This is a genomic window from Agromyces sp. 3263 (assembly GCF_031456545.1).
Lineage (GTDB): Bacteria > Actinomycetota > Actinomycetes > Actinomycetales > Microbacteriaceae > Agromyces.
This window is the reverse complement of the sequence record NZ_JAVDUV010000001.1, coordinates 1-226,384: the sequence shown is the minus strand read 5'-3', so window position 1 is coordinate 226,384 and position 226,384 is coordinate 1. Positions and strand designations below refer to the sequence as shown.

At 71.4% G+C, this 226,384-nt stretch carries 217 protein-coding genes (1 of these 217 cut by a window edge); 160 read left to right on the top strand and 57 right to left on the bottom strand.

The window, feature by feature from the left end:
• The 12 genes from J2X63_RS01085 to J2X63_RS01030 form a co-directional block, all read left to right on the top strand.
• Positions 1-659 carry the 3' portion of an MraY family glycosyltransferase gene (locus tag J2X63_RS01085; protein WP_309973011.1) on the top strand. The gene continues 631 nt to the left of window position 1, outside the view, so 659 of the gene's 1,290 nt are visible here — the last part of the coding sequence; its start codon lies off the left edge, out of view; the stop codon is at positions 657-659.
• Positions 640-1,119 carry a hypothetical protein gene (locus J2X63_RS01080; protein WP_309973009.1) on the top strand — a complete coding sequence of 160 codons (480 nt, stop codon included), beginning with the start codon at positions 640-642 and terminating at the stop codon, positions 1,117-1,119. Before J2X63_RS01085 ends, J2X63_RS01080 begins: the two co-directional genes overlap by 20 nt.
• A gap of 180 nt (positions 1,120-1,299) precedes the next feature.
• Entirely contained in the window at positions 1,300-2,079 is a 780-nt protein-coding gene (gene atpB, locus J2X63_RS01075) for a F0F1 ATP synthase subunit A (protein ID WP_309973007.1), read from the top strand.
• A gap of 45 nt (positions 2,080-2,124) precedes the next feature.
• Positions 2,125-2,358, top strand: a complete 234-nt coding sequence (gene atpE / locus J2X63_RS01070; protein WP_022888426.1) for an ATP synthase F0 subunit C — start codon at positions 2,125-2,127, stop codon at positions 2,356-2,358.
• 44 nt (positions 2,359-2,402) lie between these two features.
• Positions 2,403-2,957, top strand: a complete 555-nt coding sequence (locus J2X63_RS01065) for a F0F1 ATP synthase subunit B (RefSeq protein ID WP_396133138.1) — start codon at positions 2,403-2,405, stop codon at positions 2,955-2,957.
• A gap of 3 nt (positions 2,958-2,960) precedes the next feature.
• Positions 2,961-3,755, top strand: a complete 795-nt coding sequence (locus tag J2X63_RS01060) for a F0F1 ATP synthase subunit delta (protein WP_309972991.1) — start codon at positions 2,961-2,963, stop codon at positions 3,753-3,755.
• Between the two features lie 77 nt (positions 3,756-3,832).
• Positions 3,833-5,473, top strand: coding sequence for a F0F1 ATP synthase subunit alpha (gene atpA, locus J2X63_RS01055; RefSeq protein WP_309972989.1), 1,641 nt, complete (start codon positions 3,833-3,835; stop codon positions 5,471-5,473).
• Positions 5,474-5,515: 42 nt separating this feature from the next.
• The gene (locus J2X63_RS01050) at positions 5,516-6,412 is read left to right on the top strand and encodes a F0F1 ATP synthase subunit gamma (RefSeq protein ID WP_309972987.1); all 897 of its coding nucleotides are present in this window, start codon (positions 5,516-5,518) and stop codon (positions 6,410-6,412) included.
• A gap of 21 nt (positions 6,413-6,433) precedes the next feature.
• On the top strand, positions 6,434-7,894 hold the full coding sequence (gene atpD, locus J2X63_RS01045; protein ID WP_309972984.1) for a F0F1 ATP synthase subunit beta: 1,461 nt from the start codon (positions 6,434-6,436) through the stop codon (positions 7,892-7,894).
• 2 nt (positions 7,895-7,896) lie between these two features.
• Positions 7,897-8,157 carry a F0F1 ATP synthase subunit epsilon gene (locus J2X63_RS01040; RefSeq protein ID WP_159602190.1) on the top strand — a complete coding sequence of 87 codons (261 nt, stop codon included), beginning with the start codon at positions 7,897-7,899 and terminating at the stop codon, positions 8,155-8,157.
• Between the two features lie 10 nt (positions 8,158-8,167).
• Positions 8,168-8,740 (top strand): ATP-binding protein, encoded by a 573-nt coding sequence (locus J2X63_RS01035; protein ID WP_309972981.1) that lies wholly within the window; start codon positions 8,168-8,170, stop codon positions 8,738-8,740.
• Positions 8,741-9,505, top strand: coding sequence for a peroxide stress protein YaaA (locus J2X63_RS01030; protein WP_309972979.1), 765 nt, complete (start codon positions 8,741-8,743; stop codon positions 9,503-9,505).
• Between the two features lie 5 nt (positions 9,506-9,510).
• Here J2X63_RS01030 and J2X63_RS01025 read toward each other — a convergent pair whose 3' ends face one another.
• Both J2X63_RS01025 and J2X63_RS01020 read right to left on the bottom strand, forming a co-directional pair.
• A complete protein-coding gene (locus J2X63_RS01025; RefSeq protein ID WP_309977757.1) occupies positions 9,511-10,128 on the bottom strand; it encodes a DNA-3-methyladenine glycosylase I in 618 nt (205 codons plus the stop codon).
• 5 nt (positions 10,129-10,133) lie between these two features.
• Positions 10,134-10,625, bottom strand: a complete 492-nt coding sequence (locus J2X63_RS01020; RefSeq protein WP_309972977.1) for a methylated-DNA--[protein]-cysteine S-methyltransferase — start codon at positions 10,623-10,625, stop codon at positions 10,134-10,136.
• Between the two features lie 126 nt (positions 10,626-10,751).
• Between J2X63_RS01020 and J2X63_RS01015 the strand changes: the two genes are divergently transcribed.
• Positions 10,752-11,720, top strand: a complete 969-nt coding sequence (locus J2X63_RS01015) for an aldo/keto reductase (RefSeq protein ID WP_309972975.1) — start codon at positions 10,752-10,754, stop codon at positions 11,718-11,720.
• 91 nt (positions 11,721-11,811) lie between these two features.
• Positions 11,812-12,981, top strand: coding sequence for a DUF4192 family protein (locus J2X63_RS01010; protein ID WP_309972973.1), 1,170 nt, complete (start codon positions 11,812-11,814; stop codon positions 12,979-12,981).
• On the opposite strand, the gene J2X63_RS01005 is transcribed toward J2X63_RS01010, so the two are convergent.
• The 3 genes from J2X63_RS01005 to J2X63_RS00995 are packed head-to-tail and all read right to left on the bottom strand — an operon-like array spanning position 12,968 to position 16,336.
• Positions 12,968-14,362, bottom strand: coding sequence for an FAD-binding oxidoreductase (locus tag J2X63_RS01005; RefSeq protein WP_309972971.1), 1,395 nt, complete (start codon positions 14,360-14,362; stop codon positions 12,968-12,970). The two genes, J2X63_RS01010 and J2X63_RS01005, sit on opposite strands and share 14 nt — an antisense overlap.
• Before the next feature lie 50 nt (positions 14,363-14,412).
• Positions 14,413-15,825, bottom strand: a complete 1,413-nt coding sequence (locus J2X63_RS01000) for an aspartate aminotransferase family protein (RefSeq protein WP_309972969.1) — start codon at positions 15,823-15,825, stop codon at positions 14,413-14,415.
• 28 nt (positions 15,826-15,853) lie between these two features.
• Complete coding sequence (locus J2X63_RS00995; RefSeq protein ID WP_309972967.1) at positions 15,854-16,336, bottom strand: Lrp/AsnC family transcriptional regulator; 483 nt, start codon at positions 16,334-16,336, stop codon at positions 15,854-15,856.
• Positions 16,337-16,495: 159 nt separating this feature from the next.
• Here J2X63_RS00995 and J2X63_RS00990 point away from each other — a divergent pair, with 159 nt between their 5' ends.
• The 13 genes from J2X63_RS00990 (at position 16,496) to J2X63_RS00930 (ending at position 38,562) form a co-directional block, all read left to right on the top strand.
• Positions 16,496-17,674: an FHA domain-containing protein gene (locus J2X63_RS00990; RefSeq protein ID WP_309972965.1), complete on the top strand. Its 1,179-nt coding sequence runs from the start codon at positions 16,496-16,498 to the stop codon at positions 17,672-17,674.
• Positions 17,671-18,501, top strand: coding sequence for a protein phosphatase 2C domain-containing protein (locus J2X63_RS00985; protein WP_309972963.1), 831 nt, complete (start codon positions 17,671-17,673; stop codon positions 18,499-18,501). Before J2X63_RS00990 ends, J2X63_RS00985 begins: the two co-directional genes overlap by 4 nt.
• Positions 18,502-18,624: 123 nt before the next feature.
• On the top strand, positions 18,625-20,043 hold the full coding sequence (locus J2X63_RS00980; RefSeq protein WP_309972960.1) for a serine/threonine-protein kinase: 1,419 nt from the start codon (positions 18,625-18,627) through the stop codon (positions 20,041-20,043).
• A complete protein-coding gene (locus J2X63_RS00975) occupies positions 20,040-25,916 on the top strand; it encodes an Ig-like domain-containing protein (protein ID WP_309972958.1) in 5,877 nt (1,958 codons plus the stop codon). The genes J2X63_RS00980 and J2X63_RS00975 overlap by 4 nt, the downstream gene beginning before the upstream one ends.
• Before the next feature lie 13 nt (positions 25,917-25,929).
• Positions 25,930-26,901, top strand: coding sequence for a MoxR family ATPase (locus J2X63_RS00970; protein WP_309972956.1), 972 nt, complete (start codon positions 25,930-25,932; stop codon positions 26,899-26,901).
• Entirely contained in the window at positions 26,898-28,223 is a 1,326-nt protein-coding gene (locus J2X63_RS00965; RefSeq protein WP_309972953.1) for a DUF58 domain-containing protein, read from the top strand. Before J2X63_RS00970 ends, J2X63_RS00965 begins: the two co-directional genes overlap by 4 nt.
• The gene (locus tag J2X63_RS00960; RefSeq protein WP_309972951.1) at positions 28,220-30,535 is read left to right on the top strand and encodes a DUF3488 and transglutaminase-like domain-containing protein; all 2,316 of its coding nucleotides are present in this window, start codon (positions 28,220-28,222) and stop codon (positions 30,533-30,535) included. The genes J2X63_RS00965 and J2X63_RS00960 overlap by 4 nt, the downstream gene beginning before the upstream one ends.
• Positions 30,532-31,119 (top strand): hypothetical protein, encoded by a 588-nt coding sequence (locus J2X63_RS00955; RefSeq protein ID WP_309972949.1) that lies wholly within the window; start codon positions 30,532-30,534, stop codon positions 31,117-31,119. Before J2X63_RS00960 ends, J2X63_RS00955 begins: the two co-directional genes overlap by 4 nt.
• A 142-nt stretch (positions 31,120-31,261) precedes the next feature.
• Positions 31,262-34,162, top strand: coding sequence for an FtsK/SpoIIIE domain-containing protein (locus tag J2X63_RS00950; protein WP_309972947.1), 2,901 nt, complete (start codon positions 31,262-31,264; stop codon positions 34,160-34,162).
• 180 nt (positions 34,163-34,342) lie between these two features.
• Complete coding sequence (locus tag J2X63_RS00945) at positions 34,343-35,527, top strand: spermidine/putrescine ABC transporter substrate-binding protein (RefSeq protein ID WP_309977756.1); 1,185 nt, start codon at positions 34,343-34,345, stop codon at positions 35,525-35,527.
• A 16-nt stretch (positions 35,528-35,543) separates the two neighbouring features.
• Positions 35,544-36,743, top strand: a complete 1,200-nt coding sequence (locus J2X63_RS00940) for an ABC transporter ATP-binding protein (protein ID WP_309972945.1) — start codon at positions 35,544-35,546, stop codon at positions 36,741-36,743.
• 2 nt (positions 36,744-36,745) lie between these two features.
• Complete coding sequence (locus J2X63_RS00935) at positions 36,746-37,663, top strand: ABC transporter permease (protein WP_309972942.1); 918 nt, start codon at positions 36,746-36,748, stop codon at positions 37,661-37,663.
• Between the two features lie 137 nt (positions 37,664-37,800).
• Positions 37,801-38,562: an ABC transporter permease gene (locus J2X63_RS00930; RefSeq protein WP_309977754.1), complete on the top strand. Its 762-nt coding sequence runs from the start codon at positions 37,801-37,803 to the stop codon at positions 38,560-38,562.
• Between the two features lie 85 nt (positions 38,563-38,647).
• Here J2X63_RS00930 and J2X63_RS00925 read toward each other — a convergent pair whose 3' ends face one another.
• Both J2X63_RS00925 and gabT read right to left on the bottom strand, forming a co-directional pair.
• Positions 38,648-39,637 carry an asparaginase gene (locus tag J2X63_RS00925; RefSeq protein WP_309972940.1) on the bottom strand — a complete coding sequence of 330 codons (990 nt, stop codon included), beginning with the start codon at positions 39,635-39,637 and terminating at the stop codon, positions 38,648-38,650.
• A gap of 4 nt (positions 39,638-39,641) precedes the next feature.
• Positions 39,642-41,018 (bottom strand): 4-aminobutyrate--2-oxoglutarate transaminase, encoded by a 1,377-nt coding sequence (gene gabT / locus J2X63_RS00920; RefSeq protein ID WP_309972938.1) that lies wholly within the window; start codon positions 41,016-41,018, stop codon positions 39,642-39,644.
• 135 nt (positions 41,019-41,153) lie between these two features.
• Here gabT and J2X63_RS00915 point away from each other — a divergent pair, with 135 nt between their 5' ends.
• A complete protein-coding gene (locus tag J2X63_RS00915) occupies positions 41,154-41,630 on the top strand; it encodes an OsmC family protein (protein ID WP_309977752.1) in 477 nt (158 codons plus the stop codon).
• 2 nt (positions 41,631-41,632) lie between these two features.
• Here J2X63_RS00915 and J2X63_RS00910 read toward each other — a convergent pair whose 3' ends face one another.
• On the bottom strand, positions 41,633-42,544 hold the full coding sequence (locus J2X63_RS00910) for a hypothetical protein (protein WP_309972936.1): 912 nt from the start codon (positions 42,542-42,544) through the stop codon (positions 41,633-41,635).
• Between the two features lie 46 nt (positions 42,545-42,590).
• Positions 42,591-43,352 carry a lysophospholipid acyltransferase family protein gene (locus J2X63_RS00905; protein ID WP_396133095.1) on the bottom strand — a complete coding sequence of 254 codons (762 nt, stop codon included), beginning with the start codon at positions 43,350-43,352 and terminating at the stop codon, positions 42,591-42,593.
• A gap of 104 nt (positions 43,353-43,456) precedes the next feature.
• Here J2X63_RS00905 and J2X63_RS00900 point away from each other — a divergent pair, with 104 nt between their 5' ends.
• The 6 genes from J2X63_RS00900 (at position 43,457) to J2X63_RS00875 (ending at position 49,075) form a co-directional block, all read left to right on the top strand.
• Positions 43,457-44,095: a hypothetical protein gene (locus J2X63_RS00900; protein WP_309972934.1), complete on the top strand. Its 639-nt coding sequence runs from the start codon at positions 43,457-43,459 to the stop codon at positions 44,093-44,095.
• 117 nt (positions 44,096-44,212) lie between these two features.
• The gene (gene dxr / locus J2X63_RS00895; RefSeq protein WP_309972932.1) at positions 44,213-45,304 is read left to right on the top strand and encodes a 1-deoxy-D-xylulose-5-phosphate reductoisomerase; all 1,092 of its coding nucleotides are present in this window, start codon (positions 44,213-44,215) and stop codon (positions 45,302-45,304) included.
• A gap of 82 nt (positions 45,305-45,386) precedes the next feature.
• Positions 45,387-46,712 (top strand): site-2 protease family protein, encoded by a 1,326-nt coding sequence (locus J2X63_RS00890; RefSeq protein ID WP_309972930.1) that lies wholly within the window; start codon positions 45,387-45,389, stop codon positions 46,710-46,712.
• 91 nt (positions 46,713-46,803) lie between these two features.
• Positions 46,804-47,985: a sensor histidine kinase gene (locus J2X63_RS00885; protein ID WP_309972928.1), complete on the top strand. Its 1,182-nt coding sequence runs from the start codon at positions 46,804-46,806 to the stop codon at positions 47,983-47,985.
• A complete protein-coding gene (locus J2X63_RS00880; RefSeq protein ID WP_309972926.1) occupies positions 47,982-48,647 on the top strand; it encodes a response regulator transcription factor in 666 nt (221 codons plus the stop codon). The genes J2X63_RS00885 and J2X63_RS00880 overlap by 4 nt, the downstream gene beginning before the upstream one ends.
• A gap of 131 nt (positions 48,648-48,778) precedes the next feature.
• Positions 48,779-49,075, top strand: coding sequence for an SHOCT domain-containing protein (locus J2X63_RS00875; protein WP_159606764.1), 297 nt, complete (start codon positions 48,779-48,781; stop codon positions 49,073-49,075).
• Positions 49,076-49,181: 106 nt separating this feature from the next.
• Here the strand turns inward: J2X63_RS00875 and J2X63_RS00870 are convergent, their stop codons facing one another.
• The gene (locus J2X63_RS00870; protein ID WP_309972923.1) at positions 49,182-50,468 is read right to left on the bottom strand and encodes a low temperature requirement protein A; all 1,287 of its coding nucleotides are present in this window, start codon (positions 50,466-50,468) and stop codon (positions 49,182-49,184) included.
• Between the two features lie 92 nt (positions 50,469-50,560).
• Entirely contained in the window at positions 50,561-51,745 is a 1,185-nt protein-coding gene (locus J2X63_RS00865) for an acetyl-CoA C-acetyltransferase (protein ID WP_309972921.1), read from the bottom strand.
• A gap of 126 nt (positions 51,746-51,871) precedes the next feature.
• On the opposite strand from J2X63_RS00865, the gene J2X63_RS00860 reads away from it, so the two are divergent.
• From J2X63_RS00860 to J2X63_RS00790, 15 genes are all read left to right on the top strand, one after another.
• A complete protein-coding gene (locus J2X63_RS00860) occupies positions 51,872-53,074 on the top strand; it encodes a substrate-binding domain-containing protein (RefSeq protein ID WP_309972919.1) in 1,203 nt (400 codons plus the stop codon).
• A gap of 22 nt (positions 53,075-53,096) precedes the next feature.
• The gene (locus tag J2X63_RS00855) at positions 53,097-53,852 is read left to right on the top strand and encodes an ABC transporter ATP-binding protein (RefSeq protein ID WP_309972917.1); all 756 of its coding nucleotides are present in this window, start codon (positions 53,097-53,099) and stop codon (positions 53,850-53,852) included.
• Positions 53,849-54,604, top strand: coding sequence for an ATP-binding cassette domain-containing protein (locus tag J2X63_RS00850; protein ID WP_309972915.1), 756 nt, complete (start codon positions 53,849-53,851; stop codon positions 54,602-54,604). The genes J2X63_RS00855 and J2X63_RS00850 overlap by 4 nt, the downstream gene beginning before the upstream one ends.
• Positions 54,601-55,476 (top strand): branched-chain amino acid ABC transporter permease, encoded by an 876-nt coding sequence (locus J2X63_RS00845; protein ID WP_309972914.1) that lies wholly within the window; start codon positions 54,601-54,603, stop codon positions 55,474-55,476. The genes J2X63_RS00850 and J2X63_RS00845 overlap by 4 nt, the downstream gene beginning before the upstream one ends.
• Positions 55,473-56,651 carry a branched-chain amino acid ABC transporter permease gene (locus tag J2X63_RS00840; RefSeq protein WP_309972912.1) on the top strand — a complete coding sequence of 393 codons (1,179 nt, stop codon included), beginning with the start codon at positions 55,473-55,475 and terminating at the stop codon, positions 56,649-56,651. Before J2X63_RS00845 ends, J2X63_RS00840 begins: the two co-directional genes overlap by 4 nt.
• On the top strand, positions 56,644-58,212 hold the full coding sequence (locus tag J2X63_RS00835) for an AMP-binding protein (RefSeq protein ID WP_309972910.1): 1,569 nt from the start codon (positions 56,644-56,646) through the stop codon (positions 58,210-58,212). The genes J2X63_RS00840 and J2X63_RS00835 overlap by 8 nt, the downstream gene beginning before the upstream one ends.
• Positions 58,209-58,892: a TetR/AcrR family transcriptional regulator gene (locus J2X63_RS00830; RefSeq protein WP_309972908.1), complete on the top strand. Its 684-nt coding sequence runs from the start codon at positions 58,209-58,211 to the stop codon at positions 58,890-58,892. The genes J2X63_RS00835 and J2X63_RS00830 overlap by 4 nt, the downstream gene beginning before the upstream one ends.
• Complete coding sequence (locus J2X63_RS00825) at positions 58,886-59,635, top strand: 3-hydroxybutyrate dehydrogenase (RefSeq protein WP_396133137.1); 750 nt, start codon at positions 58,886-58,888, stop codon at positions 59,633-59,635. Before J2X63_RS00830 ends, J2X63_RS00825 begins: the two co-directional genes overlap by 7 nt.
• Positions 59,632-60,531: an alpha/beta fold hydrolase gene (locus J2X63_RS00820; protein ID WP_309972904.1), complete on the top strand. Its 900-nt coding sequence runs from the start codon at positions 59,632-59,634 to the stop codon at positions 60,529-60,531. Before J2X63_RS00825 ends, J2X63_RS00820 begins: the two co-directional genes overlap by 4 nt.
• Complete coding sequence (locus tag J2X63_RS00815; protein ID WP_309972903.1) at positions 60,528-61,298, top strand: CoA transferase subunit A; 771 nt, start codon at positions 60,528-60,530, stop codon at positions 61,296-61,298. Before J2X63_RS00820 ends, J2X63_RS00815 begins: the two co-directional genes overlap by 4 nt.
• Position 61,299: 1 nt before the next feature.
• A complete protein-coding gene (locus J2X63_RS00810; RefSeq protein ID WP_309972901.1) occupies positions 61,300-61,944 on the top strand; it encodes a CoA transferase subunit B in 645 nt (214 codons plus the stop codon).
• Between the two features lie 8 nt (positions 61,945-61,952).
• Positions 61,953-63,011 (top strand): alpha/beta hydrolase, encoded by a 1,059-nt coding sequence (locus J2X63_RS00805; RefSeq protein ID WP_309972899.1) that lies wholly within the window; start codon positions 61,953-61,955, stop codon positions 63,009-63,011.
• A 186-nt stretch (positions 63,012-63,197) separates the two neighbouring features.
• The gene (locus J2X63_RS00800; RefSeq protein WP_309972897.1) at positions 63,198-64,316 is read left to right on the top strand and encodes a YihY/virulence factor BrkB family protein; all 1,119 of its coding nucleotides are present in this window, start codon (positions 63,198-63,200) and stop codon (positions 64,314-64,316) included.
• A 76-nt stretch (positions 64,317-64,392) separates the two neighbouring features.
• Positions 64,393-65,523 carry a flavodoxin-dependent (E)-4-hydroxy-3-methylbut-2-enyl-diphosphate synthase gene (ispG, locus tag J2X63_RS00795; RefSeq protein ID WP_309972895.1) on the top strand — a complete coding sequence of 377 codons (1,131 nt, stop codon included), beginning with the start codon at positions 64,393-64,395 and terminating at the stop codon, positions 65,521-65,523.
• A gap of 117 nt (positions 65,524-65,640) precedes the next feature.
• A complete protein-coding gene (locus tag J2X63_RS00790; protein WP_309972893.1) occupies positions 65,641-65,826 on the top strand; it encodes a hypothetical protein in 186 nt (61 codons plus the stop codon).
• A 36-nt stretch (positions 65,827-65,862) separates the two neighbouring features.
• Here the strand turns inward: J2X63_RS00790 and J2X63_RS00785 are convergent, their stop codons facing one another.
• The 3 genes from J2X63_RS00785 to J2X63_RS00775 are packed head-to-tail and all read right to left on the bottom strand — an operon-like array spanning position 65,863 to position 68,602.
• On the bottom strand, positions 65,863-67,278 hold the full coding sequence (locus J2X63_RS00785; RefSeq protein WP_309972891.1) for a M20/M25/M40 family metallo-hydrolase: 1,416 nt from the start codon (positions 67,276-67,278) through the stop codon (positions 65,863-65,865).
• Complete coding sequence (locus J2X63_RS00780; RefSeq protein ID WP_309972889.1) at positions 67,278-67,526, bottom strand: CDGSH iron-sulfur domain-containing protein; 249 nt, start codon at positions 67,524-67,526, stop codon at positions 67,278-67,280. The genes J2X63_RS00785 and J2X63_RS00780 overlap by 1 nt, the downstream gene beginning before the upstream one ends.
• Entirely contained in the window at positions 67,523-68,602 is a 1,080-nt protein-coding gene (locus J2X63_RS00775) for an iron-containing redox enzyme family protein (protein ID WP_309972887.1), read from the bottom strand. Before J2X63_RS00775 ends, J2X63_RS00780 begins: the two co-directional genes overlap by 4 nt.
• A gap of 148 nt (positions 68,603-68,750) precedes the next feature.
• On the opposite strand from J2X63_RS00775, the gene J2X63_RS00770 reads away from it, so the two are divergent.
• Complete coding sequence (locus tag J2X63_RS00770) at positions 68,751-70,517, top strand: proline--tRNA ligase (RefSeq protein WP_309972885.1); 1,767 nt, start codon at positions 68,751-68,753, stop codon at positions 70,515-70,517.
• A gap of 3 nt (positions 70,518-70,520) precedes the next feature.
• Here the strand turns inward: J2X63_RS00770 and J2X63_RS00765 are convergent, their stop codons facing one another.
• Entirely contained in the window at positions 70,521-71,330 is an 810-nt protein-coding gene (locus tag J2X63_RS00765) for a DUF1206 domain-containing protein (protein ID WP_309972883.1), read from the bottom strand.
• A gap of 159 nt (positions 71,331-71,489) precedes the next feature.
• On the opposite strand from J2X63_RS00765, the gene nusA reads away from it, so the two are divergent.
• The 4 genes from nusA to rbfA all read left to right on the top strand — a co-directional run bounded on the left by nusA (position 71,490) and on the right by rbfA (position 76,301).
• A complete protein-coding gene (nusA, locus tag J2X63_RS00760) occupies positions 71,490-72,488 on the top strand; it encodes a transcription termination factor NusA (protein WP_309972881.1) in 999 nt (332 codons plus the stop codon).
• 43 nt (positions 72,489-72,531) lie between these two features.
• Positions 72,532-72,777 carry a YlxR family protein gene (locus J2X63_RS00755; protein ID WP_130351151.1) on the top strand — a complete coding sequence of 82 codons (246 nt, stop codon included), beginning with the start codon at positions 72,532-72,534 and terminating at the stop codon, positions 72,775-72,777.
• Between the two features lie 44 nt (positions 72,778-72,821).
• On the top strand, positions 72,822-75,635 hold the full coding sequence (gene infB, locus J2X63_RS00750) for a translation initiation factor IF-2 (protein WP_309972876.1): 2,814 nt from the start codon (positions 72,822-72,824) through the stop codon (positions 75,633-75,635).
• A gap of 150 nt (positions 75,636-75,785) precedes the next feature.
• Positions 75,786-76,301 carry a 30S ribosome-binding factor RbfA gene (gene rbfA, locus J2X63_RS00745; protein WP_309972874.1) on the top strand — a complete coding sequence of 172 codons (516 nt, stop codon included), beginning with the start codon at positions 75,786-75,788 and terminating at the stop codon, positions 76,299-76,301.
• Here rbfA and J2X63_RS00740 read toward each other — a convergent pair.
• The gene (locus tag J2X63_RS00740; RefSeq protein ID WP_309972871.1) at positions 76,298-77,221 is read right to left on the bottom strand and encodes a LysR family transcriptional regulator; all 924 of its coding nucleotides are present in this window, start codon (positions 77,219-77,221) and stop codon (positions 76,298-76,300) included. The genes rbfA and J2X63_RS00740 overlap by 4 nt on opposite strands.
• 56 nt (positions 77,222-77,277) lie before the next feature.
• On the bottom strand, positions 77,278-78,165 hold the full coding sequence (locus tag J2X63_RS00735) for an A/G-specific adenine glycosylase (protein ID WP_309972869.1): 888 nt from the start codon (positions 78,163-78,165) through the stop codon (positions 77,278-77,280).
• Between the two features lie 48 nt (positions 78,166-78,213).
• Here J2X63_RS00735 and J2X63_RS00730 point away from each other — a divergent pair, with 48 nt between their 5' ends.
• The 3 genes from J2X63_RS00730 to J2X63_RS00720 all read left to right on the top strand — a co-directional run bounded on the left by J2X63_RS00730 (position 78,214) and on the right by J2X63_RS00720 (position 83,711).
• Positions 78,214-78,816, top strand: coding sequence for a hypothetical protein (locus tag J2X63_RS00730; protein ID WP_309972868.1), 603 nt, complete (start codon positions 78,214-78,216; stop codon positions 78,814-78,816).
• Positions 78,817-79,044: 228 nt separating this feature from the next.
• Entirely contained in the window at positions 79,045-80,766 is a 1,722-nt protein-coding gene (locus J2X63_RS00725; protein WP_309972865.1) for a hypothetical protein, read from the top strand.
• A gap of 326 nt (positions 80,767-81,092) precedes the next feature.
• Positions 81,093-83,711: a hypothetical protein gene (locus tag J2X63_RS00720; protein ID WP_309972864.1), complete on the top strand. Its 2,619-nt coding sequence runs from the start codon at positions 81,093-81,095 to the stop codon at positions 83,709-83,711.
• A gap of 75 nt (positions 83,712-83,786) precedes the next feature.
• On the opposite strand, the gene J2X63_RS00715 is transcribed toward J2X63_RS00720, so the two are convergent.
• Positions 83,787-84,779, bottom strand: a complete 993-nt coding sequence (locus tag J2X63_RS00715) for a 2-dehydropantoate 2-reductase (RefSeq protein ID WP_309972862.1) — start codon at positions 84,777-84,779, stop codon at positions 83,787-83,789.
• A 59-nt stretch (positions 84,780-84,838) separates the two neighbouring features.
• Between J2X63_RS00715 and truB the strand changes: the two genes are divergently transcribed.
• Genes truB through J2X63_RS00695 form a run of 4 tightly spaced genes read left to right on the top strand, consistent with a single transcriptional unit; the run spans position 84,839 to position 87,554 of the window.
• Positions 84,839-85,747, top strand: a complete 909-nt coding sequence (truB, locus tag J2X63_RS00710) for a tRNA pseudouridine(55) synthase TruB (protein ID WP_309972860.1) — start codon at positions 84,839-84,841, stop codon at positions 85,745-85,747.
• Positions 85,744-86,112, top strand: a complete 369-nt coding sequence (locus tag J2X63_RS00705; RefSeq protein WP_309972858.1) for a hypothetical protein — start codon at positions 85,744-85,746, stop codon at positions 86,110-86,112. The genes truB and J2X63_RS00705 overlap by 4 nt, the downstream gene beginning before the upstream one ends.
• A 24-nt stretch (positions 86,113-86,136) precedes the next feature.
• On the top strand, positions 86,137-86,625 hold the full coding sequence (locus J2X63_RS00700) for a hypothetical protein (protein ID WP_309972855.1): 489 nt from the start codon (positions 86,137-86,139) through the stop codon (positions 86,623-86,625).
• A complete protein-coding gene (locus tag J2X63_RS00695; RefSeq protein WP_309972853.1) occupies positions 86,622-87,554 on the top strand; it encodes a bifunctional riboflavin kinase/FAD synthetase in 933 nt (310 codons plus the stop codon). Before J2X63_RS00700 ends, J2X63_RS00695 begins: the two co-directional genes overlap by 4 nt.
• A gap of 34 nt (positions 87,555-87,588) precedes the next feature.
• Here the strand turns inward: J2X63_RS00695 and J2X63_RS00690 are convergent, their stop codons facing one another.
• Entirely contained in the window at positions 87,589-88,257 is a 669-nt protein-coding gene (locus tag J2X63_RS00690; protein ID WP_309972851.1) for a hypothetical protein, read from the bottom strand.
• Between the two features lie 23 nt (positions 88,258-88,280).
• Here J2X63_RS00690 and J2X63_RS00685 point away from each other — a divergent pair, with 23 nt between their 5' ends.
• The 8 genes from J2X63_RS00685 to J2X63_RS00650 all read left to right on the top strand — a co-directional run bounded on the left by J2X63_RS00685 (position 88,281) and on the right by J2X63_RS00650 (position 96,940).
• On the top strand, positions 88,281-89,498 hold the full coding sequence (locus tag J2X63_RS00685; protein WP_309972850.1) for an MFS transporter: 1,218 nt from the start codon (positions 88,281-88,283) through the stop codon (positions 89,496-89,498).
• Positions 89,499-89,687: 189 nt separating this feature from the next.
• Positions 89,688-90,632, top strand: a complete 945-nt coding sequence (locus J2X63_RS00680; protein WP_309972848.1) for a sugar-binding domain-containing protein — start codon at positions 89,688-89,690, stop codon at positions 90,630-90,632.
• 62 nt (positions 90,633-90,694) lie between these two features.
• Complete coding sequence (gene deoC / locus J2X63_RS00675) at positions 90,695-91,702, top strand: deoxyribose-phosphate aldolase (RefSeq protein ID WP_309972846.1); 1,008 nt, start codon at positions 90,695-90,697, stop codon at positions 91,700-91,702.
• 16 nt (positions 91,703-91,718) lie between these two features.
• Positions 91,719-93,299 carry an aldehyde dehydrogenase family protein gene (locus J2X63_RS00670; protein WP_309972844.1) on the top strand — a complete coding sequence of 527 codons (1,581 nt, stop codon included), beginning with the start codon at positions 91,719-91,721 and terminating at the stop codon, positions 93,297-93,299.
• Positions 93,296-94,156 (top strand): aldehyde dehydrogenase family protein, encoded by an 861-nt coding sequence (locus tag J2X63_RS00665; RefSeq protein WP_309972842.1) that lies wholly within the window; start codon positions 93,296-93,298, stop codon positions 94,154-94,156. The genes J2X63_RS00670 and J2X63_RS00665 overlap by 4 nt, the downstream gene beginning before the upstream one ends.
• 2 nt (positions 94,157-94,158) lie before the next feature.
• Complete coding sequence (locus tag J2X63_RS00660; RefSeq protein ID WP_159604238.1) at positions 94,159-94,398, top strand: hypothetical protein; 240 nt, start codon at positions 94,159-94,161, stop codon at positions 94,396-94,398.
• 30 nt (positions 94,399-94,428) lie between these two features.
• A complete protein-coding gene (locus J2X63_RS00655; protein WP_309972839.1) occupies positions 94,429-95,952 on the top strand; it encodes an SDR family oxidoreductase in 1,524 nt (507 codons plus the stop codon).
• A gap of 64 nt (positions 95,953-96,016) precedes the next feature.
• Positions 96,017-96,940 (top strand): glycerophosphodiester phosphodiesterase family protein, encoded by a 924-nt coding sequence (locus J2X63_RS00650; RefSeq protein WP_309972837.1) that lies wholly within the window; start codon positions 96,017-96,019, stop codon positions 96,938-96,940.
• Between the two features lie 14 nt (positions 96,941-96,954).
• On the opposite strand, the gene J2X63_RS00645 is transcribed toward J2X63_RS00650, so the two are convergent.
• Positions 96,955-97,497, bottom strand: coding sequence for an O-acetyl-ADP-ribose deacetylase (locus J2X63_RS00645; protein WP_309972835.1), 543 nt, complete (start codon positions 97,495-97,497; stop codon positions 96,955-96,957).
• 8 nt (positions 97,498-97,505) lie between these two features.
• The gene (locus J2X63_RS00640) at positions 97,506-97,784 is read right to left on the bottom strand and encodes a metal-sensitive transcriptional regulator (RefSeq protein WP_130351132.1); all 279 of its coding nucleotides are present in this window, start codon (positions 97,782-97,784) and stop codon (positions 97,506-97,508) included.
• Between the two features lie 91 nt (positions 97,785-97,875).
• Here J2X63_RS00640 and J2X63_RS00635 point away from each other — a divergent pair, with 91 nt between their 5' ends.
• The gene (locus J2X63_RS00635; protein ID WP_309972832.1) at positions 97,876-99,825 is read left to right on the top strand and encodes a DUF2207 family protein; all 1,950 of its coding nucleotides are present in this window, start codon (positions 97,876-97,878) and stop codon (positions 99,823-99,825) included.
• 4 nt (positions 99,826-99,829) lie between these two features.
• Here the strand turns inward: J2X63_RS00635 and J2X63_RS00630 are convergent, their stop codons facing one another.
• On the bottom strand, positions 99,830-100,036 hold the full coding sequence (locus tag J2X63_RS00630) for a hypothetical protein (protein ID WP_309972830.1): 207 nt from the start codon (positions 100,034-100,036) through the stop codon (positions 99,830-99,832).
• A 282-nt stretch (positions 100,037-100,318) separates the two neighbouring features.
• Here J2X63_RS00630 and J2X63_RS00625 point away from each other — a divergent pair, with 282 nt between their 5' ends.
• From J2X63_RS00625 to J2X63_RS00600, 6 genes are all read left to right on the top strand, one after another.
• Positions 100,319-102,442, top strand: a complete 2,124-nt coding sequence (locus J2X63_RS00625) for a DEAD/DEAH box helicase (protein WP_309972828.1) — start codon at positions 100,319-100,321, stop codon at positions 102,440-102,442.
• Positions 102,443-102,574: 132 nt separating this feature from the next.
• Entirely contained in the window at positions 102,575-103,606 is a 1,032-nt protein-coding gene (locus J2X63_RS00620; RefSeq protein ID WP_309972826.1) for a 6-phosphofructokinase, read from the top strand.
• A 3-nt stretch (positions 103,607-103,609) separates the two neighbouring features.
• The gene (locus J2X63_RS00615; protein ID WP_309972824.1) at positions 103,610-104,092 is read left to right on the top strand and encodes an 8-oxo-dGTP diphosphatase; all 483 of its coding nucleotides are present in this window, start codon (positions 103,610-103,612) and stop codon (positions 104,090-104,092) included.
• 89 nt (positions 104,093-104,181) lie between these two features.
• Positions 104,182-105,360: an anion permease gene (locus tag J2X63_RS00610; protein ID WP_309972823.1), complete on the top strand. Its 1,179-nt coding sequence runs from the start codon at positions 104,182-104,184 to the stop codon at positions 105,358-105,360.
• Positions 105,357-105,698: a peptidase gene (locus J2X63_RS00605; RefSeq protein WP_309972821.1), complete on the top strand. Its 342-nt coding sequence runs from the start codon at positions 105,357-105,359 to the stop codon at positions 105,696-105,698. The genes J2X63_RS00610 and J2X63_RS00605 overlap by 4 nt, the downstream gene beginning before the upstream one ends.
• A gap of 55 nt (positions 105,699-105,753) precedes the next feature.
• Positions 105,754-107,208 (top strand): NCS2 family permease, encoded by a 1,455-nt coding sequence (locus J2X63_RS00600; protein ID WP_309972819.1) that lies wholly within the window; start codon positions 105,754-105,756, stop codon positions 107,206-107,208.
• On the opposite strand, the gene J2X63_RS00595 is transcribed toward J2X63_RS00600, so the two are convergent.
• Positions 107,166-108,512 (bottom strand): solute carrier family 23 protein, encoded by a 1,347-nt coding sequence (locus tag J2X63_RS00595; RefSeq protein WP_309972817.1) that lies wholly within the window; start codon positions 108,510-108,512, stop codon positions 107,166-107,168. The two genes, J2X63_RS00600 and J2X63_RS00595, sit on opposite strands and share 43 nt — an antisense overlap.
• Positions 108,513-108,680: 168 nt before the next feature.
• Between J2X63_RS00595 and J2X63_RS00590 the strand changes: the two genes are divergently transcribed.
• Both J2X63_RS00590 and J2X63_RS00585 read left to right on the top strand, forming a co-directional pair.
• On the top strand, positions 108,681-109,010 hold the full coding sequence (locus tag J2X63_RS00590; protein WP_309972815.1) for a DUF4190 domain-containing protein: 330 nt from the start codon (positions 108,681-108,683) through the stop codon (positions 109,008-109,010).
• A gap of 240 nt (positions 109,011-109,250) precedes the next feature.
• Positions 109,251-110,768: an aspartate ammonia-lyase gene (locus J2X63_RS00585; protein WP_309977748.1), complete on the top strand. Its 1,518-nt coding sequence runs from the start codon at positions 109,251-109,253 to the stop codon at positions 110,766-110,768.
• A 94-nt stretch (positions 110,769-110,862) separates the two neighbouring features.
• On the opposite strand, the gene J2X63_RS00580 is transcribed toward J2X63_RS00585, so the two are convergent.
• Together J2X63_RS00580 and J2X63_RS00575 are read right to left on the bottom strand one after the other, a co-directional pair.
• Positions 110,863-111,738 (bottom strand): fumarylacetoacetate hydrolase family protein, encoded by an 876-nt coding sequence (locus J2X63_RS00580; protein ID WP_309972813.1) that lies wholly within the window; start codon positions 111,736-111,738, stop codon positions 110,863-110,865.
• A gap of 89 nt (positions 111,739-111,827) precedes the next feature.
• Complete coding sequence (locus tag J2X63_RS00575) at positions 111,828-113,411, bottom strand: AlkA N-terminal domain-containing protein (protein WP_309972811.1); 1,584 nt, start codon at positions 113,409-113,411, stop codon at positions 111,828-111,830.
• A 94-nt stretch (positions 113,412-113,505) separates the two neighbouring features.
• Here J2X63_RS00575 and J2X63_RS00570 point away from each other — a divergent pair, with 94 nt between their 5' ends.
• The 3 genes from J2X63_RS00570 to J2X63_RS00560 all read left to right on the top strand — a co-directional run bounded on the left by J2X63_RS00570 (position 113,506) and on the right by J2X63_RS00560 (position 116,698).
• The gene (locus J2X63_RS00570; protein ID WP_309972809.1) at positions 113,506-114,903 is read left to right on the top strand and encodes an FAD-linked oxidase C-terminal domain-containing protein; all 1,398 of its coding nucleotides are present in this window, start codon (positions 113,506-113,508) and stop codon (positions 114,901-114,903) included.
• A 76-nt stretch (positions 114,904-114,979) separates the two neighbouring features.
• Entirely contained in the window at positions 114,980-116,137 is a 1,158-nt protein-coding gene (locus J2X63_RS00565; protein ID WP_309972807.1) for a PrsW family intramembrane metalloprotease, read from the top strand.
• Between the two features lie 189 nt (positions 116,138-116,326).
• Positions 116,327-116,698 carry an FKBP-type peptidyl-prolyl cis-trans isomerase gene (locus J2X63_RS00560; protein WP_309972804.1) on the top strand — a complete coding sequence of 124 codons (372 nt, stop codon included), beginning with the start codon at positions 116,327-116,329 and terminating at the stop codon, positions 116,696-116,698.
• Positions 116,699-116,773: 75 nt separating this feature from the next.
• Here the strand turns inward: J2X63_RS00560 and J2X63_RS00555 are convergent, their stop codons facing one another.
• Entirely contained in the window at positions 116,774-117,106 is a 333-nt protein-coding gene (locus J2X63_RS00555; protein ID WP_309972802.1) for a protealysin inhibitor emfourin, read from the bottom strand.
• Positions 117,107-117,189: 83 nt separating this feature from the next.
• On the bottom strand, positions 117,190-118,317 hold the full coding sequence (locus J2X63_RS00550) for a M4 family metallopeptidase (RefSeq protein ID WP_309972800.1): 1,128 nt from the start codon (positions 118,315-118,317) through the stop codon (positions 117,190-117,192).
• Positions 118,318-118,435: 118 nt separating this feature from the next.
• Between J2X63_RS00550 and J2X63_RS00545 the strand changes: the two genes are divergently transcribed.
• Complete coding sequence (locus tag J2X63_RS00545; protein ID WP_309972798.1) at positions 118,436-119,275, top strand: type II CAAX prenyl endopeptidase Rce1 family protein; 840 nt, start codon at positions 118,436-118,438, stop codon at positions 119,273-119,275.
• On the opposite strand, the gene J2X63_RS00540 is transcribed toward J2X63_RS00545, so the two are convergent.
• The 4 genes from J2X63_RS00540 to J2X63_RS00525 all read right to left on the bottom strand — a co-directional run bounded on the left by J2X63_RS00540 (position 119,272) and on the right by J2X63_RS00525 (position 121,866).
• Positions 119,272-119,676 carry a hypothetical protein gene (locus J2X63_RS00540; RefSeq protein ID WP_309972796.1) on the bottom strand — a complete coding sequence of 135 codons (405 nt, stop codon included), beginning with the start codon at positions 119,674-119,676 and terminating at the stop codon, positions 119,272-119,274. The genes J2X63_RS00545 and J2X63_RS00540 overlap by 4 nt on opposite strands.
• 73 nt (positions 119,677-119,749) lie before the next feature.
• Positions 119,750-120,187 (bottom strand): CHRD domain-containing protein, encoded by a 438-nt coding sequence (locus J2X63_RS00535; RefSeq protein ID WP_309972795.1) that lies wholly within the window; start codon positions 120,185-120,187, stop codon positions 119,750-119,752.
• A 122-nt stretch (positions 120,188-120,309) separates the two neighbouring features.
• The gene (locus tag J2X63_RS00530) at positions 120,310-120,675 is read right to left on the bottom strand and encodes a DUF488 family protein (RefSeq protein ID WP_309972793.1); all 366 of its coding nucleotides are present in this window, start codon (positions 120,673-120,675) and stop codon (positions 120,310-120,312) included.
• A gap of 48 nt (positions 120,676-120,723) precedes the next feature.
• Complete coding sequence (locus tag J2X63_RS00525) at positions 120,724-121,866, bottom strand: NAD(P)-binding domain-containing protein (RefSeq protein WP_396133094.1); 1,143 nt, start codon at positions 121,864-121,866, stop codon at positions 120,724-120,726.
• Positions 121,867-121,936: 70 nt separating this feature from the next.
• Here J2X63_RS00525 and J2X63_RS00520 point away from each other — a divergent pair, with 70 nt between their 5' ends.
• Complete coding sequence (locus J2X63_RS00520; protein WP_309972789.1) at positions 121,937-122,905, top strand: NAD(P)-dependent alcohol dehydrogenase; 969 nt, start codon at positions 121,937-121,939, stop codon at positions 122,903-122,905.
• 9 nt (positions 122,906-122,914) lie between these two features.
• Here the strand turns inward: J2X63_RS00520 and J2X63_RS00515 are convergent, their stop codons facing one another.
• Entirely contained in the window at positions 122,915-123,109 is a 195-nt protein-coding gene (locus J2X63_RS00515; protein ID WP_309972787.1) for a hypothetical protein, read from the bottom strand.
• A 163-nt stretch (positions 123,110-123,272) separates the two neighbouring features.
• Here J2X63_RS00515 and rpsO point away from each other — a divergent pair, with 163 nt between their 5' ends.
• Positions 123,273-123,542 carry a 30S ribosomal protein S15 gene (gene rpsO / locus J2X63_RS00510; RefSeq protein WP_159606651.1) on the top strand — a complete coding sequence of 90 codons (270 nt, stop codon included), beginning with the start codon at positions 123,273-123,275 and terminating at the stop codon, positions 123,540-123,542.
• Positions 123,543-123,669: 127 nt separating this feature from the next.
• On the opposite strand, the gene J2X63_RS00505 is transcribed toward rpsO, so the two are convergent.
• Positions 123,670-124,215, bottom strand: coding sequence for a CGNR zinc finger domain-containing protein (locus tag J2X63_RS00505; protein ID WP_309972784.1), 546 nt, complete (start codon positions 124,213-124,215; stop codon positions 123,670-123,672).
• Positions 124,216-124,308: 93 nt separating this feature from the next.
• Between J2X63_RS00505 and J2X63_RS00500 the strand changes: the two genes are divergently transcribed.
• From J2X63_RS00500 to J2X63_RS00490, 3 genes are read left to right on the top strand one after another with little or no spacing between them, the layout of a single operon-like run.
• Entirely contained in the window at positions 124,309-125,277 is a 969-nt protein-coding gene (locus J2X63_RS00500; RefSeq protein WP_309972781.1) for an EamA family transporter, read from the top strand.
• Between the two features lie 9 nt (positions 125,278-125,286).
• A complete protein-coding gene (locus tag J2X63_RS00495; RefSeq protein WP_309972779.1) occupies positions 125,287-126,174 on the top strand; it encodes an LLM class flavin-dependent oxidoreductase in 888 nt (295 codons plus the stop codon).
• Positions 126,175-126,212: 38 nt separating this feature from the next.
• Entirely contained in the window at positions 126,213-126,815 is a 603-nt protein-coding gene (locus J2X63_RS00490) for a hypothetical protein (protein WP_309972777.1), read from the top strand.
• A gap of 36 nt (positions 126,816-126,851) precedes the next feature.
• On the opposite strand, the gene J2X63_RS00485 is transcribed toward J2X63_RS00490, so the two are convergent.
• Positions 126,852-127,247: a thioredoxin family protein gene (locus J2X63_RS00485; RefSeq protein ID WP_309972775.1), complete on the bottom strand. Its 396-nt coding sequence runs from the start codon at positions 127,245-127,247 to the stop codon at positions 126,852-126,854.
• A 135-nt stretch (positions 127,248-127,382) separates the two neighbouring features.
• On the opposite strand from J2X63_RS00485, the gene J2X63_RS00480 reads away from it, so the two are divergent.
• Positions 127,383-128,351, top strand: coding sequence for an alpha/beta fold hydrolase (locus J2X63_RS00480; RefSeq protein WP_396133093.1), 969 nt, complete (start codon positions 127,383-127,385; stop codon positions 128,349-128,351).
• A 48-nt stretch (positions 128,352-128,399) separates the two neighbouring features.
• Here J2X63_RS00480 and J2X63_RS00475 read toward each other — a convergent pair whose 3' ends face one another.
• A complete protein-coding gene (locus J2X63_RS00475) occupies positions 128,400-129,212 on the bottom strand; it encodes a glycosyltransferase (protein ID WP_309972773.1) in 813 nt (270 codons plus the stop codon).
• A 196-nt stretch (positions 129,213-129,408) separates the two neighbouring features.
• On the opposite strand from J2X63_RS00475, the gene J2X63_RS00470 reads away from it, so the two are divergent.
• From J2X63_RS00470 to J2X63_RS00455, 4 genes are all read left to right on the top strand, one after another.
• Entirely contained in the window at positions 129,409-130,992 is a 1,584-nt protein-coding gene (locus J2X63_RS00470; protein ID WP_309972771.1) for a M28 family peptidase, read from the top strand.
• A 106-nt stretch (positions 130,993-131,098) separates the two neighbouring features.
• Positions 131,099-131,866: a fructosamine kinase family protein gene (locus J2X63_RS00465; protein WP_396133136.1), complete on the top strand. Its 768-nt coding sequence runs from the start codon at positions 131,099-131,101 to the stop codon at positions 131,864-131,866.
• A 72-nt stretch (positions 131,867-131,938) separates the two neighbouring features.
• Positions 131,939-133,153, top strand: coding sequence for an LLM class flavin-dependent oxidoreductase (locus tag J2X63_RS00460; protein ID WP_309972767.1), 1,215 nt, complete (start codon positions 131,939-131,941; stop codon positions 133,151-133,153).
• An 11-nt stretch (positions 133,154-133,164) separates the two neighbouring features.
• Complete coding sequence (locus J2X63_RS00455; RefSeq protein ID WP_309972765.1) at positions 133,165-133,794, top strand: FMN reductase; 630 nt, start codon at positions 133,165-133,167, stop codon at positions 133,792-133,794.
• 61 nt (positions 133,795-133,855) lie between these two features.
• On the opposite strand, the gene J2X63_RS00450 is transcribed toward J2X63_RS00455, so the two are convergent.
• Together J2X63_RS00450 and J2X63_RS00445 are read right to left on the bottom strand one after the other, a co-directional pair.
• On the bottom strand, positions 133,856-134,497 hold the full coding sequence (locus J2X63_RS00450; protein ID WP_309972763.1) for a VTT domain-containing protein: 642 nt from the start codon (positions 134,495-134,497) through the stop codon (positions 133,856-133,858).
• 75 nt (positions 134,498-134,572) lie between these two features.
• Positions 134,573-134,779 (bottom strand): dodecin family protein, encoded by a 207-nt coding sequence (locus J2X63_RS00445; protein WP_309972761.1) that lies wholly within the window; start codon positions 134,777-134,779, stop codon positions 134,573-134,575.
• A gap of 203 nt (positions 134,780-134,982) precedes the next feature.
• On the opposite strand from J2X63_RS00445, the gene J2X63_RS00440 reads away from it, so the two are divergent.
• The gene (locus J2X63_RS00440; RefSeq protein ID WP_309972760.1) at positions 134,983-137,085 is read left to right on the top strand and encodes a glycosyltransferase; all 2,103 of its coding nucleotides are present in this window, start codon (positions 134,983-134,985) and stop codon (positions 137,083-137,085) included.
• 29 nt (positions 137,086-137,114) lie between these two features.
• Here J2X63_RS00440 and J2X63_RS00435 read toward each other — a convergent pair whose 3' ends face one another.
• Positions 137,115-137,306, bottom strand: a complete 192-nt coding sequence (locus J2X63_RS00435) for a DUF5302 domain-containing protein (protein WP_159606259.1) — start codon at positions 137,304-137,306, stop codon at positions 137,115-137,117.
• Positions 137,307-137,651: 345 nt separating this feature from the next.
• Between J2X63_RS00435 and J2X63_RS00430 the strand changes: the two genes are divergently transcribed.
• A complete protein-coding gene (locus J2X63_RS00430; RefSeq protein ID WP_309972757.1) occupies positions 137,652-139,940 on the top strand; it encodes a polyribonucleotide nucleotidyltransferase in 2,289 nt (762 codons plus the stop codon).
• An 84-nt stretch (positions 139,941-140,024) separates the two neighbouring features.
• Here J2X63_RS00430 and J2X63_RS00425 read toward each other — a convergent pair whose 3' ends face one another.
• From J2X63_RS00425 to J2X63_RS00415, 3 genes are all read right to left on the bottom strand, one after another.
• Entirely contained in the window at positions 140,025-140,237 is a 213-nt protein-coding gene (locus J2X63_RS00425; RefSeq protein WP_309972755.1) for a hypothetical protein, read from the bottom strand.
• Positions 140,238-140,239: 2 nt separating this feature from the next.
• Positions 140,240-140,890 (bottom strand): helix-turn-helix domain-containing protein, encoded by a 651-nt coding sequence (locus tag J2X63_RS00420; RefSeq protein WP_309972753.1) that lies wholly within the window; start codon positions 140,888-140,890, stop codon positions 140,240-140,242.
• 64 nt (positions 140,891-140,954) lie between these two features.
• Entirely contained in the window at positions 140,955-141,413 is a 459-nt protein-coding gene (locus J2X63_RS00415) for an Lrp/AsnC family transcriptional regulator (protein ID WP_309972751.1), read from the bottom strand.
• Between the two features lie 166 nt (positions 141,414-141,579).
• On the opposite strand from J2X63_RS00415, the gene pdhA reads away from it, so the two are divergent.
• Genes pdhA through J2X63_RS00395 form a run of 4 tightly spaced genes read left to right on the top strand, consistent with a single transcriptional unit; the run spans position 141,580 to position 145,522 of the window.
• Positions 141,580-142,728, top strand: a complete 1,149-nt coding sequence (gene pdhA, locus J2X63_RS00410) for a pyruvate dehydrogenase (acetyl-transferring) E1 component subunit alpha (protein ID WP_309972748.1) — start codon at positions 141,580-141,582, stop codon at positions 142,726-142,728.
• The gene (locus tag J2X63_RS00405) at positions 142,725-143,735 is read left to right on the top strand and encodes an alpha-ketoacid dehydrogenase subunit beta (RefSeq protein WP_159606041.1); all 1,011 of its coding nucleotides are present in this window, start codon (positions 142,725-142,727) and stop codon (positions 143,733-143,735) included. The genes pdhA and J2X63_RS00405 overlap by 4 nt, the downstream gene beginning before the upstream one ends.
• Positions 143,736-143,740: 5 nt before the next feature.
• A complete protein-coding gene (locus J2X63_RS00400) occupies positions 143,741-145,186 on the top strand; it encodes a dihydrolipoamide acetyltransferase family protein (RefSeq protein ID WP_309977744.1) in 1,446 nt (481 codons plus the stop codon).
• 27 nt (positions 145,187-145,213) lie between these two features.
• Entirely contained in the window at positions 145,214-145,522 is a 309-nt protein-coding gene (locus J2X63_RS00395; RefSeq protein ID WP_309972745.1) for a 4a-hydroxytetrahydrobiopterin dehydratase, read from the top strand.
• Between the two features lie 42 nt (positions 145,523-145,564).
• Here the strand turns inward: J2X63_RS00395 and J2X63_RS00390 are convergent, their stop codons facing one another.
• Genes J2X63_RS00390 through J2X63_RS00380 form a run of 3 tightly spaced genes read right to left on the bottom strand, consistent with a single transcriptional unit; the run spans position 145,565 to position 147,192 of the window.
• The gene (locus J2X63_RS00390; protein WP_309972743.1) at positions 145,565-145,993 is read right to left on the bottom strand and encodes a cupin domain-containing protein; all 429 of its coding nucleotides are present in this window, start codon (positions 145,991-145,993) and stop codon (positions 145,565-145,567) included.
• Positions 145,994-146,017: 24 nt separating this feature from the next.
• The gene (locus tag J2X63_RS00385) at positions 146,018-146,500 is read right to left on the bottom strand and encodes a GNAT family protein (protein WP_309972741.1); all 483 of its coding nucleotides are present in this window, start codon (positions 146,498-146,500) and stop codon (positions 146,018-146,020) included.
• Complete coding sequence (locus tag J2X63_RS00380; protein ID WP_309972739.1) at positions 146,479-147,192, bottom strand: TetR/AcrR family transcriptional regulator; 714 nt, start codon at positions 147,190-147,192, stop codon at positions 146,479-146,481. The genes J2X63_RS00385 and J2X63_RS00380 overlap by 22 nt, the downstream gene beginning before the upstream one ends.
• Positions 147,193-147,295: 103 nt before the next feature.
• Between J2X63_RS00380 and J2X63_RS00375 the strand changes: the two genes are divergently transcribed.
• A complete protein-coding gene (locus J2X63_RS00375) occupies positions 147,296-148,903 on the top strand; it encodes a carboxyl transferase domain-containing protein (protein WP_309972737.1) in 1,608 nt (535 codons plus the stop codon).
• Between the two features lie 6 nt (positions 148,904-148,909).
• Here J2X63_RS00375 and J2X63_RS00370 read toward each other — a convergent pair whose 3' ends face one another.
• Complete coding sequence (locus J2X63_RS00370) at positions 148,910-149,635, bottom strand: MBL fold metallo-hydrolase (protein ID WP_309972735.1); 726 nt, start codon at positions 149,633-149,635, stop codon at positions 148,910-148,912.
• A 77-nt stretch (positions 149,636-149,712) separates the two neighbouring features.
• On the opposite strand from J2X63_RS00370, the gene J2X63_RS00365 reads away from it, so the two are divergent.
• The 11 genes from J2X63_RS00365 to J2X63_RS00315 all read left to right on the top strand — a co-directional run bounded on the left by J2X63_RS00365 (position 149,713) and on the right by J2X63_RS00315 (position 162,203).
• Entirely contained in the window at positions 149,713-150,318 is a 606-nt protein-coding gene (locus J2X63_RS00365) for a TetR/AcrR family transcriptional regulator (RefSeq protein WP_309972733.1), read from the top strand.
• A 143-nt stretch (positions 150,319-150,461) separates the two neighbouring features.
• Positions 150,462-151,238, top strand: coding sequence for an electron transfer flavoprotein subunit beta/FixA family protein (locus tag J2X63_RS00360; RefSeq protein ID WP_309972730.1), 777 nt, complete (start codon positions 150,462-150,464; stop codon positions 151,236-151,238).
• 10 nt (positions 151,239-151,248) lie between these two features.
• Complete coding sequence (locus J2X63_RS00355) at positions 151,249-152,235, top strand: electron transfer flavoprotein subunit alpha/FixB family protein (protein WP_309972728.1); 987 nt, start codon at positions 151,249-151,251, stop codon at positions 152,233-152,235.
• 609 nt (positions 152,236-152,844) lie between these two features.
• Positions 152,845-154,023 (top strand): cytochrome b/b6 domain-containing protein, encoded by a 1,179-nt coding sequence (locus tag J2X63_RS00350; protein WP_309972726.1) that lies wholly within the window; start codon positions 152,845-152,847, stop codon positions 154,021-154,023.
• Positions 154,024-154,168: 145 nt separating this feature from the next.
• A complete protein-coding gene (locus tag J2X63_RS00345) occupies positions 154,169-156,232 on the top strand; it encodes a biotin carboxylase N-terminal domain-containing protein (protein ID WP_309972724.1) in 2,064 nt (687 codons plus the stop codon).
• A gap of 8 nt (positions 156,233-156,240) precedes the next feature.
• A complete protein-coding gene (locus J2X63_RS00340) occupies positions 156,241-157,401 on the top strand; it encodes an acyl-CoA dehydrogenase family protein (protein WP_309972722.1) in 1,161 nt (386 codons plus the stop codon).
• Positions 157,402-157,410: 9 nt separating this feature from the next.
• Positions 157,411-157,965, top strand: coding sequence for a MaoC family dehydratase (locus J2X63_RS00335; RefSeq protein ID WP_309972720.1), 555 nt, complete (start codon positions 157,411-157,413; stop codon positions 157,963-157,965).
• Entirely contained in the window at positions 157,962-158,783 is an 822-nt protein-coding gene (locus tag J2X63_RS00330; RefSeq protein ID WP_309972717.1) for a CoA ester lyase, read from the top strand. The genes J2X63_RS00335 and J2X63_RS00330 overlap by 4 nt, the downstream gene beginning before the upstream one ends.
• Positions 158,784-158,975: 192 nt before the next feature.
• Entirely contained in the window at positions 158,976-160,067 is a 1,092-nt protein-coding gene (locus tag J2X63_RS00325; protein ID WP_309972715.1) for an aldo/keto reductase, read from the top strand.
• A 110-nt stretch (positions 160,068-160,177) separates the two neighbouring features.
• Positions 160,178-161,563, top strand: a complete 1,386-nt coding sequence (locus J2X63_RS00320) for a pitrilysin family protein (protein ID WP_309972713.1) — start codon at positions 160,178-160,180, stop codon at positions 161,561-161,563.
• 37 nt (positions 161,564-161,600) lie between these two features.
• Positions 161,601-162,203 (top strand): histidine phosphatase family protein, encoded by a 603-nt coding sequence (locus tag J2X63_RS00315; protein ID WP_309972711.1) that lies wholly within the window; start codon positions 161,601-161,603, stop codon positions 162,201-162,203.
• A gap of 37 nt (positions 162,204-162,240) precedes the next feature.
• Here the strand turns inward: J2X63_RS00315 and J2X63_RS00310 are convergent, their stop codons facing one another.
• The gene (locus J2X63_RS00310) at positions 162,241-162,729 is read right to left on the bottom strand and encodes a GNAT family N-acetyltransferase (protein WP_309972709.1); all 489 of its coding nucleotides are present in this window, start codon (positions 162,727-162,729) and stop codon (positions 162,241-162,243) included.
• Between the two features lie 62 nt (positions 162,730-162,791).
• Between J2X63_RS00310 and dapB the strand changes: the two genes are divergently transcribed.
• Both dapB and J2X63_RS00300 read left to right on the top strand, forming a co-directional pair.
• Positions 162,792-163,541, top strand: coding sequence for a 4-hydroxy-tetrahydrodipicolinate reductase (dapB, locus tag J2X63_RS00305; RefSeq protein WP_309972708.1), 750 nt, complete (start codon positions 162,792-162,794; stop codon positions 163,539-163,541).
• Entirely contained in the window at positions 163,538-163,978 is a 441-nt protein-coding gene (locus J2X63_RS00300; RefSeq protein ID WP_309972705.1) for a hypothetical protein, read from the top strand. Before dapB ends, J2X63_RS00300 begins: the two co-directional genes overlap by 4 nt.
• Here the strand turns inward: J2X63_RS00300 and J2X63_RS00295 are convergent.
• Genes J2X63_RS00295 through J2X63_RS00280 form a run of 4 tightly spaced genes read right to left on the bottom strand, consistent with a single transcriptional unit; the run spans position 163,953 to position 166,232 of the window.
• Positions 163,953-164,849 carry a TIGR01777 family oxidoreductase gene (locus tag J2X63_RS00295; protein WP_309972703.1) on the bottom strand — a complete coding sequence of 299 codons (897 nt, stop codon included), beginning with the start codon at positions 164,847-164,849 and terminating at the stop codon, positions 163,953-163,955. The two genes, J2X63_RS00300 and J2X63_RS00295, sit on opposite strands and share 26 nt — an antisense overlap.
• A gap of 9 nt (positions 164,850-164,858) precedes the next feature.
• Positions 164,859-165,281 carry an OsmC family peroxiredoxin gene (locus J2X63_RS00290; RefSeq protein WP_309972701.1) on the bottom strand — a complete coding sequence of 141 codons (423 nt, stop codon included), beginning with the start codon at positions 165,279-165,281 and terminating at the stop codon, positions 164,859-164,861.
• Positions 165,282-165,337: 56 nt separating this feature from the next.
• Entirely contained in the window at positions 165,338-165,805 is a 468-nt protein-coding gene (locus J2X63_RS00285; protein WP_309972698.1) for a DUF4395 domain-containing protein, read from the bottom strand.
• Complete coding sequence (locus J2X63_RS00280; protein ID WP_309972696.1) at positions 165,792-166,232, bottom strand: thioredoxin family protein; 441 nt, start codon at positions 166,230-166,232, stop codon at positions 165,792-165,794. The genes J2X63_RS00285 and J2X63_RS00280 overlap by 14 nt, the downstream gene beginning before the upstream one ends.
• Positions 166,233-166,363: 131 nt before the next feature.
• Between J2X63_RS00280 and J2X63_RS00275 the strand changes: the two genes are divergently transcribed.
• The 16 genes from J2X63_RS00275 to dapF all read left to right on the top strand — a co-directional run bounded on the left by J2X63_RS00275 (position 166,364) and on the right by dapF (position 182,620).
• Positions 166,364-167,173, top strand: coding sequence for a thymidylate synthase (locus tag J2X63_RS00275; RefSeq protein ID WP_309972694.1), 810 nt, complete (start codon positions 166,364-166,366; stop codon positions 167,171-167,173).
• On the top strand, positions 167,170-167,733 hold the full coding sequence (locus tag J2X63_RS00270; protein ID WP_309972692.1) for a dihydrofolate reductase: 564 nt from the start codon (positions 167,170-167,172) through the stop codon (positions 167,731-167,733). Before J2X63_RS00275 ends, J2X63_RS00270 begins: the two co-directional genes overlap by 4 nt.
• Positions 167,734-167,941: 208 nt before the next feature.
• On the top strand, positions 167,942-168,844 hold the full coding sequence (locus tag J2X63_RS00265) for a type IV toxin-antitoxin system AbiEi family antitoxin domain-containing protein (RefSeq protein ID WP_309972690.1): 903 nt from the start codon (positions 167,942-167,944) through the stop codon (positions 168,842-168,844).
• A 10-nt stretch (positions 168,845-168,854) separates the two neighbouring features.
• Positions 168,855-169,829 (top strand): 4-hydroxy-tetrahydrodipicolinate synthase, encoded by a 975-nt coding sequence (dapA, locus tag J2X63_RS00260; RefSeq protein ID WP_309972688.1) that lies wholly within the window; start codon positions 168,855-168,857, stop codon positions 169,827-169,829.
• 65 nt (positions 169,830-169,894) lie between these two features.
• Positions 169,895-171,571, top strand: coding sequence for a ribonuclease J (locus tag J2X63_RS00255; protein WP_309972686.1), 1,677 nt, complete (start codon positions 169,895-169,897; stop codon positions 171,569-171,571).
• A 102-nt stretch (positions 171,572-171,673) separates the two neighbouring features.
• The gene (locus J2X63_RS00250) at positions 171,674-172,165 is read left to right on the top strand and encodes a GNAT family N-acetyltransferase (protein ID WP_309972684.1); all 492 of its coding nucleotides are present in this window, start codon (positions 171,674-171,676) and stop codon (positions 172,163-172,165) included.
• Positions 172,166-172,255: 90 nt separating this feature from the next.
• Positions 172,256-175,126, top strand: coding sequence for a DNA translocase FtsK (locus tag J2X63_RS00245; protein ID WP_309972682.1), 2,871 nt, complete (start codon positions 172,256-172,258; stop codon positions 175,124-175,126).
• Positions 175,127-175,168: 42 nt separating this feature from the next.
• Complete coding sequence (gene pgsA, locus J2X63_RS00240; RefSeq protein WP_309972680.1) at positions 175,169-175,771, top strand: CDP-diacylglycerol--glycerol-3-phosphate 3-phosphatidyltransferase; 603 nt, start codon at positions 175,169-175,171, stop codon at positions 175,769-175,771.
• Positions 175,772-175,781: 10 nt separating this feature from the next.
• Positions 175,782-176,309 carry a CinA family protein gene (locus J2X63_RS00235; RefSeq protein ID WP_309972677.1) on the top strand — a complete coding sequence of 176 codons (528 nt, stop codon included), beginning with the start codon at positions 175,782-175,784 and terminating at the stop codon, positions 176,307-176,309.
• A 144-nt stretch (positions 176,310-176,453) separates the two neighbouring features.
• Entirely contained in the window at positions 176,454-176,762 is a 309-nt protein-coding gene (locus J2X63_RS00230) for a helix-turn-helix domain-containing protein (protein ID WP_159605269.1), read from the top strand.
• A 64-nt stretch (positions 176,763-176,826) separates the two neighbouring features.
• Positions 176,827-177,069, top strand: coding sequence for a DUF3046 domain-containing protein (locus tag J2X63_RS00225; protein WP_309972675.1), 243 nt, complete (start codon positions 176,827-176,829; stop codon positions 177,067-177,069).
• A gap of 279 nt (positions 177,070-177,348) precedes the next feature.
• Positions 177,349-178,416, top strand: coding sequence for a recombinase RecA (gene recA / locus J2X63_RS00220; RefSeq protein WP_159605265.1), 1,068 nt, complete (start codon positions 177,349-177,351; stop codon positions 178,414-178,416).
• 35 nt (positions 178,417-178,451) lie between these two features.
• Positions 178,452-179,204, top strand: a complete 753-nt coding sequence (locus tag J2X63_RS00215) for a regulatory protein RecX (protein WP_309972672.1) — start codon at positions 178,452-178,454, stop codon at positions 179,202-179,204.
• 12 nt (positions 179,205-179,216) lie between these two features.
• Complete coding sequence (miaB, locus tag J2X63_RS00210) at positions 179,217-180,812, top strand: tRNA (N6-isopentenyl adenosine(37)-C2)-methylthiotransferase MiaB (protein WP_309972670.1); 1,596 nt, start codon at positions 179,217-179,219, stop codon at positions 180,810-180,812.
• 1 nt (position 180,813) lies between these two features.
• On the top strand, positions 180,814-181,734 hold the full coding sequence (miaA, locus tag J2X63_RS00205; RefSeq protein WP_309972668.1) for a tRNA (adenosine(37)-N6)-dimethylallyltransferase MiaA: 921 nt from the start codon (positions 180,814-180,816) through the stop codon (positions 181,732-181,734).
• A 4-nt stretch (positions 181,735-181,738) separates the two neighbouring features.
• Complete coding sequence (gene dapF / locus J2X63_RS00200; protein WP_309972666.1) at positions 181,739-182,620, top strand: diaminopimelate epimerase; 882 nt, start codon at positions 181,739-181,741, stop codon at positions 182,618-182,620.
• Between the two features lie 2 nt (positions 182,621-182,622).
• On the opposite strand, the gene J2X63_RS00195 is transcribed toward dapF, so the two are convergent.
• Positions 182,623-183,234, bottom strand: a complete 612-nt coding sequence (locus J2X63_RS00195) for a methyltransferase (protein WP_309972664.1) — start codon at positions 183,232-183,234, stop codon at positions 182,623-182,625.
• Positions 183,235-183,276: 42 nt separating this feature from the next.
• Between J2X63_RS00195 and hflX the strand changes: the two genes are divergently transcribed.
• The 4 genes from hflX to J2X63_RS00175 all read left to right on the top strand — a co-directional run bounded on the left by hflX (position 183,277) and on the right by J2X63_RS00175 (position 189,284).
• Positions 183,277-184,806 carry a GTPase HflX gene (hflX, locus tag J2X63_RS00190; protein ID WP_309972662.1) on the top strand — a complete coding sequence of 510 codons (1,530 nt, stop codon included), beginning with the start codon at positions 183,277-183,279 and terminating at the stop codon, positions 184,804-184,806.
• A gap of 219 nt (positions 184,807-185,025) precedes the next feature.
• The gene (locus J2X63_RS00185) at positions 185,026-186,024 is read left to right on the top strand and encodes a methylenetetrahydrofolate reductase (protein WP_309972661.1); all 999 of its coding nucleotides are present in this window, start codon (positions 185,026-185,028) and stop codon (positions 186,022-186,024) included.
• The gene (gene metE / locus J2X63_RS00180; protein ID WP_309972659.1) at positions 186,021-188,366 is read left to right on the top strand and encodes a 5-methyltetrahydropteroyltriglutamate--homocysteine S-methyltransferase; all 2,346 of its coding nucleotides are present in this window, start codon (positions 186,021-186,023) and stop codon (positions 188,364-188,366) included. Before J2X63_RS00185 ends, metE begins: the two co-directional genes overlap by 4 nt.
• Positions 188,367-188,516: 150 nt before the next feature.
• Positions 188,517-189,284, top strand: coding sequence for an alpha/beta fold hydrolase (locus J2X63_RS00175; RefSeq protein ID WP_309972657.1), 768 nt, complete (start codon positions 188,517-188,519; stop codon positions 189,282-189,284).
• Between the two features lie 30 nt (positions 189,285-189,314).
• Here J2X63_RS00175 and lexA read toward each other — a convergent pair whose 3' ends face one another.
• Positions 189,315-189,992: a transcriptional repressor LexA gene (gene lexA, locus J2X63_RS00170; RefSeq protein WP_309977742.1), complete on the bottom strand. Its 678-nt coding sequence runs from the start codon at positions 189,990-189,992 to the stop codon at positions 189,315-189,317.
• Between the two features lie 265 nt (positions 189,993-190,257).
• On the opposite strand from lexA, the gene J2X63_RS00165 reads away from it, so the two are divergent.
• The 9 genes from J2X63_RS00165 to J2X63_RS00125 all read left to right on the top strand — a co-directional run bounded on the left by J2X63_RS00165 (position 190,258) and on the right by J2X63_RS00125 (position 201,730).
• The gene (locus J2X63_RS00165; protein WP_309972654.1) at positions 190,258-190,638 is read left to right on the top strand and encodes a LysM peptidoglycan-binding domain-containing protein; all 381 of its coding nucleotides are present in this window, start codon (positions 190,258-190,260) and stop codon (positions 190,636-190,638) included.
• Between the two features lie 46 nt (positions 190,639-190,684).
• Positions 190,685-191,830, top strand: coding sequence for a histidinol-phosphate transaminase (locus J2X63_RS00160; RefSeq protein ID WP_309972652.1), 1,146 nt, complete (start codon positions 190,685-190,687; stop codon positions 191,828-191,830).
• A gap of 9 nt (positions 191,831-191,839) precedes the next feature.
• Positions 191,840-192,454, top strand: a complete 615-nt coding sequence (gene hisB, locus J2X63_RS00155; RefSeq protein ID WP_309972650.1) for an imidazoleglycerol-phosphate dehydratase HisB — start codon at positions 191,840-191,842, stop codon at positions 192,452-192,454.
• A complete protein-coding gene (gene hisH / locus J2X63_RS00150) occupies positions 192,451-193,089 on the top strand; it encodes an imidazole glycerol phosphate synthase subunit HisH (RefSeq protein ID WP_309972648.1) in 639 nt (212 codons plus the stop codon). Before hisB ends, hisH begins: the two co-directional genes overlap by 4 nt.
• Positions 193,090-193,185: 96 nt before the next feature.
• Positions 193,186-193,932, top strand: a complete 747-nt coding sequence (priA, locus tag J2X63_RS00145; RefSeq protein ID WP_309972646.1) for a bifunctional 1-(5-phosphoribosyl)-5-((5-phosphoribosylamino)methylideneamino)imidazole-4-carboxamide isomerase/phosphoribosylanthranilate isomerase PriA — start codon at positions 193,186-193,188, stop codon at positions 193,930-193,932.
• On the top strand, positions 193,916-194,779 hold the full coding sequence (locus tag J2X63_RS00140; protein ID WP_309972644.1) for an SseB family protein: 864 nt from the start codon (positions 193,916-193,918) through the stop codon (positions 194,777-194,779). The genes priA and J2X63_RS00140 overlap by 17 nt, the downstream gene beginning before the upstream one ends.
• A gap of 100 nt (positions 194,780-194,879) precedes the next feature.
• Positions 194,880-196,295 (top strand): pyridoxal-dependent decarboxylase, encoded by a 1,416-nt coding sequence (locus J2X63_RS00135; RefSeq protein WP_309972642.1) that lies wholly within the window; start codon positions 194,880-194,882, stop codon positions 196,293-196,295.
• 46 nt (positions 196,296-196,341) lie between these two features.
• A complete protein-coding gene (locus J2X63_RS00130; protein WP_309972640.1) occupies positions 196,342-200,967 on the top strand; it encodes a DEAD/DEAH box helicase in 4,626 nt (1,541 codons plus the stop codon).
• The gene (locus tag J2X63_RS00125) at positions 200,954-201,730 is read left to right on the top strand and encodes a DNA-formamidopyrimidine glycosylase family protein (protein WP_309972638.1); all 777 of its coding nucleotides are present in this window, start codon (positions 200,954-200,956) and stop codon (positions 201,728-201,730) included. Before J2X63_RS00130 ends, J2X63_RS00125 begins: the two co-directional genes overlap by 14 nt.
• A 3-nt stretch (positions 201,731-201,733) precedes the next feature.
• Here the strand turns inward: J2X63_RS00125 and J2X63_RS00120 are convergent, their stop codons facing one another.
• Positions 201,734-202,084, bottom strand: a complete 351-nt coding sequence (locus tag J2X63_RS00120; protein ID WP_309972637.1) for a DUF1844 domain-containing protein — start codon at positions 202,082-202,084, stop codon at positions 201,734-201,736.
• A gap of 272 nt (positions 202,085-202,356) precedes the next feature.
• Between J2X63_RS00120 and infC the strand changes: the two genes are divergently transcribed.
• The 11 genes from infC to pheT all read left to right on the top strand — a co-directional run bounded on the left by infC (position 202,357) and on the right by pheT (position 213,074).
• Entirely contained in the window at positions 202,357-202,977 is a 621-nt protein-coding gene (gene infC / locus J2X63_RS00115) for a translation initiation factor IF-3 (RefSeq protein ID WP_309977739.1), read from the top strand.
• A 54-nt stretch (positions 202,978-203,031) separates the two neighbouring features.
• Positions 203,032-203,226 (top strand): 50S ribosomal protein L35, encoded by a 195-nt coding sequence (gene rpmI, locus J2X63_RS00110; protein ID WP_309972635.1) that lies wholly within the window; start codon positions 203,032-203,034, stop codon positions 203,224-203,226.
• Positions 203,227-203,258: 32 nt separating this feature from the next.
• Positions 203,259-203,645 carry a 50S ribosomal protein L20 gene (rplT, locus tag J2X63_RS00105; protein ID WP_309972633.1) on the top strand — a complete coding sequence of 129 codons (387 nt, stop codon included), beginning with the start codon at positions 203,259-203,261 and terminating at the stop codon, positions 203,643-203,645.
• Positions 203,646-203,775: 130 nt separating this feature from the next.
• Positions 203,776-205,167 (top strand): NAD(P)/FAD-dependent oxidoreductase, encoded by a 1,392-nt coding sequence (locus J2X63_RS00100; protein ID WP_309972631.1) that lies wholly within the window; start codon positions 203,776-203,778, stop codon positions 205,165-205,167.
• Positions 205,168-205,202: 35 nt separating this feature from the next.
• Positions 205,203-206,015 (top strand): RNA methyltransferase, encoded by an 813-nt coding sequence (locus J2X63_RS00095; protein WP_309972629.1) that lies wholly within the window; start codon positions 205,203-205,205, stop codon positions 206,013-206,015.
• Positions 206,016-206,084: 69 nt separating this feature from the next.
• Entirely contained in the window at positions 206,085-206,873 is a 789-nt protein-coding gene (locus tag J2X63_RS00090) for an amino acid ABC transporter ATP-binding protein (protein WP_309972627.1), read from the top strand.
• Positions 206,874-206,925: 52 nt separating this feature from the next.
• Positions 206,926-207,789: a glutamate ABC transporter substrate-binding protein gene (locus J2X63_RS00085; RefSeq protein WP_309972626.1), complete on the top strand. Its 864-nt coding sequence runs from the start codon at positions 206,926-206,928 to the stop codon at positions 207,787-207,789.
• Positions 207,790-207,857: 68 nt separating this feature from the next.
• Positions 207,858-208,505, top strand: a complete 648-nt coding sequence (locus J2X63_RS00080; RefSeq protein WP_309972625.1) for an amino acid ABC transporter permease — start codon at positions 207,858-207,860, stop codon at positions 208,503-208,505.
• Positions 208,502-209,416 (top strand): amino acid ABC transporter permease, encoded by a 915-nt coding sequence (locus J2X63_RS00075; RefSeq protein ID WP_309972624.1) that lies wholly within the window; start codon positions 208,502-208,504, stop codon positions 209,414-209,416. Before J2X63_RS00080 ends, J2X63_RS00075 begins: the two co-directional genes overlap by 4 nt.
• Positions 209,417-209,504: 88 nt before the next feature.
• Complete coding sequence (pheS, locus tag J2X63_RS00070) at positions 209,505-210,545, top strand: phenylalanine--tRNA ligase subunit alpha (RefSeq protein ID WP_309972622.1); 1,041 nt, start codon at positions 209,505-209,507, stop codon at positions 210,543-210,545.
• 3 nt (positions 210,546-210,548) lie between these two features.
• Positions 210,549-213,074: a phenylalanine--tRNA ligase subunit beta gene (gene pheT, locus J2X63_RS00065; RefSeq protein ID WP_309972619.1), complete on the top strand. Its 2,526-nt coding sequence runs from the start codon at positions 210,549-210,551 to the stop codon at positions 213,072-213,074.
• 17 nt (positions 213,075-213,091) lie between these two features.
• Here the strand turns inward: pheT and J2X63_RS00060 are convergent, their stop codons facing one another.
• Entirely contained in the window at positions 213,092-214,078 is a 987-nt protein-coding gene (locus tag J2X63_RS00060; RefSeq protein ID WP_309972617.1) for an NAD-dependent epimerase/dehydratase family protein, read from the bottom strand.
• A gap of 110 nt (positions 214,079-214,188) precedes the next feature.
• Positions 214,189-215,496: a polysaccharide lyase family 1 protein gene (locus tag J2X63_RS00055; protein WP_309972615.1), complete on the bottom strand. Its 1,308-nt coding sequence runs from the start codon at positions 215,494-215,496 to the stop codon at positions 214,189-214,191.
• A 333-nt stretch (positions 215,497-215,829) separates the two neighbouring features.
• Here J2X63_RS00055 and argC point away from each other — a divergent pair, with 333 nt between their 5' ends.
• The 7 genes from argC to J2X63_RS00020 are packed head-to-tail and all read left to right on the top strand — an operon-like array spanning position 215,830 to position 223,215.
• Positions 215,830-216,873: an N-acetyl-gamma-glutamyl-phosphate reductase gene (argC, locus tag J2X63_RS00050; protein WP_309972614.1), complete on the top strand. Its 1,044-nt coding sequence runs from the start codon at positions 215,830-215,832 to the stop codon at positions 216,871-216,873.
• Positions 216,870-218,021 carry a bifunctional glutamate N-acetyltransferase/amino-acid acetyltransferase ArgJ gene (gene argJ, locus J2X63_RS00045; protein ID WP_309972611.1) on the top strand — a complete coding sequence of 384 codons (1,152 nt, stop codon included), beginning with the start codon at positions 216,870-216,872 and terminating at the stop codon, positions 218,019-218,021. The genes argC and argJ overlap by 4 nt, the downstream gene beginning before the upstream one ends.
• A gap of 2 nt (positions 218,022-218,023) precedes the next feature.
• Positions 218,024-218,956, top strand: coding sequence for an acetylglutamate kinase (argB, locus tag J2X63_RS00040; RefSeq protein WP_309972609.1), 933 nt, complete (start codon positions 218,024-218,026; stop codon positions 218,954-218,956).
• Positions 218,953-220,164, top strand: coding sequence for an acetylornithine transaminase (locus J2X63_RS00035; RefSeq protein WP_309972607.1), 1,212 nt, complete (start codon positions 218,953-218,955; stop codon positions 220,162-220,164). The genes argB and J2X63_RS00035 overlap by 4 nt, the downstream gene beginning before the upstream one ends.
• Before the next feature lie 60 nt (positions 220,165-220,224).
• Positions 220,225-221,154 (top strand): ornithine carbamoyltransferase, encoded by a 930-nt coding sequence (argF, locus tag J2X63_RS00030; RefSeq protein WP_309972605.1) that lies wholly within the window; start codon positions 220,225-220,227, stop codon positions 221,152-221,154.
• On the top strand, positions 221,154-222,587 hold the full coding sequence (gene argH, locus J2X63_RS00025; protein ID WP_309972603.1) for an argininosuccinate lyase: 1,434 nt from the start codon (positions 221,154-221,156) through the stop codon (positions 222,585-222,587). The genes argF and argH overlap by 1 nt, the downstream gene beginning before the upstream one ends.
• Positions 222,588-222,594: 7 nt before the next feature.
• On the top strand, positions 222,595-223,215 hold the full coding sequence (locus J2X63_RS00020; RefSeq protein ID WP_309972601.1) for a DNA-3-methyladenine glycosylase: 621 nt from the start codon (positions 222,595-222,597) through the stop codon (positions 223,213-223,215).
• A gap of 11 nt (positions 223,216-223,226) precedes the next feature.
• Here the strand turns inward: J2X63_RS00020 and J2X63_RS00015 are convergent, their stop codons facing one another.
• Positions 223,227-223,829 carry a hypothetical protein gene (locus tag J2X63_RS00015; protein WP_309972599.1) on the bottom strand — a complete coding sequence of 201 codons (603 nt, stop codon included), beginning with the start codon at positions 223,827-223,829 and terminating at the stop codon, positions 223,227-223,229.
• A 73-nt stretch (positions 223,830-223,902) separates the two neighbouring features.
• Positions 223,903-224,523, bottom strand: a complete 621-nt coding sequence (locus J2X63_RS00010) for a DNA-binding protein (RefSeq protein WP_309972597.1) — start codon at positions 224,521-224,523, stop codon at positions 223,903-223,905.
• Between the two features lie 137 nt (positions 224,524-224,660).
• Between J2X63_RS00010 and tyrS the strand changes: the two genes are divergently transcribed.
• Positions 224,661-225,962, top strand: coding sequence for a tyrosine--tRNA ligase (tyrS, locus tag J2X63_RS00005; RefSeq protein WP_309972595.1), 1,302 nt, complete (start codon positions 224,661-224,663; stop codon positions 225,960-225,962).
• The last annotated feature ends 422 nt before the right edge of the window (positions 225,963-226,384 follow it).

Sequence of the window (226,384 nt, the reverse complement as noted above, 5' to 3'; positions counted from 1 at the left end):
TGATCGTCGGCGCCTGCATCGGCTTCCTGCCGCTCAACTGGCACCCCGCCAAGCTGTTCATGGGCGACGCCGGGGCGCTGCTCATCGGCCTCCTCATGGCCACCTCGGCGATCTCGGTGACCGGCCAGATCAACCCGGCCGCCGTCGGCATCCAGGACCTCTTCGCCGCGTTCATCCCGATCATCCTGCCGTTCGCGGTGCTCGTCATCCCGCTGCTCGACTTCGGGCTCGCCGTCGTCCGGCGGCTGCGAGCAGGCAAGTCGCCGTTTTCCGCCGACCGGAAGCACCTGCACCACCGGCTGCTCGACATGGGCCACTCGCACCTGAACGCCGTGCTCATCTTCTACGCGTGGACCGCGGTGGTGTCGATCGGATGCCTCCTCACGTACGTGCTGCCCGTCTACCTCGGGACGAGCGCCATGTGGGCGTTCGCCTTCATCGGCGTGGGCTTCGTGGTGTGCGCTGCGATCACCCTGGCGCCCCTGGGCCGCCGCAAGCGCCTCACGGTGGCCGCGGAGGCCGAGACGCCCGACCTGCCCGAGGGTGTCGTCTTCGACGAACTCGAACCGAAGCCCGTCCCCGTGACCGTCCCCGATGAGCCCAGCCGGCCAGCCTCCGGCGACCCCGAACTGGAGCACGATGACCGACGCACGGCCTGAGCCCGCCGACCGCACGCCCACCTCGAACCCGGTGCTGCGCCGCGCCCTCGCGTGGGGCGGTGCGCTCGCGACGGTCGTGCTGGTGGTGAGCGCCGTCCTCGGGCTGGTCTTCGCAGGCACCGAGGGGCTCGTCAGCGCCCTCATCGGCACGCTCATGGCGGTGATCTTCATGGGCATCACGGCGGCCAGCATCCTGCTCGCCAACCGGTACGCCTCCAGCGACGTCTTCGTCGGCGTGTTCTTCGCGATCGTGCTCGGCGGATGGCTGCTGAAGTTCATCGTCTTCATCGTGCTCGTCGTCGTGCTCCGCGACGCGTCCTGGCTCAATCCGGTCGTGCTGTTCCTCAGCCTCGTCGCCGGCGTCATCGCGTCCCTCGTCGTCGACGTGCTCGTCGTCGCGAAGTCCCGCATGCCCTACGCGAGCGACGTGCAGCTGCCGAAGGCACCCACCGACGACTGAGGTCCACCTGAATTCGTCCGCTCGTAGAAGTTGTTGCTAGAGTATTGACGATCCCCCCGGTTTCCGCTCGGCTTCGGCATGTGCGGAATCCGTTCCATGTTCGTCGACGCGAGAGCCGAGCTCCACGCCCCGAAACAGGAGATAGCGCTGCTAGCTAACGCTCTGAACCTGCTGGTTCCGATGTCCACCGACGATGGTGGCTTCCACGGTCCGTCGATCGAGGAATTCTTCCCGGGGGCACTGCTCTTCGGCGGTACTCCGTTCGAGATCAACCGCATCACGCTCGTGCGCATCGTCGCCGTCGTCGCGCTGCTCCTCGTCTTCTGGCTCGGCACGCGCAAGATGCGTCTCGTGCCGGGCCGGTTCCAGAGCCTCGTCGAGATGGGACTCGACCTCGTTCGCGTGAACATCGCCGACGACCTGCTCGGCAAGAAGGACGGCAAGCGGTTCCTGCCGATCCTCACCACGATCTTCTTCATGGTGCTGTTCATGAACCTCACGGGTGTCATCCCGTTCCTGAACATCGCGGGCACGTCGGTCATCGGCGTGCCGCTGGTCCTCGCGATCGTGGCCTACGCCGCGTTCATCTACGCGGGCGTCAAGAAGAGCCCGAAGAACTTCTTCAAGAACTCGCTCTTCCCCGCCGGCGTGCCGTGGCCGGTGTACATCATCGTGACGCCCATCGAGCTGATCTCGACGTTCATCATCCGCCCGATCACGCTCACCCTCCGACTCATGATGAACATGATCGTCGGGCACCTCCTGCTCGTGCTCTTCTTCTCGGCGACGGCGTTCTTCGTCGTGCAGCTCGGCGGCTGGTACACCCTCCTCGGGGTGGGCAGCCTGGCCTTCGGCTTCGTGTTCACGCTGTTCGAGATCCTCGTCGCCGTCCTGCAGGCCTACGTCTTCGCCCTCCTCACCGCGGTCTACATCCAGCTCGCGGTCGCAGAAGAGCACTGAGCCCGGGCACCCGCCCAGCACATCCCTAGGAAAGGAAAACCCAACGTGGACGCAACTACCGTTCTCGCTGAGATCAACGGCAACATCGCAACGGTCGGTTACGGCCTCGCGGCCATCGGCCCCGCCATCGGCGTGGGCATCGTGGTCGGCAAGACCATCGAGGGCGTCGCCCGCCAGCCCGAGCTCGCCGGCCGCCTCCAGGTGCTGATGTGGATCGGCATCGCCTTCACCGAGGCGCTCGCCTTCATCGGCATCGCCACGTACTTCATCTTCGTCTGATCCCCTTCGCCGCTATCTAGGAGGCCAATGTGCTCCACGCAGTTCTGAGCGCTGCGACCGAGGCTGCCGAGGAGAACATGAGCCCGGTCGTCCCCGAGCCCTATGACATCATCGGGTCGGCGATCTGCTTCGTGATCATCCTCGTCTTCTTCTGGAAGTACGCGCTGCCGCGCGTCCAGAAGATGCTCGACGAGCGCGCCGAAGCCATCGAGGGCAACATCGCCAAGGCCGACGAGGCGCAGCGCAAGGCGGAGGCGGCACTCGAGGAGTACACCGCCCAGCTCGCCGACGCGCGCGCCGAAGCCGGTCGCATCCGCGAGACCGCCCGCGAGGACGGCAAGAAGATCGTCGCCGAGGCGAGGGAGCAGGCCTCCGGAGAAGCGGCCCGCATCACCGCCGGCGCACAGGCCCAGATCGAGGCGGAGCGCCAGTCGGCGCTCGTCTCGCTGCGGTCCGAGGTCGGCACCCTCGCGATCGACCTCGCGTCCGGCGTCATCGGCGAGAGCCTCTCCGATGACCGCAAGGCGCAGAACGTCGTCGACCGCTTCCTCGCCGATCTCGAGGCGAGCGAGCAGGCGGCTGCCGGAGGGAAGAAGTAACCCATGGGTAGCGCTACGAGAGGGGCCCTCGCCGACATGCGAGCGGCGCTCGCCGAGCTCGGTCGTGCCGAGCTGACGGTCGCCGAGGACCTCCTCGCGGTCGGCCGGGTCGTGGGCGCGTCGTCGCAGCTGCGCTCGGCGCTCACCGACACCGAGGCGGATGCCGCGCAGAAGCGCGCCCTGGTGGAGGCGGTCTTCGGCCCGAAGATCACCCGCGCCGCCGCGTCGCTGCTCTCGGCCGCCGCCACCGCGCGGTGGTCGAGCGGCGACGACTTCCTCGCCGGCATCGAGGAGCTGGGCTACCGCGTCGCGGCCGAGTCCGCTCCCGAGGGCGTGCAGGTCGATGCCGAGCTCTTCACCGTCGAGCAGGCCGTGGCCTCCGACGACGAGCTCGAGCTGGCCCTCGGCAGCAAGCTGAGCCCGACCGCGTCGAAGACCCAGATCGTGGACCGGCTGCTGGGGGGCAAGGCCGCACCGCAGACCGTCGCCATCGTGCGCCACCTCGTGGAGCAGCCCCGCGGCCGTCGCATCGGCGAGGCGCTCCGCCACGCGGCATCCGTCGTCGCCGACCAGCGTGGATTCGATGTCGCGACGGTCACGACCGCCGTCCCGCTCACGCCCGAGCAGCTCGCCCGGCTCCAGCAGGGCCTCGCCGCCCAGACCGGCCGCCGAGTCCGATTCGACACCATCGTGGACCCCGCCGTGCTCGGCGGAGTCCGCGTGCAGATCGGCGACGACGTCATCGACGGCAGTGTCGCCAGCCGCCTCAGCTCGCTGAGGCAGAAGCTTGCCGGCTGACCGCCGGACGAAACGACCGGCGTCCTGCGCCGCGACAGACCAGTAGCTGTACAACCGGTACAGAAAAGGGAAAGACAATGGCAGAACTCTCCATCAGCCCCGACGAGATCCGTTCGGCTCTCTCGGAGTTCGTCTCGTCGTACGAGCCGGGCACGGCGCAGAAGACCGAGGTCGGATACGTCACCGACGCCGGCGACGGCATCGCGCACGTCGAGGGACTGCCCTCGGTCATGGCGAACGAGCTCATCCGCTTCGCCGACGGCACGCTCGGCCTCGCGCTCAACCTCGACGAGGACGAGATCGGCGTCGTCGTGCTCGGCGAGTTCACCGGCATCGAGGAGGGCATGGAGGTGACCCGCACGGGCGAGGTCCTCTCGGTCCCCGTCGGCGAGGGCTACCTCGGCCGTGTCGTCGACCCGCTCGGCAACCCGATCGACGGCCTCGGCGAGATCACCGGCCTCGAGGGCCGTCGTGCCCTCGAGCTGCAGGCGCCCGGCGTCATGCAGCGCAAGTCGGTGCACGAGCCCCTCCAGACCGGCATCAAGGCCATCGACGCGATGATCCCCGTCGGCCGCGGCCAGCGTCAGCTCATCATCGGCGACCGCCAGACCGGCAAGACCGCCATCGCGATCGACACGATCATCAACCAGAAGGCGAACTGGGACTCGGGCGACCCGAACAAGCAGGTCCGCTGCATCTACGTGGCGATCGGCCAGAAGGGCTCGACCATCGCGGGCGTCAAGGGCGCCCTCGAGGACGCCGGCGCCATGGAGTACACCACCATCGTGGCGGCTCCCGCGTCCGACCCGGCCGGCTTCAAGTACCTGGCGCCGTACACCGGCTCGGCGATCGGCCAGCACTGGATGTACGACTCGAAGCACGTCCTGATCATCTTCGACGACCTGTCGAAGCAGGCTGAGGCCTACCGTGCCGTGTCGCTGCTCCTCCGCCGCCCGCCGGGCCGCGAGGCGTACCCCGGCGACGTCTTCTACCTGCACTCGCGTCTGCTCGAGCGCTGCGCCAAGCTCTCCGACGAGCTCGGTGCCGGATCGATGACCGGCCTGCCGATCATCGAGACCAAGGCGAACGACGTCTCGGCGTACATCCCGACCAACGTGATCTCGATCACCGACGGCCAGATCTTCCTCCAGTCCGACCTCTTCAACGCGAACCAGCGTCCGGCGGTCGACGTGGGCATCTCGGTGTCGCGAGTCGGCGGCGACGCGCAGGTGAAGTCGATCAAGAAGGTCTCGGGCACGCTGAAGCTTGAGCTCGCCCAGTACCGCTCGCTCGAGGCGTTCGCGATGTTCGCGTCCGACCTCGACGCCGCGAGCCGTCGCCAGCTCGCCCGCGGCGCACGCCTCACCGAGCTGCTCAAGCAGCCCCAGTACTCGCCGTACCCCGTCGAGGAGCAGGTCGTCTCGATCTGGGCCGGCACCAACGGCAAGCTCGACGAGGTCCCGGTCGAGGACATCCTGCGCTTCGAGCGCGAGCTGCTCGACTACCTCGGCCGCAACACCGAGGTGCTCTCGACGCTGCGCGACACGAACGTGCTGTCCGACGAGACGGTCGCGACCCTCGAGGCCGAGGTCGACAAGTTCAAGCTCGAGTTCCAGACCGGTGAGGGCAAGCCGCTCGCCTCGGTGGGCAGCGAGCAGTTCGAGGCCATCGCCGCGGAGGACGTCAACCAGGAGAAGATCGTCAAGGCTCGCCGCTAGGCGGCCGGCGACGACGATCGAACCTAGGCATACAGGAGAGAAATGGGAGCGCAACTTCGGGTCTACCGGCAGAAGATCAAGTCTGCCCAGACGACGAAGAAGATCACCAAGGCGATGGAGCTCATCGCCGCCTCGCGCATCCAGAAGGCGCAGGCACGCGTGACGGCTTCGACGCCGTACTCGCGCGCCATCACGCGCGCCGTCTCGGCCGTCGCGACGTACTCGAACGTCGACCACGTGCTCACCACCGAGCCCGAGACGATCGAGCGCGCAGCCGTCGTGATCCTCACGTCCGACCGTGGCCTCGCGGGAGCATTCAACTCGCAGGTGCTGCGCGAGGCGGAGGAGCTCGCCGAGCTGCTCCGCTCGCAGGGCAAGGAGGTCGTGTACTTCCTCGTCGGGCGCAAGGCCGTGGGCTACTTCCAGTTCCGTCGCCGCGCGTCGGAACAGCAGTGGACCGGCAGCTCCGAGAACCCCGAGTTCGAGCTCGCCAAGGAGATCGCCGACGCCGTGCTCGAGGCGTTCCTCCGCGACGCCGCCGACGGCGGCGTCGACGAGATCCATGTCGTCTACAACAAGTTCGTGAGCATGATGACGCAGACCCCCGAGGTCGTGCGCCTGCTGCCGCTCGAGGTTGTCGAGGGTGTCGACGAGCCCAACGCGACCGTGCAGCCGCTCTACGAGTTCGAGCCCGACGTCGAGACCGTGCTCGATGCGCTGCTGCCGGTCTACATCGAGAGCCGCATCTTCAACGCGCTCCTGCAGTCCGCTGCAGCGAAGCACGCGGCGACGCAGAAGGCGATGAAGTCGGCCAGCGACAACGCCGACAAGCTCATCACCGACTACACCCGGCTGGCGAACAACGCGCGCCAGGCCGAGATCACGCAGCAGATCTCCGAGATCGTGGGCGGCGCCGACGCGCTCGTCGCCAAGAAGTAACCCAGAAAAGAGAGAGCCAGAATGACTGACACCGCAACCGCGCCGGTCGCCGAGTCGACCGCCGGCGCCGTCGGCCGCATCGCCCGCGTCACGGGCCCCGTCGTCGACATCGAGTTCCCGCACGACTCGATCCCCGAGATCTACAACGCTCTCCAGACCAAGATCACGGTCGGAGGCGAGACCCTCGTCCTGACCCTCGAGGTCGCCCAGCACCTGGGTGACGACCTCGTGCGCGCCATCGCGCTGAAGCCCACCGATGGGCTCGTGCGCGGCCAGGAGGTGACCGACACCGGCGAGGCGATCTCCGTCCCCGTCGGCGACGTCACCAAGGGCAAGGTGTTCAACGTCATCGGCGAGATCCTCAACGGTGAGCCGGGCGAGCAGGTCGAGATCACCGAGCGCTGGCCGATCCACCGCCGGCCCCCGGCCTTCGACCAGCTCGAGTCGAAGACGCAGCTCTTCGAGACCGGCATCAAGTCGATCGACCTCCTCACCCCCTACGTGCAGGGCGGCAAGATCGGCCTCTTCGGTGGTGCGGGCGTCGGCAAGACCGTCCTCATCCAGGAGATGATCCAGCGCGTGGCGCAGGACCACGGTGGCGTCTCCGTGTTCGCCGGTGTCGGCGAGCGCACCCGTGAGGGCAACGACCTCATCCACGAGATGGAGGAGGCGGGCGTCTTCGACAAGACCGCCCTCGTCTTCGGCCAGATGGACGAGCCGCCGGGCACGCGTCTTCGCGTCGCGCTCTCCGCGCTGACCATGGCGGAGTACTTCCGCGATGTGCAGAAGCAGGACGTGCTGCTCTTCATCGACAACATCTTCCGCTTCACGCAGGCGGGCTCCGAGGTCTCGACGCTGCTCGGCCGCATGCCGTCCGCGGTGGGCTACCAGCCGAACCTCGCCGACGAGATGGGCGTCCTGCAGGAGCGCATCACGTCGACGCGCGGCCACTCGATCACCTCGCTCCAGGCGATCTACGTCCCGGCGGACGACTACACCGACCCCGCTCCGGCCACGACGTTCGCGCACCTCGACGCCACGACCGAGCTGTCGCGTGAGATCGCGTCGAAGGGTCTCTACCCGGCCATCGACCCGCTCACCTCGACGTCGCGCATCATGGACCCCCGCTACCTGGGCGAGGACCACTACCGCGTCGCCACCACGGTCAAGCAGATCCTCCAGAAGAACAAGGAGCTCCAGGAGATCATCGCGATCCTCGGTGTCGACGAGCTCTCCGAGGAAGACAAGATCACGGTGTCGCGCGCGCGTCGCATCCAGCAGTTCCTCTCGCAGAACACCTACATGGCGAAGAAGTTCACCGGTGTCGAGGGCTCCACGGTGCCGCTCAAGGACACGATCGAGTCGTTCGACGCGATCGCCCGCGGTGACTTCGACCACGTCGCGGAGCAGGCGTTCTTCAACGTAGGCCCCATCACCGACGTCGAGGAGAACTGGGCTCGCATCCAGAAGGAGAACGGCTGAGCATGGCCGTCCTCAATGTGAGCGTCGTCTCGGCCGACCGGGAAGTCTGGTCGGGCGAGGCGTCCATGGTCATCGCCCGTACGGTCGAGGGCGAGATCGGCATCCTGCCCGGCCACGAGCCCATGCTCGCGATCCTCGCCGGTGGCGAGGTTCGCGTCACCCTCCCGGGTGGCGAGAAGATCACGGCCAACGCGGAGGACGGGTTCCTGTCGGTGCAGTCCGACTCGGTCCAGCTCGTCGCGTCGCGGGCCGAGCTCGCCTGAGGGAGCACGGATGCAGGGGGAGCAGCCGATCGAACGCCAGTTCGGTGACCTGAGCGTCACCCAGCTCATCGTCATGGCCGGGCTGCCGGGCGCGGGCAAGTCGACGATCGCCGAGATCGTCGGTGCCCGGCTCGGCGCCACGGTCGTGTCCGTCGACCCCATCGAGTCGGCCATTCTCCGCGCCGGGATCGACGCCGACCAGCCAACCGGGCTCGCGGCGTACCTCGTTGCCGAGGAGATCGCGGAGAAGGAGCTCGACTCCGGACGCACGGTCATCGTCGACGCGGTGAATGCCGCGGAGGCGGCTCGGCTGCAGTGGCGCGACCTCGCTGCCCGCGCCGATGTGCGACTGCGGGTGATCGAGGTCGCCTGCTCCGACGAAGGGGTGCATCGCGCGCGTCTCGAGAAGCGCGAGCGTCGGCTCCCGCACCTCGAGGAGACGACGTGGCGCGCCGTCGAGCAGAGCCTCGAGGGCTACGCTCCGTGGACGGGTCCGTCCTCGGCGCTGCCGCGCGTGACCATCGACAGCGTGCAGTCGCTCGGATCGAACGTCGAGGCGGCGCTCGCCTTCATCGCGTCCTAGATGCGGCTGCTCCTGCCGCCGTCCGAGACGAAACGGGATGGCGGCCACGGTGGCCCGGTCGATCTCGCGGTGTTGGCCGCGCCCGAACTGACCGATGCCCGGTTCGCGCTGATGGACGCGGTCGCGAGACTCGCCGCCGATCATGACGCCGCCATGCGCGCCTTGAAGCTCGGTCCGCGGCAATCGGCCGAGGTCGAGCGGAACCGCCGGATCCACGTTGCGCCGTCGATGCCTGCGATCGACCGCTACACGGGGGTGCTGTTCGACGCGCTCGACGCCCCGACGCTGTCAGCCGAGGCGAGATCGTATGCGGCCCGCTCGGTCATGGTGCACTCGGCCTTGTTCGGCCTGGTCGGCGCGCTCGATCCCATTCCCGCCTACCGGCTGTCCCATGACTCGCGTGTCCCCGGCATCCGGCTGCGTCAATTCTGGCGCCCGCTCCTCGAGTCGTCGCTCGCGCGGCAGCACGGGCTGATCGTGGACCTCCGCTCCGAGGGGTACGCGCACCTCGGCCCGGCGCCCGTCCGAGAGGACAGCGCCTTCGTTCGGGTCGTCATGATCGGAGGCGACGGACGACGTCGCGCCCTCAACCACTTCAACAAGACGGCGAAGGGCGCGTTCACGCGGGCGGTGCTCGAGTCTCGTCCGACGGTGGAATCGGTCGACGAGCTGATCGACTGGGCGCGGACCGCCGGATTCGCGCTTGACGTCGCCGAGGGCGCAGACCCCGCGACCGGCGTGCGTGAGCTGGAGCTCCTGGCCTGAGCCGATCAGGCGACCGTCGCGACGGGCTCCGCCGATGAGTCTCGCGGCATCATCGCCCGGAAGCACCCCGACACGTGGTCGTCAACCATGCCCGCAGCCTGCATGAGCGCGTACATCGTGGTCGGCCCGACGAACCGGAAGCCGAGCCGGCGGAGCTCCTTGCTCATCGCAGCGGACTCGGGCGTGGTGGCGGGAACCTCCGCGAACGACCGCGGCGCCGTGTCGCGAGGCGGGGGAGCGAAGCTCCACAGGAGTTCGTCGAGAGGGACATCCAGAGCGAGGGTGGCCCTGGCGTTCTGGATGGCGGCCTCGATCTTGCCCCGGTGGCGGATGATGCGGGCGTCGGTGATCAGCCGCTCGACGTCGGCCTCGGTCATCGCGGCGACCTGATCGACGTCGAACCCGTGGAAGACCTCGCGGAACGCCGGCCGCCGGCGGAGGATGGTGATCCACGACAGCCCCGCCTGGAACCCCTCGAGGCAGACCTTCTCGTAGAGGCGCACGGGATCGTGCTGCGGCGTGCCCCATTCCTCGTCGTGGTAGCGGCGGTATTCGGGGTCGTTCGCGCCCCAGGCGCAGCGGGACAGGCCGTCGTCGCCGACCACGACGTCGGCCGACGGGATGACGCTCACGCGGCGAAGCCGATGCGTTCGTGTCCGAGCAGCCAGAGCTTGGTCGGGATGCCGTCGCCGCCGGAATAACCGGTGATGCGTCCGTCGGACGCGAGCACCCGATGGCATCCGACGATGATGGGCACCGGGTTGGCGCCGACGGCGCCCCCGATCGCGCGGGCCGACCCCGGCTTGCCGACGGCCGTGGCCAGTGCGCCGTACGAGATCGCCTCGCCCCACTGGAGCCGCTCGAGCTCGGCCCAGACAGCCAGCTGGAACGCCGTGCCCGAAAGGCGGACGGGGAGGTCGAAGTCGGTGCGTGCGCCGGCGAAGTACTCGATGAGCTGCGATCGGGCGTCGTCGAGCACCGGATTGGAGTGCTCGGGCTCGCCGTCGCGGGGGAGCGCGCCCTCGCGCTCGATGGTGACGCCGGTCAGCGCATCGTCATCGCCGACGAGCTCGATGCGCCCGATGGGGCTGTCGAGGCGGGTGAGGTACACGTTGGTCATGGTTCGAGCGTAGCCGCGGCATCCGACATCGACTCGCGGGAATCGGACATCGCGGATCGCGGTCGACCGGGTCGGCTGGGGAGGACGAGTCGAGAGCCGAGGACCGCGCGCGAATAGGCTGGAGCGATGACGGATCTCGAGTACCGCTCCCTCGGCCGGTCGGGCCTCCGCGTCTCGACCGTGGGGCTCGGCGGCAACAACTTCGGTCGGGTGGGCACCGCCACGGAAGGCCAGGAAGGCACGGACGCCGTGGTGGCCGCGGCGCTCGACGTCGGCGTCAACCTCATCGACACCGCCGACATCTACGGCCGCGAGTACGGCCTCAGCGAGACCCTCCTGGGCTCCGCGCTGCGCGGGCGCCGCGACGAGGTCGTCATCGCGACGAAGTTCGGGCACTCGGGCCTGCCGTCGCCCCTTCCCGCATGGGGAGCGCGGGGCTCGCGCCGCTACATCCGCCTCGCCGTCGAGGGGTCGCTCCGGCGGTTGCAGACCGACTGGATCGACCTGTACCAGCTGCACACGCCCGACCCCGCGACGCCGATCGACGAGACCATCGCGGCACTCGACGACCTCGTGCGCGCCGGCAAGGTGCGCTACCTCGGCCACTCCAACCTGAGCGGCTGGCAGATCGCGGAGGCGGAATACGTCGCGCGCGAGCTGGGCGCCGCACGCTTCATCTCCGCGCAGAACGAGTACAACCTGCTGGCACGGGGCGTCGAGGCCGAGGTTCTCCCGGCGGTCCGGCACCTGGGGCTCGGCTTCCTGCCGTACTTCCCGCTGCAGAACGGCCTGCTCACCGGAAAGTTCCGGCGGGACGACCAGCCCGCCGACACCCGCATCATGCGTCAGCGCCGTCACCTCGTCGACGACGCGCCATGGGACGTGCTCGACCGATACCGCGACTTCGCCGACGCACGCGGCATCAGCATGCTCGAGGCCACGTTCGGATGGCTGCTCGCACAGCCGTCGCTCACGAGCGTGACTGCCGGCACCACGCGGCCCGAGCAGATCCGGCAGAACGCGGCCGCCGGTGTCGCCTGGCAGCCGACCGACGCCGAGCTCGACGAGGTCTCCCGGATCTTCGCCGCGGGTTGAGTCCTCCTCCCCAGGCCTCGCCCGACTGAGGGCCATCGATACGGAAGTGGCGCCGGGGTGCGACGGATGCCGCGGGCGCCATGCTCACCGCATGACCACCATCATCCGTGCCACCGGTGCCCACGACCTGCTGGCCATCGTGCCCACCCTTGCCGGGTTCATCCCCGAACGCTCGATCGTCTGCGTGGCCTTCCGCGGCACGCGCTCGGCCGGTGTCCTCCGTCACGACCTCCCTCGGCGCGCGGCCGAGCGGCAGGCGGTCGTCAGCGCCATCGTCGGCACGCTCTGTCGGATGCCGGGCGTCGATGCCGTCGTGCCGATCGCGTACACCGACGCGACCTTCGGTGCGACCGGCCGGTTCCCCGAACGCGCGCTCCTGTCGCTGCTGGTTCGACGCATCGAGCAGGCCGGATTCGTGGTGCGGGACGCCCTCTGCCACGGCGTCGACGCCTGGGGGTCGCTTCTCGATCCGGCGACGCCCGCCAACGGGCATCCGGTCGCGATGATCGACGAGAGCGGCGCGCTGAGCCGGGTTCCAGGCGACGCCCGCTCGCTCGGCGGCGTGGCCGACTCCGGTCGCCTGCCCACGCCCGACGACGCCACCTCCCGCTCGATCGCCGAGCACCTCGCCCGATTCGACGACCTCGAGCGAGGCGAGGCGGCGCTCGCAGAACTCGGCGCCGAGGCGGACCCGGTGGAGCTCGTCGAGGCCCTGCTCGAGGGCGAGCCCGGCGATCAGCCGGAACGCCGCATCGCGTGGTTCCTCCACCTGGCGCGGCGACCGGGCATCCGCGATGCGATGATGCTGCAGTTCGGATTCGGGCCGGTGGTCGGCGAGACGGCCCTGGACGATGCCTTCGAGACCGCCGCGGTGGCGGAGCGCACGGGAGAGACCGTCGACCAGGTCGTTCGTCGGCGGCACGCCGACGACCCCGGCGAGACGGTCTCCGACCTGCTCGCGCGGCTCCTGCTCGGGCAGACGACCATCAAGCCCGATGGCGACCGAGTACGCCGGGCACTCGACGCGGTGCGGTGGGCCGCAGCACATGCGCCCGACGGACACCGCGGGCCGCCGCTCTGCGTTGCGGCCTGGCTGGCGTGGGCACTCGGCATGGGATCGGCGGCCGGAGCGCTGCTCGAGCAGGCGATCTCAGCGGAACCCGGCCTCCCTATGGCGGGGCTGCTCGCGTCGTTCATCGGCAGTGGCGCACTCCCCGAGTGGGCCTTCTCCGGACCCGGGTCGGATGTCAGTGACCGGTGAGTGGACCCAGCAGCCGCGCGGCGAGGGATGGCCGCTTCGTCACCCGTTCCTCGACGTCGGCGAGTTGCATGCCGAGCACGCCGAGGTTCGCGCCCGCGAAGCGGAGTGGTTCCGGCTCCCACAGGGGCGAACGGTGGTTCGCCCACGGGAGGGCGGTCAGCGCGGTGGAGCGCTCGAGCACGAGGTCGGCGAGCGTGCGGCCCGCCAGGTTCGTCGTCGACAGCCCATCGCCCACGTACCCGCCCGCGAAGCCGACTCCCGTCCTCGGGTTGTAGCTCGCGGTCGCATGCCAGTCCCTTGCGATGCCGAGCGGACCACCCCAGCGATGCGTGATCCGCGCGTCGCCCAACGCAGGGAAGAGCTCGCGCAGGGCACGGTGCAGGTGCGAGAAGACGCCGTCGACCCGCTCGTACGCCGGATCGACCGCGCTTCCCCAGTGATACCGGGCGCCGCGACCACCGAACGCGAATCGATTGTCGGCCGTGCGCTGACCGTAGATCAGGAGGTGCCGGTAGTCGCTGAACGTCTGGCCGTGTGCGATCCCGATCTCGCTCCAGACTTCGTCGGGGAGTGGTTCGGTCGCGATCATCAGCGAGTAGATCGGGAGGATGCGCCGCCGGACGCGCGGCAGTTGCGAGCCGTAGCCCTCGAGGGCGATGATGACCCGGCGAGCAGAGACGGTCCCGTGCGCACCCGAGTCGACGGCACGGAATCGCACCGTCCCGGCGGCCCAATCGAGCACCTCCGTCCGCTCGAAGATCGCGACCCCGAGCGCCTCGACCACGCGGGCGAGCCCTCGCACCAGCTTCGCCGGGTGCAGCCGTGCGCACGAGGGATCGAACACGGCGCTCGGGGAGGCCCCGTCGATTCCCGAGGCGCCGAAGCGCCCCGCGACCGCCGCCTCGTCCCAGTACTCGAGGCGATCGACGCCGAACCGACGCGCCTCGCCGACGTCGGCGATGCCGGCTGCCCGCTGCACATCGTTCCGCGCGAAGACCACCGTGCCGCCACGTTCGTAGTCGCACTCGATGCCTTCGGCTCGCGCGACGCGACCGACTTCCTCGACGGTGTCGATCATCGCGCGCCGCATGGCGACGGCCGCATCGAAGCCGTGGTCGCGTTCCAGGGACGCTGCCGAGCGGGGGAACAGCGCCGAGCACCATCCGCCGTTCCGGCCCGACGCGCCGAAGCCGACGATCTCGCGCTCGAGGACGGCGATCCGCAGCCGGGGTTCCGCCTTCGCGAGTGCGTACGCCGTCCACAGGGCCGTCAGCCCTCCGCCGACGATGCAGACGTCGAACGAGGCATCCGACGTCAGGGCGGGCCGGGGAGCCAGGTCGTCCGTGCCCGAGACGACGACATCGTCGAGCCAGAAGCTCACCTGCCGATATGTCGCCTCGCTGCCGTCCGTCGCGCGACGGGGCGACGCCATCAGAGTCGGTTCGAGGCTTCGGTGAGCACCCCTCGCAGGATCTGCTCGATCTCCTGGAACTCGGGCACGCCGATGGTGAGCGGCGGCGCGAGCTGGATCACGGGGTCCCCGCGGTCGTCGGCCCGGCAGTACAGGCCGGCGTCGAACAGGGCCTTCGAGAGGAACCCGCGCAGGAGCCGCTCGGATTCGTCGTCGTCGAAGGTCTCGCGAGTGGCCTTGTCCTTCACGAGTTCGATGCCGAAGAAGTACCCGTCGCCGCGCACGTCCCCCACGATCGGCAGGTCGAGGAGCTTCTCGAGCTCGGCACGGAACAGGGGGGAGTTCTCGCGCACGCGCCCGTTTAGCCCCTCCTCCTCGAAGATGTCGAGGTTCTCGAGTGCGACGGCCGCCGACACCGGATGACCGCCGAAGGTGTAGCCGTGGTAGAACGAGGTCGTCCCGGTGGCGAAGGGCTCGTAGATCTTCTCCGAGACGATGGTCGCGCCGATGGGGGAGTACCCCGACGTCATGCCCTTGGCGCACGTGATCATGTCGGGCACGTAGCCGTAGGCATCACAGGCGAACATGTGCCCGATGCGACCGAATGCGCAGATCACCTCGTCGGAGACGAGCAGCACGTCGTACTGGTCGCAGATCTCGCGGACCCGCTGGAAGTACCCGGGGGGCGGCGGGAAGCATCCGCCCGAATTCTGCACCGGCTCGAGGAAGACCGCCGCCACCGTCTCGGGACCCTCGAAGAGGATCATCTCCTCGATCCGGTTCGCGGCCCAGACGCCGAACGCCTCGAGGTCGTCGGACGGCGCGCCCACGTCCGCCGCACGGTAGAAGTTCGTGTTCGGCACCCGGAACCCGCCCGGTGTGAGCGGTTCGAACATCGCCTTCATGGCGGGGATGCCGGTGATTGCGAGCGCTCCCTGGGGCGTGCCGTGGTAGGCCACGGCGCGAGAGATCACCTTGTGCTTGGTGGGCTGGCCCTTCAGCTTCCAGTAGTACTTCGCGAGCTTGAACGCCGTCTCGACCGCCTCGCCGCCGCCCGTCGAGAAGAAGACGCGGTTGAGGTCCCCGGGTGCGTAGTCCGCCAGCCGGTCGGCGAGCTCGATCGCCGAGGGATGCGCGTACGACCAGATCGGGAAGAAGGCGAGCTGCTCAGCCTGCTTGGCGGCGACCTCGGCGAGGCGCCGGCGTCCATGGCCGGCGTTCACGACGAAGAGGCCCGAGAGGCCGTCGAAGTACTTGCGGCCCTCCACATCGAAGATGTGGTGGCCCTCGCCGCGGGTGATGATCGGCACTCCCGACGTCGCCATCGTGGACTGCCGGGAGAAGTGCATCCAGAGGTGGTCCTTGGCCTTCTGCTGCAGGTCCGCGTTGTCGTAGCGCACGTCGAGGCTCGTCGGTGAGTCGAGGGTGGTCATGGCTGTCCTCCTGGTTCGGGTCGCCCGCTCAGCGGGTGCCCCAGTTGTAGAACTGCTTCTGCAGCTTCAGGTATACGAAGGTCTCGGTGCTCTGCACGCCCGGCAGGTTGCGGATGCGCGAGTTCAGCAGGTTGATGAGTTCCTCGTCGTTCTCGCAGACCACCTCGGCGAGCAGGTCGAAGCTGCCGGCCGTGAGCACGACATAGTCGAGCTCGGGGATCTCGGCGAGCTGCTCGGCGAGCTGTCGGGTGTCGCCGCCGGCCCGGATGCCGATCATGGCCTGCCGGGTGAAGCCCAACTGCATCGGGTCGGTCACGGCGACGATCTGCATCACGCCCGATTCGGTGAGCCGCTGCACCCGCTGACGGACCGCGGCCTCCGACAGGCCGACCGCCTTGCCGATGTCGGCGTACGACCGCCGGCCGTCGGCCTGGAGCTGCTCGATGATCGCCTTGGAGACGTCGTCGAGGTGCACCGGCCGCAGCTGCGCCGAACGCGCGGAGTTCGTCATGCGTCGATCATGTCAGCGACGAATGCCGCTGGCAAGCGATTCCGTCGAAACCAGCGCGGTTCGCAACTGATTCCATACAATGGCAGCTCGTGTGTGGTGGATCCCACGGGATGCGCCCTGCGCGGACGTGTCGTGGCGCACGGTGCCAGACTGGTCGACATGGTGGTCGGATCCGTCACGAGCGCGGTGGTGCCCGGCGCGCCCGCATGGGACGTCGTCGTCGGCGACCGCTTCATCGCCGCGATCGCCGCGCCGGCCCCCGACGCGGCGACCACGGCCCTGGCGGCGGCGGCGGCCGACGCGACGGTGACCATCGAGGCCCTCGTCGGCCTGGTCCCGCTCGGCGGCGCGGACGCGGTGGAGTCCTTCGGCATCGTCTGGTGGCCGGGCGACTCGCCAGCCGAGGTGACGGCCGTCGTCCGCGGCGACGCCGTCGTCGACCTGACGTCGCCCGGCGGCATGAGGCGGTTCGACGCGCGCGGCATCCGTCCTTGGCATCTCGCCGACTTCGACGCCGTGATCGCGATCCGTATCGTCGGGGCGGATGCGCCGCTCGATCACCTCGGCGAGACGCCCGACGTCGTGGCGCACGCGCGCGCCAGCCTGCGCGCCTCGGCGCTCGAGTGGAACTCGCTCGCGGCGCCCCGGCGACCACGGGCATCCGCCGCCGATGCCGACACCATCCTCATGGGCCGTGCACGGCCCGTCGCCGGCGCGGCCGGGCCGAATGCCGACGCCGAGCCCGGCACGCCCCTGGACTCGGCCGACACGATCCTCACGCCACGCCGGTCCGCGGCGCCCGGAAGTCCCGTTCCCACCGGACACGCGGCGGGGTCGTCCGTCACCGCGTCGCCGCCGTCCTCGGCGGCGGGTGCGCCCCAGCAGCCGTCGACGGTGCCGTTCGTCGCCGAGGGGGGACCGGCGGCACCCGCGCCACCACCGCCGACCCGGCCCATCCCGGCGTTCCGGATCGGCGATGGCCCGCCGCATCCCATCGCCGGCCCGGTGCTCATCGGGCGCCGCCCGCTGGCGCCGCGCATTCCCGCCGCCGGGGCCCCGCCCGAGCTCGTGACCGTCGCCTCCCCGCGCGGTGCGGTCTCGGCCACGCACCTCGAGCTCCGGGTGGAGGGCACCCGCGTCATCGCGACCGACCTGCGGTCCACGAACGGCACCACCGTGCACGGCAGGTCGGGCACGCGTCGCCTGCGCGCCGGCGAATCGATCGTCGTGGCACCGGGCACACGACTCGACCTCGGAGACGATACGATCGTCGAGATCCTCCCAGCCCCCGTCGTTCCCCCCTCGAGCGAACCGAGCAGACAGCAGGCAGCGCCGTGACGCAGATCGGCAACGGAAACGCCAAGCACCGCATCACGCTGCCCGACGGCACCGAGGTCACGATCGCGTGGGCCGCCGTGACCGACACCGGCCTGCGACGCGAGGTCAACGAGGACAGCTTCGTGGCGCAGGCGCCCATCTTCGCGGTGGCCGACGGCATGGGCGGCCATGCCGCCGGCGACTTCGCGAGCGCCGCGGTCGTGACCCGCCTGGCCGAGCACGGCGGGCGCCTCACGATGGGCACACCCGAGATCGACTCGGCCCTTCGTCTCGCCGTGCAGGACATGGGCCGGGGCGCCGGCGTCACCGATGAGGGCAGCGGCACCACGGTGACCGGCGCGGCCCTCGGTGCCATCTCCGACGAGCCGGCGTGGATCGTCTTCAACATCGGCGACTCCCGCGTCTATCGCCTCGTCGGCGGCGTGCTCGAGCAGCTCACCGTCGACCACTCGATCGTGCAGGAACTCGTCGACGCCGGCCAGATCACGCGCGAGGAGGCCGACACCCACCCCCACTCGAACGTCATCACGCGGGCGGTCGGGTTCCACGAGGCGCCGATTCCCGACTACCGCGCGATCGCCGTGGAGGAGGGCATGCGCCTCCTGATCTGCTCCGACGGGCTGACCAAGGAGCTGACCGCCTACGGCATCCGCCACTTCCTCGTCGCGAACCAGAAGCCCGAGAAGGCGGCGCGACAGCTCGTCGAGGCCGCGCTCGGCAACGGCGGCCGCGACAACGTCACCGTCGTCGTGGTCGACGTGCTGAAGGTCGTGCGACCGGCCGGTGCGGTGTGGCGCGGTCGCGGCGACGACAGCGACCTCGACTGACGGATGCCGCGTGCCCGCGGCCTTCTGCACAACCTCAGGTGCGGCATCCGCGGCCAATCTACAATGGGGGCACCGGGCGCCCGCCGGACCTCCGAGCGCCGACGCACCCGAGCTGGGAGGAACGTGACGAGGCGCCTGCCGTCCACCCCGCCGAACCTGCCCGGGTTCGCGTTCATCAGGGTGCTCGGATCCGGCGGATTCGCCGACGTGTTCCTCTACGAGCAGAACATGCCGCGACGCCTCGTCGCCGTCAAGGTGCTCCTCGCGGAGGTCGTCAACGACGAGCTCAGGCAGATGTTCCAGGCCGAAGCGAACCTCATGGCGCAGCTGTCGTCGCACCCGTCGATCCTCACCGTCTACCAGGCGAGCGTCGCCGCCGACGGACGGCCCTACCTCGTCATGGAGTACTGCTCGTCGACCCTCGGCCAGCGGTACCGGGCCGTGCAACTGCCGCTCGCCGAGGTGCTCTCCATCGGCGTGCGCATCGCGAGCGCCGTCGAGACCGCGCACCGCCAGGGCGTGCTGCACCGCGACATCAAGCCCTCGAACATCCTCACGACCGCCTACGGACATCCCGTGCTGTCGGACTTCGGCATTGCGTCGACCCTCGGTGAGGCGGAGACCAGCGAGGCGGTCGGCCTCTCCATTCCGTGGTCCGCGCCCGAGGTGCTGCACGACGACGTGTCGGGCACCGTCGCGAGCGAGGTCTGGTCGCTCGGCGCGACCGTCTACTCGCTCATCGCCGGTCGGAGCCCGTTCGAGGTGCCGGGGGGCGACAACGGCACCGCCGCCCTCATGGGGCGCATCGAGAAGGCCAAGCCCGCCCCGACGGGCCGCGTCGACGTGCCGCGCAGCCTCGAACGCGTGCTCGCACGGGCGATGTCGAAGCGGCCGCAGGATCGCCAGGCCAGCGCGCTCGAGTTCATCAGGGACCTGCAGGCGGTCGAGGAGGAGCTCGGGCTGCTGCAGACGCCGCTCGAGGTCGCCATGGACGACTGGGCGCTCGCCACGGCCGTCGACCTCGACGAGCGCACCCGCATCGGCGGGCAGCACGCCGTCGCCGACGCGAAGGGCTCCCGTCGCCGCACCCGCCGCTCGGCCCCGCGCGGCTCGGGCACCATCCTGAGGACGGACACCCGGTCGCACGACGACACGACCGGCCGCGCCCGCACCGCGCCGCCGACCACGAAGCGGGTCGTCTGGGGAATCTCGATCGCCGCGGCGCTCATCGTCGTGCTCGTCGGCGCCGGCGTCTTCGCCGCGGTGCAGGGGGCACGCGGCATCCCCGTCGTCACCGACGTGCACGGCACCGCCGCGGGCACCACGGTGACCTTCACCTGGGACGATCCCGGCATCGAGGGCGGTGACGCGTACGTGGTGGCCGTCGACGGCGTCGCATCCCCCATGCAGCGGGATGCGAGCTACGTGGTGACCGTGGCAGACGGCGACCGCGTGTGCGCCACCGTCACCGTCACCCGCGACGGCAAGTCCGGTGCGCCGAGCGCGGAGCGCTGCGTCGACGTCGAGGAGGGCGTCGGATGATGCGGGTCCCGCAGCTCGGACGGCACCGGTCGGCGCTCGCCACGATCGGGGCGGTCACCGCCGTCGTCGCCGTGGTGGCCGTCGTCGCCGTGGCCTCGGGCGGGTACGCGGCGCAGCGGATGGACCTCGGCGACGCCTCGGTCTGGGTCGTGAACGACGAAGCGCAGTCAGTCGGCCGGGCCAACACCGCCATCCTGGAGCTCAACTCGGTCGTCGAGACCGGTGGATCCACGTCCGACATCCTCCAGCAGGGCGCGACGGTGCTCGTCCTCGACCAGGACCGCGCGAGCGTCGGCATCGTCGATCCGACCACGTCGAAGATCACGAAGTCCGTCGCGGTGCCCCCCGACGGGACGACCCTCGCGCTCGCCGGCGACCGGGTCGTCGTCGCGTCGGGCGGTGCGGTGTGGTCCGTGCCGGCCTCCGGATTCGCGGACTTCGACAGCGACGCCGAACCCTCCCTGACGTTCGGAGCGGGCGCCGTGACCTCGGTCGATCCCGCCGGGGTGCTGTTCGCCTACACGCCCTCGACGGGCGACGTCGCGCGCGTCGACGCCGCCGATGAGGAGACGGTCGCCGAGCGTTGGCAGGCGCGCCCGCTCGACGGCGATCCCGAGGTGCAGATCACGTCCATCGGCGAGCGGTGGGTCGTGCTCGACGCCGATTCGCGGCGCCTCCTCCTCGACGGGCACGAGGTCGACCTCTCGGGGGTGCTCGGCGCCACCGACGACCCGGTGCTCCAGGTTCCGGCGCGCTCCGGCGATTCGGTCGCCATCGCGTTCCGGGGCGGCGTCATCAGCGTCGGCCTCGACGGCGGTGAGCCCCGGGTCGTCCACGAGGGCGTGAACGGTGCGCCCGCCGCGCCGGTCATGCACGACGGCTGCCTCCACGCAGCCTGGGGCCGGGATGCCTGGCGCTCGTGCGCGCCGGACGATCCCGGCGACCTCACCCGGCTCGAGGGTGCCGCCCCCGGCAGTGCGCTGGCCTTCGCGGTGAACGGCACCACGCTCGTGCTGAACGATCGCAAGTCCGGCCGCACGTGGGCCGCCGCAGACGGCTACGCGCTCATCGACAACTGGGACGAGCTGCTCGCGACCCAGCACGACGAGGAGACGATCGAGGAGAACGATCCCGAGACCGAGCCGACCGTCGAGAAGACGCAGGCCCCGCCGATCGCCATCGACGACCATCTCGGGGCCCGACCCGGCCGCTCCACGCTGCTGCCCGTGCTCCTGAACGACTACGACGCGAACGGCGACGTCCTCGTCGTCGACGCCGTCGACGGCGAGCTGCCGCCGGGCGCGCGACTCGACCGCGTCTCGAACAACCAGCAGCTGCAGCTCACGCTCGACGAGGCCGCATCCGGCACGCTGTCGTTCGGGTACACCGTCGGCGACGGCCGTGGCGGAACCGCGCACGCCGTCGCGACCGTCACGGTGCGCGATCCCGAGGACAACTCGCCCCCCGTGCAGCAGCGGGAGAACCACGCCTCCGTCGAGGTGGGAGGGCGCGTGACCACGGCCGTCCTCGGCGACTGGCTCGACCCCGACGGCGACCCGTTCTTCCTCGAGTCCGCCGCCGTGGACGCGCCCGATCGCCTGTCGTCGACCGCAGAGGGCATCGTCGTCTTCGACGAGGCCGGCGGCGCCGGAGCAAGCCGCACCGTTGGGCTCGCGGTCTCCGACGGCCGCGCCACCGGCAACGGCGTGCTCACCGTCTCCGTGCGCGCACCAGGAGACGTCGCCCTCATCGCCGAACCGTTCGTGGAGCTCGCCACCGCGGGCGAGGAGATCAAGATCGATCCGCTCCGGCACGTGCGCGGCGGCTCGGGCACCTACCGGCTGAGTGCAGTGCCGGCCAAGCCCGACGTGCAGGTCGTGCCCGATTTCGACGGGGGCAGCTTCCGCTTCACGAGCGCCGACGTGCGCACCCACTACCTCGAGTACTCGGTCACCGACGGCACGCAGACGGCCACGGGCCTCGTCCGCGTCGACGTCTCGGCCCCGCCCGACCGCGACACGACGCCGATCACGGTGCCGCACACGGCGTTCCTGCGCGTCAATCAGCCGGTCGACGTCGACGTGCTCGCGACCGATATCGACCCCACCGGCGGCGTGCTCATCGTCACGGGCATCACGGACGATGCCGCCGACGAGGGGGTGCGTGTCGAAGTGGTCGACCACCGGATTCTCCGCATCACGCTCGACCGACCGCTCGCGACCGGGTCCGCCACGGTCGGCTACCGGGTGAGCAACGGGCTCGCCGAAGCCGACGGCCAGGTGACGCTTGTCGAGGTGCCGCTACCGAGCCGGGCCCAGCCTCCGGTGGCCGCGCCCGACACCATCGCCGCTCGCACGGGCGACGTCATCGACATCCGGGTCCTCGACAACGACGAGCACCCCGACGCCATGCCGTTCACGCTCGCCCCCGAACTCGACCAGGAGCCGGCCGGCGGGTTCCTGTTCGCCGCGGGCGACCGGCTGCGGTACTACGCGCCCGACGAGGCCGGCGAGTTCCAGGCGACCTACCGCATCGTGGCGTCCGACGGCCAGTACGCGACGGCGACGGTGAGCATCTCTGTCCGCGACGCGGACCCCGAGACCAATTCGGCGCCGGTCCCGCCGTCGATCACCGCACGGGTGATCGCCGGCGAGAAGGTGCGGATCCCCATCCCGCTGGGCGGCACCGACCCCGACGGGGACTCGGTGCAACTGCTCGGTCAGGAGTCCAATCCCGAACGTGGCGCGGTCACCGCGCGCGGGGCGGACTGGCTTGAGTACCAGGCGGGCGACTACTCCCCGGGCACCGACACGTTCCAGTACTCCGTCGTTGACGCGCTCGGCGCGCGTGCAGTGGGATCCGTCCGGGTCGGCATCGCGCCGAAGTTCGACGGGGCCCGCCTGCCGATCGCGGTGGCGGACGAGGTCACGGTCCGCCCCGGGCGCACCATCTCGGTGCGCGTGCTCGACAACGACTCCGATCCCGATGGGGGCTCGCTCGAGATCACGAAGCTCGAGCCGAACACCGATGGGGCGACGGGTGAGATCGACGGCGACACGGTGCGGGTCGAGGTCCCCGACGTCGAGGGCGAGACGGCGTTCGTCTACACGATCCAGAACGAGCGGCTGGGCACCGCCTCCAACTTCCTGCGGGTCATCGCCGACGACGACGCGCCCCTCGCGCGCCCCGAGGCATCCGACACCGTGCTGAGCCTGAGCGACATCCTCGACGAGGACGTGGTCGACGTCGAGGTGCTGCGCAATGTCTTCCTCGCCGACGGCGACGCGGCAGACCTCACGGTCGGGCTCGTGGCGGGCTACGACTCGGGCGCACAGGTGCGACGCGACGGCAGCATCCGCGTGACCGTCGAGGACCGTCGCCAGATCATCCCGTTCTCGGTGAGCCACCCCGAGGATCCGAGCGTCGTCTCCTACGCGTTCATCTGGGTGCCGGGCCGCGACGACGCGCTGCCGCAGCTGCGCCGGGACGCGCCCGACGTGGAGGTGCGAAGCGGTGCGGAGGTCGTCCTCGACCTCGACGACTACGTCATCGCCGCATCGGGCCGTCCGGTGCGCATCGCCGATGAGGCCAGCGTGCGCGCCTCGCACAGCGACGGCACCGACCTCGTCGTCGACGAGGACACGGTGCGGTTCCGCAGCGAGAAGGGCTACTTCGGCCCGGCATCGCTGTCGATGACGGTGACCGATGGCGAGTCCGGCACTGACCCCGCCGGCCGCACCGGCACGATCGTCATCCCCATCGACGTGCAGCCCACCGAGGACCAGCCGCCCACGTTCGTCGGCGGGGTGATCGACTTCGAACCCGGCCAGTCGAAGACCATCGACCTCGTGAAGCTCACGACCTACCCCTACCCCGAGCACCTCGACGAGCTGGCCTTCCGCATCCTCGAGCCGCGGCCCGACGGGTTCTCGCTGTCGCTCGACGGGCAGGAACTCACGATCGCGGCCGCCGAGGCCACCCGCACCGACGGCAGCAGGCCCACCGTCTCGATCGCCGTGCGCGACGACGCGCACGAGGGCACGGCCGGCCGCATCGAGCTGCGCGTGGTGCCCTCGACTCGGCCCCTCGCCCAACCCGCCCCCGACTACGCCGTCACGGCCCGCGGCCGCACGACCACCATCGACGTGCTCGCGAACGACCGGGGCACGAACCCCTTCCCGGGCACGCCCTTGCGCGTCGTGCGGGTGACCGGGATCGGCGACGACCTGCCCGCCGGCGTGCGCGTCGTTCCGAGTGCCGACCGGTCGACGCTCACCGTCGACGTCGATCAGCGCGCCGAACCCATCAACACGACCCTCCAGTACCAGGTGGCCGACGCGACGGAGGATCCCAGCAGGTACGCCTGGGGCTCCGTCACGATCTCCGTGCAGGACCGGCCCGATCCGGTGACCCAGCCGCAGGTGACCGGATTCGGCGACCGCACCCTCGACGTCGCCTTCGGGGCGGGCGGCTTCAACAACTCGCCGATCACCGGCTACGAGATCTCCCTGGTCGACGCCGTCGGAGGCGAGGTGCTCGACACCTCCTCATGCGCGGCGACGACCTGCACCGTGCCGACGCCGGGGAACGGGCAGGGCAACGCCGTGCGCGTGCGCATCCAGGCCCGCAACGACATCGGCCTCTCCGATGCGGTCGAGGCACCGGGTCCCATCTGGTCCGACGTCATCCCGCCGCCACCGGCTGGTCTCCGCGCGCTTCCACTCGACGGGCGCCTCCGCATCGAGTGGTCGCCGGTCGACTCGGGCGGCGGCAGTGAGGTGGGCTCCTACGTCGTGAACGTCGCCGGCGTCTCGAGCGAAGTCGACGCGGGCGCCGCCTGCACCGCCACGCTGTGCGCCACCGAGTCCCAGGGCATCGCGAACGGCACGCAGGTCCCGTTCACCGTCAGCGCCCGCAACCAGGCGTACCCCGCACTCGCGGCCTGGACCGAGGCCGGGGGCACCGGCACGCCGTTCGGGTCGCCGATCGCAGGCGACATCTCAGTGGTCGGCGACGCGGCCGCGGGCACCGTCACGGTCTCGTGGTCGCCGTTCGAGGGGAACGGCGACGCGATCGGCGGCTACTTCGTGCAGCGGCTCGCCGACGGGCAGACGGGCGTGCCCTCCGGTCCGCAGGCCTGCTCGGTCACCTCGCCCGCGCCCGGCCAGGTCCTCGCTCCTGCCAGCGGCGGCTCCGTCGCCGAGGTCGTCCAGGTCGGGCCGGATGCCTCGAGCGTGCAGTTCTCCGGCACGGTGACCGAGTCGACGCGGTACTCGTTCGTCGTCTGGGGATTCAACCGTGCCGCCTGCGTGAACACCGAGGTCGCCGGCATCGTCGTGCGCCCGGCACCGGGTGCCGTCAACAGCGTGCAGAGCGACATGTCGTGGATGAACGAGGAGACGTGGGACCGCTACATCTCGAGCGTCGACGCGGGTGCGCCTCGCCTGCAGATCGTCGCGGTCGACGGCAACGGCGCGCAGCTCGGACAGCCGACGGACTTCCGAGGGTCGGGCTGGCTCCGCGCGCTCCTCAACCGGCCGTTCGGCGAGTCCGCTCGCTTCCAGGTGCGTTCGTGCTCGGTCTGGGGCAGCTGCGGGCCGTGGTCGGCGATCATGCCGTCCAGCGCGAGCCCGTCGCTGACGTTCGCCTTGCCGAGCCGGGTGTGGGATGCGGCGTCCAAGACGTGGTCATGGGCGGCCGCCCCCGACAACTCCGGCCTGCCCGCCGCATTCAGCTGCGGCACCGAGGACGGCCGCAACTCGCGGAACGCGCAGTCGGCGAACACCTGCCAGGTGCCCGACGCGAACGAGGCCGACCGGGTCTGGTTGGATGTTGAGGTCGCGGGTGTGACCGCCAGGTACTGGAACCGATGAGCGAGGAGCAACGATGACGATGACCCCCGAGGAGGCGACGCGCTTCGCCGCGAACCTCGACCGACTGGTCGGTGCGGTCGAGGAGGTGCTGCTCGGCAAGAACCGGGTCGTGCGCCTCGCGTTCACGGCGCTCCTCAGCGAGGGCCACCTGCTGCTCGACGACGTGCCCGGCACCGGCAAGACCTCGCTCGCGCGCGCCATGGCCCAGTCGGTCGCGGGCACCAGCAACCGGGTGCAGTTCACGCCCGACCTCCTGCCGGGCGACATCACCGGCGTCACCGTCTACGACCAGCGCAGCGGCGTGTTCGAGTTCCACCCCGGTCCGATCTTCGCGAACATCGTCCTCGCCGATGAGATCAACCGTGCCAGCCCCAAGACGCAGTCCGCGCTGCTCGAGGTGATGGAGGAGGGCCAGGTCACCGTCGATGGCCGGACGCATCCGGTGGGGCATCCGTTCATGGTCATCGCGACCCAGAACCCCGTGGAACAGGCGGGTACCTACCGGCTGCCCGAGGCGCAGCTCGACCGGTTCCTCATGCGGTCGTCCATCGGCTACCCCGACCACGCATCCACCATTCGCATCCTCGAGGGCGCCGACCAGCGGGCGCACGACCAGCGGGTGCCGTCGCAGCTCGACGCCGCCGAGATCGTCGACATGGCCGCCCTCGCGCGCACGGTGTACGTCGACCCGACCATCCACGACTACGTCTCCCGGCTCGTCGACGCCACCCGCACGGCCCGCGAGGTGCGTCTCGGGGTCAGCGTCCGCGGCGCGCTCGCGCTCATCCGCGCTGCCAAGACCCACGCCGCCGGGCGCGGACGACACTACGTCGTGCCCGACGACGTCAAGGCGCTCGCCGAGCCCGTGCTCGCGCACCGCCTGATCCTCGACCCCGAGGCCGAGTTCGACGGCGTGACGACCTCGAACATGATCGCCCAGGTGCTCATCGAGACGCCGCCCCCCTCCAGCAGGCAGGCCGTGTGAGTTTCACCCAGACCCGCACGACGATCCCCGAGGAGGCCAAGACTCAGGGCCTGCTCGCGGTCGTCATCGGTCGCGGCGTCGCCGGCGTCCTCGCCGCAGCGGGCGTCGTCGCGGGCTGGGCGCGGGCCGTGCAGGGCGTCGTCACGCCGGTCGGCTGGGCGACCATCGCCGGCAGCGTGGCCGCGCTCGCCGTCGGCTACGCCTGGGGCTGGGCTGAGTTCATCGCGATCGGCTGGGGCCTCGCCCTGCTCGTCGCAGCGGCATCCGTCTGGCTGATCGGTCGCGGTGCCTCGACGATCGAGCTGACCCTGCCGACACCGCGGGTGGTCGTGGGCGAGCACGCCGAGGCCCGGCTCGTCGCGGCGAACCCCGGACGACGGCGGTTCGGTGGCGTGCAGCTGGAGCTGCCCGTCGGCGGCAAGGTGCTCGAGCGGGTCCTGCCCGGCCTGCCGAAGGGCGGAGCGTTCGACGAGCAGTTCCGGATTCCCACGGACCGGCGGGGCATCGTCCCGATCGGACCCGCGCGGACCGTGCGAGCCGACCCGGTGGGGCTGATGCGGCGCGAGATCGTCTGGTCGCAGACGGTCGACCTGCACGTGCACCCGCGCACCATCGCCATCGCTGCCCTCAGCTCGGGCTTCATCCGCGATCTCGAGGGCTCGCCGACGCGCGACCTCACGGCGAGCGACATCGCCTTCCACGCATTGCGCGAGTACGTCCCGGGCGACGACCGCCGATTCATCCACTGGAAGAGCTCGGCGAAGACCGGCACGTTCATGGTGCGCCAGTTCGAGGAGACGCGCAGGAGCCGGCTGATGGTCCTGCTCGACCTCGAACCCGGCGCCTACGTGGACGACGGGGAGTTCGAACTCGCCGTGAGCGCCGCGGCCTCCGTCGGCGCTCGCGCCATCCGCGACGCGCGGACGGTGTCGTTCGTGGTGTCCGGCCGGAGCCACGACGGCATCGCGTCACGCATCAGCGGCATGCGTGAACTCCCGACCGTCTCGCGTGACCGGCTGCTCGACGCGCTCTGCGTGGTCGAGCCCGACGAGCAGGCCGTGCTGCTGCCCGACGTCGCCCGGGCCGCGGCCGAAGGACTGCCCGGGCTCTCGCTCGCGTTCCTCGTGAGCGGCACGGCCCGCGGCGTCGCGCCCCTTCGCTCGGCCGCCTCCCGCCTGCCCGGGGGCGTGGAGGCGGTCGCCGTGCAGTGCTCGCCCGAGGGCGAGGCCACCGCTCGCACCGTGGCCGGGCTGACGGTGTTCGGCATCGGCTACCTCGAGGACCTCCGCTCGATGCTCGCCAGATCGGCGTCGGTCACATGAGCACCGCACGTCGGCCGGTGCCGACGCGACGATTCTGGTCGACCGCCATCAGCGTCGCACTCGTGGTCGCCATGCTCACGGCGGCGATGATCCCCTGGTGGCCGGTCTACGAGAGCCCGGCGTTCCTCGTCGCGGCCGGTGTGGCGATCGTCGCCGGGTCGGCCATCGGCATCGCCGGCGCGACCTTCCACTGGCCCGCCTGGGCGGTCGTCATCGTCTTGTTCGGCGCATACGTACTGCTGGGCGTGCCCGTCGCCGTGCCGAGCCGCGCCATCGGGGGAGTGATCCCGAGCCCGCAGGGCCTCGTCGAGCTCGTCGCGGGCGCAGCCCTCTCGTGGAAGCAGCTGGTCACGATCGCCGTGCCCGTCGGCTCCTACCAGGCGCTGCTCGTCCCGCCGTTCCTGCTGGGCCTCGTGGCCTCGACCTGCGCCGTGACCATCGCGCTGCGCAGCCGGCGGCCGGCGGCGGCCGTCATCCCGCCGGCGGTCCTGCTCCTCACCGGGATCGCCATGGGCGTGGTGCACGCGGCCCTCGCCGTCGAGACGGGCCTCATCTTCCTCGTCACGGCCGTGGCCTGGCTCGTGCGCGTCGCGATCGCCAACCGCCGCGCCATCACGAGCGGCAGACCCGTGGAGGCGGCGCTCGCCGACGCCCGCCGTGTCCTCGGCGCGTCGGCGATCGTCGCCGTGGCGCTGATCGGCTCGGCCGCGGCATCCGTCGCACTGCCGACTCCGGCGCGCAGCGTCGTTCGCGCCGAGCTTCAGCCGCCGTTCGAGCCCCGCGCGCAGCAGAGCCCGCTCACCGGGTTCCGTGCGGCATTCGAACCCGACGTCGCCGACGACGAGATGCTGGCCGTCCGCGGCCTCCCGCCGGGGAGCGGGCTGCGCATCGCGGCCCTCGACACGTACGACGGGATCGTGTACTCGGTCGGCGGCACCGACGGCACGGCCGAGTCCGGTCGATTCACCCGCGTGCCGTATCGGCTCGACCAGACCGACGTCGAGGGCGAGCAGACCGAGATCGAGGTGGAGGTCCTCGGCTACTCGGACGTGTGGGTGCCGGGTATCGGGCAGCTCGAGCGCATCACCTTCGCCGGACCGCGCGCCGAGGTGCTCGCCGACGGGTTCTTCTACAACGACGTGACGGGAACCGGGGCGATCAGGGCCGGCCTCGCCCAGGGCGATCGCTACACGGCGAGATCGGTGACGCCCGTGCGGTCCGAAGCGCTCGCGGAGCTCGATCCGGGCACCAGCGTTCTTCCCGCCGCGCCCGACCTGCCCGACGGGTTGTCGGAACTCCTCGACGCGTGGGCTCCCGCGTCGGAGGAACCCGGTGAGCGACTCCGTGACATCGTCGACGGGTTCCAGCGCGACGGGTTCGTGAGCCACGGGGTCGGCGACGAGGAGCCGAGCCGATCGGGCCACGCCCTCGACCGACTGGACGAGCTCGCGAACGTTCGCCCGATGCTCGGCGACGGCGAGCAGTACGCCGTCGCCGCGGCGCTGATGGCGAGGGAGATCGGCTTTCCGGCGCGCGTGGTGGTGGGATACCTCGCGTCACCGGATGCCGCAGCAGCCGACTCGGCTGCCGACGCCGCCGACGACGGCACCGTGGTGTTCCGCAGTCGGGACCGACAGGCGTGGATCGAGATCCAGACCTCGGATGGCGCATGGATCCCCGTCAACCCGAACCCGGAGGTGCGCGACATCCCCGAGCGCGAACCCGACCAGCCCACGGTCGTCTCGCGCCCCCAGTCGGCCCTGCCGCCACCGGCCGAGCGTACGCCCGTCGAGGAGCTCGACTCGGACCCCGACCTCTCCCTGGACGAGCCCGACGACAGCGCCGAGCCCTGGGTCGCCGCGCTGCTGGCCGGACTCACGATCGCCGGGTTCGCGGCGCTGGGACTCGCCCTGCTGATCAGCCCGTTCCTCGCCGTCATCGTCGCCAAGATCCGGCGACGCCGGGTGCGCCGCCGTGCACCGACGCCCGTGGAGCGCATCGAGGGCGGCTGGCAGGAGTTCGCGGACACCGCGGCCGACTACGGCTACCCGATCCGGCCGAACACGACCCGTGCCGAGCAGGCCGCCACGGTCGGCGGACTGGCACCGCTCGTGCTGGCCTCCGTCGTGGATCGCGCGGTGTTCGCGCCCGACGGTCCGACCGACGGAGACGACGAGCGCGTATGGGACGTGGTCGACGAGCTCCAGGAACGACTCGGCGCGCCCCGCAGCCGCCTCGAGCGACTCCGTGCGGCGATCTCCCTCACCTCGCTCGGCGGGTACGCTGTCACGCGGAGAGGAGCCAAGCCGTGACGTGTGCGATCTGCGGGGCGGAGCTCCCCGAGGGGGCGATGTTCTGCGGCGACTGCGGCAGCTCGACCTCCGCCACACCCGAGTCGCGTCGGCGAACCGACCCGCGTCCCGGTGATACCACGGCGATCGAGCGCCCAGCACGACGCAACAGCGGCGTCATCAGCATCCCGGTGGACGGATTCCGGGGAGCGTCGGCGATAACCGGGCCGGACGCGCCCACCGCCGACCGCGCGGTCGAAGACGTCGATGCGGTCGCGGCTCCGACCTTCGTGCTGGCGTTCAGCACCGGCGAGACGCGCACGGTCTTCGGCACCGGGCTCATCGGTCGCAAACCCCTGCCGCAACCGGGGGAGCGGTTCGACCATCTCGTGCAGATCGCCGATGGTTCGCTCTCCGTCTCGAAGACCCATCTCGAGTTCGGCGAGCACGAGGGGGTGCTCTGGATCGCCGATCGGTTCTCGGGCAACGGTACGATCGTGCGTCGTCCCGACGACGGGGCCGTGAGGTGCGAGCCCGGACGGCGATACCTCGTGCCCCGGGGCAGCCGGGTCGAGCTCGCCGAGCAGTCGTTCGTCGTGGCCTGATCCCCCCGCCGCGGCCGGGGCGTTCCAAGCCGCCGCAGGCGAGCTCCGAGCACTCGTCCTCGACAGGTGAGCGGATGCCGCGAGCCCCACTGCACACGGCCGAGGGGCTCGCCTCCTGCGCTCGGGATGATCGGATCACGGGGTGGACGCACCGCCGAACGACACCGCCGCCCTACTCCCGGAGCACGCCCACGTCTCCCCGCTGGCCCTCCCACCGCATCCGCCGGCGCCCACCTCACCGGGCTTCCCGTGGATCGCCTCGGTGGCGCCGATCGTGGGCGCCGCCGTGCTCTGGGCGATCACGGGATCCGCCCTCTCCCTGGCGTTCGCAGCGCTGGGTCCCGTCGCCGCGATCGCCTCGCTCGTCGACGCACGGCGACACGCTCGCCGGGCGACGAAGCGGGCCGCCGTCGACCGCGCGGCGGCGATCGACGAGCTGAGAGCGGCCGTGGCGGCACGGCACGAGCTGGAGCGAGCCGCCGCGTGGCATCGGGCCACCCCATCCCGTCGGATCACGGAGGACGTCCGCCCGTTCGAGTGGTGCGACCGGCCCCCGGGCGTCGTCCTCGTCGGCAGCGGCGGCGCGCAGAGCTCGCTCCGCATCGACGGCACGGCGGTCGACGACGGCGATCGGGAGCTCCTCGCGCTCGCGGCTCGGCTCGATCGCGCGCCGGTCCACGTTCCCGTCGACCGGGGTATCGGCATCGTCGGCCCCCGGCCGCTCGCGCAGGCCCTCGGGCGTGCCCTCGTCGTGCAGCTGGCCCATCGCTGCCGTCCCGACACCACGCACATCGCCGTCCCCGAAGGTGACGCGTGGGATTGGGCATCGGGCCTCCCGCATCGAGGCAGCGAAGCCCAGGTGCGCGTCGTCGACCTCATCGACGGCCGTCGGGACATCGGGGCACCCCGAAGCAACACGGAGGTGCAGATCGTGCTCGCTCCGACGCTCGAGGAGTTGCCGCCGGGACTCGCGACCGTGCTCCTCGTGCACGGCCCGGGCAGGGCGACGGTCGAACGGCGGGGCGATGCCGCTCCCCGACGGGCCGTCGTACCCGAACTGCTCGGCATGTCCGAAGCCGGCGCCTGGGCCGCACGCGTGCGAGCCGTTGCCGCGCGGGACGGGTTCGGCTCGGCGACCGCCCTTCCCGGCCGCGTCGAGCTGCAACGTCTCGGTCGCGCGACACAGGTCGCCCGCTCGAGGAGCACCCTCCGCGTGCCCGTCGGCATGACGGACACCGGCCCGCTGGAGCTCGATCTCGTGGAGCGCGGGCCGCACGCCATCGTCGCCGGCACCACCGGCAGCGGCAAGAGCGAATTCCTCCTCGCGTGGATCGCGGCCATGGCGCGTGACCACCGTCCCGACGCCGTCGCGTTCCTCCTCGTCGACTTCAAGGGCGGAGCCGCCTTCGAACCGGTCCGCGAGCTTCCGCACGTCGTCGGCGTGGTCACCGATCTGGATGAGGCGGAGGCGGAGCGGGCCGTCCTGAGCCTGCGCGCAGAACTCCGCCACCGCGAGTCGGTGCTCCACGCTGAGCGCGCGCGCGACATCGCCGACCTCGGCGCAACCGTCGAGCTGCCGCGACTCGTGATCGTGGTCGACGAGTTCCAGGCCATGATCGAGCGGTTCCCAGAGCTCGGCGCGGTCATCGCCGACATCGCCGCCCGCGGGCGATCGCTCGGGGTGCACCTGATCCTCGCCTCCCAGCGCCCGAACGGCGTCGTCCGCGAACAGGTCACGGCGAACTGCGCGATCCGCGTCTCCCTTCGCGTGATGGACCCGGCCGACAGCATCGCCGTGGTGGGCAGCCCGGCCGCCGCATCGATCGGACCGGCCACGCCGGGCCGTGGCATCGTCGACCCCGGCGACGGTCGCGTCGTCCCATTCCAGTCGGCGATCGCGGACCGGGTCACGGTCGACGCGATTCGCGTCGCCACCGGTTCCGCCTCGCGACCACGTCGGCCGTGGGTGGGCCCGCTGCCCCAGCGGCTCGACCCCGAGGCGCTCGCCGCCGCGCTCGTGACCACGCCTGTTCCCGGCGGATCACTCGCCTTCGGCCTCGTCGATGCCCCTGAGCGGCAACGCCACGAGATCCTCGCGTGGGCCCCGGCGCGCGACGGGCACCTCCTCGTCGTCGGATCGCCGGGAAGCGGGCGCAGCACGGCCCTGTCCGCCATCGCGCGGGCCGCTCGCCGGACGGGTATGCAGGTCACGATCATCGGCGGGCCGCAGAGCCTGCAGTGGGATCGCCTCTGCGATGCGGTGCAGCGGATCCGCGGGGGAATCGCCGCGTCGGGCGAACTCGTCGTCATCGACGACCTCGACGTCGGCTTCCGCGATTGGCCGGAGGACCACCGCATCGCCGCGCAGGGGATGGTGGAGACCATGCTGAGGGAGGGTCGGGGCCGCGGTGTCGGCATCGCCGCAGCCGCAGGCTCGGCGCACCGCCTCGGCTCGGCCGCCAGGGAGCTGTTCGGGCAGACGCTGCTGCTCCGCCACGCGTCCCGCTCCGACCTGGTGCAGGCCGGCGGCGCCGGCGCGATGTGGCGAGCGGATGCGCCGATCGGTTCCGGCCAGTGGCACGGACGCCGGGTGCAGGTCGTGGAGGCGCCGGTGATCGCGGGGTCACCCGCCGCATCCCTCCGACCGCTCCGTGTTCCCGCCTCCGGCGTGTGCGCCGTCGTGACGGCGTTCCCCCGGGCCGACGCCGAAGCGCTCCGGGCGCGGGGATTCCACCCCGTCGTGCTCGGACCGTTCGGGGAGGCGGAAGTCCGCGCTGCGATGGGGCCACCATCTGAGCCCGAAGGCCCGTGCGTCATCGTCGTCGGCGACGCCGAGGCGTGGATGAGCAATTGGGCCATCGCCGCGCAGATGCGCGAGGAGGCCGACGTCGTCGCGCGCGGCGGCATGCGGGAGTTCCGGGTCTTCGGCCGCGGCGCGGCGCCGCCACCGCTGCTCGATTCCGCGACCGACGCCTGCTGGCACTCGCCGCGTGGGGGCGGCCTGCCGGACCGGGCAGGCTGGCCACCACGCCCGAACGACTGAATCCGTGCATACAGCGCGCCGAACGGTACTGAAACCGCATGCGATGTTCCCAGGAATTAACGATTCGGACATGATCCGGTGAATGTTGCCAAGCAGTGTGGCAGTATCGACGGCACCCCAGCTTGTGCCCGCAACCCGAATGGAGTTCCCGTGAGCGCTCGGCCCCTTCCCGAGGACCCGATGATCCGATCCCTGATCGCGCAGGCCCGCCGCGCCCAGCTGAATCGACGCGCGTTGCTGGCCGGCGCGGGTGCGTCCGCGTCGGCGCTCGCGCTGGCGGCCTGCTCGCCGGGTGGCGCGAAGGGCAAGCCGACGCCCGCCGCCGACACCTCCGACTCCGACAAGACCCTCAACTGGGCGAACTGGGCGGCCTACATCGACGAGGACGACAACGGCGACTACCCGACGCTCGTGCAGTTCACCGAGGAGACGGGCATCAAGGTCAACTACGACGTGGCCGTCGACGACAACAACACGTACTACGGCAAGGTCAAGGACCAGCTCGCGCTCGGCCAGGACATCGGCGCCGACACGGTCTGTCTCACCGACTGGATGGTCGGTCGCTGGATCCGGTTCGGATACACGCAGGCGCTCGACCACGCGAACATCCCGAACCTCGCGAATCTCACGCCCGCGCTGCAGGACCCCGACTTCGATCCCGGTCGCAAGTTCTCCGTTCCGTGGCAGGGCGGCTTCGCCGGCATCTGCTGGAACACCGAGGCGATCCCCGGCGGCCTGGCCTCGGTCGACGACCTCTGGAACTCCGAGCTCAAGGGCCGGGTGGGCGTGCTCTCCGAGATGCGCGACACGATGGGCCTGATCATGCTGCAGAACGGCGTCGACATCGCGGGCGACTGGGGCGACGACGAGTACTCGGCGGCCATCGACATCCTCCGCGAGCAGGTCGAGAACGGCCAGGTTCGCAACATCAAGGGCAACTCCTACCTCGAGGACCTGAAGAGCGAGGACACGCTCGCGGCGATCTGCTGGTCGGGCGACATCACGGTCATCAATGCCGAGGCTGGCGACAAGTGGCAGTTCGCCATCCCGACGGCCGGCGGCACGCTGTGGAATGACAACTTCCTGGTGCCCGTCGGCTCGCCGCGCAAGACGAACGCGGAGACCCTCATCAACTACTACTACGAGCCCGAGGTGGCGGCCGAGGTCGCCGCATGGGTGAACTACATCACGCCGGTCGTCGGCGCGAAGGAGGCGGCCGCGGCGATCGATCCCGAGCTCGCCGAGAACCAGCTCATCTTCCCCGACGAGGACACGCTGTCGCAGGCGCACATCTTCCGCACCCTCACCGGCGCCGAGGAGCAGAAGTACCAGGCCGAGTTCCAGAGCATCCTCCTGGGCGCCTGAGGCCGTGGCGACGATGATGGCCATGCGCGAATTCGCCGAGCGCGGCGCAGACCTCCAGCTGGTGGGCATCCAGAAGCGGTTCCCCGGCTTCACGGCGATCGAGGAGCTCGACCTCACCATCCCGGCGGGGTCGTTCTTCGCGCTGCTCGGGCCCTCGGGCTGCGGCAAGACCACGACGCTCCGGCTCGTGGCGGGCCTCGAGGAACCCACCCGTGGCCGCATCCTCATCGGCGGCACCGACGTGACCGACACCAAGTCCCACGAGCGACCCGTGAACACGGTCTTCCAGAGCTACGCGCTCTTCCCGCACATGAGCGTCATCGAGAACGTCGCGTTCGGGTTGAAACGGCGGCGCATCGGCGACCCGCTCGGCAAGGCACACGAGGCGCTGCGGCTCGTCGAGCTCGACCACCTCGCGCAGCGCCGGCCCCAGCAGCTCTCGGGCGGCCAGCAGCAGCGGGTGGCGCTCGCGCGCGCCATCGTGAACCGACCGGCGCTGCTGCTCCTCGACGAGCCGCTCGGCGCCCTCGACCTGAAGCTCCGACGGCAGATGCAGCTGGAACTCAAGACGATCCAGGAGGAGGTCGGCCTGACCTTCCTGCACGTCACGCACGACCAGGAGGAGGCCATGACGATGGCCGACACGGTCGCGGTCATGAACAAGGGCGCGATCGAGCAGATGGGTGCCCCCGCCGAGTTGTACGAGCTCCCGCGCACGGTGTTCGTGGCGAACTTCCTCGGACAGTCGAACCTCTTCACGGGCGAGGTCGTGGACACCACGAGCACGGCGATCACCGTCGACGCGGGCGGCACCCGCATCGTCGTGCCCACGGCCCGCGCGCAGCGTCACCGTGGAACCGTGACGGTGGGCGTGCGGCCCGAGAAGGTCACCCTCCACACGCAAGCGCCGGCCGCATCACCGGACCGCAACCTCGTCGGCCCCGGACGGGTGCTCGACGTGTCATTCTCCGGGGTGAGCACGCAGTACCTGGTCGACCTCGGCGCGCTCGGAACGGTGCTCGTGTTCGCCCAGAACGTCGGCTTCGGGCCGGTCGCGGCGTTCGGGTCCGAGGTGTGGGTCAGCTGGGAGGTCATGCACGGGTTCGGCCTCGACGACGTGGCGGGCGAGGCGGGACGCTTCCCGGCCGACGACTCGACGACCTCGATCGCCGCCCAGCGGCGCGAGTCGCTCGTGTCGGAGCTCGAGGAGGGCTGAGCATGGCCTTCGCAGCATTCGCGACCGCGGAGGCGCAGGCGCCGGCCCAGGCACCGAAGCGGCGCAGCCGCATCGCGCTCTTCCTGCTCCTGCCCGGCATCCTCTATCTCATCCTGTTCTTCCTGACGCCGCTCATCTCGCTCCTGCTCACGTCACTGCAGGCGCCGGCCGAATTCGGAGACATCGGCGAGTACGACTACGCGTTCAACTGGCAGAACTACGTGGACGTCGTGCAGCAGTACCTGCCGCACATCGCCCGTTCCTTCGGCTACGCCCTCGCGGCGACGGTGTTCGCGCTGCTGTTCAGCTACCCGCTCGCCTACTTCATCGGCGTGAAGGCCCGGCGCTGGCCGCTCCTGCAGAGCCTCATGCTGGTGCTCGTCATCGCACCGTTCTTCATCAGCTTCCTGCTGCGCACCCTCGCGTGGAAGCAACTGCTCTCCGACGAGTCGTTCATCATCACCTCGCTGAAGGCGCTCTCGCTGATGGCTCCCGACGCGCACTTCACGGGCACCCCGTTCGCGGTGATCTTCGGCCTCACCTACAACTTCATCCCGTTCATGACGCTGCCGCTGTACACGACGCTGGAGCGCCTCGACACCCGCTACCTGGAGGCCGGGAGCGACCTCTATGCCAGCCCGTTCGCGGTGTTCCGCAAGATCACGATCCCGTTGTCGATGCCCGGCATCGTAGCGGGCACGCTCCTGACGTTCATCCCGGCAGCCGGCGACTACGTCAACGCCAGTCGTGACTTCCTCGGCGGTCCCGACACCCAGATGATGGGCAACGTCATCGAGGCGAACTTCCTCGTGCTGCTGAACTACCCGGCCGCCGCGGCCCTGTCCATCATCCTCATGGCGGCGATCCTCGTGCTCGTCGGCATCTACGTGAAGCGTTCCGGAACGGAGGACCTGCTGTGAGCGGTGAAGTCCAGGCGGCCGCCGTGCTCGGCGGATTCTCCGAGAGCGAGCAGCAGGAGGACGCCCGAGGTCCGGTCCGCACCCCCCGCCGCCGCCGGATCGGCCTCGGCGACTGGCTGCTGCCCGCCTACACCATCATGGCGTTCGTCTTCCTCATGATTCCGATCGCCTACACCTTCGTCTTCTCGTTCAACGACTCGATCAAGTCGAACATCTCGTGGCGGGGCTTCACCTTCGACAAGTGGCTGAACGTCTGCAACGTCGAGGGCGGCGCGGTCTGCGAGGCGTTCGCCAACAGCATCATCATCGGCCTGGTGGCGACGGTGATCGCCACCGCGCTCGGCACCGCGATCGCGATCGCGCTCGTGCGCTACCGCTTCCGCGCACGATCGGTGATCAGCCTGCTGCTGTTCCTTCCGATGGCGACTCCCGAGGTGGTGCTCGGCGCCGGGCTCGCCGCACAGTTCCTCGCGCTCGGCGTGCCCAAGGACATGACGACGATCATCCTGGCGCACACCATGTTCTGCATCAGCTTCGTGGTGGTCACCGTGAAGGCCCGGGTGTCCAGCCTCGATCCGGCGCTCGAGGAGGCCGGCCGCGACCTGTACGGCTCGCCGGCGCAGGTGTTCTGGCGCATCACGTTCCCGCTGCTCACGCCGGGCATCATCGCCGCGGCGTTGCTCTCGTTCGCGCTGAGCTTCGACGACTTCATCATCACGAACTTCAACTCGGGATCCACCTCGACGTTCCCGAAGTACATCTACATCTCGGCATCCCGCGGCATCCCGGCCGAGGCGAACGTCATCGCCTCGGCGGTCTTCCTGTTCGCGATCGTGCTCGTGGTCGCGTCCCAGATCTCGCGAGCGGCACGGGCGAAGCGGCTCGCGAAGCTCGGCTGAGTGCGCAGGCCGCCGAGCCCGGTCGGCCGCCCGGATGACGGATGCCGCGCCCGACGGCCGGTCGCGGCCTCCGTCGAAGCGATGATCAGATCGTGGCGCGGATCTGCCCGACCCGGCGCTCGCCGCCCATGACCCACAGGTCGAGCTCGGTCTGCACGTCGTCGACCGCCGCGTCGTCGACGGCACCGGCTGCCGCGAGCAGCCGCAGGGCGATGATCGTCGAGGCCCGCGACGAGCCGTCGAGCACCTTCAGCGCCGTGGTCGTGCCGTTCGGCGCGGTCATGACCATGACGCCCTCGGCACCCACCTTGGCGAACACGCCGAGACGTTCCATCGCCACCGTGTCGGGCTGGCCGGGTCCGCCGACCGCCCACGGGTGGTCGCGCGCGGCCTCGGTCAGCGCGGCCGCCTCCCGGTAGAGGGCGAACGGCGACGAGGTGGCTGCCGTCGTGATCTTCTGGATGCCGCGCGCCAGCGCGACCAGGCTGATGGCGTGCACGGGCGCGCCGCAGCCGTCGACCGCGGTCGCCGCGGGTCGCTCACCGGTGAACCGCTCGAGCACGTCGAGGATGCGCTTCTGCAGCGGATGCTCGGGGTCGAGGTAGCCGTCGAGCGGCCACTCGTTCGCCACGCAGGCGAGCAGCATCGCGGCATGCTTGCCGGAGCAGTTCATGTAGACGCGATCGCGCGGTGCGCCGCTTCGGATGAGCTCGTCGCGTGCGACCTGGTCGCTCGGAACAGCGGGCGGGCAGCCCAGCGCGGAGGTGGGCAGCGACGCGCGACCGAGGAGGCCGCGCACGAGCGCGACATGGGCGGCGGTGCCGGAGTGGCTCGCCGTCGCGATCGCCGCGTCCTCTCCGCGGAGGGACACGCCCGACGTCATGACGGCGACCGCCTGGAACGGCTTCAGGCACGACCTGGGGAAGACGGGGGTGCGGGTGTCTCCGAGGGAGCGGAGGACCTCGCCCTCGGGGGAGAGCACGACGGCGGAGCCGGCGTGCCTGGACTCGATGAAACCACTGCGCTCGATCACGGCGAGTTCGACGGCGTCGCTGACGGAGAAGGTACCGGTCACCGGGTCATCCGAGCGCCGCGAATGCGTCGTCGAGCACTCGGAGCCCGTCGTCGATGAGGGCATCGCTCACGGCGAGGCTCGGCAGGAACCGGAGCACGTTGCCGAAGGTGCCCGCGCTGAGGAACAGCACGCCGTGCTGGGCCGCGTCGGCGATGAGAGCGGAGACCGCCTCGGGATTCGGGAGCTTCGTCGTCTGCCCGGTGCCCGGTTGCACGAGCTCGATGGCGATCATCGCGCCGAGGCCGCGGATCTCGCCGATGACGTCGTAGCGCTGCGCGAGCCGCTCGAGACCCGCCGTCAGGCGCGCGCCGATGCGCTCGGCCTCGGCGAGCAGGTGGTTGGCCTCGATGGACTCGAACACGGCGATGGCGGCGGCGCAGGCGACCGGATTGCCGCCGAAGGTGCCACCGAGGCCGCCCGGCTGGGAGGCGTCCATGATCTCGGCGCGGCCGGTGACGGCGGCGAGCGGCAGTCCGCCCGCGATGCCCTTCGCGGAGAGCACCAGGTCGGGCTCCCATCCGAAGTGCTCGCTGGCGTAGTACCGTCCGGTACGGGCCATGCCGCTCTGGATCTCGTCGGCGATCATGACGACGCCGTGCTCAGTGCACCAGGCCTGCAGCCTGGGCAGGAAGCCCTCGGCCGGGACCATGAAGCCGCCCTCGCCCTGGATGGGCTCCACGACCAGGCAGGCGAGGTCGGTGGCGCCGATGACCTTCTCGAGGTAGGTGATGGTGCGAGCCGCGGCATCCGCACCCGAGAGGCCGTCGCGGTAGGGGTAGGAGCTGGGTGCGTGGTACACGTCGCCGGCGAGCGGGCCGTAGCCCGTCGCGTAGGGGTGCGCCTTGTAGTTCATGGCCATCGTGAGGTTGGTGCGGCCGTGGTAGGCGTGGTCGAGCACCGCCACGGCGCGGCGGCCGGTGAACTTGCGGGCGATCTTCACGCCGTTCTCGACGGCCTCGGCGCCCGAGTTCACGAGCACCGACTTCTTCTCCCAGTTGCCGGGGGTGTGCTCGGCGAGGAGCTCGGCGACGCGCACGTACTCCTCGTAGGGGGTGATCGTGAAGAGCGTGTGCACCACGTCCTGCAGCTGGTCCGCGGCGGCCTGCACCACACGCTGCTCGGTGTGGCCCACCGTGGTCACGCCGATGCCCGCTCCGAAGTCGACGAACTGGTTGCCGTCGACGTCGACGAGGATCCCGCCGTTCGCCCGTTCGATGTAGACGGGGAGCGCGGAGGACACGCCGGCCGACACGACCTTCGCGCGTCGGGCGTGCAGTTCCTGTGATCTCGGGCCCGGGATGGAGGTCACGACGCGGCGCTCCTGCACCACGGAATACACCGGGGCGGACGCGGTCTCAGCGGGGATCTGGGTGTCAGTCATGATGCTCCAACCCTATCGTCGAGGCCGCCTCTGGCCGCAGCCGTCGGGCGGCCTCCGACCCGTCGGATGGTGCCAGAATCGAAGGACGCGCCCGGCCCGGATGCCGCGGAGTGCGCGCCCGACGGGAGGAACGGCATGCTCGGCGAACACCACTACGCGGTGGAGGTGGAGTGGCAGGGGGATCGGGGCGAGGGCACCTCCGGGTACCGCGCCTACGGACGCCAGCACGTCGTGCGCGCCACCGGCAAGCTGCACGACCTCGCGGGGTCGAGTGATCGGGTCTTCCACGGCGATCGCGAGCGGTGGAACCCCGAGGAGCTCCTGCTCGCCGCCCTCAGCCAGTGCCACATGCTCTCGTACCTGCACGTCGCGACGCGTCACGGCGTGGTGGTGCGCGAGTACACGGATGCCGCGACGGGAACCATGATCGAGGACGGCCGTGGTGGCGGCGCGTTCAGCGAGGCCACGCTGCATCCGCGGGTCGTGGTGGCGGATGCCTCGATGCTGGCCCTCGCCGATGAGATCCACGCCGAGGCGGCCGACCTGTGCTTCATCGCGGCATCCGTCGCCTTCCCGGTGCATCACCGGCCGACGGCGCTCGTCGCCGACTGAGGTCAGCCCGCCGCGGCCGGCACCACCGGTTCGACGGCGGGGCAGGGGTGGCCGCCGACGAGGCGCGAGCACGGGGGGAAGAACGGCGGCAGCCGCTCGGCCTCGGGGTCGCCGAACCAGCGGTGCCAGATGCGCCAGAAGTTCAGGTTGCCGAACGCCGAGCACGCGTCGCCCGTGTCGGGGTCGGCGAGCGTCGCGTCGCTCGGCTGGTACGGCGTGTAGTTGTAGAGGTTCGCGGTGGCCTGGTTGCGGATCTCGACGGGCGCGGCGCCGCACTCCGCGTTCGGGTGGAAGCCCACGTCGACGGTGCCGATGCGGTACTGCCGGTCGGGTTCCTCCGTGTACTGCCGGAACTGCCAGGCCGCGTTGTAGACCTGGTTGAAGAAGCCGAAGTACTTCGTGTCGCAGTCGGCCGTGTCGGGGCATCCGTAGCCCGTCGCCCGCTCGTAGCCGCTGACGCTCGGCCGGGTCAGCAGCGACTGCTCCTTCTGCAGGAGCACCAGCAGCGTGCGGGGGCTGATGCCGCAGGCCTCGGCGACCTTCGCGACGATGCGGCTGGCGCGTTCACGGATGCCGCCCCGGTACTCCGCGCAGTGCAGGCCGCCCACGGCCGGCTGCGTCGTCGTCGTCTGGGTGTAGTCCGCGAGGCAGCGCACGCCCTGGTCGGGTCGGCACGGCACGGACTCGAGGAAGTCCTGGATCTGCTCCTCGTCCATGGCGGTGCTGTCGTAGAACGACTCGTCGCTGACGATGAGGCCCGGGTCGAACTCCGTCGCGGGCGGTTCGGGCAGGGTGGAACGCGTCGAAGGCGGCTCGGAGGGCGGCGTCTCGCCGGCAGTGGACGTGCACGCCGCGAACGCGGCCACGACGAGTGCCGCCGCGGCACAGCGGGCGGCGACCTCGGCGATGCTCATCGTGTCGACGATACCGGGCGGATCGACGCCTCGGCTGTGAACGGCCTCAGATGCGCTCGCGCGGCGCCACGCGGTCGGCGAGCTTGGCGAAGGTACCTGACGGCGGCGTCTCGTTGTAGCGACCGGCGAGCTCCTGCCCGCTGAGTTCGTGGATGGCCGCCATGATCTCGTCGGTCGCGGCCCGGCGGGCCCGACCGGAAGACGCGGGCCCGTGGCCGCTGAGGTCGAGCGGTGCGCCGAAGCGCACCGTCACCGGCCGGATGCGGGGCAGCTTGGCCCCGACGGGCTGGATCTCCTGGGTGCCGATGAGGCCGACCGGGACGACGGTGGCTCCCGTCTCGAGCGCGAGCCACGCGACGCCGGTGCGGCCGCGGTAGAGCCGGCCGTCGAGCGAGCGGGTGCCCTCGGGGTAGAGCGCGAACGCGGCGCCCGACTCGAGGATCCGGCGGCTCTGGTCGAGCGCCTCCTGCGCCTGCGCGCCGGCGCCGCGTTCGACGGCCACGGCGCCGATCGCGGAGAAGAACGTGCGCGACACCCATCCCGAGAAGCCGGTGCCGGTGAAGTAGTGGGACTTCGCGAGGAACTGCACCGGGCGCGGCGACGCCAGGGGGATCACGATGCTGTCGACGAAGGAGAGGTGATTGCTCGCGAAGATGACCGCGCCGCGCTTGGGGACGTGCTCGGTCCCGGTGATCGTGGGGCGGTACACGAGGCGCACGAGCGGACGGAGGAAGCCGCGCACGATCGGGTAGAGCGGGCCCTGGCGCACGGTCGCTGCGGGTACGGCGTCGGCCTCGATCTCGCTCACCGTACGACCTTAGGCCGTCGGGCATGCCTGAGTCGGTATATGGGCGGGCCCGATTCGGCGCCCCGGACCCTCACGACGGAGCCCGGATGCGCGAGGATAAGGGCATGGACCTTCCCGCGGACGGCGAGCTCATCGAGCTCGAGGCCGCCGGCGCGCGCGTGTTCGTCCTCGGCGGCGGTCGCCGGCTGCCCGCCGCCGACGCCGTCCTGCGCGGGCTCATCGCCGACGCGTCGGGCGTGCCGGCCGACGACGTCGAACTCGAGCACGCCTGCGGCGTCTGCGGAGCGAGGCACGGTCGCGTCAGCGTGCCGTATCCGCTCACTCCGTCGGGCGCGTCGTGGTACGCCGACGTGGCCGTGTCGGGTGATGCGATCGTCGCGGCAGCGGCCACGCGGCATCCGCTCGGCGTGGGCATGGAGGTGGCCACGCTCGACGCGGGCTCGGTGATCGACGAGGCGGCGTTCCACTCCACTGAGCGCGCCGCGCTCGACGAGCTCGATCCCGCTCGTCGGGCGCTCGTGCGTGCGACGCTCTGGGCGCGCAAGACCGCGTTGCTCCGCGCGGTCGGCCACACCGACTTCATCGAGCCGTCCAGGCTCGCCCTGTCGATCCCCGGCGACGACGGCGGCACCGGCAGCATCGTGCGGAGCGTCCCCGAGTTCGGCTCGGGGTGGCGCAAGGTGCGCTTCCACGACGTGCCGGTGCCCGGCAACCGCGCCGCGTCGGTGGCCGTCATCGCCTGAGCAGCCCCGTCATCGCCTGAGCAGCCCGTCGTCGTCCGAGCAGCCCCGTCGTCGTCCGAGCGGCACGATCGACGGTCCGCCCGGCCCGCACCTCGGTCGTCGCCCTACAGTGGGAACGTGCGCAGCGTCATCATCCTCGGCTCATCCGGTTCGATCGGCACCCAGGCGCTCGACGTGATCCGGGCGAACCCGCGACGGTTCGAGGTCGTGGGCCTCGCGGTCGGGTCGAACCGGGCGCTGCTCGAGCAGCAGGCGGCGGACTTCGGCGTCGAGCACACGGCGGTCGGGATCGACGAGGCCGTGCAGCTCGTGCGCGACGTCGACGCCGACGTCGTGCTGAACGGCATCACCGGATCGGTCGGCCTGGCGCCGACCCTCGCCGTGCTCGAGCGCGGCACGACGCTCGCACTCGCGAACAAGGAGTCCCTGATCGTCGGCGGCGACCTCGTCACGCGCATCGCCGCGCCCGGGCAGATCGTCCCCGTCGACTCCGAGCACTCCGCCATCGCCCAGGCGCTGCGATCGGGCACCGACGACGAGGTGCGCCGGCTGGTGCTGACGGCGTCGGGCGGTCCCTTCCGCGGACGGACTCGCGCAGAGCTGGCCGACGTCACGCCGGCCCAGGCGCTGGCCCACCCCACGTGGGACATGGGGCTCGTCGTGACCACCAACTCGGCGACCCTCGTGAACAAGGGCCTCGAGGTCATCGAGGCGCACCTGCTCTTCGACGTCGAGTACGACCGCATCGACGTGGTGGTGCACCCGCAGTCGATCGTGCACTCCATGGTCGAGTTCATCGACGGCTCGACGATCGCGCAGGCCTCGCCGCCCGACATGCGCCTGCCGATCTCGCTCGGCCTCGACTGGCCCGATCGCGTCGGCGGTGTCGGTCGCCCGCTCGACTGGACGACCGCGACGAGCTGGACGTTCGAGCCGCTCGACGGCACGGCGTTCCCCGCCGTCGACCTCGCCAAGCAGGTGGGCCGCGCGGGGGGCGAGTACCCGGCCGTCTTCAATGCCGCGAACGAGGAGGCGGTCGCCGCCTTCCACGCCGGCCGTATCGGCTTCCTCGACATCGTCGACACGGTGCGCGACGTGGTCGACGCGCACGAGGCGTCCTCCGACCGGCTCACGGTCGAGTCCCTCGCCGAGGCCGAACGCGCGGCGCGCCGCGCGGCGCAGGCGCACATCGCCCGAGTGGCCCGCTGAGACGGATGCCGCGGGCTCGCGGCATCCGCTTCTCACAGCCGAGGGACAGCGGGCACCAAGCCGGCGGCAGTACGCTCAGGGCGTGGATTCCGTGCTTCCCTTCATCCTGGGCGTCGTCATCATCGTCGTCGGCCTCGCCCTGTCGATCGGGCTGCACGAGATCGGGCACCTCGTGCCAGCCAAGCTCTTCGGCGTCAAGGTGACCCAGTACATGATCGGGTTCGGGCCGACGATCTGGTCTCGGCGTCGTGGTGAGACCGAGTACGGCGTCAAGGCCATCCCGCTCGGCGGCTACATCGCGATGATCGGCATGTTCCCGCCGGGCAAGGGCGAACGGGTGCAGGAGGACTCGACGGGCTTCTTCCGCGGCCTCGTGCAGGACGCCCGCGACTCGAGCATGGAGTCGATCACGGCCGGCGATGAGGATCGCGCCTTCTACCGGCTGCCCGTCTGGAAGCGCATCATCATCATGTTCGGCGGGCCGTTCATGAACCTGGTGCTCGCGGTGGTGCTCTTCGGAGTGCTGCTCATGGGCTTCGGCGTCGCACAGGCCTCGACCACCGTCGGGTCGGTCTCGGCGTGCGCGCTGCCCGCGACGAGCGAACGGCAGACCTGCGAGTCCGGCGATCCGGCGGCGCCCGGTGCGGCTGCGGGCATCGAGCCGGGCGACCGCATCGTCTCGGTCGCGGGCCAGCCCATCGACACGTGGAACGAGTCGACCGCGATCATCCGCGACCACCCGAACGAGCAGATCGACATCGTCGTCGTCCGCGACGGCGAGGAGGTCACTCTGGCGGTCACCCCCATGCTGAGCGAGCGGTACCAGACCGACGCCGACGGCGTGGTGGTGACGGATGCCGCAGGCGAGCCGGTCACGGTGCAGGCGGGCTTCGTGGGCATCAGCCCCGCGACCGAGACCGTGCAGCAGCCCGCCTCGGCCGTGCTGCCCGCCGTCGGCGAGAACGTCGCCGGCGTCGCCGGCATCATCGTGAACCTGCCGCAGCGCATCATCGACGTCGCCAACGCGGCGTTCGGTCCGGGGGAGCGCGACCCGAACGGGCCGATCTCGGTCGTCGGCGTCGGCCGCGTCGCGGGCGAGATCGCGAGCCTGGACGAGATCCCGCTCGCGTCCAAGGCGGCCGGGCTCGTCGGCATCCTCGCGTCGCTGAACATCGCGCTGTTCGTCTTCAACATGATTCCCCTGCTGCCGCTCGACGGCGGCCACATCGCCGGTGCCCTCTGGGAGGCCATCCGTCGCGGGTTCGCGAAGCTGTTCCGGCGCCCCGACCCCGGTCCCGTCGACCTGGCGAAGCTCATGCCGCTCACGCTCGGCGTCGTGGTGGTCTTCGGCGCGATGAGCGCCCTGCTCATCTACGCCGACATCGTGAAGCCCGTGCAGCTGCTCTGACCGTGCGGCACCCGCGGTACTCCTCGTGGAGTACGCGATGAGCCTCCGGCCGGCCGATCCGCGGCGGCGGGCCCGGAGATACGATCGGGGCATGCCCGCCACCCAGTCGGACGGTCGGCCCCACTGGGATGCGCGGTGGGACGGCCGGACCGACCGCTTCCGCCCACCACCCGGGGTGGTGCTCGGCGCCCCCGTGGTCATCAGCCTCCTCGTGCAGGTTCCCGCGGCGATCGGCATCGCCGTGTGGCTGCACCTCGGCTGGGCGGCCGGAGCCCTGCAGGTGCTGCTCGCCCTCGTCGGGCCGCTCGCGCTGCTCGGGTCCCGCCGGTTCCCCGGGCCCACGGTGGCCGTGGTGTCCGCCGCCGCGCTGGCCGACCTCGTCACCGGCCCCGACGTGGGGCCGCCGTACGTCGCGCTCGCCTTCGCGATCGTGCTCGCCGTCGCCCGTGGGGCGGTGCTGTGGGCGGTGGTCTCCGTGGTGGCCGCGTGGGTCGCCGCGATCGTGCTCGGAGCCCTCATCGGGCTCGACTGGCATCCGTTCCGGATCGCCCTGACCACGCTGCTGCTCGCGGCGTGCTTCGGCATCGGCGCCTTCGTGCGCACCCGTCGGCAGCGCGCCGCCGCCTTCCGTGCCGAGGCCGACCGCCGGCGCCAGACGGCCGAGCAGCGCGAACGCGTGCGGATCGCCCGCGAGCTGCACGACGTCATCGGCCACGCGCTCTCGCAGATCAACGTGCAGGCCAGTGTGGGGCTGCATCTCATGGACCGGGACCCCGAGCAGGCCCGCACCGCCTTGGCCAGCGTCAAGGAGACGTCGAAGACCGCGCTCGAGGAGGTGCGCAGCGTGCTCGGGGTGATCCGCTCGGACGGCGAGGCCCCGCTGGCGCCGCAGGCCGAACTCGCCGAGCTGCCTCGGCTCGTGGCCGGCGTGCGCTCGCCCGGGTTCGAGGCGGAGCTCGTGGACCGGCTCGACGGCGCACTGCCGGCCCGTGCCGCGCAGTTCGCGGCGTACCGCATCGCGCAGGAGGCCCTCACCAACGTCGTGCGCCACGCCGGCGCGACCCGTACGGTGGTGGCCGTCGAGCGACTCGGCGACGAGCTGCTGCTCACCGTCGACGACGACGGCTCGGGGGCCGACGGCTCGGCGGAGGGCAGCGGCATCCTGGGCATGCGCGAACGGGCGGCGCTGCTCGGCGGCTCGGTGGAGCTCGCTCGGTCGCCGCGGGGCGGCACCCGGGTGACGGCCCGGCTGCCGTGGGGGGCGCCATCGTGATCCGCGTCGCGCTCGCCGACGACCAGGTGCTCGTGCGCGCGGGCTTCCGTGCGCTGCTCGACGCGGAGGTCGACGTCGAGATCGCGGGGGAGGCCTCGACTGGTGCGGACCTCCTCGCACTCGTGCGCCGCGAGCCCGTCGACGTCGTGCTCATGGACATCAGGATGCCGGGCGGCGATGGCCTCTGGGCCACCGAGCAGATCGCCGCCGACCCGAAGCTCGCCGGGGTGCATGTCGTCATCGTCACCACGTTCGAGCTCGACGAGTACGTCGCCCGCGCGATCCGGGCGGGGGCGAGCGGATTCCTCGTGAAGGACACCGAGCCCGTCGACCTCATCCGCGCCGTGCGGGTCGTGGCGAGCGGCGAGGCGCTGCTCTCCCCGGGCGTCACGAAGCGCTTGCTCGAGCGCATGGCCGTCGGGCTCCGCGACGCCCCCGACGACGCCCGGCTCGACACCCTGACCGAGCGCGAGCGGGAGGTGCTGCGCCTCGTCGGGCAGGGGCTCACGAACGACGAGATCGCCGCGCGGCTCGTGCTCTCCCCGCTCACCGCGAAGACGCACGTGTCGCGGATCATGGCGAAGCTGCACGCCCGCGACCGCGTGCAGCTGGTGGTCGTCGCCTACGAGTCGGGGCTCGTGGCCCCGGGCTGGCAGGAGTAGGCGCGGCATCCGCCATGCCTCCCGGGGGAGCAGCGCAGGTGTCTCCACCGGTGGGATTCGCGGATGCCGCGACCCGGCGAGCATGGGTTCGACGGTCCACTCCCGGGCCGCGCGAACCAAGGGAACACATCATGCTCGCCACCCTCGCGACGACCGCGGTCGTCACCCACGCCGGCCCCTGGGCGGCCGGGTTCGGATGGGTCTTCTTCCTCATCCCGATCTTCTGGTTCCTCGTGATCGGACTGATCATCTTCCTCGTGACCCGCGGCCGACGCCGTGCATGGGCCGACGGCTCCTACGGTCCGCCGTGGGCGCGCGGCGGCAGCGCCGAGTCGACGCTCGCCGAACGCTTCGCCAAGGGCGACATCGACGAGGTCGAGTACCGGGCGCGCCTCGAGGTGCTCCGCGCGAATCGACCGAACGCCTAGCGCCCGATCGACACGCGAGGGGCGGATGCCGCGGCATCCGCCCCTCGTCGCATGCCCGGATGCCACGACGTGTCGTGACCCGCGTGCATCCGGCTCGGGCCGGCGGTCAGTCCCCGAGCGCGCGACGCAGCGCGGCCGCCTGGTGCCGGTGGCCGACCGTCTCGTAGCCGACCACGACGACGAACGGCGCAGCCGCCGTGATGAGGATGCCGACGCCGAAGGTCGCTCCGGCGGCCACGGCGGCGACGGCGGCGACGAGCACCAGCAGGCTGCCGACGAAGAGCCAGATGTGGAACGGGTCGAACTGCCGCAGCAGCAGCGAGTAGATGGTGAACAGCGCGACCATGAAGACACCCACGGGCACGACCACGGTGAGCAGCGCCGGCACGAGGCCGATGTGGGCGACGCCCTCGATCTCGTAGGCGGCCACGTGCAGGCCCGCCCCCGCGCCGGCCAGCGCGATGAAGATGAAGTAGTGGAGGTAGCCCCACACGAACCCGCGTTCGCGGTAGCGCTGCAGCACCTTGCCCGACGGCATGGTGAAGTACACCCACCAGAGCCCGAACGCGAGCGCCGTGCCGCCGAAGGCCACGGTGACGGCCTCGACCGACCAGTCCTGCTCGTCGATCACGGCCGAGATCGCGAGGATCGTGCCGAGGATGATCTCGCCGAGCGTGATGATGACGAGCAGCCCGTAGCGCTCGGCGATGTGGTGCGCGTGCCAGGGCGTGCCGCCCTCGCGTCCGTGCTCGGCGACGTACGGCCCGACGAGTTCGAGGGCGATGAGCGCCGCCGTGATCGCGAGCGTCGGGGCGAGCGGCAGGTTGACGAAGATGACGACGATCCAGCCGAGCTGCGCGAGCGAGACGAAGACGGCGTAGGTGAGCGCCGTGCGGCGGCGGGTGCCGTCGTGCTTCGCGGCGCGCAGCCAGAGGGCGATGGTGGCGACGCGCATGACGACGTAGCCGGCGACGACCACGCCGTTGTCGACGTGCTCGCCCTCGTCGAGCGAGTGGAAGAGGTCGGGGAGGCCCAGCGCGAGGATCAGCACGCCGAGCATCTCCACCATGGTCGCCACGCGGAAGAAGACGTCGTCGTTGTCGTACGCCGACGCGAGCCACGAGTAGTTGATCCACGCCCACCAGATCGCGAAGACGGCGAACAGGAAGCCGACGATGGCCGGCATCCAGTGGCCGACCTCGAGCAGGTGCGCGGTCTGCGCCCCCGCCTGGCTGAACGCGACGACGAACGTGAGGTCGAAGAGCAGCTCGAGCGGCGTGGAGGCGCGGTGGGCCTCGTTGGGATCGCGGCCGACCATGCGGCGCAGGCGGTGGTCGAGCGGCGGCCGGGCGGATGCCGCGGTGCCTGCGTCCTGCGTCTGCTGATCGCTCATGGTGGGGCCCTCTCGGGGCGCACCGGCGGCGCCCGTCGCATCATGCTGCCACAGGCGCCGAGGGTGCCGCAGCGCGCGCCAGATCTGCTGGGTCAGCGCGAGAGCAGGAGCGCCTCGCCCTGTCCGCCGCCGCCGCAGAGCGCGACCGCGGCGCGGCCGCTTCCGCGGCGCGACAGCTCGAGCGCGGCGTGCAGCGCGAGCCGCGCGCCGGATGCGCCAATGGGGTGGCCGAGCGCGATGGCGCCGCCGTGCACGTTGACGACGTCGGCCGAGAGGTCGAGGTCGCGCATGGACTGGAGCGAGACCGCGGCGAACGCCTCGTTGATCTCGACGAGGTCGAGGTCGGATGCCGCGGCGCCCTCCCGCTCGAGGGCGGCCGCGATCGCGTTCGACGGCTGCGAGTGCAGCGAGTTGTCGGGTCCGGCGACCTGGCCCGAGGCGCCGATGAGGGCCAGCCAGGGCAGTCCTCGCGACTCGGCCCACTCGCGACTGGCGACCACGACCGCCGCCGCGCCGTCGGACAGGGGTGAGGAGTTGCCGGCCGTGATGGCGCCGCCCTCGGCGAATGCCGGACGAAGGCGGCCGAGCACCTCGGCGGTCGAGTCGGGGCGCACGCCCTCGTCGGCGGCGACGACGACCGGGTCGCCCTTGCGCTGCGGCACCTCGACCGACACGATCTCGTCGTCGAACACGCCGTCCGCCTGCGCGCGGCCGGCACGCGCGTGGGAGGCGGCGGCGATCTCGTCCTGCTCCTCGCGGGTGAGGCCGTAGCGGGCGTTGAAGCGCTCGGTCGACGCGCCCATCGACTCCTGGTCGAACGCGTCGGTGAGGCCGTCGTAGGCGGCGTGGTCGAGCATCTCGACGCTGCCGTAGGCCCAGCCCTTGCGGGAGCCCGGCACGAGCAACGGCGCCTTGGTCATCGACTCCTGGCCGCCGGCCACGATGACGGATGCCTCGCCGAGGCGGATCATGCGCGCGGCATCCGTGATGGCGACGAGGCCCGACAGGCAGACCTTGTTGATCGTGGTCGCGGGCACCCGCCACGGGATGCCGGCCGCGACGGCGGACTGCTTCGCCGGGTTCTGGCCGGCGCCGGCCTGGAGGACCTGGCCCATGATCACGGCGTCGACGTCGTCGGGGGAGACGCCGGCGCGCTCGAGGGCGCCGCGGATGGCGGCCGTGCCGAGCTGCACCGCCGTCTGGCCCGCGAGGTTGCCGTTGATGCGGGCGAACGGCGTGCGTGCCCCCGCGATGATGACGACGTCGGGGTTGCTCATGTTCCGGGACTCCTTCGTTCGGGTTGCGAGCGTTGCGTGTTCGACCCTATTGTACTTTCCTGAGACCTGAACCACCTGTCAGGTTCGCTCCAGACATCCAGCCATTCACTGTTGAGAGGCACTCACATGCGGGTTACGAAGAAGTACCTCGCGACGGCCGTCATCGCCGCCGCGTCCATTGCGCTCGTCGGGTGCGCCCCGACCACGGCCACGGGCGGCGATGCCGGGGCGACCGACGCCGGCGCTCCGGTCAAGGTCGCCATGCTCACGAGCCAGACCGGTCCGCTCGCGGCCTACGGCGCGGCCTACACCGCAGGCTTCGAGGCCGGGCTCGATTACGCCACCGACGGCACCGGCGCCGTCGACGGCCGTGAGCTCGACATCGAGTGGGCCGACGACCAGGGCAACCCCGACACCGCCGTCTCCAAGGCCAAGGACTTCATCGGCCAGGGCTACCAGATCCTCGCGGGCACCGCCGCGTCGGGCATCGCGACGGCGCTCGCCGAGCAGGCGGAGCAGAACAAGATCCTCTATATCTCGGGCCCCGCTGCGGCCGATGCGATCACCGGGGTGAACGACTACACGTTCCGGTCCGGCCGGCAGACCTACCAGGACGTCGCCACCGCGGGCACGTTCATCGGCGACCCCGACGGCAAGAAGGTCGTCGTCTTCGCCCAGGACAACGCGTTCGGCCAGGGCAACCTCGCCGCGGTGCAGGCCGTGCTCGGCGGCCAGGGCGCGAACGTCGAGGGCGTGCTCGTCGCCGAGGACGCCACCGAGTTCACGCCCTTCGCGCAGCAGTTGCTCGCCGCGTCGCCCGACCTCGTCTTCGTCGCCTGGGCCGGCGCCTCCTCGGGCGCCATGTGGACGGCGCTCGCGCAGCAGGGCGTCTTCGACGCGGCACCGGTGGTCACGGGTCTCGGCGACGCGGCGACGTACGGCGCGTACGGCGACGCATCCGACGACATCTCGTTCCTCAACCACTACTTCGGCGGTGCGGCCGGCACCGACGCCGAGGCCGCGATGATCGAGTACCTCGAGGCGAACGGCGAGACGCCCGACCTCTTCTCGCCCGACGGCTTCGTCGCCGCGCAGATGATCGTGCAGGCCGTGCGCGAGGGCGGCGACACCGTCGACGGCATGATCGACGCGCTCGAGGGCTGGTCCTTCGACTCGGTCAAGGGCGAGATCACCGTGCGAGACGAGGACCACGCCATGATCCAGCCGATGTACCAGGCCAGCCTCGTGCAGGACGGTGCGACCTGGGTGCCCGAGCTCGTCGACACCATCGACGCCGAGACCGTCGCGCCGCCCGTCGCCGGCAAGTGACCGAACGGAACCGAAGGCAGCCATGACCGACCACCCGATGCTCGCGCTCGAGCACGTCGGCCTCCGCATCGGCGGGGCGCGCATCCTCCACGACGTGTCGCTCGAGGTCGTCGCGGGCGAGATGCTCGGGGTGATCGGCCCGAACGGCGCGGGGAAGACGACGCTCTTCAACGTGATCTCGGGAGTGGTGCGACCCACCGAGGGCGCCGTCCTCCTCGACGGCCAGGACGTCACGCGGCAGCCGATCCACCGGCGGGCCACGGCGGGCCTCGGGCGCACGTTCCAGACGTCGAGCCTGTTCCCGGCGCTCAGCGTGCTCGAGAACGTTCGGCTGGCGGCCCAGGCGCACGCCGGCCGCGCGGCATCCGTGTTCCGCACCCCGCGGCGCACGGATGCCGCGACCCGCACCGCGCTCGACGCGCTCGCCGAGGTGGGCCTCGCCGATCGCGCCGACGCCGATGCCGCAGGGCTCGCCCACGGCGAGAAGCGCAAGGTCGAGATCGCCATGCTCATCGCCATGGATCCGAAGGTGGTCCTGCTCGACGAGCCGATGGCCGGGGTCGCGTCGGGCGACGTGCCCGCGATCACCGAGGTCATCCGGGGCCTCCACCGCGGCGGGCGCACCGTGCTCATGGTCGAGCACCACATGGAGGTCGTGCTCGGCCTCGTCGACCGCGTCGCGGTCATGCACCACGGCGAGCTCCTCGCCGTCGACACTCCGGAGGCCGTCATGGCGAACCCGACCGTGCAGTCCGCCTACCTGGGGGAGTCGGTGTGAGCGAGCCCATCCTCGTCGTCGACCGGCTGAGCGGCCGCATCGCCGGCCAGCAGGTCGTCGAGGACGTCTCCTTCGAGGTTCCGGCGCTCGGGGTCACCGCGCTCCTGGGACGCAACGGGGTCGGCAAGACCTCGACGATCAAGTCGATCCTCGGCCTCATCGAACGCACGGGGGAGGTGCGCCTCGCAGGCACCCGCGTCGACCGGCTGCCCACCCATCGCATCGTGCAGCGCGGCGTCGGCTACGTGCCCGAGGACCGCGAGGTCTTCGGCGGCCTGACCGTGGCGGAGAACCTCCGCCTCGCCGAGCGCGACGACCGGCCGCGGCGAGACCTCGTCGACCGACTCTTCCCCGACCTCGTGGAACGGCGGGCGCAACGTGCGGGCACGCTCTCGGGAGGACAGCAGCAGATGGTGTCGCTCGCCCGCGCACTCGTGAACGAGAACCGGCTGCTCCTCGTCGACGAGCCGACGAAGGGGCTCGCGCCCCGCATCGTCGACGAGGTGGCGGCGGCGCTCGCCGAGGCGGCGACCACCGTGCCGATCCTCCTCGTCGAGCAGAACCTGCAGGTGGTGCGCAGGCTCGCCGAGCGCGTCGTCGTGCTCTCGGGCGGCCGGGTGGTCTTCACCGGCGCGGCATCCGACCTGCTCGATGACGAGGATCGGATCCAGCGCTACCTGGGCGTCCACGACGCCGCAGACGGCAGGGATGCCCCACATGAACGCGACGCCTCGAAGGGAGGGGCACGATGAGCACGCTGCTGCTGCTCCTCATCACCGGGCTCGGCCTCGGCGCCCTGTACTTCCTCGTCGCGAGCGGCCTGTCGCTCATCTACGGGCTCATGGGCGTGCTGAACTTCGCGCACGGCTCGTTCCTCACGATCTCGGCGTTCCTCGGCTGGGAGGTCGGGCGCCGCGTCTCCGACGGCACCTGGGCGGGCCTGGCCGTCTCGGCCCTCGTCGGAATGGTCGTGGGCGCGGTGGTGGCCGCGGCGACGGAGTACCTCCTCATCCGCCGGCTCTACGAACGGCACATCGAGCAGGCGCTCGTCACCGTCGGCCTCGCGCTCGCGAGCGTGGCCCTCTTCGAGGGCATCTGGGGGACCGACCCGATCTACACGCAGAAGCCCGAGTGGCTCGGCCAGACCACCGAGATCCTCGGGGCGAAGATCCCGAACGACCGGTTCCTGCTCATCGCCTGCGCCGCGCTCGTGCTCGCCGGCATCGTGCTGTTCCTCCAGCGCACCCGGTACGGGCTCATCATCCGCGCCGGCGTCGAGAACCGGTCGATGGTCACCGCGCTCGGCATCGACGTCCGTCGGTCGTTCACGATCGTCTTCGCGATCGGCGGGGCGGCAGCGGGGCTCGGGGGCGTGCTCGCCTCCGTCTACTACGGCTACGTGTCGGCGCACCTCGGCTCGGTGCTGCTCATCTTCGCCTTCATCGTCACGGTGATCGGTGGGCTGGGGTCGCTCACCGGCGCTGCGATCGCGTCGGTGCTCGTTGCCGTGCTGCAGCAGTTCGCCAACTTCTACTGGGGCGGCACCGGCGACCTCGTCGTGGTGATCGCGCTCGCCGCGGTGCTGCTCGTGCGCCCGCGTGGACTCATGGGGAAGGTCGCATGAACCCGCAGAGAACGGATGCCGCGTCGCCGACGCGCGAACTCGACCCCGCAGCGCGGGCCGACTCGGGCGAGCGCTCGGCCGTGGCATCCGGCCGTCGCACGCTGCTCCTAATCGGCGGGGGCGTCGCCCTCGTCGTCGTCCTCGCCATCCTGCCCCTGCTCGCCCTCGACCTCCCGGGCGTGCTGCCCGGCCCGACCTACACGCCGGGGACCCTGCAGCTCCTCGCCTACGCGATGCTCATCGCGGCGCTCGCCCTGAGCTACCGCATGATGTTCGGGCTCGCCGGCCTGCTCTCGTTCGGCCACGCGCTGTTCTTCGCCGCGGGCGCTTACGGGCTCGGCATGACGCTCGACGCGTTCGCGCCGGTCGGGTGGCCGAGCGAGCTCATCTTCGTCGGCTCGATCGCGGTCACCCTCGTGCTCGGCATCGTGCTGGCCGCGACCGTCGGCTCGCTCGCGCTGCGGGTCACCGGCATCTCGTTCGCGATGGTCACGCTCGCGTTCGCGCAGGCCGGGTCGGTGCTCATCCGGCGCAACCCGGGCGGCGCGACCGGCGGCGACGAGGGGCTCTCGCTCGACATCGAGCACGTGCCCGACGCGCTCGTGGGCGTGGTGAACACCCGGAACCTCTACTGGCTCGCACTCGGCGTGCTCGTCTTCGTGTACCTCGTCGTGCTGTGGGTCGAGCGCAGCCGCGCCGGGCGCGTGGCCGAGGCCATTCGGGAGAACGAACTTCGGGTGCGCGTCATCGGCCTGCAGCCCTACACCGTGAAGCTGCTCGTCTTCGTCGTCGCGTCGGTGCTCGCCGCGATCGCCGGCATGGGCTACCTCCTGCTGCAGTCGGGCGCATCGCCGCGCATCGCCACGGCGGACTTCACGCTCACGCTCCTCGTCATCGTGGTGCTCGGGGGAGTGGGCTATCGCTGGGGCGCGATCGTGGGCGGTATCGTCTACACACTGCTCGATCAGCGGCTCACGGCGCTCGCGGGCTCCGACGTCATCGCCGGACTGCCCGCCGTGCTCCGGGTGCCGCTGTCCGAGCCGCTGTTCATCCTGGGCACGCTGTTCATCCTCGTGGTGCTGTTCCTTCCCGGGGGGATCGCGGGAATCCCGCAGCGCATCAGCACTGGCCGGAAGCAGCATCCGGTCGAGACGGAGGAGGCCGCGGATGCCTGACGGCCTGAACACGCTCGGACGCTGGACGCGCGACCGTGCCCGCGCCACCCCTGAGCGCATCGCGATCGACGACCGCGGAGTGGTCGTGACGTATCGCGAGCTCGACGCCCGCTCGGAACGGCTCGCGGAGGCGTTCCGAGCGACCGGCTACGCGATCGGCGACCGCATCGCGACCATCACCGGCAACAGCGCCGACCACGTCGTGCTGTTCTTCGCCTGCGCCAAGGCCGGGCTCGTGCTCGTGCCGCTGTCGTGGCGGCTCGCCCCGCGCGAGCTCGCCGAACAGCTCGAGATCGCCGACCCGGCGCTGCTCCTCCTCGAGAGCGAGTTCGAGTCACTCGCCCGGGCGACGCTGGCACGCCTGCCGCAGCGCATCCCCAACGCGCCGCTCGGGGCGCATGGCGTCGAGGCGGATTGCCCGCCTCCGGCCGCCGACGCCCGCCGCGCGGCATCCGGAACGCGTGGCGACGTCGCCGACGACGACGCGCTGCTCATCATCTTCACCTCGGGCACGACCGCCACTCCCAAGGGTGCCGTGCTCACGCATCGCAACTGCTTCTTCACGAACCTCTCGCTCTCGCGCATCGCCGAGATCGGCGCGGGCGACACCGTGCTCGCGGTGCTCCCGCAGTACCACGTCGGCGGGTGGAACATCCAGCCGCTGCTGGCCTGGTGGACGGGCGCCACGGTCGTGCTCGAGCGCACCTTCGATCCCGGCCGGGTGCTGCACCTGATCCAGGAGCGCGGCATCACGACCATGATGGGCGTGCCCGCCAACTACCTGTTCCTGGCGCAGCACCCCGACTTCGCGGGCACCGACCTGTCGAGCCTCGCGCACGCGATCGTGGGCGGCGCCCCCATGCCGCCCGCGCTGCTGCGCACCTGGCATGCCCGCGGGGTGGCGCTCACCCAGGGCTACGGGCTGACCGAGGCGTCGCCGAACGTGCTGTGCCTCCCCGACGAGGACGCGCGCGTGCGCGCCGGGTCGGCCGGCAAGCCCTACCCGCACGTCGACGTGGCCGTCGCCGATCCCGCGACGGGCGAGCACCTCGACGGCGCAGCCGAGGGCGAGCTGCTCGTGCAGGGGCCGTCGGTGTTCGCGGGGTACTTCCGCGACCCCGCTGCGACGCTGGCGACCCTGGTCGACGGATGGCTGCGCACCGGCGATCTCGTGCGCCGCGACGCCGACGGGTTCTTCACGATCGTCGATCGCATCAAGGACATCTACATCTCGGGCGGCGAGGGCGTCGCCCCCGCGGAGGTCGAGGCCGTCCTCATGGGGCATCCGGCCGTCGCCGACGTCGCCGTGGTGGGCGTACCCGACGAGCGGTGGGGCGAAGCGGGCGCGGCCTGGGTCGTCGCGCACCGTGGCCGGGCGACGGATGCCGCGGAGCTGGTCGAGTTCGCCTCCGCCTCCCTCGCCCGCTACAAGGTGCCGCGCGAGGTGCACTTCGTCGACGAGCTCCCTCGGTCCACCGCGGGCAAGGTGCTGCGCCGCCTCCTCGCCGAGCGGACCGCCATCGCGACCGTGGCATCCGTCGCGTCGGAGGAGGCGCGATGAGCGCCGCACCGCGTACCGCGCGCGGCGTCGAGACGCGCGGCAGGCTGCTCGCCGCCGCCGAGCGGGTGTTCGCCGAGCACGGCTATCACGAGGCATCCGTCTCGCGCATCACCGATCGCGCCGGCGTCGGCCAGGGCACCTTCTACCTCTACTTCGACACGAAGCTCGACATCTTCAACGAGCTCGTGGAAGACCTGAACCGTCGTGTCCGCCAGGCCATGAGCGAGGGCTCTCGGGGCGCATCGACCCGGCTCGAGGCCGAGCGGGCCGGCTTCGCCGCGTTCTTCCGGTTCACCGCGGAGCATCCGGCGCTCTACCGCGTCGTGCGCGAGGCCGAGCTCGTCTCGCCCGACGCGCTGCGGCTGCACTACACGCGCATCGTCGAGGGCTACATCGACGGGCTCCGCGACGCCGCCGAGGACGGCGAGATCGGCGACATCGACCCCACGGTGGCGGCCTGGGCGCTCATGGGCATCGGCGAGATGATCGGCATGCGCTGGGTGCTCTGGGGCGATGGCGACGCGGCGCCCGGCGACGACGCCGACCCCACCGCGAGCGGCACCCGCGAGGTGCCCCAGCACGTGCTCGACGAGATGATGCGCTTCATCGGGGGAGCCCTCGGCCGCCCCGAGCTCGCAGGAGACCGGCGCGAGGACGCGCCCGACAAGGAGGAATCGTGACCGATCTCAACGGGCGGCGCGCCGTCGTGACCGGTGGCGCGAGCGGCATCGGCGAGGCGTGCGCGCGCGCGTTCGCGGCGGCCGGAGCGCGCGTCGTGATCGCCGACCTGAACGGCGAGGCCGCCGAGCGGGTCGCCGACGAACTGGGCGGGGAGGCCTGGCAGGTCGACCTCGGCGACACCGCCGCGCTCGCCGACGTCTCGCTCGAGGCCGACATCCTCGTGAACAACGCGGGAATCCAGCACGTGCGTCCGATCGAGGAGTTCGAGCCCGAGCGGTTCTCGCTCATCCTGCGGCTCATGCTCGAGTCGCCGTTCCTGCTCATCCGCGCCGCCCTGCCTGGCATGTACGAGCGCGGCTTCGGTCGGATCATCAACATCTCGAGCGTGCACGGGTTGCGCGCGTCGGCGTTCAAGTCGGCCTACGTCGCCGCCAAGCACGGCCTCGAGGGCCTGTCGAAGGTCACCGCGCTCGAGGGCGGCCCGCACGGGGTGACGTCGAACTGCATCGACCCCGCCTACGTGCGCACGCCCCTCGTCGAGAAGCAGATCGCCGACCAGGCGCGCCTGCATGGCATCTCAGAGGAGGAGGTCGTGCCGAAGATCATGCTCACCGAGTCGGCGATCAAGCGCCTCGTCGAACCGTCCGAGGTCGCGAGCCTCGCCCTGTGGCTCGCCGGCCCCGACGCCGGGATGGTCACGGGTGCGAGCTACACGATGGACGGCGGATGGAGCGCACGATGAGCGACACCGCATTCGCTGCGCCCGTCGCCGGCGGTTCGCTGGCCGGTGGCCAGTGGCGGCCGGATGCCCCGGGCACACCCGTGCTCGCGGTGCACGGCATCACGGCCACGCACCGCAACTGGGACCTCTTCGCGGCGGCGCTGCCCGACCGTCGCGTGATCGCACCCGACCTCCGCGGACGCGGCCGCAGCAACGCCCTCCCGGCGCCGTACGGGCTCGTGCAGCACGCCGACGACCTCGCGGCGGTGCTCGATGCGCAGGGAATCGAGCGGGTCTTCGTGGTGGGCCACTCGATGGGCGCCTTCGTGTCGGTGCGATTCGCCGAACGCCATCCCGACCGCGTCGCCGGGCTGGCCCTCATCGACGGCGGACTCCCGGTGCCCAATCCCGACGGCATCGCGCCCGACGACCTTCCGGCGGTGCTGCTCGGTCCCGCGCTCGAGCGGCTCTCCATGACCTTCCCGAGTCGTGGCGCCTACGTGGACTTCTGGCGGCGGCATCCGGCCCTCGGCCCGTACTGGAACAGCGCGATCGAGGCGTACGTCGACTACGACATCGTCGGCGAGGAGCCGTCGCTGCGCAGCTCGGCGAGCGCCGACGCGGTCGCCGTGAACGCGATCGAGCTCGACGGCTCCGCGGGCTACGGCCAGGCGCTCCTGGCGGCTCCGGGCCCGGTCGACTTCTTCCGCGCCCCCCGCGGCCTGCTCGACGCGGCGCCGCTCTATCCCGACTCCATCGTCGCCGAGTGGGCTGAGCGGATGCACCAGCTCGTCGTCCATGACGTCGCCGACGTCAACCACTACACCATCGTCATGTCGGAGGCGGGTGCGGGTAGCGTGATCCCCGTCATCCGCGCCCGCATCGAGGCGACGGACACACAGGAAGGTGCATCGTGACACTCGACAAAGTCGTCGGGTCCGCTCAAGAGGCGGTCGCCGACATCCCATCAGGAGCCAGCCTCGCCGTCGGCGGGTTCGGCCTCTGCGGCATCCCGATGGTGCTGATCCAGGCGCTGCTCGATGCGGGCGTCGACCGGCTCTCGGTCGTCTCGAACAACTGCGGCGTCGACGACTGGGGGCTCGGCGTGCTGCTCGCGAAGCAGCGGATCGCCAAGATGACCTCGTCGTACGTCGGGGAGAACAAGGAGTTCGAGCGCCAGTACCTCTCGGGCGAGCTCGAACTCGAGCTGACGCCGCAGGGCACCCTCGCGGAGAAGCTCCGTGCGGGCGGCAGCGGCATCGCGGCGTTCTTCACGCAGACGGGGGTCGGCACGCAGGTCGCCGAGGGCGGGCTGCCGCGGCGCTACGAGTCCGACGGGTCGATCGCGATCGCGAGCCCGCCGAAGCCGGTGCAGACGTTCGAGTTCGCAGGTGAGCCCCGTGAGTTCGTGCTCGAAGAGGCGATCACGACCGACTTCGCCCTCGTGCACGCCCTGAAGGGCGACCGCTTCGGGAACCTCGTGTTCGACAAGTCGGCGCGCAACTTCTCGCCCCTCGCCGCGATGGCCGGGCGCGTCTGCATCGCGCAGGTCGAGGAGCTCCTCGAGCCCGGCGACCTCGACCCCGATGCCGTGCACCTGCCCGGCATCTACGTCGACCGCATGATCGTGGTCGGCACCGACATCGAGAAGCGCATCGAGCGGCGCACCGTGAGGGAGAACTGAGATGGCGCTGACGCGATTCGAGATGGCCGCCCGGGCCGCCCGGGAGCTCGGCGACGGCTCCTACGTGAACCTCGGCATCGGGCTTCCCACCCTCGTGCCGAACTACGTGCCCGAGGGCGTGACCATCCTGCTGCAGTCGGAGAACGGGATCCTCGGCGTCGGGCCGTACCCGACCGACGACGAGGTCGACCCCGACCTCATCAACGCCGGCAAGGAGACCGTCACGGTGCTCCCGGGCGCCGCCTACTTCGACTCCGCCACGAGCTTCGGCATGATCCGCGGCGGCAAGATCGACGCGGCCATCCTGGGAGCCATGCAGGTGTCGGCCACGGGCGACCTCGCGAACTGGATGATCCCCGGCAAGATGGTGAAGGGCCCCGGCGGCGCGATGGACCTCGTGCACGGCGCACGCCGGCGCATCGTGCTCATGGAGCACGTCGCGAAGGACGGCTCGCCGAAGATCGTGAACCAGTGCTCCCTGCCCCTCACGGGCAAGGGCGTCGTCGACCGCATCATCACCGACCTCGCCGTCATCGACGTCACCTCCGACGGTCTCGTGCTCGTCGAGTGCGCGCCGGGCGTCACCGTCGACGAGGTCGTCGCCGCCACCGAGCCGCCGCTCGACACCGACGCCGTGTCGGAGTGAGCGCGGCGATGGTCGAGACGATCTTCCCCGGCATCCGGGTGCAACGGGTCACTACGCCGCGACTCACGGCCAACGTGCTCGAGCGCGAGGCGGATGCCGAGGCCGATGCGGCGCGCACCGTGGTGTTCGTGCACGGCAACGTGTCGTCGTCGCTGTTCTGGCAGCCGACGATGCTCGACCTGCCCCGCGGCATCCGTGCCATCGCCGTCGACCTGCGCGGCTTCGGCGACAGTGATCCGCTGCCCGTCGATGCGAGCCGCGGCGTGCGCGACTTCTCCGACGACGTCGCGTCGGTGATCGACGAGCTCGCCCTCGGCGCCGTGCACCTCGTCGGGTGGAGCATGGGCGGGGGCGTGGCGATGCAGCTGTTGCTCGACCGGCCCGAGCTCGTGGCGAGTCTCACGGTGCAGTCCACCGTGTCGCCGTACGGGTTCGGCGGCACCGCCGTTGACGGCGCCCTGCTGTCGGCGGATGCCGCGGGCACGGGCGGCGGCGGCGCGAATCCCGACTTCGTGGCGAGGCTCGCCGCGGGCGACCGCTCCGACGACCAGGGCTCGCCGCGGGCGGTGTACCGCTCGAGCTATGTCGCGCCCGGTTTCGCGTCGGAGCACGAGGACGTCTGGGTCGAGTCGATGCTGTCGACGCGCACCGGCCTGGACCACTATCCCGGCGATGCGACACCCTCCGACTCGTGGCCGGGCTTCGCGCCGGGAACCCGCGGCGTGCTCAACACGATGGCGCCCACCGTCTTCGACACCTCGGCGATCGTCGAAGTGGAGTCCAAGCCGCCCATCCTCTGGATCCACGGCGCGCAGGACGCGATCGTCGGCGACGCGTCGGCCTTCGACCTCAACCAGCTCGGCAAGGCCGGCATCATCCCGGGCTGGCCCGGCGACGACGTCGCCCCCGCGCAGCCGATGCTCGCGCAGACCCGGGCGGTGCTCGATCGCTACGCCGCGGGCGGCGGCGCGGTCAGGGAGCTCGAGCTCGAGCACTGCGGCCACTCGCCGCACCTCGAGAAGCCGGCCGAGTTCCGCGCGGCGCTGCTCGAGCTCCTCGACGCCTGAACCCGGCGGCGGCCCGCCACAGGAGCGACCGCACTATAGCGGCTGGTTCTCGGCGGCGGGAGGGTCTATCGCCGCTTCGAGCCGCATCGAACACTGGAAGCACGGGCCGAGCACGCCCGGAGAGGTCGGCGCCCTTCCGTCCGGCATGACGTCGCCTCGTGGCATCCGTGGATCGAGGAGGACATCGTGGCCGAGAAGGGGACCAGCCAGGAGCGGTCGGATGCACCGTCGCCCGACGACAGCCGCAAGCCCGACTCACCTGGCGACGTGACGAAGCGCTCATGGATGTACGTGTTCCGCAAGAGCTTCCGCGAGTTCGTCGACGACCAGTGCCCCGACCGCGCGGCGTCGCTCACCTACTACGGCGTGCTCGCGCTCTTCCCGGGGCTGTTGGCGCTGACCTCGCTGCTCGCGCTCGTCGGCCAGGGCCAGCGCGCGATCAACGGGCTGTTCGACATCGTCGAGCAGTTCGCTCCGGGCGACGCGCTCGACATCATCCGCGAGCCGATCGAGGACTTCAGCGCATCGCCGGCGGCGGGGCTCGGCTTCGTCACCGGACTCGTGCTCGCCATCTGGTCGGCATCCGGATACGTGGGCGCCTTCAGCCGGGCGATGAACCAGATCTACGAGATCGACGAGGGCCGCCCGTTCTGGAAGCTCCGGCCCATGCAGTTGCTCGTGACCATCGTGACGCTCGTGCTCGTCGTCATCATCGCCGTGGCCCTCGTCATCTCGGGGCCGGTCACGGATGCACTCGGGAACGCGCTCGGCGTCGGCCAGGCCGTGGAGGTCGTCTGGGAGATCGCGAAGTGGCCGGTGCTCGCGCTCGCCGTGATCCTCGCCATCGCGATCCTGTATTACGCCACGCCGAACGCGAAGCAGCCCAAGTTCCGCTGGATCAGCCTCGGCGCGGTGATCGCCATCGTCGCACTCGTCATCGTGTCGGCGGGCTTCGCGCTCTACGTGGCCAACTTCGCGAACTACGACCGCACCTACGGGTCGTTCGGCGGGGTCATCGTCTTCCTGCTCTGGCTCTGGCTTGCGAACTGCGCGCTGCTGTTCGGTGCGGAGTTCGACGCGGAGCTCGAACGGGGACGTGAGCTGCAGGCGGGCATCGAGGCGGAGGAGGACATCCAGCTCCCGCCGCGCGACACCCGCAAGAGCGAGAAGGCCGAGAAGAAGGAGCAGGAGGACATCGAGCTCGGCCGGAAGATCCGCCTGGAGCACGACGGCGACGGCGACGGCGATGGGAACCGGGACGGTGACGCAACGACGCGGGACGACCGCGATCGCGCCCGGAGCTGAGGGAGCATCCGTTCGATGGAGACCGCGCCCGGCGGGCCGGACGTAGACTCGACACGTGCCTGCTGTGAATCTCGGAATGCCCAAAGTCCCTGAGGTCCTGGCCCCGCGACGCAAATCCCGCCAGATCAAGGTCGGCAAGGTGCTCGTCGGTGGCGACGCGCCCGTGAGCGTGCAGTCGATGACGACGACTCCCACGCCCAACATCAACGCGACGCTGCAGCAGATCGCCGAGCTCACGGCGTCGGGCTGCGACATCGTGCGCGTGGCCGTGCCGAGCCGCGACGACGCCGAGGCGCTGCCGATCATCGCGAAGAAGAGCCAGATCCCGGTCATCGCCGACATCCACTTCCAGCCGAACTACGTGTACGCGGCCATCGACGCAGGATGCGCCGCGGTGCGCGTCAACCCGGGCAACATCCGCAAGTTCGACGACCAGGTCGCCGAGATCGCGCGTCGCGCCAAGGCGGCCGACGTCTCGATCCGCATCGGGGTCAACGCGGGCTCGCTCGACCCCCGCCTGCTGCAGAAGTACGGGAAGGCCACGCCCGAGGCGCTCGTCGAGAGCGCCGTGTGGGAGGCGAGCCTCTTCGAGGAGCACGACTTCCACGACTTCAAGATCTCGGTCAAGCACAACGACCCCATCGTCATGGTGAAGGCCTACCGGCTCCTCGCCGAGCGCGGCGACTGGCCGCTGCACCTCGGCGTGACCGAAGCCGGCCCCGCGTTCCAGGGCACCATCAAGAGCGCGACGGCGTTCGGCATCCTCCTTTCCGAGGGCATCGGCGACACCATCCGCGTCTCGCTGTCGGCGCCCCCCGTCGAGGAGGTCAAAGTCGGCCTGCAGATCCTGCAGTCGCTGAACCTCCGCGAGCGCCGGCTCGAGATCGTGTCCTGCCCGTCGTGCGGGCGCGCCCAGGTGGACGTCTACAAGCTCGCGAACGACGTGACCGACGGACTCGAGGGCATGACCGTGCCCCTCCGGGTCGCCGTCATGGGCTGCGTCGTGAACGGTCCGGGTGAGGCCCGCGAGGCCGACCTCGGCGTGGCATCCGGCAACGGCAAGGGCCAGATCTTCGTGAAGGGCGAGGTCATCAAGACCGTGCCCGAGTCCGAGATCGTCGCGACGCTCATCGCCGAGGCGAACCGCATCGCCGACGAGATGGGCGCGGATGCCCCGGTGGGCTCGCCCGAGGTCCTGACGCCGTAGCCCGGCGTTCGAGGGACGTCCAGACGATCGCAACCCGTGGTCGATCCGGTCGGCGCCGGGTATCGTGGCCCGAACCCGGGTGCCCACTGCGGCATCCGATCGCGAAAGGGGACCGCGATGAGCGGAGACGGCACGGAGTACGAGTACCCCGACGAGGCGGGCTATCCCGACGGGACGGGCACGCTGCACGAGGGCGTCGAGGACGCCGACGGCGTCGAGGGTCCAGACGACGCCGCGACAGCGGCGGGCGACGACCTCGAGACGTTCGCCATGGAGGACGAAGAGGACGTCGACGGCGACTGACCGCGCCCGACGGGGCCCCGGTCGCGTCAACGGCCATCAGGCGCCGCGCTGCCCCTTCGGCATCGCGTCGGCGAGGCGCGGCCAGAACGCCGCCAGCGTCGCGGCCCCCTGCTCCAGGACCTCGATGCGAACCCGTTCGTCGGAGCCGTGCCAGCGGTCGCCGATCAACCCCGTCCCGAAGAACACGAGCGGTGCGTCGAGCGTCCGGGCGAGGAGCTCCGCCGGGCCACCGCCGGCGTTGCCCATGCGTCCCACCGCGTCGACGGCGAACCCGATGCGCATGGCCTCGGCAAGGGCCTCGACGGCCGGATGCTCGGGCGTGCGGTACGGCGCCTCCGCCGTCTTCCGTGAGATCGAGACCTCGGCACGGATGCCGCGTGCCGCCGACTCCTCCGCCACCCACCGTTCGAGCTGCGCCGCGACCTCCTCCGGGGTCTGGCCTTCCACGATCCGGATGCTGAGCGCGGCTCCGGCCGATGCGGGGATGACGGCCCGGGGAAGCGCCTCGAGGTCGCCGCCGCTGATGCTGATCACCTCGACCGCCGGGCGCGCCCACAGCAGTTCGGGCACCGTGTATCCCCGCTCGCCGGTGACGCGCCCGGTGTCCGACTCCGCCAGCCACCACCGTTCGTCGACCTCGAGCGCCGCGTAGTCCTCCCGCTCCTTCGGGGTGGGGGTGGTGACGGCGTCGTAGAAGCCCGGCAGGGCGACCCGTCCCTCCTCGTCGTGGAGTTCGGAGAGCAGCGTCGCGAGATCCAGGATCGGGTTGGGCGACGGTCCCGAGACCGCGCCGCTGTGCACATCGTGCGCGGGGCCGTGCACGGTGAGCTCTGCGCCGATCATGCCTCGGACGGTGGTCGTCACGGCCGGGCGCCCCGGATCGAGGAGGGTCGTGTCCGAGTAGACGATGAGGTCGCAGCCGAGGTCGGCGGCATGCGCGTCGAGCAGGTCCGCGAGGTTCGGGGAGCCGAGCTCCTCCTCGCCGTCGACGAGGAGCTTGAGCGTCACCGGTGGCGTGCGGCCGCCGCCGGCGAGCAGCGCGCGAAGACCCCAGAGGTGGGCGATGACCTGGCCCTTCGCGTCGGAAGCGCCTCGGCCGAAGAGGCATCCGTCGCGCTCGACCGGCGTGAACGGTTCCGTCTCGCGCCACGGCTCGCCGATGACGGCGCGCACGTCATGGTGGCTGTAGACGAGCACGGTGGGCGCCGCGGCATCCGCGCACCACTCGGCGAACACGGCGGAGGTGTCGCCCTGCTCCCACACCTCGACGCGGGGGAAGCCGACGGCGCGGCACAGGCCGGCGAGGTGGTTCGCCGACTGCGGCAACGCGGCGGCGTAGCCGGGGTCGCCGGCGATCGACGGGATGCGCACCCACTCCGCGAGCCGGTCGACGAACTCGCGGCGGTGCTCGCGCACCCGCGCGTGGAGTGCGCTCGACGCAGCGGCCGGCATCACGCCTCGTCGAAGGTGACGGCGGGCGTCCGCGACGGAGGACTCGTGCGGAAGCCGACGAGCTTGTGGGAGCCGTCGCAGAACGGGCGGATCGCCGAGGCGCCGCAGCGGCACAGCGCGAACGTCCGTCGATTCGGCCGCACCGGCTGTCCGTCATCGTCGAACAGCTGCAGGTCGCCGCGGACGAGGAGCGGCCCGTCGGGACACGCCGTGATCGAGACGGGGCGGGCGGATGCCTCGGCGCTCACGGCAGCGGCCTCCTCAGCGCCGACTCGCCGCGCTCGAATCGGTCGCGCAGGCCTCCCCAGAGGCGACCGTCGATGGCCAGGCAGGCCGCCGCCCCGAAGAGGATGTCGTTCGCGAGCTGCGGCTCGTCCTCGGCGAGCGAGCCGGCGAGGTCCCGCGCGGCGAGCTGCTCGTGCACGGCATCCGCTTCGACGTGCTCGTCGAAGTAGTCGGTGACCTCGGCGCCGAAGCCGAGCCGCCGGAGGCCCTTCGCGTACGCACGGCAGGGCAGCGACGACGTCATCTCGTAGGCGGCGAGGTGGCCGACGATCGCGCCGCGCAGGCGCCGGTGGAGTCCGAAGAACGACATCAGGTTCATCGAGGTGTAGACCTCGACGGGTACGTGGTCGGCGTACGCGCCGTAGCGATCGTCGAGTCCCGCCCCGCGCAGCGCGTTCGCGAAGATCGTCGCGTGGAGTCGCTCGGGCCGGCCGCCGCCGTACTCGTCGGCCTGGATCTCGACGAGGGCCGCCTTGGCGCGAGCGTGCAGCCGGGGAATGGCCCAGCTGTGCGGGTCCGCCTCCTTCAGCGTGTAGATCGTGCGGCAGGCGAGGATCTCGAGCACCTGCTCCGACGTGGCGTCGCGTTCCACGAATGCCGACAGGCTCGGGCCGTCGTCGGCCTCGACGAGGGCGAACAACGCCTCGGGGACGTCGCGCGTGGCGACCGGCTGCGGCACCGCGGCTCGCAGGGCGGACTCGAATGCGTGCTCGATCGTCTCGCGCACGGCCAGGAGGCGCGGGTCCCACTCCCAGGCGTCCGACACGCCCCCGAGGCCGCCGTAGTGCAGCTCGTACATGAGGAACAGCGTCAGCTGCAGGTCGTCGTCGGCGAGCACGTCGTCGGATGCCGCGAGCGACTCGCTGGTGGCATCCGCGAGCCGCTGGAGGGGCATCTGCCGGGGACCGGTGAGGAGTCGTAGGAGCTGCTCACTCACCGTGCCACGCGGGCTCGGCAGCGCCATCGGCCGCATCGGGGAGACCGGATCCGGAGCACCGCTCGTCGTGGTGTCGCGTCCAGGCTCCGCGGTGATCGTCATTCCAGCTCCCTCGCTCGGTCTGCCTCCACCGTAGGAAGCGCCGTGGGGCGTGTCACCGGGCTTGACCCGCGCCCGGGGGAGCGATAGCCGGCGCGCGGGTCGCCATCGCGCCATTCGGCACTCGCGCGGTGCTCACTAGAATCGTCGGGTGCCCACACGCCTTTCGAACTACTTCCTCCGCACGCTCCGTGAAGACCCCGCCGACGCCGAGGTGGCCAGCCACCGGCTGCTCGTGCGCGCGGGCTACATCCGTCGACAGGCTCCGGGCGTGTTCGCGTGGCTGCCGATCGGCCTTCGCGTCAAGGCCAGGATCGAGCAGATCATCCGCGAGGAGATGACGGCCGCCGGCGCACACGAGGTGCACTTCCCCGCGCTGCTGCCGCGAGAGCCCTACGAGGTCACGAACCGCTGGACCGAGTACGGCGACGGGATCTTCCGCCTGCAGGACCGCAAGGGCGCCGACTACCTGCTGGCACCGACCCACGAAGAGGTCTTCACGCTGCTGGTGAAGGACCTCTACGGGTCGTACAAGGACCTGCCCCTGACGATCTACCAGATCCAGGACAAGTACCGAGACGAGGCCCGCCCCCGGGCCGGCCTCCTGCGCGGTCGCGAGTTCACGATGAAGGACGCCTACTCGTTCGACGCGAGCGACGAGGGCCTCGACGCGAGCTACCAGGCGCAGCGCGACGCCTACGAGCGCATCTTCGCCCGGCTCGGCCTCGACTACGTGATCGTCGATGCGGATGCCGGGGCGATGGGCGGCTCGAAGAGCGAGGAGTTCCTGCATCCGAGCCCCATCGGCGAGGACACGTTCGTGCGATCGGCGGGTGGGTACGCCGCCAACGTGGAGGCGTACACGACGACGGCACCCGAGCCCGTCCCCTTCGAAGGGCTGCCCGAGCCCGCCATCCTCGACTCGCCGAACACCCCCACGATCGCGACCCTCGTCGATCTCGCCAATGCCGAGTACCCCCGGCCCGACGGTCGTGCGTGGACCGCGGCCGACACGCTGAAGAACGTGGTGCTCGCGCTCGTGCACCTCGACGGCACCCGGGAGCTCGTCGTGGTCGGCCTGCCCGGCGATCGCGACGTCGAGATGAAGCGCGTCGAGGTGGCGTTCGCTCCTGCCGAGGTCGAGGCGGCGACGGAGGCCGACTTCGCGAAGCACCCCGGTCTTGTGAAGGGCTACATCGGGCCGTGGTCGCCCGACGGCGCGGTGCTCGGGGAGGAGTCGGCCACCGGCATCCGCTTCGTCGTCGACCCGCGGGTCGTCGACGGCACCGAGTGGATCACGGGCGCCAACCTCGACCAGAAGCACGTGTTCGGGCTCGTCGCCGGCCGTGACTTCGTCGCGGACGGCGTCGTGGAGGCCGCCGACGTGCGCGAGGGCGACCCCGCGCCCGACGGCTCCGGACCGGTGGAGCTCGCGCGCGGCGTCGAGATCGGCCACGTGTTCCAGCTCGGCCGCAAGTACGCCGAGGCGCTCGGCCTGAAGGTGCTCGACGAGAACGGCAAGCTCGTGACCGTGACGATGGGCTCGTACGGCATCGGCGTGACGCGCATCCTCGCGATCATCGCCGAGGGCCACCACGACGAGAAGGGGCTGATCTGGCCCGCGTCGATCGCGCCGTTCGACGTGCACGTGCTCGCCACCGGCAAGGACGACAGCGTGTTCGAGGCGGCCGAGTCCATCACGGCCGCGCTCGAGACCGCCGGCTACGAGGTGCTGTACGACGACCGTCCGAAGGTGTCGCCCGGGGTGAAGTTCGGCGACGCCGAGCTCATCGGCGTGCCGAAGATCGTCATCGCCGGCCGCGGCGTCGCCGACGGTGTCGTCGAGGTGTGGGACCGGGCCACGGGTGACCGGGTCTCGGTGCCGATCGACGACGTCGTGGCGACGCTCGCCGGCTGACGCTCAGAGTCTGGCGTAGCGCGCCCGTGCGAAGCAGTAGACGCCGTAGATCACGAGTCCGGCTCCGACCAGCCAGAGGATGATCTGGCCGAACGGCAGGGCCGCGAGGCTCTTCAGGGCGGAATCGAGGCCACCGGCCTTCTCGGGATCGTGGGTGAACGCCGCGACGACGAACAGCACGCCCACGACCGCGACGGCGATGCCCTTGGCGACATAGCCGACCGTGCCGAACATGCGGATGCCGTCTCCCGCCTTGCCGGCCGGCAGCGACAGCTGCTTCGCGAAGTCCTTCCGGATGCCGCGGACGATGAAGGCGACGCCGATGCCGAGCACGACCAGTCCGATGAGCACGAGCACGAGGATCCCGCCGGGGGCGGCGAGGAGCTGCGCGCTCATCGTCGTGCTCGACTCCGAAGAGTCGGACCGGCCGCCGAGCGCGTAGACGAGTGCGGTCGCGCCGATGGCGAAGTAGGCCACGGCGGTGCCGAGTTCCTTGATGCGGCGTCCCCACTTCTTCTTCGCGTCCGAGTCGCGCTCGAGCAGGGCCTCGGCGACCTGCCAGATGCCCAGGGCGGCGAGGCCCAGCACGATGACCCACAGCACGACGACGCCGAACGGGAGACGAGCGATCTGCTCCATGGCGCCGCTCTGGTCCGCCTCGCCGCCGCCCGGGCCGACGGCGACCGAGATCGCGATCACGCCGATGATGAGGTGCACGATGCCCAGCACGACGTAGCCGATGCGGGCGAGGGCTCTGAAGGGACGCGAGCTCTGGGCGGCGCTCGCGGTCTCCTTGATGGTTTCGGGTTCCATCGGCACAGCGTATCGACGGAGGGCACGCGCGTTCGCCCCCTTGCGCTGCGGCGACGAAGCGGTATGGCCGCGGATGACGTGCCTCGTGACATCCGCTACGGTAGAGAGTCGTCCGCTCCGAGGGGAAGCGGCACTGAGAGCTGAATAGAGGAGGCCGGCGTGGACATCGACCTCAGCGTGCTCCGCATGATGGAGCGCGAAAAGGAGATCCCGTTCGACGAACTGGTGGAGATCATCGAGCAGGCGATCCTCATGGCCTACTTGAAGCACACCAACCCCGGCCAGCACGGCCACGCGAACCCGAGCGGCGCCCGCGCCCACCTCGACCGCAAGACCGGCCACGTGTCGGTCTACATCCCCGAGCTCGACGAGGACGACAACGTCATCGGCGAGGTGGAGGACAGCCCCAGCGACTTCGGCCGCATCGCCGCCTTCGCCGCGAAGCAGGTCATCAACCAGCGCCTGCGCGACCTGGCCGACGACGCCGTGCTCGGCGAGTTCCGGGGGCGCGAGGGCGACATCGTCGCGGGTATCATCCAGCAGGGTCCCAACCCGCGCATGGTGCACATCGACCTCGGCACCGTCGAGGCGATCCTCCCGCCCGAGGAGCAGGTGCCCGGCGAGGAGTATCCCCACGGGCAGCGCATCCGCGTCTACGTGACGAGCGTCTCGAAGGGCCAGAAGGGCCCCTCGATCACGGTGTCCCGCACCCACCCCGCACTCGTGCGCAAGCTCTTCGCGCTCGAGGTGCCCGAGATCGCCTCGGGTGTCGTCGAGATCGTGTCGCTCGCCCGCGAGGCCGGGCACCGCACCAAGATCGCCGTGCGTGCGAACCAGCCCGGCGTCAACGCCAAGGGCGCGGCGATCGGCGAACTCGGCCAGCGCGTGCGCGCGGTGACCGCCGAGCTCGGCTCGGAGAAGATCGACATCGTCGACTGGTCCGACGACCTCGCCACCTTCGTCGCGAGCGCGCTGTCGCCGGCCAAGGTGACCAGCGCCTACGTCATCGACGAGTCGACGCGAGCCGTTCGCGCGCTCGTGCCCGACTACCAGCTTTCGCTCGCGATCGGCAAGGAGGGCCAGAACGCCCGACTCGCCGCCAAGCTCACGGGCGCGAAGATCGACATCCAGCCCGACTCGATCCTCGAGTCGAACTGAGCCCCGGGCCCGCGTCGGCGGGCTCCCAGCCCAGAGGTGTAGGATGGAACCCGTCAGAACGTGCATCGGATGCCGTTCGCGCGCCCCGCGGTCCTCACTTCTGAGGGTCGTCTCCCAGAATTCCCACGTCGTGGCCGATGCCTCGGCCGTGCTTCCGGGCAGGGGTGCGTGGTTGCATCCGACGCTCGAGTGCTACCGGCTCGCCGTGCGGCGACGCGCCTTCGGACGCGCACTCCGCATCCGCGGCGAGGTGGACACCAGCAACGTAGAGAACAGGCTGAACGGCTAATGGACAACTCATGAGCGGCTCGAAATGAGACCCGTCCGCCATTGATGGTCCGCCCTGTTTCGGGGTGGGCCCGGAACAGGAGAGAAGTGGCTGCCAAACCACGCGTACACGAGATCGCATCCGAACTCGGTGTCGACAGCAAGATCGCCCTTGAGAAGCTCAAGGAGATGGGCGAGTACGTCAAGGGACCCTCGTCGTCCATCGAACCCCCCGTCGCGCGCCGCCTGAAGGCCGCCCTCGAGGCGGCAGGCGCCGCCTCAAACGGGGCACCCGCCGCGCCGGCGAAGCCCGCTGCTGCTGCGGTGAAGCCGGGCCCCAAGCCCGCGCCGAAGCCCGCTGCTGCTCCCGCAGAGCCCGCCGCTCCCGCGGCCGACGTGCCCGTCGCCGACGTGCCGATGACGGTCGCCGAGCGCCAGGCGCAGGCCGAGGAGAAGGCCGCCCAGGCCGCCGCCAAGCCGGCCGAGGCGCCCGCCGCACCCGCCGCATCGGATGTCGCGACGCCCGGTGCCGCCGGTCCCAAGCCCGGCGCCGCCATCCCGCGTCCGGCTCCGCGGCCCAACGCGCCGCGCCCCGGCAACAACCCGTTCTCGAGCTCGCAGGGCATGGGCTCGCGCCCGGCCCAGCCGCGCCCGGGCAACAACCCCTTCTCGAGCTCGCAGGGCATGGGCCAGCGCCCGTCCCCGGGCAACATCCCGCGCCCGCAGGCTCCCCGACCCGGATCGCCGCGTCCCGGCGCCCCGCGTCCCGCGGGTGCCGGCGGTCGTCCCGGCGGCGGCTTCCAGCGCCCCGGCGGCGCCGGTGCAGGCGCCGGCGCCCGTCCCGGTGGCGGCGGTGGCTTCCAGCGCCCCGGCGGTGCTCCCGGCACCGGCTTCGGCGGCCCGCGTCCCGCGGGCGGCGGCGGTCGTGGTCGTGGACCCGGCGGCGGCACGGCCGGTGCCTTCGGCCGCGGTGGCGGCAAGAGCAAGGCCCGCAAGTCGAAGCGCACGAAGCGCCAGGAATTCGAGATGCGGGAGGCTCCGTCGCTCGGCGGCGTGAGCGTGCCCCGCGGCGACGGCAACACCGTCATCCGGCTGCGTCGTGGCGCGTCCATCTCGGACTTCGCCGACAAGATCGACGCGAACCCCGGTTCGCTCGTGACCGTGCTGTTCCACCTCGGTGAGATGGCCACGGCGACGGAGTCGCTCGACGAGGCCACCTTCCAGGTGCTCGGCGAGGAACTCGGCTACAAGATCCAGGTCGTCTCGCCTGAAGACGAGGACCGCGAACTCCTCGAGGGCTTCGACATCGACCTCGACCAGGAGCTCGAGGACGAGACCGACGAGGATCTCGAGATCCGCCCGCCGGTCGTCACCGTCATGGGCCACGTCGACCACGGTAAGACCCGACTCCTCGACGCCATCCGCAACGCGAACGTCGTCGCAGGCGAGGCCGGCGGCATCACGCAGCACATCGGTGCGTACCAGGTGCACACCGAGCATGAGGGCATCGAGCGGGCCATCACCTTCATCGACACCCCGGGCCACGAGGCGTTCACCGCCATGCGTGCCCGTGGTGCGCAGGTGACCGACATCGCGATCCTCGTGGTCGCGGCCGACGACGGCATCATGCCGCAGACGGTCGAGGCCCTGAACCACGCGCAGTCGGCCAATGTGCCGATCGTGGTCGCGGTGAACAAGATCGACAAGCCCGACGCCAACCCGGCCAAGGTGCGTCAGCAGCTCACCGAGTTCGGCCTGGTCGCCGAGGAGTACGGCGGCGACGTCATGTTCGTCGACGTGTCGGCTCGCGAGAACATCGGCATCCAGGACCTGCTCGACGCAGTGCTCCTCACCGCCGACGCAGGCCTCGACCTGCGCGCGAACCCCAACAAGGACGCCCGGGGCGTCGCCATCGAGGCGAAGCTCGACAAGGGCCGCGGTGCGGTTGCGACCGTGCTCATCCAGTCGGGTTCGCTGCGGGTCGGCGACGCGATCGTCGCCGGCACGGCCTACGGCCGCGTTCGCGCAATGGCCGACGAGAACGGCGACGCCGTGCTCGAGGCCACGCCGTCGCGTCCCGTGCAGGTGCAGGGCCTCTCGAGCGTCCCGCGCGCCGGTGACACCTTCCTGGTCACCGAGGACGACCGCACCGCGCGTCAGATCGCCGAGAAGCGCGAAGCCGCACAGCGCAACGCGCAGCTGGCGAAGGCACGCAAGCGCATCTCGCTCGAGGACTTCACCCGTGCGCTCGAAGAGGGCAAGGTCGAGGCGCTCAACCTCATCATCAAGGGCGACGTGTCGGGTGCCGTGGAGGCGCTCGAGGAATCGCTCATGAAGATCGAGGTCGACGACAGCGTGCAGCTGCGCATCCTCCACCGCGGCGTGGGTGCCGTCACCGAGAGCGACATCGACCTCGCGACGATCGACAACGCGATCGTCATCGGGTTCAATGTGCGCCCCGACGTGAAGGCGCGCGAGCGTGCCGCCCGCGAGGGCGTCGACGTGCGCTTCTACTCGGTCATCTACAACGCGATCGACGACATCGAGAACTCGCTGAAGGGCATGCTGAAGCCCGAGTTCGAAGAGGTGCAGTCGGGTGTCGCCGAGATCCGCGAGGTGTTCCGCTCCTCGAAGTTCGGCAACATCGCCGGTGTCATCGTGCGATCGGGAACGATCACGCGAAACGCCAAGGCCCGCGTCATCCGAGATGGCGTCGTCGTCGGCGACAACCTCGCCATCGAGTCGCTGCGTCGTTTCAAGGACGACGTCACCGAGGTGCGCACGGACTTCGAAGCCGGTATCGGCCTCGGCAAGTTCAACGACATCCAGGTGGGCGACGAGATCGAGACCATCGAGATGCGCGAGAAGCCTCGGGCTTGATCGTGGCCGGGGGTCCCTGGTTCTTCACTCAGGTGAAGAACGGGGACCCCTACCCCGATTCACCTGAGTGAAGAACCAGGGACCCCGTGAACATCCGGATGTCGCATCAGGCGCATCTCGATGGGTCGGGGTGAGGGAAGGTAGAGAAACATGGCAGATCCCGCACGGGCCAGGAAGATGGCCGATCGCATCAAGGAGATCGTGGCCAAGCGGCTCGACAAGGGGCTGCGCGACCCGCGCCTCGGGTTCGTGACCATCACCGACGTGCGCGTCACCGGTGACCTGCAGCACGCGAGCATCTTCTACACCGTCTACGGTTCCCAGGAGGAACGCCGCGACTCGGCGCTCGCCCTGAAGTCCGCCACGGGGATGCTCCGCACCGAGGTGGGCCGCAACATCACGGCTCGGCTCACCCCCACGCTCGAGTTCATCGCCGACGCGATCCCCGAGAACGCCGAGCACATCGAGTCCCTGCTGCAGGAGGCGCGCAGCCGTGACGCCGAGACGAGCGTGCTCGCCGCGACGGCGGAGTACGCCGGCGACGCCGACCCCTACGTCAAGCCGCGCGACCTCGACGAGGACGCCGACGACCTCGACCAGCTGGACGAGCTCGACGACGAGGCATCCGACCTCGCTGACGACGCCGAGGCGGGCGGACCCCGCTAGTCCGACGAGCGCCGCCGGCCGAGCAGTTCGTGCTCGACGGCGGCGATGCGAGCGCGCAGTGCCTCGATGAAGACCAGCACGGTGGGCTGCCGCAAGGCCTCGGGCCGGCAGACCAGCCAGTACGGCAGATGCTCGTCGATCTCGTCGGCGAAGAGTCGCACCAGGTCGTCGTGCCGGTCGGCGAGGAACGCGGGCAGCAGCCCGAACCCGGCGCCGGCGCGCGTGGCGTCGACGTGCACGTACACGTTGGTGCTCGACACGGCATCCACCATGTCGGGGGCCGCTCGCCGCGCCACGTCGAGGGCGTCGACCTGCAGCATCGACTCGATGAAGTACACCAGGGGAGCCCCGGCGAGTTCCGCCGTCGTGGCGGGCGTACCGTGCCGCTCCAGGAAGTCGCGGCTCGCGTAGAGCCCGAGCGCGTAGTCGGCGAGGTGGATCGCCTCGGCGCGGTGCACGTGCGGGCGCCCGACGACCACCTCGAGGTCGACGCCCACCCGCTGCTGTGCTGCGCGTCGCGTGGCGGCGACCACCTCGAGCGAGACGTCGGGGTGGACGCGGCGGACCGCGACGATCGCGTGCGCGGCGATGAACCCGCTGAAGCCGTCGGTCGCGCTGAGGCGCACCACTCCGGAGAGTCGCGGTGCGCCGGGCGCCAACGACCCGATCGCACGCTCGACGCCCTCCGCCGCGGAGATCGCGTGCTCCCCGAGCGGGGTGAGCACCCAGCCGGCGGCGCCGCGCGCCAGCACGCGTCCGCCGAGCGCATCCTCGAGCGCGCCGATGCGTCGCGCGATCGTCGTGTGGTTGAGTCCCAGCTCTGCGGCGGCCGCCGTGTACCGGCCGGCACGCGCCACGGCGAGCAGCACGAGCAGGTCGTCGGGGCTCGGACGACGGCCCGGCAACGGCGTCACGGACATCCCTGCATCCTCGCACACGCACTCTGCTCCGGCGGCGCGCCGATGCAAGCCGCCGGTCAGGCGTCGGGCAGCCGGAGCCCCTCATCGTCGGCGATCGCGAGCCCGTCGGCGACGAGGCCGGCGACGGCCCGGTCGAGCTGCGCCGCGTCCTCCCACACCCCCGCGAGCTCCGGCCGGGTGATCGGCCGGTGGGCCGCGCGCAACTCCCGCATCACGACGCCGCGGGCCTGGCGATCGGAGCCCTCGAACCTCGCCTGCGTCCGACGCCGCGGACCGTCATGCTCCGGGTATCCGGCCCGCCGCCAGGCGCACCGCGACGCGATCGGGCATGCGTCGCACCGCGGGGCGCGGGCCGTGCACACCGTGGCCCCGAGCTCCATCGCGGCCGCGTTGAACACGCGCGCCGCGGCATCCGGAGCCGGGAGCAGCGCCGTCATGTCGGCCAGGTCGCGAGCCGTCGACGGCGGCCCCGCGTGCTCCCGACCCGACACGGCGCGGGCGATGACGCGGCGCGTGTTGGTGTCGACCACCGGATGCCGCTCGCCGAACGCGAACGCCGCGATCGCCCGCGCGGTGTAGGGGCCGACGCCCTGCAATGCGAGCAGGTCGTCGAGCGCTGACGGCACCTCCCCGCCGTGTCGCTCCACGATCTCGACGGCGGCACGATGCAGCCACAGCGCCCGGCGCGGATACCCCAGTCGATCCCACGCGCGCACCGCCTCGGACGGCGGCTCGGCCGCAAGCGAGGCCGGGGTCGGCCAGCGCTCGATCCACGCCTCCCACCGCGGGATGACCCGTGACACCTGGGTCTGCTGCAGCATGAACTCGCTCACGAGCACCGCCCACGGCGACACCTCCGCCGCCCGCCACGGCAGCGGCCTCGCGGCATCCGCGAACCAGGCGTTCAGCGGGCCGGCGAGGTCGGGAGAGGAGGGCCGGGGCATCCCCTCAGCCTATGTCGGCCCGGATGCGGCGCGGCTAGGCTCGCACTCATGGAGCTCGTCAGCACGCCGCGCGTCGCGTTCCTGCGCGGGCTGGCCGACGAGATCCTGCAGCAGTATGGGCGTGGCCGCATGATCGTCGCCGTCGACGGGCCGCTCCGGAGCGGCAAGACCCAGTTCGCCGATGACCTCGCAGCCGTGCTGCGCGAGCGCGGGCATCGCGTCTTCCGCGCGAGCATGGAGCGGTTCCATCGCTCGCGGGCCGCGCAAGGAGAGTTCGGCGACGACACCCCCATGCGGTACTACCGGCACGGCTTCGACGAGGCCGCCCTGCGGCGCGTGCTCGTGGAGCCGTTCCGCATGGGCGGTTCGACGGCGTTCGTCACCGCGGTGTTCGATCCGTCGCGCGACGCCTGGGTGGAGCCGAAGTGGTTGACCGGCCCCGCCGATGCCGTGCTCGTGCTCGACGGGCGCTTCGTGCTGCGCCGCCGTCTGGCCGACCTGTGGGACTTCCGGATCGCCCTCGACGGGGAGCCCGAGGACCCAGCCGACGTGATCGCCTACGCCGAGGAGGACCCCCGGCTCGTGGCCTCGGCCGTGGTCGACGACCGTGATCCGGCGCAGCCGCGGCGCCGATTCCTCGACAGCTGCTGAGCGGTGCCCCCAGTTCGGGGGAGTGGCCGCCTCCCGGGCCGGAAATCCGCGGAATCGATCCTCCGGTTCAGACATACTTGAGCACACCCGCCCCACCCCCCTTGGCACGAACCCGATCTCCGGTCGTCACCCGACCTCGCGCGCGCACGGCCCGAACCGTGCTCGATGCGGCATCCGGAGACCCGGTGCGTCGTGCCCACGTACCCGACCACCCAGGAGAACCCACCGATGAGGATCCCCCGCGCCTTCGTGGCAGCGGCGGCCGCAGCAGGAGCGCTCGCGCTCGCGCTCGGCACCGCAGCACTGCCCGCCCAGGCCGACCAGCCCGCGTTCATCTGCGAGCCGCTCGACTCCGGCAAGATCGACAACTCCCAGCCCGGCAACACGCTCACCGTCACGGCGCCCCAAGGCCAGCTGATCGACGGGTACTGCGTCAAGGCCGGAACCCAGAAGTTCTACGTCGCCGTCACCCCGCCCTCGGCAACGGTGACCATCGACCACCCGATCAAGGACTCGATCAGCCACTACTCGCTCAGCTATGTCGATGTCCCCGACGAGCCCGAGGTGCCCGAGGGCCTGGCGATCCCCGTCCAGCCCGGGTACCAGGACAAGTGCGGCACCTCGGACGACAAGGTCGTCCTGCCAGCCGACACCGACACGGTGAAGTGGACCAGTACGCCGATCGTCGGCGACGCAGCGACGGCGACGGCGACGGCCCAGGGCGACGCGCTCTTCACCAACGGCCAGGCGACCATCACCTTCACGATCACCGGGTTCACGAACGAACCCTGCGAGCCGGTGCTCACCGCCTGCGCGACCACGACCTCCGTCGTCACCACCGACCTCAAGACCTGGAGCCTCGGCGAGACTCGCGCGACCGGGCACAATGAGCTCGTCGACGGCGGCCTGCACATCTGGACCGAGGGCACGACGACGACCGACAAGGCCGCCGGGTACTTCCCGACGAACCTTCCGCTCGCCAGCCTCGGGACCGGCACGATCGACGGGTCGCTCGACTACACCGCCACGACCGGTCCTGAGCCCGGCCTGCAGCTCGTCGTCGACTTCGACGCGAACGGCACGCCCGACGGCGTCCTCGTCGGCGAGAAGGTCTACGGCGAGAACTGGTGGCTGACGGGCAGCTCGGCACCCGCCGTCCAGGCGCTCGCCCCGCACACCGGCGGCGGCAACGGCTCCAACTGGTTCGGCACGGCCCAGGAATGGCTCGCCGCGTTCCCGAACGCCGTCGTCAAGGCGGTCGGCTACTCACTCGGCTCTGGCGTGTCCGGTGACGGTGTCATCACGAAGATCACCCTGGGCTGCGTGGAGTACACGTTCGACGCGGACGCCCCGACCGAGGTCATTCAGCCGAAGCTCACCGGCGTCGTCGCCAGCGGGGAGTGCGTGGCGGATGCCCCGTGGATCACCTACAGCCTGACGCTGGACGACCCGCAGCACCGCTCGACGAGCAACACGGCCCGTCTGGTCTTCACCGCCGGCGAGCTCACCCACACGGTCATCCTCGGTGACCTCGTCAACGGGAAGCTGTCGGGCAAGATCCTGTGGCCTGGAGCCTCCGTGGCCGCCGACCAGGTGACCCCGACCGGTTGGCCGGGCTGGGAGCAGCTCGAAGACGGCACCTGGGTCGAGACCGATGGCAACTTCGCCTGGACGCGCGACCTGACCGAGGTGACCCTCGCGGTGAACCCCGAGGTGGTCGTGGACCTCGCCTACCCCGAGGCGACGCCCGACTGCGACAGCGCACCGACCCCGTTCGACTCCGGCACGCCGGGCGGCGGCGGGAGCGGCTCGGCGACGACCGCGAGCACCGACCCGGGCGGGCTGGCTTCCACCGGCTTCGACGGCATCACCTTCGCCATCATCGCCGCGGCGCTCATGGCTCTGGGCGGCGGCGTGGTGTTGACGGCACGGATGCGACGCCGGGCCTGATCCTCGGATCCGAAGCGGGGGGTTCGGCATGGCGCCGGACCCCTGCTTCGCCGTCGCGAGGCGGGGAATCGGAGCGTTCGGTCCCCAAAAGGGGGGACAATCGTCCCCCATGGTGGAAAACGGGGTACACAAGTCCCCGGAAACCGACATACTGGTGCATACAGCCAGCCCCTCCGGCCCTGCGAACCCCCCTGCTCCACCCGAGTACCCGAACCCCGACGGTCGCGCATGCCCCTTCGCGCGGCCGCTTCTGCGCCGTCTTGGCGCGTCATCGTGTCCTCCATCGGTTCGCTGTGCGGCCGGATCGACCGATGGAGACAGACCGCATGAGCAAGCCCCGCGCCGGGTCGGCGCACGCTGCCCCCGGCGATCCCGGTGCGCGATCGCGCCCCGAATCCCGAGCCCTCGTCCACCGCATCGCGGCGGCGCTCACCGCCGTCGCGCTCGGTGCGGGCCTCGCCCTCGTCGGCGTGGCCGCGCCCGCGAGCGCGCACCACAACACGATCACGGGCGTCGCCGCCTGCGACGCCGACTCGAGCACGTTCGACATCACGTGGACCGTCGAGAACTCCGAGGCGAAGGTCGAGAAGGTTCTCACCTCGTCCGACCCCGACGTCGTGCCGGTGGGAACGGAGATCGGCAAGAACAAGTCGGAGAAGTTCGTCGAGTACGGCGTCGAAGCCGGCACCTATGAGCTCACGCTGAAGACCGAATGGTCGAACGGCACGCAGAACACCGACACCGGCCGACTGACCATCTCCGCCGCGAACTGCGGCGACGGCACCGTGAAGAAGATCACGTTCTGTCACGCCACGGGCAGCGCGACGAACCCCTACGTGCGCCTCACGACCTCGGTGAGCGCGTTCTTCCACGCGGGCCACATCGACCACCAGGACAAGCGCGACATCTACCCCGCCTTCTCGTACGTCAAGAAGGGCGAGACGATCGACGTCGCCGCCCAGGGCGACCAGAGCCTGCTGCAGTACGCGGACTGCACGAAGCCGTTCGACTGGAATTGGCAGTACGCGGCTCCGACCTGTGAGGCGCTCGTGGTCGTCTACCCTGCCGGCCTCCCCGCCGGTCAGGCGAACGACGTCAACGTGCGGGTGGTCGTCGACGGCAAGGAGCTGACGCTCAACTTCCACAACAACTCCGGGACCTGGTCGGGCACGAAGACCTTCACCTTCGCGGAGCACCCCAAGTGGCCCAATCCCGACCAGTGGTCGATCCGTTGGATCCAGGTTGCCGGCACGAACTACCACTGGGAAGGCCAGATCGATTGCGGCGTCGCACCCCAGCCGGTGAAGGTCTGTCACTGGAACACCGACGGCACCTACGATCGGGCATTCATGTCGGTCGCCGACTTCCTGATCGGGCACTCCCTGCACTCGAAGGACATCCACTCGGCATTCAGCTACTGGTTCTTCGGCACCAAGAACGTGCCGGCACAGGGCGACCAGTCCCTGCTGCAGTACGAGGACTGCGTGAAGCCCCCGACCCAGTTGTCGCTGCCGGCGAAGCCTGCCTTCGTCGATGAGTGCGGTGTCGCGGACGATCGGATTCTCACGCCTTCCGCTGTCACGGGTGTCGAATGGAACGTCACCGCGGTGGCGGGCGGCTCGGCGACGGCCACCGCCACGACGAAGCCGGGCTACGTGTTCGTGGGGGGCGAGACGAGCCACACCTGGACATTCGCCTTCACCGACGTGCCCTGCGTGACGACGGTGCCCGTTCCCGCGGAGCCGCAGAAGACCGACGAGTGCGGCGTCGACGCCGATGCGATCGTGCCTCCCGCGGCGGTCCAGGGTGTCGAGTGGGTGCTGAGCCCGGTGACCGATGGTGCGGCCACCGCGACTGCGACGACGAAGCCCGGCTACATCTTCGCCGATGGCACGACTCGCCACGATTGGACCCTGGCGTTCACGGACGTGAAGTGCCCGCCCACGACGATTGCGCTCAACGGGACCCCCACTCGCGTGGACGTCTGCGGAACGGCCGATGATCGCATCGATGTGCCTGCCTCGACCGACCTGATCACCTGGAAGATCGAGGGCGATCACGCCTCGGGCGCCGCGAAGGCGATCGCCACAGCGGCCGACGGATACACGTTCGAGGGCGGTTCCGTCCGCGAGTTCCCGTTCACCTTCGACCTGACCCCCTGCCCGAAGGTGATCGAGGTGCCCGCTGCCCCCGACCACATCGACCGGTGTGGAGTCGAGGACGACGCGGTGACGCTGCCGGCCGAGACCGAGAACGTCGTCTGGACGATCGAGGGTGACCCCACGTCGGGTGCAGCCACCGCGGTCGCCACCGCGAAGCCCGGCTTCGTGTTCGACAAGGACCTCACCGAGAAGCGGTTCTCATATGAGTTCACCGACGCGGACTGCATCGAGCCGTCGCTCGACGGGTCGCTCGCGACGGGGGTGTGCCTCGCCGACGCTCCGTGGATCTTCTTCGACGTGACGCTGATCGACCCCGACCAGCAGTCGACCGGCCGTGACGTGAAGCTCCTCATGACCGACGGCACGAACTCGCACACCATCGCGCTCGGCACGCTCTCCGACGCGGGCACGCTGGAAGGCAAGGTGCTCTGGCCCGGCGCGTCCGTTGCCGAGGACGGCGTCACCCCGACCGGGTGGCCTGGCTGGGAGAAGATCGGCGACGCCTGGGTCGAGACCGACGGCAACTTCGCCTGGACGCGTGCGCTCACGAGCGCCACGCTCGAGGTGAACCCGACCCTCGCGGTCGACGTCACCTACCCGCCGGCCACGCCCGACTGCGCGACGGGACCGAAGGCGAACACGACGACGGCAGCTGCCGGCGGCGGCACGGGACTCGCGAGCACCGGCTTCGCGGGCACCACCATCGCGATCGTCGCGGGCATCATCGTCATCGCCGGGATCGCGTTCCTGGTGATCGCACGGATCCGACGCAAGCGCGCCTGATCCGCTGACACGAACTGAGGGGACCCGGGTGACCGGGTCCCCTCGGTCGTTTTCGAGCGAAGTCGTTTCGGGGAGTCAGACGCCGGTGGCGGCGAGCACCCGAGCAGCGGGCAGGTGTCCGCTCCGCTCGACCTCGTGCACCAGGTCGACGAGTGCGCGATTCACCGGGGCGTCGATGCCGGCGGCGGATGCCTCGCGCACGACGGCGCCGTTGAGGAAGTCCACCTCGGTCGCCTGCCCTCGGCGCACGCTCTGCTGCGTCGACCCGAGGTTGGGCACGCGACCCATCCGGCGGGCCATCAACCACGGCAGCACCTGGCCGACGGCGAGCGGCAGCCGGGCGAAGAGGCGCAAGCGGCCGTTCGCGAGCCCCTGCAGCGATCCGAACCGGATGCCGCGGGCCACTCCCGTTCGGACGCACTCGCGCATCGAGGCGGTGACCACGCGCCGGAGTCGCCGGTCGCCGATGACGTCCTGCACGCTACGCCCCACGATGGCCGGCACCGCGTTGACCATGTTGACGACGAGCTTCGTCCACTGCGCACCGCGGAAGTTGCCGATCGCGATCACCGGAACGGCTTCGGAGAGCAGTGCGGCGATGCGCGTGCACTCCTCGTCGGCGGGCCCCTCGCCTCGGCCGAGGTAGCTGGCCGCGGTCGTGGTGACGCGCACCACCCCCGGCTCCGTGTAGTTCGCGGCGATGATGGACAGCACGCCCATGCACGAGGAGGCCGGCAGCAGGCGGGAGGCCGTGTCGACGCCGTCGAGGCCGTTCTGCACCACGACGACCGGTACGCCGTCGATGAGGGCGGCGTTCGCCGTGATGGCGGCCTCGGCATCCTGCGCCTTCGTGCACACGAGCACGAGTTCGGGGCGCCGCGTCAGCACCTCGTCAGCCGCGACGGTCGCCGCCGCATCGCCGAATCCGCCCGTCAGCCGGATGCCGCCGGAGCGGATCGCCTCGAGGCCGGCACCGCGAGCGGTGACCTCGACGTCATGACCCGCGCGGGCGAGCAGCACGGCGAACGTGCCGCCGAGCGCGCCGGCGCCGATGATCCCGATCCTCACCCTCCCAGCGTAGGGGCGCGTCGTCGGGCGCTGTCGCCGTGGCTGTTAGCCTGTACGGCGTGAACAGCGGCATCCTCCTCGTCGACAAGCCGCAGGGAATCACCAGCCACGACGTCGTCGCGCGGATGCGCCGGCTCGCCGGCACCCGCAAGATCGGCCACGCGGGCACCCTCGACCCGATGGCCACGGGCCTGCTCGTCCTCGGCGTCAACGACGCCACGCGACTGCTCCACTACCTCGTCGGTCTCGACAAGGAGTACCTCGCCACCATCCGGCTCGGATGGGACACGACGACCGACGACGCCGAGGGCGAGCCACTGCCCGCGGCATCCGCGGCCCTGGTCGACGCCGTCGACGACGAGGCCCTGGTCACCGCGATGCAGCGCCAGACCGGCGTCATCGAGCAGGTGCCCAGCGCGGTGAGCGCGGTGAAGGTCGACGGCAAGCGGGCCTACCAGCGGGTGCGCGAGGGGGAGGCCGTCGAACTCGCCGCCCGCACGGTCACGGTGTCGGCCTTCGAGGCGCTCGCGGTGCGCCGAGGTGACGGCTTCGTCGACGTCGACGTGCGCGTCGAGTGCTCGTCAGGCACCTACGTGCGAGCGCTCGCCCGCGACATCGGCGCCGACCTCGGCACCGGCGGTCACCTCACCGCGCTTCGACGCACGCGCATCGGGGCGTTCGGGGTCGACGAGGCAGCAGCGCTCGAGGGCTTCGACGTGGCGCAGGCACTGATGAGCCCCTCGGATGCCGCCCGGCGGGCGCTGCCCGTGGCATCCGTCACCACTGAGCAGGCCGTCGACCTCGGGCACGGCAAGCGCATCGACGCCGGGCCGGCCGCAGCCGTGACCGAGGCCGTCGCAGGAGCCATCGCCGCGATCGCCCCCGACGACCGGCTCGTCGCCATCGTGGAACGGCGCGGACAGACGCTGAAGGTGGTCACCGGGTTCCCCGCGGGGGGCGCCTCGTGATCGAGTGGTTCACGTGGGTGCAGCTGGCCATCGCGGTCGCGGCCGGCCTGCTCTGCCTCGTGCTCGGCCTCGCGGGCCGGGTGCCGAACGACCTGACGAACGGCGCGCTCGTGCTCGTCGAGCTGCTGCTCATCGTGCAGCTCGTCGTGGCCATCGCCGCGCCGGCGTTCGGCAACCAGCCGACGGGCAGCGTGCTCGAGTTCTACGTGTACCTCGTGGGCGCCCTCCTCATCCCGCCGGCGGCGATCTTCTGGGCGCTTCTCGAACGGAATCGCTGGAGCACCGTGATCCTCGGCGTCGCCGCCCTCTCGGTGGCGGTCATGGTGTATCGCATGTTCCAGATCTGGACCGTGCAGCAGGCGTAGCCGCGGATGAGAGAATCGAACGACATGACTGACGTGCGGAGTGCCCGGCCCCAGACGAATGGCGGGCGGCGGATGAGCGGGATCGGGCGCGTGCTCGTGGCGGTCTACGCCGTGCTCGCCCTCGCCGCGATCGGCCGCTCGTTCGTGCAGATCGCCACGAAGTTCGACGAGGCGCCGTTGGCCTACTCGCTCTCGGCGCTCGCAGCCGTCGTGTACGTGGTCGCGACCATCGCCCTCGTGCGGTCGGGTCGCGGCTGGTACCGGGTGGCGTGGGTGACGATCGCGTTCGAGTTCACCGGCGTCGTCGTGATCGGCGCGGTCAGCATCGCGTTCCCCGAGCTCTTCCCCCACGACACGGTGTGGTCGTGGTTCGGCCGTGGTTACCTCTTCATTCCGCTCGTGCTTCCCCTGCTCGGCATGTGGTGGCTCGCGACGCATCGGCCGATGTCGCAGCAGGCGGCGATGCCCGAGACGGCGCCGGTCGATCCCACGAGCGGGGCGGATGCCGCGTGAAGACGTACAAGGGCCTCGATGCGGTGCCCGCCGGCTTCGGCCCGAGCGCCGTCACCATCGGCAAGTTCGACGGCGTGCACCGCGGTCACCGGGCGGTGATCGACCGGATCCGCGCGATCGCCGCGGATGGCGACCTGCGTGCCGTCGTCGTCACGTTCGACCGCAACCCGCTGGCGCTCCTCGCGCCCGACAAGTGCCCCGACTCGCTGGTGAGCGTGCGGCAGAAGCTCGAGCTGCTCGCAACGACGGGCGTGGATGCGACGGTACTGCTGCCGTTCGACCGCGCGTTGGCCTCGGTGCCGGCCACGGAGTTCGTCGAGCGGGTGCTCGTCGACACCCTGCAGGCGAAGGCCGTGCTGGTCGGCAGCGACTTCCGGTATGGCGCCCGTGGCGCCGGTGACGTCGCCCTGCTGCAGGACCTCGGCGCGAAGTTCGGCTTCACGGTGGAGGTCGTCGACGACGTGCGCCCCGAGGGCGAGCGTCGCGTCTCGTCGACCTGGATCCGCGAGCTGCTCGCGGAGGGCGACGTGCGCCACGCCACCCGGCTACTCGGCCACACGCCGGCGGTGTCGGGCATCGTCGTGCACGGGGCGAAGCGGGGTCGCGAGCTCGGGTACCCCACGGCGAACCTGTCGCCCGAGTCGGAGGGCCTGATCCCCGCCGACGGCGTGTACGCGGGGTGGCTCACCGACGCGGGCACCCGCTACCCGGCCGCGATCTCGGTCGGCGACAATCCGACCTTCGAGGGCGTCGCGAAGAAGCAGGTCGAGGCGTACGTGCTCGACCGCGAGCTCGACCTCTACGACCATGTCGTCGACGTCGAGTTCGTCGAGCGCCTGCGCGGCATGGTCGCGTTCACGAACATCCCCGACCTCATCGAGACGATGCGAGGCGATGTCGACCGGGCGCGCGACCTGCTCGCCGACTAGCGGGGACTCCGCCGACCGCTTCGACGGCGATCGATCAGGCGTCGCCCAATTCGCCAGGTCGTGCTGAGCGGGGGGCGTGATCGCCGATGCCCGCCAGGAAGCGGATGAGCTCGTGCGCCGTGCCGACGAGGGCGGGGCCGTGGCCGATGGTCCATCCGGCATCCGTCGCGTGCAGGCTGTGCCCCGAGATCACCGCGCGGATCGGCGTGGGCGCCGCGGCAGCCCGGCGCAGCGCGACCGCGCCCGAGGCGAGCGGCGGCACCGCGATCGGGGTTCCGAGGGCGTCACCGACACGCACGGCGGCGACCACGGCGTCGTCGAGCTCGACGAGCCGGGTCGGCTGCGGACGCTCGGTGATCGCGACCGCTCGGGCGTCGAGGGCGGCCGCGGCGTCCTTCGGGCCCTCGACGGGGAGGTCGACATCGCCCTCGCGCGGGCTCATCCCGAGCGCGTGCTGGGCGGTCTCGAAGGCGCGGCGCGCCGGCGCACGGTCGAATCCGGCCATGAGCTGCGCGATCGCGGCCGGCACGGCGGGCGGGAGCTCCCCGGTGCTCGCCGACCAGCCCGCATCGCCGCCAGCCCGAACGGCCGCGGCGATCGCGCGCAGGACGATCGCAGTGGGCTCCCGGCGGTCGCTCGTGACGCCGCGCTCGTCGAAGCCGGAGCGCTGGCTGAGCGGGAGGTAGCGGGCGAAGTCGGCCACGTCACCAGCCTAGACTCGGACGGGTGAAGCCGACCCAGCCGAGACCGCTCTGGGCCGGCCGAACGCTCGCGCTGCTCGGCATCGTGCTCGTCGCCTTCAACCTGCGCACGGCCGTCGCCTCGCTCTCGCCGATCCTCCACCAGCTCGAGCGCGACATCCAGCTCAGCCCGGCCGCGGTCGGACTGCTCGGCATGCTGCCCCCGCTCTGCTACGCCGTGTTCGGCATCATCACCCCGCTCATCACGAAGCGGTTCGACCTCGAGCCCACCCTCGTCGTCGCGCTCGTCGCCCTGTCGCTCGGCCTCATCGGTCGCGGGCTCGCAGGCGACGCCCTGTGGCTGATCGCCGCATCCACCCTCACCTTCGCGGCGATCGGGGTGGGCAACGTCCTGCTGCCGCCGCTCGTGAAGCGCTACTTCCCCGATCGCGTGGGTCTCATGACCTCGCTGTACGTGACCGCGCTGTCGGTGAGCACCTTCGTGCCGCCGCTCGTCGCCGTCCCGGTGGCGGATGCCGCCGGCTGGCGTGTCTCGCTGGGGGAGTGGGGGCTCGTGGCCGCGGTCGCGCTCATCCCCTGGATCGTGCTGCTGCTGCATCCCGACGGCCGTCGCCAGCCGGCGCGCCCCGAGGAACCGCAGCCCGGGCTGCTGCGCTACGCGCTGCGCTCGCCGCTCGCGTGGTCGCTCGCGGTGCTGTTCACGGTCGCGGGCTTCAACGCCTACGCGCTGTTCGCGTGGCTGCCGTCGATGCTCCACGACATCGCGGGCACGCCGCCGGCCGAGGCGGGGGCGCTGCTGTCGCTGTACGCGGCCATGGGCCTGCCCGCCGGACTGGTCGTGCCGATCATCGCCGCGCGGTACGGCCGGGTACGCCTCCTCGTGGCCATCGGCATCGGGTCCTTCGCGGCCGGCTACCTCGGGCTCCTGCTCGTGCCCGGCACGGCCACGTGGTTGTGGGTCGCACTCGCCGGCGCGGGCCCGTTGTTCTTCCCGCTCTCGCTCGTGCTCATCAACCTGCGCAGCCGCACGCACGAGGGCGCGGTGGCCCTGTCGGGGTTCGTCCAGTCGGCGGGATACCTCATGGTCGCCGTCGGCCCGCTCGCCGTGGGCCTCCTCCGCCAGGCGACCGGCGGCTGGACCTGGCCGCTGGTCCTGCTGCTCGTCGCGTCGACCGTGCCCGCGGTGATCTCCGGCGCGATGGCGGCGCGCCCCGGATACTTCGAGGACGAGCGCGCGGCCTGAGCCGTCCCGGCGACGTCGTGCGCGAGCGCGAGTCGCCCCCGGAGTGCCGCGGCGCAGCCTCGCCGACCTAAATGGGGGCGCGCCGCCGGCGCGCGGCATCCGTTCACCCTGCTCATATGAGCAGGATCACCCGCGAGTGTTGCCGATGCGCACGCACCTGCCTACGCTGGAAGCGAGCGGAAGGACACTGTGGACGAGATCGACGAACTGCTCTCCATCCGGGCGGCCGAGCTCTACTACGAGGAGAACAAGACCCAGGACGAGATCGGGCAGGCGCTCCGGCTCACGCGCTGGAAGGTCGGCCGACTCCTCGCCCAGGCCAAGCAGCGCGGGTTCATCCGCATCGAGATCCTGCATCCCCGCGCACGCCGGCTTCCGATCGAGCGCCGCCTGCGCGACGAACGCGGGCTCACCGACGCCATCGTGGTCTCGACGGCGGGCGTGCAGTCGCCCGAAGAACTGCAGGAGCGCACCGCCCAGGCGGCCGCCGACTACCTCACCGCCCTCCGGCCTGTGCCGCGCACCCTCGGCGTGAGCTGGGGACGCACCCTGTTCGAGCTCTCGCAGCACCTGCGCAACGGGTGGGCCACCGGCGTCAACGTCGTGCAGATCAACGGGGGAGTGAGCCTCAACCGCCGGCCGGGCACCGCAGCGGCCACGGCGGTCGGGATCGCCCAGAAGGGCGGCGGCAGCGCGACCCTGCTGCCGAGCCCCGCGATCCTCGAGCGCCTCGCCACGAAAGAGGCGATCGAGTCCGACCGCGTCGTCGCGGGCGTCATCGAGCTCGCCCGCTCGGCCGACGCCTACGTCTTCAGCGCGGGTGCGGCCGACCACAACTCCGTGCACGTCGAGAGCGGCTATCTCTCGGTGGCCGACGTCGACGTGCTCGTGCAGAAGGGTGCCGTGGGCGACGTCGTCGGGCGCTACATCGACTCCGACGGCAACATCGTCGACCCCGCCCTCGATGCGCGGACCGTCGGGCTCACGCTCGACGAACTTCGGGCGTCCCCGCTCGCCATCGCCGTGATCGCAGGCAGCGCCAAGCACCCGGTCGCCGATGCCGTCGTGCGCAGCGGCCTCTGCTCGGTGCTCGTCACCGACGAGGCCACCGCCCTCCACCTCCTCGACGGCTGAGGCGCCCGCGCGGGGCACCACCAGACCGACACCGCACCACACACGAAAGCCAGGTCATCACCATGTCAGGCACCTCACTCGTCACCGCCCGGGAGCGGGCGCTCGCCGTGCTCGGCGGTGAACCCGACGACGCCACGCTCGGCCGCTACCTTCACGGCATCCCCGGGGTCGACGCGGTCGGCCTCGAGCAGCGCGCCGCCGGCCTCGGCACCCGTTCGATCAAGACCACCTCGAAGCAGCGGGCACTCGACACGATCATCTCGCTCATCGACCTGACGACCCTCGAGGGTGCCGACACGCCCGGCAAGGTGCGCTCGCTCGTCGCCAAGGCGATGACCCCCGATCCGTCGGATGCCTCGACCCCGCGGGTCGCCGCGGTCTGCGTGTACGGCGACATGGTGTCCTACGCCGTCGACGCGCTCGGCGCCGCCCACGGCGACCCCGATGACGGGCTCATCTCGGTCGCGGCCGTCGCGACGGCGTTCCCCAGCGGCCGCTCGTCGCTCGACATCAAGCTCGCCGACACCGCAGAGGCGGTCACCGCCGGTGCCGACGAGATCGACATGGTCATCGACCGCGGTGCGTTCCTCGCCGGGCGCTACGGCCTCGTCTTCGACCAGATCGCCGCGGTGAAAGAGGCGTGCCGCCGCGCCGACGGCACGAGCGCCAGCCTCAAGGTCATCCTCGAGACCGGCGAGCTCGTCACCTACGACAACGTGCGCCGCGCCTCGTGGCTGTCGATCCTCGCCGGCGGCGACTTCATCAAGACGTCGACGGGCAAGGTCCAGCCCGCGGCGACGCTGCCCGTCACGCTCCTCATGCTCGAGGTCGTGCGCGACTGGCACCTGCTCACCGGCCAGCGCATCGGCGTGAAGCCCGCGGGCGGCATCCGCACCTCGAAGGACGCGATCAAGTACCTCGTGACCGTGGCCGAGACCGTCGGCGAGGAGTGGCTCGTGCCGCACCTGTTCCGCTTCGGCGCGTCGAGCCTCCTCAACGACGTGCTGCTGCAGCGCCAGAAGATGACCACCGGACACTACTCCGGCCCCGACTACGTGACGATCGACTGAGACGAGAACGACGAACATGAGCTTCCTCGACTACGCACCGGCACCCGAGTCGCGGGCGATCCTGTCGCTCCGCGACCAGTACGGCCTCTTCATCGACGGCGAGTTCGTCGACGGCCGCGGCACGCCCTTCCAGACCATCTCCCCGGCGACCGAAGAGCGCATCGCCGAGATCTCGAGCGCCAACCAGGCCGACGTCGACGACGCGGTCGCCGCGGCTCGCCGGGCCTATGACCGCACGTGGTCGCGCATGAGCGGCCGTGACCGGGGCAAGTACCTCTTCCGCATCGCGCGGCTGGTGCAGGAGCGCGCCCGCGAGCTCGCCGTCGCCGAGTCGCTCGACAACGGCAAGCCCATCAAGGAGTCGCGCGACGTCGACGTCCCGCTCGTCGCCGCGTGGTTCTTCTACTACGCCGGCTGGGCCGACAAGCTCGACCACGCGGGCCTCGGCGCGAACCCCGGCTCGCTCGGGGTGGCCGCGCAGGTCATCCCGTGGAACTTCCCGCTGCTCATGCTCGCGTGGAAGATCGCCCCGGCGCTCGCGGCCGGAAACACCGTCGTGCTGAAGCCCGCAGAGACCACGCCGCTGTCGGCGCTCATCTTCGCCGAGATCCTCCAGCAGGCCGACCTGCCTCCCGGCGTCGTGAACATCATCACCGGCGCGGGCGACACCGGCGCGGCGCTCGTCGCGCACGACGGCGTCGACAAGGTCGCGTTCACCGGCTCCACCGCGGTGGGTCGTGCGATCGCCAAGCAGGTCGCCGGCACCGACAAGAAGGTCACGCTCGAGCTCGGCGGCAAGGCGGCGAACATCGTCTTCGACGACGCGCCCATCGACCAGGCCATCGAGGGCATCGTCAACGGCATCTTCTTCAACCAGGGCCACGTCTGCTGCGCCGGCTCGCGGCTTCTGGTGCAGGAGAACGTGCACGACGAGGTCGTCGAGCGCCTGAAGCTGCGCCTGTCGACGCTGCGCCTCGGCGACCCGCTCGACAAGAACACCGACATCGGCGCGATCAACTCGAAGGAGCAGCTCGAGCGCATCCGCGAGCTGTCCGACATCGGCGTCGCCGAGGGCGCCGAGCGCTGGAGCGCCCCGTGCGTCATCCCCGAGAACGGGTTCTGGTACGCGCCGACGATCTTCACCAACGTGCAGACGTCGAGCCGCATCGCCCGCGAGGAGATCTTCGGGCCGGTGCTCTCGGTGCTCACCTTCCGCACCCCGGCCGAGGCGATCGCGAAGGCGAACAACACGCCCTACGGCCTGTCGGCGGGCATCTGGAGCGACAAGGGCAGCCGCATCCTCGCCGTCGCCGACGAGCTGCGCGCCGGCGTGATCTGGGCGAACACGTTCAACCGCTTCGATCCGGCGAGCCCGTTCGGCGGATACAAGGAGTCGGGCTACGGCCGCGAGGGCGGTCGCCACGGACTCGCCGCCTACCTGTCGCCGACGCCCATCGGCCAGGGCGCCACCCGGCAGAGCCTCGCCGCTCCGGCCACGACGAAGCCCATCGAGACCGCGGATGCCGCGCCCAAGCGCACCCGCCGGAGCACGCAGCGCCGAGCAGCCGACACCACCACGAAGGGATCGAAGCGATGACCCGCCTCGCCGTGCCGAAGACGTACAAGCTCTACATCGGCGGCGCGTTCCCCCGCAGCGAATCCGGTCGCACCTACGAGGTGCTTCGTGCCGACGGTGCCTTCCTCGCCAACGCCGCGAAGGCGTCGCGCAAGGACGCACGTGACGCGATCGTCGCCGCGCGCAGCGCAGTGGCCTCGTGGAGCGGCGCGACCGCGTACAACCGCGGCCAGGTGCTCTATCGCATCGCGGAGCTTCTCGAGGGGCGTCGCGCGCAGTTCGTCGCCGAGATCGTGGAGGCCGAGGGCGTGTCGCGCGCGGCAGCCGAGGCGCAGGTCGACGAGTCGATCGATCGCTGGGTCTGGTACGCGGGCTGGGCCGACAAGTTCGCCCAGGTCGCCGGCAACGCCAACCCGGTCGCCGGGCCGTACTTCAACATCTCGGTGCCCGAGCCCACGGGCGTCGTGGCGATCGTCGCGCCGCAGGACAGCTCGCTGCTCGGGTTCGTGTCGGCCGTCGCCCCGGCACTCGTCGCCGGCAACGCCGTCGTCGTGGTGGCGAGCGAGCGGTTCCCCCTCTCGGCGATCAGCCTCGCCGAGGTGCTCGCCACCAGCGACGTGCCGAAGGGCGTCGTGAACGTGCTCACGGGCTCGCCCGCCGAGATCGCGCCGTGGCTCGCGAGCCACGCCGATGTCAACGCGATCGACCTCGTGGGCGCGGGTGCGCTCGACTGGATCTCCCTCGAGATCGATGCGGCCGACACGCTGAAGCGCGTGCTGCGCCCCGAGTCCGGACCTGACGCGGCCGCTCCGGCGCTCGGCCGCATCAGCGCGTTCACCGAGACCAAGACCGTCTGGCACACCAAGAGCCTGAGGTAGCCATGAGCGGCCGCGACGGGGCATCCGACGAGCGTGGGCGACTGGTCGCCGACCCGTTCGACTACCGCGTCACGAAGCAGGGCGGCGTGATGGTGTCGCGCGGCGGCCGGGTCGTCATGACCGTCGGCGGGGCGGATGCCGCACGGCTCATCGTGGCCCTCCAACGCGCGGACGATTCACAGGCGCAGCACCTGCTGGCGCGCGCGACGGGCAACTATCGTCGAGGGAACGAACGGGCCTGACCGACGTGCGGGCCCGGAACGGGGGTCCACGTGCGCGTGCTCGTCACCGGTGCGACCGGCTACATCGGCGGCCGGCTCGTTCCGCGCCTGGTCGAGGCCGGCCACGACGTCCGGGTGCTCGTGCGCCGGGCGGATCGGCTGCGGGACGTCCCGTGGGCGGCATCCGTCGACGTCGTCGAGGGCGACCTCGTGGACCGCTCGGCGGTGGACGGCGCGATGGAGGGCGTCGAGGTCGTCTACTACCTGGTGCACTCGATGGGCGGACGCGGCGACTTCGAGGCGTCCGAGCTGGCCATCGCGCGCAACGTGGCGGCATCGGCGCGCGAGCACGGCGTCGGCCGCATCGTGTACCTCGGCGGTCTCCACCCCGAGGGCGTGGCGCTGTCGCGGCACCTGCGATCGCGGATGCAGGTGGGGGAGATCCTCCTGGCGTCGGGGGTGCCGACGATCGTGCTCCAGGCGGGCGTGATCATCGGATCGGGATCCACGTCCTTCGAGATGATCCGCCACCTCACCGAAGTGCTGCCGTACATGCCGGCACCGCGCTGGGTGCGCAGCTTCATCCAGCCGATCGCCGTGCGCGACGTGCTGCACTACCTCATGCGCGCCGCCGAGGTGGCGCCCGACGTGAACCGCGCGTTCGACATCGGCGGCCCCGACGTGTTCCGGTACGGGCAGCTCATGAACGGCTACGCGGTGGAGGCGGGGCTGCCGCAGCGTCCGATCGCCGCGCTGCCGGTGCTCACGCCGTGGCTGGCCGGACAATGGGTGAACCTCGTCACGCCGATCCCGCGGCGGCTGGCCGTGCCGATCATCGAGTCGTTGCAGTTCGACTGCGTGATGCGCGAGCACGACATCGACGCCGTCATCCCGCCGCCGCCCGAGGGGCTGCTGCCCTACCGCCGCGCGGTGCGGCTGGCGCTGGAGCGCGAGCGCGAGGGCGAGGTGGAGACGAGCTGGCGCAACGCCGAGGTCGAGGGGGCGCCGAGCGACCCCCTGCCGAGCGACCCCGACTGGGCGGGCCACACCGTCTACGTCGACGAGCGCTCCCGTCGATCGTCGGCCCCGCCTTCCTCCCTCTGGCGCGTCATCGAGGGCGTTGGCGGGGAGAACGGCTGGTACTCGTTCCCGCTCGCGTGGGCGCTTCGGGGGTGGGTGGACAAGCTCACCGGCGGTGTGGGCCTCCGCCGCGGCCGGCGCGATCCCGACACGCTGCATGTCGGCGACGCCGTCGACTTCTGGCGGGTCGAGGCCATCGACCGGGGGCGATTCCTCCGGCTGCGCGCCGAGATGCGGGTGCCGGGACGCGCCTGGCTGGAGCTCGGCGCCGCTGCGGCATCCGACGGAGGCTCCGACTACCGGCAGCGGGCGGTGTTCTTCCCCAAGGGACTGGCCGGCCGCCTGTACTGGTGGGCGATCCTGCCGTTCCACGGGGTGATCTTCTCGGGCATGGCGAATCGCATCACGGCGGAGGCCGAGGCGGAGGCGACCCCGGAAGCGACCGCCGACGTGCAGGCCGACGCGACCCCCGAAGAAGTGGTAACGAAACGGTAACGACGTTGCTAGAGTGACCTGCACCGCGGCGCGACGGCGCGCCCGGTGGGAAGGCCCGACTCCCGTGACCCGCACGCCCGCTGCGCTCGCCCCCACGACCGCACGACTCGCGCATCCGCCGCGCCGCGCCGTCCGCGTGGCCTGCGCGCTCGTCGGCACCATCGCCATGGCGGCCGTGCTCCTCGTCGCGACCACGCCCACGACCGCGTCGGCCGTCGACGTGTTCGGCGCCCTGCGGCTCCCGGGCGATGCGGCCTTCATCGTCGGCCACCGCGGCGACCGCGCCGAGGCCCCCGAGAACACCATGCCCTCGCTCGAGCTCGCCATGGACGACCTCGCCTTCGTCGAGACCGACGTGCAGCTCACGCGCGACGGCGTGCCCGTGCTCTTCCACGACACCACGCTGGAACGCGTGACGGGCGACCCGCACATGGTCGGGGAACTCGACCTCCAGCAGCTGCGGCGGCTCGACGTGGGCGCCTGGTACGGCGCCGACTATGCGGGGGAGCGGATGCCGACGCTCGACGAGTTCCTCACCGCGCTCGCCGCCCGCAACGACGCCCGTGCGCTCGTCGAGCTCAAGGCCGACTGGCGTGCCGAGGAGGTGCGCACCGTGGTGGGCCTCATCGAGCAGCACGGACTGCGCGGCCGAGTGGTGCTGCAGAGCTTCAGCCTCGAGACGCTGTTCGCGCTGCAGCGGGTGTCGCCCACGACCCCGCGCATCATGCTGATCCGCGAGCTGCCCGCCGATCCGGTGCCGCTCGCGGAGCGGCTCGGCATCATCGGCTTCGGCACGACGGCGGCCTCGGTGACGGCGGTGCCCGGCGCGCTCGAGGCGCTGCACGAGGCCGGCGTCGCGGTGCTCTGCTACACCCTCAACACGCACGAGCGGTGGCAGGAGGTGAGTGCGCTCGGGGTCGACGGCATCATCACCGACCAGCCGAGTGACCTCGACGAATGGCTCGCCGTGACGGCGCCAGGGACCTGAGCCGCGCCCGAGGGTCAGTCCAGGTCGAGCCCGAGCTGCTCGGCCGCCGCGGCGAACACCGCGTGCATGCGCTCGGAGAACAGCACGAACCGCACCAGTGCCGGGGCGGCATCCGCACCGGCGGCGGTCTCGAGCGCGACGAGGGCAGCGTCGTCGGCGGGCCATCCGTAGATCCCGGCGGAGATCGCCGGGAACGCGACGGATGCCGCGCCCAGGCCGGCCGCGAGCGCGAGCGACTCCCGGTAGGACGAGGCGAGGAGCCGCCGCCGCGAGGCCTCCTCGGGCCCCGGCCCGGGCCACACCGGGCCCACGGTGTGCACGACCCATCGCGCGTGCAGGTTCCCGGCGCCCGTCGCGACCGCGCGACCGGTCGGCAGACCGTCGGGCAGCACGGTGGCCCGGAGCTCCCGGCACTCCGCCAGGATCGAGGGTCCGCCGGCGCGGTGGATGGCCCCGTCGACGCCGCCGCCGCCGAGCAGGCTCGAGTTCGCCGCGTTCACGATGGCGTCGACGCGCTCGGCGGTGAGGTCGCCGGTGACGAGTTCGATCCGCGGCATCCGCTCGGCTACCCGCGGTTGTTGGAGAGCTCGAAGATGCGCAGCAGTTCGGCGACGGCGGCGTCGCGCTGGTCGCCGCCGGCCTCGTACATCTCGGTCACGTGCGTGCGCAGGTGGTTCTCGACGAGGAGCTTGTTGAGCGAGCCCAGCGACTTCTGCACCGCCAGCGAGAGCGTGATGATGTCGACGCAGTAGTCCTCGTTCTCGATCATCTTCTCGATGCCGCGCAGCTGGCCCTCGATGATCTTCGTGCGGTGCAGGGCGCGCTTCTTGATGTCGTCGATCACCGCATCAGGATACTCTGCGTCCTCCGATACCCGGCCGGGTATCCCCGAATGCGGGATCGTCGGCCGGGCGAGCGGGCGCTAGCGTGGCCTCATGATCCGTCGTTCCGGCGGCGCCGTCGCGTCCGCCCTCGCCGCGCTGGGCGCCGTGGCATCCATCGCCGCCCTCGCCCTCGCGCTCGCGGGCGCGCCAGCTGCGGCCGCCGCCGCTGCCACCACGGTCACGACTGCCGGGCGTCAGGCGACGATCTCGCCGGTGTCGTCGGTGCCGACGGGCCTCGACGACTTCACCTTCGCGTCGTTCGACGCGGTCTACGAACTCGGGCGCGACGCGGCGCGGCGATCCACCCTCGCCACGACCGAGACGCTCGTGGCGCAGTTCCCCGAGTTCGACCAGAACCACGGCATCCGCCGGGCCATCCCGATCGACTACCAGGGGCACCCGACCGACCTCCGCATCGAGTCGGTGACGGATGCCACGGGCTCGCCGCGCTCGTACGAGGCCGAGGCGGACGACGACGGCGAATTCCTCCTCGTGACCATCGCGGACGACGGCTTCGTGCACGGCGAGCAGACCTATGTCATCCGCTACACGCAGCACAACGTGACGCTCGAACCCGACGATGCGACGATCGACGAGTTCTACTGGGATGTCAACGGCACCGGCTGGGCGCAGCCGTTCGGCCGGGTCAGCGCCGAGCTGCGCATGTCGCCCGAGGTCGCCGAGGGCTTCACCGGCGACACGGCGTGCTACCGGGGAGGAGCGGGCTCGACGACGCCGTGCGATTCACTGGCGGTGACGGATGCCGCGCCGCCGGCGGTGCTCGCCACGGCGGTCGCCCTCGGCCCCTACGAGAACCTCACGCTCGCCGTCGCGTTCGATCCTGCGACGTTCGAGCCGCGCGACGAGTCGTTCGCGGCGTCGCCCGCCGCCATCGCCGGAGCGGTCGCCGCCGCCCTCGCCGTCGCCGCCCTCGTCGCCGCGATCGTCCTGTATGCGCTCCGCTGGCGCGATCACCCCGGGCGGGGCACCATCATCGCGCAGTACGAGCCGCCCGAGGGCGTCAGCGCGATGGTCGCCGCCGACCTCGTCGGCCGCGCGGAGAAGGGCGTGACCGCCACCATCCTGGAGCGGGCGGTGGCCGGAGAGCTCCGCGTCGTCGAGACCGGCCGCAAGCAGTACGCCGTCGAGTTCGTCGGCGGCGCGTGGGGCGACGCCGACGCGATCTCGGTGGTCTCGGCCCTCTACGGCGACGCGCCGTTCCCCGGTGCGCGGCGCGAGCTGAAGTCGCGAGACACGACGCTCGGCCGCCGGCTCCTCGCGCTCCGGCAGGGCGTGGCGAAGCGGGTGTCGCAGGAGGGACTCCGTCGGCGCCCCGACCCGGTGCTGCGGCTGCTGCTCGCCGTCGCGGCGATCGGGGCCGCGACCCTCAGCGTCGTGTTCGGGGTCGTGGCGCTCGACGACCATCGCGGCGGCGCCTGGCCCTTCATCCTGTTCGCCGGAGCCATCGTGGCCGCCATCGCCGCGGTGTTCGTGGTCGCCGGAGTCCGACCGCTCACCGAGCGAGGCCGCGAGATCCGCGACCACCTCGAGGGACTGCGCCTCTACATCCGGCTCGCCGAGGCCGATCGACTGCGGGTGCTGCAGAGCCCGAGCGGCGCGCTGCGCGTGGACCGTCCCGCCGCGGCATCCGTGGCGGGCGTGCCGACGGCACCGGATGCCGCGGCCACCGCCGTGACCCTCGACCCCGCCGTGGTGCTGAAGCTGAACGAACGCCTGCTGCCGTACGCCGTGCTCTTCGGCCTCGAGCAGGAGTGGAGCCGTGAGCTCGCAGCGCTCTACGAGGAGCGCGGCGAGACGCCCGGCTGGTACGCGGGGCAGGGGACGTTCGACTCGCGCGCCTTCGCCGTGGGCGTCGCGTCGTTCTCGTCGGCGTCGAGCACGTCGTGGTCGGGGTCGAGCTCCAGCTCGTCGTCGAGCGGATCCGGCGGCGGAGGCTCCTCGGGCGGTGGTGGAGGCGGCGGAGGCGGCGGCGGCGTCTGAGCCGTCAGTCCTCGGCGTCGGGGGCGCGTTCGTCGCGGAGGTCGACCCGGCGCTCGGCGTCGAGGCCGGGCACCTCATCGGCGAGGCTGTCGTCGAGCGGCCGGTCGTCGTCGTCGGCCGCGAGCTCCTCCTCGTCGAACTCCGTGTCCTGCGACACCGTGAATTCGTCGTCCTCGGGCGAGATGGCGCCCGCTCCCGCGCGTTCGTCCATGGCTGAAGCATAGGCCGACTCCGTGGCGGCCGCACCGGTGGATCCGGGTCATGGGTGCCATCGTCGCGTCCCGGGCGCCCGTCGCGCGCGCAGTCGGGCTAGAATAGGCACGCGCCCGACGAATCCGTTCTTCGGCCCGACCACGTGAGCCCGGCTCGCGTGCTGCTCGGTTCGGGATTCGGCGTACCGCGTGCGGCGACACCACGGTCGCCCCGAGCGGTCCCGACCACCGCCACCGGTGACGAGGGGGCGAGCCGGAGACGGCCCGAGAGCGGGAGGACCATGGCCCAGACGAGGCAGCGCCAGCGCACGAGATCACGTGACGACGACGCACCCATCATCCCGATCCTCGCGCGCAAGGTGCGCGAGGTCGAGACCAAGGCGCAGAAGGGCAAGCTCGGGCCGACCAACCGCACGAAGTTCCAGGTCATCGCGCTGCTCATGCGCGAGGAGCGGGCGCGGGTGAAGTCCGACCCCGAGGTCGCCGACGCCGCGCGGGCCGAGTTGCTGAAGCGCCTCGACGGCATCGCGCAGATCCTCGCGAAGACGGCCGCGCGCGACACGAGCCTCATCCAGTTGCTGGAGCCCGACGCCTCGATCTCCACGGTCGCGCAGCGCTTCCGCCGCGACTGGCTGCTCGAGTCCGGCGCCGAGCTGAGCCCCGACGAGCTCATCATCACGCGCGAGCCCGAGGCCAAGCCCGAGCTCGGCGAGAACCAGGTCATCCCGGCCTCGGTGCGGTCGCGCCTGCTCGCGAACCCCTTCCTCGCGCCCGACTTCTCCAAGCCGCCGGCACCCGTGGTGCCCGTGCGCCGCCTCGCCAACTGGGAGCTGCTCGGCCCGCTGTTCAAGTCGTTCGAGCTCGGCTCGGGCGGCCAGGCGGCCACGATGGAGCTGCCCGAGGCGCCCGCCGTCGACCGGCTGGCCCCCCGCGGCCTCGAGCTCATGAAGCACCAGGCGCGGTTCATCGAGTCCGCCCGGCTCGGTCACCGCACGTTCCTGCTCGCCGACGAGCCGGGCCTCGGCAAGACGGCGCAGTCCGTGCTCGCGGCATCCGTCGCCGACGCCTACCCGCTGCTCGCGGTCGTGCCGAACGTCGTGAAGATGAACTGGGCCCGCGAGGTCGAGCGGTGGACGCCGCACCGGCGAGCCACGGTCATCCACGGCGACGGCGACACCCTCGACGCCTTCGCCGACGTGGTGATCGTCAACTACGACGTGCTCGACCGGCACATGGCGTGGCTGTCGACCCTCGGCTTTCGCGGCATGGTCGTCGACGAGGCGCACTTCATCAAGAACCTGCAGTCGCAGCGCTCGCGCAACGTGCTCGCGCTCGCCGACCGCATCCGGCGCGCCGCTCCCGGCGGCGACCCGCTGCTGCTGGCCCTCACCGGCACGCCGCTCATCAACGACGTCGACGACTTCCGGGCCATCTGGCAGTTCCTCGGCTGGATCGAGGGCGACAAGCCCTCGCCGGCGCTGCTCGGCAAGCTCGAGGAGACCGGGCTGACCCCGGCCGATCACGGCTTCTACGTCGAGGCCCGCCGCACGGTGATCGACCTCGGCATCGTGCGCCGCCGCAAGGTCGACGTCGCGGCGGACCTGCCCGACAAGCGCATCGCCGACCTGCCGGTCGAGCTCGACGACGAGCTGGGCCGCTCGGTCCGGGCGGCCGAGCGCGAGCTCGGCAATCGCCTCGTGGGCCGCTTCCGAGCCCTCGTCGAGGCGCGCAACCTTCGCATCGGCGATCTGGACGACGACCAGCGCGACCAGTACATCCGCGCCGTCGCGAGCGCCGAGCTCGAGGAGTCGAAGTCGGCGAAGTCGGGCGAGAACGTCTTCACGATGGTGCGCCGCATCGGGCAGGCCAAGGCCGGCCTCGCGGCCGACTACGCGGCCCAGCTCGCCCGCTCGGTGGGCAAGGTCGTGTTCTTCGCGAAGCACATCGACGTCATGGACCAGGCCGAGGCGGCACTCGCCGCGCGCGAGCTGCGCACCGTGTCGCTGCGCGGCGACCAGACCGCGCTGCAGCGCCAGGCCGCGATCGACGCGTTCAACACGGATCCCGAGGTCGCCGTGGCGGTCTGCTCGCTCACGGCCGCCGGCGTCGGCGTCAACCTGCAGGCGGCGTCCAACGTGGTGCTCGCCGAGCTCAGCTGGACGGCCGCCGAGCAGACGCAGGCGATCGACCGCGTGCACCGCATCGGCCAGGACGAGCCGGTCACCGCGTGGCGCATCATCGCCGCGCACACGATCGACGCGCGCATCGCCGAGCTCATCGACTCGAAGCAGGGACTCGCGGCGCGAGCGCTCGACGGCAGCGACGTCGAGCCGGGCTCCGCGGATTCGGTGCAGCTCGACGCCCTGCAGCACCTGCTGCGTGCGGCCCTCGACGGCACGCTCTGACGCCACGGGCCGGGGTCCCGCACCGTTCGGGCGGGACCTGAGGAACCCTATAGACTGCCGCAGTCGATACGCCCCGACGCTGCGGCCCGGCAACACCACTGTTCGCTTCGAGCACCTTGGAGTCGTCCACACATGAAGATCGGGATCCTCACCAGCGGCGGCGACTGCCCCGGCCTGAACGCCGTGATCCGCGGCGCCGTGCTCAAGGGCGTCATCGCCCACGACACGGAGTTCGTCGGGTTCCGTGGGGGCTGGCGTGGTGTCGTCGAGGCCGACCTCATGGAGATCACGCGTCACGACGTGCGGGGCCTCGCGAAGCAGGGCGGCACGATCCTCGGCTCCAGCCGCACCAACCCGTTCGAGGGTGAGGGCGGCGGCCCCGAGAACATCCAGCGCATGCTCGACGAGCACGGCATCGACGCGATCGTCGCCATCGGCGGCGAGGGCACGCTCACGGCGGCACGCCGTCTCTACGACGAGGGCGGCATCAACGTCGTCGGCGTGCCCAAGACCATCGACAACGACCTCGCGGCCACCGACTACTCCTTCGGCTTCGACACCGCCGTGCAGATCGCGACCGAGGCGATCGACCGCCTCCGCACGACGGCCGACTCCCACGGCCGCTGCATGGTGCTCGAGGTCATGGGCCGCCACGTCGGCTGGATCGCGCTGCACTCCGGCATGGCGGGCGGCGCCCACGCCATCCTCATCCCCGAGCAGCCCCAGTCCATCGAGCAGATCTGCGAGTGGGTCGAGTCCGTGCGCCAGCGCGGGCGTGCGCCGCTCGTCGTCGTGGCCGAGGGCTTCAAGTTCGACGGCATGGAGGAGGCGCACTCGCACAAGGGCCTCGACGCCTTCAACCGCCCGCGCCTCGGCGGCATCGCCGAGCTCATCGCCCCGATGATCGAGGAGCGCACCGGCATCGAGTCGCGCGCGACCGTGCTCGGGCACATCCAGCGCGGCGGCGAGCCGACCGCCTACGACCGGGTGCTCGCGACCCGCCTCGGCATGGCCGCGGTCGACGCCGTCTACGAGCGCGCCTGGGGATCCATGGTCACCCTCCGCGGCACCGACATCGCGACGGTCTCCATCGCCGACGCCACGCACAGCCTCAACCGCGTTCCGCAGTCGCGCTACGACGAGGCGAAGATCCTCTTCGGCTGACGGATGCCGCTGCCCCAGGTCTGCGTCTGCTACCTCCTGCGCGAGCGGGCGGGCACGACCGAGGTGCTGCTCGGACGCAAGAAGCACGGCCTCGGCATGGGCAACTTCGTCGGCCTCGGCGGCAAGCTCGAGGCGGGGGAGTCCGCCGTCGAGGCCGCGGTGCGCGAGGTCTTCGAGGAGTCGGGCGTCGTCGTCGCGGCATCCGACCTCGAATCGCGGGGGCTCTTGACCTACCACTTCCCTCATCGGGAGGCGTGGAGCCAGGAGTCGAGCGTGTTCGTCTGCCGGGCGTGGACTGGGGAGCCGTCGGGTTCCGACGAACTCGATCCCGAGTGGTTCCCGGTCGACGCCGTGCCCTACGACGAGATGTGGGACGACGCGCGCCGGTGGCTGCCCGCGGTGCTCGCCGGCGGACGGGTGCGGCGCAGCTTCGTCTTCGGGGCCGACCTCGCCACCGTGGTGGAGGAGCCCGAATCGGTCGCGTAGTATCGACGGGGCACGGCGCTCGCCGCATCCGCAACCCACGGTCCCTGAACACTCGGTGAATCGCAGCACCGATCCAGAGAAAGACGCCGGTGGAACTCACCCTCCTCGTCGTGCTGGTCATCGTACTGGCCCTCTTCTTCGACTTCACGAACGGCTTCCACGACACCGCGAACGCGATGGCCACGCCCATCGCGACCGGTGCGCTGAAGCCGAAGGTCGCCGTCACCATCGCCGCCATCCTGAACCTGATCGGCGCCTTCCTCTCCACGGAGGTCGCGCGCACCATCTCGGGCGGCATCATCAAGGAGGGCGACGGCGGGGTCCTGATCACCCCCGAGCTGATCTTCGCCGGCCTCCTGGGTGCGATCGTCTGGAATATGATCACCTGGCTCCTCGGGCTGCCGTCGTCGTCGAGCCACGCGCTCTTCGGCGGACTCATCGGCGCCACCATCGTGGGCTTCGGCGTGTACGCGATCGACTTCAGCGTGGTGCTCTCGAAGGTCGTGCTGCCCGCGGTGCTCGCGCCGCTCACCGCCGGACTCATCGCATACACGGCCACGAAGCTCGCCTACGCGATCACCCGCCGCTACGACGGCAAGCCCGACGGCCGCGACGGATTCCGCTACGGACAGATCTTCTCGAGCTCACTCGTCGCACTGGCGCACGGCACCAACGACGCGCAGAAGACGATGGGCGTGATCACCCTCCTCCTCATCTCGGTCGGGCTGCAGCCCGTGGGCAGCGGCCCCGAGTTCTGGGTGATCTCGGTCTGCGCCGTCGCGATCGCGCTCGGCACCTACGTGGGCGGCTGGCGCATCATCAAGACCCTCGGCACGGGGCTCACCGAAATCAAGCCGGCGCAGGGCTTCGCCGCCGAGACCTCGACGGCGGCGACCATCCTGGCGTCCACCCACCTGGGCTTCGCCCTCTCGACGACGCAGGTCGCGTCGGGCTCGGTCATCGGGTCGGGCATGGGTCGCCGCGGCTCGAAGGTGCGCTGGGGCACCGCCGGCCGCATCGGCGTCGGGTGGCTCCTCACCCTTCCCTCGGCCGGAATCGTGGGCGCGCTCGCCGCGTTCGTCGCGACGTTCGGCGTGGTCGGCATCGTCATCGACACGATCGTCGGGGCTGCGGTCATCGCCGGGATCTTCCTGTGGTCGCGGCGGAACGAGGTCGACGCCTCGAACGTCGTGAGCGAGGTCGCCAGCTCGGGCCGCGCGGTGAAGATCAAGAACAACCCCAAGCCCAAGAAGAAGGTGGCGCCGTGATCGACTGGCTCGCGTTCCTCCTGGTGCTCGGCTCGGCGCTCCTCGCGACGGTCGTCGTCGTGAGCACCTACTCGCTCGGTCTCCGCCTCCTGACCGTGTCGGGTCGCACCCCGATCGTCACGCCGGCGGAGTTCACCGACGCGATCGCGGTCATCACCCCTGCCGAGGCGAAGGCCGCGGCGAAGAAGGCAGCCAAGGCCGCGAAGAAGAGCCCGCTCACCGAGGGGCAGAAGCGCGCGGCGCTCATCGGCGCCCGGGTGTGCTTCGTGGTGAGCGCGCTGGCCGTGGTCGTCGGCATCTACCTCATCGTGCCGGTGCTCCACGGGTTCCTCAACTGACGCAGAGGATCCCTCAGGTGTGCAGCGTCAGCCGATGCGCGGCTAGGGTCGTCGCGTGACGACTTCCACCGGTACCGACGTCCCGCCCGAGAGCCCGCGCTCGACGTCCGCCCTCGACCGCTTCTTCGAGATCACCGCACGCGGCTCGTCCGTGGGCGCCGAGGTGCGCGGCGGCCTCGTCACGTTCGTGACGATGGCCTACATCGTCATCCTGAACCCGATCATCCTGTCGAGCGCGACCGACGTGAATGGCGACCAGCTCGGGTTCGCCCAGGTCGCCGCGGTCACCGCCCTGACCGCCGGGGTCATGACGATCCTGTTCGGCGTGGTGGCGCGGCTGCCGTTCGCCTTCGCCGCGGGCCTCGGCATCAACTCGTTCCTCGCGGTGAGCGTCGTCGGCCAGGTCACCTGGCCCGAGGCCATGGGACTCGTGCTCATCAACGGCCTCATCATCGTGCTGCTCGCCGCGACCGGGCTGCGGCGGCTCATCTTCGACGCCGTGCCGCTGCAGCTGAAGATCGCCATCACCGTGGGCATCGGCCTGTTCATCGCCTTCATCGGGTTCGTCGACGCGGGATTCGTCACATCGACGGGTCTGTCGTCGCCGCCCGTCGGGCTGGGAGTCGGCGGCTCCATCGCCACCGTGCCGACGCTGGTGTTCGTCGTCACCCTCCTGCTCACGGGCATCCTCGTCGCGCGCAAGGTGCGCGGGGCGATCCTCATCGGCCTGCTGAGCGGCACGGTGCTGGCCCTCATCGCCGAGGCCATCTGGCACTTCGGCTCCAAGGTCGACAACGACGGCGGCTGGGGACTCTCGGTGCCCGCGCTGCCCGAGCAGTGGGTGAGCCTGCCCGACCTCTCGCTCGTCGGCCAGGTGAGCTTCGGCAGCTTCGAGCGGATCGGCGTGCTCGCCGCGCTCATGCTCGTCTTCACCCTGGTGTTCACGAACTTCTTCGACGCGATGGGCACGCTCACGGGCCTGTCCAAGGAGGCGGGCCTCGCCGACGAGCGCGGCGACTTCCCGCGCCTGCGCTCCGCGCTGATCGTCGAGGGCGTCGGCGCCGTCGCCGGCGGATTCACGTCGAGCTCGTCGAACACGGTGTTCATCGAGTCCGGTGCGGGCATCGGCGAGGGCGCGCGCACGGGCCTCGCGAACCTCGTGACCGGCGCACTGTTCCTGCTCGCGATGTTCTTCACGCCGCTGACCTCCATCGTGCCGTCGGAGGTCGCCGCCGCGGCGCTCGTCATCGTGGGCGCGCTGATGATGGCGCAGATCCGCGGCATCGACCTCGTCGACTTCTCGGTCCTGCTGCCCGTGTTCCTCACCATCACGGTGATGCCGCTCACCTACTCCATCGCCAACGGCATCGGGGCGGGCTTCATCAGCTGGGTGGTCATCCGCTCGTGCTCGGGCAAGGCCCGCGAGATCAGCCCGCTGCTCTGGATCGTCGCCGCCGGATTCCTCGTCTACTTCGTGCGGGGCCCGATCGAGACGCTGCTCGGCGGCTGATCCGGTCGCGCGGCCGGCGCGCCGTCGGTGCCCCGCACGCGGGCGATGCCGCGCATGAGGTGGTAGATGACGATGGCGGCGATCGTGCCGAGCGCGATGCCGTTGAACGACACCTCACCGAAGCTGAACGTGAAGTCGGCGATGCCGATGATGAGCGCCGTCGCGGCGGTGAACTGGTTCACCGGGCTCGTGAAGTCGACCCGGTTGTCGATCCAGATCTTCACGCCGATGATGCCGATCAGGCCGTAGAGCGCGGTGGTGATGCCGCCGAGCACGCCCGGCGGGATGGTGTTGATCACCGCCCCCACCTTGGGTGAGAGGCCGAGCAGCACGGCGAAGAGACCGGCGACCCAATAGGCCGCCGTCGAGTACACGCGCGTGGCGGCCATGACGCCGATGTTCTCTCCGTATGTCGTGGTGCCCGAGCCGCCGAAGAAGCCCGCGATCGTGGTGGCGAGCCCGTCGGAGAACAGCGCGCGTCCGGTGGATGCGTTGATCGACGCATCCGTCATCTGCGCGACGCCCTTGATGTGGCCCACGTTCTCCGCGATGAGCACGAGCACCACGGGCAGGAACGCCGGCAGCATGCCCCAGACGGCGCTGTCGGCGAACGGGTTCGCCGGGAGGTGGAACTGCGGCAGGCCCACCCACGCGGCATCCGCCACCGCGCCGAAGTCGACCTCGCCCTGCACGACCGCGGCGACGTAGCCGATCACGACGCCGAGCAGGATCGACATGCGCCCGAGGATGCCGCGGAAGGCGACGCTCGCGACGATGACCGCGGTGAGCGTGATCAGGGCCGTGAGCGGCGCCTGCTCGAAGTTCGACTTCGCCACCGGCGCGAGGTTGAACCCGATCAGTGCGACGATGGCACCCGCGACGACCGGTGGCATGAGCGCGTCGATCCAGCCGGTGCCGCCCCACTGCACGATCAGGCCGACGAGGGCGAGCAGGATGCCCACGACGACGATGCCGAACAGGGCCGCGCCCATGGGGTCGTCGACGTCGGCGGCCATCGCCGCGAGGATCGGCGCGATGAACGCGAAGGAGGATCCCAGGTAGCTCGGCACCCGATTGCGCGTGATGACGAGGAACAGGATCGTGCCGACCCCCGAGAAGAACAGGGTCGTCGCGGGTGGGAAGCCCGTGAGGATGGGCACGAGGAAGGTCGCGCCGAACATCGCGACGACGTGCTGGGCGCCGAGGCCGATGGTGCGCGGCCAGCTCAGCCGCTCGCCGGGCGCGACGACCTCGCCGGGCGCGACGTGGGCTCCGTCGCCGTGGACGGTCCAGGGCAGGTGCATGCTGCTCCGATCGTGAGGGGCCGAATCCCTGCGATCGTATCCGTCGGGGAGGGCGCCACCCGAGCGTGGTCGGGCGTGCCGCCGCGCGATCGGGGGGATAGCCCCATGTCGCCGGCCATGCGGCATCCGTAGCGTCGAAGCACACCCCACGAACAGGAGAACATGACCATGACCACCGCAACGCCCACCTCGCAGCCGCAGGCGCCGTTCGGCGAGCCGAACCCCTCCGCGCCGGGAGCCGCGCCCACGGCGGAGTCGCGCGGGTTCAGCATCGCCAGCCTCGTGCTCGGCCTCGTCTCGATCGTCGCGAGCTCGACCTTCTTCGTGCCGGTCGCCGGCCTCGTGCTCGGCGTCATGGCCCTGCAGCGCGAGCCGCAGTCGCGCACGATGGCGATCTGGGGCATCGTCCTCAACGGCGTCATGCTCGCCGGCACGGTGCTCTTCACCATCGGCGCGCTGGTCTTCGGCCTTGCGATGCTGCCGTTCGCGTTCCTCTGATCGCACGCTCGCGTCGCACGTCCAGGACGGGCCGCTCCCCACGCGGGGGCGGCCCGTTCGTCGCGTCCCGGCCCACCGGGCACCGACCCGGCACCGACCGGGCGCCGAGCGGGGGCCGGCGGCCCTGCCGTCCACGACGGTCGGCGGTAGGCTCGGAGACGAGTACCAGCGCGGCGACCCCGCGTGCACACCCAGCGCGGCGATCCCGCGCGTACGAGGCAATGGAGCCCAACCGTGTCGATGACCCGACCCGACCACCTGCCCGACCACCTGATTGCGGAGGAGGAGCACGTGAAGCTCCCCGTCGACCCCGGCACCGCGACCCGGGTGGAGACCGACTCGCTCGGCACCGTGGAGGTGCCCGCCGACGCCTACTGGGGCGTGCACACGATGCGAGCGCTCGAGAACTTCCCGATCTCGAAGCGACCCATCTCCGTCTACCCCGAACTGATCCGGGCGCTCGCCTCAGTCAAGCAGGCCGCTGCGCGCGCCAATCGCGAGGTCGGCGTGCTGAGCGACACGAAGGCCGCCTTCATCGACCAGGCCTGCCAGCGCATCATCGACGGCGACTTCCACGACCAGTTCGTCGTCGGCGTCATCCAGGGCGGCGCCGGCACGTCGACGAACATGAACGCGAACGAGGTCATCACGAACGTCGCGCTCGAGCTCGCCGGCTACGACAAGGGCCGCTACGACATCCTCCATCCCATCGACGACGTGAACCGCAGCCAGTCGACGAACGACACCTACCCGACCGCGCTGAAGATCGCGCTGGCCTTCTCCCTGGCGACGCTCCTCACCGAGCTCGAGCTGCTGCGGCAGTCGTTCCTGCGCAAGGCCGACGAGTTCCACGAGGTCCTCAAGGTCGGTCGCACGCAGCTGCAGGATGCCGTGCCGATGACGCTCGGGCAGGAGTTCCACGGGTTCGCCACGACGCTCGGCGAGGATCACGCCCGGCTCACCGAGACCATCTGGCTGCTCTCGGAGATCAACCTGGGCGCCACGGCCATCGGCACGGGCATCACCGCCGACCCGGGGTACGGGGCGGCCGCGGTGCGCCACCTCAACGCGATCACCGGGCTCAGCCTCGAGTCGGCGCCCGACCTCATCGAGTCGACCAGCGACGCGGGCGCGTTCATGTCGTTCTCGGGCTCGCTGAAGCGCAGCGCCATCAAGCTCTCGAAGATCTGCAACGACCTGCGGCTGCTGTCGTCCGGTCCGCAGGCCGGGTTCGGCGAGATCAACCTGCCGCCGCGGCAGGCGGGCTCGAGCATCATGCCCGGCAAGGTGAACCCCGTCATCCCCGAGGCCGTGAGCCAGGTCGCCTATGCGATCGCGGGCACGGACGTCACGGTGACCATGGCGGCCGAGGCGGGACAGTTGCAGCTCAACGCGTTCGAGCCGGTCATCGCGCACTCGCTGCTGCAGTCGATCACCTGGATGCGCCAGGCGTGCTGGACGCTGCGGGTGAACTGCGTCGACGGCATCACCGCGAACGTCGAACGACTCGGCGCCATGGTGGCCTCGAGCGTCGGCGTCATCACGGCCCTCATCCCGTTCATCGGCTACGGTGCGGCCTCGACGCTCGCGAAGGAGGCGCTCGCCACCGGTCGTCCGGTCGCCGACCTCGTGGTCGAGGCGGGCCTCATGACGCGTCAGGACGTCGAGCGCCAGCTGGCGCCGTCGCGTCTCTCGGGCATCCACCCGGTCACGAGCGCGATTCCGGTGATCGACCTGCAGGGCGAACCGCACGAGTGAGCCGTCCGGCATCCGGCGCACGCGTATCGCACGCCGGATGCCGCGTGCGCCTCGTGCTCGCGCCCGGGCTCGTCGCCCCGGGCAGGCGACGACCTCAGATGACGCGGCAGTGCGTGGTGAGGGAGCCGATGCCCTCCACCGACACGGTGACGGTCGACCCGTCGCGGAGGAACACCTGCGGATTGCGCGAGTAGCCGGCGCCGCCAGGGCTGCCCGTGGAGATGAGCGTGCCCGCGGGGATCGTCGCCGAGCGGGAGAGGTACGAGATGATCTCGGCCACGCCGCGCACCATCTCGTTCGTCGAGGCGTCCTGCAGGATCCGGCCGTCGAGGTTCGTCGTGAGCCAGAGGTCCTGGGGGTCGGGGATCTCGTCGGCGGTCACGACGACCGGCCCCGTCGGGGTGAAGCCGTCGAACGACTTGCACCGCGACCACTGGGCCTCACTGAACTGCAGGTCCCGCGCCGTGATGTCGTTGACGACGGTGTAGCCCCACACGTAGTCGAGGGCGTCGCGCACGTGCACGCCACGGGCGGGCCGGCCGATGATGACGCCGAGCTCCGCCTCGTAGTCGACCTGCGAGGTGAGGTCCTCGGGCCAGGTGGTGGTGCCGCCGTGGCCGGCGAGGGAGTTGGGCCAGAGCGAGAAGATCGTCATCGCGGTCTCGGAGCGGAGCTTCAGCTCCGACGCGTGGGCGGCGTAGTTCGCGCCGATGGCGATGACCTGGGCGGGCCGCAGCACCGCCGAGGAGTGCCGCAGCTCGGAGACGGGCGCGAGTTCGGCGCCGGCGGCGAGCGACGCGTCGACCACGGTGCGCACCTCGTCGAGCCCCTCGGGGCCGCGTTCGATGAGATCCTGCAGGTCGCGCGGCGCGCATTCCATGACTTCGTCGAGGAAGAGCGCCGACTCCGCCACCACCGCCGCGAGCCGAGGGGTCGTCTGGCCTTCGACTCTGAGGTGCGCGAATCTCACCTGTCTAGGCTATCGGCCGCCGGGCTCGCTCGTCTGTGCACGGCGTACAACGAAGGCCGGTGCGAGCGACGCGATGTCGACAAGCATGACTACGCGGCGCGCCAGAGGTGCATCGACGCGTAGCTCCGCCACGGCGCCCACCGCGCGCCCTCGGCCGCGAGGCGGGACGCGTCTCGGGGCAGGCCGAGCGCGACGGCACCGTTGCGCAGGGCGAGGTCGCCCGTGAGCAGCACGTCGGGCGCACGCGTGACGCGCATCGCCACGTAGCCCGCCGTCCACGGCCCGATGCCCGGCACCGAGAGGAGGTCGCGGGCCAGCTCGTCGCGCTCACGCTCGGGGGCCACGACCAGGTCGCCCGCATCGAGCCGACGTGCCACGTCGACGATCGTGCGGATGCGCGCAGCCGGCCCGCGCAGCACCCGTTCGCCCTGGGCGGCGATGGCTCCCGCCGTCGGGAAGAGCAGCGTGGGCCCGTCGCCCGCCTGGCCGCCACTTCCGCCACCGCCGATGCGATCGCCGAGTTCGGCGGCGAGCCGCGCGAGCGCCGTGCGCGCCGCCTTCACCGAGACCTGCTGCCCGATGAGCGCGCGGAAGACGAGCTCGTGGGGGTCGAGGCATCCGGGCACCCTGATGCCGGGCACGGCGGCGACGGATGCCGCGAGCCGCGGATCGGCCGACAGGGCGGCGTCGATCGCCACGGCATCGGCATCGAGGTCGAAGAGCCGGCGCACGCGGGCGACGAGCGGGGGGAGGTCGGCGAGCGTGGCGAGTCGCGCGTGGACGTCGATGGCGGGGCTGCCCGCATCGCCTGCGGCCTCCAACCGCACGAGCGCCGCACCGCCCGGCAGTCGGAGCGTGCGCCGGTACCGCAGCGGCCCGGCCTCTTCGACGCCGTCGAGGGCGCGCGCGCCGAGCCACGCGAACACCCCCGCGACGTCGAAGGGTGCCCTGGCCGGGAGCCGCAGGTGCACGACGCCGGCGTGGGCGTCGCCCGCGACCGCGTCGTCGTCGGCGTCGACCGCCGCGACCGTCGCTCGATCGCGGAGCCGTGCCGCCGCGCGCAGCTCGAGCGGGCTGCGCTCGTAGACCGCGCGGATGGTGTCGTTGAACTGCCGGATGCTGCCGAAGCCCGCCGCGAACGCGACATCGGCGACCGGCAGCGCCGTCGAGTTGAGCAGCGCGCGCGCCGTCTGCGCGCGGTGGGCCCGCGACAGCGCGAGCGGGCCCGCTCCGAGCTCGGCGGTGAGCACCCTGGTGAGGTGGCGCGGCGTGTAGCCGAGGCGGGCCGCGAGGCCCGGCACGCCCTCCCGCTCGACGATGCCGTCGGCGATGAGCCGCATGGCACGCGCCGCGAGGTCGTCGCGGAGGTCCCACTCGGGTGACCCGGGCACCGCATCGGGCAGGCACCGCTTGCAGGCGCGCAGCCCGGCTTCGTGCGCGGCGGCGGCGGTGAGGTAGAAGCTCACGTTCGACGGCTTCGGCGCGACGGCCGGGCAGCTCGGGCGGCAGTAGATGCCGGTGGAGTGCACGCCGGTGATGAACTGGCCGTCGAACCGTGCGTCGCGGGCCTGCATCGCCCGGTAGCGCTCGGCGAACACCGGGTCGGCGAGCGGGTCGGCGGCGCGTCCGACGGTGCGGGCCGGGCTCGGGATCGTGGCGGGATGGGGCGTCATGCGTCAAGCCTCGCACGCACGACCGACATCGACCGGCGGGAATCGGACATGGCCGCGTCGCCGGCCACCCGGCCGTTGAGGCTAGCGTGGAGGGATGCCCCAGGACCTGCTCGACCGCCTCCGGGACGCCCTCGGGGCATCCGTCACCACCGACCCCGCCGCCCTCGACGCGAGCCGGGAGGATCGTTCCGGATGGCGCAGCGCGAGCCGGCCGCTCGCCGTCGTGCACGCGGCATCCGTCGGCGAGGTGCAGGCCGTGCTGCGCCTCGCCCACGAGACCCGCACGCCGGTCGTGCCGCGCGGCGCCGGCACGGGCCTGGCAGGCGGCGCGATCGCGAGCCCCGGCGCGATCGTGCTCGACGTCTCGCGGATGAACCGCATCCTCGAGGTCTCCGAGGCCGACGAGCTCGCCGTCGTCGAACCGGGCGTGCTCAACGGCGACCTCAACGACGCGCTCGCGCCGCTCGGCCTCTGGTTCGCGCCCGATCCGGCGAGCCGGGCCATCTCGTCGATCGGCGGCAACATCGCCACGAACGCCGGCGGCCTGCTCTGCGCGAAGTACGGCGTGACCCGGGAGGCGGTGCTGGGACTGGCCGTCGTGCTCGCCGACGGCCGGGTGCTGCGCACGGGACATCGCACCGTGAAGGGCGTCACCGGCTACGACCTGACGGCGCTCCTCACCGGGTCCGAGGGCACCCTCGGCGTCATCGTCGAGGCGACGGTGCGGCTGCGTCCCATCGTGCCGGGCGAGGTCGTCACCGTCGCCGCGGCGTTCCCGGGCGTCGAGGCCGCCGCCGCGGCATCCGCTGCCGTCACGGCCGCCCGCATCCGCCCGGCGGTGCTCGAGCTCATCGACGCCGCCGCGCTCGCCCGCATCGCCGCACACCTCGGCGACGCGGCGCTCGCCGGCACGCCGCTCGAGCAGACGGAGATCGGCGAGGCGTTCCTGCTCGCGCAGAGCGACGACGGCGGCTCCGCCGAGGAGGCCGCACGCATCGCCGACGCGTTCGCCGCCGCGGGCGGGCGGGTCTCGGTGTCGACGGATGCCGCGACGGGCGAGCGCCTGCTCGACATCCGCCGCGCGATGCACCCCGCGCTCGCCGCCTCGGGCAACGTGCTCATCGAGGACGTGGCGGTGCCGCGTTCGCGCCTGCCCGAGATGTTCCGCGCCATCGAGGAGATCGGCGCGCGGTACGGCATCGAGATCCCCACGATCGCGCACGCGGGCGATGGCAACCTGCACCCGAACTTCGTGTTCACGGGCGACGAGGTGCCGTCGGATGTCTGGGCCGCGGCCGACGACCTGTTCCGCGCCGCGGTGGCCCTCGGTGGCACCCTCACGGGCGAGCACGGGGTGGGCATCCTCAAGCGCCGATGGCTCGCCGACGAACTCGGCGACGACTCGTTCGGCCTGCAGCGCGGGATCAAGGAACTCTTCGACCCGACCGGCATCCTGAACCCGGGCGTGATGTTCGCGGCATCCGACGACTGAGCCCGTTCGCCGCAACCCCGCGCGAGCCCTTGGCAACCCGCTGCACCGAGGTGCGCGGGGTCGATAGGCTGCGCGGATGACCAGCGCCCCGCCGCCCGAGCTGAACCCGACGCCCGCCGCACCGCTCTGGTCGGCGCCGCCGCCGCGCGGGCGGCGGGGTGGCACGGTGTTCGCGGTGATCGGGATCGTGCTCGCCGGACTGGTCGGACTGCTCGTCCTCGCATATCTCGGCCTCGCCCTCGGCGTGTCGACACTCGTCATCGGCACGTTGCTCGCGCTCGTGCCGCTGGGGGTCGTGCTGCTCGCGGTGCGCTGGATCGACCGCTGGGAGCCCGAGCCGCGGTGGGCGCTGTGGTTCGCGTTCCTGTGGGGCGCGGCGGTCGCGGTCGCGATCGCGCTCGTCGTCGACCTCGGCGTGCAGCTCGCGATGGCGTTCGCGCAGCCGGGCGGCAGTCCCGACGAGGCCCTGCAGGCGGTCGTGCAGGCGCCGCTCGTGGAGGAGCTCGCCAAGGGCCTGGGCGTGCTGCTCATCTTCGCGTTCTCGCGGTCGCATTTCGACGGCCCGGTCGACGGCCTCGTCTACGCCGCCACGGCGGCCGCGGGGTTCGCGTTCACCGAGAACATCCTCTACTTCGGGCAGGCGCTCGCCGAGGGCGGTGCGAGCGAGCTCGGTGCCACGTTCGTGCTGCGGGGCATCTTCTCGCCCTTCGCGCACGTGCTGTTCACCGCGTGCATCGGCATCGCGATCGGCATCGGCGCGAGTCGTGGGGGCGGCCCCGGCGTGATCGGATGGTTCCTGCTCGGCCTCACGGGAGCGGTGCTGCTGCACGCGCTGTGGAACGGCTCGCTCGCCTTCGCCGACGACGCGATCGGCCTGTACTTCACCGTGCAGGTGCCGATCTTCGTCGGTGCGCTGCTGGTGACGGTGTACCTGCGCCGCCAGGAGGCGCGCATCACCCGCACACGGCTCGCCGAGTACGGCGCGGCCGGCTGGTTCAGCCCCGCGGAGGTCGAGATGCTCGCCACGCCCGCCGGACGTCGGCAGGCGAAGGCGTGGGCGAGGGCGCAGACCCCGCCGCGCACTGCGCTGATGCGCCGCCTCATCAGGGACGCCACGCACCTCGCCTTCACCAGGCAGCGGATGGTGACCGCCCGCGACGGGCGCCGGGGCGCCGTCGACGAGCATGCGCTGCTGGAGGCGGTGGCCGCCGACCGCGCCGCGCTGCTGCGCTGATCTTCTGCGGAGGGGGCGCCGGCGGAGCGCGGCCCCCGCACAAGGAAACTCGCCGCCCTGTGGTGTGGCACTGCCGACATCTCTACGGGGCGACGAGTTCTCGGATTCCAGAGTGCGTGATGTTCGCAGTCAGCGCAAGAGGGGGGTGGACGGTTGTCCATGCCCGTCGCGTCCGTTTGGATGGGAGCCATGACTGACACGAACAGCAAGCCCGAGATCGACGCCCCCGAGGGTCCGGCCCCCGTCGAACTCGTCATCGAGGACATCGTGGTGGGCGACGGCGCGGAGGCGACCCCGGGCTCCACCGTCGACGTGCACTACCTCGGCGTGGAGTACGAGACCGGTGAGGAGTTCGACTCATCGTGGAGCCGCAGCCAGTCGATCAACTTCCCGCTGCAGGCGCTCATCGCCGGGTGGCAGGAGGGGATCCCGGGCATGAAGGTCGGCGGTCGCCGCAAGCTGACCGTGCCGCCGCAGAAGGCCTACGGTCCGGCCGGCGGAGGGCACCAGCTCTCGGGCAAGACCCTGATCTTCGTGATCGACCTCCTCGGCGTCAGCTGAGCCGAGCGATCCCGTACGACGAAGGCCGGTGGGCACGAGCCCGCCGGCCTTCGTCGTCTCTCGCGGCTCAGGGGCTCATCGCGCTCGGGGCGGTGCGGGCCGTTCGGTGGGCGCCGGTCGGCCCTCGCCGCTCGAGCCGCGCGCCGGCTCGGTGACCTGCTGCACCCGGTCGACGAGCTCGCGCCAGGGACCGGTGAGTTGGCGTTCCGCCAGCGTCGCCTCGTGCGGCTCGCACCGGATGCGATAGACGTACCGGTCGGGCTCGGGCGGCACGGGGGGAGGCTGGCTCCACGGGATCTCCTCGATGAGGAGGTACCACCGGTCGGCATCGGGCTGCTCGTCGACGCGCACCTCCCACGTGAGTCGAAGGCCCGCCAGGCCGCCCGTTCGGGACACGATGACGTCCATGCCCGCGATGGTACTCCCGCGATGCGAGGGCCGCTGGGGCGGACCCGCAGGACCTGCAGCAGATGCGGCGGCATGGTGCCGGTTCAGGCGGCCGCCGGCACCGTCTCGATGCCCACCGCAGCCCAGCCGCCCTGCACCGCCCGGGTCTCGCGGGACGCGCGGCCGTAGCGTTCGGTCGCAGCGCGCACCGTCTCGTTCGCGAAGGTCTGGAAGTCGGTGTCGGGCTGCAGCCGGCCGGACGTGAGCACGTCGTACCAGACCCGCCCCACGGTCTCCCACGCGAACCCGCCGAGCTCGATGGCCGCGAGCGCGAAGGCCCGGTTGGGGATGCCCGAGTTCAGGTGCACCCCGCCGTTGTCATCGTCGGTCTCGATGTAGCGGTCGAAGTGGTCGGGCTGCGGGTCCTTGCCGAGCACGTCGTCATCGTAGGCGGTGCCGGGCGCCTTCATCGAGCGGATGGCGCGCCCTTCGACCGCCTCGGTGAAGACCCCCTCGCCGATGAGCCAGGTCGCCGACGCGGCATCCTGACCCATGGCGTACTGCTCCACGAGCGCGCCGAACACGTCGGAGACGTGCTCGTTGAGGGCGCCCGACTGGCCCTGGTAGCGAAGCCGCGCGGTGCGCTCCGTGACGCCGTGCGCGAGCTCGTGGCCGATCACGCTGATCGACTGGGTGAAGCCGCGGAACACCTCGCCGTCGCCGTCGCCGAACACCATGCGCTCGCCGTCCCAGAAGGCGTTGTCGTAGCGGTCGCCGTAGTGCACGGTGGCCTCGAGGGGCAGGCCCGCGTCGTCGATCGAGTCGCGCGCGAACACCCGGGCGAACATCTCGAACGTGTCGCCGAGGCCGTCGTAGGCCTGGTCGACCGCGGGGTCGCCGCTCGCGGGCTGGCCCTCGCGGCGCACGAGGCGGCCGGGCAGCTTGTCGTCGCCCTGCGCGTCGGAGATGCGGCGGTCGGGCTGCGGCGCCGTGCCGGGAGCCGCAGCGGGTCGCTCGTCGCGCGCCGGGTGCTCGGGTGCGATGAACGAGGGCAGTTCGCCGCTGCCCCGCCATTCGCGCACGGGCGCGTCGCGGAGGAGCGAGCGGCGGGCGGCGTCGGCGGCCGCGTCGAAGCGCGGGTCGTCGAGGTTCGCGATGCGCGCGAGGAGGTAGGGCGGCACGATCGCCGCGTGCGGCGTCGGATGAGGGTAGGGCCGGGGCATCCGCGTCATGCACCGATCGTGACACGTCCTCCCGACACCGGGGGAGACCCGCGCCGGGCGCGCCGTCGCACGGCGTCACGATCCGCGGCGACTTGCCGCGCCGCGTCGCGACGGCGAAGCTGGGAGGGTGTCCACCGCCCTCGTCGCGCCGCCCGAGGTGCGCACGCACCCCATCGCATTGCTCCCCGCCGTGCTCGTCTGCGGCGCCGCGGTGCTCCTCTTCGGGTTCCAGTTGCGGCTGGCGGGCTACGCGGTGCTCGTACTTGGCCTCGGCGTGGCGTGGCTGGTCGACCGGTCGGGCCGCACCACCCGGCTGCTGCCCGACCTCGCCCTCATCGCGGTCGGCCAGGTCATCATCTCCACCATGTCGCTCGAAGCCGACATCAGCTACCCGAACATGGTCCGCTTCACGGTCGTGCTCGGCAGCGCGGTGGCGGTGCCGTACCTGATCTCCCGGTTCGTCTACCGCGACCGGGTCATCCGCTTCCCGTGGCGCACGGGCCAGCGGTGGACGCGGGTGCAGTGGGCGTACCTGCTGCTCGTGCTCTTCCTCGGCTGGGCGATCCTGCCGTTCTACTTCATCACCTCGGGCGTCTACACGAACTGGCCGACGGTCACCGCCCCCGACGAGATCGCGCGCCTGTTCGTCGGCGTGAACGCGGTGGGCACGTGGGACGAGCTGTTCTTCATCTGCACCGTGTTCGCGCTGCTGCGCCGGCACTTCCCGACCTGGCAGGCCAACCTGCTGCAGTCGATCGTCTTCGTCTCGTTCCTGTGGGAGCTCGGCTACCAGTCCTGGGGGCCGCTGCTCACCATCCCGTTCGCGCTGCTGCAGGGCTACACGTTCAAGCTCACGAAGTCGCTCACCTACGTGCTCGTCGTGCACCTGCTCTTCGACGCGATCGTGTTCGCGGTGATCGTCTACGCGCACAACGGCTGGCCGGCGATCTTCCTGCTGGCGCCCTAGACGACGGCTCGCCGCGGCCCCCGCATGCTGCGCACCGACAGTGCAGCGAGGGCGATCGCGGCTGCCGCGGTGGCCGCGCAGAGCGCCCACTCGAGCGCGCCCGGCCGTGCCGGCGGTGCCTCGAACACCGCACCGGGATCGCTGCGGTAGACCGTCGCGGTGGCGCCGACGGCGAGATCGTCGCTCTGCAGGTCGGCGCGAACCTCGTCGGGCAGTTCAACGGTCACGATGCGGACCGACTCGATGCTGCTGCCCCGTCGGTCGGCGACCAGCCGATCCTCGGAGTGCTCGCCGACGACCGTCACCTCGATCGGCGCATACGACGTGAACGCACGGCTGGAGGTCTCGAAGATCATCCCCACGGCGCACACGGCGAGGACGACCGCGGACAGCGCGAGCACGAGGGCGGTGAGCGCCGGCGGCGGGTCTCCCGTGCGCTGGGCTCTCGGACGGCGAGCGGCGGCCGACCGTGCGCTACTTGAGCTGTCCGCGGATCTCGCCTCCGGGGTTGTTCGCGTCGTGGACGTTGACGTAGTACGCGCTCGGGTCCGCCTCGATCGCCGCGAGCAGATCGGCCGAGGCGGTGGTGCACGCCGCGACCTCGAAGTCGGTCGCCATCGGCACGGCGAGCGGGATCACGACCGGGCCGGGAGCGTTGCGCACCCCGACGTGGACGTGGGCGGCCGTGGCCGGCGCCGACAGGCCGCTCACCTCGAGCGTGTAGCAGAACTGCGTGCCGTCGATGTCGTAGCTGAACGAGCCGTGGGCGCCGAACGTGGTCGGCTTCGGCGACTCCTGGCCTCCGGTCAGCGGGATGGCGGGCGCAGCCTGGGCTGCGCCGGCACCCGCGAGCGTGAGTGCGGCGGCCGCCAGCGTGAGCGCGGCGATCCGGGCGGGCATCTTCGCGAGCATGATGATCCCTCACTTTCGGGTTGGACCGCACGCTACGCCGGCGATCGGGGGGTCGCAAGGGCTCACCCGATGCGGCGGGCGGATGCCGCTGCGGAGTGCGTGCAGCGCGGCATCCGCTCGTCTCAGGTCTCGACGGATGCCCCGTGATCGGCGAGCCATCCCAACAGCACGGCGACGTGATTGACCTGTTCGTCGCGCGCGGCATAGAGGAGCGTGACCCGGTCGTGTGCGCGCCCCGTCTCGAGCAGCGCCTGCGCGGCCGAGTCGGCGTCGAGCTCATCGCGGTAGCGGGCGGCGAACTCGTCGAACCGCTCGCGGTGGTGATGCCATTCGGTGCGCAGTTCGGGAGAGGGGGCGGCGTCCTTCGCCCACTCATCGAGCTCGGCGCGCTCCTTCTTCACCCCGCGGGGCCAGAGCCGGTCGACGAGCACGCGATAGCCGTCGGATGCCGCGGCCGGCTCGTACACGCGCTTCATCACGAACGCCATGGCGCCAGTCTGCTCCGCGCTCGACGGTGCGGCAACGACGAAGGCCCGTCAGGCGGCCGTCGCCCCGGCGATGGCGGGCGATGCGGTGGAGCGTTCGCCGTCCAGCGCACGCTCCGCGACGATCTGCTGCACCGCCGCGCGACCCGCCCGGTTCGCGCCCACGGTCGACTGCGATGGGCCGTAGCCGATGAGGAAGAGGCGCGGCTCGTCGAGCGAGCGGGTGTCGGCGACGCGGAACCCGCCCTCGCGGGTCCGCAGCCGCAACGGTGCGAGGTGGTCGAGCGCCGGGCGGAAACCGGTCGCCCAGAGGATCACGTCGGCGGCGATGAAGGAGCCGTCGGGCATGCGCACGCCGTGCTCCTCGGCTGCGGCGAACATCGGATGCCGCACGAGCACGCCGCGCGCCTCGGCGGCCCGCGCCCACGGCGTCCAGTGCATGCCGGTGACCGCGATCACGCTGCCGGGCGGCAGGCCCTGGCGCACCCGGGCCTCGACCCCGGCGATCGCGGCGCTGCGGGCGGCGAGGTCGAAGTCGTCCTCGACCCACTGCGGTTCCCGGCGCGTCATCCACACCGTCTCCGCGACGTGTGAGATCTCGTCGAGCAGTTGCACCGCCGAGACGCCCGCGCCGACGACGATCACGCGCTGCCCGGCGAACTCGTCGGCCGAGACGTAGTCGGCGACGTGCAGCTGGCGCCCGCGGAACCGATCGAGCCCCGGGTAGAAGGGGCGGAACGGGCGGGTCCACGTGCCCGTGGCGTTGATGACGTGACGCGCGGCCCAGTCGTCCCGGTCGGTCTCGACGAGCAGGCGGCCGTGCGGGTCGTCGTCGGCACGGCGCACCGCCGTCACCCGCACCGGGCGCTGCACCGCGAGGTCGAAGCGCCGCTCGTACTCGGCGAAGTACGGCGGCAGCGCCTCACGGCTCGCCATCGCGGGGTCGGCGGGGGGCACGGGGAATCCCGGCAGCTCGTGGATGCCGTTCACGGTCGCCATCCGCAGCGACGGCCAGCGGTGTTGCCACGCCCCACCGGGCGCGGGATTGGCGTCGAGCACGACGAAGGTCTGCGCCGCGAGGGCGTCGCGCACGACCGGCACGAAGCCGCGACGCTGCAGGTGGTAGGCGGCCGAGAGTCCGGCCTGCCCGGCGCCGATGACGGCGACGTCCACCTCGATTGCGCTCACGCCCATGCCAACCCCGCTGGGAGACCACGTATTCCGGCCCGCGGCGGCGCGACTGCGGCGTGGATAGGCTCGCCGCATGCGCGCGATCCGCTACGAACGGTACGGCGGTCCCGACCGCCTACGCGAGGTCGACCTGCCGACACCCGTGCCGGGTCCCGACGAGGTGCTGGTGCGCGTGCGGGCCGCGTCGGTCAACTCCTGGGACTGGGACCTGCTGCACGGCAGGCCGCTGATCACCCGCCTCGGCGGCGGCGTGCGCCGGCCCGTGCATCCGGTGCTCGGGGCCGACGTGGCCGGCGACGTGGTGGCGGTCGGTGCCGGTGCCACGAGCGTCGCGGTCGGCGACCGGGTGCACGGCGACCTGTCCGGCGCCCGCTGGGGCGGCTTCGCCGAGTTCGTGGCCGCGCCGGCGACGGCCCTCCGGCGCATCCCCGACGGGATCGGCTTCGTCGACGCGGCCGTGCTGCCGCAGGCCGGCGGTCTCGCCCTCCAGGGCCTGCGGCTGGCGGGCGTGGCGGCCGGCGATCGGGTGCTCGTGAACGGCGCGGGGGGCGGAACGGGGACGCTCGTCGTGCAGCTCGCACGCCGCGCGGGCGCCGAGGTCACCGCGGTCGACCGCGCCGGAAAGCTCGACCTGCTGCGACGGCTGGGCGCGACTCGTGCCATCGACCTCACGGATGCCGCGGCGGGCCGCCCGATCGACGGGGGCTACGACGTGATCATCGACCTGGTGGCGCACCGGAGCCTGCGCGAGTACCGCCGCATGCTCGCGGACGGCGGGCGCCTGGTGATCATCGGCGGTCGCATGCGCACGATCCTCGCGGCGTTCGCGTTCGGCCGCCTCGGCCGGCGCGACGATCGTGCGTACCGCGTGCTCGCCGCACGTCCCAACGACGGCCTCGAGGAGCTCGACGCCATGGTCGCGGCCGGAGCGGTGCATCCGGTCATCGACGCGGTGCTGCCGCTCGCCTCGACGCCGGAGGCGCTCGCCCGCATCGGGGCGGGCGACGTGCTCGGCAAGCTCGTCATCGACCCGACGCGCTGAGGCGCCGGCTCAGGGTGTGGGACGCTTGCGCAGGCCGAGCACCACGAGCACGATGCCGACGATCGCGATGATCGGTCCGAGCACCGCCCACAGGGTCGAGCCCGACATGGCGCTGCCACCGACCACGCCGAGGCCCTGCAGTGTGAACAGCAGGCCGAGCAGCGCGACGACGACGCCGACGATGATGAGGACGGGCTTGCTCATGTGGACTCCTTCGTGCGGCGGGGGAGCGGGTCGCCCGCGTGGGCGGCCACGCGGCATCCGCTCTGGTAGACTCCTGAGGTTGCCGTGAAATCGGCCGCGCATCAAGAGAGCCCAGGCATTCGGCCCCGGGCAGCGCGCAACAAGGAGAAAGGGGATCCCATCTATGGCACTTGAAGCTGATGTCAAGAAGGCGATCATCGAAGAGTACGCGACGCACCCCGGTGACACTGGATCCCCCGAGGTCCAGATCGCGCTCCTCACGAAGCGAATCAAGGACCTCACGGAGCACCTGAAGGAGCACAAGCACGACCACCACTCGCGTCGTGGCCTGCTCCTCCTCGTCGGTCAGCGTCGTCGTCTGCTCGGCTACCTTGCCGATGTGGACATCACCCGCTACCGCACGCTCATCGAGCGTCTCGGTCTGCGCCGCTAAGCGGAGTAGTCTCGCGCGGCTCTCGAAGACACCGCGAACTTCTTGCGAAGGCCCCCGCCCTGCACTCTCGAGTGCGGCCGGGGGCCTTCGTCATGCACGCCGTCGTCATGCGGGTGCGGCGCCGTCGTCAGGCGGTGCGGGCGCGGTAGGCGCGCACGGCCATGCGGTTGCCGCAGCGCGTGGAGCAGAACCGGCGCGAGCCGTTCTTCGAGAGGTCGAGGAAGATGCCCGAGCAGTCGTCGGCGGCGCACGCCCGCATGCGGTCGGTCCCATCGGCGCGGATGACGTCCACGAGTGCCATCGCCGCCTCGACCAGGATGCGCTCGGCGAGCGGCGTCTCGGATGAGGTCGCGTGGATGTGCCAGTCGAGTGTGTCGTGGCGCACGAGCCGGGGCACTGCGTTGGCCTCCGCGAGAATCTCGTTGACCGCGACCACGGCGTCGTCGCGGTCGAGCGCCCAGAGCGCGCGCAGCCGGTCGCGTGCGGCGACGACCTCGGCGAGCTCGCGTGCATCGCCATCGCGCCGGCCCGAGTAGATCCAGGCGTCGAGGAGGGCGCCCAGTTGTTCGGGCGTCGCGAGCTCGTCCGCGCCGGACTCGGAGGCCTCGGGCACGGTGTCGGCGAGGGCGGCGACGAAGTTCAGCGCCGCCACCGTGTCATCGGTGAAAATCATTTGACTCCTGACATCCGGAACCGGTAGCGTCATCAGCATAACGGTGTTCGCCCATGACGGCGGCGAGTTCCATGAACTTCGGGGGAGGCAGTCGTGCGCAACTCGCGGGGCATGCTCGGCATCGCACTCGGCCTGGCGGCGGGCCTCGCCTTCGGCGCGGGCGGCGTGTTCGTGAAGCCGCTCCTCGAGAGCGGCTGGTCGCCCGGCGCCGCGGTGCTGGCGCGCATCTCGGTCGCCGCCGTGATCCTCGCGGTCCCGGGCCTCGTCGCGCTGCGCTTCGACCTGCGGCCGCTGTGGCGGGCGCGCTGGACCGTGCTGGTGTACGGGCTTGTGGCCGTCGCCGGCGTGCAGTTCGCGTTCTACGCGTCGCTCGAGCGCATTCCCGTGTCGACGACGCTGCTCATCGAGTACCTCGCGCCCATCGCGCTCGTCCTCTTCGCGTGGCTGCGCACCCGCCGCCGGCCGCAGGCGATCGTGCTCGCTGGTTCGGTCCTCGCCATCGGCGGCCTCGTGCTCGTCATCGGGCCGGGCGGCGGATCGCTCGACCCGCTGGGCCTCGCGTTCGCCGCGATCGCCATGATCGGGGTCTGTGTCTACTACGCGATCGGTGAGCGGGCGGCCGAGCAGCTGCCGCCCATCGCGCTCGTCGCCGCGGGCTTCGTGGTCGGGGCGGTGGCCCTCGCCATCACGGGTGCCGTCGGCCTGCTGCCCATGGAGGCCGTGTTCACCGAGGTGCCGTTCCTCGGCGGCAGTGCCCCGTGGTGGGTGCCGCTGGTCACCGTCGGGGTCGTGTCGACCGCGTTCGCGTACGTGGCCGGCATCGCCGCGATCGGCATGCTCGGCTCCCGGCTTGCGGCCTTCCTGGGGCTCTCGGAGGTCGTGTTCGCGGGCATCGTGGGCTGGCTCCTGCTCGGGGAGGCCCTCGGCCCAGTGCAGATCCTCGGCGGCATCCTGATCCTCGCCGGCATCGTGTGCGTGCGCCTGGAGCGCCGCGCGATCGAGCCGACCCTCGCCGTCGAACTCGGGGGCGAGCCGGTGCCGACCGGATCGCGTCGACCCTAGGCTGATCCCATGCGCTTCGGCATCGTCATCCTCCCGCAGTACGACTGGCCCGAGGCCGCCCGCCGCTGGCGCGGCGCAGAGGAGTACGGCTTCGACCACGCGTGGACCTACGACCACCTCGCGTGGCGCGGGCTCGCCGGCGAACGCTGGCACGCCACCGTCCCGACGCTCACGGCCGCGGCGACCGTGACGAGCCGCATCGGCCTCGGCACGTTCGTCGCCTCGCCGAACTACCGTCATCCGGTGCCCTTCGCGAAGGACATCGCCACGGTCGACCAGATCTCGGGCGGCCGGATGTTGCTGGGACTCGGCTCCGGCGGCACCGGCTTCGACGCCTTCGTGCTCGGCCAGCCCGAGCTGACACCTCGCCAGCGGTTCGCGCGGTTCGCCGAGTTCGCCGAGGCACTCGACGTGCTGCTCCGCTTCGAGCGGCCCGGCTCGGGCGGCATCTCGTTCGAGGGGGAGTGGTTCACGGCGTCCGGCGCGCGCATGGTCGGCGAGCCCTCGCAGCGTCCGCGGATGCCGCTGCACCTCGCCGCTGACGGGCCGAAGGGCCTCGCCCTGGCCGCCCGGATCGCCGACGGCTGGGTGACCACCGCCGGCGCCGACGACGACACCGCGGCGTGGTGGCGCACCGCCGGAACGCTGGCGCAGCGCCTCGACGAGGCCTGCTCCGCCGCCGGTCGCGACCCGTCCACGATCAGCCGCACGCTGTCGCTCGATGCCGAGGCCCGCTACAGCCTCGCGAGCCTCGGCGCCTTCGAGGATGCCGTGGGCCGGGCGGCCGAGCTCGGCTACACCGACGTCGTCGTGCACTGGCCACGCGAGCACGGCCTGTACGCGGCCGACGAGTCGGTGCTCGACGAGGTCGCCGCTCGCCTGCCCGCCCTGCGCTGACGCCGGCCGGAGCCCGCGCGGGCGATAGCCTGATCCTCATGCCCGCGCCCCGTTCCAAGCCGCTGCTCGCCTGGGAGCCGCTCCCGTTCCTCGTGCTGGTCGGGCTGCTCCTGCTCACCGGGTGGATCCGTCCCGACGGCCCGCCGGCGGCGTTCTGGCTGCTGGTGGTGCTGGTGCTGGCGGCGCTCGCCTGGCTCGTGGTGTCGCTCGTGCGTGCGAGTCGGCGGGCCAATCCCGACCAATGGGGCGACCTCGCAACGCTCGAGGGCCTCGACGTCGTCGACGCGCCACACCGGGACCGCGAGGTGCGCGCGGTCGTGCCCGTCGAGGACGCCAACCGCCACCAGGCCGCGATCGAGCTGGCGCGCCTGTATGGCGGGACCGAGCAGCACGCGGTGCTCGTCCCGCGCGCCAATCGGTGGCTCTCGCGCCGCTACCGCATCGGCGTGCAACTCGTCGGCGGCGATCGCCCGCGTCACGCCGGCTTCCTCGCCACGGCGGCCGCCGAACGCTGGGTGGAACTGCTCGACGGGCTCCGCCAGCGCGGCACGTTCGTGCGGGTGCCGGCGATCATCGTCGGTGACTCGCGGCCGCACAAGGTCGACCTCGACCTCAGCGGACTGGACGCGCTCGAGGGTTGACGCCCGGCCGGCGGCATCCGTCGACGCAGGCGCCGATCAGCGCTCGGTCTGCGACGAGGTCATGGCCTGCTCGGTCTCCTGCTGCGCGAGCTCGGCCCGCACCGCGTCCATGTCGAGGGCGCGCACCTGCGAGATCAGGTCGTCGAGCATGGGACGGGGCAGGGCGCCCGCCTGGGCGAACACGCCGATGCCGTCCTTGAACGCCATGATCGTGGGGATCGACGTGATGTTCATGGCGGCGGCGAGCTGCTGCTGGTCCTCGGTGTCGACCTTCGCGAAAGTGAAGTCGGGGTTCGCCTCGGAGGCCGCCTCGTAGTTGGGGGCGAACTGCATGCAGGGGCCGCACCAGCCGGCCCAGAAGTCGACGAAGACGGTGCCGCCCTCGAGGATCGTCCGCTCGAAGTTGTCGATGGTCAGCGCCACGGTAGACATCCGTCCACCCTACGACGGGTCGCTGGGCAGCCGGCCGGTGTTCGCTGTGGGCGACCTGGGTGCCGGATGCCCCGGCGTCCGCGGCGCTCGCGCGTGCGGTCCCGCGCCGAGCCGGGACGACGCTATCGTGATCACGTGGTCGCATTCGGAGGAGTGCTGGGATCGTTCCGACGGCGCGGCCCGTCGCCCGACGTCGCGTCGGACGCGACGGATGCCGCGGCGGCTGCGCGCGCCCGCGATGCGGCGATCCCCGACCTCGACTGGCGCGCCTTCCCGCCCGGCACCGAGGTCACGAGCTTCGCAGCGCCGAGCGGTGCCCTCGCGCGCGTCGCGCTCGGACCTGTCGACGGGCCTCGCGTGGTGCTCGTGCCGGGCGCGACCGGTTCGAAGGAGGACTTCGTGCTGATGATGCCGCTGTTCGCCGCGGCGGGATACCGGGTCGAGTCCTACGACCTGGCCGGGCAGTACGAGTCATGGGCGGCAGGGCCCTGGAACCTCCAGCCGCCGCGCACCCGGTACGACGAGCGCCTGTTCCTCGACGACCTCCTCGCCGTGCTCGACGACGGCGCGGGCCGCGCGCACGTGCTCGGCTACAGCTTCGCGGCGACCCTCGCCGAGCTGGCGCTGCTCGCCCGGCCCGATCGGTTCGCGAGCCTCACGCTGCTGAGTGCGCCGCCCGAGCCGGGGCAGGCGTTCCGCGGCGTCAAGCGCATCGGAGCCATCAGCGCCGTCACCACACCTCGCCAGGGCGCGGCGCTCATGCTCTGGGGCATCCGGAACAACCTCAACCGGGTGCCGCCGCAACGCCTCGCGTTCGTGCGCGAGCGCTTCGCGCTGACCCGGCGGGAGAGCGTCGACGACATCATCGCGCTCATGATGCGCACGCCCGACCTGCGCGTGCAGCTCGCTGCCTCGCCGGTGCCGAAACTCGTCGCGGTCGGCGAGCACGACCTGTGGCCGCGGGAGCTCCACGAGCGCTTCGCGCGGTCGATCGGCGCGCGCTTCGCGGTCTACCTCACCGGGCACAGCCCGTGCGAGACGGCACCGCACCAGCTCGTGCGCGACATGACGTCGCTCTTCGAGGAGGCCGGCGTCACGCCGTAGGGCGCCCGCCCAGGCGCCGCACGGCTCGGGCGCCCCTCGACCTGCGTCTCACGCGGCCAGCGGCGCGTCGCCCTCGGGGTTCACGTCGGCGACCTCGGCGAGCATCGTTCCCGTTGCGGTGCGGGAGGTGACCGGCCGGTCGCGGCGGCGCTCGATCCTGCGCCGGAGCGGCGGCCACGCCCGCCATTCGACGCCCAGCGTGTGGAAGGCCATGCGCACCCGTCGTGAGATCTCGGGGAGGCTGTCGAACGGTCGCGCCGACACGCCCACGACGAGCGCGCGGTCGTGGACGACCGTCATACCCGGGCGCAGCCACCAGGCGAGATCGAGGTCGTCGTGCACGTCGGCGCGATCGCGATGTACGAGGTCGCGGAGCTCCAGCCAGGCGTCGGCGCGCATCGCGTAGTTCGAGCCGTACACGGGCGGATGGCCGAGCAGCGCACCGATGACGACGAAGTAGCCGCCGATGTAGAGATTGCGGGCGATCCACCGTCGCGGGCCGGTGCCGCCGTAGAACACGCCGGTGCCGGTGACCACCGTCGGACGGTCGGCCAGTGACATCCGCCGCTCGACCTCGGCGAGCCACCCCGGGCCCGGGATGCTGTCGGCGTCCAGGCGCGCGAGGAGGTCGCCGGATGCCGCGTCGAAGCCCGCTGCGGTCGCCGGCCAGATGCCGCGCACCGGCTGGGTGACCACCCGCGCGCCCGAGGCCCGTGCCACCTCGGCCGTGGCATCCGTGGAGCCGTTGTCGACGACGATGACCTCGTCGGCGGGGCGCACCTGATGCGCGAGCGCGTCGAGGCACGCCGAGAGGAAGCCCGCGTCGTTCAGGCTGGGAATGATGACCGAGATGGTGCCCATCACCGGTGAGTCTAGCCACGAGACGCCGCGTTGGCGCACGATTCGTGCGTGGTGGTCGCGGATGTCGCACTCAGGGCTTCCGCACGCACACAGCCAGCGCATAGGCTCGGCCCCCAACTGGGTGTCAACCGGTGCCACCCGGACGGAAGGGAAGACGATGTACCCATCTGCCACACTTTCCAGACGCGCCAGGACGTTGGCGATCGCGACCGCGACCGCCGCCGGGCTCGTGCTCGTGCCAGCGGGGATGGCCATGGCGGCACCCGCGTCCCAGGGCTGCGACCAGCGGACGAACAACACCTACGACAAGCTCCTCGGATGCGTCACCGTCGACGGCGTCCTCGAGCATGAACAGGCCCTCCAGGCCATCGCGGACGCCAACGGCGGCACCCGCGCGGCCGGAACCCAGGGCTACACCGAGAGCGTCGAGTACGTGGTCGACACCCTCGAGGCCGCCGGCTGGAACGTCGAGCTCGATCCGTTCGACTTCACGTTCGTGCCGCCGCCCGTCCTCGAGCAGCTCACGCCGGTGGCGGCAGAGTACTCGTCGGGCACCTTCACGGGAACCGGCTACGGCGAGGTCACCGGAAACGTGATCCCCGTCGACATCGTGCTCGATCCGCCACGCGACCCCGTCACCAGCGGCTGCGAGGCCACGGACTTCGCCGGTCTCGACTTCTCGGGCGACAACGACATCGCGCTCATCCAGCGCGGCACCTGCGAGTTCGGCGTGAAGGCCACCAACGCGCAGACGGCCGGAGCCGAGGCGGTCATCATCTTCAACCAGGGCAACACGGAGCTCCGTTCGGGCCTGGTCACCGGCACGCTCTTCGGCATCAACCAGACGCCGCTGAGCATCCCCGTCGTGGGTGCGAGCTTCGCCGACGGCGCAGCGCTCGCGCAGGCCGGATCGACCGCGCACATCGTGGTCGACTCGCCCGAGTCGCGGCCGCAGGTCAACGTGATCGCCGAGCTCCCCGGCAAGAACGACGACAACGTCGTGATGGCCGGTGCGCACCTCGACTCGGTGCTCGCGGGCCCCGGCATCAACGACAACGGCAGCGGCTCCTCGGCCCTGCTCGAGATCGCCCAGCAGATCTCGAAGCTGAAGCCCGAGAACACGATCCGCTTCGCGTGGTGGGGTGCTGAGGAGAGCGGCTTGCTCGGCTCGCGGGCCTATGTCGCCGACCAGGTCGCGGCCGGCACGCTCGAGGAGGTCGCCCTCTACCTGAACTTCGACATGGTGGCCTCGCCCAACTACATCTTCATGGTGTACGACGGTGACGAGTCCGGTTGGCCGGCCCCGGTCGTCGTGCCCGAGGGATCGGTGCAGATCGAGGACCTGTTCGAGAGCTACTACACCTGGGCCGGCGTGCCGTATGACGACGCCGAGTTCAGCGGTCGCAGCGACTACCAGGCGTTCATCCAGAACGGCATCCCCGCGGGCGGCTTGTTCACCGGCGCCGAGGTCCCGAAGACCGAGGAGCAGGCGGCGATCTGGGGCGGCACTGCGGGTGCGCAGTACGACCCGTGCTACCACCTCGCATGCGATGACCTCGACAACCTCGCGCTCGACGCGCTCGACGTGAACAGCGACGCGATCGCGGCTGCGGTGCTCACGTACGCGTACTCCACCGAGACGGTGAACGGCGTCGTCGGCAAGAAGGTCCCGGGCAACTTCGCGTTCCCGGCTCCCGCCGGGCCCGAGGGCACGGTCAACCTCCCCGGCGGTGGCGGGCTCGCGCCCGACCACGGTCACGGGCACGACGACCTCGACTGAGTCGTCGCGGTCGTGAGGGCGGGGGTGCCGGACGGCGCCCCCGCCCTTCGCCTGTGCACGACGCGCTCGCGGCGCGCTCGTCGGGCACACTGGGCGGGTGGACACCATCGTGAAGGCGCGAACGGATGCCCCCGAGGGCTTCTTCGAGGCGGAGGCGGCCGGGCTCTCGTGGCTGGCGTCGGCCGGCGGCGTGCGCACCGCCGCGGTCGTGTCCGTCGCCCCGGGGCGCATCGAGCTCGAGCGGATCCACGAGACCCGACCCTCGGCGTCTGCGGCGACGGAGTTCGGCGCGTCGCTCGCGAGGACGCACGCGGCCGGGGCGCCGGCCTTCGGCGTCGGGCCCGAGGGGTGGCGCGGCCCGCTGTTCATCGGCCGCCGCCGCCTGCCCGAGTCTCACGAGCGCACCTGGGGCCGCTTCTACGCACGCGACCGGGTCCTCCCGTACCTCGAGGTCGCCGTGCAGGCGGGCAACGTCATGGCCTCGGAGGCCGCGCTCGTGCGGCGGGTGGCGGAGCTCATCGCGCTGGGGGCGTTCGACGACGACGAGCCACCGGCCCGCATCCACGGCGACCTCTGGAACGGCAACGTGTTGTGGTCGCCCGAGGGCGTGGTGCTCATCGACCCCGCCGCGCACGGCGGCCACCGGGAGACGGACCTCGCGATGCTGGCGCTGTTCGGCTGTCCGTTCCTCGTCGACGTGCTCGAGGCCTACGATCGCGCCCGGCCGCTGCGCCCCGGCTGGCGCGACCGGGTGCCGTTGCACCAGTTGCATCCGCTCGCCGTGCACGCCGCGGGCCACGGCAGGGCCTACGGCGTCGCACTCGCCGAGGCCGCCGACGCCGTGCTCGAACTGGTCCGATCGACGCGGGAATAGTCGGGCGGCATCATCCGTTCCACCCATTGCATGCAAACGCATGAAGTACGACGAGGAGCCCAGGAGGGCGAGATGCAGTTCGGAATCTTCACCGTCAGCGACATCACACAGGACCCGACGACCGGTCGAACCCCGACCGAGGCCGAGCGCATCCAGGCCACGCTGACCATCGCCAAGCACGCCGAGGAGGTCGGGCTCGACGTCTTCGCGCTGGGCGAGCACCACAACCCGCCGTTCTGGTCGTCGTCGCCCACCACGACCCTGGCGTACATCGCCGGACAGACCTCGACCCTGCAGCTCTCGACCGCGACGACCCTCATCACCACGAACGACCCGGTGAAGATCGCCGAGGACTTCGCGATGCTCCAGCATGTGTCGAGCGGCCGTGCCGACGTGATGCTCGGCCGCGGCAACACCGGCCCCGTCTACCCCTGGTTCGGCAAGGACATCCGCCAGGGCCTGCCCCTCGCCATGGAGAACTACGAGCTGCTCCATCGCCTCTGGCGCGAGGACGTCGTCGACTGGCAGGGCAAGTTCCGCACTCCGCTGCAGGGCTTCACCTCGACGCCCCGCCCGCTCGACGGCGTGCCCCCGTTCGTCTGGCACGGTTCCATCCGCACCCCCGAGGTCGCCGAGCAGGCCGCGTCGTACGGGGACGGCTTCTTCGCCAACCACATCTTCTGGCCGGCATCCCACACCCAGCGCATGATCGCCCTCTACCGCCAGCGCTTCGAGCACCACGGCCACGGCACCGCCGCGCAGGCGATCGTCGGGCTCGGCGGCCAGGTGTTCATGCGCAAGAACTCGCAGGACGCGGTGAAGGACTTCCGCCCCTACTTCGACAATGCCCCGGTGTACGGCCACGGCCCGAGCCTCGAGGACTTCACGCAGCAGACCCCGCTCACGGTCGGCAGCCCGCAGGAGGTCATCGACCGCACCCTCGGCTTCCGCGACTACGTCGGCGACTACCAGCGCCAGCTCTGGCTGCTCGACCACGCCGGCCTTCCGCTGAAGACCGTGCTCGAGCAGCTCGACCTGCTCGGCGAGGAGGTCGTGCCCGTGCTGCGCCGCGAGTTCGCGAAGAACCGTCCGGCCGACGTTCCGGATGCCCCGACCCACGCCTCGCTCGTCGCCGCGAAGTACGGCGACGAGGCGCCCCGTCAGGCCACGCCGCGCGCGAACCGCGGCGACAACCTCGCCGGCCCCTCGCCCTACCAGGACGCGCAGGCCACGGCGCCCGCACCCGTCAAGACCGGCTCGGCCTTCGGCCCCGCCGCCACGCGATAAGGAGCACGACCATGACCGCCAAGCGCATCGTCGTCATCTCGTCGGGCCTGTCGACCCCCAGCTCGACGCGCCAGCTCGCCGACCGCCTCGCGGCGGATGCCACGGACATCCTGCGGGAGCGCGGCGTCGAGGTCGAGGTGCAGACCTTCGAACTGCGCGATCTCGCCCACGACATCACGAACAACCTGCTCCTCGGCTTCGCGCCGCCGAAGCTCGAGGCGGCCCTCGAGGCGGTCGCATCGGCCGACGGCCTCATCGCCGTCTCGCCGATCTTCACGACGAGCTACGCGGGCCTGTTCAAGTCGTTCATCGACGTGATCGACACGCAGGCGCTCACCGACCTGCCCGTGCTGCTCGGCGCGACCGGCGGCACCCCGCGGCATTCGCTCGCGATCGACTACGCGATGCGCCCGCTGTTCACCTACCTGCACGCGCAGCCGGTGACGACGGGCGTCTACGCGGCCACGAGCGACTGGGGTGACGGCGGCGACGGGGTTCGGTCCCTCCCCGACCGCATCTTCCGCGGGGCGAGGGAGTTCGCCGACCTCGTCGAGCGCACCGATCGCTCCGACCTCCTGAACGACCCGTTCGCGCTCGAGCGGCCCACGGGGCACCTCATCGGCGGGCTCGCCGGGGAGTGACGCAGGGCCACCGCTGACGGATGCCGCGACGCGACCAGGTTGCGCCGCGGCATCCGTCGTCTCACCGTCGTGCCCGTGGCGGCTCCGCGCCGGGCGGGCCGTCGGGCCTCGACGAACCCCGGGCGTCGATCGCAGCGATCGTCCGGTCGACGACGAGCCCCAATGCGATCGCGATGGGCACCGAGATCGCGATCGCCAGCACCGGGGCATCGCGGAGCGCCGAGCCGACGATCGCGCCGATCGCCACGTTGTACACCGCCCACGCCATGCCGGCCGCGAACGACAGCGTGAGGTAGCGACGCAGCGGCACGCGTCCCGCGCCGGCGGCGAGGTTCACCGCGATCCGCGCGAACGGCACGTAGCGGGCCGTGAAGACGAGCACGGCCGTGCGGCGGTGCACGGCCGCCTGCACCCGTGCGATCGAGCGGCCGATGCGTCCCCGGCGCTGCCAACGCCAGCGGTCGAGGCCGACGCGCCGTCCGACGAGGTAGCAGAGCCCGTCGCCGACGACGGCGCCGGCCGCGGCGGCGAGCAGCACCGCTGCCAACGGGGGAGCGCCGGTGGCCGCCCAGAGGGCGCCGAGCGCGACCACCGCGGTCTCGCTCGGCAGCACGACGAGGAAGGCGTCGCCCACCACGAGGGCGAACAGCGCGGGAACGAGCCACGCGGACGCCGCGAGGTCGGTGATCCAGGCGTCGTCCACCCGCCCGTTCTACCCCGCCCGGGTGAACGGGGGTCGACGCTCGCGCGTCGGGTCGGGATCGTCGGACGCGCGGTGTCAGTCGTCGAGCACGAAGCTGACCTCGAGGGTCACGGACCATGCCGTGATCTTCCCGTCGGCCACCTCGACCTTCTGCTCCTTGACCCACGCGCCGCTCACGTTGCGGAGTGTCTGCGCGGCCCGGGCGACACCGGTCGCGACGGCGTCCTCGAAGCTCGTCTCCGAGCGGACGGTGATGGTGGTGACCCTGGCGACTGATGACATGGCGTTCCTCCTCGAACGGTCGGGTGTGCTACAGCGCCAATGGTCCTCCGTTCGTCCGGCCGGCACGAGGGGTTGACGGTCGGATGCCGCGAGCCGACTCCCTGGCGACGCGTCGGCGAACGGCATCCGACCAGACGATGAATCCTCGGTTCGGAGGGCGGTTCCAGTGCCGCAGGAACGCCGAGTGGCCCCACGCTGGAGGCGTGAAGGTCGCACTCCTCGCGGAATCGTTCCTCCCGCACATGAACGGCGTGACGCACTCCCTCCTGCAGGTGCTGCGCCACCTCGAGCGTCGTGGCCACGAGTCGGTGGTCGTCGCCCCACGGTCCGGACCCATCGACCAGTCGCTGTTCGGCGCCCACGCGGTGCTCCTTCCCTCCATGCCCCTCCCGAGCTACCCCGACGTGCGCGTCACGCTCGCGAGCGTCCACCGGCTGTCGGCGGTGCTCCGCGAGCACGAGGTCGACGTCATGCACCTCGCATCGCCGTTCGTCCTGGGCTGGCGGGGGCTCGCGGCCGCCGAGCCGCTCGGAGTCCCGTCGGTGGCGGTGTACCAGACCGACATCCCGTCGTACGCCGAGCGGTACGGCATCCCGGGCGCCGCCCCGGCGCTCAGCCGTCACCTCGGTCGCCTGCACCGTCGCGCCACCGTCACCCTCGCGCCCTCGAGCTCCGCCGTCGAACGGCTCGCTGCTGCGGGCGTGCCCGACGACCGGGTGCGCATCTGGCGTCGCGGCGTCGACACGGCCAGGTTCACGCCGAGCCGACGCGACGCGGGGTGGCGGCACGAGATCGCGGCGGGCGGCGAGGTCATCGTCGGCTACGTCGGGCGGCTCGCACCCGAGAAGCAGGTGGAGGACCTGCGGGCCATCGCGGACCTGCCGAACACCCGACTCGTCCTGATCGGCGACGGTCCCTCGCGGCCGGCGCTCGAGCGAATGCTGCCGGACGCCCGCTTCACGGGCTTCCTCGGGGGAGACGCCCTCGCCGCCGCGATGGCGAGCCTCGACGTCTTCGTGCACCCCGGCGAGAGCGAGACCTTCTGCCAGACCATCCAGGAGTCGCTTGCGAGCGGCGTGCCGGTGGTCGCCACGGGACGGGGCGGACCGCTCGACCTCGTGCGCTCGAGCGTCGACGGATGGCTCTACCGCCCGGGCGACCTCGTCGAGTTCCGCGAGCGCGTGCGCGACCTCGTGGGCGACGACGCCAAGCGACGCGCCTTCGGCCTCCGCGCCCGGCAGGCCGTGCAGGGCCGGGGCTGGGACGTGCTCGGCGACGAGCTCATCGATCACTACGAGGAGGCGATCGGGGCGGCCGGCGGCGTGGCGGGCACCCGGTCCCTGGCCCGTGGTGCCGCCACGACGAGCCGAGGCGGGGCAGTGACGGATGCTCCGAGCCCAGTGCGTGCGGCGGGTTCGGCGACGACCGCACGACCGCGCTCGGGACGGTCCGGGGCCGAGCGCGCGGCGGCGGCATCCGATGCGTCCCTGGCCTCGTCTCCGGCCGCGCCACCGTGGCGACGGTACGTCGCGGTGGGCGACTCGCTCACCGAGGGGCTCTGCGACGACTCCCGTATGCAGGCAGGGGAGTTCCGCGGGTGGGCCGATCGGCTCGCCCTGCTCCTGGCCTTGGCGAGCCCCGCGGCGGACCCCGTGGCCTACGCGAACGTCGCGGTGCGCAGCCGGAAGGTGGCGGACGCGATCGACGTCCAACTCCCGCTCGCGGTCGCCCAAGGAGCGGATCTCGTGAGCGTGCTCATCGGCGCGAACGACCTGGTCGGGGTCCGGCCGGATGTCGCGGGGCTCGCCGCCGCGCTCTCCGACGCGGTGGGCGCGGTGCGGGCGAGCGGCGCCGACGTGCTGCTGGTGACGCCGTTCATGCCCATGCGGCCGGCGTCGCGGCTCTTCGAGGCGCGGTTCGCGGACTTCGCCGGCCGGCTTCGCGTGATCGCCGACGAGCACGGCGCGATGCTGCTCGACGCGCGGTCATGCGGCGAGGTGGTGCACCGCCGCAGTTGGGCGGCCGATCGCGTGCACCTCGACTCCAGCGGGCACCGCGCGCTCGCGTACGCCGCTGCGCACGTGCTCGGGGTGCCGGATGCGACGGAGCTCGGCGCGCTCGAGCGTGCCGTCCACGACGACGACGGGGCTGTCGCCAGGCCGGTGGGCGATGCCGAGTGGCTCGCCCGGCATGCGGCGCCCTGGGTGCTCAGGCGGCTGCGAGGGCGCGCGGCGGGCGATGGGCGCGATCCGAAGCGGCCGGTGCTCGTGCCGGTGTCGACGGCGCCGGGGACCGGGGGCCGTTGACCGTCCGTCGCTCCGGCACGCGCCGGGGATCACCCCGACTTGCGGCGGAACTCGCGCTTGTGGTCGGCCGGCCCCTGGGTGTGCTGGGCGCCGCCGCCGCCGTCGAGGTGCGACTCGCCCTCACGCTGCTTCGAGGCCTTGTTCTTGCGGTCGAGGGCCTCGCGGAACTTGCGCTTCGTCTCCTCTGAGGGGCCGGGGGTGCTCTGCTCGTCGGACGTCATGCCTTCGAGTCTGGCACGGATGCCGCGGGGCGACGACGCGCACGACCGCGCCGGGTCGCGGCGCGAGCGCGCGACATCCGCCGCCGATCGGCCGAAAAGCCCCGCTCTGCTAGGCTGGAACCGGCGGCCCGATGGGCTGCCGAGCACACTGGAGCAGGCCGGCAGGAAGCTGGTCCCCTGTGGTGGATCACCAACGGCGTCGCGCGGAGCGCAGGCGGCGGGTGGTGGACTTCTACTGGTGGCCAGCGTGAGCGCATCGGCTGATGCGTTTCGTAATGCCTGTTCCTGCTCCTGAGTTGAGTCGCGCCCACACGGGGAGCGACGTAAAACAAAGGAGAAGACCTCTTGGAAGGTCCTGAGATCACGTTCGCCGAAGCCGTCATCGACAATGGCAGGTTCGGCACCCGCACCATCCGCTTCGAGACCGGCCGTCTCGCCCAGCAGGCCCAGGGCTCTGCCGTCGCCTACATCGACGAGGAGACCATGCTGCTCTCGGCGACCTCGGTCTCCAAGCAGCCGAAGGAGCACTTCGACTTCTTCCCGCTCACGATCGACGTCGAAGAGCGCATGTACGCCGCCGGCCGCATCCCCGGCTCGTTCTTCCGTCGCGAGGGCCGCCCCTCGACCGAGGCGATCCTCACCTGCCGCCTGATCGACCGCCCCCTGCGCCCCTCGTTCGTCGAGGGCCTCCGCAACGAGGTCCAGGTCGTCGTCACCGTGCTCGCCATCGAGCCCGACGAGTACTACGACGTGCTCGCGATCAACGCCGCGTCGCTCTCCACGCAGCTCTCCGGCCTGCCCTTCTCGGGCCCGGTCGGCGGCGTGCGCGTCGCCCTCATCGACGGCCAGTGGGTCGCGTTCCCGAAGTACTCGCAGATCGAGGAGGCCGTGTTCAGCATGGTCGTCGCCGGTCGCGTGGTCACCGAGGCCGACGGCTCGCAGGATGTCGCGATCATGATGATCGAGGCCGAGGCCACCGACAACGCGTGGAACCTCATCAAGGCCGGCGGGGTCAAGCCCGACGAGACGGTCATCGCGCAGGGCATCGAGGCGTCGAAGCCCTTCATCAAGCAGCTCGTCGAGGCGCAGCAGTCGGTCGCGAAGACCGCCGCCAAGCCCACCGCCGACTACCCCACGTTCCCGCCCTACCAGCAGTCGACGTACGACGCCGTGGCCGCCTCCGCCTACGAGGAGCTCAAGGGCATCTACCAGATCGCCGGCAAGACCGAGCGCCAGGACGCCGACGACGCGCTGAAGTCGCGGGTCAAGGCCGAGATCGCGGCCAAGGTCGAGAGCGGCGAGCTGCCCGAGTCGGCCAACGCCGAGGTCTCCGCCGCCTACAAGTCGGTCACGAAGCTCGTGGTGCGCTCGCGCGTCCTCGAGGAGGGCGTGCGCATCGACGGTCGCGGCCTGGCCGACATCCGTCCGCTCGACGCCGAGGTCCAGGTCGTGCCCCGCGTGCACGGCTCGGCCATCTTCCAGCGCGGTGAGACCCAGATCCTGGGCGTCACCACGTTGAACATGCTCAAGCTCGAGCAGCAGATCGACTCGCTGAGCCCGGTCACCAAGAAGCGCTACATGCACAACTACAACTTCCCGCCCTACTCGACCGGTGAGACCGGCCGGGTCGGGTCGCCGAAGCGTCGCGAGATCGGGCACGGCGCACTCGCCGAGCGCGCCCTCGTGCCGGTGCTGCCCACGCGCGAGGAGTTCCCCTACGCCATCCGCCAGGTGTCCGAGGCGCTCGGCTCCAACGGCTCGACGTCGATGGGCTCCGTCTGCGCGTCGACGCTCTCGCTGCTCAACGCGGGCGTGCCGCTGCGTGCACCCGTCGCGGGCATCGCGATGGGCCTCATCTCCGACACGGTGAACGGTGAGACCCGCTACGCGGCGCTCACCGACATCCTCGGTGCCGAGGACGCGCTCGGCGACATGGACTTCAAGGTCGCCGGCACGTCGGAGTTCGTCACGGCGATCCAGCTCGACACGAAGCTCGACGGCATCCCCGCGTCAGTGCTCGCCGGCGCGCTGACGCAGGCGAAGGATGCTCGCACGACCATCCTCGCCGTGCTCAACGCGGCGATCGACGGCCCCGACGAGATGGCCCCGACCGCGCCTCGCGTGATCTCGGTCCAGATCCCCGTCGACAAGATCGGCGAGCTGATCGGCCCGAAGGGCAAGACGATCAACGCGATCCAGGACGAGACCGGCGCCGACATCTCCATCGAGGAGGACGGCACCGTCTACATCGGCGCGACCGACGGCCCCTCGGCCGAGGCCGCCCGTGCCCAGGTGAACGCGATCGCCAACCCGACCAACCCCGAGGTCGGCGAGCAGTTCCTGGGCACGGTCGTGAAGATCGCCGCCTTCGGCGCGTTCATCTCGCTGCTCCCCGGCAAGGACGGCCTGCTGCACATCTCCGAGGTGCGCAAGCTCGCCGGTGGCAAGCGCGTCGAGAACGTCGAAGACGTGCTGGGCGTCGGCCAGAAGATCCTCGTCGAGATCACGAAGATCGACGACCGCGGCAAGCTTTCGCTCGCCCCGGTGCTGGCCGAGGAGGCCGACACCGAGGGTCGCGAGGCGACCGGCACGCACGCCGACGCTCCCGCGGAGGGTGCCGAGGTCGACGCGTAGGTCGCCGCTGCACAGACGGATGCCCCGCCCGATTCGTTCGGGCGGGGCATCCGTCGTCTCCGCTCCGCGATCGTCCGGTCGTGCCTAGAGCAGGCCGTAGGTCGACGACCGGAACGTCGCGTCGCGTTCGGCGAGCGCCGCTTCGGCGGCGGCCCGGGCTTCGAGGCGACGCAACAGGCGATCGCGGTCGTTGCGGCGGGCGGCTCGCTGCAGGCCCCAGCTGGCGAGGCTGAGACCGCTGCGCACGGCCCACTCGGCCACCAGGCCGGTGTTGGGGGAGAGGAGTGCGGTGTTCATCGTCATCCCTTCGAGGGGTCTTCGGTCGGCTCCCCGCGCACGAGCGGGAAGGCGTTGATCTGGATCTGCACCGGGCGCGAGCCCGGCGTCGGGGTGCGTTTGTGGGCGTCGATGTAGCGCATCAGCACCGCGTCGATGTCGGCGACGAGTGCGCTCAGCTGTTCGGGTGTGAGTCGCAGGTTGATGGTGTCGCTCGTCGCGATGTCGAGCCACTCATCGCCGAAGACGGCGTCGCCCTCGGAGACGAACTCGTGGAAGTTCTGGTCTCGAGTCCGGAGCCATTCGTCCTCCACGAGCCGGACCGCGAGGCGCTCGGCGCTGCCCGGCGGCAGCGACCGGGCGTCGGGGATCGCGATGGAACCGGGCGTGCGCTCCCACCACCGTTCCCGGCCTTTCCCGCGCGACGTGTCCTCGCGGACGAGGCCCGTGCGCTCGAGTTGGCGGAGGTGGTAGCTCGTGGACCCGCTCGATTCGCCGAGACGTTCGGCCAGACCGCTCGCGGTCAGCGGACCGTACGCCGAGAGCTCGTCGTAGATGCGCACGCGCAACGGGTGCGCGAGCGACTTCAGGCTGTCGGTGGTGATGAGGTGATCGACGCCGGGGTGACGGAGGCTGCTCGGCTGCGACTGAAGCTCGTCGTGTTCCTTGCTCATGTTGCAAAGATAGCGCTGCAAAGAAAGCCTTGCAAGGATTTCTTTGCATAAATCCGTTTGCAACTCAGCGGCCGAGGAGTGGCGCCAATCTGAACGGGATGAGCTCGCCCATCGCGAGCGAGGTCTCGGTGCGCTCGACGCCCTCGATCGCGAGGATCTCGCCGTCGATCCGGAAGAGGTCGTGCGCGTCGCGGCAGACGACGCGCACGAGCAGGTCGACCGAGCCCGACAGGCCGTGCGCCTGGATCACCTCGGGGATGCCGGCGATCTCGGCCACCACGTCGGCGAGCTGCTTCTGGCGCACGTGCACCGACACGAACGCCTCGAGCGGGAAGCCGAGCGGGGCCGGGTCGATGCTGCGCTCGAACGAGAGGAACGCGCCGGATGCCTCGAGCCGCGACATCCGCGCCTGCACGGTGTTGCGCGACAGCGCCAGCCGGTCGGCGAGCGCGACGACGGTCGCCCGGGGGTCGGCAGCCAGTGCGATGAGCAGGGCACGGTCGACCGCGTCGTAGCCGTTCATATCGCCACACGATAGCACCGGAACTCCCGAGGCAACTTGGCAACATGCTCAACGCGTCCGCGCATACTTGAGCTGAGTGCCAGATCGACGTACGCTCACGGTATCCGGCAGAGTCGCCGGGCGCGGGCCGCTCACGAGGCGGGCCCGCCGAACGCGAGGATCGACGATGACCCCATCCGACCGAGACGCCACCGGGCTCCTCACCAGGCCCGACCACTTCGTGCAGCTCATCACCCCCGCCGGCGAGCGCCGTGCCGACGCCGAGCACGACCCCTGGGTCGCCGACGTCGACGCCGCCGCACTCGGCCGCCTCTACCGCGACATGGCCATCGTGCGCCGGCTCGACGCCGAGGCGACGGCTCTGCAGCGTCAGGGTGAGCTGGGACTCTGGCCGCCGCTCGCCGGGCAGGAGGCCGCGCAGATCGGCTCGGCCCGCGCCCTGCGCGACGACGACTTCGTGTTCACGAGCTACCGCGAGCACGCCGTGGCCTGGTGCCGCGGCGTCGGACCGGCCGAGCTGCTCACCGTGTGGCGCGGCTCCGCCTCCTCCGGGTGGAACCCGTACGAGCACGGCATGGCCGTGCCCCAGATCATCATCGGCGCCCAGGCGCTGCACGCCACCGGCTGGGCGATGGGCGCGGCCTGGGAGGGCACGGATGCCGCGAGCGTCGCGTACTTCGGCGACGGCGCGACGAGCGAGGGCGATGTGAACGAGGCCCTCGTCTTCGCGGCGAGCTTCGACGCGCCGGTCGTGTTCTTCTGCCAGAACAACCAGTGGGCGATCTCGGAGCCGGTGGGCCTGCAGTCCAAGCAGCCGCTCGCCCGCCGCGCCGACGGGTTCGGCATGCCCGGCATCCGCGTCGACGGCAACGACGTGCTCGCGGTGCTCGCCGCGACGCGCATCGCGCTCGACCGCGCCCGTCGTGGCGGCGGCCCGACCTTCATCGAGGCGGTCACCTACCGGCTCGGGCCGCACACCACGGCCGATGACCCCAAGCGCTACCGCACCGACCACGAGCTCACCGAATGGGGTGCTCGCGACCCGCTCAGCCGGCTGCTCGCCCTCCTCGGCACCATGGGCGTCGACACCGAGGGCCTCGAGCGCGACATCGCCGACGAGGCCGGTCGCGCCGCCGCCGAGTTGCGCGCGGCCGTCACGACGATCCCCGACCCCGAGCCGATGACCGTGTTCGACCACGTCTACGCGGAGCCCAACACGCACCTCGCGCGCCAGCGCGACCACTACGCGCGCTACCTCGCCATGTTCGACGAGACGGATGCCGCGGCATCCGGTGCTGCAGGAGGCGCCCGATGACCACGCTCACCCTCGGGAAGGCCCTCAATGCCGGTCTCCGGCGCGCCCTCGCCGCCGACGACAAGGTCGTGCTCATGGGCGAGGACATCGGCACGCTCGGCGGGGTCTTCCGCATCACCGACGGACTGAAGGCCGAGTTCGGCGCGAACCGCGTGGTGGACACCCCGCTGTCCGAGGCCGGCATCATGGGCACCGCCGTGGGCCTCGCGTACCGCGGGTTCCGGCCGGTCGTCGAGATCCAGTTCGACGGGTTCATCTACCCGGGCTTCGACCAGATCGTCGCCCAGGTCGCGAAGCTGCACTACCGCTCGCGCGGCAACGTGCGGATGCCGCTGACGATCCGGGTGCCGTTCGGCGGCGGCATCGGCGCGGCAGAGCACCACTCCGAGTCGCCCGAGGCGTACTTCGCGCACACGGCCGGCCTCCGCGTCGTGGCGTGCTCGAACCCCGCCGACGCGTACGTGATGATCCAGCAGGCCATCGCCAGCGACGACCCGGTGCTGTTCTTCGAGCCGAAGCGCCGCTATCACGTGAAGGGCGAGGTCGACGAGACGGCGAGCCTGGCCGACGCGAAGCCCATGGGGGTCGCCTCGGTCGTGGCATCCGGCACCGACGTCACGCTCGTGACATACGGCGCGCTCGTGCAGACGGCCCGAGACGCCGCCATCGCCGCGGCCGAGGACGGCGTCTCGATCGAGGTCATCGACCTGCGCTCGCTCGCCCCCGTCGACTACGCGACCGTCGAGGCGTCGGTGCGTCGCACGGGCCGCCTCGTCATCACGCACGAGGCCGGACAGCAGGGGGGCGTGGGCGCCGAGCTCGCCGCGAGCGTCACCGAGCGCTGCTTCGAGTTCCTCGAGGCCGCACCCGTGCGCGTCACGGGCCACGACATCCCCTACCCGCCCGCGAAGCTCGAACGGCACCACCTGCCCGACCTCGACCGCATCCTCGACGGGGTCGACCGCGTGCTCGGCCGCCCGAACTCGCTGAGCGGGGTGGAGGCGTGAGCGGCATGATCCGGGAGTTCCCGCTGCCCGACCTCGGCGAGGGGCTGACCGAGTCGGAGATCGTCGCCTGGCGCGTGGCCGTCGGCGACCGGGTCGAACTGAACCAGATCATCGCCGACGTCGAGACGGCGAAGGCCGTCGTCGAGCTGCCATCACCGTACGCCGGCGTGATCACCGCGCTGCACGCCGCCGAGGGCGAGACCGTGAACGTCGGCGAGCCGCTGTTCTCCTGCGACACCGGCGACGGTGCGGCGACGGATGCCGCGGCCTCGAGCCCCGCGTCCGCGGCCGCCCCGGCGACCGACGTCGCGCCCGCGTCGCCCGCGTCGGAGCCCGAGCGGGATGCCGCCCCCGGGCCGAACCTCGTGGGCTACGGCGCCCGCGACGAGGGCGGCCCCAAGCGCCGTGCCCGCCGCGCGAGCCTCGCCGCCGACCTGGTGCCCGAACCGCCGGCCTCGGGCGGCACCGTCACCGACCTCGACGCCGCGCCGGTGGCCGGGGGCCGGGAGCCCGCCACGACGACGCCGTCCCACCTGTCCACGGGCGCGCCCGAGCGACCGCGGTCCACGCCGCCCGTGCGGAAGCTCGCACGCGACCTCGGCATCGACCTCGCCACTGTCAGCGGCACGGGGGACCGCGGGCTCATCACCCGCGGCGACGTCGAGGCCGCGGCATCCGGTGCCGTCGTCCAGGGCCGCGTCGCCGACGCCGCCGCCGTGAGCGGGCCTGGAGGGGCCGACGCGCTCGGCCTCGAGGAGACTCGCATCCCGATCAAGGGCGTGCGCAAGCACACCGCCGCCGCCATGGTGCGCAGCGCCTTCACCGCGCCGCACGTGACCGAGTTCCTCACGATCGACGTGACGGCCACGATGGAGCTCCTCCGCGGCATCCGCGACGATCGCGCCTTCGCGGGGCACAAGGTGACGCCGCTCACGGTGGTGGCGAAGGCCGTGTGCATCGCCGCCCGTCGCACCCCCGAGGTGAACTCCCGCTGGGACGAGGACGCCCAGGAGATCGTGCGCTTCGGCGGCGTGAACCTCGGCATCGCCGCGGCGACCGGCCGGGGCCTCGTGGTGCCCAACGTCAAGCGCGCCGAGCGGATGACCCTCATCGAGCTCGCCGACGCGATCGCCGCGCTCGCCGAGACCGCACGTGCCGGGCGCACGCAGCCCGCCGACCTGAGCGGGGGCACCCTGTCGATCACGAACATCGGCGTCTTCGGCATCGACGCCGGCACGCCGATCCTGAACCCGGGGGAGGCCGCGATCCTCGCGATGGGCGCCGTGCGACGCCAGCCGTGGGAGCACCGCGGCGAGATCGCCCTGCGCGAGGTCATGACGCTCTCGCTGTCGTTCGACCACCGGCTCGTCGACGGCGAGCAGGGGTCGCGATTCCTCGCCGACCTCGGCGCCATCCTGCGCGAACCGGGTCTCGCCCTCACCATGGCGTGATCACCGCATCGGCGGGAGGATGGGCGCATGCATGATCCGCGCGTCATCCTCTCGCCGGCGGAGACCGGCTCCGAACTCGACGGGTCGGGGTTCACCCACGAAGACCACCTCGTCGGGGCGTTCCGCACCGCCGACTTCGCGAGCGCGGTGCGACTGCTCGACGCGGTCGCGCTCGAGGCGGATGCCGCGGACCACCACCCCGACGTGCACCTCGGATGGGGGCGCATCGCGTTCGAGCTCAGCTCGCACGACGTGGGGGGCGTGACGAGCCGCGACGTGGCGCTCGCGCGACGCATCCGCGAACTCGCCGACGAGCAGGGCGCGAAGCCCGTCTGAGCCCGTCGACGCCGGCCGCCGGGGTTGCCCGGGGCGGTGCCGCTACCAGGGCGCGGGGCGCTCGGTGTCGCGGGTGCTGTCGTCGGGGAAGTGCGGGAGCTCGGAGCCGCCGGCGCGGATGCACAGCCAGCGCAACTGCCCGGCGCTGTCGGGCGCGCACCGCCAGGTGCGCCACACCCCCTGTCCGACCCGCACGACCGTGCCGGCGCCGACCTCGACGACGTCGTCGTCGAGGCCCATCTGGCCGTGCCCGCCGAGGAAGACGTAGACCTCCTCGATGCGCGCGTGCATGTGCCAGTAGCCCGCCTCCTCGCCCGGCTCGAGCGCGTTGGCCGTCATGCCGATGTACTGCATGGTCAGGTCGTGGTCGATCACGCGTCGGCCGTCGCGCGAACTCTCGGGGCGGAATCCGCCGTAGTGGCCGCGCCACTCGTCGAGTCCGCCCATCTCCAGCACCTCGTAGTCGCTCACGCCGCCACTGTAGCGGCGGCGGGCTCAGCCAAGGCGGTAGATCCGCTCCTCGATCTCGGTGCCGCGGGCGTTGGCGTAGCTCACCGCGGTCCCGACCTGCTCGAACCCGAGCTTCTCGAGCACGGCGATGGATGCCGCGTTGTCGGCGGCGACGCGAGCGCGCACCGGTCGTTCGCCCAGGCTGTCGAGGAAGAGGCGCATCGCCCGCGTCGCGATGTGGCGATTCCATTGGGCCGGATCGATCCAGGTGGTGATCTCGGCGGTGCCGTCCTCATACCAGCGCGCGACGCTGCCCACGATCTCGCCGTCGGCCCGGACCGTGCGGGCGTCGACCGACGGGTCGGCGAGCAGGCGCCGCCAGTGGGCGTCGAACGTGGCGCGGTCACTCGGGTCGGGCGGCGTGAAGGCGGCCATGCGCACGGCCGCCTCGTCCTGCTCGAACGCGAAGAGTGCATCGAGATCCCCGTCGCGGGTCGCGCGCAGGGTCACGACATGAGGCTCGCCCATGCCATCTCCTCCAGGATGCCGCGGATGGTGCCGTCGGCCGGTCGGCGCCCAGGGATGCGGGCGCTGTGCGGAGTGGAGTTCAGGAGTCCGAAGGCGGCGTGTGCCCGGAACCTGAGCTCCGCCTCGGCCCGATCGGGCCGGAGTCGGGAGAGGGTGTCGACCCAGTGCTCGACGTAGCGTCGCTGGAGCGAACGCACCTCGTGGCGTGCGCCGCGGTCGAGCTGCCCGAGCTCGCGGTCCTGCACGACGATGACGTCGGCCTCGCCGAGTGCGAAGTCGACGTGGAAGCGGATGAGCGCGCGCAGTGCGTCGCGGGGCTCCTCGGCGGAGGCGAGGACCCTCTCGGCGCCGTCGAGCAGTGACCGGCTGGCGCCCTGCAGGATCGCCGCGAGCACGGCGGCCTTGCCGGGGAAGTGCCGGTACACGGCCGGTCCGCTCACGCCGACCGCCGCGCCGAGGTCTTCGATGGTGACGCCCGCGTATCCGCGTTCGGCGAAGAGCGTGGCTGCGGCCCCGAGGATCGCGGCGCGACGGTCGGCCTTCTGCCGACTGCGCTCGGTCAGCGGCGTGGCGTCGAGGGCGCCGTCGGACGGCGCGGCGCTCGAGGCGTCGGCCGGTGCGTCGGCCTCAGCGGCGTCGGCCGTGCGGGCCGTCGCTGCGCCGGTGCCGGCCTCGTCGAGGGTGCTTGCCATGTCGGTGGGTGCTCGCTAACATCGGGAATCGAGTTAGTGCACACTAACCGAAATTCCGTGCTCCGCACAAGAGGCGCGCGGTCGACGAAGACAGGCGGCGCGGATGACGACCCTCACGACGGGCATCGACCCATCGAGTGACACGGCGCGCCGCAACGCCGAGGCGCACGCGGCGCTCGTTCGCGAACTCCGCGAGAAGCTCGCGACCGCGGCGCTCGGCGGCCCCGAGTCCTCGCGTGAGCGGCACGTCGCCCGTGGCAAGCTGCTGCCGCGCGACCGCGTCGACCGGCTGCTCGACGAGGGGAGCCCGTTCCTCGAGCTCTCACCGCTCGCGGCCGACGGCATGTACGGCGGCGATTCGCCGGGTGCCGGCATCATCACGGGCGTCGGGCTCGTGCAGGGCCGGCCGGTGGTGGTCGTCTGCAACGACGCGACCGTCAAGGGCGGCACGTACTACCCGATGACGGTGAAGAAGCATCTCCGTGCGCAGGAGGTCGCGGAGCAGCACCGCCTCCCGTGCGTGTACCTCGTGGACTCCGGCGGCGCGTTCCTCCCGAAGCAGGACGAGGTGTTCCCCGACCGCGACCACTTCGGCCGCATCTTCTACAACCAGGCCCAGCTTTCGTCGCAACGCATCCCGCAGCTCGCGGCCGTGCTGGGCTCGTGCACGGCCGGCGGCGCCTACGTGCCCGCTATGAGCGACGAGAGCGTCATCGTGCGCGACCAGGGCACGATCTTCCTGGGCGGGCCGCCGCTCGTGAAGGCGGCCATCGGCGAGGTCGTCACGCCCGAGGAGCTCGGCGGCGGCGAGCTGCACTCCCGCATCTCGGGGGTCACCGATCACCTCGCGGACGACGACGAGCACGCCCTCGAGCTCGTCCGCGACATGGTGGCGACGCTGCCCGCTCCGCCGACGCGGGCCTGGACGGTCCGCGAGTCGCGGCCGCCCGTCGTCGATCCTGCCGGCCTCACGGCCGCCGTGCCCGTCGATGTGCAGCAGCCGTACGACGTGCACGAGGTCATCGCCCGGCTCGTCGACGGCAGCGAGTTCAGCGAGTTCAAGCCCGATTACGGCGACACGCTCGTCACGGGCTTCGCGCATCTCGACGGCCACCCGGTCGGCATCGTCGCGAACAACGGGGTGCTCTTCAGCGAATCGGCAATGAAGGGCGCCCACTTCATCGAGCTGTGCGACCAGCGCGGCATCCCGCTCCTGTTCCTTCAGAACATCTCGGGGTTCATGGTCGGCCGCGACGCCGAGGCCGGCGGCATCGCCAAGCACGGCGCGAAGATGGTCACCGCGGTGGCCACGACCCGCGTTCCGAAGCTCACGGTCGTCATCGGCGGGTCGTTCGGCGCCGGCAACTACTCCATGTGCGGGCGCGCCTACTCGCCGCGCTTCCTCTTCATGTGGCCGAACGCCCGCATCTCGGTGATGGGCGGCGAGCAGGCGGCATCCGTGCTCGCGACCGTGAAGCGCGACCAGCTGGCGGTGAAGGGCGAGGAGTGGCCGGATGCCGCCGAGCAGGCGTTCCGGGCGCCCATCCGCGAGCAGTACGAGCAGCAGGGGAGCCCCTACCACTCGACGGCGCGGCTCTGGGACGACGGCATCATCGATCCCGCCGACACCCGCACCGTGCTGGCCATGGCGCTCGAGCTCGCGAGTCGCACGCCGCTGCCCGAGCGCCGGTTCGGCCTCTTCCGCATGTGACCGGGTTCAGGAACCGGATGCCGAGGCCGCCTGCGTGACCTCGCGCACGGCCTCGTCGACCCCGCCCTTCCAGGGCGTGCCGTGACCGGGCAGGACCCAGGTCGCGCCGAGCCCGACGAGGCGCTGGAGCGATTCGATCGCCTCGCGGGGATCGTCGGTGAAGGGCGCCGGCTGCGGACCCCGTTCGCCGGTGAGCACGTGCCGGGTGGTGAGCGCGTCGCCGACGAACACGGCGTCGACGGCGGGGACGTGGATGGCGATGCTGCCGGGGGAGTGCCCGGGCATGCCGATCACGCGGGGTGCACCGGGGAGGTCGAGCACGTCGCCGTCGTGCACGGCGACCACCTCGGCGAGCGGCGTGGTGCGCATGCCGTTCTTGCGCAGCGCGTACCACAGGAAGCCCACGGTGGCGCCGACCTTCATGTGGCCCCACTCGGGCTTGGTGGACACCTCGCCGCGGGCGCGCGCGGCGTCGGCCTCGTGCACGAAGACGGGCACGCCGTGGTCGCGCCGGAGTCGCTCGGCGAAGCCGATGTGGTCGCTGTCGCCATGCGTGAGCATGACGCCGCGGACGTCGTCGACCGATCGCCCCATGGCGGTGAGCTCGGCCGTGAACTCCTTCCACTGGCCGGCGAGGCCGGCGTCGATGACGGTGACGCCCTGGGGGGTGTCGACGAGGTAGACGGCGACGACGTCGTTGCCGATGCGGTGGAGTGAGGGTGCCAGTTGCATCGCGGGATCCGATCTCGTGTTCCAGGGGTGGACGATGGCTATGCTACATAGCTATGATGGCTATGGTCAATAGCTGAATGACGATCGGAGTCGCCGTGCCCACACCCGACCGGACCTCGCTGGAGGCGATCGTCGACGCCGGTCGAGCGCTGCTCGAGACCGACGGCGTCGACGGCCTCACCATGCAGGCGGTCGCCGAGCGAGTGGGCGTGCGCGCTCCGTCGCTCTACAAGCGCATCCGCAACCGAGACGACCTCGTCGCGCGCATCGCCGAGGCGACGCTCGGAGAGCTCCGCGAGCGACTCGACGACGCGGCCGATCCGGCGAATCAGCCCGACCCGGCGCATGACACGGATCCGGGTGCCGAGCTGGCTCGGCTCGCCAGGGCCGTGCGCGCGTTCGCCCACGAGCGCCCGGCCGGCTACCGCCTCATCTTCGGTCCCGGTGCCGAGCTCCGGCTCTCCGACACCGCGCTCGCCGAGGCGAGCGGGGCGGTGCTGCGCGTCGCGGGCGACCTGGCCGGCGACGAGCATCGGCTCGATGCGGCGCGCACCATCACGGCCTGGGCCAACGGCTTCGTCAGCATGGAACTCGCGGGCGCGTTCCGGCTGGGCGGCGACGTCGACCGGGCGTTCGAATTCGGCATCGCGCGCCTCGCCGCCGCGCTGGCCCTCGGCCGCTGACGCCCGCCGGACGCTGCTTGCCATTGCGGTGAGCGGACACTAGCATCGGATTCAGTTAGTGCACACTAACTGTGAGCCCACGAGGCACGTCGCAGAGAGGCGCGGATGGTCATGCTCATGAGCACGCATCGGAGCCGAGCCCGATGAGGATCGTCGTCCTCGTGAAGGAGGTTCCCGACACGTACGGCGAGCGCAAGCTCGACCTCGAGACGGGGCTCGCCGATCGCGCCGCGAGCGAAGCCGTGCTCGACGAGATCAGCGAGCGCGCGCTCGAAGTGGCACTCGCCTACGCCGACGCGCACGACGGCGTCGAGGTCGTCGTCATGTCGATGGCCGCCGAGCGTGCGGTGCCGACGATCCGCAAGGGGCTGGCGATGGGAGCGGCCTCGGCCGTGCACATCAGCGACCCGGGCCTGGCGGGTGCAGACCTCGGGCTGACCGCGCGCACCCTCGCCGCGGCGCTCCGACGCACCGGCTTCGACCTCGTCATCGCGGGCAACCTGTCGACCGACGGCAGTGGCGGCGTCATCCCCGCCATGCTGGCGGAGCTGCTCGGCGTCCCGAACGCGACCGCCCTCTCGTCGGTCGAGATCGCGGCGGACTCGGTGGTCGGAACGCGCGACATCGACGGCGGCACCATGCGAGTGAGCGCCGCGCTCCCCGCCGTCATCTCGATCACCGAGGCGCTTCCCGATGCGCGCTTCCCCAACTTCAAGGGCATCATGGCCGCCAAGAAGAAGCCGTTCGAGACGCTGGGCGCCGCGGACCTCGGCATCGAACCGCACGATCTCTCGGTGGCGATGTCGATCATGACCGCCATCGCCGAGAAGCCCCCGCGTTCGGCGGGCGTCAAGATCACCGATGATGGCGACGGCGGCGTCAGGATCGCCGAGTTCCTCATCGAGAACCGACTGGTCTGAGAGGACGATCGTGACCGACCACCCCCCAGCCCCGATCCTGGTGCTGCTCGAGACCACTCCGAACGGCGACCTCTCGACGAGCGCGGCAGGGCTCCTCGGGGCCGCCTCGCGCATCGGCGTCCCGGTCGCGCTCGTCGTCGCCGCGCCGGGTCGGCCGCAGGAGCTCGCCGAGCAGGCGGCTGCCGCCGGCGCGGACCGGGTCCTCGTCGTCGAGACCGGCGCACTGGCGAACGAGCTGACGATCCCGCACGTCGACGCGCTCGCCGCGGCCGCCGCCGCCGTCACGCCCGAGGCCGTGCTCATCTCGAACTCGGTCGACGGGCGTGACATCGCCGCCCGCTTCGCCGCCCGCACCGGCGCCCCGATCGCCGTCGACGTCGTCGGCGTCTCGCGCGACGCCGAGGGCATCCTCGCCCACCACTCCGTGTACGGCGGTGCCTACGAGGTCGTCTCCGCGGCGACGTTCGGCCCGCTCGTCGTGACCGTGCGGCAGGGTGCCGTCGATGCGCGTGCGGAGGCACGTCCTGTGGTGCTCGAGCCGCTCGACGCGGCGCCCTCGGGCGCGGCATCCGCGACGATCGAGTCGTTCGAGCCCGCCGCCGAGACGTCGAGCCGACCCGAGCTGCGCGGAGCGAAGCGGGTGGTCTCCGGTGGTCGGGGCCTCGGCTCGGCCGAGCAGTTCGCACTCGTCGACGAGCTCGCCGATGCGCTCGGGGCTGCGGTCGGCGCCTCACGGGCTGCGGTCGATGCGGGCTACATCCCGGCGGCGCACCAGGTCGGTCAGACCGGCGTCTCGGTGTCGCCGCAGTTGTATGTCGCCCTCGGCATCTCGGGCGCGATCCAGCACCGCGCCGGCATGCAGACGGCCAAGAACATCATCGCCGTGAACAAGGACCCCGACGCCCCGATCTTCGAGGTCGCGGATTTCGGCGTCGTCGGCGACGTCTTCACGGTGGTCCCGCAGCTGATCAGCGCGCTCGCCGAGCGGAAGCGGTGACCGGTGGTCGCCGACGCGCGGAACCTGCGGAGGGGACTGCCTCGCCAGCGCGGCGGTGACGCCTGGCCTCCAATCCACGAGGCGCCGGTCGAACCCGTCAGCTCGTCGACGCACGCGCCCTCGGCCGCCTCGTCGGCGCCGGTCTCGTCGGCGCCGGTCGCGTCGGCGCCGGTTGTGTCGGCGCCTGCGGGGTCGGCATCGGTCGCGGCGGCGCCTGCGAGGTCTGCATCGGTCGGGCCGGCGCCGCTCGCCTCCGGATCGGTCGCGGCATCGCCATCCGGGCGGCTCCGCAGCGGACTTCCGCGGGTGGCCGGTGGAGGGCCGTGGCCCGAGGCCGGCGAGTCGGCCGGGGCAGCGAACGCCGAGGTGACGGATGCCGCGGCCGCTCCGCGGCCGGCACGCAGCGCGGCGCCCGCAGGCGAGCCGGTGGCGGCGACGTCGACGGCACCGCAACCCGCGATTGACGACGTGGCACCCTCGACCGACGGTGCGCTTCGGCGCGGACTTCCACGGGTCGCCGGGGGAGACCCGTGGCCGGTACTCGGGGACGGCTTCATCGCGGCCCCGGTCGCAGCCGAGCGGGATGCGCCCGCTGTCTCAGCTGGTCCCATGGCGCTCGCCGAGCCCGTGGCGCCCGCCGAGCCCGTGGCGCCGGCCGTCTCCGTGGCGCCGGCCGTGCTGGCGGCTCCCGACCAGCCCGTGGCGCCCGCCGTGCCGGCGGCCCCCGACCAGCCCATGGCGCCGGCTGTGTCAGCAGCGGCGGCCCCACCCGTCGCGCCGCCACAACTCGTCGCGCCGCCACCGCCCGTCGCGGCGCCACCGCCCGCCGAGCCGGTCGCGGCGCCTGCGGCGGCACGCGTGACGCCGCCGCCGTCGGTCGCCTCGCGGTTCGGCGCCCTGACCGGTCGACAGTGGGCCGGGGCATCCGTCGTCGGCATCCTCGCGATCATCGGCGCCGCGACCATCGTCGTGCAGGTCACGCGTTGGTTCCTGGGGCTCGGGTTCATGGAGGACTTCGTCGCGACCTATCCCGGCGAGACGCCCTTGCCCGACGGCGCACCGGTGGGGCTGCCGGCGTGGCTCGGCTGGCAGCACTTCTTCAACGTCTTCCTCATCGTGCTCATCATCCGCTCGGGCCTGCAGGTGCGCACCGAGAAGCGACCGGCGGCGTTCTGGACGCCGCGGTGGTCCCGGCTCGGCCGGAAGATCAGCCTGAACCTGTGGTTCCACCAGTCGCTCGACGTGCTGTGGCTGGTGAACGGCATCGTCTTCGTCGTGCTGCTCTTCGCGACCGGCCAGTGGATGCGGGTCGTCCCGACGAGTTGGGACATCATCCCGAACGCCGTCTCGGCGGGGCTGCAGTACCTGTCGCTGGACTGGCCGCTCGAGAACGGGTGGGTCAACTACAACAGCCTCCAGGTGCTCGCCTACTTCGTCACGATCTTCGTCGCGGCGCCCCTCGCCGTGCTGACGGGAGTGCGCATGTCGGGGGTGTGGCCGAAGGACGCCGCGGCCCTCAACCGCCGCTATCCGGTGGAGTGGGCGCGTGCGGTGCACTTCCCCGTGATGCTGTACTTCGTCGGATTCATCGCGGTGCACGTCACGCTCGTCTTCCTGACCGGCGCGCTGCGCAACCTCAACCACATGTACGCCGCACAGGACGCCGACGGCTGGCTGGGCTTCTGGATCTTCGTCGCCTCCCTGGTGGTCATCGCCGCCGCGTGGATCGCCGCACGTCCGTCGGTGCTCGCGCCGATCGCGGGGATCTTCGGCAAGGTCGGCCGGTAGCACTCGCAGATCTCCGGGCGGGCATCCGCGACCCGACGCGGTCGCTTGTCATTCCAGTTAGCGGCCGCTAACATCGAGTCCAGTTAGTGCGCGCTAACTGGATGGCGCGCGAACGACGTGCAGAGAGGCGCGGATGGTCACGCTCATGAGCCCGCCCGATCATGGATCGACGCCGAACCCGCGCTCCCGATCGCCGCGCCCCTTCGACCGGGTGCTCGTCGCCAACCGCGGAGAGATCGCCGTACGCATCATCCGCACGCTGCGCCGCCTCGGCATCCGCTCCATCGCCGTCTACTCCGACGCCGACGCCGCCGCGCCGCACGTACGGCTCGCCGACGAAGCAGTGCGCATCGGGCCTGCGTCCGCGAGTGAGAGCTACCTGGTCCCCGAACGCATCGTCGCCGCAGCCCTCGAGTCGGGCGCTGAGGCGATCCATCCGGGCTACGGCTTCCTCTCGGAGCACGCCGGCTTCGCCGAGGCGTGCCGTGACGCGGGCCTCGTCTTCGTCGGCCCGGGCATCGAAGCGCTCGAGGTGATGGGCGACAAGATCCGCGCGAAGCGGCACGTCGAGGCATCCGGTGTGCCGACCGTGCCCGGCATCGCCGACCCCGCCCTCGACGACGCGGCCCTCCTCGACGCATCCGCCACCGTCGGATTCCCGCTGCTCGTGAAGCCGTCGGCCGGTGGCGGCGGCAAGGGCATGCAGATCGCGCGCGATGCCGACGAACTCGCCGCCGCGCTCCCGGCCGCCCGCCGCATCGCGCTCGCCGCGTTCGGCGACGACACGCTGCTGATCGAGCGCCTGATCGAGCGGCCCCGCCACATCGAGGTGCAGGTGCTCGCCGACGCCGCCGGCACCGTGATCCACCTCGGTGAGCGCGAGTGCTCCCTGCAGCGCCGCCACCAGAAGGTCATCGAGGAGGCGCCCTCGCCGCTGCTCGACGAGGCGACCCGGGCGCGGATCGGTGCCGCCGCCTGCGACGCGGCCCGCAGCGTCGGCTACCTCGGCGCCGGCACGGTGGAGTTCCTGGTGTCGGATGCCGCACCCGACGAGTTCTTCTTCATCGAGATGAACACCCGGCTCCAGGTCGAGCACCCCGTGACCGAGCTCGTCACCGGGGTCGACCTCGTCGAGCAGCAGTTGCGCATCGCGGCGGATGAGCCCCTCGCGATCACCCAGGAGGAGGTGCGCCTGACCGGCCACGCCATCGAGGCGCGCGTGTATGCGGAGGCGCCCGAACGCGGCTTCCTCCCCTCGACGGGTCGCGTGGTCGCGTGGCGCGAGCCCGCGGGCCCCGGCGTGCGAGTCGACGGGGGCATCGTCGAGGGCCAGGAGATCACGGCGCACTACGACCCGATGCTCGCCAAGGTGATCGCCTACGGCGACGATCGCGCCGAGGCACTCGATCGCCTCGATCGCGCGCTGGCCGACACGGTCGTGCTCGGCGTCGACACGAATCTCGCCTTCCTGCGCCGGCTCATCGCCGACCCCGCGGTGCGCGCGGGCGACCTCGACACCGGACTCATCGATCGGCTGCCCGAGCCCACCGCAGCCGAGCCCTCGCCCGGGCTCCTCGCCGCGGCCGCCGGCCTCGTCGCCGAGCACGACCGCGTCGAGCACGATGGGGCGACGGATGCCGCGGGCCCGCGTGCGTGGCTCGATTCCAGCGGGTGGCGCCCCGGGCCGCACCGCGCCCCGGTCGTGCTCCTCGCTCCGCGCGACTCGGTCGACGACGTGCGCGAGGTGGCGGCGGGAGCCGTCGACACCTCGGCGGAGGTCGACGGCGTGCTCGTGCGGCGCGATGACGACGGCACGGTCTGGGTGCACCGCGACGGCGAGACCGCCGCCTTCACCGTGCTCGACCGCCGTGCGCGGGCCGCCGCGCGTCGACGCGCAGCGGAACGCGGGGGGCTCGCCGCCGCGCCGGAACTGCGCGCGCCGATGCCCGGCACGGTCACCGCCGTGCTCGTCGCCGACGGCGACTCCGTCGAAGCGGGCGACGCCGTCGTCGCGATCGAGGCCATGAAGATGGAGCACCGCGTGCTCGCCACGCTCGCCGGCCTCGTCCGCCTCGCCGCAGCGACCGGCGATCTGGTCTCGCGCGACCAGGTGGTCGCCCGCATCGAGCCGCACCCCGCGGCATCCGACCCCCAGTCTTCGAGCGGCCCCCACGAGGGCGCCGCTCCCGAGGCATCCCACCAGGAATGAGGAACACCATGCCCGACCTGAACGACGAGGAACAGCAGCTCTACGACATGGTCTGCGAATTCGCGGACACGGTGGTCGCCCCGCAGTCGTACGAGGCCGACCGCACGCACACGCTCTCGATGGACGTCGTCGCCCAGATGGGCGAGCTCGGCCTGTTCGGCCTCCCGTTCCCCGAGGAGGTCGGCGGACAGGGCGGCGACTACATGGCGCTGTGCCTCGCGATCGAGGCGCTCGCCCGCGTCGACCAGTCGATCGCGATCACCCTCGAGGCCGCCGTGGGCCTCGGCGCCATGCCGATCCACCGGCACGGCACCGACGAGCAGAAGGCCGAGTACCTGCCCGACCTCGTCGCCGGGCGCGCGCTCGCCGGCTTCGGCCTGACCGAGTCCGAGGCCGGGTCCGACGCCGGAGCGACGCGCACGACGGCCGTGCTCGACGGCGACGAGTGGATCATCAACGGCTCGAAGCAGTTCATCACCAACTCGGGCACGCCGATCACCCGGTTCGTCACGGTCACCGCCGTGACGGGGGAGCGCACGCGCCCCGATGGCTCGGTCTCGAAGGAGCTCTCGACGATCATCGTGCCGAACGGCACTCCGGGCTTCACGGTCGCCCCCGGGTACGACAAGTCGGGCTGGCGCGCCTCCGACACGCACCCGCTGACGTTCGACGACGTGCGCGTGCCCGTCGCGAACCTGCTCGGCGAACGCGGCCGCGGCTTCGCCAACTTCCTGCGAACCCTCGACGAGGGCCGCATCGCGATCGCCGCCCTGGCGACCGGCGTCGCGCAGGGCTGCCTCGACGAGGCGCTCGGCTATGCCAAGACCCGCAACGTCTTCGGCGTGCCGATCGCCTCGCACCAGTACGTCGCGTTCACCATCGCCCAGATGCAGGCCCGCGTCTACACCGCGCGCCTCGCCTGGCACGACGCCGCCCGGCGTCTCGACGCGGGCCTCCCGTTCAAGAAGGAGGCCGCGATGGCGAAGCTCGTCTCGAGCGACGCGGCGATGCTCAACTCACGCGACGCCACCCAGGTCTTCGGCGGCATGGGCTTCATGAACGAGAGCCTCGTGGCGAGGCACTACCGTGACTCGAAGATCCTCGAGATCGGCGAGGGCACGAACGAGGTCCAGCTCATGGTCATCGCACGCGAGCTGGGCATCGGCTAGGAGGTCGCCATGACGGATGTCCCGATGCGCGAGGTCGTGCAGCGTGGGCTCTGGTTCGAGGAGTTCGAGGAGGGCGTGCGTTACCTGCACCGACCGGGGCGAACGGTGACGGAAGCCGACAACGTGCTGTTCACGACGCTGACGATGAACCCGCAGCCGCTCCACCTCGACGCGGCGTGGTCGGCCGAGCAGCCGTTCGGCCAACGGCTCGTCAACTCGCTGTTCACCCTCTCCACGCTGGTGGGGCAGTCGGTGGGCCAGCTCACCCAGGGCACCCTCGTCGCGAACCTCGGCTTCGGTGCGGTGGCGTTCCCCGCGCCCGTGTTCGTCGGCGACACGCTCTACGGCGAGAGCATCGTCGCGTCCAAGCGGGAGTCGGCGTCGCGACCGGGCCAGGGCGTCGTGGTGCTCGAGCACACGGCGCGCAACCAGGACGGCGTCGTCGTGGCGACCGCCTCCCGCACCATGCTCGTGTGGACTCGCGAGGCGGGGGAGCGCCAGTCGTCCGCGGGGCATGCAGCGAGCGGTGCCGACCCCTCCGCCGACGAGCGGACCCGCGGATGACGCATCCGCCGTTCCGCTTCGGCCCGGCCCTGCTCTTCTGCCCGGCCGACCGGCCCGACCGCTACCGGAAGGCGGGCGAACGGGCGGACGCGGTGATCCTCGACCTGGAGGATGCGGTCGCCGACGACGCGAAGCGGGCGGCGCGGGTCGCCCTCGTCGCTTCCACGCTCGACCCCGAGCGGGTCATCGTGCGCGTCAACCCTGCGTCGACCCCGCACTTCGCCGACGACCTCGCCGCCCTCGCCGCGACGCCCTACCGCACGGTGATGCTCGCCAAGTGCGAGGGCACCGCCGACCTCGTCGGCCTCGAGGACCACGAGGTCATCGCCCTCTGCGAGACGGCGCGGGGGGTGCTCGCCGCGGCCGAGGTCGCGGCCCTGCCCAACGTGTCCGCGCTGATGTGGGGCGCCGAGGACCTCGTGGCCTCACTCGGCGGATCGTCGAGCCGGCGTGCCGACGGAGCCTACCGCGGCGTCGCTGCGCACTCCCGCTCGCAGGTGCTCCTCGCGGCGGGCGCCCACGGCGTCGCCGCCATCGACACCGTGCACCTCGACATCGCCGACCTCGAGGGCCTCCGGCAGGAGGCCGAGGACGCCGTCGCCGTGGGATTCGCCGCCACGGCATGCATCCACCCATCGCAGGTCGACGTCGTCCGTGCGGCCTACCGGCCCGACCCGGAGCGCCTCGAGTGGGCCCGTGCCGTGCTGGCCGCAGCGGCCGGGGCCGGTGCGGGCGTCTTCGCGTTCCGCGGTGGGATGGTGGACGCGCCCGTGCTCCGCCAGGCCGAGGCGGTCGTGCGCCGCTCCGGCCGCGGCTAGTCGACCGGCGCGCAGAAGCACGCCGGCGTGGCCGCTGGCCCGCGCCTCCAGGCCCGACGCCGCCCGTTCGGGGGACACCAGTGGACGGACCGCAAACGATTCGGTAACAGTTCATCTCGTTTCGCCCTGTCGGGCGGGGGACGCGTACCCCGAGGACGTATTCTCGGAGTCAATCCTGGGGAGGAGGGGCGCGTGGCACGACGGCATACCTACCGAGCCAACGCGGCGAGCGTCGCGGGTTCGGCGGTCATCGAGGAGTTCGCGAATCTGGGGCGCGACGACGTCCTGAGCGTCACCGCGTCGACGACGCCGGCGCTCCGCGTCGAGACCGTCGAGTCGAACACGCTGTCGGGCCCGATCACGGTGCCGATGCCCGCGACCCTGGGTGAGACCGGCATCCTGGCACACCCCATCGCGCTGGGCGGCAGCACCTTCGGGTGGACGCTCGGCGCCGACGATTCCCACGCGGTCCTCGACCGCTTCGCCGGGACCGGCGGCGACCTCCTCGACACAGCCGACAGCTATGCCGCGGGCCGCAGCGAGACGATCATCGGCTCCTGGCTGCGCACCCGGCACACGCGCGATCGGATGCGCGTGATGACGAAGGTCGGACGCCACCCCGACCACCACGGGCTGGCTCCCGTCGACCTCAGGGCGGCGGTCGAGGCGTCCCTCGACCGGCTCGGCACCGATCGCATCGACGTGCTGTTCTTCCACGGAGACGACCCCGAGACGCCCCTCGAGGAGAGCCTCGGCGCGGTCGACGCGCTCATCACCGAGGGCAAGGTGCTCGCCATCGGCGCTTCCGACTTCTCGCCCGAGCGGCTCATCGAGGCGCGTGTCCTCGCCGCCAACGGCCTGCCGCGCTTCGAGCTCCTCACCGCCCGGTACAACCTCATGGACCGTCGACCCTTCGAGGGTGCGACCGAGCTCGTCGCCCATGCCCAGGGCCTCGCCGTGCTGCCGTACTTCGCGCTCGCGAACGGGTTCCTCGGCGGCCAGGTGCGCCGACGCTCCGAGGTGCGTCGCGATGCGCGCGGCGAACGCGTCGCCCGCCACCTCGGACGACGCGGCCACCGCGTCCTCACCGCGCTCGACGAGATCGCGTTCGCCCACGGCGTGCAGCCCGCGACCATCGCACTCGCCTGGCTGCTGGCCAAGCCCACCGTGGCCGCGCCGGTGGTGAGCGCGACGAAGCCCGACCAGGTCGAGGCGCTCATGGCCGCGGCATCCGTCGAACTGCACCGTTCCGAGCTCGTCGAGCTCGATCGCGCCTCGGCCTAGCACGGCGCGTCCTACTCGCATGACCGCCCGGCGCGACCGGCCGGTCGGCGCCGCGCCCGCGGGCCGACGCATCCGACCGCTGCACGTCCGGGTGCCATAGGCTGGACAGGATGAACGGCGCTGTCGACCTCCCACTCGGCCAGGCCGAACTCTCCTTCACAGCCGCAGGCGACGCGCGAGTTCGGCGCAGCGTGCTCCCGTCGGGAGTTCGGGTGCTCAGCGAGCAGGTGCCGGGCAGTCGCAGCGTCACCATCGGCTTCTGGGTCGCCGTCGGCTCACGAGACGAGCAGCAGGCGGATGCCGCGCACCCCGCCACGTACGGGTCGACCCACTTCCTCGAGCACCTGCTGTTCAAGGGCACCACGAGTCGCACGGCGCTCGACATCGCCATCTCCTTCGACGCCGTCGGCGGCGAGCACAACGCGCTCACGGCGAAGGAGTACACGTGCTACTACGCCAAGGTGCAGGATCGCGACCTGCCGATGGCGGTGCAGGTGCTCGCCGACATGTTCACCTCGTCGCTGCTCGACCCGGTCGAGTTCGACAACGAGCGGGGCGTCATCCTCGAGGAGCTCTCGATGGCGGGCGACGACCCGGGGGATGTCGCGAACGAGTGCTTCTTCGAGGCCGTGCTCGGGGAGCATCCGCTCGGCCGCCCCATCGGCGGCAGCCCCGAGACCATCCGCGCGGCGACGCGCGAGGCGGTGTGGGAGCACTACCGCGCGAACTACCGCCCGCAAGACCTGGTGGTCACCGTGGCCGGGGCGGTCGACCACGACGCGCTCGTCGCCGAGCTCGAGGCCGCCCTCACCCGGCACGGTTGGGACCTCACCGCCGAAGGGGCGCCGGTCGAGCGGCGCAGCATCACGCCGGCGGTGCTCGCACCCGGCACCGCCGTCACGGTCGTGCCCCGGCCAACCGAGCAGGTCAACCTGCTCCTCGGCGTGCCCGGGCTCGTGGCGACCGACGAGCGCCGCTCCACGATGAGCGTGCTGAACGCGATCTTCGGGTCGGGCATGTCGTCCCGGCTGTTCCAGCAGGTGCGCGAGCGCCGGGGCCTCGCCTACGCGGTCTACTCGTTCGCGCCCGGATACTCCGACGCCGGCCTGTTCGGCATGTACGCCGGCTGCGCGCCGGCCAAGGCCGGCACCGTGGCCGCGCTGATGCGCACCGAGCTCGAACGGGTGGCCGAGCACGGCGTCACGGCCGATGAGCTGCGACGCGCCGCCGGTCAGCTGAGCGGTGCGTCCGCGCTCGCGCTCGAGGACTCCGACACCCGGATGTCACGGCTCGGCCGAGCCGAGCTGACGCTGGGCGAGTTCATCGACCTCGACGAGGCGCTGCGGCGCATCGCCCTCGTCACCGCCGACGACGTGCAGGAGCTCGCCGCCGACCTGGCCGCACGGCCGTTCTCGCTGGTCGCGGTGGGCGCGGCCGACGAGTCGGCGTTCCGCGGCGCCGTCGACGAGATCGCGCCCAGCACCGACGTCGCCTGACGTCCGAACCCCGACCAGTACCGACGAAAGCGGAACAGTGCCCCACCATCTCTACCTCGTGCGCCACGGCGAGCAGCTCGACGCCGAGCACGGCATGCCCGACGGTCCGCTCTCGCCCCGGGGACGCCGGCAGGCGCAACTGCTCGGCGAGCGGCTCGGCGGCGTGCCGTTCGACAACGCCTGGCACTCGCCGTTGCAGCGCGCCACCGAGACGGCCGAGATCATCGCGGCGAAGATGCCGGCGCTGAACCCCGAGCCCTCGGCACTGCTGTTCGACTGCATCCCCTCGGGTCCCGCGCCTGAGACGCCCAAGGTCTACGAGCCGTTCTTCGGCTCGGTCACCGAGGCGGAGATCGAGGCGGGCAGCGCCCAGATGGCGGATGCCGGAGCGGAGTTCCTGCGGTCGCACCGTGAGGACCGGCACGACCTCCTGATCACCCACAACTTCGTGATCGGCTGGCTCGTGCGCGAGGCCCTCGGTGCTCCCGAGTGGCGGTGGCTCTCGATCCACCAGGCCAACTGCGGGCTCACCGTGCTCACCCAGAAGTCGGGCCGCCCGTGGAACCTGCTGGTGCACAACGACCTCGCGCACCTGCCGTTCGAGCTGCGGTCCGGGCTCCCCGAGCCCTACGCGCTCTGAGCCGTACGCCCTCCGAGCCACCGCCGGCGGGCGCGGGTCAGCCGACGTGCTTGCCGTACCAGTGCGTCGCGTTCGGGTTGGCGTTGTACGGCTCGATCTCGGCGTAGCCGCTCGACCGGTACAGGCCGCCGGCCGCCGCGAGGCTCGCGTTCGTGTCGAGCACCAGTTCGCGAGCGCCGAAGGCCACGGCGCGACGCTCGAGCTCGTCGAGGAGACGCCGGCCCGCTCCACGACCACGGGCGGCCGGCGCGAGCCAGAGGTGCTTCACCTCGAAGCGGGGCTCGTCCGATCCGGGGCGGGAGTCGATGCGCCGCACGCCGCCGCATCCGATCACCTCGGCCCGGTCGTCGCGATCATCCTCGACGACGAGGAACACGCCGGCCGGCGGGGTGAACTGCTCGGCGACCGGGTAGGTCGGACGGTATTCGCCCTGCTCGGCGGGGAAGCCCGCGGCACGCTCCGCGAAGTACGCATCCAGCAGGGAGAGCGCCTCGGCGCCCGTGACGTCGACCGCTCGGAACCGCATGCCGTCCAGCCTAGACGCGGGCGGACGCGAGCTCGTCGTCACGCGATTGGTAGGGTGAAGCGGTGACGATACGGGTCGCCGTGGCCGGAGCCACGGGCAAGATGGGGCGTCTGGCGATCGAGCTCATCGAGGCATCCGACGACCTCGAACTGCACGCCGCGCTCGATTCGCGGTCGGACCTCGACGAGATGCTCGGCGCCGACGTCGCCCTCGACGTCACGCACCCCGCCGCGAGCGCGGGGATCGTCGAGTTCGCGACCGGCGCGGGCATCCCCATCGTGGTCGGCACCTCGGGGTGGTCGAGCGACCGCATCGCCGAGATCGCCCGGTTCGTGCGCGGCCACGACGACGCCGGCGCCGTGCTCTTCATCCCGAACTTCTCGATCGGCAGCGTCCTCGGCACCGCCTTCGCGGCGCTCGCGGCCCGCTTCTTCGATTCCATCGAGATCGTCGAGGCGCACCACGCCGGCAAGGTGGACTCGCCGTCGGGTACCGCCGTGCGCACGGCCGAGCTCATCGGCCGGGCGCGCGCCGAGGTCGGCCCCGTCGCCGCGCCCCACGCCGACCAGCGCGCCCGCGGCCAGCTCGTCTCCGGGATCCCGGTCCACAGCCTCCGGCTGTCGGGCGTGCTCGCCGAGCAGCGGGTGGTGCTCGGCGGCGAGGGCGAGACGCTGACGATCGCCCATTCCACGGTGTCGGCCTCGGCCTACGAGCAGGGCATCCTGCTGGCGCTGCGACGCGCGCCCGCGGCATCCGGAGTCGTCGTCGGCCTCGACGCGCTGCTCGACCTCGGCCTGCCCGACCCCTCATGACGAGCAAGGCCGGCGCCATCCTGATGGCCGTCCTCCTCGCGCTGTACGTGGTGCTGGTGGGCTGGCGCGCCGTGCAGTTCATGGCCACCGGGGAGCCCGTCGCGGTAGGCATCGGGCTCGCGCTCATCGTGCTGCCGGTCATCGCCGCCTGGGCGCTCTGGCGGGAGATCTTGTTCGGGGTGCGGTCGCAGGCGCTCATGCGACGGCTGGAGGACGAGGGCGGGCTCGAGCTGGAGATCCCGGTCAAGCCCAGCGGCCGACCCGAGCGGTCGGCAGCGGATGCCGCGTTCCCGGCGTTCCGCGACGCCGCAGAGGCGGCGCCCGACTCCTGGCGGGCCTGGCTCCGGCTGGGGCTCGCCTACGACGCGGCCGGCGACCGCCGCAGGGCGCGGGGCGCCGTGCGGCGCGCGATCACGCTCGAGCGCGCGGAGCGCTGAGCATCGCGTCGAGCGCCGACTCGATCGTGACGTGCTCGAAGCGGTATCCGTCGTCGATGAGCCGCTGCGGGCGCACCTTCTGGCTCGACAGCAGCAGTTCGTCGGCGGCCCGGCCGAGCGCCAGCTCGAGCATTCGCTCCGGCACGGTGAAGGTGTAGGGCCGGTGCATCCGCTCGGCCATCGCGGCCATCACGCGGTCGGCCGTCGCCGGCGTCGGGCCGACGAGGTTCACCGCGCCCGACAGCCTGGACTCGAGCAGGTGCACGATCGCCCCCACCTCGTCGGTCAGGCCGATCCACGGCCAGTGCTGGCCTCCGGTGCCCAGGCGCCCCGAGAGCCCGAATCGGGTGAGGGTGCCCACCCGCTGCATGGCCCCGCCCTCACCCACGACGATGCCCGTGCGGAAGACGACCGACCGGGTCTCGTGCGGTGCGAGGGCCGCGGCGCTCTCCCAGCGCGACACGACGTCGGCGAGGAATCCAGTGCCCGCGCTCGAGAACTCGGTGAGGAGCTCGCCGGGCCGATCGCCGTAGAAACCCACCGCCGAGGCGCTCAGGAACACTGCCGGGGGCCGGCGCGCCTTCCGCATCGCGTCCGCGAGGGTGCGCGTGGCGGTCACGCGCGAGTCGTTGATCTCGCCGCGGTACGTCTTCGTCCACGGCAGCCGGGCGAGTGACGCGCCGGACAGGTTCACGACGGCGTCCACGCGATCCATGACGGTGAAGTCGATGATGCCCGCGGCCGGTGACCAGGTCGCCTCGTCGGCGCCCTGGGCGCGTCGTCGCACGAGACGCACGATCTCGTGCCCGTCGGCGTGCAATCGCTCGATCAGCGCGGTTCCGATGAAGCCGGACGCACCGGCGATGAGCACGCGCACGGTCTAGGCGAGCTCGGCTTCGATCGTGATCGGGATCGACAGCGCCTGCGAGATGGGGCAGTTCGCCTTGGCGTCCTCGGCGATGGCCTCGAACTGCTCCTCGGTGATGCCGGGCACCCGGGCGCTGACGAGCAGGTGGCTGCCGAGCACGCCCTTCCCGGCCTCGAAGGTGACGGCTGCCGTGGTCTGGATGCTCTCGGGCGGCATTCCGGCCTGCGTCAGGGCGAGCGACAGGGCCATCGAGAAGCACGAGGAGTGCGCGGCAGCCAGCATCTCCTCGGGATTCGTCGTGTTCGCGACGCCTTCGCTGCGGGCCTTCCAGTTCACGTCGAACGTCGCGAGGCCCGAGGAGTCGAGGGCGACCTGGCCCGACCCTTCGAACAGCGTGCCGGTCCAGACCGTGGTCGCTTCACTCGTGAGTGCCATGTGGGATCCTCCTCCTCGAGACGGGTTCCCAGCCTATCCGGGCGGATGCCGCGAGGTCAGGTCCGTGCGATGACTCGTGCCCGCACGAGCAGCACGTACAGCTGGCATCCGAGGCAGTACCCGAACGCCGCGTTGAGGAACGCGGCGATGAAGGCGAGGGATGCCGCGATCGGCACCGCGGCGGCGAGCCCGGCCGCCCCCAGGATGACGCCGACGATGGTCACCGCGAAGCCGACGCCCTGCGCGAAGGTCGGCGGACGTGGGTCCTCGAGCTCGTCGGGCGGGGACAGTCGCGGTCGTATGAGCCTTCGGAACACGAGCGCGAACGGGTGCCGGCGGACGCCGGCGAAGGCGCCCCACGCGAAGAGCGCGCTCAGCGCGGCGAGGAGGATCCACGCGGCGAGGTCGGCCCCGCCGAAGCCGAGCACGGCCACGACGAGCAGGAGCACCGCGGTGATCCCCGCCGTGAAGCGCGGGCCCCGCGGATCGATGCCGTCGGGTCGGTCGGATTCAGGATGGGACACGGGACCTCCCGGTGAGGGTGTCGAGGTGGCGGCGGACGGCGTGCGCGTCGGGCACGCCGCCGATGCGGGCGGATGCGGTGCCGCCGGCGTCGAGGATGAGGGTGGTCGGCGTCTGCAGGATGCGGAAGCGATCAACCAGGTCGGGCCGGTGGGTGAGGTCGAGCTCGACGAGCCGCACGCCCGCGTAATCCGCGGCGATCGACGTGAGCTGCCGTGCCGTCGAGGGGCACCGGCTGCAGTACTCGGTCGAGAACTGCACCAGCGTCGCCGAGCTGCCGAGCGCGGTGGGCGCGAGTCCGAGGTCGTCGAGGGCCGCGTCATCGGATGCCGCGGCCACCCGGCCCGTCCGTGATCGCCACCAGAGCCCGAGCACCGTGGCCCCGGCGGGCAGCGCGACGGCCGCGATGAGCGCGACCGACCAGTCCATGTCGCGATGGTATGGCGGTCGCCCGGCGGCATGGGGCGTGTGACGGAGGATGACACCACGTCACGCGCACGCCGGACGGCTCGCCCGCGGCATCCGCCCCCTCGTCAGCCGTCGGGGTTAGCATCGAGGCGATGGCCGAGACGATCCCCACGCCCTATGAAGACCTCCTGCGCGACGTGCTCGAGCACGGTACGCACAAGACCGATCGCACGGGCACCGGCACGCGCAGCGTGTTCGGCCGCCAGTTGCGGTTCGACCTCTCGCAGGGGTTCCCGCTCGTCACCACGAAGCGCGTGCACTTCAAGTCGATCGCCTACGAGCTGCTGTGGTTCCTGCAGGGCTCCTCGAACGTCGGGTGGCTCCGCGAGCACGGCGTCACCATCTGGGACGAGTGGGCGGATGCCGCGGGCGAGCTCGGTCCCGTCTACGGGGTGCAGTGGCGCTCGTGGCCGACGCCCGGCGGCGAGACGATCGACCAGATCTCGCAGGTCATCGAGCAGATCCGAGTGAACCCCGACTCCCGCCGCCTCATCGTCTCGGCGTGGAATCCGGCCGACATCCCCGACATGGCGCTCGCGCCCTGCCACGCGCTGTTCCAGTTCTACGTGGCCGACGGCAGGCTGTCGTGCCAGCTCTACCAGCGCAGCGCCGACCTGTTCCTCGGCGTGCCGTTCAACATCGCCTCCTATGCCCTGCTCACCCACATGGTCGCTCAGCAGACCGGCCTCGAGGTGGGGGACTTCGTGTGGACCGGCGGTGACTGCCACATCTACGACAACCACGTCGAGCAGGTCACCGAACAGCTCACGCGCTCGCCGTTCGCTCCGCCCACTCTGAGGTTCGCCCGCACGCCGGCGTCCATCTTCGACTACGAGTACGACGACTTCATCGTCGAGGGCTACGAGCACCACCCGGCCATCCGCGCGGCCGTCGCGGTATGACGACGGGTGCGGATGCCGCGACCCCGCGTCCGTCGATCGGCCTCATCTGGGCCGAGTCGGGGGGCGTCATCGGCCGCGACGGCGGAATGCCCTGGCACGTGCCCGAAGACCTGGCGCACTTCAAGGAGCTCACGCTCGGCGCGCCCGTGATCATGGGGCGCAAGACGTGGGAGTCGCTCCCGCCGCGGTACCGGCCGCTGCCAGGGCGGGCGAACCTCGTCGTGACGCGTCAGGCCGACTGGGCCGCCGAGGGCGCGGAGCGCGCGGCATCCGTCGACGGGGCACTCGCGCTTGCCGCGGCGCGGGAGCCCGCGCGCGTGTGGGTCATCGGCGGAGCCGAGGTCTTCCGGCAGACCCTGCCGCTCGCCGACCGCCTCGAGGTGACCGAGCTCCGGGCGCCGGGCGGAGGCGCGGTGATCGAGCCGCGTGCGGGCGACACCCCCGCTCCCGTGGTGGACACGGCGGTGTGGCGGCGGGCCGACGCCGAGCCGTCCGACACCGCGTGGCTCATCTCACGCGGCGGCCCCGAGTACCGCTTCCTCAGTTACGCCCGCGCCTGACCCAGCCCGGCCGCACGTCGCCCCCCGCACCGGACCGGTCCCGCAACGGAGGAGATCGGGGGAGGCGCGCCGCGTCCGCCCGGCCCGGCGTGCCAGAACTCCTTCGTTGCGGTCTTCGACCCGTCCTCAACACGATCGCCGACGGGGATAACCCGCCGACGGCGCTGCTGGGTCTGCCAGCCGCAGACTTCCCAAGCAAGAGTGGGCCATGCCCGACGACTTGAACCACGTCCTCCGCGCCTGCAACGACCTCGGTGGTGTGGCCCGTCTCGCCGACCTGCGTTCCGCCGGCGCCGGCAGGGAGGACATCGATCGCGCTGTCCGAGCCGGCTCACTCACGCGGCTGAGACGAGGTTGGTACGGCTGGGCCGGGATCTCGCCTGCGCTCGCCGCGGCCGTGCGCCACGGTGGTGCACTCGGTTGCATCTCGGTGCTGCAGGAACACGGGCTCTGGATCCTCGGCGAACACCCTCACGTCCATGTGGCGATGCGGCCGAACGGGCAGAGCCTGCCGCATCCCGGATGCAGGTGCGTCCTGCACTGGAACGCCGTTCCGCGATCGGGAGGGCGGGTTTCCCTGAGGACGGCACTCGCCCAAGCCCTGGGGTGCATCGGGGCAGAGGAGTTCTTCGTCGCCCTCGAGTCCGCCATGCGACGCCGGGCGATCGACGGGCTGGAACTGGCGGCGCTGCGCCAGGACGTGCCGGCCGATCGGCGGTGGCTCGTCGACCTCGCCCGATGGGACGCGGACAGCGGGCTGGAATCGCTGCTTCGACTGAGGCTCCACGCGCTCGGCATGACGCTGAGGTCGCAGGTCGAGATCCCCGGAGTGGGACGAGTCGACTTCGTCCTCGGGGATCGGCTCATCCTCGAGGTCGACGGTCGGTTGAATCACGAGGCTCCGCCCAAGCGACACAAGGACCTGATCCGCGATGCCGTCGCAGCCGCGCATGGATTCGACACGCTTCGATTCGACTCTGCGCTCCTCGTGTACGACTGGCCGCTCGTCGAGGCGGCGATCCTCGCGAAGCTCGAACTCGGTCTCCACGTGAGTGTGCGTCCCCGGTCGCGCGGGCGACGGGCGCGGCGCGGCATCCGTTCGACCCGATAGCCTTGGGGGCGTGACTGCAGACAACCCCTTCGGACAGGTGCTCGTCGCGCTCGTCACGCCGATGACGGCGGACGGCGAGGTCGATTGGGCCGGGGTCGAGAAGCACATCGACGACGTGATCTCGGCCGGCGCCGACGGCATCGTCGTCACGGGCACGACCGGTGAGACGTCGACGCTCACCGACCCCGAGAAGATCCGGCTGGTCGAGGTCGGCAAGGACGTGGCCGCGGGCCGCGCGAAGATCATCACGGGCGGCGGCTCGAACGAGACCGCGCACGCGATCGAGCTCTACAAGCACTCCGAACAGGCCGGCGCCGACGGCATCATGATCGTCACGCCGTACTACAACAAGCCGACCCAAGCCGGCATCCTCACGCACTTCCGGCTCGTGGCCGACGCCACCGACCTGCCGGTCATCCTCTACGACATCCCCGGCCGCACCGGCGTGCCGATCAAGTACGAGACGATCCTGCGGCTCGCGAAGCACCCGAACATCCTGGCGATCAAAGACGCCAAGGGCGACTTCTCCGAGGTGAGCCGCGTGCTCAACCAGACCGACCTCATGTACTTCTCGGGCGACGACGCCAACGTGCTGCCGCACCTCGCGATCGGTGCCACGGGACTCATCGGCGTGACCGCCAACATCGCCCCCGCGCCCTACCGCACCATCGTCGACGCCGTGAACCGCGGCGACCTCGCGGCTGCCACCGCCGAGCACCGGCGGCTCGAGCCGCTCGTGCGCGCCGTGATGACCCACGTGCCCGGCACCGTCGCGGCGAAGTACATCCTGCACGGCCTGGGCCGCATCGGCAGCCCGCGCGTGCGGCTCCCGCTCGTCGGTCCCGAGGAGTGGGAGGCCGCGCTCATCGAGGACGAGATCGACCTCGTGCAGGGCATCCCGGGCGTCGACTTCCACCGCTTCCGTCCCGACCGCAACGCCGCCGCCGGCGGCGCGCTGCCCAAGGTCGCGGGCACCACCCGCTGAAACGTCGGCCGAGGCATCCGCCGGAACGGCCGTGTGAACTGAACACCGCAACGTAAGGAGGGCCCATGCCCGACGTCGTCATCGATCCCGCTCCGCTCGAGGCAGGGACGCTCCGCGTCATCCCCATCGGCGGCCTCGGTGAGGTCGGCCGCAACATGACGAGCTACGAGATCGACGGGAAGATCCTCATCGTCGACTGCGGCGTGCTCTTCCCCGAGGAGCACCAGCCGGGCGTCGACCTGATCCTGCCCGACTTCGGCTTCCTGCGCGAGCGACTCGACGACATCGTCGGCGTGGTGCTGACGCACGGGCACGAGGACCACATCGGCTCCGTGCCCTACCTGCTGCGCCTGCGCGCCGACATCCCCCTGATCGGCTCCACGCTGACGCTCGCCCTCGTCGAGGCGAAGCTCAAGGAGCACCGCATCCAGCCGTACAGCCTCACGGTGCGCGAGGGCGAGCACGAGCGGATCGGACCGTTCGACCTCGAGTTCATCGCGGTCAACCACTCCATCCCCGATGCGCTCGCGGTGGCCATCAAGACGAGTGCCGGCACGGTGCTGGCCACCGGCGACTTCAAGATGGACCAGCTGCCGCTCGACGGCCGGCTCACCGACCTGCGCGAGTTCGCGCGCCTGGGCGAGGAGGGCGTCGACCTGTTCATGGTCGATTCCACCAACGCGGATGTCCCGGGCTTCACGCCACTCGAGCGCTCGATCGGCCCCGTGCTCGACGAGGTGATCGCGCGCTCGCCGCGCCGAGTGATCGTGGCGAGCTTCTCGAGCCATGTGCACCGGGTGCAGCAGGTGCTCGACGCCGCGCACTTCAACGGCCGCAAGGTCGCGCTCATCGGCCGCAGCATGGTGCGCAACATGACCATCGCAGCCGAACTCGGCTACCTGAAGGTGCCCGCCGGCGTGCTCGTCGACTTCAAGAAGGCCGGCGACATCCCCGACGACGAGATCGTCTACATGTCGACGGGGTCGCAGGGCGAGCCCATGGCCGTGCTCTCGCGCATGGCGAATCGCGAGCACCAGATCGAGATCGGCGAGGGCGACACGGTCATCCTCGCGTCGAGCCTCATCCCCGGCAACGAGAACGCGGTCTACCGGGTCATCGACGGGCTCACGAAGCTCGGCGCGAACGTGGTGCACAAGGGCAACGCGAAGGTGCACGTGTCGGGTCACGCGGCCGCGGGGGAGCTCCTCTACTGCTACAACATCCTGAAGCCGAAGAACGTGCTGCCGATCCACGGCGAGTACCGTCACCTCTTCGCGAACGCGAAGCTGGCGCAGGACACGGGAATCCCCGAGCGCAACACGTTCATCGGCGAGAACGGCACGGTCTACGACCTGCGCGACGGCGTCGTGAAGGTCGCGGGGCAGCTCGACCTCGGCTTCGTCTACGTCGACGGCGCGACGGTCGGCGAGATCACCGACGCCGACCTCAAGGACCGCCGCATCCTCGGTGAAGAGGGCTTCATCTCGGTCATCATCGTCGTGGATGCCTCGACCGGGCGCATCATCGTGGGCCCCGAGATCCACGCGCGCGGCTTCGCGGAAGACGACGCCGTGTTCGAGGAGGTCAAGCCGAAGATCTCGGCCGCACTGCTCGAGGCCGCCCAGAACGGCGTGCGCGACCAGCACGCGCTGCAGCAGATCGTGCGCCGCACCGTGGGCACCTGGGTCAACCGCAGGCTCCGCCGCCGTCCGATGCTGGTGCCGCTCGTCATCGAGGCGTAGCGGCGCAGGCGCGGCTGCGGGGCCGCCGGCGGCGATCGGGCCGGCCTGATGGCCCGGCCCGACGGAAACACCGCGGAAACACGGCGGGCGTAGCATCCGCGCATGGCGGACTACACGATCCGCCCGGCCATCCCGAGCGACGGCGCGTTCCTCGCCGACATGGTGGTCGAGGCGGCGAACTGGCGGGCCGGGGCGACCCGGCCCAAGCCGACGGTGTTCGCCGACCCGGTCTCGCGCGGCTACATCGCCGGATGGCAGCGGCCGGCCGACACCGGCTTCGTGGCCCTCGACGGCGATGCCGAGCCGATCGGCGCGGCGTGGTACCGCCTGTTCGCGGCCGACACACCCGCGCACGGCTTCGTCGCGGCGGGAGTGCCCGAGCTCATCATCGGCGTCCAGCCGCTCTGGCGTGCGCAGGGCGTCGGGCGCACGCTGATGCGGTCGCTGACGGATGCCGCGCGCGCGGCCGGGTACGCCCGCATCACGCTGAGCGTGGAACACGGCAACTTCGCACACGCCCTCTACCGCTCGGAGGGGTTCGCCGTCGTGGGCACCCGCGGGGGACGCGACACCATGGTGCGGGTCCTCGGCTGAACCCCGGTGCGACCCTGCAGCGGGTCGCTGATCGCGGACACTCGCCGCGTCCTGTCGGCCTGCGTCGCCGGTCGGCCGTAACGTGGTCGCATGGCTACGAGCACCAGGTCGAACGGGCGTGCCTCCGGCGCGTCCGCACGCGGCTCGGGCTCCAAGACCGCGCCCACGAAGAAGCTCCCGGCGTCGACCTCACGCGGGTCGGCGGCGGCGAAGGCCAAGCCGGCCACGCCCGACCGGCCCCCGCTGCTCGTCCGCGCTTGGATGGGGCTCGCGCACGTCACGGGTGGGGCGGCGCGCGCGCTCGGCCCCGAGACCCTCGCGAAGGAGGAGCGCCGCGACGGACTGCCGTTCTTCATCGTGGTGCTCGCCGTCGCCGGCGCGCTCGTCGAGTGGTTCTTCATCAACGAGCCGGTCGCCCAGGCGTTCGACTCGTGGACGTTCGGCGGACTGTTCGGACGGGTCGCCTTCGCGCTTCCCGTGGTGATGCTGCTGTTCGCCGTCTGGCTCTTCCGGCATCCCAGCTCGGTGCACGACAACACCCGCATCGGGATCGGCCTCGGTCTCCTGCTTCTCACGGTGTCGGGGCTCTGCCACCTGTTCGGCGGCCAGCCCGAGCCGAGCGAGGGCATGGCCGTGCTGGCTCGTGCCGGCGGCATCCTGGGCTGGATGCTGGCCGAGCCGCTGATCCTGCTGATCACCGACATCGGCGCCGCCGTCGTGCTCGTGCTGCTCCTCGTGCTGTCGCTGCTGATCATGACGAAGACGCCGCCGAACCGCATCCCGGCGCGGTTCCGCGAGCTGTACGCCTGGCTGTTCGGCGCGCCCGAGCCCGATGAGCGTCCCGAGGCCGAGCCGAAGCCGTCGCGCCGCGCGGCCCGCAAGACGGCGCAGGCCGAACTCGACGGCATCGACGCGCTCGACGACGACTCCGAGCCCACCGGGCTCGTGCCCTGGTGGCGACGCAACGACTCGAACCGCGAGGAGGATCCCGCGTTCGAGGCGAACGGCGTCGACGGCCTCACCGAGGTGTTCGGTCCGGGATCCGCAGCCGGCAGCTTCGAGACGCCGCTCGAGGGTGTCGGCGGAGCCGGCTCGTACAACACCGAGGTGCTGGGCGACCTCGACCGCGCGGAGGCCGCGCTCCAGCGCTTCACCGGCGACATCCCGCACGGCGGCACCGGACTCCGCGGCGACGACGCCGGGTCACCCGCCGTGCTCGCGGTCTTCGACGTCGAGGGCGAGGGTGATGCGACCGTCGGGATCGGCGGCGCCGCGGCATCCGCTGAGCCGAGTCTCGAAGCCGCCGTGCCGGATCGGCCCTACCACCTGCCGGCGGCGTCGACCCTGGCGGCCGGTGCGCCGGCGAAGACGCGCTCGCACGTGAACGACGAGGTCGTGCGGCAGATCACCGGCGTGCTCGAGCAGTTCGGGGTCGACGCCAAGGTGACCGGGTTCTCGCGGGGCCCGACCGTGACGCAGTACGAGATCGAGCTCGGGCCCGGCGTGAAGGTCGAGCGGGTCACCGCCCTGTCGAAGAACCTGTCGTACGCGGTCGCGTCGAACGAGGTGCGCATCCTCTCGCCGATCCCCGGGAAGAGCGCGATCGGCATCGAGATCCCCAACGCCGACCGCGAGATCGTGACCCTCGGGGACGTGCTGCGGTCGGGCGCGGCCGTGAACGCGAAGCACCCGATGACGATCGGCGTGGGCAAGGACGTGGGGGGCGGCTACGTCGTCGCCAACCTCGCGAAGATGCCGCACCTGCTGGTGGCCGGATCGACTGGCTCGGGCAAGTCGAGCTTCGTGAACTCGATGATCACGTCGCTGCTCATGCGGGCGAAGCCCTCCGACGTGCGCATGGTGCTCATCGATCCCAAGCGGGTCGAGCTCGCGCCGTACGGGGGCGTGCCGCATCTCATCACGCCCATCATCACGAACCCGAAGAAGGCCGCCGAGGCGCTGCAGTGGGTCGTCAAGGAGATGGACATGCGGTACGACGACCTCGCGTCGTTCGGCTTCCGGCACATCGACGACTTCAACAAGGCCGTGGTCAACGAGGAGATCGTGCTGCCCGCCGGCAGCGAGCGCAAGCTCAAGCCCTACCCCTACCTGCTCGTGGTCGTCGACGAGCTCGCCGACCTTATGATGGTCGCCCCGCGCGACGTCGAGGACTCGATCGTGCGCATCACGCAGCTCGCACGCGCGTCGGGCATCCACCTCGTGCTCGCGACGCAGCGGCCCTCCGTCGACGTCGTCACGGGCCTCATCAAGGCCAACGTGCCGTCGCGCCTCGCCTTCGCGGTCACGAGCGTCACCGACTCGCGAGTCATCCTCGACCAGCCGGGGGCCGACAAGCTCATCGGTCAGGGTGACGCGCTCTTCCTGCCGATGGGGGCGTCGAAGGCGATCCGCGTGCAGGGCGCGTGGGTCAGCGAGTCCGAGATCGAGAAGGTCGTCACGCACGTCACGCGGCAGGCGCGGCCCGAGTACCGGCAGGATGTCGCGGCCGCCGTGGAACGCAAGGAGATCGACTCCGACATCGGCGACGACCTCGAGCTGCTGCTCGCCGCGGCGGAGCTCGTCGTCTCGACGCAGTTCGGTTCCACTTCGATGCTCCAGCGCAAGCTCCGCGTCGGGTTCGCGAAGGCCGGGCGGCTCATGGACCTGCTCGAGTCCCGGGAGATCGTCGGTCCGTCCGAGGGGTCGAAGGCCCGTGACGTGCTGGTGACAGCCGAGCAACTGCCCGGCGTGCTGGCACGTCTCCGCGGCGAGGAGCCGGCAGGAGGGGGCGGCCCGGCCGGGCAGGCGGCGACGCCGCGAACGACTCCACTCGCCGAGACCGGCGGCTACGACGACCCGGACCCCCGCTACGACGACCCCGTCGGTCGTGCCACCGAGGGGCTGCCCGAGGTCGAGGGCGACACCGACGAGGACGCCTGGGGCCTCACCGGCCGCGACTGAGCCGCCCGCTCCTCGGAAGCACCGCGCGGCTAGGCTGTGCGTATGACCTCCTCCGCCGGAAGCCCCGAGCGATCGGCGAATTGGAACCTCCCCAACGCGATCACGATCGTGCGCATCGTGCTGGCGCCGATCTTCTTCTGGATGCTGCTCGCCGACGGCGGCGACGACGGCTGGCTCCGGTGGGCGGCGGCCGCCCTCTTCATCATCGCGATCGCGACCGACGGCATCGACGGCCACATCGCGCGTTCGCGCGGCCTGGTCACCGACCTCGGCAAGATCCTCGACCCGATCGCCGACAAGCTCCTGACGAGCGGCGCCCTCGTCTGCCTGTCGATCCTCGGCGAGCTGCCGTGGTGGATCACCGCGATCATCGTCGTGCGCGAGGTCGGCATCACCGTCTGGCGGCTCGTGGAGCTGCGCCGGGGCAACGTGGTGCCCGCGTCGTCCGGCGGCAAGCTCAAGACCGTCGTGCAGTCGGTCGCGATCTCGCTGTTCCTCGTGCCGCTCGACTCGGTGGTGGGTCCGTGGATCGTGTGGGTCAACTGGGTGGCCATGGCCGCGGCGCTCGTCCTCACGGTCTGGTCGGGCCTGCTGTACGTGCGCGACGCCGTTCGACTCGCACGCGGTGCGCGCGAGTCGCGCTGAGGGCGAGCGGATGCCCCGGCCGGCCGATTCCCCAGGCGCGCCCGACGCCCGCGCACTGGTGCACCGGCTCACCGACCTGGGCCTGACGATCGCCACGGCCGAGTCCTTGACGGGCGGGCTCCTGGCCGCGGCGATCGTGGACGTTCCGGGAGCGTCCGTCGTGTTCAACGGCGGAGTGGTGGCGTACGCGACGCCCGTGAAGCGCACGGTGCTCGGCGTGGACGCCGCGCTCCTCGCGGAGCGAGGGGCCGTGGATCCCGACGTCGTGCAGCAGATGGCCGACGGCGTGCGCCGCGCATGCGCCGTCGATGGCCGGGCCGCCGACCTCGGCGTCGCGACCACGGGGGTGGCGGGGCCCGACTGGCAGGACGGCCGGGCCCCCGGAACGGTGTACGTCGGGATCGCCTCGTCGAGGGGCATCCGCTCGGTGGCGCTCGCGCTCGACGGCGGCAGGGCGGTGGTGCGCGCAGCCGCGGTCGTCGCCGCCATCGCGGCCGCGGTCGAGGAGCTCGACGCCGTCGGCGTTCCGGCGGAATAACCTTCGTGAACAACCTGTTACAGGTGACGAGTTCACACGAAAGTCCAAGTGTGCGACGCTAGGTTGGAAGCCATGAGAGTCGGGTAGACTGACCCTCCCGTTTCCGGCTCCGAGGAGTCGATGGCAGAGTGAAGGAGGTCCCCGATGGTTCTGGTTCGACAGGAGATCGGCGACGTGCTGAGGGACTTCCGTCTGCAGAAGGGTCGCACCCTTCGTCAGGTGGCGTCGAAGGCCAGCGTCGCTCTCGGTTACCTCAGCGAGGTGGAGCGCGGCCAGAAGGAGGCCTCGTCCGAGATCCTCGCGTCGGTCGCTGAAGCGCTCGACACCCCCATCTCCGTGATCATGCACGAGGTCGGCGACCGCATCGCCGTCCTCGAGGGCCTGGCCGTCGTGCCCGACAGCCTGCCCGACGAGCTCGTCGCGGAGTTCGACGCGGACATGATGGTCCGCTGACCCACCCACGATCCAACGCATCGGCCGGTCTTCGGACCGGCCGATGGCATGTCCGGGAGCATCGATGAAGCTGAGCGAGTTCCAGATCGCGGTCGATGAGGAGTTCGGCGCAGGGTACGGCAGCGTCGTCGTGAACGACCTCGTCCTGCCGGGGCTCCGCGACCGCACCGCACGCGAGGCACTCGCCGCCGGCGTTCCGCCGCGCGAGGTCTGGGTCGCCCTGTGCGAGGCGACGGATGTCCCGCCCGAGCGTCGTCACGGAGTCGGTCGGCGTGAGCCCGGGCGAGGCCAGCGGCGCACGTCCTGACGGCATCGAGCGCCTTCGGCGGCCCCGAAGACGTGTTCGACACGCGGGCGTGTCTTCGAACATGCGTTCGGCTGCTCGACTAGGCTCGTCCTCGACAGCAGCAGGAATGTCGCGTCCTTCCACATCCCGCCTCACGGGGCTCCGGATGTCGGTGGGCGGCCATACGGTCGAAGCGTCGGAACACACCGCAAACGCCTTGTCGCGAGACGCCGCGGGTCACGGCCCGCAACGTGGAACGACAGCCTAGAGGCAGCCGCAACGAGCACGAGGAGCCAGCACATGCCATCACCCGTAGACCGCGAGAAAGCACTCGAAACCGCACTCGCCCAGATCGACCGCCAGTTCGGCAAGGGGTCGGTGATGCGCCTCGGCAGCGAGGACCGCGCTCCCGTCGAGGTGATCCCCACGGGCTCCGTCGCACTCGACGTCGCGCTCGGCGTCGGCGGCCTTCCCCGCGGCCGGATCATCGAGATCTACGGCCCCGAGTCATCGGGAAAGACCACGCTCACCCTGCACGCGATCGCCAACGCGCAGCGTGCCGGCGGCATCGCGGCGTTCGTCGACGCCGAGCACGCGCTCGACCCCGAGTACGCGAAGAAGCTGGGCGTCGACATCGACTCGCTCCTCGTCTCGCAGCCCGACACGGGTGAGCAGGCGCTCGAGATCGCCGACATGCTCGTGCGCTCAGGCTCGATCGACCTGATCGTGATCGACTCCGTCGCGGCGCTCGTGCCGCGCGCCGAGATCGAGGGCGAGATGGGCGACTCGCACGTCGGCCTGCAGGCCCGCCTGATGTCGCAGGCGCTCCGCAAGCTCACCGGTGGCCTCAACCAGACGAACACCACGATGATCTTCATCAACCAGCTGCGAGAGAAGATCGGCGTGTTCTTCGGCAGCCCCGAGACCACCGCGGGCGGCAAGGCGCTCAAGTTCTACGCCTCGGTGCGACTCGACATCCGCCGCATCGAGACGCTGAAGGACGGCACCGAGGCGGTCGGCAACCGCACGCGCGTCAAGGTGGTCAAGAACAAGATGGCGCCGCCCTTCAAGCAGGCGGAGTTCGACATCCTCTACGGCGTGGGCATCTCGCGCGAGGGCTCGCTGATCGACTACGGCGTCGACCAGGGCATCGTGAAGAAGTCCGGTGCCTGGTACACCTACGACGGCGACCAGCTCGGGCAGGGCAAGGAGAACGCTCGCAACTTCCTCCTGCAGAACCCCGACATCGCCGCCGACATCGAGAAGAAGATCCTCGCGAAGCTCGGCATCGGTGCGGCCGGTGCTGCGCCGGCCGTGCCGTCGAACGTCGAGTCGATCGAGGGCAAGCTCGGGCGCAAGGGCGCCTGAGTCGCACGATGAACGAGATCGGGGAGGGGAGTGAGATGAGCGATGCAACCGAGCACCTCGCCCCGGTCTCGTACCTGCCGTGGGCCACGCCGCCCGGCGCGCCCGCGGCGGCCGGTGGCCCCGGCGGGCCCGCCGCAGCCGGTGGCCGCGGGCGATCGGCCCTGTCCGACGACGTCGTCGATGCGACCGAGCAGCCCCGTACGAGTGGTTCGGGCGGCAGTCGTTGGTCGTCACCGAACTCCGAGCGCGACTCCCGGCGCGCCGAACGTCGTCGCAGTCGCTTCACCGTCGTGAGCGACGATCCCGAGGAGACCGGGCCCGAGCGAGATGCCCGCATCGACCGGCTGGTGGTGTCTCGGTTGCGCCGTTCGGCGCTGTCCGTCGCCGAGGTGCGAGCGGTGCTCGCCGAACACGGCCTCGACGAAGCGGAGATCGAGGAGTGGATCGAGCGCTACGAGCGGTTCGGCTACCTCGACGACGCGCGACTCGCCGAGCAGCTCGTGCATGTCAACGGGGCCCGCCGCGGCCGGGGGAGCGGTGCGATCCTCCAGGAGCTCTCGCGTCGCGGCGTCGACCCTTCCGCGGCTCGCGCCGCGGTCGACGAGCTCGACCCCGACGTCGAACGTCGCAACGCCCTCGAGGTGGCGCAGCGGCGTGCGAGGCAGCTCACCGGACTCGACCACCAGACGGCGGAGCGTCGGCTCTCCGCCTTCCTCCAGCGTCGGGGCTACCCCGGCGACATCGTCCGCGAGGCGGTGACGGCGGCGTTGGCCGCCGATGGCTCGTAAACTGGTGCGATCATGAGCACCCTTCGCGAGGCCTCGACGATCGAGACCACTGAGCCGGCGTCGACGCCACGGACCTACGAGGTTCGCACGTTCGGCTGCCAGATGAACGTGCACGACTCCGAGCGCCTCAGCGGATCGCTCGAAGCAGCCGGGTACGTGCCCGCCGATGGGGCCGAGCCCGACATCGTCGTCATCAACACGTGCGCCGTGCGCGAGAACGCCGACAACAAGCTCTACGGCAACCTGGGACATCTCGCCGGCGTCAAGCGTCGTCACGCCGGCATGCAGATCGCCGTCGGCGGCTGCCTCGCCCAGAAGGACAAGAACGTCATCCTCGAGAAGGCGCCGTGGGTCGACGTCGTCTTCGGCACCCACAACATGGGGTCCCTGCCGAGCCTCCTCGAACGTGCACGCCACAACGACGAGGCGCAGCTCGAGATCCTCGACGCCCTCGAGGTGTTCCCGTCCACGCTCCCCACCAAGCGGGATTCCACGTACAGCGGGTGGGTGTCGATCTCCGTCGGCTGCAACAACACGTGCACCTTCTGCATCGTGCCGGCGCTCCGGGGCAAGGAGAAGGATCGCCGACCCGGCGAGATCCTCGCCGAGATCCAGGCACTCGTCGACGACGGCGCCGTCGAGGTGACCCTGCTCGGCCAGAACGTCAACTCCTACGGCGTCGAGTTCGGCGATCGCCAGGCGTTCGGCAAGCTGCTCCGCGCCGCGGGCCGGATCGAGGGCCTCGAGCGCATCCGCTTCACGAGCCCGCACCCGGCCGCATTCACCGACGATGTCATCGAGGCCATGGCCGAGACGCCGGCGGTCATGCCGCAGCTGCACATGCCGCTCCAGTCGGGCTCCGACCGCATCCTCAAGGCGATGCGCCGGTCCTACCGCTCCGAGAAGTTCCTCGGCATCCTCGACCGTGTGCGCGCCCGAATTCCGAACGCCGCGATCTCCACCGACATCATCGTCGGCTTCCCCGGTGAGACCGAAGAGGACTTCCAGGAGACGCTCCGCGTCGTGGAGGCCGCACGATTCGCGTCGGCCTTCACCTTCCAGTACTCCATCCGCCCGGGCACGCCGGCCGCGACGATGGACGAGCAGGTGCCCAAGGAGGTCGTGCAGGAGCGCTACGACCGACTCATCGCGCTGCAGGAACAGATCTCCTGGGAGGAGAACCAGCGCCTCATCGGCCGTCCGGTCGAGGTCCTCGTCTCGACGGGTGAGGGCAAGAAGGACGCCGAGACGCACCGGCTGAGCGGGCGGGCCGAAGACAGCCGGCTCGTGCACTTCGAGGTTCCTGCCGGCTCCGAACTCCCGCGCCCCGGCGATGTCGTGTCGGTCACGATCACGCAGGCTGCGCCGTTCCACCTCATCGCCGACTCGCTCGACGATGCGCCGCTGGCGATCCGCCGCACCCGGGCGGGCGATGCCTGGGATCGCGCACAGGCCGAGAGCTGCGGCGTGCCGGCCGGCCCGGCGGCATCCGTCGGTGCTCGCGTGTCGTTGGGCCTTCCCTCGCTGCGCGCACGTGGCGCCGAGCCGCTCGTGGCCCCGGGTGTCGGCACGATGCCGATCTACGACCCCAGCGACGCACAGCGCTGACGTGACCCTTATCGCGATCGTCGGCGCGACCGGCACCGGCAAGTCCGACTTCGCGCTCGACCTCGCCGAGGCGTTCGAACGGGCGGGCCGGGTCGGCGAGGTCGTGAACGCCGATGCGATGCAGCTCTACCGCGGCATGGACATCGGCACCGCGAAGCTGGCACCCGATGCGCGGCGGGGGGTGCCGCATCACCAGCTCGACGTGCTCGACGTCACCGAGGAGGCGTCGGCCGCGGCATACCAGCCCGCCGCCCGTGCGGACATCGACGACATCCTCGCCCGCGGGCACGTCGCGCTGCTCGTCGGTGGATCCGGCCTGTACGTGTCGTCCGTCATCCACGACTTCCGCTTTCCCGGCACCGACGCCGCCGTTCGGGCGCGGCTCGAGGCCGAGCTCGCCGAGATCGGTCCCGGCCTCATGCACGCGAGGCTGCGGGCGCTCGATGCCGAGACGGCCGCGAGCGTCGATGCGCAGAACGGCCGGCGCATCGTGCGCGCCCTTGAGGTCATCGAGCTCACGGGGGAGCCGAAGGCCGCACGCCTTCCCGACGAGCCCGTGGCCTGGCGGCCGCACCGCATCGTGCACCTCCGCAGCGATCGCGCACGTCTCGTGGACCGGCTGGATGCCCGAGCCGCACGCATGTGGGAGGACGGACTGCTCGACGAGGTGCGCGAGCTCGTGCCGCGCGGTCTCGAGCGGGGCGTCACGGCGCGCAAGGCGATCGGCTACGCGCAGGCCCTCGCCGAGTTCCACGGGCGGATGTCGCGCGCCGAGGCGATCGCCCAGACGCAGCAGTTGACGCGCACCTACGCGCGCCGGCAGGTCGGCTGGTTCGGCCGCTATCGCGACGCGACCACGATCGACGCCGACGACCTCGCCGCTCGGGACGCGGAACTGGCCCGCCAGGCGGCTCTAGACTGATCGGATGCCGTTCGATCTGCGATTCACCAAGGGGCAGGGCACGGGCAACGACTTCGTGCTCTTCAGCGACCCCGAGGGCGACACCGAGCTCACGCCCACGCAGATCGCCGCGGTGTGCGACCGCCGGTTCGGGGTGGGCGCCGACGGCGTGATCCGAGCCGTGCGCTCGCGCAACCTCAGCGACGGCGCCGCGGCGCTCGCGGAGGATCCGGCCGCAGTGTGGTTCATGGACTACTGGAACGCCGACGGCACCGTCTCCGAGATGTGCGGCAACGGCATTCGTGTCTTCGTCAGCTACCTGCTCGACCAGGGGCTGGCTGAGCTCCCGGCCGGAGGGGCGATCGCCATCGGTACGCGCGCGGGTGTCCGCACCGTGCGACGCAGCGGCGACGGCTTCCAGGCCGACCTCGGACCCTGGCGACTCGCCGGCGGCGAGCCGCTCGTGCGGGGCAAGGAGCTGCCGGTGGCACGACCCGGACTCGGCATCGACGTGGGCAACCCGCACGTGGTCGTGGCGCTCGCCGACGACGACGAGCTCGAGGCCGTCGACCTGAACTACCAGCCCGTGCTGGACCCGGTACCCGAGGCCGGCGCGAACGTCGAGTTCGTGGTGCCCGCCGAGCCGCTCGTCGAAGACGGCGTCGGCCGCATCCGCATGCGCGTGCATGAGCGTGGTTCGGGCGAGACGCTCTCGTGCGGCACCGGCGCGGTTGCGTCGGCACTGGCCGTGCGGTACTGGGCCGGGTCCGGCGCGCCGAACGACTGGCGCGTGCAGGTGCCGGGTGGCGTCCTGGGCGTGCGCATGTTCGAGGCAGCCGACGGAGAGCATGTCGCCCTCTCCGGGCCGGCGGAGCTCGTCTTCGACGGGGTGCTCACCCTCGCCTGAGTTCAGCGCGCGGTCGCCGCACGGGCAGCGAGCACGCGGAACCCCTTGGACTTGTCGGCGCGCTCCACGTCGAGGCCCAGTTCGGCGGCGAGCCAGCGCTGCAGGGACTCCGCCCCGAGGTGCTTGGCGACCACGAGCCAGGCGCTCGCGTCGTCGGCCAGCCGGGGAAGCCAGTGCGCGAGCATGGCGTGCAGTTCCTGCTTGCCGACGCGGATCGGCGGGTTCGACCAGATCGTGGCGAACCGAAGGTCGTCGGGAACATCGTCGGGCAGCACGGCGTTCACATTGGTGAGGCCGAGGCGGGCGGCATTGCGACGCACCAGGTCGAGGGCGCGTTCGTTGACGTCCACGGCCCACACCGTGGCATCCGGCGCCCGCATCGCGAGGCTCAACGCGATCGGACCCCAGCCGGCACCGAGGTCGAGCAGGTGCCCGGTCTGAGGCGGCGAAGGGACCGCGTCGAGCAGCACGCGGGTGCCCTCGTCGAGATGCTCGGGGCTGAACACCCCGCCGGCGGTGACGAGCTCGACCTCCCGGCCGGCGAGTCGCACACGGATGGTGCGCGTGCCGCCGCCGCTCCGAGGCGAAGGGGAGAAGTAGTGGTCGGAGCCCATGCAAGCAAGTTATCGCACGCGAACGGAAGTAAGGTTGACGAGATGAACGAAGGCGAACGGCACACTGCAGACGACGACGTCGAGCGCGTGCTCCGCAGCGCGGAGAGCCGCGCGGGCGTGGCCAGGTTCGGCGCCGGCGACGCCTCGGCGATCCAGCGCACCGGGTCGGAGGTGACCGGCGACGACTCGCACGACGGCGAGCAGTTCGACCGCGAGGAGCGCGCCGCGCTGCGGCGGGTGAGCGGTCTCTCGACCGAGCTCGAGGACGTCACCGAGGTCGAGTACCGACAGCTTCGACTCGAGAACGTCGTGCTCATCGGCGTGTACGCGCAGGGCTCGCAGGACGACGCCGAGAACTCGATGCGCGAGCTCGCGGCCCTCGCCGAGACGGCCGGTGCACGGGTGCTCGACGGGCTCCTGCAGCGTCGTCCGCACCCCGACCCGAGCACCTACCTCGGCAGCGGCAAGGCCGAGGAGCTCCGCCATGTCGTGGCCGCGCTCGGGGCCGACACCGTCATCGCCGACACCGAGCTCGCTCCGAGCCAGCGGCGTGCGCTGGAGGACGTCGTGAAGGTCAAGGTCATCGACCGCACCGCGGTCATCCTCGACATCTTCAGCCAGCACGCGAAGAGTCGTGAGGGCAAGGCCCAGGTCGAGCTCGCGCAGCTCGAGTACCTGCTTCCCCGCCTCCGCGGCTGGGGTGAGTCGATGTCCCGCCAAGCCGGTGGCCAGGTCGGCGGCGCCGGCGCCGGCATGGGCTCCCGCGGACCGGGCGAGACGAAGATCGAGCTCGATCGTCGCCGCATCCACTCGCGCATGGCGAAGCTGCGCAAGCAGATCGCCGGCATGAAGCCCGCCCGTGAGGCCAAGCGCGCCAACCGCCGCCGCAACGCCGTGCCCTCAGTCGCGATCGCCGGGTACACGAATGCGGGCAAGTCGAGCCTGCTCAACCGCATCACCGGGGCCGGAGTGCTCGTCGAGAACGCCCTCTTCGCCACGCTCGACGCGACCGTGCGGCGCAACACCACCACCGACGGTCGGGTCTACACCATCGCCGACACCGTCGGGTTCGTGCGCAACCTGCCGCACCAGCTGGTCGAGGCGTTCCGTTCGACGCTCGAGGAGGTCGGCGACGCCGACCTGATCGTGCACGTGGTCGATGCGGCGCACCCCGACCCGGCCGGGCAGATCGCCACCGTGCGCGACGTGATCGGCGAGGTCGGCGCGCGCGACGTCCCCGAGCTCATCGTCTTCAACAAGGCCGACCTCGTGACCGAGGAGGACCGGCTCGTGCTCCGCGGCCTCGAGCCGAACGCCGTGTTCGCGTCGGCGCGCACCGGCGAGGGCGTTCCCGACGTGCTCGCGGCGATCGAGCGCATGCTGCCCGACCCCGCGGTCGAGGTCGACCTGCTCGTGCCGTACGACCGCGGCGACGTCGTCTCGACGCTCCACGAGGCCGGTCGCGTCCTGTCCGTCGAGTACGTGGAGGACGGCACCCGCATCCGCGCGCTCGCGTCGCCCGAGCAGGCGGGCCAGCTCGCGGAGTTCGACGCGGCATCCGTGCCCGCTTAGGCAGTGCGGCCGGTTCCCTGTCACCTCGCGTCATAGTGGGCGCATCCGCGTGACGGAGGCGTATCGTCGCTGGTGATCGTCGGTGCACGGCCGGATGCCGGGCACCTGGAGCGACCGCCGAGCCCGGCACCCGCCCGCGACACCCACCCGCCGATCCGGCCGGGGGACGCGGCCTGCCGCGCCTTCGCCGAACGGCACGCGACGCCACGCAGGAGCACCATGGCCCAGACCGGACCGGACGCCGGAGGCGCGGACTGTCGGGACCGCCCGCCGGTCTCCTTCGAGCTGTTCCCGCCCCGGACGGATGCCGCTGCGCTCGCGCTCGGTCGCACGATCGACAAGCTCGCCGAGGCGGATCCCGCGTTCATCTCGGTGACGTTCGGCGCGGGCGGCTCGTCGCGCGACCGTTCCCTGACCGTGCTCCGCTACATGCTCGAACACACCGACGTCGAGCCGATGGCGCACCTCACCTGCGTGGGCTCCTCGCACGCCGAGGCCAATCGCCTGGTGCGCGAGTTCCTCGACGCGGGCATCACGAGCTTCCTCGCGCTGCGCGGTGACCCGCCCGCGGGCGCCGACGCCTCTCCCGACGCCGGCATCGGCGACCTCGACAGCGCAGCCGAGCTGGTGCAGCTCATCCACCGGGTGCAGGAGGAGCGCGAGCCCTTCGGCCAGGTCGGCATCCCGGGCCTGCCCGGCGTCAGGCAGATCGGTGAGCGGCCGAGGCCCGAGCGCGTCGCGGTGGCGACGTTCCCCACGGGACATCCGCGATCGCGCGGAGTCGCCCAGGACGTCGACACGCTGCTCGCCAAGGAGATCGCGGGAGCCAACCTCGCCATCACGCAGCTGTTCTGGCGCGCCGAGGACTACCTCGGCTTCGTCGACCGGGCCCGCGCCGGCGGGGTGACGATCCCGATCCTGCCCGGCATCATGCCGGTCACCACGCCCGCCCGGCTCGCCCGGCTCACCGAGCTCACGGGCGTCGAGCCGCCGGCGTCCCTCGCGATCGACCTCGAGATCGAACCGGATGCCGCGGCGCAGGCCGAGCTCGGCATCGAATTCGCCACCCGGCTCGCCTCCGACGTGCTCGCGGGCGGCGCACCGGGCCTCCACCTGTACACCTTCAACCGCCATGAGGCCGTGCTCGACGTGCTCGACCGGCTCGGGATCGGCGTCAACGACCGACTCGTCAACGAGAGGAACACCACAGAACGATGACCGCACACTCCTTCCCCACCGGCACGATCCTGGGCTACCCGCGCATCGGGCGCCGCCGCGAGCTGAAGAAGGCCGTGGAGGCCTTCTGGTCGGGCACGATCGACGCGAGCGGGCTCGAGGCCGCCGCCGCCGAGCTCCGTGCGGCCACGCGCGAGCGCCTCGCAGCCCTCGGCCTGGGCCGTGACGACTCCTCCATCCCCGAGTCGTTCTCCTACTACGACCAGGTGCTCGACGCCGCGATCGCGGTGGGCGCCGTGCCCGAGCGGTTCCGCCGGCTGCAGGACGAGTCGGGCCGCGTCGACCTCGCCGGGTACTTCACCATCGCCCGTGGCGAGGGCGAGGACGCGCCGCTCGAGATGACGAAGTGGTTCGACTCGAACTACCACTACCTCGTGCCCGAGATCGGGCCTGACACCGCGTTCTCCCTGCACGCCGACCGGATTCTCGCGGAGTTCGCCGAGGCCAAGGCCGCGGGGTTCCTCACCCGCCCGGTCATCGTCGGACCCGTCACGTTCCTCCTCCTCGCGAAGGCCGCCGACGGTGCCCCCGAGGGCTTCCGGCCGATCGACCGCCTCGCCGACCTGGTGCCCGTGTACGCGGCGCTCCTCGCCGAGCTGCAGGCGGCCGGTGCCGCGTGGGTGCAGCTCGACGAGCCGGCGCTCGTGAGCGAGAGCATCGACGAGTCGCGCGACCGGGTCCTCGAGGCGATCGGCCAGGCGTACGACGAGCTGGGCTCCGCCGAGCAGCGGCCGTCGATCTTCGTGGCCGCGCCCTACGGCGCGCTCGGCGACGCGCTGCCCGCGCTGGCGGCCGCGCCCGTCGAGGCCATCTCGCTCGACCTCGTGCGCGGCACCGCGCCCGAGCAGCTCGACCCGGCGACCGAGGAGTCGCTGGCGTCGAAGACCCTCGTCGCGGGCGTGGTCGACGGCCACAACATCTGGCGGGGCGACCTCGCGCACGCGTTCGAGCGGGCCGACGCGCTCCGCTCCTTCTCGGGCGACGTGGCCGTCTCGACCTCCACCTCGCTGCTGCACGTGCCGCACGACGTCGAGGACGAGTCCGAGCTCGACCCGCGCCTCGTGAGCTGGCTCGCGTTCGCCGACCAGAAGGTCGCCCAGGTCGCGACGTTGGCACGGGGGCTCGCCGAGGGACGTGAGGCCATCGCGAGCGAGCTCGACGCGGCATCCGCGGCCCTCGCCGACCGTGCCGGTGCGCCCGGGGTGCGCGTGCCCTCGGTGCGTGCACGACTGGCCGGCCTCGCCGATCGCGACTTCGCCCGTGACGCCTACGACGAGCGGGTCGCCGCCCAGGAGTCGCTCGACCTCCCCGAGCTGCCCACCACGACCATCGGATCGTTCCCGCAGACGGCCGACATCCGCCGTGCGCGCGCACGTCTGCTGAAGGGCGAGTTGACGGATGCCGAGTACCGCGGGCTCATGCGCGAGGAGATCGAACGCGTCATCCGCCTGCAGGAGGAACTGGGCCTCGACGTGCTCGTGCACGGCGAGCCCGAGCGCAACGACATGGTGCAGTACTTCGCCGAGCTCCTCGACGGGTTCGCGGTCACGCAGCACGGTTGGGTGCAGTCCTATGGATCGCGCTGTACGCGCCCGTCGATCCTCTGGGGCGACGTCTCCCGTCCGGCGCCGATGACGGTGGAGTGGTCGACGTACGCCCAGTCGCTCACCGAGAAGCCGGTCAAGGGCATGCTCACCGGTCCGGTGACGATCCTCGCGTGGTCGTTCGTGCGTGACGACCAGCCGCTCGGCGACACCGCGCGCCAGGTCGCTCTGGCACTGCGCGACGAGATCGGCGACCTCGAGCAGGCGGGCATCCGGGTCATCCAGGTCGATGAGCCGGCGCTGCGCGAACTGCTCCCGCTGAAGCTCGCCGACCAGCCCGCCTACCTCGACTGGTCGGTCGGCTCGTTCCGGCTCGCGACAGGCGGCGCCGGTGCGGCGACGCAGGTGCACACGCACCTCTGCTACTCGGAGTTCGGCGTGGTCATCGACGCGATCCGCAACCTCGACGCGGACGTGACCTCGATCGAGGCCGCCCGCAGCCGCATGGAGGTCGTCGACGACCTGTCGACGAGCGGCTTCGACCACGGCATCGGCCCGGGCGTCTACGACATCCACTCGCCGCGCGTGCCGAGCGCCGCCGAGGTGCAGTCGCTCCTCGAGCGGGCGGTCGCGGAGATCCCGGCATCCAAGCTGTGGGTCAACCCCGACTGCGGTCTGAAGACCCGCGGCTACGAGGAGACCGTGGCGTCGCTGGAGCACATCATCCAGGCGACCCGCGCCGTGCGCGCCGAGCTGCCCCAGCCCGCGCTCGCGAAGTAGGACGAAACGCACGCCGGTCGGATGTCGCGAGCTCGCGGCATCCGACCGGCGTCGTCGTTCAGCGCCACGTCGCACGGCGCATCGTCGCACTCGGGGGATCCCCATGTGCTGCCCGGGCAGCCCACAGGTGCGACCCGTACGGTCGACCTCATGCGACTCGCAGTGCACGAATCCGGCGAAGGTGCCAAGACCGCCGTGCTGATCCACGGGATCATGTCCGATTCACGGGCCTGGCACCGGGTGACGGCAGAGCTCCACGCGCACGGATATCGGGTGCTCGCGGTCGACCTCGCCGGGCATGGTCGCAGTCCCCGGGCGCGTCGTTACTCGCCGGCGGCCTGGGCGCACGACGTCGCGGAGACGGTCGAGCCGATGCTCGACCGGGCGCCCGACGTGGTCATGGGCCACTCGCTCGGCGGCCTCGTCGCGAGCCTCGTCGCCGACCGCCTGGCGCCCCGCGCAGCCATCTACATCGACCCGGCGTTCTCGTTCCCCACCGGAGTCAAGGGCTGGGCGTTCAAGGCGTTCTTCGCCGTGGCCCCGCGGCCCCGGAGATCGGCACTCGTGCGCATGAACCCCCGCTGGAGCGCGGTCGACGTCGACATCGAGGTCGCGACGCTTCGCGACTGGGACAAGCGGACCATCCTCGGATTCCTCGACACGAGGTCGCTCGTGCCGCCCGCCCGACTGGTGGCGCCCAGCCTCGTCGTGCTCGCCGAGAAGAGCCTCCTGATCACCGAGCGAGTCGCCGCGCAGATGCGAAGCCGGGGCATGACCGTCGCAACCGTGAAGGGAACCGGTCACACCGTGTTCCGCGACGACCACGCAGGCTTCATGGATACCGTGTTCGGGTGGCTGCACGGGCTCGGTGCACCGGCCACCAAGGCCGCGACGCACCGAGTGCTCACGGCCGCCTGAGCGGGAGCTGCAGGGTCTGCCGAACCCTGGTCAGACTGCGCGGAGCACGGCGACGACCTTGCCGAGGACCTCGGCCTGGTCGCCGAGGATGGGCTCGAACGCGGTGTTGCGGGGGAGCAGCCACGTGTGGCCGTCGCGCTGCCGGAAGACCTTGACGGTCGCCTCGCCGTCGAGCATGGCCGCCACGATCTCGCCGTTCTCCGCGGTGCGCTGCGATCGCACCACGACCCAGTCGCCGTCGCAGATCGCCGCATCGATCATGGAGTCGCCGACGACCTTGAGGATGAAGAGGTCGCCCTTGCCGACGAGCTGACGGGGGAGGGGGAACACCTCGTCGATCTGCTGCTCGGCGGTGATCGGGATGCCGGCGGCGATGCGCCCCACCAGGGGAACCATGGCGGCGTCGCCCACCTGCACGGGCTCGCCCGCCGAGGCGTTGCGTCCGGGTGCCCCGGGCAGCTCGATGAGCACCTCGAGGGCTCGGGGACGGTTGGGGTCGCGCCGAAGATATCCGGCGAGCTCGAGCTGGTTGAGCTGATGCGTCACGCTCGACAGTGAGGAGAGTCCCACCGCGTCGCCGATCTCGCGCATGCTCGGCGGATATCCACGGCTCGACACGGAACGCTGGATGACCTCGAGGATGGCGACCTGCTTCGCGCTCAGGCTCTTGCGGCGGCGTTGGCCGCCCGCCGTGCGCGTTCCGTCGATGTCGGTGCTCAACGTCTCCGCCCCTCGTTGCGACCTCGCGGCCGGATGTCGGTGGTGTCTGATCGACTGTGTTCGAACATTCGAAACTGTATCCGGCAGATGTCGGTGCGGCAAACATTCGTTCGAGTGTGTCGCGCAATTTGGCGGCACCACGCACGACGAGTCGACGCTTGCAGCTTCGAACATTCGAAGATATATTCGGAACAGAGCTTCGCATCCGGCCCTCCCGGCCGAGGGCCGGATGCGACTCATCAGGAGGTGTGAGATGAGTGCAGTGATCGCAACGAACCGGCTCGGCACTTCCGTGCGCCCGCAGCCGATCGAGGCGCCGGCCGCCACCCGGCTTCGCCTGACCCGTCGGGGAAGGGCGGTCTTCACGGGGCTGGCGTCGCTCCCGTTGGTGGTCTGGGCGCTGGTCGCCGTCCTCGGTTCCGGTGGCGCGGCGGCCGATTCGGGTGCCGCACGGGCAGCAACGTCGTTCGAGTACGTCACGATCGGCCAGGGCGACTCGCTGTGGGCCCTTGCCGAGTCCCTCGCGCCGCAGGGGGATCCGCGCGAGCTCGTCGACGAGATCATGCGACTCAACGGCCTCGACGACGCGGTCGTCGAGCCGGGCCAGCGGCTCGCGCTTCCCGTCGTTCCATGACGTCACGGGGCCGTGGCGCCTGCCACCGCGTGGCTAGCATGGACTGGTGACGAGCCTCGACGACCTGCCCATCCGCGACGATCTCCGCGGCCGCACGCCGTACGGCGCACCGCAGAAGACGGTGCCCGTCGCCCTGAACGTCAACGAGAACACGCATCCGATCCCCGAGGATGTCGCGCACGACATCGTTGCACGCGTCGCCGCGGCGATCCTCAGCCTCAACCGGTATCCCGATCGGGAGTTCACCGCCTTGCGTCGCGCGCTGGCGGACTACCTCGGCCACGGGCTCGACGTCGACCGCATCTGGGCGGCCAACGGGTCGAACGAGGTGCTGCAGCACATCCTGCAGGCGTTCGGGGGCCCGGGCCGCTCGGTGCTCGGATTCGCACCCACGTACTCGATGTACGGCCTCCTCGCATCGGGCACCGGCACGCGATGGATCACCGCAGGGCGCGACGACGACTTCGAGCTCAGCCCAGGGACCGCCGTCGCGGCCATCCGTGAGCACGACCCCGACGTCGTGCTGCTCTGCGCGCCGAACAACCCGACCGGCACGCCGCTGTCCCTCGACACGATCACGGCGGTCGCCGATGCCGCGCGAGGCATCGTGGTGGTCGACGAGGCGTACATCGAGTTCGCCGACCCCGGCACGCCGAGCGCCCTGACCCTGCTCGAGGGGCGGCCGAGGCTGCTCGTCTCGCGCACCATGAGCAAGGCCTTCGCGTTCGCCGGCGCGCGGGTCGGCTACCTCGCCGCCGACCCTGCCGTCGTAGATGCCCTGCGCCTCGTGCGCCTCCCGTACCACCTCTCGGCGCTCACGCAGGCCGCGGCGCTCGGCGCACTCGCGCACTCCGACGAGATGCTGGCGATGGTCGACGAGATCCGAGGGCAGCGCGAGCGCATCGCACGTGAGCTGGAGCACCTCGGATTCCGCCCCTACCGCAGCGGCGCCAACTTCGTGCTGTTCGGCGGGGTCGACGACCCGCACGCGGTGTTCGAGGCGCTCCTCGACCGCGGCATCCTCATCCGCGAGATCGGCCTCCCGGGGTGCCTGCGCGTGACCGCCGGCACCGAGGCCGAGACGACGGCGTTTCTCGAGGCGATCGCGAACTTCGCTCCGTCGACCCGCGCGAGCGCCGCGGCTACCCCGGCGGCGAGCACCGCCACGACTCCGGCATCGACCCCCGAATAGGATGACGGCATGACCACTCCCGGCGCACCGCGCACCGCCCGCGTGCAGCGCGAGACGAGCGAGTCCAGCATCGACCTGTCGGTGAACCTCGACGGCACGGGCGTGAGCGACATCGAGACCTCGGTGCCGTTCTACGACCACCTCCTCACGGCGTTCGCCAAGCACTCGCTCACCGACCTCACGGTGCGGGCGCGCGGCGACATCGAGATCGACGTGCACCACACCGTGGAAGACGTGGGCATCGTGCTCGGGCAGGCCATCCGTGAGGCGCTTGGCGACAAGCGCGGCATCTCGCGATACGGCGACGCCCTCGTGCCCCTCGACGAGGCCCTCGCGCAGGCCGTGGTCGACATCTCGGGACGCCCGTTCCTCGTGCACACGGGCGAACCCGCGGGCTTCGAGTTCCACCTCATCGGCGGTCACTTCACGGGTTCCATGGTGCGCCACGTCTTCGAGGCCATCGCGTTCAACGCCGGGCTCACCGTGCATGTCACGGTGCTCGGCGGTCGCGATCCCCACCACATCGCCGAGGCCGAGTTCAAGGCGTTCGCGAGGGCGTTCCGCCAGGCGAAGGCGCTCGACCCGCTCGTCACCGGCATCCCGTCGACCAAGGGCGCGCTGTGACGGGTGCGAAGCGCGTCGTCGTGCTCGACTACGGCTCGGGCAACGTGCACTCGGCCGCCAAGGCGCTCGAACGCGCGGGCGCCGAGGTGCAGGTGACCGCCGACCGGGCCGCCGCCCTCGAGGCGGACGGCCTCCTCGTGCCCGGCGTCGGCGCCTTCGCCGCCGTGATGGAGCAACTGCGTGCCGTTCGCGGCGACGAGATCATCGACCGCCGGCTCGCCGGTGGCCGCCCGGTGCTCGGCATCTGCGTGGGCATGCAGGTGCTCTTCGAGCGCGGCGTCGAGCGAGGGGTGGACTCCGAGGGGCTCGGCGAGTGGCCCGGCGTCGTCTCCGAGCTGCCGTCGCCCGTGCTGCCGCACATGGGCTGGAACACCGTTCGCCCCGACGAGGGCTCCGTGCTCTTCGACGGCATCGAGCGCGAGCGCTTCTACTTCGTGCACTCGTATGCCGCACAGCAGTGGCTGCTCGACGTCATGCCGCCGTTCCCGAAGCCCCGGCTCACTTGGGCCGAACACGGTGCGCCGTTCCTCGCCGCCGTCGAGAACGGCCCCTTGACGGCGACGCAGTTCCATCCCGAGAAGTCCGCCGAAGCCGGCATCCGGCTGCTCGGGAACTGGCTCGGCTCGCTCGCCTGAGCGGGGCGTCATCCGCCGACGGCCTCGCCGCGGCGGCGCTAGGATGCTGTGACTGTGCCGCTGTGGCGCTTCACAGCCACTGATACGAGGACAGTGATGAGCGAGTTCAACAAGACCCCCCGTCTGGTGCTGCTTCCGGCGGTCGACGTGGCGGGCGGCAAGGCCGTGCGCCTCACGAAGGGCGAGGCGGGAACCGAGACGAACTACGGCGACCCCGTCGACGCTGCGACCGACTGGGCCGACCAGGGCGCCGAGTGGATCCACCTCGTCGACCTCGACGCGGCATTCGGTCGGGGATCCAACGCCGGCATCCTGAAGAAGGTCATCCGCCAGGTCCGTGGCGTGAACGTCGAGCTGTCGGGCGGCATCCGCGACGACGAGTCGCTCGAGCACGCCCTCGAGATCGGCGCGAAGCGCATCAACCTCGGCACCGCCGCGCTGGAGAACCCCGAGTGGGCGGCATCCGTCATCGCGCAGTACGGCGAAGCCGTCGCCGTCGGGCTCGACGTGCGCGGCACGACGCTCGCGGCACGCGGCTGGACGCAGGACGGCGGCGACCTCTGGCACGTGATGGACCGGCTCGAGGAGGCGGGCGCGGCCCGCTACGTGGTGACCGACGTGACGAAGGACGGCACGCTGCAGGGCCCCAACCTCGACCTGCTCCGCCAGATCATGGATCGCACGCACCGCCCGGTCGTCGCCTCCGGCGGCATCTCGAGCCTCGACGACATCGCCGCGCTGCGCGAGCTCGTGCCGCTCGGCCTCGAGGGCGCGATCGTCGGCAAGGCGCTGTACGCGGGCGCCTTCACGCTGCCCGAGGCGCTGGATGTCGCCGGGCACTGACCCCGAGCACGGGCACGGGCACGGGCACGGGCTTGGCGGTGCGGATGCCGCGCCGGCGGGTTCCAGGCCGAACGCCGCCGACTCGGCGGGCGTGCCGTGGGCGGGCCGCTCGTTCCAGCCGAACGCGCACGCCGCCGACGACGGCCGCGCTCCCGAACGACTCGCCGCCGCCATCCGCCGGTTCCGCTCCGGCGACGGCGGGCAGGGTGACGTGGTCGCCGAGTTCGGCCGGTCCCGACTCCTGATCCCACTCCTCGCCCAGCTCGGCGACGGCGGGACCGAGATCGGCGAGCACGGCCTCGCGATCGACAAGAGCCAGGAGCTCTCCATCGTCACGGTCGAGGGCCCGGACGGGCGCCGCGTGCTGCCGGTGTTCGCCTCGGTCGAGGCGATGTCGCGATGGAATCCCAGCGCCCGTCCGGTGCCGGCCGACGGCGTGCGGGTGGCGCTCGCCGCAGCCGACGACGGGACGGACCTGGTGGTGCTCGACCCGGGCTCGCCGAGCGAGTTCGTGCTGCGCCGCCCGGCGGTCTGGGCCGTGGCGCAGTCGCAGCCGTGGCATCCGCCGTTCGACTCGGTCGAGGTGCGCGACGCCTTCGAGCGCACGATCGCGACGGAGCTCGCCGTGCTCGGCGTCGACCTGCTGCCCGGCGATCCCGACGCCCGTCTCGCCGGGCCCGAGCTCGTCGTGCGCCTGACGCTCGTCTCCGGCCTCAGCCGGCCCGAGCTCGACGCCGTGCTCCAGCGGCTGGCCGCCCGCTGGGCCGCCGACGACGCGATCGCCACCCTCGTGGACTCGCTGACGGTTCGGATCGTCGCCGGGCCCGACGCCACCACGGCGGTCTGAGCTCCGAGGTGCGCTGGCGGCATCCGCTTCGTTGACCGGATGTCGCGGCCGGAGCAGAATCGAGGAGGCGCGCCCGCGCGCGCGGAATCGCAGGTGTCACGTGGTCGACCCGAACGAGCAGCCCGCCGATGCCGACGGAGCCTACGGACCCGTGCTCGATATCGCCGATCGGTACGCACGAGAATGGCTGTCGCGCGTCGGGGAGCGGCCGATCCCGCCGAGGCTCGGCCTCGAGGAGATCAAGGACCGCCTCGGTCGTGCACTGCCCGAGTCGGGCGAGCCCGCGACCGAGGTGATCGAGCGGCTCGCGGAGGGCGCCGAGCCGGGCATGATCGCCATCGGCTCGCCTCGCTTCTTCGGTTGGGTGATCGGCGGCACGCAGCCGGTGGCGCTCGCCGCCGACTGGCTGGTGTCGACCTGGGACCAGAACACCGCACTGCGCACCATCACCCCGGGCGCCGTCGCGGTGGAGGAGCTCGCGGAGGAGTGGGTCGTCGACCTGCTCGGGCTTCCGGAGGGGAGCCAGGTCGGGTTCGTGACGGGCGCCACGATGGCGCAGTTCACGTGCCTGGCGGCCGCCCGCGACGCGGTGCTCCGCGACGCCGGCTGGGATGTGGAGACCGCCGGCATGGCGGGCGGACCGCCGATCCGGTTCATCGTGGGCGAGGAGCGGCATGGCACGGTCGACCTCGCCGGCAGGTACCTCGGGCTCGGGAGCCCGGTGGTCGTGCCGAGCGACGAGCAGGGTCGCATCCGCGTCGACGCGCTGCGGGAGACCCTCGCGGCGGGCTCCGGGCCGGCGATCGTGCTCCTGCAGGCCGGCAACATCCACTCGGGCGCGTTCGACGACTTCAGGCCGGCGATCGCGGCGGCGCACGAGGCGGGTGCCTGGGTCCACGTCGACGGCGCATTCGGCCTGTGGGCGGCCGCCTCGCCGCGGCTGCGACCTCTCACGGCCGGCATGGAGGCCGCCGACTCGTGGTCGACCGACGCCCACAAGACGCTCAGCGTGCCCTACGACTGCGGCCTCGCGATCGTGCGCGATGCCCGGCCGATGCACGGCGCGCTCAGCATGCAGGCGAGCTACCTGCAGGCGACCGAGGTCGGCGCCGACCCGCACGAGAAGGTGCCCGAGCTCTCGCGGCGGGCGAGGGGCGTGCCCACCTGGGCGGTGCTGCGCTCGCTCGGCCGGTCGGGAGTCGCTGCGCTCGTCGAGCGGTTGGCGGATGCCGCGAGCGGCATCGCCGAGGGTGTCGCGGCGCTGCCCGGCGTCGAGGTGCTCAACGACGTCGTGTTCACGCAGGTCTGCATCGCCCTCGACAGCGGCGCGGCGACCGAAGCGCTCAGCGCACGGCTCTGGGACGACGGGGAGGTGCTCGCGATGACCTCGAGGTGGCACGACCGGGCGGTCGTGCGGTTCTCGGTGAGCAACTGGCAGACGGATGCCGCGCAGGTGCGCCGCACGGTCGACGCCGTCGCGCGCGCGCTCGCCTCGGTGCGGGCCGAGCAGGGGTGACGGCTGTTCCGAGCCCGACGTCAGGGGCATCCGGTTGAATGGAGGCATGGCCGAGGCGTTGCACGCGTTCTCGCCCGCGACCCGGGCGTGGTTCACCGAGTCGTTCACCGCGCCCACGAGCGTGCAGCGCGAGGCCTGGGGGGCGATCGCACGCGGCGACCACGCGCTCGTCGTGGCCCCGACCGGGTCGGGCAAGACCCTCGCCGCATTCCTCTGGGCCATCGACCGGCTGCATGCGTCCGGAGCCGATGCCGAGACGACGGGCACGAAGGTGCTCTACCTCTCGCCGTTGAAGGCCCTCGGCGTCGACGTCGAGCGCAACCTGCGCGCACCGCTCGTGGGCATCGCCCGCACCGCGGCCGCGCACGGACTCGAGGTGCCCGAGGTGAGCGTCGGCGTGCGCTCGGGCGACACCCTGCCGGCCGAACGGCGCTCGCTCGTGGCGCACCCGCCCGAGATCCTCATCACGACGCCCGAGTCGCTGTTCCTCATGCTCACGTCGGCGGCGCGCGAGACCCTGCGCGGCGTCGAGACGGTGATCGTCGACGAGATCCACGCCCTCGCCGGCACGAAGCGGGGTGCGCACCTCGCGCTCTCCCTCGAGCGGCTCGACGCGATCACCGCGAGTCCGGTGCAGCGCATCGGCCTGTCGGCCACGGTCCGTCCCCACGAGGAGGTGGCGCGGTTCCTCGCCGGCACGCGTCCGGTGAGCATCGTCGCGCCGCCGAGCGGCAAGCGGTTCGACATCCGGGTGACGGTGCCGGTCGACGACCTGTCCGACCTCGCGACCGAGTCGGGGTCGGGCTCGGTGTGGCCGCACGTCGAGGCGGCGATCCTCGACGAGGTGCTCGCCCACCGGTCGACGATCGTGTTCGCGAACTCGCGTCGCCTGGCGGAGCGGCTCACCGCGCGGCTGAACGAGCTGTGGGCCGAGCGGCAGGCCGAGCCCGTGGAGGCGATGGCGGAGCTGACGGCCCTCGGATCGGTCGGCGCGCTGGACCCCGTGGAGGCGGTGGAGCCGGTGGCCGTCGGGGCGGGCGATGGCCTCAGGCCCGCCGAGGCGGCCGACGGTCCGCTGCCGGTGCGACGCCCTCCGGCACAGGCGGTCGGCGCGTCGGGCATCACCGGCGGGGCTGCGCCCGTGCTCGCGAGATCCCACCACGGCTCGGTCAGCAAGGAGGAGCGTGCGCTCGTGGAGGCCGACCTGAAGGCCGGCCGCCTGCGGTGCGTGGTGGCGACGTCGAGCCTCGAGCTCGGCATCGACATGGGCGCGGTCGACCTGGTGATGCAGGTGGAGTCGCCGCCGTCGGTCGCGAGCGGGCTCCAGCGCATCGGGCGCGCCGGGCACCAGGTCGGCGAGATCTCCAAGGGCGTCGTCTTCCCGAAGCACCGCGCCGACCTCCTGCACTGCACCGTGGTCGCCGAGCGCATGGTCGCCGGCGCGATCGAGGCGATGCGGGTGCCGACCAACCCGCTCGACGTGCTCGCGCAGCAGACCATCGCGGCCGCCGCCGTCGACGAGTGGGACGTCGAGGGCTGGTTCGACCTGGTGCGCCGCGCCGCGCCGTTCGCCACACTGCCCCGATCGGCGTACGACGCGACCCTCGACCTGCTCGCCGGTCGGTACCCCTCCGACCGGTTCGGCGAGCTGCGGCCCCGCATCGTCTGGGACCGCGACGCCGGCACGATCGTCGGGCGACGCGGCGCGCAGCGGCTCGCGGTCACGAGCGGCGGCACCATCCCCGACCGCGGCATGTTCGGCGTGTTCATGATCGGCGAGGCCGGCCCCGGCCGCCGCGTCGGCGAGCTCGACGAGGAGATGGTCTACGAGTCCCGGGTCGGTGACGTGTTCGCGCTCGGAGCGACGAGCTGGCGCATCCAGGAGATCACGCACGACCGCGTGCTCGTGGCACCGGCGTTCGGAGAGCCCGGCCGCCTCCCGTTCTGGAAGGGCGACGGCATCGGCCGGCCGGCGGAGCTCGGCGAGGCCATCGGCGGCTTCGTCACCGAACTGGCCAACGCGGCACCCGACGCGGGCGTGGCACGAGCGCGCACCGCCGGACTCGACGAGCGCGCGGCATCCAACCTCGTCGCGTTCATCGCCGACCAGAAGGCCGCCACTCGTGTCGTGCCCGACGCCACGAACCTCGTCGTCGAGCGGTTCCGCGACGAGCTCGGCGACTGGCGCATCGTGCTGCACTCGCCGTACGGCATGCGGGTGCACGCGCCGTGGGCGCTCGCCGCCGGCGCCCGCGTGCAGGAGCGCTTCGGCGTCGACGCGAACGCGGTGGCGAGCGACGACGGCATCGTGCTGCGCATGCCCGACACGTCCGACGAGCCACCCGGTGCCGAGCTGTTCACCTTCGAGTCGGCCGAGCTCGTCGAGCTCGTCACGCAGCGCGTGGGCGACTCGGCCCTGTTCGCGTCACGCTTCCGCGAGTGCGCCGCACGCGCGCTCCTCCTGCCGCGCATCAACCCGGGCCGGCGTTCGCCGCTCTGGCAGCAGCGGCAGCGTGCGTCGCAACTGCTCGAGGTCGCGCGCGACTTCCCCGACTTCCCGATCATCCTCGAGGCGGTGCGCGAGTGCCTGCAAGACGTCTACGACCTACCGGCGCTCACGAGCCTCACCGAGCGCGTCGCGGCGCGCCGGGTGCGGTTCGTCGAGGTCACCACCGAGACGGCGAGTCCGTTCGCCTCGAGCCTGCTCTTCGGCTACGTGGGCGCCTTCATGTACGAGGGCGATGCGCCGCTCGCCGAACGCCGTGCCGCCGCGCTCTCGCTCGATCCCGCGTTGCTGGCGGAGCTGCTGGGCACGGTCGAGCTGCGCGAGCTCCTCGACCCCGAGGTGGTCGAAGAGACGGAGCGGATGCTGCAGCGGCTCGTCCCCGATCGCGCCGCCCGCGGCGACGAGGGCGTCGCCGACCTGCTCCGCGAGCTGGGGCCGCTGACGGCGGCCGAAGTGGCCGTGCGATCCGATGGCGAGACGGATGCCGCGGCGGCCCTGGCGACGCTCCTCGGCGCTCGACGCGTGGCCGAGGTGCGCTTCGCGGGCACGACCTGGTTCGCGGTCGTTGAAGACCTCAGCCGCCTGCGCGACGCCCTCGGGGTGCCGATCCCGCCCGGACTGCCCGAGGTGTTCGGCGAGCCCGTGCGCGATCCTCTCGGCGACCTCGTGAGCCGGTACGCCCGCACCCACGGGCCGTTCACTGCCAACGCGGTCGCGGCACGCTTCGGCATCGGGCCCGTCGTCGCGACCTCGACGTTGGCCAGGCTCGCGGGGGAGCGCCGCGTCGTGGAGGGCGAGTTCCTGCCGCACGGCGCCGGCGCCGAGTGGTGCGACAGCGAGGTGCTGCGCCGCATCCGCCGCCGCTCGCTCGCCGCGCTCCGCAACGAGGTCGAGCCGGTCGCGCCGCGCGAGTATGCGCGATTCCTGCCCGACTGGCAGCACGTGGGCGGGCGGCTCCGGGGCGTCGACGGGTTGGCGGCCGTGATCGAGCAGCTCGAGGGGGCCCGCATCCCCGCGTCGGCGTGGGAGTCGTTCGTGCTCCCGGCACGAGTCGCCGACTACCGGCCGACCATGCTCGACGAGCTCACCGCCTCGGGCGAGGTGGTGTGGACCGGGCAGGGATCGCTGGCCGGTGACGACGGCTGGGTGAGCCTGCATCTCGCCGAGACGGCCGAGCTCACGCTCCCCGCCCCGGCGGCCGCGCCGCTCGATCCGCTCGAGACCGAGCTCCTCGCGGTGCTCGGCGGGGGAGGCGGCTACTTCTTCCGGCAGCTGGTGGAGGCCGTCGGCGCGAGCGACGAGCAACCCGTCATCGACGCGCTCTGGCGTCTCGCCTGGGGCGGCCTGGTGACCAACGACACGTTCGCGCCGCTTCGCGGACTCGTGGCCGGACGCGGCGCGCACAAGACCGCCGCGGCCACACCGAGGGCGAGGTTGCGGGGCGGGTCGCTGTCCCGCCGTTCGCTCGCCGCGAGCGTGCAGTCCGCCCGCACGGCGACCGCCCGCGCGAATCCGCCGAAGGTCGCGGGCCGCTGGGCCGTGCTGCCCCTCGCGAGCTCAGCCGCCACGCCGCGAGCGCACGCGCTCGGCGAGACGCTCCTCGAGCGCTACGGGGTGGTGACGCGAGGCTCCGTCGTCGCCGAGGGCGTGCTCGGCGGCTTCGCCCTCGCCTACCGCTCCCTCTCGGGCTTCGAGGAGACCGGGCGCGTGCGACGCGGCTACTTCATCGACGGGCAGGGCGGTGCCCAGTTCGCCTCGACGTCCGCGGTCGATCGCCTTCGCAGCGCCCCGCGCGGCCATGCCGTCGCCCTCGCCGCCACCGACCCCGCGAACCCGTTCGGCGCCGCCCTCGACTGGCCGGAAGTGGGGGAGGGTGGCCACCGCCCGGCGCGGAAGGGCGGCGCGTTCGTCGCGATCGTCGACGGCGAGGCCGTCTTCTACCTCGAGCGCGGCGGTCGCACCACGCTCGTCTTCACCGACGACGTCGACGCGCTGGCCGCGGCGGCGGCCGCGCTCGCCGAGGCGCTCAGCCGCGCCGGCTCGCCGAGGCTCCGCATCGAGACGGTCAACGGGCAGGTCGTCTACGGATCGGTGCTCGAGCCGGCGCTGCGCGCCGCGGGCTTCCGCGAGACGCCGAGGGGACTCCGGTTCGATGCCAGAGGGTGACACCGTCTACCAGGCGGCGCGCCGGCTCGATGCCGCCTTGGCCGGGCAGCCCGTCAGCCGTACCGACATCCGCGTGCCGGCCTTCGCGACCGTCGACCTCTCGGGCCAGACGGTGCACTCCGTGGCCAGTCGCGGCAAGCACCTGCTGATGCGCATCGGCGACGCCGTGCTGCACACGCACCTGAAGATGGAGGGCGAGTGGCGGGTGCACCGTCCAGGTGAGAAGTGGCGCCGGCCCGCGTGGCAGGCACGTGCGATCGTGGAGACGCCGACGGCCGTGGCCGTGGGGTTCGACCTTGGACTCGTCGAGGTCTTCCCAGCCGCCGAGGAGGCGGCTCGGCTCGCCTACCTCGGCCCCGACCTGCTGGGCGCCGATTGGGATGCCGTCGAGGCGGTGCGGCGCATCGAAGCCGCACCCGACGTGCCGATCGCCGTGGCGCTCGGCGATCAGCGCAACCTCGCCGGGCTCGGCAACGTCTACGTCAACGAGCTGTGCTTCCTCCGCGGCATCCGCCCGACCAGGCCGGCCGGCGAGGTGGAGGCCGCACCGCTCGTCGACCTCGCGTCGCGGGTCATCCGAGCCAATCGCGATCGCATCGCCCGCACCACGACCGGGGTCGACCGTCGCGGCGAACGGCTCTGGGTGTACTCGCGCGCCGGGCAGCCGTGCCGGCGCTGCGGCACGCGCATCGAGCACGGCCTGCTCGGTCGCAACGACGTCGAGTTGCGCGACTCGTGGTGGTGTCCGAACTGCCAGCGGTGACCGTCAGGTGACCGGGCCGGTCCACTTCTCGCCGGGGCCCTGGCCGATCGGATCGGGGATGACCGACGCCTCGCGGAAGGCGAGCTGCAGTGAACGCAGACCGTCGCGCAGCGACCGCGCGTGCATGTCGCTGATCTCGGGGGCTCCCGCGGTGATGAGCCCGGCGAGGGCGTTGATGAGCTTGCGCGCCTCGTCGAGGTCGACCTGCTGGTCGGGGTCGTCGGCGAGCCCGACCTTCACGGCGGCGGCGCTCATGAGGTGCACGGCGGCGGTCGTGATGATCTCGACGGCGGGCACCTCGGCGATGTCACGGGTCGCGCCCTCGACGGTGGACTCGGCTGAACTGTCGCTCACGGACTTCCTCTGTTAGACTACTGCGGGCCCGGGGCCAGTCCCCGGTACGAAAGTGGAGATTCTCCCACCCGCGCATACCGCTTCATCAAGGTTACCGGGTCGATTGCACTCCGCTTCCACGCTGATGGGTGACCAGCAGCGGGGGAGTAGACAGGGTGCCGCAGTGATTTGCCGGTGTGATTCCGTGCGAGCCTGCGTGGATCTTCCGCTCTCGTCGACGGGCGGCATCCGCCTCCCGTCGAGCGAAACAGCTTGAGTAGAGGAGTACACGCATCAGCGATCCCCGTACCAACGACCGTATCCGCGTCCCCGAGGTCCGTCTCGTGGGACCTGGCGGAGAGCAGGTCGGCGTCGTGAAGATCGAGGTGGCCCTGCGGCTCGCGCAGGAGGCCGATCTCGATCTCGTCGAGGTCGCACCGAACTCCAAGCCTCCGGTCGCCAAGATCATGGATTACGGCAAGTACAAGTACGAGGCTGCGCAGAAGGCGAAAGAGGCCCGGCGCAACCAGGCGAACACGATCCTCAAGGAGGTTCGGTTCCGCCTCAAGATCGACAAGCACGACTACGAGACCAAGATGAAGCGCGCCGTCGGCTTCCTGAAGACCGGCGACAAGGTGAAGGCCATGATCCTCTTCCGGGGCCGCGAGCAGTCGCGCCCCGAGATGGGTGTCCGCCTCCTGCAGCGCTTCGCGGAGGACGTGGCGGAGTTCGGCACGGTCGAGCACAACCCCACGATCGACGGCCGCAACATGGTCATGGTCATCGCGCCCCTGAAGAACAAGTCCGAGGCCAAGGCCGAGGCGAATGCACAGCGTGCTGCGGCGAAGGTGCGACCGGCGGCGGATGCCCCGGACGAGCCCGAGACGCAGTCGGCCGACGCCACCGAGGCGTAGGCCAAGCACCCCCGTCCGCCACGAGTTGGCGGCAGAACCAAGGAGAACAACCAGATGCCGAAGCAGAAGACCCACTCCGGGTCCAAGAAGCGCTTCAAGATCACCGGCAGCGGCAAGATCAAGAAGCAGCAGGCCGGGATGCGCCACAACCTCGAGCTCAAGGCTTCGAAGCGCAAGGCCCGTCTGAACCAGGACAAGGTCGTGTCGGCCCCCGACGCCAAGGTCATCAAGAAGCTTCTCGGCCGCTGAGCCGCGAGACCCGTTAAGGAAGAAACAGAGTCATGGCAAGAGTGAAGCGGGCGGTCAACGCCCACAAGAAGCGCCGGGTCATCCTCGAGCGCGCCGAGGGTTACCGCGGCCAGCGTTCGCGTCTGTACCGCAAGGCGAAGGAGCAGGTCACCCACTCCCTCGTCTACTCGTACAACGACCGTCGCAAGAAGAAGGGCGACTTCCGTCGCCTCTGGATCCAGCGCATCAACGCCGCCTCGCGCGCGAACGGCCTCACGTACAACCGCCTCATCCAGGGCCTCGGCCTTGCGGGCATCGAGGTCGACCGCCGCATCCTCGCGGAGCTCGCCGTGAACGAGCCCACGACCTTCGCGGCACTCGTCGAGACCGCCAAGCAGGCGCTCCCGGCCGACACCTCGGCTCCGAAGACCGCCGCGTAAGGCGCGTCCTCCGTCACGAACGGCTCGGCACCCCTGGGGTGCCGGGCCGTTCGTCGTCTGTTCCGCCCGCGGACCCCGGCCGATGCGAGACTGTCGAGACTGGATCGAATCCGACGACGGGAGCAGCTGGATGGGTGTGGGATCCGCCGACGTGTACGACGTGGCGATCATCGGGGCGGGGCCGGCCGGCACGGCCGCGGCACTGCGGGCGGCCGAGCTGGGTGCCGGCGTGGTGGTGCTCGAGGCGGACCGCACCGGCGGCACCTGCGTGAACTCGGGCTGCGTGCCGACGCGCGTGCTCGCGAAGACGGCCCGCCTCATGCGCGAGGTGCGCACGGCCGACGAGTACGGCATCACGGTGTCACGGCAGCGCATCGACTGGCCGTCCACGGTCGCCCGGGTGCGGAGCACGGTGGACCGGGTCCGGTCGATCAAGCGCGAGGCGGAGCGGTTCGCCGAGGCCGGCATCGACCTCCTGCTCGAGGGACGGGCGACCTTCGCTGACGAGCACACCCTCGTCCTCGAGAGCGGGCGCCGCATCGAGGCGGCCTCGATCATCGTCTGCGTCGGCGGGCACTCCCGGCGTCTTCCGATCCCCGGGGCCGAGCTCGCGACCGTTCCCGACGAGGTGCTCGACCTTCCGCGGCTTCCCGACCGGGTGGCGGTGATCGGCGCGGGGAACACGGGCGCCCAGCTGGCCACCGTGTTCGCCGCCTTCGGCTCGGACGTCACGCTGCTCGATGTCGCGCCCAGGGTGCTGATGGCCTCCGACCCGTCGATCTCGGAGGCGGTCGCGGCGGCCTTCGAGGAGGACGGCATCCGCGTCCGGGTCGGCATCGACGGCGTCGACGCGGTCCGCAGGCGCGACGACGGGCGGCTCGACCTCGACTGGCGGGCGGCGGCCGCGCCGGAATCCGATGCCTTCGACGCCGTGGTGATGGCGACGGGCTGGCCGGCGCGGGTCGACGACCTCGGGCTGGATGCGATCGGCGTCCGGGTCGAACGATCGTCGATCGTCGTCGACCAGTACTTCCGCAGCTCCGTCTCGCAGATCTTCGCGGTCGGCGATGCGACCGGCCGTGACATGCTGGTGCAGGCTGCGCACTTCGAGGGCGAGGCGGCCGCCGAGAACGCCGTGCTCGGCGCGAACCGGCGGACCCCTCACCACCTGCTCCCCGCCGGCGGATTCACCGACCCCGACTACGCGGGCGTGGGGCTGACCGAGCCCGAGTGCCGCGAGCGCGACCCGCGGTGCGTCGTCAGCCGCGTCGACTACTCGGAGCTCGAGCGCGCCGTCATCGACGATCGCGAGCGGGGCTTCCTGCTCCTGATCGCCGACCGACGTCGTGAGCTCATCCTCGGGGCGCACGCCGTCGGCGAGAACGCGGTCGAGGTGATCCAGTCGGTGACCACGGCGATGGCGGCCGGGGTCGACGTGGCGACGCTGGCGAGCGTGAAGTTCGCCTACCCGACCTACAGTGCGCTGATCGGCCTCGCGGCACGGCGACTCCTCGCTGCGTAGGCAGGCCCTCCGAGGGCGCCCCATAGACTTGCATCATGCTCGAGAACCCCAGGTCCCCGCGCGTCCGAGGGGTCGCCAAGCTCGCGAAGAAGTCCGCTCGGGTGGAGAGCGGGCTGTTCCTCCTCGAGGGCCCGCAGGCGGTCGCGGAGGCCCTCAGGTTCCGGCCGCACCTCGTCGTGGAGCTGTATGCGACGCCGACGGCGGTCGAACGCCATCCCGAGATCGCTCGCGCCGCCGACGAAGAGGGCCTCGACCTCGAGTTCGTCACCGAGGAAGTGCTCGACGCGATGGCCGACACGGTCACGCCGCAGGGCTTCATCGCGGTGTGCCGGCAGTTCCCCACTGCGGTGAAGGACGTCTTCGGGGCGTCGCCCAAGCTCGTGGCGATCCTCGAGGAGGTGCGGGATCCCGGCAACGCCGGCACGATCGTGCGAGCAGCGGATGCCGCGGGCGCCGACGCGGTGGTCTTCACGGGCCGCGCGGTCGACCTGTACAACCCGAAGGTGGTGCGCAGCTCGACGGGTTCCATCTTCCACGTGCCCGTCGCGGTCGGCGCCGACCTGCAGGACGTGCTCGAGCGCGCGAGGGCGGCGGGGCTCACGGTGCTGGCCGCCGATGTCAAGGGCGACGACCTCCTGTCCGCCCGCCGCGAGGGCGTCCTCGAGCGTCCGACCGCCTGGCTGTTCGGCAACGAGGCGCACGGCCTGCCGGACGAGCAACTGGCCCTCGCCGACCGTGTCGTGACCGTGCCGATCTACGGTCACGCCGAGTCGATGAACCTCGCCACCGCGGCATCCGTCTGCCTGTACGAGAGCGCCTTCGCACAGCGCAGCGCGGGTCACGAATAGGTAACCACCGCACCGAACCGCCGCGTCGTTGGTTGTCGCCCGGATGCCGCGCCCCCTAGTTTGGGGGATATGGAGCCAACCCAGCCGGCGCCGCCGACGTCGAACATCTCAGTGCGTCGCGGCGAACCCCTCGTCGTCATCGACCACGTCGAGAAGCACTTCGGCGACCTGCATGTGCTGAACGACATCAACACCACCGTCAATCGGGGCGAGGTGGTGGTCGTGATCGGGCCGAGCGGCTCGGGCAAGTCCACGCTGTGCCGCGCCATCAACCGGCTCGAGACCATCGACTCCGGCACCATCACCATCGACGGCGAGCGGCTTCCCGAGGAAGGCGCCCAGCTCGCGAAGCTCCGCGCCGACGTCGGCATGGTGTTCCAGTCGTTCAACCTCTTCGCGCACAAGACCGTGCTCGAGAACATCACGCTCGCCCCGATCCGCGTGAAGAAGCAGTCCCGCAAGGCGGCCGATGCGAAGGCCATGGAGCTCCTCGACCGGGTCGGCGTGGCGAACCAGGCGAAGAAGATGCCGTCGCAGCTGTCGGGGGGCCAGCAGCAGCGCGTCGCGATCGCCCGCTCGCTCGCGATGAACCCGAAGCTCATCCTCATGGACGAGCCGACGAGCGCGCTCGACCCCGAGATGATCAACGAGGTGCTCGACGTGATGGTCGGGCTCGCCCAAGACGGCATGACGATGATCGTCGTGACCCACGAGATGGGCTTCGCGCGCAAGGCGGCCGACCGGGTGCTGTTCATGGCCGACGGACGCATCGTCGAGGAGGCCGCGCCGGCGCAATTCTTCGACCATCCCGAGTCGGATCGCGCGAAGGACTTCCTCTCGAAGATCCTCGAGCACTAGACCTGCGCTGCCACGAGCGGCGAGGAACCACCCAGAGAGAAGAGGCAGAGACATGAAACGGATGAGATTCGCACTCGTCGCGGCCGCAGCCGCGTCGGCGCTCGTGCTCGCGGGCTGCGCAGGCGGCGGCGGAGACACGGCGGAGGAGACGCCCACGGCGGCGCCCACGTTCGAGGCCGGCACGACGATGGCCAAGCTCTCGGAAGCGGGCAAGATCACCGTCGGCACGAAGTTCGACCAGCCGCTCTTCGGACTCAAGGGCCCGTCGGGCGACCCCGAGGGGTTCGACGTCGAGATCGCCAAGATCATCGCGTCCGAGCTCGGCATCGACGAGGAGAACATCGAGTGGACCGAGACCGTGTCGGCCAACCGTGAGCCCTTCATCGAGAACGGCCAGGTCGACATCGTCGTGGCGACGTACACGATCAACGACAAGCGCAAGGAGGTCGTCTCCTTCGCAGGTCCGTACTACATGGCCGGACAGTCGATCCTGACGCTCGCCGACAACGACGACATCGAGAGCGAGGAAGACCTCGTCGGCCAGCCCGTCTGCTCGGTCACCGGGTCCACGCCCGCGGCGAACCTCAAGGAGCTCGGCGCCGAGGTCATCGAGACCGACACGTACAGCAACTGCCTCGAGCCGCTTCGCAGCGGCCAGGTCGTCGCCGTCTCCACCGACAACGTCATCCTCGCGGGCCTCGCCGCCCAGAACGAGGGCGAGTTCAAGGTCGTCGGCAAGCCGTTCACCGAGGAGCCCTACGGCATCGGCCTCGCGAAGGACGACACCGACTTCCGCATGTGGATCAACGACGTGCTCGAGAAGGCCTACGAAGACGGGCGCTACGAGCAGGCGTGGGAGTCCACCGCCGGAGCGGTGCTGCCCTACGTCGACCCGCCTGCCGTCGACCGCTACTGATCGGAGCGCGGCCCGGGCGACCATCGTCCGGGCCGCGTCCCACCCCCAACCGACCGGAACGGAGACTCGTGGACGCCGTCATCGAGAACCTGCCGACCTACTTCGAGGGCTTCAGGATGACCCTGCTGCTGCTCGTGGTGAGCGGCATCGCGGCACTCGTCATCGGCACGATCATCGCGTCGATGCGCATCTCGCCCGTGGGCTCGCTCCGGGTCTTCGCCACGGTCTACACCGAGCTCGTGCGCAACACGCCGCTGACCCTCGTGCTGTTCTTCTGCGCGATCATCCTGCCCTACCTCGGTTCCGAGCTCACCTACGTGACGGCCGCCATGATCGGCCTGTCGGTGTACACCTCGCCGTTCGTCGCCGAAGCGCTCCGCTCGGGCATCAACGGCGTGCCGATCGGCCAGGCCGAGGCCTCCCGCAGCGTGGGGCTCGGATTCACCCAGACGGTCGGGCTCGTCGTCATGCCGCAGGCCTTCCGCATGACCATCCCACCACTCATCAACGTCTTCATCGCGCTCACCAAGAACACCTCGGTGGCGGGCGGATTCTTCGTCTTCGAGCTCTTCGCGGCGACGCGTGAACTCGCGAACGCGAACGGCGACGCGGTGATCGCGATCCTCCTCGGCGCCGCGACGCTCTATCTCGTGATCACCGTGCCCCTCGGCATCCTCGCCGGACAGCTCGAACGGAAGTGGGTGGTGCAGCGATGAGCAGCTCGTCGGTCCTCTTCGACGCACCCGGCCCGAAGGCGCGCCGGATCTCGCTGATCGCGTCGATCGTCGCGGGCGTCGTCATCATCGCGGGCATCGTCTGGATGATCTGGACGCTCGCCCAGCCCCGCGAGAGCGGCGGCATCACGCTTCCGGGGTTCTTCGACCCCAGTCGCTGGGACATCTTCGCCGATCCCGAGGTCTGGCAGTTCATCATCGTCGACGGCGTGCTCGCCACCCTGCGGGCGGCGCTCGTCGCATCGGTCTTCGCGATCGCGCTCGGCATCCTCTTCTCCCTGCTCCGCAGCGCCGAGGCGGCCTGGATCCGCATCCCCACCACGGTCGTGCTCGAGTTCCTCCGCGGCATGCCCGTGCTGCTGATGATGCTGTTCATCCTGCTGGTGCTCAACACCGGCGCCTTCTGGGCCGTCGTCGCCGCGCTCAGCCTGTACAACGGCGCGCTCATCGGCGAGGCCCTCCGCGCCGGCCTCGCCGCCCTCCCGCGCGGCCAGCGCGAGGCGGGGCTCAGCCTCGGCATGCGCCCGCTGCAGTCCAAGATGCTCGTCGAGTTCCCGCAGGCGTTCCGGCAGATGCTGCCGATCATCGTCGCGCAGCTGGTGGTGCTCCTGAAGGACACGTCGCTCGGCTACATCGTCGGCTACAGCGAACTCCTGCGCACCAACATGAACGTGCTGGGCAGCTACTACGGCAACCGCTACCTGTTCTCGCTCTTCGTGGTCACGCTCGTGCTGTACCTCACCATGAACCTGCTGCTGTCGTGGTTCGCGCGCTGGCTCTCGAAGCGCACGTCGAGCCAGTCGGCGGGCAAGCGACTCGACCCCGAGGACGCCAGCCAAGCGCTCCTGGTCGCCGAGGCGACGGCTGCGGCGCGCGAGTCCAGGCGGCCATAGCGACAGACGCCCGGATCGAGGACCGCGACGTCCACGGGTCGATGAATCGACCGGAGTCGCTCGTGACCGCCCGCTAGACTCGTTCCTTGTGTCCGAGCCCCGTGAAATCACCGAGCAGGCCGTCGAGTCGGCCGTCGATACCGCGCTCGCGGCGATCGCCGCGGCCGCCGACTCCGCCGCGCTGAAGACCGTCCGCGCAGAACACACGGGGGAGAAGTCCACCCTCGCGCAGCTGAACGCCGAGCTCCGCAACGTGCCGAACGACCAGAAGGCCGCGCTCGGCAAGCTCGTCGGCGGCGCTCGTGGCCGCGTCAACCAGGCGTTCGCCGCCCGTGAGGCCGAGATCCTCGAGGCCGAGGCCGCCGCCCAGCTCGCGGCCGAGGCGGTCGACGTCACGGCACTGCCGTCACGGTACCGGCCCGGCGCGCGGCATCCGCTCGCCCTCCTGCAGGACCGGGTGTGCGACGTCTTCACCGGCATGGGCTGGGAGATCTCCGAGGGCCCCGAGGTCGAGAGCGAGTGGTTCAACTTCGACGCACTGAACTTCGATGCCGACCACCCGGCGCGGGCCATGCAGGACACGTTCTTCGTGGACCCGCCCGAGGCCCATCTGGTGCTGCGCACCCACACCAGCCCGGTGCAGGTGCGGTCGATGCTCGAGCGCGAGGTGCCGATCTACGTGCTCGCCCCCGGGCGGGTCTACCGCACCGACGAGTTCGATGCGACCCACCTGCCGGTGTTCATGCAGTTCGAGGGCCTCGCCGTCGACAAGGGCCTCACCATGGCGCACCTGAAGGGCACCCTCGACCACTTCGTGAAGTCGATCTTCGGCGACGAGGCGAAGGTGCGCCTGCGCCCGAGCTTCTTCCCGTTCACCGAGCCCAGCGCCGAACTCGACTTCTGGCACCCGACCTTCAAGGACGGGCCGCGCTGGATCGAGTGGGGCGGTTGCGGGATGGTGCACCCCAATGTGCTGAAGGCCGCCGGCATCGACCCCGAGGTCTACACGGGGTTCGCGTTCGGCATGGGCATCGAGCGCGGGCTCATGCTGCGCAACGGGGTGCAGGACATGCGGGAAATGGTCGAGGGAGACGTCCGGTTCTCCCAGCAGTTCGGAATGGTGGTCTGACCCATGCGAGTGCCGCTCAGCTGGCTCGCCGAATACGTCGAACTCGTGCCGGGCACGACTCCTGAAGATGTGCATGCCGCCCTCGTGCGGGTCGGTCTCGAAGAGGAGGACGTGCATACGTTCGAGCTCCAGGGGCCGATCGTCGTGGGCGAGGTCCTCGAGTTCGTCGAGGAGCCGCAGTCCAACGGCAAGACCATCCGCTGGTGCCAGGTTCGGGTGGCGCCCGATGGCGAGGCCGCGGCCGACGGCGGCGACGCCGTGCACGGGATCGTCTGCGGCGCACGCAACTTCTTCGTCGGCGACAAGGTCGTCGTCACCCTGCCCGGCGCGGTGCTGCCCGGCCCCTTCCCGATCGCCGCGCGCAAGACGTACGGGCACGTGTCCGACGGCATGATCGCCTCCGCGCGTGAGCTCGGCCTCGGCGAGGACCACGACGGCATCCTTCGCCTCTCGACGCTCGGCATCGACGCGCCCGTCGGCACCGACGCCATCGCGCTCCTCGGGCTCGACGACGCCGCGGTCGAGATCAACGTCACGCCCGACCGCGGCTACGCGTTCTCCATCCGTGGCGTGGCGCGCGAGTACGCCCACGCCACGGGCGCGACGTTCCGTGACCCGGTCGAGCAGTCGGGGGCGGTGGATGCCACGCTCGACGGCTTCCCCGTTGAGATCCGCGACGAGGCGCCCATCCGGGGCCGCGTCGGCTCGGCCGTGTTCGCGACGCGCATCGTGCGCGGCGTGGATCCGACTCGCCCCACCCCGCCGTGGATGGTCGCGCGGCTGAAGCTCGCCGGTATCCGCTCGCTCTCGGTGCTCGTCGATATCACGAACTACGTGATGCTCGAGCTCGGGCAGCCCATCCACGGGTACGACCTCGACCGTCTCCGGGGCGGCATCGTGGTGCGTCGCGCGACGCCGGGCGAGAAGCTCACCACCCTCGACGGCAAGGAGCGCACGCTCCACGTCGAAGACCTGGTCGTCACCGACGACCGCGGCCCGATCGGGCTGGGCGGCGTCATGGGCGGGGCCGAGACCGAGATGGACGACTCCACGCGGAACGTGCTCATCGAGGCGGCGAACTGGGACCCGGTGTCCATCGCGCGCACGGCACGACGCCACAAGCTGCCGAGTGAAGCGGCCAAGCGCTACGAGCGCGGCGTCGACCCCGAGATCGCGGCCTCCGCGGTGTCCCGCGTCGCGCAGCTCATGGCCGACCTCGCCGGCGGAACCGCCGACGCAGGTGGTTCCCTCATCCACGAGGCCCCGGCCCGCGGCGCGATCCTGCTGCCCGACGGGTACGTCTCGGGGCTCATCGGCGTCGAGTACTCCGACGATGAGGTGCACGACGCGCTCGCCGAGGTGGGCGGCGCGGTGACCCGTGTCGAGGGCGGGTTCGAGGTCGTGCCGCCGTCCTGGCGCCCCGACCTCACGGGCCGCGCCGAACTGGCGGAGGAGGTGGCCCGGCTCGCCGGTTACCACCGCATCCCGTCGGTGCTCCCGGTCGCGCCGCCCGGACGCGGCCTCACCCGTTCGCAGCGCATCCGGCGCCGGGTCGCCGACACGCTGGCGGCCGCCGGATCCACCGAGGTGCTGTCGTTCCCGTTCGCCACCGAGGCCGAGAACGCGCGGTTCGGCAGCGCCGGCGGTTCGCCCGTGGCATCCGTGAAGCTCGCCAACGCGCTCGACGCGAGCACCGCGCTCATGCGCCGGTCGCTGCTTCCCGGGCTCATCGCGGCGGCGAAGCGCAACCGTTCTCGCGGACTCGTCGACGTGTCCCTGTTCGAGCTCGGCACCGTGTTCCTGCCCGAGGTCGGCCGCATCTACGGTTCACCGGCGCTGCCGCTCGGGGACGCGCGTCCGAGCGACGCCGAGCTCGAGACCCTCCAGGCCGGCATCCCGCCGCAGCCCCGTCACGTGGGCGTGCTCGTCGTGGGCGACGTCGTCCCGAAGCAGCCGGGCGTGACCGCCGTGCCCGCCGGCATCATCGACGCGCTCGACGCGGTGCGAGAGATCGCCCTCGCCGTCGGCGCCGAGATCGAGATCGTGCAGGGCTCGCATCAGGCACTGCATCCCGGTCGCACGGCCGAGCTCCGTGTCGGGGGCCGCACGGTCGGCTTCGCCGGCGAGCTGCTGCCCGCCGTGGCGGAAGCGGCCGATCTGCCGCGCGTCGTCGCGGTCGCCGAGCTCGACCTCGACGCGGTCATCGCGCTCACCGAGCCCGGACTCGAGGCCGGACAGATCGGCACGTACCCCGCGGCGACGCAGGACCTCTCGCTCGTCGTGGCCGCCGACGTGCCGGCGGCAGCGGTGGCTGCCGCAGTGCGAGAGGGCGCCGGGGAGCTGCTCGAGCACGTGCAGCTGGTCGACGACTACCGCGGCTCGGGCGTGGCCGACGGCTCGAAGAGCCTGACCTTCGCCCTGCGGTTCCGCGCCGCCGACCGCACGCTCACGGCGGCGGAGGCCAGCGAGGCGAAGCTCGCCGGCGCCGGGCTCGCCGCCGAACGCGTCGGGGCCACGCTCCGGGAGTAGTCCGATGGCACGGGGCCTCAGGCCCCGTGCCGGTCGATGAGGCGGTCGAACGCGCCATCCAGCTCCGCGTCGACCTCGCGCCGAGTGGCGTCGCCGTCGTGCCAGTCCACGATCTCCTGCGCGCCCCGCCAGAACGGGATGACGGCCCGGTACTCGGGCACGAGGGCCTTCACCTTCGTGTTGTCGAAGATCACCGAGTGCGCCTTGTCGCCCAGGAGGCCGGGTCCGTCGTCAGGGAGCTCACGGGCGATGGCCTCGCTCGCGATGTGCACCGGACGGAACTCCGCTCCGGCGGCCCGCGCGAGCGCCGCGCCGACCTGGTCCCAGGTGAGCACCTCGTCGGACGTGATGTGGAACGCCTCGCCGATGGCCCGATCGTTGCCGAGCAGCCCGGTGAACGCCACCGCGAAGTCGCGCGTGTGGGTGAGCGTCCACAGGCTCGTGCCGTCGCCCTGCACCACCACGGGCTTGCCTCGCCGCATCCGGTCGATGGCGGTCCAGCCGCCGAGGAGCGGCACGGTCGCGCCGTCGTACGTGTGCGACGGCCGGATGATCGTGGCCGGGAATCCGCGCTCCCGATAGGCGGCGACCAGCAGATCCTCACTCGCGATCTTGTCCCGGGAGTACTGCCAGTACGGGTTCCGCAGGGGAGTCGACTCGGTGATCGGCAGGTGCGCGACCGGCTTCTGGTACGCGGATGCCGACGAGATGTACACGTACTGCCGGCAGCGTCCCTCGAAGAGGTCGACGTCGCGTTCGACCTGGGCCGGCGAGAACGAGCGGAAGTTCGCGACGACGTCGAACGTCTCCTCGCCGATGGCGTCGGCGACGGATGCCGGATCGTCGGCGTCGCCCGTCAGGTGCCGCGCCCCGGTGATCGGCGGGCGGTCGGTGCTCCGTCCGCGGTTCAGGAGCGTGAGGTCATCGCCGCGCTCGACGATGCGGGCGCTGGACGCCGAGCTGATGATGCCGTTGCCGCCGATGAACAGCACGCGCAGGGCCATGGTCTCCTCCTCGATGACGGCGGGCCGGATGCCGCGTGCCGAGCCTATGCCCGTCGCGCCCCTGCGGGCAGGCGGGCGGACGACGTCGAGCCGTCCGCCCGACCGGCGGCTCAGCGGAGCCCGGGGGGCCCCGCGAAGACGCTCACGAGTGCGGGCACGGCGACGGCGGGGTGCACCTTTCCGCGGTACTCGGGCGTCCAGCCCGCGTCGTCGGCGATCGCGGTGCCGTTCGACTCGTTGTAGGCGCCGAGCACGTCGGCGGGTCGCAGGTTCACGACGTTTCCCGATTCGCTGATCGCCGTGCCCTTGTAGACCTCGATGATCGCGGCGGGGTCGAAGTCCTTCGTCACGGTGAAGGCGTTCTGCTCTGCCACGAGCTTCGACTCGATGCCGAGTCCCCACGAGTAGACGAACGGGTACTGGTCGTGCGTCGACTGCACGTAGTGGTTGTTGTAGGCGTCGACCTGTCCGAACCGCACTCGGGGCGCCCGCTGGCCGAGGTCGCGGAACTCGTTGTGGTGCAGGGTGACGCGCAGGTGGCCGCGGTCGGTCGTGCGGCTGTCGCTGTTGCCGATGAGCATGACCTTGTCGTGGTCGTGGAAGCGGTTCCACGAGATCGTGACGAGGTCGGCGGCGCGCACGACGTCGAGGAGTCCGTCGTGGATCTGGAACGGCCGGCCGAAGTGCGACGGCTGGAGGGAGTCGAGTGCCCCGCCATCGCTGAGGTCGTTGTGGTCGATCCACACGTTGGTCGAGCCGGTGACGGTGAGGAGGTCCCACTCGGAGTTCCAGTTGCCGGTCTCGCCGTCGGTCGGGTCCCAGGACGGGAAGCAGTCGAACGCGTTCGTGAGCGTGAGGCCACGGATGACGACATTGGACACGTTCGCGACCTGCAGGGCGGCGCCGGTGATCTCGGCGCCGGGCAGGCCGATGAGCGTGGTGTTCGCGCCCACGCGGATGTCGATGCGCTCCCGCTGCGCGGCCTGCGATGCGGCCCGTGCCGCCTCGACGGGGCCCGACGGCTCGGAGTCCCAGCCCCAGACCGCCGGATCGTACGCGGCGAGGTAGGCGTCGAGCGTGTAGCCGCCGCGCGCGTAGTCGGCGCAGGTGAGGGGCGCCCCGGCGCCGTCGGTGTTCGCGTCGATGACGCCCGACACGTACACGATCTTCGGCTCGTCGCCGGCGACGGCGGCGACGAGCCCGGCCCGGTCGTCGACGGTGAACACGTGCTCGGGGGTCGCGGTCGAGCCCCCGGTCGTGCCGGCACCCGCCGAGGCCCAGCCGTCGCCCGCGGCGAGCGTCTCGCGTGCGGCATCCGTTCGCGGGCTGGGGTCGGCATGCGCCGGCACGGCTGAGGTGAGCAGGAGGGCGACACCGCCGAGCGTGGCGACGCCCGCGGTGATCCATCGTCGTTGCATGGTCGGGGGAGCTCCTTCGGTCCCGCGCCGACGGACGCCGTCGTCCGTCGAGAAAGCGCTTTCCGGAACGTAGCAGGCGCCGGTCGGCCGTGTAAAGAGCCGCGTGCGTCACTCCACCGCGCGTTTTGCGCGCCCCTGCCGTCGCACGATAGGGTCGCTCACATGTCCGCCACCCGGTTCGCCACCGCCGCACGCGTCTCGCGTGTCCCGGTCGTGCGCAACCGACGTCGTGGCGAGCGCCGAATCTCGGCGACCCCTGTCGCGGCCTAGTCGGCCTGTCGCGGGGCGTCGCCCGGCCCTCGCCCCGACCGCACAGACCCTAAGGTGGAATCCATGACGTACTCCGTCGCCGTTTCCGGCGCGTCCGGCTATGCCGGAGGGGAGATCCTGCGCCTCCTCGCCGACCATCCCGACTTCGAGGTGCGCACCGTCACGGGGCACGCCAATGCGGGCCAGCCGCTCGTTGCCGTGCAGCCGCACCTTCGCACCTACACGCACCTCACGTTGCAGGAGACGAACGCCGAGACGCTCGCCGGCCACGACGTCGTCTTCCTCGCGCTTCCGCACGGAGCATCCGGAGCGGTCGCGGCACAGTTGTCGCCCGAGACGCTCGTCATCGACTGCGGCGCCGACCACCGCCTCGAGTCGTCCGCCGACTGGGCAGCGTTCTACGGCGGCGCGCACCACGGCGCGTGGGCCTATGGCGTGCCCGAGCTGCCCCGGCTGACCGGCACCCAGCGCGACCGGCTCACGGGTGCCCGCCGCATCGCAGCCCCAGGGTGCAATGCGTCGACCGTCGCCCTGTCGCTCGCCCCCGGCATCCGTGCGGGCGTCATCGAGGACCGGGACCTCGTCGCCGTGCTCGCCGTGGGCCCGTCCGGTGCCGGCAAGAGCCTCAAGGCGCACCTGCTGGGCAGCGAGCTCCTCGGCTCGGCGAACCCCTACGCGGTGGGCGGCGGCCACCGCCACATCCCCGAGATCTCGCAGTCGCTGCGCTGGGCGGGTGCTGCATCTCCGACCATCTCGTTCACGCCGGTGCTCGTGCCGATGTCGCGCGGCATCCTGGCGACGTCGACCGCCCGCATCGTCCCGGGCACGGATGCCTCGGCCGTCCGCGCGGCGTGGGAGGACGCCTACGCAGGGGAGCGCTTCGTGCAGCTCCTGCCGCCCGGCCAATTCCCGCGCACCGCCGACGTGCTCGGCGCGAACACGGCGCTCATGGGGCTCGCCGTCGACGAGGCGGCAGGCCGCGTCGTCGTCGTGACCGCCGTCGACAACCTCGTGAAGGGCACCGCCGGTGCCGCGATCCAGTCGGCGAACATCGCGCTGGGGCTCGCCGAGTCCACCGGCCTTCCCGTGAACGGAGTCGCCCCGTGACCGTCACCGCCCCCGAGGGATTCGAGGCGGCGGGTGTCGCGGCCGGCATCAAGCGCTCGGGAGCGCTCGACCTCGCGCTGATCGTGAACCGCGGGCCGTCGAACGCAGCGGCGGCGGTGTTCACGTCGAACCGCGCGAAGGCGAATCCGATCCTGTGGTCGGAGCAGGCCATCGCCGACGGACGGGTGGCCGCGATCGTGCTCAACTCGGGCGGGGCGAACTGCTTCACCGGTGCCGAGGGATTCCAGGTGACCCACGGCACCGCCGAGGCCGCCGCCGGCGCCCTCCGCGTCTCCTCCGGCGACGTGCTGGTGTGCTCCACGGGTCTCATCGGCGAGCAGCTCGACGGCGAGGTCGTGGAGGAGGGCGTGCTGTCGGCCGCCAACCGGCTCTCGACCGACGGCGGCGCCGACGCCGCGCGCGCCATCATGACGACCGACACGCGCCCGAAGACCGTGGTGGTCGAGGGCGACGGATGGCGCGTCGGCGGCATCGCGAAGGGCGCGGGCATGCTCGCGCCGGGCCTCGCCACGATGCTCGTGGTCCTGACGACCGACGCCGACGTCGCGGCCGCCGCGCTCGACACCGCGCTGCGTGCCGCCACCCGGGTGACCTTCGACCGGCTGGACTCCGACGGCTGCATGTCCACGAACGACCAGGTGACGCTCCTCGCCTCGGGCGCGTCGGGCGTCGTGCCCGACCCGACCGCGTTCGCGGCAGCCGTGACCGACGCGTGCCGCTCGCTCGCGCAGCAGCTGCAGGAAGACGCAGAGGGAGCCAGCCACGACATCGCCATCGAGGTGCGCGGGGCGGTCTCCGAGGACGACGCCGTCGAGGTGGGCCGGTCGGTGGCCCGGAACAACCTCTTCAAGGCGGCGATCTTCGGCAACGATCCCAACTGGGGGCGGGTGCTCGCGGCGATCGGCACGACGAAGGCGCCGTTCGACCCCTACCTCGTCGACGTGTCCATGAACGGCGTCCGGGTGTGCCACGCGGGTCGGCCCGACGCGCCGCGCGAGCAGGTCGACCTCACGCCGCGTGCCACGCACGTGCTCATCGAGCTGCACGCCGGCGAGGCATCCGCCACCATCCTCACCAACGACCTCACGCACGACTACGTGCATGAGAACAGCGCCTACGCGAGCTGAGCATGGGCGACGAGAACGCGACGACGACCGAGGCGGATGCCGCGGGCGACGCGGCCTGGACGGCGACGGCGGGCGACAAGGCGCAGGTGCTCATCGACTCGCTGCCGTGGCTGAAGCGCTTCCACGGCGAGACGATCGTGGTGAAGTTCGGCGGCAACGCGATGGTGAGCCCAGAGCTCCAGCGCGCGTTCGCCGAGGACATGGTCTACCTGCGCTACGCCGGCATCAAGCCCGTCGTGGTGCACGGCGGCGGACCCCAGATCTCGGCGATGCTCGGTCGGCTCGGCATCGAGAGCGAGTTCCGCGGCGGCTACCGGGTCACGACGCCCGAGACGATGGACGTCGTGCGCATGGTGCTGTCGGGTCAGGTCAATCGCGAGCTGGTGTCGCTCATCAACGAGCACGGCCCGCTGGCTGCGGGGCTGTCGGGCGAGGATGCCGGGTTGTTCACGGGTCGTCGCCGGGGCGCCGTGGTCGACGGGGTCGAGGTGGACCTGGGACTCGTCGGCGACGTGGTCGCCGTCGATCCGGCCGCGGTGCACGCGCAGCTCGACGCGGGCCGCATCCCGGTCGTCTCCTCGATCGCGCCCGACGGCGCCACGCCCGGACAGTCGCTCAACGTGAACGCCGACTCGGCGGCCGCATCCCTCGCGGTCGCGCTCGGTGCGGCCAAGCTCGTGATCCTCACCGATGTCGCGGGCCTCTACCGAGACTGGCCCAATCGCGACTCCCTCGTGTCGGTGATCGACGTGCCCGAGCTCACGGCCCTGTTGCCGAAGCTCGAATCGGGGATGATCCCGAAGATGGCAGCGTGCCTCGAAGCCGTCGAGGGCGGCGTCGCCAAGGCGGCGATCATCGACGGGCGCATCCCGCACTCGATCCTGCTCGAGGTGTTCACCCAGTCGGGCATCGGCACGGAGGTGGTTCCCGCATGACGGCCCTCGACGACCTCAACGAGTGGCAGGGCCGCTTCGACCGACGCGTGATGCGCTCGATCGGGATGCCGCTCGCGAAGCTCGATCACGGCCGTGGTGCGCGGGTGTGGGACGACGCGGGGCACGAGTACCTCGACTTCCTCGCGGGCATCGCGGTGAACTCGCTCGGGCATGCGCACCCCGTGTTCGTCGAGGCCGTCTCGACGCAGGCGGCCCGCCTCGCGCACGTGTCCAACTACTTCACGACGGAGCCCGCGCTCGAGCTCGCCGAGCGCATCACCCGCCTGGCGGGCACGGGCGACCAGGGGCGCGCCTGGTTCGGCAACTCCGGCGCCGAGGCGAACGAGGCCGCGTTCAAGCTGGCGCGCCTGAACAACTCGGGCGGCGCCCGCAGCCGCGTGCTGGCGCTCGTCGACGGCTTCCACGGACGCACCATGGGCTCGCTCGCGCTCACCGGCAAGGCGCACATGCGCGAGGCCTTCGAGCCGCTGCCCGGCGGGGTCGAGCACCTCCCGGCCACGATCGAGGCGCTCGAGACGTCGCTCGACGACGGGGTCGCCGCGCTCTTCGTCGAACCCATCCAGGGTGAGGCCGGCGTCGTCGAGCTGCCCGATGGATTCCTCGTGGCCGCCCGCGAGTTGACGCACCGACACGGCGCGCTGCTCATCGTCGACGAGATCCAGACCGGCGCCGGCCGTACCGGCGAGTGGTTCGCGTTCCAGCACGCCGGCATCACGCCCGACGCGATCACCGTCGCGAAGGGCATCGGCGGCGGGTTCCCGATCGGCGGCCTCGTCACCTTCGGCCACGCGTCGTCGCTGTACTCCAAGGGGCAGCACGGCTCGACGTTCGGCGGCAACCCGCTCGCGACCGCGGTCTCGAACGCCGTCCTCGGCGAGATCGAGCGGGCCGGCCTCGTCGAGAATGCGGCCCTGCGCGGCCGGCAGATCGACGAGCGCATCGCGTCGCTCGGCTCCCCGCTCATCGCCGGGACCCGTGGCCGGGGCCTCCTCATCGGCATCGCGCTCACGGAGCCGGTCGCCACGAGGCTCACCGCCGAGGCCATGCGAGCGGGCCTCATCGTCAACGCGGCGAACGACTCCACCATCCGGATGGCCCCACCCCTGATCATCGGCGACGCGGAGGTCGACGAGTTCGCCGACAAGTTCTCCCGCGCGCTCGACGCCGTCACCTCGGCGCGCCACTGACCCACGGCAGACCGCCACCACGCAGACCTCGCACGACCCGATCCACACGAACGGAACCGCATGACCCGCCACTTCCTCCGCGACGACGACATCACTCCAGCCGAGCAGGCCGAGATCCTCGACCTCGCCGAGCGCCTGAAGGCCGACCGCTGGGGCACGAAGCCGCTCGCCGGACCCCAGACCGTCGCCGTGATCTTCGACAAGTCGTCGACGCGCACCCGGGTGTCGTTCGCCGTCGGCATCGCCGACCTCGGCGGATCGCCGCTCATCATCTCGACGGCGAACAGCCAGCTCGGCGGCAAGGAGACCCCCTCCGACACGGCCCGGGTGCTCGAGCGCATGGTCGCGGCCATCGTGTGGCGCACGTACGGGCAGGCCGGCCTCGAGGAGATGGCGGCGGGCACCTCCGTGCCGGTGGTGAACGCACTCTCCGACGACTTCCACCCGTGCCAGCTGCTGGCCGACCTGCTCACCATCCGTGAGCACAAGGGTCGCCTCGCCGGGCTGACCGTCACCTTCCTCGGCGACGGCGCCTCGAACATGGCCCAGTCCTACGTGCTCGCCGGCGCGACGGCGGGCATGCACGTGCGAGTCGCGTCCCCCGAGGAGTTCGCGCCCGCGGCATCCGTCGTCGCCGACGCCGATCGCGTCGCCGCGACCACCGGAGGTTCCGTCAGCCTGTTCACGGATGCCGCGGAGGCGGCCTCGGGCGCCGACGTCATCGTCACCGACACCTGGGTCTCGATGGGCAAAGAGGACGAGAAGGCCCACCGCGTCGCGACGTTCGGCGCGTACCAGGTCGATCGCGAACTCATGTCGCTCGCGGCATCCGATGCGGTCTTCCTGCACTGCCTGCCGGCGGATCGCGGCTACGAGGTCACCGCCGAGGTCATCGACGGCGAGCAGTCGATCATCTGGGACGAGGCCGAGAACCGGCTGCACGCGCAGAAGGCGCTGCTGGTGTGGCTGCTCGAGCGGAAGGACGCCTGATGGCCGAGGAGCACGGCACCAACGAGGGATCCCTCTGGGGCGCGCGGTTCGCGAGCGGTCCATCGCCCGAGCTCGCGCGGCTCTCGAAGTCGACCCATTTCGACTGGCAGCTCGCCCCGTACGACCTCGCCGGGTCCCGGGCCCACGCCCGCGCCCTCGCGGCTGCGGGCTACCTCACCGACGACGAGCTCACCGCGATGCTGGCGGGCCTCGACCAACTGGAGTCCGACGTGTCGTCGGGACGGATCGTCGCGGGCGACGCCGATGAAGACGTCCACGGCGCCCTCGAGGCCGCGCTCATCGGCATCGTCGGTCCCGAGCTCGGCGGCAAGCTGCGCGCGGGGCGCAGCCGGAACGACCAGATCGCGACGCTCGTGCGTCTCTACCTGAAGGACCACGCGGCGACCATCGGCCAGCAGCTGGTGCACCTCATCGACGCGCTCGCCGCCCAGGCCGACGCGCACCGCACCGCGGTCATGCCGGGTCGCACGCACCTCCAGCATGCCCAGCCGGTGCTGCTCGCCCACCATCTCCTGGCGTACGCATGGGCGCTGTCGCGCGACCTCGAGCGGATCGTCGACTGGACGAAGCGCGCGGATGTCTCGCCCTACGGCGGGGGAGCGCTGGCGGGGTCGACGCTCGGCCTCGACGCGGCATCCGTCGCCCGCGACCTGGGCCTCGCGGCCCCGGCCGAGAACTCGCTCGACGCCACCGCCAGTCGCGACGTGGTCGCGGAGTTCGCATTCGTCACCGCCATGATCGGCATCGACGTCTCACGGCTCGCGGAGGACGTGATCCTGTGGAACACGCGCGAGTTCGGGTTCGTCACCCTCGACGACGCGTATTCGACCGGGTCGTCGATCATGCCGCAGAAGAAGAACCCCGACATCGCCGAGCTCGCACGCGGCAAGTCGGGTCGCCTGATCGGCAACCTCTCGGGCCTGCTGGCCACGCTCAAGGGCCTGCCGCTCGCGTACAACCGCGACCTCCAGGAGGACAAGGAGCCGGTGTTCGACTCGGTCGAGACGCTCGAGGTGCTCCTCCCGGCCTTCACGGGCATGATCGCCACGCTGACGTTCCACACCGAGCGCATGGCCGAGCTCGCGCCCGCTGGGTTCTCGCTCGCCACGGATGTCGCGGAGTGGCTCGTGAAGCAGCACGTGCCGTTCCGCGACGCCCACGAGATCACCGGCGCGGTCGTGCGCTACGCCGAGGAGCACGGTCTCGAGCTCGACGAGATCTCCGACGCGGCGCTCGCGTCGATCTCGCCGCACCTGACGCCCGAGGTCCGTGGCGTGCTCACGGTCGAGGGGTCGGTGTCGAGTCGAGACGGGCTCGGCGGCACCGCGCCGGTACGGGTCGACGAGCAGTTCGCCCGGCTCGCCGATCGCGTGCGGCACCTCGTCGGGGGCCTGCCGGTCGCGGGTCGCTGACCGACGGATGACGGAGCGGCTCGTCACGGCGTCGCGTGCGTTCTTCGCGCGCGACTCCGTCGAGCTCGCGCCGCTGCTCCTCGGTGCCGTGCTGACCCACGACGCCGAGGATGGACCGGTGGCCCTGCGCATCGCCGAGGTGGAGGCGTACCGCGGCGTCGGCGAGGATCCGGGCTCGCATGCGTTCCGGGGCATGACGCGCAGGAACGCGGTCATGTTCGGGGAGGCCGCGCACCTGTACGCCTACTTCACGTACGGCATGCACACGTGCCTCAACGTCGTGGCGGGTGTTCCGGGCATGTCGTCGGCGGTGCTCCTGCGCGGTGGCACCATCGTCGGGGGGCTCGAGCTCGCGCGGAGTCGTCGGCCCGGTGCATCCGACCGCGACCTGGCTCGAGGCCCCGCCCGTCTCGCCGTCGCGCTCGGCGTGCCGCTGGCAGCGAGCGGCGCGGACCTGCTGGCGCCGCCGTTCGCGCTGGAGGTTCCCGTGGTGCCCGAGCCGTTCGCGTCGGGCCCGCGCACCGGCGTGAGCGGTGCGGGCGGGGGAGCGGCGTTCCCGTGGCGGTTCTGGATCCCGGGTGAGCCCGGAGTCTCGCCGTACCGGCGTCATGCGAAGTCGCACGACTGACACGGGCGAGCTCAGTGGACGGCGAGGTGCACGACGAGCGCGGCCGCGCAGGCCCAGATCAGGCTCGCGAAGGTGCCGATGATGAACCGCTCGCGCGCCTCGGGCGCTTCGAGTTCGGTGAACCGGCCGACGCCCTTCACGGCGACCACGATCGCCAGTCCCTCGGGAAAGCCCGCGATAATGGAGCCCGCCGTCGCGACGCGCTCGAGCACGCCGATGGTGAGGCCGCCCCGGAGGACCTCCCGGCGCCCACCGGCGACGACTCCCTGGCGCTGCTCCTCGGCGGTGGGTCGTTCGGCCACGATGATGCCGCCGTGGAGGCCGGGAGGTGCGCTGGCTCCCATCGCGAGGTTCAACGCGGTCGCGGCCGCCGGGCTCCCGCCGAAGATCGCCACGGTGAAGCCCAGCACGGTGATGAGCGGTGCGAAGCCGAACTCGGCCGGCGCGGAGATGGACGCGGCGGCCATGAGCGCGATGCCGAGCGTCACCGTCGCGAACCAGAACCAGACCGACCTCGGCTTCAGGAACGCGAGCACCGAGAGCGCGGCCGCGGCCGTCAGCGAGAGCAGCAGCGCCGACCAGGCGATGGCATCGGCGACGACGACGAGGTTCACGGTGCTCCTTCCGCGCAGCGACCGGACGGCCGTGGCTTCGAGCAGTGTAACGAGGGCCGCCCCCACCGCGGGGTCACGTCGCCGCGGCGCGTTCGGATTCCGCGTCGAGCTCGGCGAGCAGTCGTTCCAGGCCCGGGCGCGCGTCCTCCTCGGCGCGCCACATCGCGGCCTTCAGTCGGGCGCTGACGGCGGCCGGAGTCACGGCGAGGAGGGCGGCCGCCTCCTTCTGGCGGTGCCCTGCGAACATGAGGTCCACGACCTCCCAGCCGAGGTCGGTCCGTCGCTCCCTGAGGAGCACGAGCAGTCGCACGAGCGCCTCCACGTCGGCGGCGGGCCGCGTGGGGTCGCCGGCCGCCCGCAGTGCGAAGCGACCCTCGGCGCGCTTCGCAGCGACCACGGCCTCGCGCGCGGAGATGAAGGCGGTGCCGGTGGCCTTGCGTGCGGCATCCGGAAGCGGCAGCCGGATGTCGCCGACGCCGATGCCGACGCTCCACCTCCCGGTGCGGGTCACGTCGAGCACGATCGCGAGCGCGGTCGACGCCGATCGGGTGACGAGCTGGATCTCGTCGCCTGCCGTCTGGTCGGGCGGGAACACCAGTTCGTCGCCGTGCCGTTGCGCGAGCTCCTCGACGAGCCCGCCGGCACGGTCGCGCTCGCGACGACTCGCGACCTGGTCGGCGGTGATGACGAACATGGATGCACCTCCTCACGCTGATTCGGATCAAGCCTGCAGGCTGAATCCCTTGAGATCAATGCTACAGATTTGATTCTCTTCGATCAAGTCTGCGGCATGAAGTCGTTGCTGCGCGCCGCGCTGGTAGCCTTGCTGGCGTGTCAGACCCCGTGATCCTCGCAACCCAGCAGAACGACGACTCCTTCGAGGATGTCTGGGAGGAGCTCGTCTGGCGCGGGCTCGTCCACGTGTCCACCGACCGGGCCGCGCTGAAGGAGCTGCTCGCAGGCGAGCCCATCACCTACTACTGCGGATTCGACCCGACCGCCCCGAGCCTCCACCTCGGCAATCTCGTGCAACTGCTGACGATGCGGCGTCTGCAACTCGCCGGACACAGGCCACTCGGGCTCGTCGGGGGCTCCACCGGCCTGATCGGCGATCCGAGACCCACGGCCGAGCGCACCCTCAACACCAAGGAGACCGTGGCCGAGTGGGTCGGCAACCTGCGCGCGCAGGTGAGCCGCTTCCTCTCCGCCGAGGGCCCGAGCGCCGTGCGCCTGGTGAACAACCTCGACTGGACCGAGGGCCTCAGTGCCATCGACTTCCTCCGCGACATCGGCAAGCACTACCGCGTGGGCACGATGCTCAAGAAGGATGCGGTGGCGTCGCGCCTCAACTCCGACGCCGGCATCAGCTACACCGAGTTCAGCTACCAGATCCTGCAGGGCTTCGACTACCTCGAGCTGTACCGGCAGTACGACTGCGTCCTGCAGACGGGCGGCAGCGACCAGTGGGGCAACCTCACGAGCGGCACCGACCTCATCCATCGGGTGGAGGGTCGCAGCGTGCACGCCATCGGCACGCCGCTCATCACGAACTCCGACGGGACCAAGTTCGGCAAGAGCGAGGGCAATGCCATCTGGCTGGATGCCGCCATGTGCAGCCCCTACCGCTTCTACCAGTTCTGGCTCAACACCGACGATGCCGACGTCATCGGCCGGCTGAAGGTGTTCACGTTCCTCAGCAGGGCACGGATCGATGAGCTGGCGGACCTCGTGGAACGCGAGCCGTTCAGACGCGAGGCCCAGCGCGTGCTCGCGACCGAGGTGACGACGCTCGTGCACGGTGCGGATGCCACGGCCGCCGTCGTCGCCGCGTCCCAGGCGCTGTTCGGACAGGGCGACCTCGGGGCGCTCGATCCCGAGACGCTCGAGTCGGCGCTGCGCGAGCTCCCGAATACGACCACGTCACCCGATGCCTCGATCGCGCAGCTCCTCGCGGACACCGGGCTCGTGACGAGCCAGAGCGAGGGCCGGCGCGCCATCACCCAGGGCGGCGTCTCGCTCGACAACGTGCGGGTCGACGACGAGACGGCGACCCTCGAGGGACGTGTGCCGCGCGGGGGCATGGCCGTGCTCCGTCGCGGCAAGAAGACGCTTGCGGGCATCTTCGTCGAGTAGGTTCAGATCTCCGATCCGAGGGCTTCGGTCGTCCGCTCCAGCGGGCGTCCGGAGCCCTTCGTCGTGCCGGTCGTTTCACCGTCGTTCCGCGCGACACGCCCGGGATGCAGCGCTGAGTTGCACGACCCCCGGGATCCACGTAATGTAATCACTCGTTGCCCCAAAGGTGCGAAAGAGCGGAAGAGCTCATCGGCCTCAAGCGGAACGATTCCAAGCCACGAAGAAGCAATTCTCCGACTCGCTTGAAGCATTCGGATGCGTCCCTCGGGATGACCGGATGGAAACAACGAAACAAGCCTCGGATGAGGCGCCCGACGGGTGCCGAACCGGGTGCGTCCGTTTCTTGAGAACTCAACAGCGTGCACTATGTTCAATGCCAATTTATTGAACCCCAGCTCTGCCCTTTGGGGTGGGGTATGGAT

Coding starts and splice junctions, on each gene's coding strand:
- argC (WP_309972614.1), top strand. CDS start 215,830: ATGACGTACTCCGTCGCCGTTTCCGGCGCGTCCGGCTATGCCGGAGGG.
- ispG (WP_309972895.1), top strand. CDS start 64,393: ATGCCCAAAGTCCCTGAGGTCCTGGCCCCGCGACGCAAATCCCGCCAG.
- J2X63_RS01015 (WP_309972975.1), top strand. CDS start 10,752: ATGACGGATCTCGAGTACCGCTCCCTCGGCCGGTCGGGCCTCCGCGTC.
- J2X63_RS00935 (WP_309972942.1), top strand. CDS start 36,746: ATGGCCTTCGCAGCATTCGCGACCGCGGAGGCGCAGGCGCCGGCCCAG.
- J2X63_RS00990 (WP_309972965.1), top strand. CDS start 16,496: ATGGTGGTCGGATCCGTCACGAGCGCGGTGGTGCCCGGCGCGCCCGCA.
- J2X63_RS01030 (WP_309972979.1), top strand. CDS start 8,741: ATGCGGCTGCTCCTGCCGCCGTCCGAGACGAAACGGGATGGCGGCCAC.
- atpB (WP_309973007.1), top strand. CDS start 1,300: ATGTCCACCGACGATGGTGGCTTCCACGGTCCGTCGATCGAGGAATTC.
- J2X63_RS00265 (WP_309972690.1), top strand. CDS start 167,942: ATGCCCGACGACTTGAACCACGTCCTCCGCGCCTGCAACGACCTCGGT.
- J2X63_RS01060 (WP_309972991.1), top strand. CDS start 2,961: ATGGGTAGCGCTACGAGAGGGGCCCTCGCCGACATGCGAGCGGCGCTC.
- J2X63_RS00060 (WP_309972617.1), bottom strand. CDS start 214,078: ATGGCCCTGCGCGTGCTGTTCATCGGCGGCAACGGCATCATCAGCTCG.
- J2X63_RS00560 (WP_309972804.1), top strand. CDS start 116,327: ATGACTGACACGAACAGCAAGCCCGAGATCGACGCCCCCGAGGGTCCG.
- J2X63_RS00350 (WP_309972726.1), top strand. CDS start 152,845: ATGGCGCTCGCCGAGCCCGTGGCGCCCGCCGAGCCCGTGGCGCCGGCC.
- J2X63_RS00525 (WP_396133094.1), bottom strand. CDS start 121,866: ATGGGCGTGAGCGCAATCGAGGTGGACGTCGCCGTCATCGGCGCCGGG.
- J2X63_RS00835 (WP_309972910.1), top strand. CDS start 56,644: ATGCCTGACGGCCTGAACACGCTCGGACGCTGGACGCGCGACCGTGCC.
- J2X63_RS00380 (WP_309972739.1), bottom strand. CDS start 147,192: ATGGCAAGCACCCTCGACGAGGCCGGCACCGGCGCAGCGACGGCCCGC.
- J2X63_RS00460 (WP_309972767.1), top strand. CDS start 131,939: ATGCAGTTCGGAATCTTCACCGTCAGCGACATCACACAGGACCCGACG.
- deoC (WP_309972846.1), top strand. CDS start 90,695: ATGTCAGGCACCTCACTCGTCACCGCCCGGGAGCGGGCGCTCGCCGTG.
- J2X63_RS01080 (WP_309973009.1), top strand. CDS start 640: ATGACCGACGCACGGCCTGAGCCCGCCGACCGCACGCCCACCTCGAAC.
- J2X63_RS00975 (WP_309972958.1), top strand. CDS start 20,040: ATGATGCGGGTCCCGCAGCTCGGACGGCACCGGTCGGCGCTCGCCACG.
- J2X63_RS00810 (WP_309972901.1), top strand. CDS start 61,300: ATGGCGCTGACGCGATTCGAGATGGCCGCCCGGGCCGCCCGGGAGCTC.
- J2X63_RS00940 (WP_309972945.1), top strand. CDS start 35,544: ATGGCCATGCGCGAATTCGCCGAGCGCGGCGCAGACCTCCAGCTGGTG.
- pheT (WP_309972619.1), top strand. CDS start 210,549: ATGCGAGTGCCGCTCAGCTGGCTCGCCGAATACGTCGAACTCGTGCCG.
- J2X63_RS00020 (WP_309972601.1), top strand. CDS start 222,595: ATGACGGAGCGGCTCGTCACGGCGTCGCGTGCGTTCTTCGCGCGCGAC.
- dapF (WP_309972666.1), top strand. CDS start 181,739: ATGCCGTTCGATCTGCGATTCACCAAGGGGCAGGGCACGGGCAACGAC.
- J2X63_RS00515 (WP_309972787.1), bottom strand. CDS start 123,109: ATGAGCAAGCCCGTCCTCATCATCGTCGGCGTCGTCGTCGCGCTGCTC.
- J2X63_RS00370 (WP_309972735.1), bottom strand. CDS start 149,635: ATGCAACTGGCACCCTCACTCCACCGCATCGGCAACGACGTCGTCGCC.
- J2X63_RS01040 (WP_159602190.1), top strand. CDS start 7,897: ATGGCCGTCCTCAATGTGAGCGTCGTCTCGGCCGACCGGGAAGTCTGG.
- J2X63_RS00590 (WP_309972815.1), top strand. CDS start 108,681: ATGACCACCGCAACGCCCACCTCGCAGCCGCAGGCGCCGTTCGGCGAG.
- J2X63_RS00375 (WP_309972737.1), top strand. CDS start 147,296: ATGACGACCCTCACGACGGGCATCGACCCATCGAGTGACACGGCGCGC.
- J2X63_RS00175 (WP_309972657.1), top strand. CDS start 188,517: ATGCGACTCGCAGTGCACGAATCCGGCGAAGGTGCCAAGACCGCCGTG.
- rbfA (WP_309972874.1), top strand. CDS start 75,786: ATGGCAGATCCCGCACGGGCCAGGAAGATGGCCGATCGCATCAAGGAG.
- metE (WP_309972659.1), top strand. CDS start 186,021: ATGACCGCACACTCCTTCCCCACCGGCACGATCCTGGGCTACCCGCGC.
- J2X63_RS00300 (WP_309972705.1), top strand. CDS start 163,538: ATGACGAGCAAGGCCGGCGCCATCCTGATGGCCGTCCTCCTCGCGCTG.
- J2X63_RS00645 (WP_309972835.1), bottom strand. CDS start 97,497: ATGCCGCGGATCGAACTCGTCACCGGCGACCTCACCGCCGAGCGCGTC.
- J2X63_RS00670 (WP_309972844.1), top strand. CDS start 91,719: ATGAGCTTCCTCGACTACGCACCGGCACCCGAGTCGCGGGCGATCCTG.
- priA (WP_309972646.1), top strand. CDS start 193,186: ATGAGCGAGTTCAACAAGACCCCCCGTCTGGTGCTGCTTCCGGCGGTC.
- J2X63_RS00415 (WP_309972751.1), bottom strand. CDS start 141,413: ATGAACGGCTACGACGCGGTCGACCGTGCCCTGCTCATCGCACTGGCT.
- J2X63_RS00490 (WP_309972777.1), top strand. CDS start 126,213: ATGCCCGCGCCCCGTTCCAAGCCGCTGCTCGCCTGGGAGCCGCTCCCG.
- J2X63_RS00860 (WP_309972919.1), top strand. CDS start 51,872: ATGCGGGTTACGAAGAAGTACCTCGCGACGGCCGTCATCGCCGCCGCG.
- J2X63_RS00445 (WP_309972761.1), bottom strand. CDS start 134,779: ATGTCATCAGTCGCCAGGGTCACCACCATCACCGTCCGCTCGGAGACG.
- J2X63_RS00095 (WP_309972629.1), top strand. CDS start 205,203: ATGCTCGAGAACCCCAGGTCCCCGCGCGTCCGAGGGGTCGCCAAGCTC.
- J2X63_RS00400 (WP_309977744.1), top strand. CDS start 143,741: ATGATCCGGGAGTTCCCGCTGCCCGACCTCGGCGAGGGGCTGACCGAG.
- atpD (WP_309972984.1), top strand. CDS start 6,434: ATGACTGACACCGCAACCGCGCCGGTCGCCGAGTCGACCGCCGGCGCC.
- J2X63_RS00195 (WP_309972664.1), bottom strand. CDS start 183,234: ATGGGCTCCGACCACTACTTCTCCCCTTCGCCTCGGAGCGGCGGCGGC.
- J2X63_RS00885 (WP_309972928.1), top strand. CDS start 46,804: ATGCCCGCCACCCAGTCGGACGGTCGGCCCCACTGGGATGCGCGGTGG.
- J2X63_RS00660 (WP_159604238.1), top strand. CDS start 94,159: ATGAGCGGCCGCGACGGGGCATCCGACGAGCGTGGGCGACTGGTCGCC.
- J2X63_RS00395 (WP_309972745.1), top strand. CDS start 145,214: ATGCATGATCCGCGCGTCATCCTCTCGCCGGCGGAGACCGGCTCCGAA.
- J2X63_RS00345 (WP_309972724.1), top strand. CDS start 154,169: ATGAGCCCGCCCGATCATGGATCGACGCCGAACCCGCGCTCCCGATCG.
- J2X63_RS00740 (WP_309972871.1), bottom strand. CDS start 77,221: ATGTCCGTGACGCCGTTGCCGGGCCGTCGTCCGAGCCCCGACGACCTG.
- rpsO (WP_159606651.1), top strand. CDS start 123,273: ATGGCACTTGAAGCTGATGTCAAGAAGGCGATCATCGAAGAGTACGCG.
- J2X63_RS01000 (WP_309972969.1), bottom strand. CDS start 15,825: ATGACCACCCTCGACTCACCGACGAGCCTCGACGTGCGCTACGACAAC.
- J2X63_RS00700 (WP_309972855.1), top strand. CDS start 86,137: ATGACTGACGTGCGGAGTGCCCGGCCCCAGACGAATGGCGGGCGGCGG.
- J2X63_RS00585 (WP_309977748.1), top strand. CDS start 109,251: ATGACCCGACCCGACCACCTGCCCGACCACCTGATTGCGGAGGAGGAG.
- J2X63_RS00785 (WP_309972891.1), bottom strand. CDS start 67,278: ATGCCGGCCGCTGCGTCGAGCGCACTCCACGCGCGGGTGCGCGAGCAC.
- J2X63_RS01020 (WP_309972977.1), bottom strand. CDS start 10,625: ATGACCAACGTGTACCTCACCCGCCTCGACAGCCCCATCGGGCGCATC.
- J2X63_RS00930 (WP_309977754.1), top strand. CDS start 37,801: ATGGCGTTCGTCTTCCTCATGATTCCGATCGCCTACACCTTCGTCTTC.
- J2X63_RS00630 (WP_309972830.1), bottom strand. CDS start 100,036: ATGGACGAACGCGCGGGAGCGGGCGCCATCTCGCCCGAGGACGACGAA.
- J2X63_RS00230 (WP_159605269.1), top strand. CDS start 176,454: ATGGTTCTGGTTCGACAGGAGATCGGCGACGTGCTGAGGGACTTCCGT.
- J2X63_RS00530 (WP_309972793.1), bottom strand. CDS start 120,675: ATGGCGTTCGTGATGAAGCGCGTGTACGAGCCGGCCGCGGCATCCGAC.
- J2X63_RS00405 (WP_159606041.1), top strand. CDS start 142,725: ATGACCACGCTCACCCTCGGGAAGGCCCTCAATGCCGGTCTCCGGCGC.
- J2X63_RS00855 (WP_309972917.1), top strand. CDS start 53,097: ATGACCGACCACCCGATGCTCGCGCTCGAGCACGTCGGCCTCCGCATC.
- J2X63_RS00035 (WP_309972607.1), top strand. CDS start 218,953: ATGACGGCCCTCGACGACCTCAACGAGTGGCAGGGCCGCTTCGACCGA.
- J2X63_RS00870 (WP_309972923.1), bottom strand. CDS start 50,468: ATGAGCGATCAGCAGACGCAGGACGCAGGCACCGCGGCATCCGCCCGG.
- J2X63_RS00250 (WP_309972684.1), top strand. CDS start 171,674: ATGGCGGACTACACGATCCGCCCGGCCATCCCGAGCGACGGCGCGTTC.
- J2X63_RS00570 (WP_309972809.1), top strand. CDS start 113,506: ATGCCCCAGGACCTGCTCGACCGCCTCCGGGACGCCCTCGGGGCATCC.
- J2X63_RS00130 (WP_309972640.1), top strand. CDS start 196,342: ATGGCCGAGGCGTTGCACGCGTTCTCGCCCGCGACCCGGGCGTGGTTC.
- J2X63_RS00215 (WP_309972672.1), top strand. CDS start 178,452: ATGAGCGATGCAACCGAGCACCTCGCCCCGGTCTCGTACCTGCCGTGG.
- J2X63_RS00595 (WP_309972817.1), bottom strand. CDS start 108,512: ATGCACCTGCCCTGGACCGTCCACGGCGACGGAGCCCACGTCGCGCCC.
- J2X63_RS00310 (WP_309972709.1), bottom strand. CDS start 162,729: ATGCGGTTCCGAGCGGTCGACGTCACGGGCGCCGAGGCGCTCTCCCTG.
- J2X63_RS00270 (WP_309972692.1), top strand. CDS start 167,170: ATGACGACGGGTGCGGATGCCGCGACCCCGCGTCCGTCGATCGGCCTC.
- J2X63_RS00840 (WP_309972912.1), top strand. CDS start 55,473: ATGAACCCGCAGAGAACGGATGCCGCGTCGCCGACGCGCGAACTCGAC.
- J2X63_RS00830 (WP_309972908.1), top strand. CDS start 58,209: ATGAGCGCCGCACCGCGTACCGCGCGCGGCGTCGAGACGCGCGGCAGG.
- hflX (WP_309972662.1), top strand. CDS start 183,277: ATGAACGAAGGCGAACGGCACACTGCAGACGACGACGTCGAGCGCGTG.
- J2X63_RS00555 (WP_309972802.1), bottom strand. CDS start 117,106: ATGGACGTCATCGTGTCCCGAACGGGCGGCCTGGCGGGCCTTCGACTC.
- J2X63_RS00085 (WP_309972626.1), top strand. CDS start 206,926: ATGAAACGGATGAGATTCGCACTCGTCGCGGCCGCAGCCGCGTCGGCG.
- J2X63_RS00125 (WP_309972638.1), top strand. CDS start 200,954: ATGCCAGAGGGTGACACCGTCTACCAGGCGGCGCGCCGGCTCGATGCC.
- J2X63_RS00575 (WP_309972811.1), bottom strand. CDS start 113,411: ATGACGCCCCATCCCGCCACGATCCCGAGCCCGGCCCGCACCGTCGGA.
- J2X63_RS00665 (WP_309972842.1), top strand. CDS start 93,296: ATGACCCGCCTCGCCGTGCCGAAGACGTACAAGCTCTACATCGGCGGC.
- J2X63_RS00365 (WP_309972733.1), top strand. CDS start 149,713: ATGACGATCGGAGTCGCCGTGCCCACACCCGACCGGACCTCGCTGGAG.
- hisB (WP_309972650.1), top strand. CDS start 191,840: ATGACCACTCCCGGCGCACCGCGCACCGCCCGCGTGCAGCGCGAGACG.
- gabT (WP_309972938.1), bottom strand. CDS start 41,018: ATGACTGACACCCAGATCCCCGCTGAGACCGCGTCCGCCCCGGTGTAT.
- J2X63_RS00140 (WP_309972644.1), top strand. CDS start 193,916: ATGTCGCCGGGCACTGACCCCGAGCACGGGCACGGGCACGGGCACGGG.
- J2X63_RS00805 (WP_309972899.1), top strand. CDS start 61,953: ATGGTCGAGACGATCTTCCCCGGCATCCGGGTGCAACGGGTCACTACG.
- J2X63_RS00615 (WP_309972824.1), top strand. CDS start 103,610: ATGCCGCTGCCCCAGGTCTGCGTCTGCTACCTCCTGCGCGAGCGGGCG.
- J2X63_RS00225 (WP_309972675.1), top strand. CDS start 176,827: ATGAAGCTGAGCGAGTTCCAGATCGCGGTCGATGAGGAGTTCGGCGCA.
- atpA (WP_309972989.1), top strand. CDS start 3,833: ATGGCAGAACTCTCCATCAGCCCCGACGAGATCCGTTCGGCTCTCTCG.
- J2X63_RS00915 (WP_309977752.1), top strand. CDS start 41,154: ATGCTCGGCGAACACCACTACGCGGTGGAGGTGGAGTGGCAGGGGGAT.
- J2X63_RS00945 (WP_309977756.1), top strand. CDS start 34,343: ATGATCCGATCCCTGATCGCGCAGGCCCGCCGCGCCCAGCTGAATCGA.
- J2X63_RS00875 (WP_159606764.1), top strand. CDS start 48,779: ATGCTCGCCACCCTCGCGACGACCGCGGTCGTCACCCACGCCGGCCCC.
- rpmI (WP_309972635.1), top strand. CDS start 203,032: ATGCCGAAGCAGAAGACCCACTCCGGGTCCAAGAAGCGCTTCAAGATC.
- J2X63_RS00235 (WP_309972677.1), top strand. CDS start 175,782: ATGCCCCGGCCGGCCGATTCCCCAGGCGCGCCCGACGCCCGCGCACTG.
- J2X63_RS00820 (WP_309972904.1), top strand. CDS start 59,632: ATGAGCGACACCGCATTCGCTGCGCCCGTCGCCGGCGGTTCGCTGGCC.
- J2X63_RS00475 (WP_309972773.1), bottom strand. CDS start 129,212: ATGGGCACCATCTCGGTCATCATTCCCAGCCTGAACGACGCGGGCTTC.
- J2X63_RS00385 (WP_309972741.1), bottom strand. CDS start 146,500: ATGGGCGAGCCTCATGTCGTGACCCTGCGCGCGACCCGCGACGGGGAT.
- J2X63_RS00550 (WP_309972800.1), bottom strand. CDS start 118,317: ATGACGCGGATGCCCCGGCCCTACCCTCATCCGACGCCGCACGCGGCG.
- J2X63_RS00340 (WP_309972722.1), top strand. CDS start 156,241: ATGCCCGACCTGAACGACGAGGAACAGCAGCTCTACGACATGGTCTGC.
- J2X63_RS00255 (WP_309972686.1), top strand. CDS start 169,895: ATGCCCGACGTCGTCATCGATCCCGCTCCGCTCGAGGCAGGGACGCTC.
- J2X63_RS00455 (WP_309972765.1), top strand. CDS start 133,165: ATGACCGCCAAGCGCATCGTCGTCATCTCGTCGGGCCTGTCGACCCCC.
- J2X63_RS00720 (WP_309972864.1), top strand. CDS start 81,093: ATGAGCAAGCCCCGCGCCGGGTCGGCGCACGCTGCCCCCGGCGATCCC.
- miaB (WP_309972670.1), top strand. CDS start 179,217: ATGAGCACCCTTCGCGAGGCCTCGACGATCGAGACCACTGAGCCGGCG.
- J2X63_RS00275 (WP_309972694.1), top strand. CDS start 166,364: ATGGCCGAGACGATCCCCACGCCCTATGAAGACCTCCTGCGCGACGTG.
- argF (WP_309972605.1), top strand. CDS start 220,225: ATGACCCGCCACTTCCTCCGCGACGACGACATCACTCCAGCCGAGCAG.
- J2X63_RS00995 (WP_309972967.1), bottom strand. CDS start 16,336: ATGACGAACTCCGCGCGTTCGGCGCAGCTGCGGCCGGTGCACCTCGAC.
- J2X63_RS00100 (WP_309972631.1), top strand. CDS start 203,776: ATGGGTGTGGGATCCGCCGACGTGTACGACGTGGCGATCATCGGGGCG.
- J2X63_RS00900 (WP_309972934.1), top strand. CDS start 43,457: ATGGACCTTCCCGCGGACGGCGAGCTCATCGAGCTCGAGGCCGCCGGC.
- J2X63_RS00765 (WP_309972883.1), bottom strand. CDS start 71,330: ATGGAACCCGAAACCATCAAGGAGACCGCGAGCGCCGCCCAGAGCTCG.
- J2X63_RS01010 (WP_309972973.1), top strand. CDS start 11,812: ATGACCACCATCATCCGTGCCACCGGTGCCCACGACCTGCTGGCCATC.
- pdhA (WP_309972748.1), top strand. CDS start 141,580: ATGACCCCATCCGACCGAGACGCCACCGGGCTCCTCACCAGGCCCGAC.
- J2X63_RS00425 (WP_309972755.1), bottom strand. CDS start 140,237: ATGAACACCGCACTCCTCTCCCCCAACACCGGCCTGGTGGCCGAGTGG.
- J2X63_RS00010 (WP_309972597.1), bottom strand. CDS start 224,523: ATGTTCGTCATCACCGCCGACCAGGTCGCGAGTCGTCGCGAGCGCGAC.
- J2X63_RS00165 (WP_309972654.1), top strand. CDS start 190,258: ATGAGTGCAGTGATCGCAACGAACCGGCTCGGCACTTCCGTGCGCCCG.
- J2X63_RS00245 (WP_309972682.1), top strand. CDS start 172,256: ATGGCTACGAGCACCAGGTCGAACGGGCGTGCCTCCGGCGCGTCCGCA.
- J2X63_RS00790 (WP_309972893.1), top strand. CDS start 65,641: ATGAGCGGAGACGGCACGGAGTACGAGTACCCCGACGAGGCGGGCTAT.
- J2X63_RS00725 (WP_309972865.1), top strand. CDS start 79,045: ATGAGGATCCCCCGCGCCTTCGTGGCAGCGGCGGCCGCAGCAGGAGCG.
- J2X63_RS00360 (WP_309972730.1), top strand. CDS start 150,462: ATGAGGATCGTCGTCCTCGTGAAGGAGGTTCCCGACACGTACGGCGAG.
- infB (WP_309972876.1), top strand. CDS start 72,822: ATGGTCCGCCCTGTTTCGGGGTGGGCCCGGAACAGGAGAGAAGTGGCT.
- argB (WP_309972609.1), top strand. CDS start 218,024: ATGGGCGACGAGAACGCGACGACGACCGAGGCGGATGCCGCGGGCGAC.
- J2X63_RS00960 (WP_309972951.1), top strand. CDS start 28,220: ATGAGCACCGCACGTCGGCCGGTGCCGACGCGACGATTCTGGTCGACC.
- J2X63_RS00320 (WP_309972713.1), top strand. CDS start 160,178: ATGAACGGCGCTGTCGACCTCCCACTCGGCCAGGCCGAACTCTCCTTC.
- J2X63_RS00625 (WP_309972828.1), top strand. CDS start 100,319: ATGGCCCAGACGAGGCAGCGCCAGCGCACGAGATCACGTGACGACGAC.
- J2X63_RS00565 (WP_309972807.1), top strand. CDS start 114,980: ATGACCAGCGCCCCGCCGCCCGAGCTGAACCCGACGCCCGCCGCACCG.
- recA (WP_159605265.1), top strand. CDS start 177,349: ATGCCATCACCCGTAGACCGCGAGAAAGCACTCGAAACCGCACTCGCC.
- J2X63_RS00755 (WP_130351151.1), top strand. CDS start 72,532: ATGGAACCCGTCAGAACGTGCATCGGATGCCGTTCGCGCGCCCCGCGG.
- J2X63_RS00055 (WP_309972615.1), bottom strand. CDS start 215,496: ATGCAACGACGATGGATCACCGCGGGCGTCGCCACGCTCGGCGGTGTC.
- J2X63_RS00505 (WP_309972784.1), bottom strand. CDS start 124,215: ATGATTTTCACCGATGACACGGTGGCGGCGCTGAACTTCGTCGCCGCC.
- pgsA (WP_309972680.1), top strand. CDS start 175,169: ATGACCTCCTCCGCCGGAAGCCCCGAGCGATCGGCGAATTGGAACCTC.
- J2X63_RS00845 (WP_309972914.1), top strand. CDS start 54,601: ATGAGCACGCTGCTGCTGCTCCTCATCACCGGGCTCGGCCTCGGCGCC.
- J2X63_RS00620 (WP_309972826.1), top strand. CDS start 102,575: ATGAAGATCGGGATCCTCACCAGCGGCGGCGACTGCCCCGGCCTGAAC.
- J2X63_RS00435 (WP_159606259.1), bottom strand. CDS start 137,306: ATGACGTCCGACGAGCAGAGCACCCCCGGCCCCTCAGAGGAGACGAAG.
- J2X63_RS00970 (WP_309972956.1), top strand. CDS start 25,930: ATGACGATGACCCCCGAGGAGGCGACGCGCTTCGCCGCGAACCTCGAC.
- J2X63_RS00730 (WP_309972868.1), top strand. CDS start 78,214: ATGGAGCTCGTCAGCACGCCGCGCGTCGCGTTCCTGCGCGGGCTGGCC.
- J2X63_RS00290 (WP_309972701.1), bottom strand. CDS start 165,281: ATGGCACTCACGAGTGAAGCGACCACGGTCTGGACCGGCACGCTGTTC.
- J2X63_RS00535 (WP_309972795.1), bottom strand. CDS start 120,187: ATGCTCGCGAAGATGCCCGCCCGGATCGCCGCGCTCACGCTGGCGGCC.
- J2X63_RS01035 (WP_309972981.1), top strand. CDS start 8,168: ATGCAGGGGGAGCAGCCGATCGAACGCCAGTTCGGTGACCTGAGCGTC.
- J2X63_RS00735 (WP_309972869.1), bottom strand. CDS start 78,165: ATGCCCCGGCCCTCCTCTCCCGACCTCGCCGGCCCGCTGAACGCCTGG.
- J2X63_RS00910 (WP_309972936.1), bottom strand. CDS start 42,544: ATGAGCATCGCCGAGGTCGCCGCCCGCTGTGCCGCGGCGGCACTCGTC.
- J2X63_RS00420 (WP_309972753.1), bottom strand. CDS start 140,890: ATGAGCAAGGAACACGACGAGCTTCAGTCGCAGCCGAGCAGCCTCCGT.
- J2X63_RS00865 (WP_309972921.1), bottom strand. CDS start 51,745: ATGAGCAACCCCGACGTCGTCATCATCGCGGGGGCACGCACGCCGTTC.
- J2X63_RS00075 (WP_309972624.1), top strand. CDS start 208,502: ATGAGCAGCTCGTCGGTCCTCTTCGACGCACCCGGCCCGAAGGCGCGC.
- J2X63_RS00185 (WP_309972661.1), top strand. CDS start 185,026: ATGGCCCAGACCGGACCGGACGCCGGAGGCGCGGACTGTCGGGACCGC.
- J2X63_RS00495 (WP_309972779.1), top strand. CDS start 125,287: ATGCGCTTCGGCATCGTCATCCTCCCGCAGTACGACTGGCCCGAGGCC.
- J2X63_RS00335 (WP_309972720.1), top strand. CDS start 157,411: ATGACGGATGTCCCGATGCGCGAGGTCGTGCAGCGTGGGCTCTGGTTC.
- J2X63_RS00635 (WP_309972832.1), top strand. CDS start 97,876: ATGATCCGTCGTTCCGGCGGCGCCGTCGCGTCCGCCCTCGCCGCGCTG.
- J2X63_RS00520 (WP_309972789.1), top strand. CDS start 121,937: ATGCGCGCGATCCGCTACGAACGGTACGGCGGTCCCGACCGCCTACGC.
- J2X63_RS00330 (WP_309972717.1), top strand. CDS start 157,962: ATGACGCATCCGCCGTTCCGCTTCGGCCCGGCCCTGCTCTTCTGCCCG.
- J2X63_RS00775 (WP_309972887.1), bottom strand. CDS start 68,602: ATGACGATCACCGCGGAGCCTGGACGCGACACCACGACGAGCGGTGCT.
- J2X63_RS00280 (WP_309972696.1), bottom strand. CDS start 166,232: ATGGACTGGTCGGTCGCGCTCATCGCGGCCGTCGCGCTGCCCGCCGGG.
- J2X63_RS00090 (WP_309972627.1), top strand. CDS start 206,085: ATGGAGCCAACCCAGCCGGCGCCGCCGACGTCGAACATCTCAGTGCGT.
- argH (WP_309972603.1), top strand. CDS start 221,154: ATGGCCGAGGAGCACGGCACCAACGAGGGATCCCTCTGGGGCGCGCGG.
- J2X63_RS00485 (WP_309972775.1), bottom strand. CDS start 127,247: ATGTCTACCGTGGCGCTGACCATCGACAACTTCGAGCGGACGATCCTC.
- rplT (WP_309972633.1), top strand. CDS start 203,259: ATGGCAAGAGTGAAGCGGGCGGTCAACGCCCACAAGAAGCGCCGGGTC.
- J2X63_RS01050 (WP_309972987.1), top strand. CDS start 5,516: ATGGGAGCGCAACTTCGGGTCTACCGGCAGAAGATCAAGTCTGCCCAG.